The 229,208-nt window shown below is 65.2% G+C and carries 191 protein-coding genes and 3 riboswitches (1 of these 194 only partly in view); of the genes, 105 read left to right on the top strand and 86 right to left on the bottom strand.

Features of this window, described 5'->3' with window-relative positions; genetic code table 11:
• The first annotated feature begins 68 nt into the window (after window positions 1-68).
• The 11 genes from mmsA to IVB29_RS01185 all read left to right on the top strand — a co-directional run bounded on the left by mmsA (window position 69) and on the right by IVB29_RS01185 (window position 12,618).
• The gene (gene mmsA, locus IVB29_RS01235; protein WP_247501778.1) at window positions 69-1,640 is read left to right on the top strand and encodes a multiple monosaccharide ABC transporter ATP-binding protein; all 1,572 of its coding nucleotides are present in this window, start codon (window positions 69-71) and stop codon (window positions 1,638-1,640) included.
• Window positions 1,637-2,827 carry a multiple monosaccharide ABC transporter permease gene (mmsB, locus tag IVB29_RS01230; RefSeq protein ID WP_247501566.1) on the top strand — a complete coding sequence of 397 codons (1,191 nt, stop codon included), beginning with the start codon at window positions 1,637-1,639 and terminating at the stop codon, window positions 2,825-2,827. The genes mmsA and mmsB overlap by 4 nt, the downstream gene beginning before the upstream one ends.
• Before the next feature lie 290 nt (window positions 2,828-3,117).
• Complete coding sequence (locus IVB29_RS01225; protein WP_247501565.1) at window positions 3,118-3,783, top strand: HAD family hydrolase; 666 nt, start codon at window positions 3,118-3,120, stop codon at window positions 3,781-3,783.
• A 4-nt stretch (window positions 3,784-3,787) separates the two neighbouring features.
• A complete protein-coding gene (locus tag IVB29_RS01220) occupies window positions 3,788-4,738 on the top strand; it encodes a sugar-binding domain-containing protein (RefSeq protein ID WP_247501564.1) in 951 nt (316 codons plus the stop codon).
• Between the two features lie 309 nt (window positions 4,739-5,047).
• Window positions 5,048-6,358, top strand: coding sequence for a sugar ABC transporter substrate-binding protein (locus IVB29_RS01215; protein ID WP_247501563.1), 1,311 nt, complete (start codon window positions 5,048-5,050; stop codon window positions 6,356-6,358).
• A gap of 92 nt (window positions 6,359-6,450) precedes the next feature.
• Entirely contained in the window at window positions 6,451-7,323 is an 873-nt protein-coding gene (locus IVB29_RS01210; protein ID WP_247501562.1) for a sugar ABC transporter permease, read from the top strand.
• Between the two features lie 4 nt (window positions 7,324-7,327).
• Window positions 7,328-8,158, top strand: coding sequence for a carbohydrate ABC transporter permease (locus IVB29_RS01205; protein ID WP_247501561.1), 831 nt, complete (start codon window positions 7,328-7,330; stop codon window positions 8,156-8,158).
• A gap of 11 nt (window positions 8,159-8,169) precedes the next feature.
• Window positions 8,170-9,177, top strand: coding sequence for an ABC transporter ATP-binding protein (locus tag IVB29_RS01200; RefSeq protein ID WP_247501560.1), 1,008 nt, complete (start codon window positions 8,170-8,172; stop codon window positions 9,175-9,177).
• A 41-nt stretch (window positions 9,178-9,218) separates the two neighbouring features.
• Window positions 9,219-9,992: an SDR family oxidoreductase gene (locus IVB29_RS01195; protein ID WP_247501559.1), complete on the top strand. Its 774-nt coding sequence runs from the start codon at window positions 9,219-9,221 to the stop codon at window positions 9,990-9,992.
• Between the two features lie 38 nt (window positions 9,993-10,030).
• Window positions 10,031-11,677, top strand: a complete 1,647-nt coding sequence (locus IVB29_RS01190; RefSeq protein WP_247501558.1) for an FGGY-family carbohydrate kinase — start codon at window positions 10,031-10,033, stop codon at window positions 11,675-11,677.
• Window positions 11,678-11,682: 5 nt separating this feature from the next.
• Window positions 11,683-12,618, top strand: a complete 936-nt coding sequence (locus IVB29_RS01185) for a carbohydrate kinase (protein WP_247501557.1) — start codon at window positions 11,683-11,685, stop codon at window positions 12,616-12,618.
• 172 nt (window positions 12,619-12,790) lie between these two features.
• Here the strand turns inward: IVB29_RS01185 and IVB29_RS01180 are convergent, their stop codons facing one another.
• Complete coding sequence (locus IVB29_RS01180; RefSeq protein ID WP_247501556.1) at window positions 12,791-13,678, bottom strand: LysR substrate-binding domain-containing protein; 888 nt, start codon at window positions 13,676-13,678, stop codon at window positions 12,791-12,793.
• A gap of 121 nt (window positions 13,679-13,799) precedes the next feature.
• On the opposite strand from IVB29_RS01180, the gene IVB29_RS01175 reads away from it, so the two are divergent.
• From IVB29_RS01175 to IVB29_RS01150, 6 genes are all read left to right on the top strand, one after another.
• Complete coding sequence (locus IVB29_RS01175; RefSeq protein WP_247501555.1) at window positions 13,800-15,221, top strand: amidase family protein; 1,422 nt, start codon at window positions 13,800-13,802, stop codon at window positions 15,219-15,221.
• Window positions 15,222-15,305: 84 nt separating this feature from the next.
• Window positions 15,306-16,256 (top strand): ABC transporter permease, encoded by a 951-nt coding sequence (locus IVB29_RS01170; RefSeq protein WP_247501554.1) that lies wholly within the window; start codon window positions 15,306-15,308, stop codon window positions 16,254-16,256.
• On the top strand, window positions 16,253-17,146 hold the full coding sequence (locus IVB29_RS01165) for an ABC transporter permease (RefSeq protein WP_247501553.1): 894 nt from the start codon (window positions 16,253-16,255) through the stop codon (window positions 17,144-17,146). The genes IVB29_RS01170 and IVB29_RS01165 overlap by 4 nt, the downstream gene beginning before the upstream one ends.
• Before the next feature lie 2 nt (window positions 17,147-17,148).
• Window positions 17,149-18,162 carry an ABC transporter ATP-binding protein gene (locus IVB29_RS01160; RefSeq protein WP_247501552.1) on the top strand — a complete coding sequence of 338 codons (1,014 nt, stop codon included), beginning with the start codon at window positions 17,149-17,151 and terminating at the stop codon, window positions 18,160-18,162.
• Window positions 18,159-19,163, top strand: coding sequence for an oligopeptide/dipeptide ABC transporter ATP-binding protein (locus IVB29_RS01155; RefSeq protein ID WP_247501551.1), 1,005 nt, complete (start codon window positions 18,159-18,161; stop codon window positions 19,161-19,163). Before IVB29_RS01160 ends, IVB29_RS01155 begins: the two co-directional genes overlap by 4 nt.
• Before the next feature lie 53 nt (window positions 19,164-19,216).
• Window positions 19,217-20,713, top strand: coding sequence for an ABC transporter substrate-binding protein (locus IVB29_RS01150; RefSeq protein WP_247501550.1), 1,497 nt, complete (start codon window positions 19,217-19,219; stop codon window positions 20,711-20,713).
• Between the two features lie 480 nt (window positions 20,714-21,193).
• Here IVB29_RS01150 and IVB29_RS01145 read toward each other — a convergent pair whose 3' ends face one another.
• The 11 genes from IVB29_RS01145 to IVB29_RS01095 all read right to left on the bottom strand — a co-directional run bounded on the left by IVB29_RS01145 (window position 21,194) and on the right by IVB29_RS01095 (window position 32,382).
• Window positions 21,194-22,474: a YadA-like family protein gene (locus IVB29_RS01145; RefSeq protein ID WP_247501549.1), complete on the bottom strand. Its 1,281-nt coding sequence runs from the start codon at window positions 22,472-22,474 to the stop codon at window positions 21,194-21,196.
• A gap of 142 nt (window positions 22,475-22,616) precedes the next feature.
• Window positions 22,617-24,170 carry a hydantoinase/oxoprolinase family protein gene (locus tag IVB29_RS01140; RefSeq protein ID WP_247501548.1) on the bottom strand — a complete coding sequence of 518 codons (1,554 nt, stop codon included), beginning with the start codon at window positions 24,168-24,170 and terminating at the stop codon, window positions 22,617-22,619.
• Window positions 24,171-24,176: 6 nt separating this feature from the next.
• Window positions 24,177-25,283, bottom strand: coding sequence for a DUF917 domain-containing protein (locus IVB29_RS01135; protein ID WP_247501547.1), 1,107 nt, complete (start codon window positions 25,281-25,283; stop codon window positions 24,177-24,179).
• Complete coding sequence (locus tag IVB29_RS01130) at window positions 25,280-25,966, bottom strand: AroM family protein (RefSeq protein ID WP_247501546.1); 687 nt, start codon at window positions 25,964-25,966, stop codon at window positions 25,280-25,282. The genes IVB29_RS01135 and IVB29_RS01130 overlap by 4 nt, the downstream gene beginning before the upstream one ends.
• 5 nt (window positions 25,967-25,971) lie before the next feature.
• A complete protein-coding gene (locus IVB29_RS01125; RefSeq protein ID WP_247501545.1) occupies window positions 25,972-27,042 on the bottom strand; it encodes an ABC transporter ATP-binding protein in 1,071 nt (356 codons plus the stop codon).
• Window positions 27,039-28,097 (bottom strand): extracellular solute-binding protein, encoded by a 1,059-nt coding sequence (locus IVB29_RS01120; protein WP_247501544.1) that lies wholly within the window; start codon window positions 28,095-28,097, stop codon window positions 27,039-27,041. The genes IVB29_RS01125 and IVB29_RS01120 overlap by 4 nt, the downstream gene beginning before the upstream one ends.
• A gap of 30 nt (window positions 28,098-28,127) precedes the next feature.
• On the bottom strand, window positions 28,128-28,991 hold the full coding sequence (locus IVB29_RS01115; protein ID WP_247501543.1) for an ABC transporter permease: 864 nt from the start codon (window positions 28,989-28,991) through the stop codon (window positions 28,128-28,130).
• 5 nt (window positions 28,992-28,996) lie between these two features.
• A complete protein-coding gene (locus tag IVB29_RS01110; RefSeq protein ID WP_247501542.1) occupies window positions 28,997-29,872 on the bottom strand; it encodes an ABC transporter permease in 876 nt (291 codons plus the stop codon).
• A complete protein-coding gene (locus IVB29_RS01105; protein WP_247501541.1) occupies window positions 29,869-30,654 on the bottom strand; it encodes an IclR family transcriptional regulator in 786 nt (261 codons plus the stop codon). The genes IVB29_RS01110 and IVB29_RS01105 overlap by 4 nt, the downstream gene beginning before the upstream one ends.
• Before the next feature lie 172 nt (window positions 30,655-30,826).
• On the bottom strand, window positions 30,827-31,447 hold the full coding sequence (locus IVB29_RS01100) for an alpha/beta hydrolase (RefSeq protein ID WP_247501540.1): 621 nt from the start codon (window positions 31,445-31,447) through the stop codon (window positions 30,827-30,829).
• A complete protein-coding gene (locus tag IVB29_RS01095; protein ID WP_247501539.1) occupies window positions 31,444-32,382 on the bottom strand; it encodes a ring-cleaving dioxygenase in 939 nt (312 codons plus the stop codon). Before IVB29_RS01095 ends, IVB29_RS01100 begins: the two co-directional genes overlap by 4 nt.
• Window positions 32,383-32,510: 128 nt before the next feature.
• Here IVB29_RS01095 and IVB29_RS01090 point away from each other — a divergent pair, with 128 nt between their 5' ends.
• Window positions 32,511-33,434 (top strand): LysR family transcriptional regulator, encoded by a 924-nt coding sequence (locus tag IVB29_RS01090; RefSeq protein ID WP_247501538.1) that lies wholly within the window; start codon window positions 32,511-32,513, stop codon window positions 33,432-33,434.
• On the opposite strand, the gene IVB29_RS01085 is transcribed toward IVB29_RS01090, so the two are convergent.
• Both IVB29_RS01085 and IVB29_RS01080 read right to left on the bottom strand, forming a co-directional pair.
• A complete protein-coding gene (locus tag IVB29_RS01085; protein ID WP_247501537.1) occupies window positions 33,427-36,120 on the bottom strand; it encodes a hybrid sensor histidine kinase/response regulator in 2,694 nt (897 codons plus the stop codon). The genes IVB29_RS01090 and IVB29_RS01085 overlap by 8 nt on opposite strands.
• A complete protein-coding gene (locus IVB29_RS01080; protein WP_247501536.1) occupies window positions 36,117-37,160 on the bottom strand; it encodes an ABC transporter substrate-binding protein in 1,044 nt (347 codons plus the stop codon). Before IVB29_RS01080 ends, IVB29_RS01085 begins: the two co-directional genes overlap by 4 nt.
• 377 nt (window positions 37,161-37,537) lie before the next feature.
• Here IVB29_RS01080 and IVB29_RS01075 point away from each other — a divergent pair, with 377 nt between their 5' ends.
• From IVB29_RS01075 to IVB29_RS01065, 3 genes are all read left to right on the top strand, one after another.
• Window positions 37,538-38,203, top strand: coding sequence for a hypothetical protein (locus IVB29_RS01075; protein ID WP_247501535.1), 666 nt, complete (start codon window positions 37,538-37,540; stop codon window positions 38,201-38,203).
• A 72-nt stretch (window positions 38,204-38,275) separates the two neighbouring features.
• Window positions 38,276-54,604: a leukotoxin LktA family filamentous adhesin gene (locus IVB29_RS01070; RefSeq protein ID WP_247501534.1), complete on the top strand. Its 16,329-nt coding sequence runs from the start codon at window positions 38,276-38,278 to the stop codon at window positions 54,602-54,604.
• Between the two features lie 11 nt (window positions 54,605-54,615).
• Entirely contained in the window at window positions 54,616-56,310 is a 1,695-nt protein-coding gene (locus IVB29_RS01065; RefSeq protein ID WP_247501533.1) for a ShlB/FhaC/HecB family hemolysin secretion/activation protein, read from the top strand.
• Between the two features lie 121 nt (window positions 56,311-56,431).
• Here IVB29_RS01065 and bluB read toward each other — a convergent pair whose 3' ends face one another.
• From bluB to cobU, 3 genes are read right to left on the bottom strand one after another with little or no spacing between them, the layout of a single operon-like run.
• The gene (bluB, locus tag IVB29_RS01060; RefSeq protein WP_247501532.1) at window positions 56,432-57,064 is read right to left on the bottom strand and encodes a 5,6-dimethylbenzimidazole synthase; all 633 of its coding nucleotides are present in this window, start codon (window positions 57,062-57,064) and stop codon (window positions 56,432-56,434) included.
• A 4-nt stretch (window positions 57,065-57,068) separates the two neighbouring features.
• Window positions 57,069-57,851 carry an adenosylcobinamide-GDP ribazoletransferase gene (gene cobS / locus IVB29_RS01055; RefSeq protein WP_247501531.1) on the bottom strand — a complete coding sequence of 261 codons (783 nt, stop codon included), beginning with the start codon at window positions 57,849-57,851 and terminating at the stop codon, window positions 57,069-57,071.
• Window positions 57,848-58,351 (bottom strand): bifunctional adenosylcobinamide kinase/adenosylcobinamide-phosphate guanylyltransferase, encoded by a 504-nt coding sequence (gene cobU / locus IVB29_RS01050; RefSeq protein WP_247501530.1) that lies wholly within the window; start codon window positions 58,349-58,351, stop codon window positions 57,848-57,850. The genes cobS and cobU overlap by 4 nt, the downstream gene beginning before the upstream one ends.
• A gap of 120 nt (window positions 58,352-58,471) precedes the next feature.
• Here cobU and cbiB point away from each other — a divergent pair, with 120 nt between their 5' ends.
• Both cbiB and cobD read left to right on the top strand, forming a co-directional pair.
• Window positions 58,472-59,413: an adenosylcobinamide-phosphate synthase CbiB gene (gene cbiB / locus IVB29_RS01045; protein WP_247501529.1), complete on the top strand. Its 942-nt coding sequence runs from the start codon at window positions 58,472-58,474 to the stop codon at window positions 59,411-59,413.
• 11 nt (window positions 59,414-59,424) lie between these two features.
• A complete protein-coding gene (gene cobD / locus IVB29_RS01040) occupies window positions 59,425-60,390 on the top strand; it encodes a threonine-phosphate decarboxylase CobD (RefSeq protein ID WP_247501528.1) in 966 nt (321 codons plus the stop codon).
• Here the strand turns inward: cobD and IVB29_RS01035 are convergent.
• Both IVB29_RS01035 and cobO read right to left on the bottom strand, forming a co-directional pair.
• The gene (locus IVB29_RS01035; protein WP_247501527.1) at window positions 60,379-61,827 is read right to left on the bottom strand and encodes a cobyric acid synthase; all 1,449 of its coding nucleotides are present in this window, start codon (window positions 61,825-61,827) and stop codon (window positions 60,379-60,381) included. The two genes, cobD and IVB29_RS01035, sit on opposite strands and share 12 nt — an antisense overlap.
• Window positions 61,828-61,838: 11 nt before the next feature.
• Window positions 61,839-62,474 carry a cob(I)yrinic acid a,c-diamide adenosyltransferase gene (gene cobO, locus IVB29_RS01030; protein ID WP_247501526.1) on the bottom strand — a complete coding sequence of 212 codons (636 nt, stop codon included), beginning with the start codon at window positions 62,472-62,474 and terminating at the stop codon, window positions 61,839-61,841.
• 40 nt (window positions 62,475-62,514) lie between these two features.
• Window positions 62,515-62,735, top strand: a riboswitch (cobalamin riboswitch).
• Window positions 62,736-62,828: 93 nt separating this feature from the next.
• On the opposite strand from cobO, the gene IVB29_RS01025 reads away from it, so the two are divergent.
• The 7 genes from IVB29_RS01025 to cobJ are packed head-to-tail and all read left to right on the top strand — an operon-like array spanning window position 62,829 to window position 70,766.
• Window positions 62,829-63,203, top strand: coding sequence for a DUF1636 domain-containing protein (locus IVB29_RS01025; RefSeq protein WP_247501525.1), 375 nt, complete (start codon window positions 62,829-62,831; stop codon window positions 63,201-63,203).
• Complete coding sequence (gene cobW / locus IVB29_RS01020; RefSeq protein ID WP_247501524.1) at window positions 63,200-64,234, top strand: cobalamin biosynthesis protein CobW; 1,035 nt, start codon at window positions 63,200-63,202, stop codon at window positions 64,232-64,234. The genes IVB29_RS01025 and cobW overlap by 4 nt, the downstream gene beginning before the upstream one ends.
• A gap of 29 nt (window positions 64,235-64,263) precedes the next feature.
• Window positions 64,264-67,512, top strand: a complete 3,249-nt coding sequence (gene cobN, locus IVB29_RS01015) for a cobaltochelatase subunit CobN (protein ID WP_247501523.1) — start codon at window positions 64,264-64,266, stop codon at window positions 67,510-67,512.
• Window positions 67,509-68,672, top strand: a complete 1,164-nt coding sequence (gene cobG / locus IVB29_RS01010; protein WP_247501522.1) for a precorrin-3B synthase — start codon at window positions 67,509-67,511, stop codon at window positions 68,670-68,672. The genes cobN and cobG overlap by 4 nt, the downstream gene beginning before the upstream one ends.
• Entirely contained in the window at window positions 68,672-69,301 is a 630-nt protein-coding gene (locus IVB29_RS01005) for a precorrin-8X methylmutase (RefSeq protein WP_247501521.1), read from the top strand. Before cobG ends, IVB29_RS01005 begins: the two co-directional genes overlap by 1 nt.
• A 2-nt stretch (window positions 69,302-69,303) precedes the next feature.
• Window positions 69,304-70,035 (top strand): precorrin-2 C(20)-methyltransferase, encoded by a 732-nt coding sequence (locus IVB29_RS01000; protein ID WP_247501520.1) that lies wholly within the window; start codon window positions 69,304-69,306, stop codon window positions 70,033-70,035.
• Entirely contained in the window at window positions 70,032-70,766 is a 735-nt protein-coding gene (gene cobJ, locus IVB29_RS00995) for a precorrin-3B C(17)-methyltransferase (protein WP_247501519.1), read from the top strand. Before IVB29_RS01000 ends, cobJ begins: the two co-directional genes overlap by 4 nt.
• Here the strand turns inward: cobJ and IVB29_RS00990 are convergent.
• Entirely contained in the window at window positions 70,742-71,488 is a 747-nt protein-coding gene (locus tag IVB29_RS00990; RefSeq protein ID WP_247501518.1) for a cobalt-precorrin-6A reductase, read from the bottom strand. The two genes, cobJ and IVB29_RS00990, sit on opposite strands and share 25 nt — an antisense overlap.
• Here IVB29_RS00990 and cbiE point away from each other — a divergent pair.
• The 8 genes from cbiE (at window position 71,487) to cobT (ending at window position 78,680) form a co-directional block, all read left to right on the top strand.
• On the top strand, window positions 71,487-72,668 hold the full coding sequence (gene cbiE / locus IVB29_RS00985; RefSeq protein WP_247501517.1) for a precorrin-6y C5,15-methyltransferase (decarboxylating) subunit CbiE: 1,182 nt from the start codon (window positions 71,487-71,489) through the stop codon (window positions 72,666-72,668). The two genes, IVB29_RS00990 and cbiE, sit on opposite strands and share 2 nt — an antisense overlap.
• Entirely contained in the window at window positions 72,665-73,033 is a 369-nt protein-coding gene (locus IVB29_RS00980; RefSeq protein WP_247501516.1) for a cobalamin biosynthesis protein, read from the top strand. The genes cbiE and IVB29_RS00980 overlap by 4 nt, the downstream gene beginning before the upstream one ends.
• The gene (gene cobM, locus IVB29_RS00975) at window positions 73,030-73,812 is read left to right on the top strand and encodes a precorrin-4 C(11)-methyltransferase (RefSeq protein ID WP_247501515.1); all 783 of its coding nucleotides are present in this window, start codon (window positions 73,030-73,032) and stop codon (window positions 73,810-73,812) included. Before IVB29_RS00980 ends, cobM begins: the two co-directional genes overlap by 4 nt.
• Window positions 73,812-75,122 (top strand): cobyrinate a,c-diamide synthase, encoded by a 1,311-nt coding sequence (locus IVB29_RS00970; RefSeq protein WP_247501514.1) that lies wholly within the window; start codon window positions 73,812-73,814, stop codon window positions 75,120-75,122. The genes cobM and IVB29_RS00970 overlap by 1 nt, the downstream gene beginning before the upstream one ends.
• Window positions 75,119-75,850 carry a uroporphyrinogen-III C-methyltransferase gene (cobA, locus tag IVB29_RS00965; protein WP_247501513.1) on the top strand — a complete coding sequence of 244 codons (732 nt, stop codon included), beginning with the start codon at window positions 75,119-75,121 and terminating at the stop codon, window positions 75,848-75,850. The genes IVB29_RS00970 and cobA overlap by 4 nt, the downstream gene beginning before the upstream one ends.
• Window positions 75,851-75,897: 47 nt before the next feature.
• Window positions 75,898-76,114, top strand: a riboswitch (cobalamin riboswitch).
• Window positions 76,115-76,150: 36 nt separating this feature from the next.
• A complete protein-coding gene (locus tag IVB29_RS00960) occupies window positions 76,151-76,828 on the top strand; it encodes an energy-coupling factor ABC transporter permease (protein ID WP_247501512.1) in 678 nt (225 codons plus the stop codon).
• Window positions 76,829-76,867: 39 nt separating this feature from the next.
• On the top strand, window positions 76,868-77,617 hold the full coding sequence (cobF, locus tag IVB29_RS00955; protein WP_247501511.1) for a precorrin-6A synthase (deacetylating): 750 nt from the start codon (window positions 76,868-76,870) through the stop codon (window positions 77,615-77,617).
• A 10-nt stretch (window positions 77,618-77,627) separates the two neighbouring features.
• Window positions 77,628-78,680, top strand: a complete 1,053-nt coding sequence (gene cobT, locus IVB29_RS00950) for a nicotinate-nucleotide--dimethylbenzimidazole phosphoribosyltransferase (RefSeq protein WP_247501510.1) — start codon at window positions 77,628-77,630, stop codon at window positions 78,678-78,680.
• Here the strand turns inward: cobT and IVB29_RS00945 are convergent.
• Window positions 78,673-79,245, bottom strand: a complete 573-nt coding sequence (locus IVB29_RS00945) for a histidine phosphatase family protein (protein WP_247501509.1) — start codon at window positions 79,243-79,245, stop codon at window positions 78,673-78,675. The genes cobT and IVB29_RS00945 overlap by 8 nt on opposite strands.
• A gap of 73 nt (window positions 79,246-79,318) precedes the next feature.
• Window positions 79,319-79,521: riboswitch (cobalamin riboswitch) on the top strand.
• A gap of 116 nt (window positions 79,522-79,637) precedes the next feature.
• On the opposite strand from IVB29_RS00945, the gene IVB29_RS00940 reads away from it, so the two are divergent.
• Window positions 79,638-81,986 carry a TonB-dependent receptor gene (locus IVB29_RS00940; RefSeq protein ID WP_247501508.1) on the top strand — a complete coding sequence of 783 codons (2,349 nt, stop codon included), beginning with the start codon at window positions 79,638-79,640 and terminating at the stop codon, window positions 81,984-81,986.
• Between the two features lie 12 nt (window positions 81,987-81,998).
• A complete protein-coding gene (locus IVB29_RS00935; protein ID WP_247501507.1) occupies window positions 81,999-83,420 on the top strand; it encodes a PepSY domain-containing protein in 1,422 nt (473 codons plus the stop codon).
• 124 nt (window positions 83,421-83,544) lie between these two features.
• Here the strand turns inward: IVB29_RS00935 and IVB29_RS00930 are convergent, their stop codons facing one another.
• Window positions 83,545-84,912 carry an amidase gene (locus IVB29_RS00930; RefSeq protein WP_247501506.1) on the bottom strand — a complete coding sequence of 456 codons (1,368 nt, stop codon included), beginning with the start codon at window positions 84,910-84,912 and terminating at the stop codon, window positions 83,545-83,547.
• A complete protein-coding gene (locus IVB29_RS00925) occupies window positions 84,893-86,089 on the bottom strand; it encodes an MFS transporter (RefSeq protein ID WP_247501505.1) in 1,197 nt (398 codons plus the stop codon). The genes IVB29_RS00930 and IVB29_RS00925 overlap by 20 nt, the downstream gene beginning before the upstream one ends.
• 29 nt (window positions 86,090-86,118) lie before the next feature.
• Here IVB29_RS00925 and IVB29_RS00920 point away from each other — a divergent pair, with 29 nt between their 5' ends.
• A complete protein-coding gene (locus IVB29_RS00920) occupies window positions 86,119-86,454 on the top strand; it encodes a hydroxyisourate hydrolase (RefSeq protein WP_247501504.1) in 336 nt (111 codons plus the stop codon).
• A gap of 242 nt (window positions 86,455-86,696) precedes the next feature.
• Here IVB29_RS00920 and IVB29_RS00915 read toward each other — a convergent pair whose 3' ends face one another.
• Genes IVB29_RS00915 through IVB29_RS00900 form a run of 4 tightly spaced genes read right to left on the bottom strand, consistent with a single transcriptional unit; the run spans window position 86,697 to window position 90,566 of the window.
• Window positions 86,697-87,512, bottom strand: coding sequence for an ABC transporter permease (locus IVB29_RS00915; RefSeq protein ID WP_247501503.1), 816 nt, complete (start codon window positions 87,510-87,512; stop codon window positions 86,697-86,699).
• The gene (locus IVB29_RS00910; protein WP_247501502.1) at window positions 87,512-88,375 is read right to left on the bottom strand and encodes an ABC transporter permease; all 864 of its coding nucleotides are present in this window, start codon (window positions 88,373-88,375) and stop codon (window positions 87,512-87,514) included. The genes IVB29_RS00915 and IVB29_RS00910 overlap by 1 nt, the downstream gene beginning before the upstream one ends.
• A 19-nt stretch (window positions 88,376-88,394) precedes the next feature.
• Window positions 88,395-89,441 carry an ABC transporter substrate-binding protein gene (locus IVB29_RS00905; protein ID WP_247501501.1) on the bottom strand — a complete coding sequence of 349 codons (1,047 nt, stop codon included), beginning with the start codon at window positions 89,439-89,441 and terminating at the stop codon, window positions 88,395-88,397.
• A 30-nt stretch (window positions 89,442-89,471) separates the two neighbouring features.
• Window positions 89,472-90,566 carry an ABC transporter ATP-binding protein gene (locus tag IVB29_RS00900; protein ID WP_247501500.1) on the bottom strand — a complete coding sequence of 365 codons (1,095 nt, stop codon included), beginning with the start codon at window positions 90,564-90,566 and terminating at the stop codon, window positions 89,472-89,474.
• Window positions 90,567-90,654: 88 nt separating this feature from the next.
• On the opposite strand from IVB29_RS00900, the gene IVB29_RS00895 reads away from it, so the two are divergent.
• Window positions 90,655-92,037 carry an amidase family protein gene (locus IVB29_RS00895; protein ID WP_247501499.1) on the top strand — a complete coding sequence of 461 codons (1,383 nt, stop codon included), beginning with the start codon at window positions 90,655-90,657 and terminating at the stop codon, window positions 92,035-92,037.
• On the opposite strand, the gene IVB29_RS00890 is transcribed toward IVB29_RS00895, so the two are convergent.
• Together IVB29_RS00890 and IVB29_RS00885 are read right to left on the bottom strand one after the other, a co-directional pair.
• A complete protein-coding gene (locus tag IVB29_RS00890; RefSeq protein WP_247501498.1) occupies window positions 92,034-92,783 on the bottom strand; it encodes an aspartate/glutamate racemase family protein in 750 nt (249 codons plus the stop codon). The genes IVB29_RS00895 and IVB29_RS00890 overlap by 4 nt on opposite strands.
• A 2-nt stretch (window positions 92,784-92,785) precedes the next feature.
• On the bottom strand, window positions 92,786-93,496 hold the full coding sequence (locus IVB29_RS00885) for a GntR family transcriptional regulator (RefSeq protein ID WP_247501497.1): 711 nt from the start codon (window positions 93,494-93,496) through the stop codon (window positions 92,786-92,788).
• A gap of 199 nt (window positions 93,497-93,695) precedes the next feature.
• On the opposite strand from IVB29_RS00885, the gene IVB29_RS00880 reads away from it, so the two are divergent.
• Genes IVB29_RS00880 through hydA (IVB29_RS00860) form a run of 5 tightly spaced genes read left to right on the top strand, consistent with a single transcriptional unit; the run spans window position 93,696 to window position 98,470 of the window.
• A complete protein-coding gene (locus IVB29_RS00880; protein ID WP_247501496.1) occupies window positions 93,696-94,700 on the top strand; it encodes an ABC transporter substrate-binding protein in 1,005 nt (334 codons plus the stop codon).
• On the top strand, window positions 94,684-95,535 hold the full coding sequence (locus IVB29_RS00875) for an ABC transporter permease (RefSeq protein ID WP_247501495.1): 852 nt from the start codon (window positions 94,684-94,686) through the stop codon (window positions 95,533-95,535). Before IVB29_RS00880 ends, IVB29_RS00875 begins: the two co-directional genes overlap by 17 nt.
• Complete coding sequence (locus IVB29_RS00870) at window positions 95,535-96,311, top strand: ABC transporter ATP-binding protein (protein WP_247501494.1); 777 nt, start codon at window positions 95,535-95,537, stop codon at window positions 96,309-96,311. Before IVB29_RS00875 ends, IVB29_RS00870 begins: the two co-directional genes overlap by 1 nt.
• A gap of 9 nt (window positions 96,312-96,320) precedes the next feature.
• Window positions 96,321-97,049 (top strand): aspartate/glutamate racemase family protein, encoded by a 729-nt coding sequence (locus IVB29_RS00865; RefSeq protein ID WP_247501493.1) that lies wholly within the window; start codon window positions 96,321-96,323, stop codon window positions 97,047-97,049.
• An 11-nt stretch (window positions 97,050-97,060) separates the two neighbouring features.
• Window positions 97,061-98,470, top strand: a complete 1,410-nt coding sequence (gene hydA / locus IVB29_RS00860; protein ID WP_247501492.1) for a dihydropyrimidinase — start codon at window positions 97,061-97,063, stop codon at window positions 98,468-98,470.
• Window positions 98,471-98,495: 25 nt separating this feature from the next.
• On the opposite strand, the gene IVB29_RS00855 is transcribed toward hydA (IVB29_RS00860), so the two are convergent.
• The 5 genes from IVB29_RS00855 to IVB29_RS00835 all read right to left on the bottom strand — a co-directional run bounded on the left by IVB29_RS00855 (window position 98,496) and on the right by IVB29_RS00835 (window position 103,172).
• Window positions 98,496-99,536, bottom strand: coding sequence for a tripartite tricarboxylate transporter substrate binding protein (locus IVB29_RS00855; RefSeq protein WP_247501491.1), 1,041 nt, complete (start codon window positions 99,534-99,536; stop codon window positions 98,496-98,498).
• 205 nt (window positions 99,537-99,741) lie between these two features.
• Window positions 99,742-100,497: a siderophore-interacting protein gene (locus IVB29_RS00850; protein WP_247501490.1), complete on the bottom strand. Its 756-nt coding sequence runs from the start codon at window positions 100,495-100,497 to the stop codon at window positions 99,742-99,744.
• An 18-nt stretch (window positions 100,498-100,515) separates the two neighbouring features.
• Entirely contained in the window at window positions 100,516-101,205 is a 690-nt protein-coding gene (locus tag IVB29_RS00845) for a class I SAM-dependent methyltransferase (RefSeq protein ID WP_247501489.1), read from the bottom strand.
• A gap of 105 nt (window positions 101,206-101,310) precedes the next feature.
• A complete protein-coding gene (locus IVB29_RS00840; protein ID WP_247501488.1) occupies window positions 101,311-102,135 on the bottom strand; it encodes a helix-turn-helix transcriptional regulator in 825 nt (274 codons plus the stop codon).
• Between the two features lie 98 nt (window positions 102,136-102,233).
• Window positions 102,234-103,172, bottom strand: a complete 939-nt coding sequence (locus tag IVB29_RS00835; protein ID WP_249806201.1) for a LysR family transcriptional regulator — start codon at window positions 103,170-103,172, stop codon at window positions 102,234-102,236.
• 171 nt (window positions 103,173-103,343) lie between these two features.
• Between IVB29_RS00835 and IVB29_RS00830 the strand changes: the two genes are divergently transcribed.
• The 10 genes from IVB29_RS00830 (at window position 103,344) to IVB29_RS00785 (ending at window position 116,332) form a co-directional block, all read left to right on the top strand.
• Entirely contained in the window at window positions 103,344-103,964 is a 621-nt protein-coding gene (locus IVB29_RS00830) for a UbiX family flavin prenyltransferase (protein WP_247501486.1), read from the top strand.
• A 23-nt stretch (window positions 103,965-103,987) separates the two neighbouring features.
• Entirely contained in the window at window positions 103,988-105,403 is a 1,416-nt protein-coding gene (locus tag IVB29_RS00825; protein ID WP_247501485.1) for a UbiD family decarboxylase, read from the top strand.
• Between the two features lie 124 nt (window positions 105,404-105,527).
• Window positions 105,528-106,367, top strand: a complete 840-nt coding sequence (locus IVB29_RS00820; protein ID WP_247501484.1) for a helix-turn-helix transcriptional regulator — start codon at window positions 105,528-105,530, stop codon at window positions 106,365-106,367.
• A 143-nt stretch (window positions 106,368-106,510) separates the two neighbouring features.
• Window positions 106,511-109,522 carry a molybdopterin cofactor-binding domain-containing protein gene (locus IVB29_RS00815; protein WP_247501483.1) on the top strand — a complete coding sequence of 1,004 codons (3,012 nt, stop codon included), beginning with the start codon at window positions 106,511-106,513 and terminating at the stop codon, window positions 109,520-109,522.
• Window positions 109,519-110,334 (top strand): FAD binding domain-containing protein, encoded by an 816-nt coding sequence (locus IVB29_RS00810; RefSeq protein ID WP_247501482.1) that lies wholly within the window; start codon window positions 109,519-109,521, stop codon window positions 110,332-110,334. Before IVB29_RS00815 ends, IVB29_RS00810 begins: the two co-directional genes overlap by 4 nt.
• On the top strand, window positions 110,331-110,849 hold the full coding sequence (locus tag IVB29_RS00805; protein ID WP_247501481.1) for a (2Fe-2S)-binding protein: 519 nt from the start codon (window positions 110,331-110,333) through the stop codon (window positions 110,847-110,849). Before IVB29_RS00810 ends, IVB29_RS00805 begins: the two co-directional genes overlap by 4 nt.
• A complete protein-coding gene (locus IVB29_RS00800) occupies window positions 110,842-112,386 on the top strand; it encodes an AMP-binding protein (protein WP_247501480.1) in 1,545 nt (514 codons plus the stop codon). Before IVB29_RS00805 ends, IVB29_RS00800 begins: the two co-directional genes overlap by 8 nt.
• Before the next feature lie 27 nt (window positions 112,387-112,413).
• On the top strand, window positions 112,414-113,220 hold the full coding sequence (locus tag IVB29_RS00795; RefSeq protein ID WP_247501479.1) for an enoyl-CoA hydratase-related protein: 807 nt from the start codon (window positions 112,414-112,416) through the stop codon (window positions 113,218-113,220).
• A gap of 71 nt (window positions 113,221-113,291) precedes the next feature.
• Window positions 113,292-114,623, top strand: a complete 1,332-nt coding sequence (locus IVB29_RS00790) for an MFS transporter (protein WP_247501478.1) — start codon at window positions 113,292-113,294, stop codon at window positions 114,621-114,623.
• 275 nt (window positions 114,624-114,898) lie between these two features.
• Entirely contained in the window at window positions 114,899-116,332 is a 1,434-nt protein-coding gene (locus IVB29_RS00785; protein ID WP_247501477.1) for an NAD-dependent succinate-semialdehyde dehydrogenase, read from the top strand.
• 197 nt (window positions 116,333-116,529) lie between these two features.
• On the opposite strand, the gene IVB29_RS00780 is transcribed toward IVB29_RS00785, so the two are convergent.
• Genes IVB29_RS00780 through IVB29_RS00750 form a run of 7 tightly spaced genes read right to left on the bottom strand, consistent with a single transcriptional unit; the run spans window position 116,530 to window position 122,841 of the window.
• The gene (locus IVB29_RS00780) at window positions 116,530-117,342 is read right to left on the bottom strand and encodes a transporter substrate-binding domain-containing protein (protein ID WP_247501476.1); all 813 of its coding nucleotides are present in this window, start codon (window positions 117,340-117,342) and stop codon (window positions 116,530-116,532) included.
• Window positions 117,275-118,579: an LLM class flavin-dependent oxidoreductase gene (locus tag IVB29_RS00775; protein WP_247501475.1), complete on the bottom strand. Its 1,305-nt coding sequence runs from the start codon at window positions 118,577-118,579 to the stop codon at window positions 117,275-117,277. Before IVB29_RS00775 ends, IVB29_RS00780 begins: the two co-directional genes overlap by 68 nt.
• Before the next feature lie 16 nt (window positions 118,580-118,595).
• Window positions 118,596-119,354 carry an ABC transporter permease gene (locus tag IVB29_RS00770; RefSeq protein WP_247501474.1) on the bottom strand — a complete coding sequence of 253 codons (759 nt, stop codon included), beginning with the start codon at window positions 119,352-119,354 and terminating at the stop codon, window positions 118,596-118,598.
• Window positions 119,351-120,166 (bottom strand): ABC transporter permease, encoded by an 816-nt coding sequence (locus tag IVB29_RS00765; protein ID WP_247501473.1) that lies wholly within the window; start codon window positions 120,164-120,166, stop codon window positions 119,351-119,353. Before IVB29_RS00765 ends, IVB29_RS00770 begins: the two co-directional genes overlap by 4 nt.
• Window positions 120,163-121,179: an ABC transporter substrate-binding protein gene (locus tag IVB29_RS00760; protein ID WP_247501472.1), complete on the bottom strand. Its 1,017-nt coding sequence runs from the start codon at window positions 121,177-121,179 to the stop codon at window positions 120,163-120,165. Before IVB29_RS00760 ends, IVB29_RS00765 begins: the two co-directional genes overlap by 4 nt.
• 22 nt (window positions 121,180-121,201) lie before the next feature.
• Window positions 121,202-121,981 carry a class II aldolase/adducin family protein gene (locus tag IVB29_RS00755; RefSeq protein WP_247501471.1) on the bottom strand — a complete coding sequence of 260 codons (780 nt, stop codon included), beginning with the start codon at window positions 121,979-121,981 and terminating at the stop codon, window positions 121,202-121,204.
• Entirely contained in the window at window positions 121,978-122,841 is an 864-nt protein-coding gene (locus IVB29_RS00750; protein ID WP_247501470.1) for an ABC transporter ATP-binding protein, read from the bottom strand. The genes IVB29_RS00755 and IVB29_RS00750 overlap by 4 nt, the downstream gene beginning before the upstream one ends.
• Before the next feature lie 264 nt (window positions 122,842-123,105).
• On the opposite strand from IVB29_RS00750, the gene IVB29_RS00745 reads away from it, so the two are divergent.
• From IVB29_RS00745 to IVB29_RS00685, 13 genes are all read left to right on the top strand, one after another.
• Window positions 123,106-123,783 carry a GntR family transcriptional regulator gene (locus IVB29_RS00745; RefSeq protein ID WP_247501469.1) on the top strand — a complete coding sequence of 226 codons (678 nt, stop codon included), beginning with the start codon at window positions 123,106-123,108 and terminating at the stop codon, window positions 123,781-123,783.
• Between the two features lie 68 nt (window positions 123,784-123,851).
• Window positions 123,852-124,631: an SDR family oxidoreductase gene (locus tag IVB29_RS00740; protein WP_247501468.1), complete on the top strand. Its 780-nt coding sequence runs from the start codon at window positions 123,852-123,854 to the stop codon at window positions 124,629-124,631.
• 7 nt (window positions 124,632-124,638) lie between these two features.
• Complete coding sequence (locus IVB29_RS00735; RefSeq protein WP_247501467.1) at window positions 124,639-125,784, top strand: pyridoxal phosphate-dependent aminotransferase; 1,146 nt, start codon at window positions 124,639-124,641, stop codon at window positions 125,782-125,784.
• 11 nt (window positions 125,785-125,795) lie between these two features.
• Window positions 125,796-126,677, top strand: a complete 882-nt coding sequence (locus tag IVB29_RS00730; protein ID WP_247501466.1) for an alpha/beta hydrolase — start codon at window positions 125,796-125,798, stop codon at window positions 126,675-126,677.
• Between the two features lie 19 nt (window positions 126,678-126,696).
• Window positions 126,697-127,935 (top strand): Zn-dependent hydrolase, encoded by a 1,239-nt coding sequence (locus IVB29_RS00725; RefSeq protein WP_247501465.1) that lies wholly within the window; start codon window positions 126,697-126,699, stop codon window positions 127,933-127,935.
• Window positions 127,936-127,943: 8 nt separating this feature from the next.
• Window positions 127,944-128,474 (top strand): flavin reductase, encoded by a 531-nt coding sequence (locus IVB29_RS00720; protein WP_247501464.1) that lies wholly within the window; start codon window positions 127,944-127,946, stop codon window positions 128,472-128,474.
• A gap of 50 nt (window positions 128,475-128,524) precedes the next feature.
• Complete coding sequence (locus IVB29_RS00715) at window positions 128,525-130,066, top strand: PLP-dependent aminotransferase family protein (RefSeq protein WP_247501463.1); 1,542 nt, start codon at window positions 128,525-128,527, stop codon at window positions 130,064-130,066.
• Between the two features lie 416 nt (window positions 130,067-130,482).
• The gene (locus IVB29_RS00710) at window positions 130,483-132,492 is read left to right on the top strand and encodes a hydantoinase/oxoprolinase family protein (protein ID WP_247501462.1); all 2,010 of its coding nucleotides are present in this window, start codon (window positions 130,483-130,485) and stop codon (window positions 132,490-132,492) included.
• On the top strand, window positions 132,489-134,069 hold the full coding sequence (locus tag IVB29_RS00705) for a hydantoinase B/oxoprolinase family protein (protein WP_247501461.1): 1,581 nt from the start codon (window positions 132,489-132,491) through the stop codon (window positions 134,067-134,069). The genes IVB29_RS00710 and IVB29_RS00705 overlap by 4 nt, the downstream gene beginning before the upstream one ends.
• Window positions 134,070-134,080: 11 nt before the next feature.
• Window positions 134,081-135,376, top strand: a complete 1,296-nt coding sequence (locus tag IVB29_RS00700) for an aspartate aminotransferase family protein (RefSeq protein ID WP_247501460.1) — start codon at window positions 134,081-134,083, stop codon at window positions 135,374-135,376.
• Window positions 135,373-137,055, top strand: coding sequence for a long-chain-fatty-acid--CoA ligase (locus IVB29_RS00695; RefSeq protein ID WP_247501459.1), 1,683 nt, complete (start codon window positions 135,373-135,375; stop codon window positions 137,053-137,055). Before IVB29_RS00700 ends, IVB29_RS00695 begins: the two co-directional genes overlap by 4 nt.
• Window positions 137,056-137,161: 106 nt before the next feature.
• Window positions 137,162-138,094, top strand: coding sequence for an N-carbamoyl-D-amino-acid hydrolase (locus IVB29_RS00690; protein ID WP_247501458.1), 933 nt, complete (start codon window positions 137,162-137,164; stop codon window positions 138,092-138,094).
• 5 nt (window positions 138,095-138,099) lie between these two features.
• A complete protein-coding gene (locus IVB29_RS00685) occupies window positions 138,100-138,759 on the top strand; it encodes a flavin reductase family protein (RefSeq protein ID WP_247501457.1) in 660 nt (219 codons plus the stop codon).
• Here IVB29_RS00685 and IVB29_RS00680 read toward each other — a convergent pair.
• The gene (locus tag IVB29_RS00680; RefSeq protein WP_247501456.1) at window positions 138,756-139,418 is read right to left on the bottom strand and encodes an aspartate/glutamate racemase family protein; all 663 of its coding nucleotides are present in this window, start codon (window positions 139,416-139,418) and stop codon (window positions 138,756-138,758) included. The genes IVB29_RS00685 and IVB29_RS00680 overlap by 4 nt on opposite strands.
• A gap of 56 nt (window positions 139,419-139,474) precedes the next feature.
• Here IVB29_RS00680 and hydA (IVB29_RS00675) point away from each other — a divergent pair, with 56 nt between their 5' ends.
• The 13 genes from hydA (IVB29_RS00675) (at window position 139,475) to IVB29_RS00615 (ending at window position 155,062) form a co-directional block, all read left to right on the top strand.
• The gene (hydA, locus tag IVB29_RS00675; RefSeq protein ID WP_247501455.1) at window positions 139,475-140,944 is read left to right on the top strand and encodes a dihydropyrimidinase; all 1,470 of its coding nucleotides are present in this window, start codon (window positions 139,475-139,477) and stop codon (window positions 140,942-140,944) included.
• Between the two features lie 16 nt (window positions 140,945-140,960).
• Window positions 140,961-141,935: an NAD(P)-dependent oxidoreductase gene (locus tag IVB29_RS00670; RefSeq protein ID WP_247501454.1), complete on the top strand. Its 975-nt coding sequence runs from the start codon at window positions 140,961-140,963 to the stop codon at window positions 141,933-141,935.
• 1 nt (window position 141,936) lies between these two features.
• Window positions 141,937-142,686: an SDR family oxidoreductase gene (locus IVB29_RS00665; protein ID WP_247501453.1), complete on the top strand. Its 750-nt coding sequence runs from the start codon at window positions 141,937-141,939 to the stop codon at window positions 142,684-142,686.
• A complete protein-coding gene (locus IVB29_RS00660) occupies window positions 142,683-144,119 on the top strand; it encodes an NAD(P)/FAD-dependent oxidoreductase (protein ID WP_247501452.1) in 1,437 nt (478 codons plus the stop codon). The genes IVB29_RS00665 and IVB29_RS00660 overlap by 4 nt, the downstream gene beginning before the upstream one ends.
• A gap of 119 nt (window positions 144,120-144,238) precedes the next feature.
• On the top strand, window positions 144,239-145,858 hold the full coding sequence (locus IVB29_RS00655) for an ABC transporter substrate-binding protein (RefSeq protein ID WP_247501451.1): 1,620 nt from the start codon (window positions 144,239-144,241) through the stop codon (window positions 145,856-145,858).
• 28 nt (window positions 145,859-145,886) lie between these two features.
• Window positions 145,887-146,921: an ABC transporter permease gene (locus IVB29_RS00650; RefSeq protein WP_247501777.1), complete on the top strand. Its 1,035-nt coding sequence runs from the start codon at window positions 145,887-145,889 to the stop codon at window positions 146,919-146,921.
• Window positions 146,918-147,766 carry an ABC transporter permease gene (locus tag IVB29_RS00645; RefSeq protein WP_247501450.1) on the top strand — a complete coding sequence of 283 codons (849 nt, stop codon included), beginning with the start codon at window positions 146,918-146,920 and terminating at the stop codon, window positions 147,764-147,766. Before IVB29_RS00650 ends, IVB29_RS00645 begins: the two co-directional genes overlap by 4 nt.
• Window positions 147,763-149,433, top strand: a complete 1,671-nt coding sequence (locus IVB29_RS00640) for an ABC transporter ATP-binding protein (RefSeq protein ID WP_247501449.1) — start codon at window positions 147,763-147,765, stop codon at window positions 149,431-149,433. Before IVB29_RS00645 ends, IVB29_RS00640 begins: the two co-directional genes overlap by 4 nt.
• Before the next feature lie 156 nt (window positions 149,434-149,589).
• Window positions 149,590-151,194 (top strand): ABC transporter substrate-binding protein, encoded by a 1,605-nt coding sequence (locus tag IVB29_RS00635; RefSeq protein ID WP_247501448.1) that lies wholly within the window; start codon window positions 149,590-149,592, stop codon window positions 151,192-151,194.
• Between the two features lie 17 nt (window positions 151,195-151,211).
• Window positions 151,212-152,153 carry an ABC transporter permease gene (locus IVB29_RS00630; protein WP_247501447.1) on the top strand — a complete coding sequence of 314 codons (942 nt, stop codon included), beginning with the start codon at window positions 151,212-151,214 and terminating at the stop codon, window positions 152,151-152,153.
• The gene (locus IVB29_RS00625; RefSeq protein ID WP_247501446.1) at window positions 152,150-153,073 is read left to right on the top strand and encodes an ABC transporter permease; all 924 of its coding nucleotides are present in this window, start codon (window positions 152,150-152,152) and stop codon (window positions 153,071-153,073) included. Before IVB29_RS00630 ends, IVB29_RS00625 begins: the two co-directional genes overlap by 4 nt.
• A gap of 19 nt (window positions 153,074-153,092) precedes the next feature.
• On the top strand, window positions 153,093-154,082 hold the full coding sequence (locus IVB29_RS00620) for an ABC transporter ATP-binding protein (protein ID WP_247501445.1): 990 nt from the start codon (window positions 153,093-153,095) through the stop codon (window positions 154,080-154,082).
• Window positions 154,079-155,062 carry an oligopeptide/dipeptide ABC transporter ATP-binding protein gene (locus tag IVB29_RS00615; protein WP_247501444.1) on the top strand — a complete coding sequence of 328 codons (984 nt, stop codon included), beginning with the start codon at window positions 154,079-154,081 and terminating at the stop codon, window positions 155,060-155,062. The genes IVB29_RS00620 and IVB29_RS00615 overlap by 4 nt, the downstream gene beginning before the upstream one ends.
• Window positions 155,063-155,081: 19 nt before the next feature.
• Here IVB29_RS00615 and IVB29_RS00610 read toward each other — a convergent pair whose 3' ends face one another.
• The gene (locus IVB29_RS00610; RefSeq protein ID WP_247501443.1) at window positions 155,082-156,017 is read right to left on the bottom strand and encodes a GntR family transcriptional regulator; all 936 of its coding nucleotides are present in this window, start codon (window positions 156,015-156,017) and stop codon (window positions 155,082-155,084) included.
• A 55-nt stretch (window positions 156,018-156,072) separates the two neighbouring features.
• On the opposite strand from IVB29_RS00610, the gene IVB29_RS00605 reads away from it, so the two are divergent.
• Genes IVB29_RS00605 through IVB29_RS00585 form a run of 5 tightly spaced genes read left to right on the top strand, consistent with a single transcriptional unit; the run spans window position 156,073 to window position 162,164 of the window.
• Window positions 156,073-157,233, top strand: coding sequence for a C45 family peptidase (locus tag IVB29_RS00605; protein WP_247501442.1), 1,161 nt, complete (start codon window positions 156,073-156,075; stop codon window positions 157,231-157,233).
• Window positions 157,234-157,289: 56 nt separating this feature from the next.
• Window positions 157,290-158,792, top strand: coding sequence for an ABC transporter substrate-binding protein (locus tag IVB29_RS00600; protein ID WP_247501776.1), 1,503 nt, complete (start codon window positions 157,290-157,292; stop codon window positions 158,790-158,792).
• 14 nt (window positions 158,793-158,806) lie between these two features.
• Window positions 158,807-159,751, top strand: a complete 945-nt coding sequence (locus tag IVB29_RS00595) for an ABC transporter permease (protein ID WP_247501441.1) — start codon at window positions 158,807-158,809, stop codon at window positions 159,749-159,751.
• A complete protein-coding gene (locus tag IVB29_RS00590; protein WP_247501440.1) occupies window positions 159,748-160,560 on the top strand; it encodes an ABC transporter permease in 813 nt (270 codons plus the stop codon). The genes IVB29_RS00595 and IVB29_RS00590 overlap by 4 nt, the downstream gene beginning before the upstream one ends.
• Window positions 160,557-162,164, top strand: coding sequence for an ABC transporter ATP-binding protein (locus tag IVB29_RS00585; protein ID WP_247501439.1), 1,608 nt, complete (start codon window positions 160,557-160,559; stop codon window positions 162,162-162,164). The genes IVB29_RS00590 and IVB29_RS00585 overlap by 4 nt, the downstream gene beginning before the upstream one ends.
• A gap of 70 nt (window positions 162,165-162,234) precedes the next feature.
• Here the strand turns inward: IVB29_RS00585 and IVB29_RS00580 are convergent, their stop codons facing one another.
• The 3 genes from IVB29_RS00580 to IVB29_RS00570 all read right to left on the bottom strand — a co-directional run bounded on the left by IVB29_RS00580 (window position 162,235) and on the right by IVB29_RS00570 (window position 165,335).
• Window positions 162,235-163,173 carry an acetamidase/formamidase family protein gene (locus IVB29_RS00580; RefSeq protein WP_247501438.1) on the bottom strand — a complete coding sequence of 313 codons (939 nt, stop codon included), beginning with the start codon at window positions 163,171-163,173 and terminating at the stop codon, window positions 162,235-162,237.
• Window positions 163,174-163,182: 9 nt separating this feature from the next.
• Complete coding sequence (locus tag IVB29_RS00575; protein WP_247501437.1) at window positions 163,183-164,601, bottom strand: cytosine permease; 1,419 nt, start codon at window positions 164,599-164,601, stop codon at window positions 163,183-163,185.
• A 290-nt stretch (window positions 164,602-164,891) separates the two neighbouring features.
• Window positions 164,892-165,335: a MarR family transcriptional regulator gene (locus tag IVB29_RS00570; protein ID WP_247501775.1), complete on the bottom strand. Its 444-nt coding sequence runs from the start codon at window positions 165,333-165,335 to the stop codon at window positions 164,892-164,894.
• A 237-nt stretch (window positions 165,336-165,572) separates the two neighbouring features.
• Here IVB29_RS00570 and IVB29_RS00565 point away from each other — a divergent pair, with 237 nt between their 5' ends.
• The 10 genes from IVB29_RS00565 (at window position 165,573) to IVB29_RS00520 (ending at window position 176,337) form a co-directional block, all read left to right on the top strand.
• Window positions 165,573-166,850, top strand: coding sequence for an amidohydrolase/deacetylase family metallohydrolase (locus IVB29_RS00565; RefSeq protein WP_247501436.1), 1,278 nt, complete (start codon window positions 165,573-165,575; stop codon window positions 166,848-166,850).
• A 9-nt stretch (window positions 166,851-166,859) separates the two neighbouring features.
• Window positions 166,860-169,253 (top strand): xanthine dehydrogenase family protein molybdopterin-binding subunit, encoded by a 2,394-nt coding sequence (locus IVB29_RS00560; RefSeq protein WP_247501435.1) that lies wholly within the window; start codon window positions 166,860-166,862, stop codon window positions 169,251-169,253.
• Window positions 169,250-170,086 carry an FAD binding domain-containing protein gene (locus tag IVB29_RS00555; protein ID WP_247501434.1) on the top strand — a complete coding sequence of 279 codons (837 nt, stop codon included), beginning with the start codon at window positions 169,250-169,252 and terminating at the stop codon, window positions 170,084-170,086. The genes IVB29_RS00560 and IVB29_RS00555 overlap by 4 nt, the downstream gene beginning before the upstream one ends.
• On the top strand, window positions 170,083-171,276 hold the full coding sequence (locus IVB29_RS00550; RefSeq protein WP_247501433.1) for a 2Fe-2S iron-sulfur cluster-binding protein: 1,194 nt from the start codon (window positions 170,083-170,085) through the stop codon (window positions 171,274-171,276). The genes IVB29_RS00555 and IVB29_RS00550 overlap by 4 nt, the downstream gene beginning before the upstream one ends.
• Window positions 171,277-171,389: 113 nt before the next feature.
• Window positions 171,390-172,544, top strand: a complete 1,155-nt coding sequence (locus IVB29_RS00545; RefSeq protein WP_247501432.1) for an ABC transporter substrate-binding protein — start codon at window positions 171,390-171,392, stop codon at window positions 172,542-172,544.
• Window positions 172,545-172,611: 67 nt separating this feature from the next.
• Complete coding sequence (locus IVB29_RS00540; RefSeq protein WP_247501431.1) at window positions 172,612-173,484, top strand: branched-chain amino acid ABC transporter permease; 873 nt, start codon at window positions 172,612-172,614, stop codon at window positions 173,482-173,484.
• Window positions 173,481-174,518: a branched-chain amino acid ABC transporter permease gene (locus IVB29_RS00535; RefSeq protein WP_247501430.1), complete on the top strand. Its 1,038-nt coding sequence runs from the start codon at window positions 173,481-173,483 to the stop codon at window positions 174,516-174,518. Before IVB29_RS00540 ends, IVB29_RS00535 begins: the two co-directional genes overlap by 4 nt.
• Window positions 174,518-175,300, top strand: a complete 783-nt coding sequence (locus IVB29_RS00530; protein ID WP_247501429.1) for an ABC transporter ATP-binding protein — start codon at window positions 174,518-174,520, stop codon at window positions 175,298-175,300. The genes IVB29_RS00535 and IVB29_RS00530 overlap by 1 nt, the downstream gene beginning before the upstream one ends.
• Window positions 175,293-175,997, top strand: coding sequence for an ABC transporter ATP-binding protein (locus IVB29_RS00525; protein WP_247501428.1), 705 nt, complete (start codon window positions 175,293-175,295; stop codon window positions 175,995-175,997). The genes IVB29_RS00530 and IVB29_RS00525 overlap by 8 nt, the downstream gene beginning before the upstream one ends.
• Window positions 175,990-176,337 carry a Rieske (2Fe-2S) protein gene (locus tag IVB29_RS00520; protein ID WP_247501427.1) on the top strand — a complete coding sequence of 116 codons (348 nt, stop codon included), beginning with the start codon at window positions 175,990-175,992 and terminating at the stop codon, window positions 176,335-176,337. Before IVB29_RS00525 ends, IVB29_RS00520 begins: the two co-directional genes overlap by 8 nt.
• Window positions 176,338-176,443: 106 nt before the next feature.
• Here IVB29_RS00520 and IVB29_RS00515 read toward each other — a convergent pair whose 3' ends face one another.
• The 8 genes from IVB29_RS00515 to IVB29_RS00480 all read right to left on the bottom strand — a co-directional run bounded on the left by IVB29_RS00515 (window position 176,444) and on the right by IVB29_RS00480 (window position 186,072).
• On the bottom strand, window positions 176,444-177,304 hold the full coding sequence (locus IVB29_RS00515; protein ID WP_247501426.1) for an alpha/beta hydrolase: 861 nt from the start codon (window positions 177,302-177,304) through the stop codon (window positions 176,444-176,446).
• 151 nt (window positions 177,305-177,455) lie between these two features.
• On the bottom strand, window positions 177,456-178,583 hold the full coding sequence (locus tag IVB29_RS00510) for a Xaa-Pro peptidase family protein (protein ID WP_247501425.1): 1,128 nt from the start codon (window positions 178,581-178,583) through the stop codon (window positions 177,456-177,458).
• An 18-nt stretch (window positions 178,584-178,601) separates the two neighbouring features.
• Window positions 178,602-179,816: a M20/M25/M40 family metallo-hydrolase gene (locus IVB29_RS00505; protein ID WP_247501424.1), complete on the bottom strand. Its 1,215-nt coding sequence runs from the start codon at window positions 179,814-179,816 to the stop codon at window positions 178,602-178,604.
• Between the two features lie 17 nt (window positions 179,817-179,833).
• Entirely contained in the window at window positions 179,834-181,408 is a 1,575-nt protein-coding gene (locus tag IVB29_RS00500; protein ID WP_247501423.1) for an ABC transporter ATP-binding protein, read from the bottom strand.
• Window positions 181,405-182,235, bottom strand: a complete 831-nt coding sequence (locus IVB29_RS00495) for an ABC transporter permease (protein WP_247501422.1) — start codon at window positions 182,233-182,235, stop codon at window positions 181,405-181,407. The genes IVB29_RS00500 and IVB29_RS00495 overlap by 4 nt, the downstream gene beginning before the upstream one ends.
• A complete protein-coding gene (locus IVB29_RS00490; protein ID WP_247501421.1) occupies window positions 182,228-183,175 on the bottom strand; it encodes an ABC transporter permease in 948 nt (315 codons plus the stop codon). The genes IVB29_RS00495 and IVB29_RS00490 overlap by 8 nt, the downstream gene beginning before the upstream one ends.
• 15 nt (window positions 183,176-183,190) lie before the next feature.
• Complete coding sequence (locus IVB29_RS00485; RefSeq protein ID WP_247501420.1) at window positions 183,191-184,738, bottom strand: ABC transporter substrate-binding protein; 1,548 nt, start codon at window positions 184,736-184,738, stop codon at window positions 183,191-183,193.
• 17 nt (window positions 184,739-184,755) lie between these two features.
• Window positions 184,756-186,072, bottom strand: a complete 1,317-nt coding sequence (locus tag IVB29_RS00480; RefSeq protein ID WP_247501419.1) for a M20/M25/M40 family metallo-hydrolase — start codon at window positions 186,070-186,072, stop codon at window positions 184,756-184,758.
• An 81-nt stretch (window positions 186,073-186,153) separates the two neighbouring features.
• Here IVB29_RS00480 and IVB29_RS00475 point away from each other — a divergent pair, with 81 nt between their 5' ends.
• On the top strand, window positions 186,154-186,915 hold the full coding sequence (locus IVB29_RS00475; protein ID WP_247501418.1) for a GntR family transcriptional regulator: 762 nt from the start codon (window positions 186,154-186,156) through the stop codon (window positions 186,913-186,915).
• A gap of 228 nt (window positions 186,916-187,143) precedes the next feature.
• On the top strand, window positions 187,144-187,545 hold the full coding sequence (locus IVB29_RS00470; protein WP_247501417.1) for a VOC family protein: 402 nt from the start codon (window positions 187,144-187,146) through the stop codon (window positions 187,543-187,545).
• A 288-nt stretch (window positions 187,546-187,833) separates the two neighbouring features.
• On the opposite strand, the gene IVB29_RS00465 is transcribed toward IVB29_RS00470, so the two are convergent.
• The 11 genes from IVB29_RS00465 to IVB29_RS00415 form a co-directional block, all read right to left on the bottom strand.
• Window positions 187,834-188,121 carry a YciI family protein gene (locus IVB29_RS00465; RefSeq protein WP_247501416.1) on the bottom strand — a complete coding sequence of 96 codons (288 nt, stop codon included), beginning with the start codon at window positions 188,119-188,121 and terminating at the stop codon, window positions 187,834-187,836.
• Window positions 188,122-188,185: 64 nt separating this feature from the next.
• Complete coding sequence (locus IVB29_RS00460; RefSeq protein WP_247501415.1) at window positions 188,186-189,160, bottom strand: sugar ABC transporter substrate-binding protein; 975 nt, start codon at window positions 189,158-189,160, stop codon at window positions 188,186-188,188.
• 42 nt (window positions 189,161-189,202) lie between these two features.
• Entirely contained in the window at window positions 189,203-190,180 is a 978-nt protein-coding gene (locus IVB29_RS00455) for an ABC transporter permease (protein WP_247501414.1), read from the bottom strand.
• Window positions 190,177-191,127 carry an ABC transporter permease gene (locus tag IVB29_RS00450; RefSeq protein ID WP_247501413.1) on the bottom strand — a complete coding sequence of 317 codons (951 nt, stop codon included), beginning with the start codon at window positions 191,125-191,127 and terminating at the stop codon, window positions 190,177-190,179. Before IVB29_RS00450 ends, IVB29_RS00455 begins: the two co-directional genes overlap by 4 nt.
• Window positions 191,120-192,646 carry a sugar ABC transporter ATP-binding protein gene (locus tag IVB29_RS00445; protein ID WP_247501412.1) on the bottom strand — a complete coding sequence of 509 codons (1,527 nt, stop codon included), beginning with the start codon at window positions 192,644-192,646 and terminating at the stop codon, window positions 191,120-191,122. The genes IVB29_RS00450 and IVB29_RS00445 overlap by 8 nt, the downstream gene beginning before the upstream one ends.
• Window positions 192,643-194,037 carry an FAD-linked oxidase C-terminal domain-containing protein gene (locus IVB29_RS00440; RefSeq protein ID WP_247501411.1) on the bottom strand — a complete coding sequence of 465 codons (1,395 nt, stop codon included), beginning with the start codon at window positions 194,035-194,037 and terminating at the stop codon, window positions 192,643-192,645. Before IVB29_RS00440 ends, IVB29_RS00445 begins: the two co-directional genes overlap by 4 nt.
• A 57-nt stretch (window positions 194,038-194,094) precedes the next feature.
• Complete coding sequence (locus IVB29_RS00435; protein ID WP_247501410.1) at window positions 194,095-194,979, bottom strand: intradiol ring-cleavage dioxygenase; 885 nt, start codon at window positions 194,977-194,979, stop codon at window positions 194,095-194,097.
• 15 nt (window positions 194,980-194,994) lie between these two features.
• Window positions 194,995-195,897 (bottom strand): NAD(P)-dependent oxidoreductase, encoded by a 903-nt coding sequence (locus IVB29_RS00430; protein ID WP_247501409.1) that lies wholly within the window; start codon window positions 195,895-195,897, stop codon window positions 194,995-194,997.
• Between the two features lie 20 nt (window positions 195,898-195,917).
• Complete coding sequence (locus tag IVB29_RS00425) at window positions 195,918-197,291, bottom strand: amidohydrolase family protein (protein ID WP_247501408.1); 1,374 nt, start codon at window positions 197,289-197,291, stop codon at window positions 195,918-195,920.
• Window positions 197,292-197,295: 4 nt separating this feature from the next.
• A complete protein-coding gene (locus tag IVB29_RS00420) occupies window positions 197,296-198,375 on the bottom strand; it encodes a maleylacetate reductase (protein WP_247501407.1) in 1,080 nt (359 codons plus the stop codon).
• Entirely contained in the window at window positions 198,372-198,695 is a 324-nt protein-coding gene (locus tag IVB29_RS00415; RefSeq protein ID WP_247501406.1) for a Dabb family protein, read from the bottom strand. Before IVB29_RS00415 ends, IVB29_RS00420 begins: the two co-directional genes overlap by 4 nt.
• 108 nt (window positions 198,696-198,803) lie before the next feature.
• Between IVB29_RS00415 and IVB29_RS00410 the strand changes: the two genes are divergently transcribed.
• Window positions 198,804-199,727 carry a LysR family transcriptional regulator gene (locus IVB29_RS00410; protein WP_247501405.1) on the top strand — a complete coding sequence of 308 codons (924 nt, stop codon included), beginning with the start codon at window positions 198,804-198,806 and terminating at the stop codon, window positions 199,725-199,727.
• A gap of 114 nt (window positions 199,728-199,841) precedes the next feature.
• Here IVB29_RS00410 and IVB29_RS00405 read toward each other — a convergent pair whose 3' ends face one another.
• From IVB29_RS00405 to IVB29_RS00390, 4 genes are read right to left on the bottom strand one after another with little or no spacing between them, the layout of a single operon-like run.
• On the bottom strand, window positions 199,842-200,456 hold the full coding sequence (locus tag IVB29_RS00405) for a HupE/UreJ family protein (RefSeq protein WP_247501404.1): 615 nt from the start codon (window positions 200,454-200,456) through the stop codon (window positions 199,842-199,844).
• Entirely contained in the window at window positions 200,453-201,058 is a 606-nt protein-coding gene (locus IVB29_RS00400; RefSeq protein ID WP_247501403.1) for a HupE/UreJ family protein, read from the bottom strand. Before IVB29_RS00400 ends, IVB29_RS00405 begins: the two co-directional genes overlap by 4 nt.
• Before the next feature lie 16 nt (window positions 201,059-201,074).
• Window positions 201,075-202,067: a HupE/UreJ family protein gene (locus tag IVB29_RS00395; protein ID WP_247501402.1), complete on the bottom strand. Its 993-nt coding sequence runs from the start codon at window positions 202,065-202,067 to the stop codon at window positions 201,075-201,077.
• Window positions 202,064-202,879 carry a peptidylprolyl isomerase gene (locus IVB29_RS00390; protein WP_247501774.1) on the bottom strand — a complete coding sequence of 272 codons (816 nt, stop codon included), beginning with the start codon at window positions 202,877-202,879 and terminating at the stop codon, window positions 202,064-202,066. Before IVB29_RS00390 ends, IVB29_RS00395 begins: the two co-directional genes overlap by 4 nt.
• A gap of 382 nt (window positions 202,880-203,261) precedes the next feature.
• Between IVB29_RS00390 and IVB29_RS00385 the strand changes: the two genes are divergently transcribed.
• From IVB29_RS00385 to IVB29_RS00375, 3 genes are all read left to right on the top strand, one after another.
• A complete protein-coding gene (locus IVB29_RS00385; protein WP_247501401.1) occupies window positions 203,262-205,268 on the top strand; it encodes a hypothetical protein in 2,007 nt (668 codons plus the stop codon).
• A 181-nt stretch (window positions 205,269-205,449) separates the two neighbouring features.
• Complete coding sequence (locus IVB29_RS00380) at window positions 205,450-205,701, top strand: hypothetical protein (RefSeq protein ID WP_346731261.1); 252 nt, start codon at window positions 205,450-205,452, stop codon at window positions 205,699-205,701.
• A 101-nt stretch (window positions 205,702-205,802) separates the two neighbouring features.
• Window positions 205,803-206,426, top strand: a complete 624-nt coding sequence (locus IVB29_RS00375) for a putative 2OG-Fe(II) oxygenase (RefSeq protein ID WP_247501399.1) — start codon at window positions 205,803-205,805, stop codon at window positions 206,424-206,426.
• 9 nt (window positions 206,427-206,435) lie between these two features.
• Here IVB29_RS00375 and IVB29_RS00370 read toward each other — a convergent pair whose 3' ends face one another.
• The gene (locus IVB29_RS00370) at window positions 206,436-209,129 is read right to left on the bottom strand and encodes a spermidine synthase (protein WP_247501398.1); all 2,694 of its coding nucleotides are present in this window, start codon (window positions 209,127-209,129) and stop codon (window positions 206,436-206,438) included.
• Between the two features lie 103 nt (window positions 209,130-209,232).
• Window positions 209,233-211,161 (bottom strand): TonB-dependent receptor, encoded by a 1,929-nt coding sequence (locus tag IVB29_RS00365; RefSeq protein ID WP_247501397.1) that lies wholly within the window; start codon window positions 211,159-211,161, stop codon window positions 209,233-209,235.
• A gap of 809 nt (window positions 211,162-211,970) precedes the next feature.
• Here IVB29_RS00365 and IVB29_RS00360 point away from each other — a divergent pair.
• Window positions 211,971-212,408, top strand: a complete 438-nt coding sequence (locus IVB29_RS00360) for a hypothetical protein (RefSeq protein WP_247501396.1) — start codon at window positions 211,971-211,973, stop codon at window positions 212,406-212,408.
• Window positions 212,409-212,453: 45 nt separating this feature from the next.
• Here the strand turns inward: IVB29_RS00360 and IVB29_RS00355 are convergent, their stop codons facing one another.
• The 15 genes in view from IVB29_RS00355 to IVB29_RS00285 are tightly spaced (at most 31 nt apart) and all read right to left on the bottom strand, a layout consistent with a single transcriptional unit that may run on beyond the window.
• Window positions 212,454-213,080, bottom strand: a complete 627-nt coding sequence (locus tag IVB29_RS00355; protein WP_247501395.1) for an NAD(P)H-dependent oxidoreductase — start codon at window positions 213,078-213,080, stop codon at window positions 212,454-212,456.
• A 3-nt stretch (window positions 213,081-213,083) separates the two neighbouring features.
• The gene (locus IVB29_RS00350; RefSeq protein WP_247501394.1) at window positions 213,084-214,661 is read right to left on the bottom strand and encodes an isochorismatase family protein; all 1,578 of its coding nucleotides are present in this window, start codon (window positions 214,659-214,661) and stop codon (window positions 213,084-213,086) included.
• A gap of 21 nt (window positions 214,662-214,682) precedes the next feature.
• Window positions 214,683-215,531: an MBL fold metallo-hydrolase gene (locus tag IVB29_RS00345; protein ID WP_247501393.1), complete on the bottom strand. Its 849-nt coding sequence runs from the start codon at window positions 215,529-215,531 to the stop codon at window positions 214,683-214,685.
• A gap of 31 nt (window positions 215,532-215,562) precedes the next feature.
• Complete coding sequence (locus tag IVB29_RS00340; protein ID WP_247501392.1) at window positions 215,563-216,447, bottom strand: amidohydrolase family protein; 885 nt, start codon at window positions 216,445-216,447, stop codon at window positions 215,563-215,565.
• On the bottom strand, window positions 216,444-217,565 hold the full coding sequence (locus IVB29_RS00335; protein WP_247501391.1) for a VWA domain-containing protein: 1,122 nt from the start codon (window positions 217,563-217,565) through the stop codon (window positions 216,444-216,446). The genes IVB29_RS00340 and IVB29_RS00335 overlap by 4 nt, the downstream gene beginning before the upstream one ends.
• Window positions 217,562-218,443: a MoxR family ATPase gene (locus IVB29_RS00330; protein ID WP_247501390.1), complete on the bottom strand. Its 882-nt coding sequence runs from the start codon at window positions 218,441-218,443 to the stop codon at window positions 217,562-217,564. The genes IVB29_RS00335 and IVB29_RS00330 overlap by 4 nt, the downstream gene beginning before the upstream one ends.
• A 12-nt stretch (window positions 218,444-218,455) precedes the next feature.
• Window positions 218,456-219,478, bottom strand: a complete 1,023-nt coding sequence (locus IVB29_RS00325) for a molybdopterin cofactor-binding domain-containing protein (RefSeq protein ID WP_247501389.1) — start codon at window positions 219,476-219,478, stop codon at window positions 218,456-218,458.
• Entirely contained in the window at window positions 219,479-221,074 is a 1,596-nt protein-coding gene (locus IVB29_RS00320) for a molybdopterin cofactor-binding domain-containing protein (protein ID WP_247501388.1), read from the bottom strand.
• Window positions 221,075-221,086: 12 nt separating this feature from the next.
• Entirely contained in the window at window positions 221,087-221,563 is a 477-nt protein-coding gene (locus tag IVB29_RS00315; protein ID WP_247501387.1) for a (2Fe-2S)-binding protein, read from the bottom strand.
• A 5-nt stretch (window positions 221,564-221,568) separates the two neighbouring features.
• On the bottom strand, window positions 221,569-222,387 hold the full coding sequence (locus IVB29_RS00310; protein ID WP_247501386.1) for an FAD binding domain-containing protein: 819 nt from the start codon (window positions 222,385-222,387) through the stop codon (window positions 221,569-221,571).
• Between the two features lie 2 nt (window positions 222,388-222,389).
• Window positions 222,390-222,833, bottom strand: a complete 444-nt coding sequence (locus tag IVB29_RS00305; protein WP_247501385.1) for an SRPBCC family protein — start codon at window positions 222,831-222,833, stop codon at window positions 222,390-222,392.
• 5 nt (window positions 222,834-222,838) lie between these two features.
• Window positions 222,839-223,276 (bottom strand): SRPBCC family protein, encoded by a 438-nt coding sequence (locus IVB29_RS00300; protein WP_200468663.1) that lies wholly within the window; start codon window positions 223,274-223,276, stop codon window positions 222,839-222,841.
• Between the two features lie 10 nt (window positions 223,277-223,286).
• Complete coding sequence (locus IVB29_RS00295) at window positions 223,287-226,187, bottom strand: flotillin family protein (RefSeq protein WP_247501384.1); 2,901 nt, start codon at window positions 226,185-226,187, stop codon at window positions 223,287-223,289.
• 26 nt (window positions 226,188-226,213) lie between these two features.
• Entirely contained in the window at window positions 226,214-227,047 is an 834-nt protein-coding gene (locus IVB29_RS00290; protein WP_247501383.1) for a phosphoenolpyruvate hydrolase family protein, read from the bottom strand.
• Window positions 227,048-227,050: 3 nt separating this feature from the next.
• On the bottom strand, window positions 227,051-229,208 hold the 3' portion of the coding sequence (locus IVB29_RS00285; RefSeq protein WP_247501382.1) for an ABC transporter permease. The gene runs 59 nt beyond the window's last position; 2,158 of the gene's 2,217 nt are visible here — the last part of the coding sequence; its start codon lies beyond the right edge, outside the window — the gene reads right to left on this strand; its stop codon occupies window positions 227,051-227,053.

Below are 229,208 nucleotides of genomic sequence, written 5' to 3'. Positions count from 1 at the left end.
CGATCGCTTCGCGATCGACCTCTCCCCGCAAGCGGGGCGAGGTGAAGCAACGGATGGGACAAGATGCGATGACCGCCATGCTGGAAATGCGCAACGTCAGCAAGAGCTTTGCAGGCGTCCAGGCGCTGCGCGACGTCAACTTCTCGGTTCAGGCCGGCCAAATCCACGCCCTTGTCGGCGAGAACGGCGCCGGCAAGTCGACGCTGATGAAGGTGCTGAGCGGCGTCTATCCCGCGGGCAGCTACGAGGGCACCATCGTCTTTGACGGTGAGGAGCGGCGCTTCCGCGACATCAATGATTCCGAGGCGCTCGGCATCATCATCATCCACCAGGAGCTCGCGCTGATCCCGCTGATGTCGATCGCGGAAAACATTTTTCTGTCGCATCCGCCGTCAAAGCTCGGCGTGATCGACCGCGACGAGGTCTACCGGCGCACGCGCGAGCTGCTCGCGCAGGTCGGCCTGAAGGAATCCCCTGATACGCTGATCACCGATCTCGGCGTCGGCAAGCAGCAACTGGTCGAGATCGCCAAGGCGCTGTCCAAGCGGGTGCGGATGCTGATCCTTGACGAGCCGACCGCGAGTTTGAACGAGGCCGACAGCGCCGCGCTGCTCGAACGCCTGATGGCGTTCCGCGCGCAGGGCATCGGCTCGATCCTGATCTCGCACAAGCTCAACGAGGTCGCCAAGGTCGCCGACCACATCACCGTGCTGCGCGACGGCCGCACCGTCGACAGCATCGATTGCCGCGCCGAGCCGATCCAGGAAGACCGCATCATCCGCAGCATGGTCAACCGCGATCTCGCCCATCGCTTTCCCGAGCGCAACGCGAAAATCGGCGATCCTGTCCTCACCGTCGAGAACTGGTCGGTCTATCACCCCATTCATCCCGAGCGGCAGGTGATCAAGAACCTCGATTTCAGTGTCAGGCGCGGCGAGGTCGTCGGCATTGCAGGGCTGATGGGCGCCGGCCGCACCGAGTTTGCCATGAGCCTGTTCGGCCGCTCCTGGGGCAGCAATATCAGCGGCCGTATCCGCCTCGAAGGCCGTGAGATCGCGCTGACGAGCGTCGCGGCTGCGATCGATGCGGGCCTTGCCTATGTTACCGAGGACCGCAAGCAGCTCGGGCTGATCCTCGCCGACGACGTCCGCAAGAACATCACGCTCGCGAGCCTCAAGCAGGTCGCGCCGGGGCGGGTGATCGACGACATCGCCGAGCTGAAGGTTGCCAGCGACTACCGCAACCGGATGCGCATCCGCTGCTCCGACGTCTACCAGGAGACCGGCCAGCTCTCCGGCGGGAACCAGCAAAAGGTCGTGCTGTCGAAATGGCTGATGACCGACCCAAAAGTGCTGATCCTGGACGAGCCGACCAGGGGCATCGACGTCGGTGCCAAATACGAGATTTACTGTATCATCAACGAGCTTGCGGAAGCCGGCCGCGGCGTCGTGGTGATCTCCTCGGAGATGCCCGAGCTGCTCGGTATCTGCGACCGCATCTGCGTCATGAACGACGGCGCCTTCGTCGGCGAGTTCAAGGGCCTCGATGCGACGCAGGAAAAGATCATGCGCGCCATCATGCGCAACGAACGAAGCAACAGCGTGCCTGAGGCCGCGGAGATGGGAGGATCGCAGCCATGACCGACAAGACGGTTTCGCTGCCCGAGGAGCGCCGGCACGGCAGCTTCATCAAGAACAATCTGCGCAATTACGGCATGCTGATGTCGCTGATCGCGATCATGCTGTTCTTCCAGGTCATGACCGGCGGCACGCTGCTGCAGCCGCTCAACCTCACCAATCTGGTGCTGCAGAACAGCTACATCGTCATCATGGCGCTGGGCATGCTGCTGGTGATCGTGACCGGGCACATCGACCTCTCGGTCGGCTCGGTCGCGGGCTTCGTCGGTGCGGTCGCTGCCGTGCTGATGGTGACCTACAAGGTCGATTACACGCTCGCCTTCATCGTCTGCCTCGTGGTCGGCGCTGCCATTGGCGCGGCGCAGGGTTATTGGGTGGCCTATTTCAAGATCCCGTCCTTCATCGTCACCTTGGCGGGCATGCTGGTGTTCAAGGGGCTTGCGCTTGCGGTGTTGCAGGGCCAGTCGCTCGGACCGTTCCCGGCGACCTTCCAAAAGCTGTCCTCCGGCTTCATTCCGGAGATATTGCCCGAGGCCGGCACGCTGCATCCGACCTCGATGCTGATCGGTGCGGTGCTCGCGCTGGGCCTCGTTTACGCCAGCGCCAGGGGAAGGTCGCGCGAACTGTCGCACGGCATCGAGGTCGAGCCCTACGCGTTCTTCCTCGGCAAGAGCATTTTGCTGGCCTGTGCCGTGCTCTATTTCACCTATCTGATCGCCTCGCATCGCGGCCTGCCCAACGTGCTGGTGATCATGGGCGCGCTGATCGCGCTCTACGGCTTCGTCACCCGCCGCACCGTGATCGGCCGGCAGATCTACGCGGTCGGCGGCAACGCCAAGGCGGCAAGCCTGTCGGGCATCAAGACCGAGCGGCTGACCTTCCTCACCTTCGTCAACATGGGCGTGCTGGCAGCCCTTGCCGGCCTCGTCTTCGCCGCGCGCCTCAACACCGCGACACCGAAGGCGGGATTGGGCTTCGAGCTCGACGTCATCGCGGCCTGCTTCATCGGCGGCGCCTCGGCCTATGGCGGCGTCGGGCGCGTCGGCGGCGCCGTGGTCGGCGCCATGATCATGGGCGTGATGAACAACGGCATGTCCATCCTCGGCATCGGCATCGACTATCAGCAGGTCATCAAGGGCCTGGTGCTGCTGGGAGCGGTGTGCATCGACGTGTACAATCAGCGACGATAAACGCATCGGGAGTGCCGTAGGGTGGGTTAGCCCCGCGGCTTCGCGAAGCGCAGTCCGCTGGCGTAACCCACCACTTCTGTTTCCGCGGAAACGAAGGTGGTGGGTTACGCTTCGCTAACCCACCCTACGAATTATTGCGTCGTGAACAGCACCGTCGCGATCGCGACGGAGAGGCTGGCCCGGCGTTGCGGGCGATCTACCGGCAGGTGGCCCATTGAACAAGGGCACGCGGCGTCGTGTTCCCCGGCTGAACTATTGCCCATCAACTGGGTATATGATCGTATGCCGGGATGGACCAAATCCGGCCAAAGCCTGATCTCGTCATTTTCGATTGCGACGGCGTGCTCGTCGACAGCGAGCTGCTGAGCTGCCAGTGCCTCTCCGACGCGCTGTCCGAATTTGGGATATCGCTGACACTTGCTCAGGCGCTCGAGCTGTTCCTCGGGAGAAGCACGGGCGCGGTCACGCAGCATTATTGCGAGCTCGGCCAAATGGTGCCGGTCGATTTTCCGCTTCGGCTGAAGTCGCGCGTGCTGATCGCCTTCGAGAGGGCGCTCCAGCCGATTCCAGATGTCGATACAGTCCTGTCCGGCTTGCGCGCGCCATCTTGCGTGGCTTCGTCGAGTGATTTCGACCGCGTCGCGCTGTCGTTGAAGCTGACCGGCCTCGCGCCGCATTTCGGCGACCGGATCTACACCGCGCAAATGGTCGCGCACGGCAAGCCCGCGCCGGATCTCTTCCTTTACGCGGCTGACAAGATGGGCGTGCAACCCGCGCGCACGCTGGTGATAGAGGACAGCGTCAGCGGTGTGCAGGCGGCCAAGGCAGCCGGCATGATGGTCTGGGGATTTGTCGGCGGCAGCCATTATCGCGGGCGCGACGGGCAGGCTATATTGTCCGGCGCCGGAGCCGATCGGGTCTTCGCGCAGATGAGCGATTTCTGGAAGGGGGCGTGACGCCTTGGCCGCCGAGAACGACAAATCCAGACTCGACGATGCCGCGCGCGCCGGCTGGCTCTATTTCATTGCCGGCCACACCCAGGACGAGATCGCAAAAATGCTTCAGGTCTCGCGTGCGTCGGCGCAGCGGCTGGTCTCGCTGTGCCTTGCCGAGCGGCTCATCACGTTCAGGCTCGAACATCCCATCGCCGCCTGCATGGAATTGGCCGCGCGCCTGAAGGAGCGGTTTGACCTCAGCCATTGCGAAGTGGTGCCTGCTGATCCTGCCGCGCCGCAGGCCACAGCTGGCATCGCGGAACGATGCGCCAATCTGCTCGACGCGACGCTGCGCTCGGAGACGCCCGTGATCGTCGCGCTCGGCACGGGGCGGGCGGTGCGCGCAGCGGTCGAGCGCGTCACGCCGATCGACCGGCCCAACCACCAGATCGTCTCGCTGGTCGGCAACATCTCCGCCGACGGCTCGGCGAGCTTCTACGACACGGTCGGCCGGCTCGCCGATCGCACCGGCGCGCGGCATTATCCGATGCCGCTGCCGTTCCTGATGTCCTCGGAAGACGAGCGCAACAAGATGGTGCGGATCGAGCCAATCGCGAAGGTGAAGGCGGTCGCAGCCAAGGCGGATTTGCGCCTCGTCGGCATCGGCCAGATGGATCAGAAGGCCCAGGTCCATGTCGATGGCTTCGTCACCCGCGACGAATTGTTCGAGATGATGCGGCAGGGCGCCATCGGCGAGATCACCGGCTGGGCCTATGATTCCAAGGGCCGCCTGCTCAAGGCCGGCACCAACAAGCGCCTGACCAGCATTCCGCCGGAAGTGCCGGCGAAGACCACGACGATTGGCGCTGCGATCGGCGCGGCCAAGGTGCAGGCGATTACGGCGGCGCTGAACGGGCGCCTGATCAACGGCCTGATCACGGACGAGACGACGGCAACGGCTATCCTGGAACGGTAGGCATTCGCTTTTTCAGCGTGGCGGCGAGGCAGCGGGTCTCTCCACGCCGCTGTCATCGTCCGCCTTGTGCGCAATTGCGCACTGGGGCGGACGATCCAGTGCGCTGCGGCCCCCTTGAGGCAAACCAACAGACGGAACGGAGTACTGGATGCCCCGCCTTCGCGGGGCATGACGGGGAGGGTATCGCACCGCAGCACTCATAAGTTGCGGGAACACCCTCCCGCCTGCTTGACAATACCTCCGCCATAAGTTGAACATACGCCCAACGCGTGGGCATATGCTCAAAAGCGCGAGCTTAGGGAGGTCACCGTGAAACTCGTCCTCGGCGCCGTCTGCGGCGCGTCCATCCTGCTGGCTGTCCCTGCGATGGCCGAAACGACCCTGACGATCGCCACCGTCAACAATGGCGACATGATCCGCATGCAGGGGCTGACGGCTGAATTCACCAAGAAGAACCCCGACATCACGGTCAAATGGGTGACGCTGGAGGAGAACGTGCTGCGCCAGCGCGTCACCACCGACATCGCCACCAAGGGTGGCCAGTTCGACGTGCTCACCATCGGCACCTATGAGGTGCCGATCTGGGCCAAGAAGGGCTGGCTGGTGCCGCTCGCCAATCTCGGCGCCGATTACGACGTCGCCGACCTGCTGCCGAAGATCAAGGATGCCGTCTCCGCCGACGGCAAGCTCTATGCCGCGCCGTTCTACGGTGAGAGCTCGATGGTGATGTACCGCACCGATCTGTTCGACAAGGCCGGCCTGAAGATGCCGGAAAAGCCGAGCTGGGATTTCGTCATCGACGCCGCCAAGAAGCTGACCGACAAGAGCGCAGGCACATATGGCATCTGCCTGCGCGGCAAGGCCGGCTGGGGCGAGAACATGGCGTTCCTCTCGGCGATGGCCAATTCCTACGGCGCGCGCTGGTTCGACGAGAAGTGGGAGCCGCAGTTCAACACGCCGGAATGGAAGGCGACGCTCACGACCTACGTCAACCTGATGAAGGATTCCGGCCCTCCCGGTGCGAGCTCCAACGGATTCAACGAGAACCTCGCGCTGTTCAACGCCGGCAAGTGCGCGATGTGGATCGACGCCACGGTCGCGGCATCCTTCGTCACCAATCCGAAGGACTCCAAGGTCGCCGACAAGGTCGGCTTTGCACTCGCGCCCAATACGGGCCTTGGCAAGAATGCCAACTGGCTGTGGGCGTGGAATCTCGCCATCCCCGCCGGCTCGAAGAAGACGGAAGCCGCGGAAAAGTTCATCGCCTGGGCGACGAGCAAGGATTACACCAAGCTGGTGGCGTCGAAGGAGGGTTGGGCCAACGTGCCGCCAGGCACGCGCACCTCGCTCTACCAGAACCCCGACTATCTGAAGGTCGCACCGTTCGCCAAACTGACGCTGGCCTCGATCGATGCCGCCGATCCGAACAAGCCGACGGTGAAGCCGGTGCCTTATGTCGGCGTGCAATATGCGGCGATCCCGGAATTCCAGGGCATCGGCACGCAGGTCGGCCAGCAATTCTCGGCCGCGCTCGCGGGATCGATGACGGTCGATGCCGCGCTCACCGCGGCGCAATCGGTGACCGAGCGCGAGATGAAGCGCGCCGGCTACATCAAGTGAACCCGAGCTCTCCCTGAGCTCAAACTGGCGGCCATCCACCAGCCCAGCCCCGGATGGATGGCCGCCTTCTTCCCCAAGCGGAGAAGTTAGGGATGGCAACCCGGCAGACGCAGCTTCTTGCGCGCTCGCTCCTGACGCCGGCCGTCGGGCTCCTGTTTATCTGGATGATCGTCCCGCTTGCGCTGACGATCTATTTCTCGACGCTGCATTACAGCCTGCTCGATCCCGGCTCTGAATCGTTCGTGGGCCTTGAAAACTTCCGCTACTTCCTCACCGATCCCGCCTTCCTCGCCTCGCTCCAGAACACGCTGGTGCTGGTCGGCTCCGTGCTGGCGCTGACCGTCCTGCTCGGGATTCCCCTGGCGCTGCTGCTGGATCAACCCGTGATCGGCCTCAATGTCGTCCGGCTGATGGTGATCGCGCCGTTCTTCGTGATGCCCACGGTGAGCGCGCTGGTCTGGAAGAACCTGCTGATGCATCCGGTCTCCGGGCTGTTTGCCTGGATCGCTTCGGTGTTCGGGCTCACCCCGATCGACTGGTTCACCGATGCGCCGCTGTTGGCCGTGATCCTGATCGTGTCCTGGCAATGGCTGCCGTTTGCGACCCTGATCCTGCTCACCGCGATGCAGTCGCTCGACGAGGAGCAGAAGGAGGCCGCCGAGATGGACGGCGCCAGCGCCATCTCGACCTTCATCTACATCACGCTGCCGCATCTGGCGCGCCCGATCACGGTGGTGATCCTGATCGAGACCATCTTCCTGCTCACCGTCTTCGCGGAGATCTACGTCACCACGGGCGGTGGCCCCGGATTGTCGACCACCAACATCGCCTTCCTGATCTATTCGCAGGCACTGATCCAGTACGATGTCGGCACCGCCTCGGCGGGCGGGCTCGTCGCTGTCGTGATCGCCAACATCGTCGCCTTCTTCCTGGTCCGCATCGTCGGCCGCAATCTGGAAGCCTGAAATCATGGCGCGCAAGTCAACGACGCGGCGGGTGGTGGTCTCGACGATCGGGGCGTGGTTCTTCGGCTTCCTGATCTTCTTCCCGATCCTGTGGATGGTGCTGGCGAGCTTCAAGACCGAGCTCGAGGCCTTCGCGATCCCGCCGTCCTTCCTGTTCTTCCATTGGACGACAGAGAATTACGCCACCGTGCAGGAGCGCAGCGACTATTTCCACCACGCGCTGAACTCGATCATCATCGCCGGCGGCTCGACCTTGATCGCGCTCCTGATCGCGATCCCCGCGGCGTGGTCGATGGCGTTCTCGCCGACCAGGCGCACCAAGGACATCCTGCTCTGGATGCTCTCGACCAAGATGATGCCGCCGGTCGGCGTGCTGGTGCCGATCTACCTGATCTTCAAGACTTTCGGCCTGCTCGATTCCCGCATCGGCCTCGTCTTCATCCTCTGCCTCGGCAATTTGCCGATCGTGATCTGGATGCTCTTCACCTATTTCAAGGAGATCCCGCGCGACATCCTCGAAGCCGCGCGCATGGATGGCGCCACCATCGGCCGTGAGCTCGTCTACGTGCTGACGCCGATGGCGATCCCGGGCTTGGCGTCGACCATGCTGCTGAACCTGATCCTCGCGTGGAACGAGGCGTTCTGGACGCTGAATCTGTCGACCTCGGAAGCTGCGCCGCTCACCACGTTCATCGCGTCCTATTCGAGTCCGGAAGGGCTGTTCTGGGCAAAGCTGTCGGCGGCCTCGACGCTGGCGATCGCGCCCATTCTCGTCCTCGGTTGGTTCAGCCAGAAGCAGCTCGTGCGCGGGCTCACCTTCGGCGCGGTAAAGTAAGAAGGGCTGCCATGGGTCAGATCACACTTCAGGGCGTGCAGAAATCATTCGGCCCCGTGCACATCATCAAGGGCGCCGATCTCGAGATTGCCGATGGCTCCTTCGTGGTGTTCGTCGGTCCCTCCGGCTGCGGCAAGACCACGCTGCTGCGGTTGATCGCGGGCCTCGAGGATGTCTCCGGCGGCAAGATCCTGATCGACGGCAAGAACGTCGTCGACACGCCGCCGGCCAAGCGCGGGCTTTCGATGGTGTTCCAGTCCTACGCGCTCTATCCGCATATGAGCGTGCGCGGCAATATCGGCTTCGGCCTGAAAATGGCCGGCTTGTCGAAGGACGAGACCAACCGCAAGGTCGAGGCCGCGGCCACCACGCTGAACCTCACGCCCTATCTCGACCGCAAGCCACGCGAGCTCTCCGGCGGCCAGCGCCAGCGCGTCGCCATCGGCCGCGCCATCGTCCGCGAGCCCAAAGCGTTCCTGTTCGACGAGCCGCTCTCCAATCTCGACGCGGCGCTGCGCGTCCAGATGCGGATCGAGGTGACCCGGCTGCAGAAGCAGCTCGGCACCACCGCGATCTACGTCACCCACGACCAGGTCGAGGCCATGACCATGGCCGACAAGATCGTCGTGCTCAACGGCGGCAAGATCGAGCAATACGGTTCGCCGCTGGATCTCTACGAAAAGCCCGCCAACCTCTTCGTCGCCGGCTTCATCGGCTCGCCCAAGATGAATCTCGTGACCGGCGAGAACGCCTTGCAACTTGGCGCGGCCACCATCGGCGTGCGTCCGGAGCATCTCAAGATCGAGCGTAACGGCGCCGGCGGCTGGCAGGGCACGATCGCGGTCGCCGAGCATCTCGGCAGCGACACCTTCCTTTATGTCGATGCCGGCTCGCTCGGCATGTTGACCGCGCGCTATATCGGCGAATTGAGCCTGCATGCCGGCGACCACGTGTCGCTGCTGCCGGACCCCGCGCGCATCCACCGCTTCGACGCGGACGGCAACGCGCTTCGGAGCTGACAAGAAACGGCAAGAAAACGTCAAGAAACGGGAATACCAAAATGTATCTGGAAAAATTCAAGCTGACCGGCAAGACCGCGTTCATCACCGGCGGCGGGCAGGGCATCGGCCTTGGTTGCGCCGAAGCGCTGGCCGAAGCCGGCGCGAAAGTGATCATCGGCGATCGCGACAGCAAGGTCGCCGACAGCGCGAAGGCCGAGCTGAAGGCGAAAGGCTACGACATCGAGACCGCGATCATGGACGTCACCGACACCAAACGGGTGGCGGAGGTCGCGAACGATCTCGTCGCCCGTCACGGCAAGGTCGATATCCTCGTCAACAACGCCGGCATTGCCCGCAGCGAGACCCCGGCCGAGACCGTCACCGATGAGCATTGGCTCAACGTCATCGACGTCAATCTCAACGGCACCTTCTGGTGCTGCCGCGAATTCGGCAAGCACATGCTGAAGGCGAAGAGCGGCGCCATCGTCAATGTCGGCTCGATGTCCGGCTTCATCGTCAACAAGCCGCAGGAGCAGTGTTTCTACAACGCCTCCAAGGCCGGCGTGCACCATCTGACAAAATCGCTGGCCGCCGAATGGGGCGCACGCGGCATCCGCGTCAACGCGGTGGCGCCGACCTATATCGACACGCCCCTCAACGCCTTCGTGAAAAGCACGCCGAAAATGTACGACGCCTGGATCGGTGGAACTCCGATGGCGCGGATGGGGCAGGTCGAGGAGATCGCCTCCGTCGTCTTGTTCCTCAGCTCAGAGGCCGCGAGCCTGATGACCGGCAGCATCGTGCTGGTGGATGGCGGCTACACTTGCTGGTAGGCTTGCGTCAAAACTGACGGAAGCCACCGGGAGTGACAATGCCGCGAGCGTATATCGGCGTCGATGTGGGGACCACGAGCACACGGGCAGGGGTGTTTGACGAGGCCGGGACGCTGCTGGCGACGGCGAAGCATCCGATCCGGATCTGGCATGAGGCCGGCGACATCGTCGAGCAATCGTCCCAGGACATCTGGGACGCATGCGTGACATCGGTGCGGGCGGCGATGGCGGAGGCTGCCATTGCTCCCGATCGTGTCGGCGGCATCGGTTTCGACGCCACCTGTTCCCTGGTGGTGCTCGATCGCGAGGGCGAGCCGGTCACCGTCAGCGCCTCCGGCGACAGGCAGCGCAACGTCATCGTCTGGATGGACCATCGTGCCACGGCCGAGGCGCGGCTGATCAACGAGACTGAGGATGCCGTGCTGCGCTATGTCGGCGGCTCGATCTCGCCCGAGATGGAGATGCCGAAACTGTTGTGGCTCAAGCGGCATCTGCGCGCGAGCTTCGATGCCGCCGGGCATTTTTTCGATCTGGCAGACTATCTGACCTGGCGCGCAACCGGCTCGCTGCAACGGTCGACCTGCACCGTCACCTGCAAATGGAACTACCTCGCGCATGACGGCGGCGGCTGGAGCGCGCCGTTCTTCAAACGCATCGGCCTGTCGGACTTTGTCAACGAGCAATACACCCGCATCGGCACCGACATCGTCGCGCCCGGCACGCGGCTTGGCGAAGGTCTCAACCGCACAGCCGCGGCCGAGCTCGGCCTGTCGCCGGGCACGCCGGTCGGCGCGTCCCTGATCGATGCGCATGCCGGCGGCATCGGCGCGATCGGCGGCCGCGACGGCTCCGGCGGGACCAGCGATGTCAGTGACCGCCTCGCCTACATCATGGGAACGTCAGCCTGCATCATGGCGACGACGAAGGAGCCGTGCTTCGTGCCGGGCGTATGGGGCCCCTATTATTCCGGCATGGTGCCGGATGTCTGGCTCAACGAAGGCGGCCAGTCGGCCGCGGGCGCCGCGATCGACCATCTCCTCAAGTCGCATCCTGGCCACACTGATGCCAGCGCGGCGGCGCGGAGTGAGGGCGTCGACCTCATTGAATTCCTCGAGCGCCGCATCATCGCGCGCACGGGTGATGCCAGCCGCGCCGCGCTGCTGGCCCGCGACATCCATGTGCTGCCTGAATTCATCGGCAATCGCTCGCCCTATGCCGACCCCGATACCCGCGCGGTGATCGCGGGCCTCGACCTCGACACCGACGTCAGTTCGATGGAACGGTTGTTCGTCGCCGGCCTGTGCGGGCTCGCCTATGGGCTTGCAGAGGTGATCGAGGCCTTTGCCGCGCATGGCGTTCACTCCAGCATCATGATCATGGGCGGCGGCGCCAGCCGCAGTCCGCTGGTGCGGCAGATCATGGCGGATACCACCGGCCTCACCGTTGCGCTGCCGCAGACCAGGGAGCCGGTGCTGCTGGGCGCTGCGATGCTCGGTGCAGTCGCCGGCGGCGCTTACGCCTCGATCGGAGAAACCATGGCCAAGATGTCGACGCTGGGGCGGAAGAGCGAGCCGACCGCGCCCGACATGGCCGCGTTTCACGCCCGCAAACGCGAGGTCTATAAGCTGTTGCGCGAGGTCGATCGCGGCAGCCGTGCCGCGATGCGCGACATCGCCAGAGGTTGAAACGAATGCTGTTATCCTGCGGCGATGCGCTGATCGATTTCGTGCCGACGCGAAACATTGAGGGGCGCGAGGCGGTGATGCCCGCCGTCGGCGGCTCCTGTCTCAACGTCGCGATCGGCATGGCGCGGCTCGGTGGGCCCTCCGGCTTTGTCGGCGGCATCTCGACCGACCTGTTCGGCCGCATGATCGCCGATCACGCAGCCGCCTCGAACGTCGAGCTCGGCCTTGCCACGCGCAGCGATCACCAGACCACGCTCGCCTTCGTCCGCATCGTCGCAGGCGAGTCGCACTACGCCTTCTATGACGCCGAGACCGCGACGCGGAGCTGGACCTACCGGCGCGGGACAATTCCGTTTGCAGATGTCGAGGCGCTCCATGTCGGCTCGACCACGCTGGTCAACGACCAGGGCGCCGCCGAGACCAAAGCGCTGATCGCGGACGCACGGGCATCGTCCACGATCTCCTTCGATCCGAACTGCCGCCCCAATCTGGTCAAGGACAAACCGGCCTATCTCGCGCGCATGGCGGAGTTCGCAAGGACCGCCGATCTCATCAAGATGTCCGACGTCGACTTCGCCTATCTGTTCGGCGAGGAGCCGTATCAACAGCGGGCGAACATGCTGCTTGCGCAGGGCGCCGGCCTCGTCGTGATCACTCGCGGTAACAATGGCGCCATCGCCTGGCATGCGGGAGCAGGGCAGATCGAGGTTGTCGCGCCCAAGATCGAGATCGCCGACACGATCGGGGCCGGCGACAGCTTTCAGGCGGCGCTGCTGTTCGCCCTGCACAAGCAGGGGCGTCTTGCGCGTCAGCAGCTTAAGGACATCAGCACTGAGGAGCTCCGCCGCGCGCTGTCCATTGCCGCCAATTGCGCAGGTCTCACCTGCACCCGTCCGGGCGCCGATCCGCCCTGGAGCCGTGAGGTCAATTCGATTCGGTAGCGCGCTCTTCCTTCTCCCCTTGCGGGAGAAGATGGCGCGAAGCGCCGGACGAGGGGTTGTCTCCGCGAACTCACATCGAGAGATTTGCTAGCGGGGTGAACCGCTCATCCGTCTCGCCGCTTCGCGGCGATCCACCTTCTCCCCCAAGGGGCGAGGGGAAAACTTCCCCGCCTCACAGCCGCGCGACGGCCTTCTCGGCGCATTTGAGAAAAGTCTTGATCAACGGGCTCTGCGAATCCCGCCGCCAGCACACCGCGATGTCGAGGGAATCGGTGACGTCACGCAGCGGCCTGAACACGATGCCGCGTGGCGCGCCGAGCTGCGCACAGGCCGGAAGGATCGCAAGACCTTCGCCCGCCAGAACCAGGCTCATTGCCGAATGCACCGTCTCGACCCGGCTCGCGATCGGCATCACCACCTGGTGCCGCCGCAGCAGAGGGACCACGGCGGACGATGCGGGCCCATGGTCCGGATGCGGCAGTGCGATCAGCGGACGGCCGTGCAACCGGGCCATCGGCACCGGGCCCAGGCGGGCGAGTGGCGAGCTGGTTGGCATCACGAGCATGAAGGGCTGCGCGCCGATCCGCGCCACCTGGATCTCGGGATGGTTGATGGCCGGCATGCACAGCGCGACCGTGACGCCGCGGTCGAGCACCCGGGCCTCGCGCGTCGTGGCGCTCAGCTCGGCGAATTCGAGGTCGACGCCGGGAACCGACCGGCGCAGCTCGGGAATGAGCCGCGGCAGCACGGCATTCGCCAGCACGAACATGTAGCCGACCGACAGCCGCCCGCGCCGCCCCGAGGCGACCGCGCGCGCGGCTTCGGCGCCGTCGACGGCCAGCGCCAGCGCTTCGCTGGCGCGCGCCAGCAGCGCCTGGCCTGCTTCGGTGAGGTCCATGCCGCGCGTGCCGCGGCGGAACAGCGGCGCGCCGATCTCGGCCTCGAGCTTGCGGATCTGCACCGAGAGCGGCGGCTGCGCCATGCGCAGGCGCTCGGCGGCCTTGCCGATGCTGCGCGCCTCGGCGACGGCGACGAAATAGCGGAGCCGGCGAAGATCCATTGGCATACCGAAAACGTATGGGTTGGCGACAAAAATCGTATTGGACGAAGAGTTAACAAAACTGTCATGATCGCTGTCAATGCTATCGGCCAGTGGCGGCCGGCTTCGGAGCGATGTGACGATGAACGGCGATCCCTGTCTGCTGTCCGCAACCGAGCTGCGCGGCCTCATCGCGACAAAGCAGATATCCCCCGTCGAGCTCGCCCGCGCCGTGCTCGCCCGCGCCGAGGCGCTCCAGGGCGAACTGAACTGCTTCATCACGCTCTGTGGCGATGAGGCGCTTGCCGAGGCCCGCGCGGCTGAGCGCAAGATGATGGCCGGCGAGCCGCTCGGCCTGCTGCACGGCATCCCCGTCACCGTCAAGGACATCGTCAACACCAAGGGTGTGAAGACCACTTTCGGCGCCGTTCCCTACAAGGACAATGTGCCCACCGAGGATGCGGTGGCGGTGGCGCGGCTGCGCAGCGCGGGCGCGATCCTGATCGGCAAGACCACGACGCCCGAGTTCGGCAGCAAGTGCCTGACGGATTCGCCCCTGTTCGGCCGCACCCGCAATGCGTGGGACGCCTGCCGGTCCTCCGGCGGCTCCAGTGGCGGCGCGGCGGTGGCGGTGGCGAGCGGCATCGCACCGCTGGCGATCGCGACCGACGGCGGCGGCTCGACCCGAATTCCCGCCGCCTGCAACGGCGTGGTCGGGCTGAAGCAGAGCAACGGCATCATTCCGCACAGCCAGGCGCTGGATGTGTTCGGCAACCAGACCTATGTCACGCCGATGACGCGCACCGTCGCCGACACCGCGCTGATGATGCAGGCGATGGCAGGCGAGGACCCTGTCGATCCCTGGTCGATCGGCGTTCCCGTGCCCGACTTCATCGGCACCGCCGCTCCGCACGGCGATCTGCGCGGGCAGCGGATCCTGTACTGCCTGACACCGCCGGGCCGTCCGGTGTCCGCCGAAGTTGAAGCCAGCTTCAAGGCGAGCCTCGACCGGCTGGCGGGTCTTGGCGCCGAGCTCGAGGAATTCTCCGGCGAAGGTTTTGACATCGAGCCGATCTGGCGCGCCATCAACCATACCCTCTGGCGCACGCGCTTTGCCAAACTCGCGGCCGAGCATGGGGACGCGCTGAGCGAGGCCTTCCTCAAGCAGCTCGCGCTCGCCACCGAAGTCAGCGGCGTCGACTACCAGGAGGCGATGTTCGCGCGCACCGCGCTGTTCCGCCGCGTGCAATCCCTGCTTGCGCGCGGGCACTTTCTGGCGATGCCGACCCTCACCCGCACCGCACTGCCGATCAGCCAAGATTTATTCGGCACCATCGAGATCGACGGGGTGCATTTCGACAGCGTGCGGCCGCACTGGTTCCCCTGGACCATGCCCTTCAACATGACCGGGCATCCCGCCATCAGCCTTCCCTCAGGCTTTGGCCGCGACGGCCTGCCGATCGGCCTCCAGCTGGTCGGCCGCTTCCGGGCGGATGCCGAATTGCTGCGCGTCAGCGCGCTGTTCGAGGCGTCAGGCGACCTTCTCTCCCGCTGGCCGGAATGACGGCATGCGCATGCAGCAAAGCCCTTGCGTCCGTCGTCCGGACATGGTGTTCGTGCCGCTGATGAGCCCTGAAACCGAGCGCGCATGAGCGTATTTGTCCTCCGACGTCTGTTGACCTTGCTGGCGACGCTGGTCGGCGCATCCCTGATCATCTTCCTGGTGCTGGATGCGCTTCCGGGCAACGCCGCGCAGATGCTGATGGGCGCGGATGCGTCAGTGGACGCGGTCCGCGCGCTCACGGTCAAGCTCGGGCTCGACCAACCGCTGGCGGTCCGCTATCTGCAATGGATCAAGGGACTTCTGATCGGCGATCTCGGCAACTCCTATGTGTACGGCACATCTGTCGCCAGCCTGATCGCGGAGCGGATGGTGCTGACCATTCCGCTCGCGATCATGTCGATGCTGATCACGGTGACCTTGGCGCTCTCGGCCGGCATCTACACCGCGGCCAATCACAACAAGTTCGGCGATGTCGGCGTGATGTCGCTGACGCAAGTCGGCATCGCGCTGCCGAATTTCTGGTTCGCGATTCTTCTGGTCCTGCTGTTCTCGGTGCGGCTGCAATGGCTCTCGGCGGGCGGCTTCCCGGGCTGGGAGGACGGCATCTGGCTCGGGATCAAATCGCTGCTGCTGCCGGCAATCTCGCTCGCGGTGGTGCAGGCCGCGATCCTTGCGCGCGTCACGCGCTCGGCGGTTCTGGAGGTGTTGCGCGAAGACTTCGTCCGCACTGCGCGCGCGAAGGGACTCGGCAAGCGCGAGGTGCTGTGGAGCCATGTGCTGCGCAACGCCATGATCCCCGTGATGACGGTGATGGGGCTGCAATTCGCCAACCTGCTCGCCGGCACCATCGTGATCGAGAACGTATTCTACCTGCCGGGCCTTGGCCGGCTGATCTTCCAGTCGATCGCCAACCGCGACCTGATCGTGGTGCGCAATTGCGTGATGCTGCTCGCGACCATGGTCGTCATCGTCAATTTCGTGGTCGACGTGCTCTATGCCTATATCGATCCTCGCATCAAGGTGCACGATTTGTGAGCGCGCCCTTGACCAGCCCGATTGACGCAACCGCCGCGACGCGGCGTCTGCCGGCCAAGACCTTCTGGGGCCGCGCGCTGCGCCATCGCAGTTTTGTGCTGGGCGGTGCGCTCAGCCTTCTGGTGCTTGCCTCGGCACTGTTGTCGCTGGTCTGGACGCCGTGGTCGCCCTACGAGATCGATATCGCCTCAAAACTCCGGCCACCGTCGATGGAGCACTGGCTTGGCACCGATTCCTTCGGCCGCGATATCGTCTCGCTGCTGCTTGCCGGTGCCCGCTCCACCATCATGGTCGGCATCATCGCGGTCAGCATCGGTCTGACCTTCGGCGTCTGCCTCGGCCTGATCGCGTCGGCCAGGCGCGGCTGGACCGAAGAGATCATCATGCGCTTCTCCGACTTCACATTCGCCTTTCCGGCCGTGCTCTCGGCGATCATGCTCGCCGCCGTCGTAGGGCCCGGCATGGTGACCTCGATCATCGCGATCGGCATTTTCCAGATCCCGACGCTGATCCGGCTGACGCGCGGCTCGGCCAATGCGATCTGGGCGCGTGAGTTCGTGCTGGCCGCGCGCGCCTCGGGGAAGGGCAAGTTTCGCATCACCATCGAGCATGTCCTGCCCAACATCCTGTCGATCCTGATCGTGCAGGTCACCATCCAGTTCGCGCTCGCGATCCTTGCCGAAGCCGCCTTGTCCTATCTCGGCCTCGGCACGCAGCCGCCGCAGCCGTCCTGGGGCCGCATGCTGAACGACGCGCAGACCTTGCTGTTCCAGTCGCCGATGCTTGCGGTCTATCCGGGTGCGGCCATCGCAATCGCCGTGCTCGGCCTCAATCTGCTCGGCGACGGATTGCGCGACCTGCTCGATCCCCGGCTGGCGCGGGAGCGATGACGATGGCTGATCCCGCAACCGCACCGCTGATCGACGTCAGCAATCTCGGCGTCCGCCTCAACACCAGCCGCGGGCCGGCGCAGGCCGTGCGTGGCGTCAGCTTTGCGCTGAAGCGTGGCGAAACGCTCGGGCTCGTCGGTGAATCCGGCTGCGGCAAATCGGTCACCGCACTGTCGCTGATGGGCCTGTTGCCCGACAGCGCCGTCATCACCGGCAGCATCAGGCTCGATGGCAACGAACTCGCCGGCCTTGCCGATGCCGATTATTGCAAGCTGCGCGGCAACCGCATCAGCATGATCTTTCAAGAGCCGATGACCGCGCTCAACCCGATGCACACGATCGGCCATCAGGTCGCCGAGCCGCTGCGGCGTCACAAGAAATATTCGGCGGCGCAGGCGCGGCGCGAGGCGATCGCCTTGCTCGACCGTGTCGGACTGCCCGATCCGGCAAAGCGCATCGATGCCTATCCGCACCAGTTCTCCGGCGGCCAGCGCCAGCGCGTCACCATCGCCATGGCGCTCGCCTGCGAGCCCGATTTGCTGATCGCGGACGAGCCGACCACCGCGCTCGACGTCACCATCCAGGGCCAGATCCTCGACCTGATCGCCGATCTCGTCGAGGAGCGTGGCATGTCGATGATCCTGATCTCGCACGATCTCGGCGTCATCGCCGAGAACGTGCAGCGCATGATGGTGATGTATGGCGGTACCGTCGTCGAGAGCGGGCCGACCGACGAAGTCTTCCGCCGCATGGGCCATCCCTACACGCAGGGCCTGTTCCGAGCCCGCCCAAAACTCGGCGCACGCAAGGGAACGCGGCTGATGACGATTTCGGGCACCGTGCCGGAGCTTGCCGATCTGCCGCCGGGCTGCGCCTTCGGCGACCGCTGCCCGCTGGTCGAGGACAAATGCCGCACGGCGCTGCCGCCGATGGTCGAAGTCGGTCCCAGCCACGTCGTGCGCTGCGTGCGCACCGATGTCTCGATGGCCGCGAATGTGGGAGCGCTGTCCGCATGAGCACTGCGCCTCTTCTCGATGTGACGGATCTCGAGCAGCGCTACATGCTGCCGCGCGAGAGCCTGTTTCGTCCGCCGGGCCAGGTGCGCGCGCTGAACGGCGTCAGCGTACAGGTCCAGGCCGGCAAGAGCCTCGGCATCGTCGGCGAGTCCGGCTCCGGCAAATCCACGTTTGCGCGCGTGGTGATGGCGCTGGAGCGGCCGACCTCGGGGCAGGTCGCGCTGCTCGGCCGCGACCTCAACCGCATCCCGGCCGATGAGCTGCGCCGCGCCCGCCGCGATTTCCAGATGGTGTTCCAGGATCCTTATGGGTCGCTCGATCCGCGCCAGACCATCGCGCGCATCGTCGCCGAGCCGCTCACCGTGCTTGATGGCGCCGACCGCACCACCTTCCGCGAACGTGTCGCAGCGGTGCTGCGTCAGGTGGGTTTGCGCGATGCCGACATGGAGAAATATCCGCACGAATTCTCCGGCGGCCAGCGCCAGCGCATCGCCATCGCGCGCGCACTGATCACCCAGCCAAAACTGATCGTCGCCGACGAGCCGGTCTCCGCGCTCGACGTCTCCGTGCAGGCGCAGGTGCTGAACCTGATGCAGGACCTCCAGGAGCAGTTCGGGCTCAGCTACGTCCTGATCAGCCACGACCTCGCCGTGGTCGACTATCTTTGCGACGAGGTCGCGGTGATGTATCTCGGCCGGATCGTCGAGCAGGGACGGCCGGAGGATCTGTTCGAGCACTGTGCCCATCCCTATACGCGGGCGCTGCTGGACGCCGTACCGCGGGCGCGCGCCGGCGGTCGCCGGCGCCGGCGCGGAGCCCAGGCGATCGCCTCGCAATCGGCGACGGCGACGGGGTGTCCCTATGTCGCGCGCTGTGCGCTGGCCGACCAGCATTGCCGCGAGGTTCCGCCCTTGCTACGCAAGCTGGGCGAGGGCCATTCCGCAGCCTGCCACAAGGCGGAGGCGGTGATGGCGTTGCCGCAGGCGACCATGGAAGGTTAGTGTCTGCTGCAAGATTGGCGTAGGCTGGGACGAGAGAAGGCTGGGAGTTACGCATGTTCAGGAAACTATCGATCATCGCATTTGCCGCCGCGCTTGCCGCAGCGCCGCTGCCGGTACTGGCGCAGAGCAAGAAGGACAGCGTCGTCATGGCGATGGCGCTGGAGCCGCCGGGGCTCGATCCCACCAACGCCGCAGCCGCCGCGATCGCCGAGGTCACGCTCTACAACATCTATGAGACCCTGACCAAGATCAACGAGGACGGCACGGTCTCGCCGCTTCTGGCCGAGAGCTGGACCGCTTCGCCCGACCTCAAGACCTATACGTTCAAGCTGCGCAAGGGTGTCAAATTCCAGAACGGCGAGGCTTTCGATTCCGCCGCCGTGAAATTCTCGTTCGAGCGCAACGCTGCCGCCACCAGCACCAACAAGGACAAGAGCCTGTTTCAGGCTTTCGAGAAGGTCGACGCGCCCGACGCCGACACCATCGTGATCTCTATGAAATATTCTGAGCCGAACCTGCCGTTCCTGATGGGACAGGCGAGCTCCTCGATCGTCGAGCCGAAGAGCGCTGCCACCAATGTCACGCAGCCGGTCGGCACCGGACCCTATCAGCTGGGAGCCTGGGCCAAGGGCTCCTCGATGACCCTGACCAAATGGGCCGACCACCGTAACGCCGCCGCGATCAAGCTCGCGAAGGTGACGATCCGCTTCATCTCCGATCCAGCGGCGCAGGTGGCGGCGCTGCTGTCGGGCGACGTCGATGCATTCCCGCGCGTCGCCGCGGCCCGTGCCTTGCCCCAGTTCAAATCCGATCCGCGTTTCTCGGTGCTGGTCGGCGGCTCCAAGGCCAAGACCATCGTCGCGATCAACGAGCGCAAGAAGCCGCTGGATGACGTCCGCGTCCGCCGCGCCATCCTCGCCGCGATCGACCGCAAGGCCATGATCGATGGCGCGGTGGACGGGTTCGGCACGCCGATCGGCAGTTTTTATGTGCCGGGTGCGCTCGGTTTCGTCGATACCACGGGCATCAACCCCTACGACCCCGAGAAGGCCAAGAAGCTGCTCGCTGAAGCCGGCGTCACCACGCCGCTCGAACTCTCGCTCAAGCTGCCGCCGCCGTCCTATGCGCGGCAGGGCGGCGAAATCGTCGCGGCCCAGCTCGCCAAGGTCGGCATCATCGCCAAGATCGAGAACGTCGAATGGGCGCAATGGCTGTCGCAGGTGTTCGCCGGCAACGGCCCGCATAATTTCGACCTCACCATCGTCAGCCATGTCGAGCCGTTCGATCTCGTCAAGATCACCGAGCCCGACTATTATCTCGGCTACAACAACGAGACGTTCAACGCGCTCTACAAGCAGATCGTGTCGACGCCCGACGAATCCGCCCGCGCAAAACTCCTCGGCGACGCCCAGCGCATGCTCGCCACCGACGCGGTCTCCGCCTACCTCTACCAGCCGCAGCTGATCACCATCACAGCCAAGAAGCTGAAGGGCGTCTGGAAAGACGTGCCGCAATACGAGAACGATTTCTCGACTTGGTATTGGGAGTAGGGGGCCAGTCTCGTCGTTCGAGGCGCGCGTCGCCCGTTGTAGCGCCCTCTCCCCTTGCGGGAGAGGGCAGCGACGCTCGTAGACGCGGACTCACTAGGGTGAGGGGTATGTCTCCGCACACGAATCTCGCGAGCCGAGCGCGGCACACGAATCTCGCGAGCCGATCGCGCGGATAGAGACCCCCATCCGGCGCTACGCGCCACCTTCTTCCACAAGGGGAGAAGGACGAGGCGACCGTAGCGATTTCGGAATATTAGCATCATACCCCTGTTTTGCCCGACGAGTCAAATCGGGGATGCCCGTTGCTGCGTGGGAGAGGGCATCGGCGCCGGTAGACGCAGACTCACTCGGGTGCCGGGTCTGTCTTAGCCTCGTGGCCTGCCCGCGCACCGCCCCGCGTAAGCCGTTGATTTCGCTATCCCCGGCTACTGTGCATGGGGTTGTTTTCACACTTTTTGTTTGACCGCGTCGCCGCGCTCCCTAATTCAGCGTGAACGACGCGCCTGCGACGGCACCGAAATCACCCACCTGCGGCGCCGACGTCACCGCCGCATTCACCCGCCAGCGATCCGACACCGCGTAGCCGAAGCCGACGGCGAGGCTGGATTGTCCCTTGTAGTTGGCGACCGCGCCCGAGATCGAGGCTTTGCCCGGGCGATGATCGTATTGCAGGCCGGTGGCGGCGAGTGCGAGTGCCGTGCCGGCGCGCGCCTCGCGCTGGTTGGCGGTGACTTCGGCCTGGAGGCCTGAGAGCTGCGACTGGAAGCCGGCGGTGAGGCCGGTGAGCTGGCTCATGTTGACCGCATCGGTTGGGTTGATGCCGGCGGCGACATTGGTGAGGCGGCGCTCGTTGCCGGCCGTGCCGAACGACACCGTGTTCGCTTGCGTCGCGACCGAGTTGGCACCGATGGCGACGGAGTTGGCGGCCGCCGCGTTGGCGCCGGTGCCGATCGCCGTGCCGTTGACCCCGGCCACGCCTGCATTGGCACCGATTGCGGTGGCGCCGTCGACGACTGCCGTACTGGCTACGCCGAGCGCAGTGGTGTTGATGCCCGTTGCGCGGCTCGACGTGCCGATCGATGTCGCGGTCTCGCCATTGGCCCTGCTGTCGTTGCCGAGCGCCGTTGCCGAATCCCCGTTTGCGACGCTGCGCGTGCCGATGGCCGTGGCGCCGGTTCCGCTCGCGGCACTGTCGTAACCGAACGCGCTGGCCGCGGTTCCAACGGCGCTGCTGCTCGCACCGGTCGCGGTCGTGAACTGACCTTGTGCGACTGCGACCTGACCCGTTGTGGTCGCAAATTCGCCGTTCGCGATGCTGGACTGTCCGATCGCCGTGGCGCTATTGCCGGTGGCCGAGTTGCCCTGTCCGATTGCGGTCGCGTTGGTGCCGATCGCGGTGCTGTTCGTGCCGACAACGGTGGCCGAAGCCCCGTTCGCGCTGGCGTGCCCCCCGAGTGCGATCGCGGCGCTGCCGATCGCGGTGCTTAGCGAGCCGACCGCCACCGCAGCTTCGCCATTGGCGCTGCTGGAATTGCCATAGGCGGTGGCATCCACACCGGTCGTCGTTGCGGTGTCGCCGACCGCGGTCGCATGGCCGGACGGGGCGTTGATCAGGCCGCCACCCGCAGCATAATCGGCCGCGCGGGCCGGGCCCGTCTGAAACACGGCCGTTGCGGCAACGAGAGCAAGGCAGGAGATGCCCACGCGAAACAGCCTGCCGGGGGAACCACCCTCTCTTCCGCTTCCGATAGCTGCGCGCATGACCGACTCCATTCCCGTTGCCGCGGCAATCTGGGGGAGGGATGTCGGTCCGGCATCAACCGAAGAGTTGAAGAAGACTGAATGCGGGTATCCGGCGGTGGTTTTTCGACCACCTGTTGCAGGGATGCATCGGCCGACTTTGTCAGGCCGCCGCGGGCAGATCCGGATCGGCAATCGCCCCTGCAACACGGACGCGCACGCGGAGCGCATTGCCGGGCAGATAGGCGATCGGCATGTCCTCGACATCGACGGTCTTGAGGCTGTCACGTGCGGCGCCGGCCTGGACGGCGCGGTCGGCTGCGATATCGCGCGCCGCTGCGATCGCATCCTCACGGCTGAGGTCGCGGAACACCTGATCGGCTTCGCCAGAGACCTGCGCGATCGCGGCGCCCACCGCATTGGCGCAGTCGCCATGCGGCACGCGCACGATCTCGGAAATACCCGGCAGGCGATCCGGCACCAGGAAGGCGCCGCCGCCAACCGCAAGCAGCGGCACGTCGCCGGCCTCGGTCTTCATGCGGTCGATGTCTTCCTCCAGCTTGCGCCAGGCATCGCGCATCGCGGCCTCGATCAGCCGCTTCGGTAGATTGGCGACGCGCGAGCGGTCGCCGATGTCGATCAAGCCCGCCGCGACCGCGATGTCGGTGGCGGTGAGGCGCGAGCCGCCGAACACCAGTGCATCCGACGTCAGGCGGTAGCCGACGCTGAGTGGGCCGACGCGAACCGGATCCTCGTCGACATGGCTGCCGCCGCCGAGCCCGATCGAGAGGAGATCAGGCATCCGGAACAGCGTGCGGACGCCGCCGACCTCGACCACGGCATTCGCCTCGCGCGGAAAACCGTGACGGAGCTGGCCGATGTCCGAAGTGGTGCCGCCGACGTCGACGACCATGGCGTCGTCGAGGCCGGACAGATGCGCCGCGCCGCGCATGGAGTTGGTGGCGCCGGAGGCAAAGCTCATCACCGGGAAGGCGGTGGCGATCTCGGCCTGCATCACCGTGCCGTCGTTCTGGGTCAGGAACAGCGGCGCATCGATGCCGCTGTCGGCAATCGCGTTGCGGAAGGCTGCGACCGTGGTGATGGCGAGATCGTGCAGGGAGGCGTTGAGCAGCGCGGCGTTCTCGCGCTCCAGCAGGCCGATGCGGCCGAGATCGTGCGACATCGTCACCGCGACATCAGGGCAGATCTCCGCGAGGATCTCGCGGGCCGCCGTCTCACAGGAGGGATCGAGCGGCGAGAAGCTCGAGCACACCGCGACCGAGCGCAGGCCCGAATCCTTGATCTTTCGCGCCGCGTTCTTGAGGCCGGCGATGTCGAGCGGCATGAACGGTCGGCCGTCGTAATCGTGGCCGCCCTCCAGCATGAAGATCTCGCCATTGACGAGGGACGCGAGGTCGCTGGGCCAGTCGCAGAACGGCGGCAGCGAGGCGCTCGCGGGCATGCCGATGCGGATCGCGGCGATCTTCTGCACGTGGCGGCGCTGCACCACCGCGTTGATGAAATGCGTGGTGCCGATCACCACCGCGTCCACCTTCACCGCGGCCGCAGGTTCCGCGCGGAGCGCCTTCAGCGCGTCCAGGATGCCCGAGGTCACGTCGGCCGTGGTCGGGCGCTTGACGGAATGAACGACCTTCTCGTCGACGATCAGCACGGCGTCCGTGTTGGTGCCGCCGACATCGATGCCAATACGCTTCATGGGGTCTTAAGCTCCGGCCGCAGCGGGCGAGAAGAGTGAACGGAAGTCGAGGTCGTAGCCGAAGGCGCGTGGGCCGACGAATTCGAGACCTCGGGGGCTCGTCAGCACCGGTGGTGCCGGCAGGGCGACGACGGTGACGCGCTGGCCGTAGCGGATGGTCTCAGTGCCGATGCCGTGGCCGTTGACGCTGTCGAGCACGCAGATCAAATCGGGCGACGTCGCGATGGCGTCCTCGCCGCGCCAGGCCACGATCCATTCGTTCTGGAACGAGAGCTTGAGCTTCGTGCCGCGATCCGCATCGCTGCCATCGACCATCGCCGAGCCGCGCAAGAATCCCTCCGTGGTGCGCCGGGCGACGTCGACGATCTTGCCGGTGAACAGTTTCTTGCCGCCTTCGGTTTCGAGCAGCGCCGCGATCGGATCCTCGTGACGACGGTTCGCCTCCTGCACGGCGCGACCGATGCCGATTGCCTTGGTGGTGGTGAAGTGGATGCCCCAGTCCTTGACCTCGCGTCCGGTGCGCGGCGCCTTGCTGGTGGAGGCGATCGAGCCCATCTCGACGCAGATCTTGCGGCTCGCCCGCTCCATCCACTTCCAGGTCGGCACTTTCGTTACAACCGCTTCGATGCCGCGCGGATCGTAGAGCGTGCAGGGGTAGGGGCGCAAATCGCCGATCGCGACCGATGTCATCTGCGCCTCTGGGAAGGCGCGCCCCATGCAGTCGGCGTCAACCACGGGGATGCCGAGATGCGCGGCCGCCATCAGCGCCTGCACGCCGTTGCCGCCGCCGATCTCCACCGACATCACGGCGCGGAACTTGATGCCGTTGATCTCTTCCTGCATGCGTACGGCGCGCGCGATGTTGCGGCTGTCGGCGAGGCGTTCCTGTCCGACCAGCGGTGCACCCATGTTGGAGACCACGGCGACCCAGTCGTCGTCATCGAGGTCGAGCGGGGACATCAACTGCACGCGGGTACCCTCGGCATAGAGCCGACGCAGATTGAGCAGGCCGAGATAGGGGCTGCCGCCGCCGCCGGTGCCGAGAATCCAGGCGCCGACCGCGAGCGACTCGATCTCCTCGAGGCTGATCGTCTTCAATTCCGCTTTGCTCACGACACCAGCTCCTCGACGATACGGGCCGCGGCGGCGATGCCGAGGATAACAGGACCGGGATAGGCCTTGCGCACGCGCGCCTTATTGGCGCTGGTGTAGCTGATGCAGTCCATCACCACGAGATCGGGCTCGAGCTCCGCCATCGTGCGCGCGGCTTCGTCGACCGCGGTATCGTCCGAGCCGGGACGCAAGGTGATGCCGACCACATCGACGCCCTCGCGCTGCCATTTCTTGTCGATCAGCGCTGTCTGTTCGGCCAGCGGCGAAAACACGCCGAGCCGGCCGTTCGGCAGCACGGCCTCGACGAGATTGTGCAGGATGGCCGAGGGCAGGATGACGAGGCCATCGGCCGCAAGATTGGGAAATTTGCCGGTGCACGCCATCAGCGTCACGCCGACGCCCTCGTGCTTGAAGCGGGTGATCTGCTGGCTGGCGCGGCGCTCGACTTCCTTCTTGCTGATGGTGACGCCATCGCCGTTCGGCAGCAGCGTGAACAGCGTGTCGTACCCGTCCATCGGCGGGATGGCGTCGATCTCGGCGCGGCTCATGCCATCGAGTGCGCCGCGCAGCTCGATCTCGATGCCCGGCGTCAGCACGGCGGCGATTTCGGAGGCGACGGTGGGGCGCGGGCTCTGGCCGATCACGACCACTCCGATGCGCTGGTGCTTCAATGGCATGTTCATGTGGGCTAGTCCTTCAAGACGACGAGATCGGCCGGCGTCCAGTCGAGCGTGACACCGTTGCCGGGAACGAACAGGCGGCTCGTGCCTGCATTGGGCTGCTGCACGAGGACGCGATGGCCGCCCTCGAGCGTGACGCGATAGAGCACCGCGCCACCGAGAAAATTTGTGCTCTCGATGACGCCGCGGGCGGCGCTTCCCGCTGTGACGGCGGCGTCAGTACGCGGCGAGAGACGAATTTTTTCAGGGCGCAGCGCCACCGAGAGAACGCCAGTGCTCTGCATCTCCGAAGGCGGCAAGGCGAGGATCAGGCCCTTGCCCACATCGAGGTTCGGGCCGGCGCGCTCGCCGCGAAAGATGTTGGTGTCGCCGATGAAGTCGGCGACGAAGCGCGTGGTGGGCTGGTTGTAGATCTCGGTTGGCGTGCCGACCTGCTCGACGCGGCCGCCGTTCATCACGGCGATGCGGTCGGACATCGCCAGCGCCTCCTCCTGGTCGTGGGTCACGAACACCAGGGTCAGGCCGAGCTTCTTCTGGAGCTGCTTGAGCTCGAACTGCATCTGCTGGCGCAGCTTCTTGTCCAGCGCGCCCAGAGGCTCGTCGCAGAGCAGGACGCGCGGGGCGATCACGATGGCGCGGGCAAGCGCGACACGCTGCTGCTGGCCGCCGGAGAGCTGCGCCGGGCGGCGGTCCTCGAGGCCGGACAGCTCGACCATGGCAAGCGCCGCCTTCACCTTGGCCGCAATGGTCGCCTTGTCGAGCCCGCGCATGCGCAGGCCGAAGGCGACATTCTCGGCGACGGTGCGATGGGGGAAGAGCGCGTAGTTCTGGAACACCATGCCCATGTCGCGCTTGTGCGCGGGCACGTGGGTGATGTCGGCGCCGTCGACGCGGATCGCACCCGCGCTCGGGATCTCGAAGCCGGCGATCATGCGCAGTGTCGTGGTCTTGCCGCAGCCGGACGGGCCGAGCAGGGAGAAGAACTCGCCCTGCCTGATGTCCATCGCGACCGCATCGACCGCGCGCACGCCGCCGTCATAGACCTTGCTGACGCCGGCGATCTCGATCGACGCGCTCATGCGCGGAAGATCCGGTTGACGCGCTGGTCGATCTCGTCCTTGCGCTCGTTGTACCACTTCCAGTCGACCTGGATCAGCTTCGAGACCTTCTCGGGCGTGGTCAGCAGCTTGGCGTCGTATTTGGCGTCGAGCTTGACCTTCTTGTTGGCCGGCGAATACCACACGGTCTCGGCAAGGCGCTTCTGCACCTCGGGACGGAGCATGTAGTTGACGTAGGCGTTGGCGAGCTCCTTCATCTTGCTGCCGGGCGTGATGGTGAGGACCTGCTCCAGCGAGAGCACGCCTTCGCTCGGCGAAACGAAATCGGTCGGCTGGTTCTGCCCGTCATAGCGGTAAATGCCGGAATCGTGGATGACGCACATGCCGACTTCGCCCGACAACAGCATCTTCTCCATCGCGCCGGTGAAATCGACGATCTTGATCGGCTTCAGTTTCTCCAGCGCCATATAGGCCGCGTCGAGATCGAGCTGGCCCTTGCCGAACAGCGTGCCGCACATCATCAGGAAAGCCTGGCCGAGACTGTTGACGGGGATGACATAGCCGCCGCGCACGCCGTTGTATTTCGCGTCCCACAGCTCCTTCCAGGAGGTGACGCCGCTGTAGCCCTTGTCGGTGCGCATGCCGAGGCCGATGGCGCTGGTGAAGATCGAGACGCCGACGATCTTGTCGCTGATGGCGTAGGGATAGACGTCGGCGAGGTTCGGCACGAGCTTCGCGTCGATCTTCGGCTCGACCAGGCCCATTTCGGCCGCGGCCCATTGCTCGTTGGAATTGGTGTGCATCACGTCGTAGATCGGCGCGGAGCGCGAGCTCGCCTGGAGTTTTGGCAGATAGGGAAACGCGGAATCGATCTGGAGCTTGCACTTGAACTCGCTCTCGAAGGCGGGGCCGATCTCGGCCTTCATCACCTCGCCCCACTTTCCGCCCCAGCCGGTGATGCGCAGCGTCGGATCGTCGGCGCGCGCGACGTAGGGCGCGGCCATCGTGCCGATGCCGAGCGAGGCGCTCGCGGTCAGAAAGCGGCGGCGGCTGAGCGGTCCCAAAGCTTTCATCATGTCTCGAATCCCTAAGGTTGCAATGAGCGGTTACAATTTTACGTAGGAGCGCAAGCCGACGGTGCGGTCGAGCCCGATGACGACGACAAAGGCGAGCACGATCGAGACGACCGAGGCCGCTCCGATGGTGCCGTCCAGATCGAACTTGAGATAGTTGAACAGCGTGACCGGCAGCGTCTCGTTGCCCGGGCTGACCAGGAACAGCGACACCGGAAACTGGTCGAAGGAGACGATGAAAGCGAAGATCGCGCCCGCGAGCACGCCGGGCTTGATCAGCGGCAGCGTCACCTCGAAGAAGGTGCGCAACGGACTTGCGCCGAGATTCTGTGCGGCCTCTTCCAGGCGCGTGTCGAAATTATGCAGCACGGCGAGCGTCGTGCGCACCACGTAAGGCAGCGTCACCAGCGTGTGGCCGGCAACGAGGCCCCAGGTTGGACGTCCCACGTCGAGCAGCACATAGGTCTGGAACAGCGCGAGCCCGGTCAAGATCGCCGGCAGCATCAGCGGCGAGAGCATGGTCGCCACGATCAGCCTTGTGCCTGGCAGATTGCCGCGTGCGAGTGCCAATGCCGCGGAGGCGCCAAGCGCGGTCGCGGACACCGTGGTGAGAACCGCGACTTCGAGGCTGAACCAGAGCGCGTGCATGAAGTCGCGCGAGGCGAAGAACTTTTCGAACCAGCGCAAGGACACACCGACCGGCGGAAACTGGATGAACGGCGTCGGGTTCAGCGCGAACACGACGACGACGGCGATCGGCGCCAGCAGGAAGACCAGGATGGCGATGTTGATGGCGAGATAGAGATAACGACCGTAGGGCCGCGCGGCTGCGGCCGTGCGCGTTGCCTGTTGAGGTGCCGCGAGCGAAGGACTGTGTGAGGCCGTGCCCTGCATCATCGGCCTCACTGCAATTCGCGTTGGCCGGAGACGAGGCCGAGCGCGCGGTTATAGGCGATGACGAGCAGAAGCGAGATCATGAGCAGGATGATGCCGAGCGCGGCGGCGAAGCCGACGTTGAAGTTCGCGGAGATCTGCTGGTAGATCAGGATCGGCAGCGTCATGATCTGGAAGCCGCCGAGCAGGATCGGTGTGACATAGGCGCTGATTGCGAGCGCGAACACCAGAAGCGAGCCGGCGAGGATGCCGGGCAGGCTGAGCGGCAGTGTCACTTCGAGGAAGGCCCGCAAGGGACTCGCGCCGAGATTTTCCGCGGCCTGCTCCAGCCGCTCGTCGATGCGGCCGATCACGCCGGTCAGCGTCAGCACCATGAAGGGGACGTAGATGTGGACGAGGCCGACCACGATGCCCGTTTCGGTGTACATCAGCTTCAGGGGCTGAGAGATGAGGCCGAGCGAGATCAGGGTCTGGTTGATCACGCCCTTGTCGGACAGCAGCGTCATCCAGGCGAAGGTGCGGACCACGATGCCGGTCAGCATCGGCGCCAGCACCGCCATCAGCAGCAGCGCGTGACCGGTGCGGCTTTTGATGCGCGCCATCCAGTGCGCCAGGGGATAGCCGATCAGAAGCGCGACCAGCGTGGTCACGAGCCCGATCCGGATCGTGGTCCAGATCACTTCGAGATAAAAGGGATCGCCGATCATGCGCGCGTAGTGACGCGTGGTGAAGGCGACCTTCGGCATCACCACCGGATTGCCGGTGAGCACGCTCATCACCGCCATCAGCCCGATCGGCAGGAAGAAGAACAGCGCGAACAGCAGCGCGCTCGGAAGGATGAAGAGCGCAAGTCCGTTGGGGCGCGTGGTCGCGGTGCTGCTCATCGCGTCCCCGTCCGGATGCGCGCGGCGGAGTCCTGATCGAGCGCGTCGCCGGTCAGCCGTCGCAATTTCGCGGCCATTGCCGCGAGCTCGCGGCGGACATTGGCGCGCTCGGCGGCGGTGGTCGCCTGCACCGAATAGGACACCGCGATCCCGACCATCTCGCCGGTCTCGCCGCTCTTGAGCGCGAAGCCCTGCGAGCCCACGCCTTCGATCGATTCATCGGCCGCTTCCGACACGCCGCTGCCGCGGATCTCGTTCAGGCGCAGCATCAGCTGCTTAAAACTCTGCGGCGAATTGCGCGGCAGCTTTGGATAGGTCGCCGGCACGCGCGTGCGGATGTCCTCGTCGGTGAGACGCGCGAGCATGGCGCGGCCGTTCGAGGTCGCGAGCGCCGGTGTGCGCTGGCCGGGCGGATTGACCACACGCAGCGGATTCGAGCCCGGCACGATCCGGAGCACGACCTGCTCGTAACCGTCGAGCACGGCGATGTAGCCGGTGTGACCGGTGCGCGCGCAGACCTCGCGCAGCTCACGCTCGGCCATGCTGATGAGGTCGTCATGGGCGCGGTGCAGCCGGCCGAGCTCGAAGGTGAGAAGGCCCGGCCGGTAGCGGCGGGTGTGCGGGTCCTGCTCGAGCAGGCCGCAGTCGCGCAAGGATCGCAGCAGCCGCGAGGTCGAGCTCTTCGGCTTGCCCGTCAATGCCATCACGTCCGCAAATGACAAATCCGGCCGCGCGCTGGAAAAGCAGCGCAGGATCTCGATGGCGTTGGTGAGGGCGCTCATGAAGGTCGGTCCAAGGTAGTTCCATATTTCGGAACCTTGTCCCAAATTCTAAGCATGGCGCAGAAACGGGCAAGCGAAAATTTCGCGCAAGGTGGCGCCCGATTGCGCAGCTGCGGCGGAAGGTCGCTCGGAAGAAGACGCGGCGCACTGACAGGCGCGCCGCGTCTTGGGATCAGGCCGCCTCAGTGGCGACGGTGCCGATCCAGTTGCGGGCGAGTGTCACATCAGCCTGCGACAATTGATGGCCTGCCGACAGGACCTTGTGCTCTACACTCGCTCCAGATTCCGACAACAACGCCGCAAGCTTTGCCGAATTAGTCGCCGGCACGATAGGATCGGTCTGCCCAGACAGCAGCAGGATTGGTTTGCCGCCGAGCTCCGGCTTCGGCGGATCCGACAGCGGCAGCATCGCGCGCAGCAGGATCGCGCCTGCCATCACGTCCGGCTTCAGCAGCAACAGCGCGGCCGCGATGTTGGCGCCATTGGAGAAGCCGACCGCGACGGGCGCGGCGATGCCGTAGCGCTGCCGCGCATCGGCCACGAATTCGCCGAGTTCGAGTGCGCGCCGGCGCACGTCCGCCTCGTCGAACACGCCTTCCGCAAGGCGGCGGAAGAAGCGCGGCATGCCGTGCTCGAGCACGCGACCGCGCGGCGAGAGCAAGGCGGAGCCGGGCGAGATCATCTTGCCGAGCCCGAGCAGATCATTCTCGTCGCCGCCGGTGCCGTGCAGCAGCAACATCGGAGGGGAGCCCGCGTTGGTCGCGGGCTCGAAACGATGGATAAACTCGGTCATGACGCGCTCTCTTCCAAATTCGGCAGAACACCCTCGATCTGCTTGCGCTGTGCTTCGAGGAAGCTCGGCAGCTTCAGGTCACGTCCCAGCGTCGCCACGGGTTCGTCGACGGCGAAGCCTGGGATATCGGTCGCGATCTCGAACAGCACGCCGCCGGGCTCGCGGAAGTAGATCGACCGGAAATAGTTGCGGTCCCGCTGCTCGGTCGGGTGCAGGCCGTGATTGCTCACGAGCTTTTGCGCCATCTTGCCTTGCTCGGCATCGTCAGCCGCGCGGAAGGCGATGTGATGCACCGAGCCGCCGCCCTGATGCCCGCGCAAAAAGCCCTTGGCCTCGTAGATGTCGACGACGCTGCCTTCGACATCGCCCGGGGCCTTGAAGCGGATCACCGAGCCTTCGCGGCCCGTTTCCTTGAAGCCGAACACGTCGGTGAGGACGGCGGCCGTCTTCGCCGCGCTGTCGAGCAGCAAGGTCACGCCATGGAAGCCGCGGATCGCATGCTCGGCCGGCACGTCGCCATTGCTCCAGCCCGGCTCGTTCTCGGCGCCGGAAATCCCGACCAGCGCGAGAGCCATGCCATCGGGATCGGTGAACGGGAGCACGGATTCACCAAAGCGCTTCTCGAGCGCCTCGTAGGCGATGCCCTTTTCGGTCAAGCGCTGGGTCCAGTAGCCGAGCGAACGCTGCGGCACGCGGAAGGCGGTCTGATGGGTCTCGCCGACGCCGCGGCGGCCTGGAGCCGCGCCGGCCCAGGGGAAGAAGGTCAGGATGGTGCCGGGGCGGCCGGTCTCGTCGCCGTAATAGAAATGATAGGTGCCGGGATCGTCGAAATTGACGGTCTTCTTGACGAAGCGCAGGCCGAGATCCCGGGTGTAAAAGCCGAAATTGCGGATGGGGTCGCCGGCGATTGCAGTGACATGGTGCAGTCCAGACATTGTCGTCCTCCAGAATTCGGGGAGCGGTCTTGCTCTCTGGCCGGAAATATCATTCCGCTTTGGATTGGAGACAATCCATGCAAATATGACGTCTATGTCTACGATTTGGAAACAATCGAGGCCGATCCTTGGATAAGGTCGCCAGCCTCCGGGCCTTCGTGAAGGTGGTCGAAAGCGGCAGCTTTGCCGAAGCCGGCCGGCAGTTGCGGCTGTCGCGCTCGGCGATCAGCAAATACATCGCCGACCTCGAGGAGAGCCTCGGCGTCCAGCTGCTGAACCGGACCACCCGCCACGCCAGCCCGACCGAGAACGGCCAGCGCTATTTCGAGCGCGCGGTCGTGATCCTCTCGGAGATCGAGGCCGCCGACCAGGCGGTGGCGCAAGCCCAATCGGCGCCGCGCGGATTGTTGCGCGTCAATGCGCCGATGTCGTTCGGCACCATGCGGCTCGGGCCGGTGCTGGCCGATTTCATGGCGCACTATCCGGAGCTTCAGCTTCAGATCGTGCTCAGCGACGATCTGCTCGATCCCGTCCAGGACGGTTTTGACGTGACGCTGCGGATTGCGGAATTGGAATCGTCGAGTTTGATCGCGCGAAAAATCATGCCGGTGGCGCGCATGATCTGCGCCGCGCCGGATTATCTTTCGCGTCACGGCACGCCAAAACATCCGCAGGATCTGCGCGAGCACGCCTCGCTGACCTACGGCTTCCTGCTCACCGGCAATCAGTGGAAGCTCACAGGCGCCGACGGCGATCACTGGATCCAGCCGGCCTGGTCGCTCTGCGTCAACAATGCCGAAGTGCTGCGCGATGTCGCGATCAAGGGCAGAGGACTTGCGCTGCTGCCGGAGTTCATCGCCGCCGACGCGTTGAGACAGGGCCAATTGCGCACCGTACTGGAGAGCTATTCTGCGCCGCCGCTCGCACTCTATGCGGTCTATCCGCCGACGCGGCATTTGTCGGTGAAGGTGCGGCTGTTCATTGATTTTCTGGTGGAGCGGTTTGGGCGCGAGGATGAGGCCGTCGCGCGCAAATCCGCTGCGGCTAAGTGACCGGGCGCTGCTCGGCAGGTGCGAGCAATTCGTCCAGCGCGCTCATCGAGGCCTTCTGAAGCGTGGCGAGTTCGCGCGCGGCGCTCTGGCACTCGGGCGGAGACATCGAGCTGGTTGCCAGCTCGACCTCGCGGCAGCGCTCGAACATGCGGACGAGGCCGAGCGCGCCGGCGGCGCTGCCGAGCTGGTGCGTTAGCCGCGCAAGCTGCTTGTGATCGCCGGTCGCGGCGGCCCTGGCGATATCAGTGATCAGCTTGTCGCTGGTCTCCTGCAGCAAATGATGCAGCTTTTCGATTTGCGCGGGGCCGAGGAGTTCTTTCTGGTCGTCGAGGAAATGCCGGTCGATCAACGCGCCGGCGGCGAGTTGCGTCGTGGCGGGCTCCTCGCCGAACTCGTCCTCGATCGCCTCGCGCAGCGCATTGATCAGGATCGGCTTGCTCACGATCTTGGCGATGTCTGCGCCGGCGAGCCGTTCGCGGGCGCTGGTGGACACGTCGGCGGTCACGGCGATGATGCGCGGCGTCTTCGACAGACCGAGCTTGCCGATGCGCGAAGCCGCCTCGACGCCGTCCATGTCCGGCATGTGTAGGTCCATCAGGATGATGTCGAACGCTTGATCGCGAGCGAGCGCGACAGCCGAGGCGCCGTTTCCTGCAAGGGTGGGACGATGGCCGAGCCGGTTCAGGATGGCTTCGCCGACCTCGCGATTGACGAGATCGTCGTCGACCAGCAGCACGCGGAGTTGCCGCGACGGCGGCGGAATCGCACCTTGCGCGATGCCGCTGGCGGCACGGCCGAGCGGCACTTCAAGCGTGAATGTGCTGCCCGCGCCGGGCGTGCTCGTCACCGTCAGCTCGCCTCGCATCAGGCGTGTCAGGCGTCGCGCGATCGCTAGGCCGAGGCCGGTGCCGCCGAACCGCCGCGCGATGCTGTCGTCGGCCTGGACGAAATCCTCGAAGATGCGTTCATGCATGTCGGGCGCGATGCCGATGCCGGTGTCGCGAACGGTGATGTGAAGCAGGACGTGGTTGTCGTGCCGTTCGGCCGCCGCCATCAAACCAATTCCACCGCGCGGGGTGAACTTGATCGCATTGCCGATCAGATTGAGCAGGATGCGGTTGAGCCTGACGGGATCGCCGTGCACGGAGGTGTTGACTGTCGTATCGCAGGCGAGGTCAAATGTCAGCCCCTTGCCGAAGGCCTGCGGGCGCATCAGGTCGGCGGCGGTCTCGATCAGCTGGTCGAGGCGGAAGTCGCGCGTCTCCAGCGTTTCGGTGCTGGCCTCCAGGCGGGCATATTCGAGGATGGCGTCGACCAGTGCAATCAGCGTTTCGCCCGATGCTGCAGCGGTCGCGAGGTGGCGGCGCTGCGCCTCGCCGAGGCTGCCGTCGTCCAGCAGTTGCAGCACGCCCATGACGCCGTTCAGCGGCGTGCGCAGCTCGTGGCTGACGACGGCGAGGAAGCGCGACTTGGTTTCGTTGGCCAGCACGGCTGCCCTGCGTGCGCGCTCGGCTGAGTCATGCTCGGCAAGGGCGTGATCGCGTGCCTTCTCAAGCTCGGAGGTCCGCTCGATCACCTTGCGCTCCAGCGTCGCGTAGGATTCGCGCAGATGTGCAGCCATCCGGTTGAACTGGTCGCCGAGCGCCTCCAGCTCGTCGCCGGTCTTGATCGCGAGCCGCAGGCCGAGATCGCCGCTGCCGATCCGCCGGGCGCCCTGCGTCAGGATCTGGATCGGCACGGTCATGCGCCGGCTGAGGAACAGGGACACCAACACCGCGCAGACCAGCAGGGCGACCAGGAGAAACGTCGAGCGGCCGATCGAGGCGTAGATCGGTGCGTAGGCTTCGGTGAGCGGAAGCTCGACGAACACCAGCCAGCCGAGCGAGGGCACCGTCGCATAGGTCGACAGCACGCGTTGACCGGATAGATCCTCCTTGACCAGCCCCCCCGCGAGCGGCCCGACGCCATCGAGCGCGGCGCGTACGTCCGCATGTCCGGAGAGGTCACTGCGGCGTAGCGCCGGCCACAAATCGGGATGCGCGATCAACAGCCCCATGCGGTCGACCACATAGGCCTTGCCGGTATTGCCGACCCTGATCCCGGCGACGAGGTCCCAGATGAAGCGCAGATTGACTTCGGCGACGATGACATGAGGATCGCGGCCGGCTCCGCGCGCGGCGAGCGTCATGAACGGTTCGGTGTCGCCGGAGAAGTAGACCGGCCCGTAATAGGTCCGGCTTTCATTGGCACCGCGGAAGGCGGGTGAAGCGGAAAGATCGATCCTGCTGCCGATCCTGTCCGCGACGCGGCGCGACACGCGCACCTGCTCGCGGCCCTGTGCGTCGAGCTCGGCGATTTCCGCGATCGCGGGCGCGAGGCGCAGGAGGCGGATCGCGTTCAGGCGCTCGTCCTCGTTGCTCGACAGTTCGGGAGGCAGGCGCGAGAGCCATCTGATCTGGTTTTCAATCTGGCCGATGAACTGGCCGATCTGGATCGCCGCGCTTGCGGCCTGCTCGCGTTGGGTCGCAGCGAGGAGCTGCTTCTGCTCGCGATATGAGAACCAGACGTCGAAACCGGTGCTGATGGCGAGCGCGGCAAAGGCGAGGGCGACGATCGAGTAGAGATATTTTCGGAACAGCCGGCCAGGAGGCGTCGGCAAATGTTCCTGGTCGATCGTCTCGTTCACTCGCGGATCTCGTCGGCTCGCGCGAGCAGCGTGAATGGAATGGTCAAACCGAGCGAGCGGGCGACCGTGCGGTTGATCAGGAGCTCGTATTTCCGCGGTGATTGCACCGGCAGATCGCCGGGCTTGGTGCCGCGCAGGATGAGATCGACATAGTCGGCCGAGCGTACTTCGAGCGTCGGCCCGTAGCTCATCAGTCCGCCCGCATCCATGAAATAGTGGAACGGATAGATCATGGGGACGCGATACTTCGCCGTTGCTTCAATGATCGCCTGGCGGTTCACCACCAGGAAGCTGTCGACCAGCGAGATCATCGCAGCCTTTGGCGGCTGGGAAAAGCGGCCGATCGCCGCCTCGATCTCCACCGGCTTGCCGACGGGGGCGAGCACCACGTCGACACCGGATGTCGCGGCCTCCTGTTCAAGCGAGTCGAGATAGTAGCGCCCGGCGCGAGGCGTTGTCGTCGGATTGAACAGCACGCCGACACGCGCGATATCGGGAACGGCCTCCTTGATGAGCTGAAGCCATTTGCCGCCCATCTCGGGGGTGCTGCTGGTGAAGCCTGTAACGCTACCGCCGGGATGCGCGAGGCTCTCGACGAAGCCGTTGCCGACGGGATCGTTGGAGGTCGCGAAGACGATCGGAATCGTTTTCGTGGCGGCCAGGACGGCCGCGGTTTCACCTGTCGAGCCGGTCAGGATGACGTCGGGTTTGAGATCGATGAGCTCCTGGATGGCGCTCTTCAACTTGTCTGGTCCGCCGAAGCTCGAGCGGAGCTCGAAGCGGAAATTGACCCCTTCGACCCAGCCTCGTTGCCTCAAGCCTGCGATGAGACCGCCAAGTCGCGTGGTCGCAGCTTCGGTCATGCTCCGTCTGGTCAGTTCGTCGTCGAGCGACAATGCGGTCAGCGAGGCGACGACCCGCATGCGATCCGGCGTTGCGCCAAGCGTAATCCATCCCGCAGCGGTTGCGCCCGCAAGGCGAAGGAAATCGCGGCGCGCGACCGCCGGCACAACGCGGGCAGGAGCGGTCCGCTCAGTCATGAAATATTTCGCAAAAGTTGGCCCTGACCATGTGCATAACGCGAAAGCCTGACGACCACAATTGATGAAAAAGAGCGTTTATGAATGTTCATTCGCAGCATTCGGCAGCCCGTTACCGTATTCCTACGCCAGCCGAAGAATCGCTGTTTCGAAATTTGTCTGCTTCGCGATGCTTTGTAACGCCTTGTGGCGTTGCAACAATTTCCGTCTCGGTTGCGACGACGGTTCGGAGAAGTCGATTCGCAGCTGTTGATTTTTGAAGTGTTGTTTCAGGTTTGTTTCAAAGGTTTTCGATGCGCAAAATCTATCTTGTGCCGGCTCTCGTCGGTCTCCTCACATCCGTTGCAGCCGGGCCGCTTGCGGCACAGCAGGGAGTTGTGCCGAAGCAAAAGGCCGCACCCAGAGCCGCCGCTGCCGGTGCGGCACCTGTTGCCGCCGGTGCTCCGGTCGCTGCTGCGACCGAGGCGCCGACCGCCGGTGCGGACGACAAGACGATCAAGGCGATCGACGGCTTCCGCTCCGCGAGGTTCGGCATGACCGAAGCCGACGCGCGCGCGGCGATGGTCAAGGACTTCAGCGCCAAGCCCGATGCGATCAGGGCCCAGGACAACGCGTCCGAACTGACGCATAGCCTGCTGCTCTCCGTTCCCGAATTGCTGCCGAATGGCGGCACCGCCGAGCTCTCCTACGTGTTCGGCTACAAGTCCAAATCGCTGATCCAGGTCGGTGCGGTCTGGTCGAAGGGGACCGATGCGGCGATCACGCCGGAGAAGCTGTTCTCCAACGCCAACATCCTGCGCGCCCATTTCATGGGCGAGGGCTTCAAGCCCGACTCCATCGCGGTCAACATGCCCGTCGCCGGCGGCATCGTGATGTTCCGCGGCAGCGATGCCAAGGATCGCTCGGTGATCCTGCTGCTCCAGGGCACGTTCGAGAACAAGGAGAACAATCAGCGTGTGCTGACGCCGACCAGCCTGCTGCTGTTCTACGTGGCCGACGCCAAGAGCCCCGACATCTTCAAGCTGCCGCCCGGCCAGTTCTGATGCCGGACGCTTCGCTCGACATTCTCCCACCCGGTTGTGGATCGGCGCCAATGCCGATGACGAGGATCTGAAATGCGCGGACCGTCTGCGACGCGAGACAATAGCGAGCTGACGCTGCGGGGGCTTGCGCGCTTCCGCTCGATGTCACTGCTCTGTGCGATGCAGATGGTCTTCCTGCCGGTATACAGCGTCCGCGTTCAGGCGCAGACGGCGAACGTGATCACGCCGGACGGCCGTACCGGGACCAGCCTGCAGACCTCCGGCGGCGTCACCAACGTCACGACGTCGACGGTCTCGGGCAACAACGCCTTCAACTCGTTCTCGCAGTTCAGTGTCGGCCAGGGCAATACCGTTAATCTGCAACTGCCGACGGGGGCGCAAAACCTCGTCAATATCGTTCGCGACGCGCCGGTCTACGTCAACGGCACGCTCAATTCGTACATGAACGGTGCGATCGGCGGTAACGTCTATTTCGCCGATCCCAAGGGCTTTGTCGTCGGCCGTTCCGGTACGGTGAACGTCGGCAGCCTCAATGTCTCGACGCCGACGCGCGAGTTCACCGACAGCCTGATCGGCCCGGGAGGGGCAATCAACGGCACGGCGGTCGGCAATTTGATGGCGGGTTCGTTTCCGGTCTCGCCGGACGGTAACATCCGCATCTACGGCCGGGTCAACGCGATCGATGGCGTGCGCCTGACCGGGCAGAACGTGTTTGTCGGCGGCGCCACCCAGCGCGACATCGCCAATCTCGATCACGCCGCGAAGTTCGCCGCCTCGGTCAATTCCAAGGGCCTGCGCAGCGCCAGTTCGATCAGCGTCAGCAACGGCTCGATCCATATCGGCGCCGTCAACAATGCCAGGGTCAACGGGCGCCTGACCGCGCAGAGCAAGACCACGACACCGAGCAACATCACGGTCCAGGCCGGCAACAACATCGATATCGGCAAGAAGGCGAAGCTCGATATCGCCAGCACGACCGGCGGTGCCGGCGAGATCCGGCTCAAGGCGGCGCAGAACCTGACGGTGGCGGGCGGTGCGGTTTTCAATGCGAGTGCGAAGACCGGCAACGCCGGTCTGGTCGACTTCAGCGCCAATGGCGTCATCGACGTCGGCAGCGGAGCTTCCATCAACCTGGCGGCGGAGAACGGCAAGGCCGGAACGCTGCTGTTCGACCCGACCGACGTGGTCATCGGAGACGCCAGCCAGGGCGACACCGGGGTGACCCTGTCGAACGCCTCGATCGCCAACGCGCTTGCCGGGCTGAGCGCCGGCGCCACCTATCTCGTCCAGGCCGACAATTCGATCACGATGCTGGCACATGCGCTGATCGATGCCCGGCGGCTCGATGCCAATGGTCATTCGACCGGCAATGCCAACAACGTCACCATCGACGCGCCGAATATCACCATTTCGAACGGCGCCAGGATTCTAGCCAAGGTGGTCGATTTCGGTGGCTCCAACTACGCCAACGGTAGCGTGACGCTGACGGCGACGGCGAGCGACACCAAGCTGTCGGGCCAGGCGACCGCGACCACAGGGATCATGGTCGACGGGCAGATCACGGGCGGCGACATCACGATCGGCGCGACGTCGACCGCGACGTCCAGCTTCACGAGCTCGGTCCCCGGCCTCTTCACGCTGGTGGGCACCACGCTTGCGGCCTCGCTGCTCGGCATCAACGGCGGCTATGTGGCCGCGAGCGCCACGGCGACGGTCAACATCAACGGCAACGCCAACATCAACGGCGCCGGCAACATCCTGATCGCCTCTCATGGCTCGGAAACGGCGCAGGATCCGGCACTGGCGAGCACATTGCTCGGCGGCTCGCCGATCGGCGCCGCCGCTGTCGTCGGCAAGCTCGACGCCAACGTCACGACCAACGTGGCCTCGGGCGCCACGATCAGCGCGGGCGGCGACCTCGCCATCCACGCCACCAACGACGCCACGCTGAACGTGACCGCGGTCGCGGCGACCTCCAGCGCACAATTCGTCGAGACCGTTGCCTATTCTACCGGCTCGGTCTCGACCACGGCTAATGTCGCGACTGGTGCCAACCTTTCCGTCGGCACCGTGATTGCATCCGGCAATTCACTGACGCTGCGTGCGATCAACAACAACTCGTTCTCGACCGGTGCCACATCGGTTGCGCTGAGCACGCCGAACGCGAGCGGGGGCATCGGCGGAGCGCTCGCCATCAGCGACGTCACCACGTCGGCGACCGCAAAGCTCGGCTCGTCACTGGGCACCAGCGCGTCGTCCCGGATGAACGGCTCCGTGACGGTCGAGGCGACGTCGAACACCACGAGCAACTCGACCATGGCCTCGACCATCGTCGGAACACCGGCCCTGATCGGCGCGATCCAGGAGTTCATGGTTTCCTCGCCGACCCTTAGTCCGTTGATCGCCCAGCAGATGGTCCCGCTGTTTCCGGTGAACTTCGATTTGAAGGCGGCTGCCGCGCTGTCGCTGGCCAACAGCACCGAAAACGCGACGGCATCGATCGGACAAAATCCAAGCGGTGGCGCACCCAGCCTCTATGTCAGCGGCAACGTCGCCGTCGTCAGCAATCTCGTCGACCGGGGCGTGCGGAGCAACGCGACGGCTGCTGCGATCACGTCGAACGCATCAACCGGCGAGGGCGTCGCGATCAGCGCCGCGGTTGCCTGGGGCAATTTCAACCACAATTCGAACGCCTATGTCGGCGGCGGCACCCTGATCAATGCGGCCAACGTCGCCGTCGATGCCAGCACCTGGATGCCGATTACCAATACCTGGCTGAAGTGGGACGGATTGACCGAGGTTATCAGTCACCTCAATGGCAATCTCGGCGTCGGCGGCAACATCCTGACAAGTTATGCCAACGCCACGGCCGACGCCGGCGATACCGCCGCCGTCGCCGGATCGATCAACCATTTCGTCGTGAACAACAACACCACGGCGTGGGTGGCCGGCAGCGCCCGCCTGACCGCAACATGCACGACAGCGGCTTGCGGCAGCAGTTGGTCCGCGACGGTGAACAACGGCGACGTCCACACCTACGACGCCAGCATCCAGATCGCGGCGACGACGACGACGGCGTCGATCGACGCCGCCGGCAACGTCGGCACACTCGGCTTCCTGCCCGGCAACACGTCGGGCGGTTCCTCGGTGGGCGGCTCGCTCAATTTCGTCCAGTTCAACACCAGCACGATCGCCGGCGTTTCTGACCAGGCGACGCTGCGGGCGGCGGATGACATCGCCGTCAACGCGATCACCTCGGACCAGTTCGTCGCGGTGGCGCCGTCGTCCGGAAAAGCCGGCGGCGCGCTGGCGCTGAACGGCATCACCTCGCTCGGCTTCCTCAACAACACGACGCACGCGTCCATCTCCAGTCAGGCCAGTGTGTTTTCTCCGACTCTCAACATCCTGGCACAGCAGGATCTGTCGGTGGTGACGATCGCCGGTGCGGTGAATGTCGGCGGTGGTTCGGCAGTCGGATTGTCCGTTGCCTATATGGGCGCGAATGCCGACACGGCCGCCTATATCGGCGACAACCATTCCGACATCCGGCCCGGGCCGTTCAGCACCAACGATCCGTTTGCCGGCAGCAGCGGCGGAAGCGGCTTGGTAAACGTCGATAACCTCGCGATCAGCGCCACCACCACAGGCCGGATTACCGCAGCTGCCGTCGCGGCTTCGATCTCCGAGCCGTCATTGTCCAGCTTCGCCGACAAGGCGGGTGCCGCCGGTGCCGTCGCGACGGGCGGGCCGGCTGGGATTGCGTTGGCGGCGAGCAAGATCAGCTCGAGCTCGGGGGCGAGCACGAGCGGCTTCACACTCGATCTTGCAGGCAGCTCGTCCGTGAGCGATGTCTCGCTCGGGACCAGCGCCTATATCAGGAACAGCTCGATCAACAAGTTCACCACGGCCAGTGCGGTGACGACGAATACGGTCGTGCAGGCGCTCAATGACACGATCCTCAGCAACGGCTCCGGCTCCGCCGCAGCCAACATGTCCGGGTCTGACTCCCAGGGAGCCGCCATCGGCGGCGCCATCGCGGCGGCGATGTCGAAGAACGCAACGCTCGCCTATATCTACGGCACCACGATGCAGAACCAGAGTTCGGTGACGGTGCAGGCGCTCAATGGCGGGTCCGAGACCGTCGTGGCCCTAGGCGTTGCCGGCGGAACGTCAGCCAATGCGGTCGCGCTGTCCGCATCCGTCGGCATCATGACGGACAGCGCCAATGCCTACATCGAGAGCTCGACCGTCACGGGCCAGTCGACAGGGGTAAACCGCGCGATCGAGGTCGATGCCTATCAGACCACGAACATCGCCATCGGCGGCGGATCGCTCTACATGTCCGGCGGCAAGGTCGGTATCGGCCTCGCGCTGACCTATGCGTCGATTGCCGATCCAGCGGGCGGCAATGCCACCGAGGCGCATATCCGCAGCACGTCGATCTCGAACTATGACAGCCTGCTGGTGCTCGCCGACAGCGCCAGCGTGATTGCGGCCGGAGCGGCCTCGGGCGGGGCAGGGGCCAATGCCAACGGGCTTGCCGGCGCGATCGTCGTCGACGAGATTACGCCCACGACGACGGCCTATATCAACGGTGCTGCGATGGTGATCAACGTCGGACGCGTCACCGTGCTGGCCGACAGCGGCGCGGTGTCGGCGCTCGATACCGCGCTCGGTAACCTCGTCAAGAAGTCAAACAACAATCATCTCGCCTCGGACACCTGCACAGCGGCCAACGGCTCGGGCGGGCAGAACTGCGTCGATTTCAGCGCGGCGGCGCTCAACGACGGCACGGCTAACGGTCCGGGCGCCAGCATCGTCTCCGTTGCCGGCACCATACAGGCCGGCAAGAACAATGTCGGCGCTTCGATAGTCTACAATACTATCGCGACGACGCATTCGGCCTATATCGCCAACGTGCTGCTGACGGCGGGTGTCAACGGCAATGTCAACGTGAGTGCGCTCGACACCACGAAGATCCAGTCGGTCACGATCGGATTCGGCCTGGCGACCGGTCAGTTTGCCGGCGTCGGCGGCACGACGATCAGCTCGATCGCCAATACCGTTTCTGCATCCATCGGCAACAATCTGTCCAGCGCATCGCAATCAGCCATCACCGCCAAAAGTATCTCCGTCAGCGCGAGCGACAATTCCAGCATCACCGGAACCGCCGCCGTCGCGGGCGCGTCGACGCAAGGCAGCGCCGCCGGCCTGGCGCTCGTCTACAGCAGCATCGCCAACAATGTCAGCGCCGGCGTCACCGGCTCCAAGCTGACCGCCTCGGGCAACGTCGCCGTCAGCGCGAACTCGAACGCCAGTATCTCGACCGTCGCCGTCGGTATCGCGATGTCCTCGCAGGTCGGGCTGGCGGGCTCGGTCGCTACCAATCTGCTGGGGACCAATGTTACCGCCAGCATTTCCGCTGCCGGCGCCAACGGTATCAACGGCGCCGACGTCACCGCCACCAACAACGTCGGCGTGGTCGCCGGCAACAACGACAAGGCCGCAGTGTTCGCCGGCGCCGTGTCGATCAGCAAGGGCGCGGGCGGCGGGGCGGGCTCGCTGGTGACCAACCGGATCACCGGGGCCACCGCGGCCTATATCAGCGGCGCGAACACCCAGGTCGATGCGCTCGGAACCAGCTCGACCGATACGCTGTCGGTCAACAACGGCACGCTCGTCCATGCGTTCGATCTCGGCACCGCCCACGCGCCGAGCGACAGCACCCCCGACCTCTCCGAGAACCAGGATACCGTCCGCGGCCTCGCCGTGGTCGCGAGCTCGCACCAGGCGGTCGTGGCCAACGTCGCTTCGCTTGCCGCCAGCAGCGGCATTGCCATCATGATCAACCCGATCACCAATGTGATGAGCGGAGCGACCCGGGCCTATATCGACAGCGCAGCCATCGACACGCGCCTGACCTCGTCGACGCTGGCGCCGCAGATCGAGGTCGCCGCATCGAGCTTCTCCTATTCCGGTACGCTCGGCGCCGGCATCATCCCACCCACCGGCAACGGCGGCGGCGGCGCCACCATCATCAGCACCACAATGTCGCGCGACACCCGCGCCTACATCACCAATGCCACCGTCGGCGGCGTCCAGTCGACGAGCCCGACGGTCGGCGCCGTCACCGTGAAGGCCAATGCCGAGCAGGATGCCTCCTCGATCGCGATCGGGTTCAACACCGGCTCGGTCGGGCTGAACGTGTTCCAGGCGACCACGGAGGCCTATTTCGACGGCGGCGCGCTGACGGCTGCGTCACTGACGGTGAATGCCAACAACAACACCGGCATCTTCTCCGCGAACGGCTCCGGCGCCTATGGCAGCCAGGCCGCGATCGGCGCGGCGTTCCTGGTCCAGGTCTCCGCGAACCGGACCGAGGCCTATGTCGGCGACGAGTTCCACTATCAGGGCAATGGCGCCGCGCACACGACCGCGCTCAATCTGAGCGGCGCGCTCGACGTCGAGGCCAACACCAAGAACCGCTTCGAGGCCTATGCGGTCGGCGGCGCGCTCTCGACCGGGACGGCCGCCATCGCCGGCATGGCGAACATCGAGATCGCCAACAACACCACCATTGCCGGCGTCTACGACACCACGCTGCAATCGGCCACGGGCGGTGCGGCCGGCGCGGTCACCATCAATGCCAACGAGGACGTCGCGATCAAGGAGATCGCGGGCGCGCTCGCGATCGGTGCCAGCGGAGGAGGCGTCGGTGTCGGCGCCGCCGCGAACGTCATCGTCTTCAAGAGCCAGACCGTCGCGGAAAGCCGCAACAGCAATCTCAACTCGTCCGGCGCGATCAACGTCAATGCATTGAGCACGAAGGAAGTGCTGTCCTACGCGGTGACAGCAGGTATCGGCGGCAGTGTCGGCATTGGTGCGACCGTCGGCGTGATCATCATCGGCACCAACACCGCCGATCCGGATACGCAGGGCGAGCAGACCGGGCAGCTCAATCAGGGCGGCAACGGCACCATCGCGTCGGTGAACGCCGGCACCAACAGCTCGCATGGCAGCAACGCGGTCGCCAGCGGCACCGCCGGCAATCCGAACAATGCCAATGTGACCTCGACCTACAATGTCAGCAGCGTGCTGACCGGCGGCAATGACGGCGTCACCGCGCAGATCGCGGGCGGCAACGTCACGGGTACGCAGGTCAATGTCACTGCCACCAGCGCCAACGCGGCCAAGATGTATCTGCTCGGCGCCGGCTTCGCCAAGAACGTCGGCATCGGTGCCGGCATCGGCTACACCAGCGTCAGCAGCAGCGTGTTCGCCAATCTGAGCGCGATCGTCGCCGCGCCGTCCGTCAACGTTGCGGCGGTCGTCAAGGATGCAACCACCGGACCTTATGCCGGCAAGACCATCGACACCGAGGCGATCGCTGGCGGTGCGGCGCTCTACTTCGGCGCCGATGCGGCCGTGGCGGTTGGCAATGTGGCCAACACCGTGACGGCCCAGCTCGGCGGCGAGGTCACCGGCACCGGCGGCACCGGCGTCGCCGTCATGGCGCTGGACTCCTCGACCCAGGTCGTCTTCACGGGCGGCGTCACCGGTGGCGCCGTCGCCGTCGGCGCTTCGATCGCCACCGCGGGACGGTCGAGCTCGGTCGCAGCGAAGGTTCTGGACGACGCCACGGTCGATACCTCGACGCTGGCGGTCGGTGCATCCGGCGCCGGCACCTTGACCACGACTTCAACGGCGCTCGGCGGCGGTATTGTCGCCGGCGTTGGTGCGGACGCGGAGGCTCACGAGAACTCGACCGTGCTGGCCGAGATCGGCTCGGGCGCCTCGATCACCACGTCAGCGGCCGGTGTCGGCACCCTGGTGACCGCGTCGATCATGCCCAATCTTTCCAGCAGTGCGATCGGCGTCTCGGTCGGCGGCGGTGCAGTCGGCGTAGCGGTCGCCAAGTCCACGGTTGGAGCCACGGTCACCGCCGATGTCGGCGACAACGTCACCTTCTCGGGCGGTGCTCTGGCCGTGACCGCCATGGCGCTGGTTCCGACCGGCGGCACGACGACCTACGCCTGGGCACTCGCGGGCGGCGGCGGCTCGTTGATCGGCGCGCAGGGCAGCTTGGCCCAGGCTTCCGAGAACGCAACGGTCAGCGCGTACGGCGGCACCGGGATTACGCTTCCCAATGGCGACGTGGTCATTGCGGCCCAGAACGACAGCGCTCAGTACGCCCAGGCGACCGGCCTTTCGACCGGCTTCCTGGCACTGGGTGCAACCGTCGCGCAGACGTCGTCCAGCGCGCACACCTACGCCTATCTGGGCGCGCCCGCGAATATGGACGCGACGCATCTGAATCACACCGACTACACCGGCATTCTCCAGATCACGGCTACCGGCACGGACACCAATGTCTCCAACGCCACGGTCGGCGCGGGCGGCACTTACGCCGGTGCCGCGGCGGTCGCGACGACCAGCTCGACGGCCGTGACCGATGCGCGGTTCGACGGTGGCACGACGGATGATACGCTCTATTTCGGCGGCCTCAGCGTCAAGGCCAAGCACACCACGAATTATGCCGCCAGCGGCGACGCCTATCAGGCGTCCACGGCCGGCGTCTCCGCCGGCCAGGCGCAGAACGACGTCGACTCGACTACCACTGCCGAGATCGGAACGCATCTGATCATCAACTCGGCCGGCGGCAACATCGTCGTCATCTCCAACGACATCGTCAACCAGGCCGGCGGCGGCGCGCGGTCGGGCTCCGGCGGCTCGTTCTCGGGCGCTGCCGCGCTCAGCGATTCCCATGTCACCCAGACGGTCACCACCAATATCGGCGCCGGCACCGTGCTGAGCCTCAACGGCGATCCGCGGACCGCGACGGGGGTGATCGACATCGAGGCCTACAACACGCTAAACACCCAGGACACGGCGAGCCTGGCCACGGCCAGCTTCTTCGCCGGCGGCGGCGCCGAATCCAACATGACGGCGAACGCCACGCTCGCGGTCAACATCCATGCCCGGGAGTTGTTCAGCGTCGGCAAGATCTATGTCGGTACGGCTGCGAAGATGGCGGCGTCCAATAACGCCAATGCCAGTCTCTATGGCGCGATCGCGGGCGTCGGCGCCAGCACCAACACGTGGGTCCACGCCGACCAGGACGTCACCGTCGACAGCGGCACGACAATCCAGGCCTGGCGCGACATCAATATTTTCGCCGGCATGTCGGGCGACACCATCACCTTCAGCAGCATACAGGCGACTGCGACCACGGTCGTTTACAACAACACTGCCATTCCGATCTCTGCTCTCTATCGCGGCACGGCGAATGCCAGCGGCGACAGCAGGCTGACGCTGGCCGACGGCTCGCGGGTGCTCGGCGTACGCGACATCTATCTCGGCGCAACGCAGGGGCAAGTCACGGCGTCCGGCAACGGCAGCAACTACAATCCGTATCTGGACATCTTCAGCGCCAAGAACAGCGACAATCACAGCCACACCAGTGGGACCGGCGATGTCGCGCTCAATGGCATGGTGGTCGCGGGCATCAACGACGACGTGACGATCACGATCGATCTTGGTGCAAGCGCGCCGACATTGAGCACGACGAGTCCGTACTCCTCACTGTCGACCACCCTCGAATACGTCGCCGACGTCGATCATTTCAGCCCGGTGATGACCTGGAACCACCAGGCGCTCCAGTACACCATCGTCGGCAGCTTCAATCCCTACCAGAACATCGTCAACCAGCTCGCTACGCTGACCGGCTTGACTGCTGCGCAGATCCGAACCCAGCTCGCGGCGTCGACGTCCGCACATCCCGCCACGATGTCGCCCTCCGGCGCCGATTCGACCGGCGACTTCCAGCGCCAGATCAACGCCCTAATCCAGCAGGCGCCGTATACCTCGGACGCCGCCGGCAACGCCTTCGCGTTCGGCGACATCCTGGTGTCCGCCGGCAATGTCTCGATCCTGGCGCAGAAGCTGACCGGAAACAGCGTCTCCGGTCACACGGCGCCATCGGTCACTGCGCTGAGTTCGCCGAAGATCAAGGTCGAGAACCGCGGTCTCGACTTCATGGACTTCGCGAACCTCACCGTCACCAATGTGACCGGCGGAAACATCACCTACCGGCAGATCGACCATGTCGACCCGGATTCGCATTCCAACGTGACCTTCACCGCTACGCCGAGCGCGACGCCGATCATCGACATCTCGGCGACCTACAATCGCATCGATCCCAGCACCGGACTCGGCGTCGACGACAACGGTAACCAGCTGACCCGGAAGCCCGACATTTATTTCGACGGCATCGTCACCAATGAGGGGGGGCTGCTCAAGATCACCAGCCAGCTTGGCAGCGTCGTCGCGTCGCAGTCGCTCAATGCCGCGACCATCCAGATGGTAGCGCCCAACGGCTCGTTCATCTTCCTCGGCGGCCTCGGCAGCTTCTACAACTCCAACCACGATGTCACCTCGCAGTGGGCCGGGGTCGAGTACAAGCCGGCCGACAACGACACCCTGACGGCGGTGATGGCCGCGGCGACCTATCTCGGCGCCTATGGCGCCTACGCGTACAGCCCGCATATCGGCGACGGCGGCAATCACCCGTATTTCTATTATTGCTGCGTCGACGGCCATAGCGGCGTCCAGCAGACGGCCGCCAACAGCACGGTCTTCACTGCCCGCATGCTGATGACCTATTACGACGGCCTGTCGCTCTATTCGGCGATATTCCTGCCGATGGGCAACGGCTCGCCCAACGGAGGCGGCGGCAGCGTGGGCAGCACCGCCACGCTTGCGGCGATGGAAGGCCCGACGGTCCAGACCATCTCGACCGCGCCGTGGGAGCAGAATACCTATACCGGCCAAGGCGTCTACAGCAACACGACCTACGACTATACGACGACCTCGACAGACGCCCAGGGTCACACCACCACCACCAACCACACGTCCACGTTCTACTCGCCGTTCAATTGCTCGGGGTGCTCGGCCTATTTCCAGGTCGTCAATATCCAGAACGACGTGATCACGCCGAGGACCGCGAACACGAACGCGAGCTCGAACTGGAGTTCGACCACACCCTCGGGGTACCAGAACCCCGCCAACGCGCCCTTCATTCTCGGCCAGGCGATCATCATCTCGGCGGGGGTCATCAACGTCAACGGCCTCATCCAGAGTGGCACGAGCAGCAATTACTCGGTCGACATCGGCGGCGGGGTGCTGTCCGCCATCAACAGCCTCAAGACCAGTAATAATGGCGCGGACTTCGCCCAGGCCCAAGCCAATGCGCGGAACGGCAGCTATTACGACATCACGGCGGCTGCGACGACGCAGGTCTCCAGCGATATCAAGATCGGGGTGAAGTACAACGCGCTCACCGACCAGATCATGGTGAACGGCGTGGTGCAGGGCTCGGGCGGCTATGTCTATCTGAACGGCAAGATCATCTCGACCTCGACCGACGGCACTGCCCAGGGCACGATCGCGGTCAAGGGTGGTGCCGGCACGATCAATGTCAACAACTCGACCGGACTCCAGCTCGTCACCAACACGATCAATACGGGCGTCAGCGCGCCCAGCGTGATCCAGATCGTCGATCAGCTCCAGCAGCAGACGACGTGGTACGTCTACAATCCCTCCGCGTCGGGCGGCCAGCAGGTGTCGACGTATCGGACCAATAGCGTCAATGCGAGCCAGTACACAGGCTCGATGCTGACCGGCCTCAGCGGCACGGCAGGCATCCAGTACGCCGTGAAGCCGAACATGTACTACCAGTGGGTCGATACGGCGACGCTGGATCGTCCGACCACCAGCACGCAGTTCGATTATGGCTGGCACTACACGCCGAACGCGTCCGGAGACAACTGGACTCGCACCGTCAGCCTGGTCGAGAACGTGATGCAGGCCACGGGCGGTGGCGGCAACACCGGCCAATTACAGACCGCGAACTTCCAGGAAGTCGTCACGGCGACCGGCAGCTATCACGGGGGTGGCTACAACACGTCGGCTGGCTTGTGCTGCGGTGCGGACGGTCATTACGACTGGTTCCAGCAGATCTACGATCACCTGACCCTGACGCTCACCAACACGGTGAAGGCGTCGAACCCGATCAACATCCAGTTCAGCGGCGGCGGTGCCAGCACTGTCAATGTCAGTTCGAATTCCGGCATTGTCATCAACGGGCCAATCAACAACCTCTCGGGTGACACGACGGTCATTGCCACCGGCGCCAATTCGGCCATTACATCCGGCGCGAACGCCAACAACCCGATGATCTCGGGCAATAACGTGACGCTGTCGGCGGATGGTGGCATCGGTACGCGCGGCACGAACGGTGTTCCCGTCCAGGTGCAGGTCTATGGCGGCAGCCTGAAGGCCGATACGATCGACCGTGACATCGCGATCGCGGCCATCGGCTCGCTTTCGATCAATCAGGTGAAGGTGAATTCGGCAGGCAGCACGCCGCAGGGCAGCGTGTTTATCTCGGCGACCGGCGACATCAACTCGGCGTCCCCCTACAACGTCGCCAACCCCGTCGTGATCGGCAAGAACGTCGAGATCAACTCCACTGCCGGCGCGATCGGCGCGACGAGCGCCGTCGTCAACGGCGCGTCCACCCTGACCAACATCAATCCGCTGGTGATCCAGGCGACGGGGACGGTTCAGGCGAGCGGCGCCGTCGATGGCGGCGTTCTCGACAGCGCCTCGGCCACCGGCGCCTACATTGTCCAGTCCAAGGGTGATCTGCGCCTCGGCACGATCCAGTCGACCGGCGGGCCGGTCTTCCTGGAGGCGGCAGGCTCCGACGGCAACCCGGCCAGCATCCTGAACGGCCGGGCGGCGGTCGGCCTGACCCAGGCACAGAGCCAGCATCTTCAGGACGTCTGGACCAGCCTCGACCTGCTCAGCGGCAGCGCCGCGACCAACGCCGTCAACAGCTACCAGTCCATGGTGACGTCGGCCTACAACGACTACTTCCAGCTCAAGAACATCGCGTTCCAGAACGGTACCTACAACCTGACGTCGGTTGGGGAGACCGTGCTGCGGGCTCAGGTGGCCGCCAAGCTCGGCATCGCTCCCGCAAGCGTCTCGACGACGGACATCAAGGTCGAGGCCACGACGCGGTTCCTGAGGGACCAGTTCCTGCTCGGCAAGCTCACCACCGACGAGCTCAAGAGCTCGTTGACGACATTGCTCGGCACCGCCCAGACGGATCCGCTGGGGACAGTGTTCGGCAGCTCGTTGTCCACGACCCTGTTCACGAAGCTGTTCGACGGCGTTTCAACCGCCAACCAGCGCATGCCGAGCAATACGGCGCTGCAAACGGCGCTGAACACCTACAATGCTAACTACACTTTCACGCTTGCATCGACCGAGCGGGTCTACGGCATCATCACCGCGGGCGCGCAGTGGACGCAGAGCCAGCTCGCCTACACCGTGTCGTCGTCGGCCCTCGGCGCGGCCCCGCCGCCGATCGACGAGAACGTCGTGGCCAATGTCAGCGCGAACCAGATCATGCTCTATGCGCCGCACGGCTCGGTCGGCAATTCGGCGGCGCCCCAGACGTTCACCTTCACCAGCGTCGATTCCTCGTCGTTGACACCGGAGCAGAGGGGATTGCTGGCGACGGCCGGTCCGGGTCAGCTCACCGTCGGCGCGATTACCGACCCGACGACCCATGTCACGACCTATACGGTCAGCCTGTCGCAGCAGAACCTCGTCGTCGTCGACAATCCGATCGCGATCTCGGCCAAGGCGCTGACGAACGTCTATCTCGGCAGCAAGAACAGCCTCACGCTCGGCGGCATCACCGCGAACTATGGCCCGATCGCGGCCGCGCAGGCCAACGGCATCGAGGTCATCGGCCGCGGCGACGTCAAGCTCGACGCCGTCAACAGCATCACCGCCGCCGCCGGCGTGACCGGTACCCCCGTGATCTCCGGCGATATCGGCAACCTGACCCTGATCGCCGAGCATGGCAATGTCGGTGCCCCCGGGACCGCAGGAAGCAATCCCGCGACCAACGCGAACGCGATCCAGATCGCCTTCGCCGATCCGAGCAACGACCAGCTCGACCAGGTCTCGTCGGCGCAGGGCATCTATCTGAAGCAGACCACCGGCGATCTCATCCTCGGCAACATCTCCGCCGGCAATGCGATCCAGCTCGCCGCGAGCGGCAGCATCTACGCCGAAGCCGGCTTCACGGACCGTTCGGCGATCCACATCCTGGGCACCGACCTCGACTTGCGCGCCGGCGGCAGCATCGGCTTCAACGGCTCGACCTTCCAGCCGCTGCAGGTGAACATCTCCGGCGCGGTCACCGGTTCTGCGGTCGGCGACCTCAGCATCCTCGCCGTCACCGGCGACCTCATGGTCGGCACGAGCGGCGCTTTCGGGACGCTGACGGCCGGCGGCGCATTGACGCTGAACGTGCCGCGCGGCGCGCTCACCATCAATGCCGACATCACCAGCGACGGCCTGATGCAGTTGCTCGCCAACCGCGGCATGACCTTCGCAGCCGGCACCAGCGCCGCGCCGGTGGTTGCGACCAGCAATTCCAATGGCGTGACACTGGTGGCCGCGACGCTGTCGATGGACGCCTATTCGGCCATCAACGCGGCCGGCCTGATCTCGGTGACCACCACCGGCGATGCGACGATCGGCCAGCTGAATTCCTCGCTGTCCTATGCGGCAGCCTCGAACGCGCCCTCGATCATCGTCACCGCCGGCGGCGTCGCCTCGCTGGGTGCGATCATCGACAATGGCGATGGCCAGATCAAGTTCGTCGCGTCCGGTTCAGGCGCCGGGCTGTCGCTGAGTGCATCGAACGGCATCGGCAGTGCTACGAGCCGGTTCGGCTTCAACGCCGCGCGGCTGTCGGCAAGTGCCAGCGCCGGCGGGCTCTACCTGAAGGCTCTCACCGACACCGAGGCGAGCCTGCTGTCTGCCGTGAAAGGCAACGTGGACATCCTCGGCACCGGCGGCCTGACGCTCGACCAGGTGCTGGCGGGCACGGCGACCGGCGCGAGCGGCAGCTTCAAGGCTGTCGCGAACAATGGCAGCATCGTCATCGGCACCGCCGAGAGCAGCGGCTCGCAGACGATCCGCGCGACGCAGAACGTGACGTTCAAGGCGCTGACGACGACCGGCAATAGCGGCGACGTCGGCAACATCAACGTCAACGCCGACAACGGTTACATCCGGGCGCAGATGGCGCTGGCCGGCGGCGTCGTGACCCAGGGCTCGGTCTTGGCCAACGGCTCGGCGAGACTGATTGCGGCGGGCACCAACACCGGTCATAACCTCACGGCCACGACCGGCAACGCGGTCCTGAGTGGCACGGTCGTTCATTGGGATAATCTTACCGCCGGCGGCACGCTCGACGTCACCGCGACGGCCGGAGGAATCACCGTTGGCACCGCCATCAGCGGCGGCACGCAGACTCTCCATGCCGTCAACGACATCGTCTTCAGCCAGCTCACCACGACGGGCATCCCGGGCGATGCCGGCGACCTCATCGTCAAATCCGACACGGGCTCGCTCCGCGGCGGATCGATCTCCGCCCACGGCGATACGCATTTCGAGGTGGCTGGATCGGTCTCGCTCGACCGGATCAGCGGCGACATCGTCAAGATGACCTCATCGGGCGACCTGACGATCGGCTGGATCAGCGTCGTGAGGGAGCTCGACCTCGCGGCTGATACGATCAACGTCAAGGGCGAGCAGATCCGCTCGAACCCGGCGATCCCGCTGATCATGAATGTCACGGGCTATAACGGCGGTGTCGCGAAGTCTGCCAACATCTCGATCGATCCGGACAGCATCATCATCAACCAGTTCAGGGTGGTGGATGCGAACTTCTGGACCGACGCGCACGCGGTCGCGATCCTGAACGGCTATGTGCCGGGCCAGCTCATGCTCACCACGGCGACCCAGCAGGTGCTGCTCAACAACCGCACACCGGCGCCGTCCAACTGGCCGACGCTGCAGCTGTACCAGCCGGGCGGTGTGTTCACGATGGCTCAGATCGGCAACGCTAACGTCACCAACGCCTATGTTGTGCTCTACACCGGCGACGTTTCGGCGAGCGTCACCAATTACGGTCCGGGCCACACCTGCTGCTACGGCTTCACCGGCGCCAGCATGGTGCGCAATATCCCGGTCGACGGCGAAGGCAGGGAGAGCATCGAGACCTGGCTCGCGAAGAGGGACGGGGGGACGTTCTACCTGCTCGGTCTGTCCGGTCAGGCACGGCTCGATGCGCTGCTGATGCCGCGGCCGGTCGAGACCATCGGCTCCGGTCCCGCCGTCAACATCGAGGGACTGAATGATCTGCGCAAGCTGCGCCGTCAAGGACAGCGCGTGGGACGCCCGGGCTGGAAGGATGCGGCGGTTGAGACGGCGAAGCCGGCCGTCGGCCGTCTGGCCCAGGCATGGTAACGGTATCAGGGATGCGGATTCTCAGCGCAGCGTTGGGGGTCGGGCTTGCAGCTTGCTGCATCGCCTCTTCGCGCGCGCAAGTGCCCTCGATCAACCCCGGCGTGATCCAGAACGACGTCGACCGGCAGCGCCGCCAGCTCGAACAGCAGAGCGCGCCGCCAAAGCTCAACGGTCCGGCGGTAATCGGAGGCGAGCGCGAGAAATCCCAGCTGCTCAAGCCGGGCGGACCGAAATTCCGCCTGCGCAAGATCGAGTTCGGCTCCTCCAAATTTATCACGCCGGCGGAGCTCGACGAGATCGCGAAGAAATATGTCGGCCAGAACGTCGACATCGCCGCGCTGTTGCAGCTCGTCGCCGACATCAACGCCGTCTACGCCGCGCGCGGCATCGTCACGGGCATCGCGACGCTGCCGGAACAGGATCCGAGGGACGGCGTGGTCAAGATCAAGCTGACCGAAGGCCGGCTCCAGAAAACGACCATCGAGGGTAACAAGCAGACGCGCACCGATTACATCTTGCAGCGCGTGAAGGAGCCCGAGGGCGAGGTCCTCGATGTTCCCAAGCTCAATCGCGACGTGATCTGGTTCAACCGCACCAACGACGTGCAGATCAAGGCGCTGCTCCAGCCCGGCACGAGTTTTGGCCTCACCGACCTCCAATTCGCGGTGATCGAGCCGCCGATCGACACCTTGCAGCTCTTCACCGACAACCAGGGTGCCGAGAACACCGGGCGCTGGGAAGGCGGGGCCTTCTACAAGCGCCACGGCCTGTTTGGCGTCGACGACCGCCTGACTTTCTACGGCGTTCGTTCCGACGGCAATCTCAACGGCAACGTCGCCTACAGCATTCCCGTTAATATCTGGGGCGGCCGCGCCGGCGTCAGCTACACCGAAGGCAAGATCAAGATCGTCCAGGGGCCATTCGTCGCGCTCGACGTCACCGGACGATCGAGCCAGGCCGCGGTGAATTTCAGCCAGCCGCTCTGGGTCACACAGGACTGGCTGGTGCTGTTCAACGCCGCCGAGACCGAGGGCAAGACGGTCAGCCGCTTCGCCACGGTCGACGTCACCAACGACCATTACGACAAGGCCACCGCGGGCGTTTCGGTGACGAGATCCGGCAACACCTATTCGATCACGGTCTCACCGGCGGTGAACTACGTCGCGTGGCAGGATCATGTGCTCGGCAACAACCGCGCGTTCAACACCTATACCGGCTCGCTGCTCGCGAGCAGCACCGCGGGGCCGGCGAATTTCAGCACCAATTTTCTGGCGAGCTGGCAGTACACGCAGGAGAAGCTGCTGCCGGGCGACCAGATCTTCTCGATCGGCGGCCCCACCACCGTGCGCGGCTATCCCTCCAACTCGGCGTCCGGCGACAGCGGTTATTATTTCAACGCCGAGCTGCACTACAACTGGTCGCAATGGCTGAGGGGATTTGACACCTACATCTTCACCGACTGGGGTGCGGTGTATTCAACATTCCCTGGGATCACTGAACTCGCCTCGGTCGGCGTCGGCTTCTCCTGGACCTACGCGTCGTTCATGACGTTCGAGGCGAATTACGCCACGCCGCTGAAGATGGCGGTGTCGACCCAGAACCATTACGAGGCCTATGGCCGCGTCATCTTCCGACCGCTGTTGATGTTCCAGAAGCCGGAAAGCCCCGCGCCGGTGGCGGCCGTTGCGGGCAAGAGCAAGTCGTAGCGGCAGGTTTCCGCTCTCTCCTCGTCATTGCGAGGAGCCCTTGCGACGAAGCAATCCAGACTATCTCTGCGGCAAGATTCTGGATTGCTTCGCCGCGCTCGCAATGACGAGGATGGCGCGATCAGCGCCGCAGCGTGAACTCGCTCGCTCCCCGCCGGTGTTCCCATTTCGCTTGCTCCAGCTCCGGCTGGTCGCACTCTGCTTCCGGATAGCCGATGCAGAGATAGGCGATGAACTTCCAGGTATCAGGCACGTCGAGAATGGCGTGCACGCGCGCCGGGGTCAGGATCGACACCCAGCCGAGCCCGATGCCTTCGGCACGCGCGGCGAGCCACATCGCGGTGATGGCGGCGACCACGGAGTATTCCGTCGTCTCCGGCATGGTGGCGCGGCCGAGGCCGTGACCGATATCGCTGGCCTTGTCGGCGAACACGGCGAGGTGGCCGGGCGCCCGTTCGAGGCCGGACAGTTTGAGCGCGGCATAGCGCGCTGCGCGTTCATCGGAGTAACGGGTCAGGGCATCGGCGTTGCACGCCCTGAAGTCATCGATCACGGCGCGGCGCCGCGCGGCATCATCGACGATGACAAAACGCCAGGGCTGGCTGAGGCCGACCGAGGGCGAGAGGCAGGCGGTCTCGATCAGGCGGTCGATGGCGCCATCCGGCAGCGGGTCGCTGCGAAAGCGGCGCACGTCGCGGCGCCAAACGAACAGCTCGCGCAATTGCTGGCGAAAGGCGTCGTCGAATTCGACCATGACGTCAGCGTCCCATCTGGAAGGCTGCGGCAACCAGCAGGATCAGGATCTCACCCGTCTGCTCGAGCGCGCCGAGGATATCCCCGGTCTGCCCGCCGATCTGGCGGATGGCGAGACGCGCGAGCAACAGGCCGGCGAGCGACAGCAGGATCAGGCCGACCAGCGCTTTGCCCGGTCCGAGCGCGAGGGCAAGCGCGAGCGTTCCAAGACCAAATGCGACGGCCACGCTGCGGCCCGGCGGCGCTCCGGCGCTTGCCGAAAGGCCGTCCGGCCGTGCCGGGGGGACCAGCGACATGAAGGCCGGCACACCCGCACGCGCCGCGGCATGCGCAGCGCATAGCGCAAGCGTAACGGCCCACGGATTCGCGATCGCCGCGAGTGCGCTCCAGCGCAGGCCGAACGACAAGATCAGCGCGCAGACACCGTAAGTGCCGATCCGGCTGTCGCGCATGATCTCGAGCTTGCGATCGCGCGTGCGGCCACCGCCGAGCCCGTCGGCCGTGTCGGCAAGCCCGTCCTCATGCAGCGCGCCGGTGATGAGGGCGGTCGTCGCCAGCGCGAGCAGGGCAGCAAGGTTCGGTGTCAGTCCGAACCGGATGGCGATCTTGTAGATCAACGCGCCGGCAAGACCGACCAGCAGTCCCGCGACGGGAAGGGCCCAGGTCGCGCGCGCGACGGCGCCGTCGCCCGCGGGCTTCGACGATGCGACGGGAAGGATCGTGACGAACGACGCCGCCATCCTGAGATCGGCGATGATGTCTTTGAGAAGCTCTATGCGCGGCATCATTTCAGTTTCATCGGCAAGCCGGCGACAACGAACTCGACCTCGTGCGCAACGGCCGCGATAGTCTGGTTCATGATCCCGGCGGCGTCGCGAAAGCTGCGCGCCAGCGCGTTGTCAGGCACGATGCCGAGGCCGACTTCGTTGGTGACGAGAATGACCGGGCTCTTGAGACGGGGCAGGGCGTTGGCCAACTCGCTCACCTCGCGTTCCCAGTCGTGCTCCGCGTGCATCAGGTTGGAGAGCCACAGCGTCAGGCAATCGACGAGCCTTGCGCCGCCGCCATCGGTTGCGACCAGCGCGGGCACGAGATCGAGCGGCACCTCGCGCTCGATCCAGTCGGTTCCGCGGCGAGCGCGGTGCTTCGCGATGCGCGTCTCCATTTCCGCATCGAGCGCCTCGGCCGTCGCGACATAGACGGGCTGTCCGGGAAAGGCGCGCACGCGCGTTTCCGCACGCTTGCTCTTGCCCGATCGCGCTCCGCCCGTGATCAAGATGACGGCCATAAACTCTCCTGTGGGCCTGACTAATCACCAAACGCGGCCAAAGACAAAGCCGAAATCGGGCGGCCGGGGGCTTGCGCTCACCCCTCGCTTTGCGCAACAGGGGCGGGACAGGAGACGAATGTGGGTTTTGCGGGCGCGATGGTGGTGGCGATGGCGGTGGATGCCCTGCTGGGCTGGCCGTCGTGGCTGTTCGCCTGGATCGGCCATCCCGTAACCTGGCTGGGTCGGCTGATCGGCGCCATCGATACCGCCTGGAATCGGTCGTCCGCACCGCCGACATTTCGCCGCGCTGCTGGCGTCGCCGGAGCGCTCCTCGTGATCGTGTTCGCTGTCGCGCTCGGCTGGGCGGTTCAGTCCTTGCTTCCTTCGGGTTGGATTCAAATCGTGCTGGTGGGGGTCCTCGCCTGGCCGCTGGTCGCGCTGCGCTCATTGCACGATCACGTCGCGGCCGTCGCCAATCCGCTGCGGGGCGACGACATCGCCGGTGCGCGCGAAGCGGTCTCGCGCATCGTCGGCCGCGATCCCGCGGCGCTCGATGAGGCCGGCATCGCGCGCGCAGCGATCGAGAGCCTCGCCGAAAACGCCTCCGACGGCATCGTCGCGCCGGTGTTTTGGGGCGCGCTGTTCGGCTTGCCGGGTATCCTCGGCTACAAGGCGATCAACACGCTGGACTCCATGATCGGCCATCGCAGCGAACGGTACGAAGCCTTCGGCTGGGCGGCGGCGCGCATCGACGACGTCGCCAACTTCATTCCGGCGCGCCTGACCGGATTCTTGTTCGTGCTGCTCGCATCGCGCCGATCGGAGGCCCTGTCGTGCATGACGCGGGATGCGCGCCGTCACCGTTCGCCCAACGCGGGCTGGCCGGAGGCGGCGATGGCCGGCGCGCTCGGCGTGCGGCTCAGCGGTCCCCGTATCTATCACGGCAGTGCCACCAACGAACCGTGGCTCAACGAAGGCGCGCGCGATCCGCTTGCCGCGGACATCGGGGAGGGACTGACGGTCTACCGCCGCGCCATGTTGCTGCTCGCAGGCCTCCTTGCGATCCTGGCTTTCGCGTGAAAGAACAGGGCATGCGCGAGCACGGTGGAAATCTCGATCTGGCCCAGCAGCGTTTTGGCGGGCGCGCGGAGGACTGGATCGATCTGTCGACCGGGATCAACCGGTTGCCTTACCCTGTAGGCGAGATCAGCGCGCGCGCGTGGAGCGCGCTGCCGTCGCACGCCGAGATCGATGCACTGCATCAGGCGGCGCGGCACGCCTACCGCACGAGCGCGGCGATCGTAGCCATGGGCGGCGCGCAGGCCGCGATTCAATTGTTGCCGCAACTAGCGGCGCCCGGCCGCGCGCGCATCTTCGCGCCGACCTATAATGAATATGCCGGGGTGCTGTCGGCGGCGCGCTGGGATGTGCAGGAGGTCGAGGAGCTTGACGCGCTGGCAGGCGCGGACCTTGCGGTTGTCGTCAGCCCTAACAATCCCGATGGCCGGCAATTTGCACCAAAGGAATTGCTGGCGCTGCTGCCGCGCGTCGGCCGTCTCGTCATCGACGAGAGTTTTACCGATGCCGTTCCGCAGCTGTCGCTGGCATCTGAGGCGGATCGGCCGGGACTGGTGATCCTGCGCTCGTTCGGCAAGTTTTATGGCCTTGCCGGTCTGCGGCTGGGCTTTGCGCTTGGCGATGCGGCCGACGTCGCAAAGCTCGCTGCGATGTCGGGGCCATGGCCGGTCTCGGGTGCGGCGATCACAGTCGGTTGCCGCGCGTTGCGCGATGATGCCTGGGCGGAGGCCACGTCAGCGCGGCTTGTGCGTGACTGTGCCCGCCTCGACGAGATGGCGCAAGCACAGGGCTGGCGGTTCGTCGGCGGAGCGCCGCTGTTTCGTCTCTATGAAATGCCTGACGCGCTTGTCGCGCAGGAGAAGCTGGCACGTGGCCAAATCTGGTCGCGTGTGTTCGCGCAAAGACCGGCATGGCTGCGGCTCGGGCTTCCGGGCAGTGAGTCCGAATGGACCCGCCTTGCCGAGGTTCTAACGCGCTAGCGCGAGGAGGCCGTCGACGTCGAGATACTTTTCGATGTGATCGGCGAGCGCATCGAGCGCGCTCTCGACCCTCGCATGATACGGCTCGTTACCCGCGGGAATGTCGAGCTTGGCCAGGAACGCCCTGCGAAAATCGTCCGACGTGAACAGGCCGTGCAGATAGCTGCCTTGCACGCGTCCATCCCTCGAGATCGCGCCCTCCGGCTCGCCGTTCAGCTTCGCGAACGGACGCACGCGATCCGGCCCATCGGTGCGCCCGATGTGGATTTCGTAAGCCTCGATCGGCTGCTCCGTGGCGGCATGTACGGCCGCAACACGCGTCAACGTTTTCTGCGGGCTCATTACCGTCTCAACATCCAGAAGTCCGAGACCCGGCGTATCGCCGGCCGGGCCTTCGATGCCATCGGGGTCGGCAACGCTGCGCCCCAGCATCTGATAGCCGCCGCAGAGACCGAGCACATGGCCGCCCCTGCGGTGATGCGCGAGCAGATCAATGTCCCAGCCCTGTGCGCGCAGGAAAGCGAGATCGCCTCGCGTCGATTTTGAGCCGGGAATGATCACGAGCCGGACATCGCCCGGAATCGCTTCGCCCGGACGTACCATGATGAGGTCGACACCAGGCTCGAGCTTGAGCGGATCGAGATCGTCGAAATTGGCGATCCGCGACAGCGCGAGGCAGGCGATCTTGCATTGGCCCGGCTTGCGCGCGTCGGTCAGGCCAAGCGCATCCTCAGCCGGCAGCTCGCCGGCGCGGGTGAACCAGGGCAGCACACCGAGGCCACGCCAGGCTGTCTTCTCTTCGATCAGTCTGTAGCCGTCGTCGAAAAGCGTGGGATCGCCACGAAACTTGTTGATGACAAAACCCTGGATCATCGCGGCATCGTCGGGGTCGATCACCGTCTTGATGCCGACGAGCTGGGCGATGACACCGCCACGGTCGATGTCGCCGACCAGCACCACCGGCACGTCGGCCTTGCGCGCAAAGCCCATATTGGCGATATCGGCCTTGCGCAGGTTCACCTCGGCGGGGCTGCCGGCGCCTTCGACCAGCACCAGATCAGAGCGCGCCTTCAGTCGCTCGAAACTCTCCAGCACCGCGCCCATCAGCGAAGGCTTCATGGCCGCATATTCGCGCGCGCGGGCGGTCGCGACGCGCTTTCCGTGCACGACGACCTGTGCGCCGACATCGGTCTCGGGCTTGAGCAGCACCGGGTTCATGTCAGTGTGTGGCTCGACGCCGGCGGCGAGGGCCTGCAACGCCTGGGCGCGGCCGATCTCGCCGCCATCGACGGTGACAGCCGCATTGTTCGACATGTTCTGCGGCTTGAAGGGGAGCACGCGCAGGCCGCGCCGCGTGAAGGCGCGCGCGAGGCCGGCGACGATGAGCGACTTGCCCACGTCCGAGCCGGCCCCCTGGATCATCAATGCGCGTGCCATAGCGAGTATCTTCAGAACTCGACACCGGCTTGCGCCTTGATGCCGGAGCGGAAGGGGTGCTTGACCAGCGTCATCTCGGTGACGAGATCGGCGATCTCGATCAGCTCGTCCTTGGCGTTGCGTCCGGTGAGCACGACATGCGTCATCGGCGGCTTGTGCGTTTTCAGGAAGTCGACGACCTCAGCGATGTCGAGATAGTCGTAGCGCAGCGCGATGTTGATCTCGTCCAGCACGACCATGCGGAGGTTCGAATCGAGGATCAGCTCCTTGGCCTTCGCCCAGCCGGCGCGCGCGGCGGCGATGTCACGGGCGCGGTCCTGCGTCTCCCAGGTAAAACCCTCGCCCATGGCGTGGAACTGGCAGAGCTCGCCGAAATGGCCGGTGAGCAGGCGCCGCTCGCCGGTATCCCAAGCGCCCTTGATGAACTGCACCACCGCGCAGGGCAAGCCATGGGCGACGCAGCGGACGATCATGCCGAAGGCGGAGGAGGACTTGCCCTTGCCGGCGCCGGTGTGGACAATGATGAGGCCCTTTTCGCCGCTCTTGGTCGCCATGATCTTGTCGCGGGCGACCTTGATTTTCGCCATTTTCTGGGCGTGACGGGCGTCGGTTTCCTGAGCTGTTTGGGTATCCGGTTCAGGCGTCATCGGTCCCGGTCCTTCGGCTTGACAAGAGGCGGCCGGGGGCAAATGGTGGCCCGGCGTTGGTTCCTGTCCTATGACAGGCGAAGAGGGAATGCGATAGGGTCCGAATCGGCAAGATTTGGGTTCAAACTGCAGCCGCCCCCGCGACCGTGACCGGAGAGATGCCCGAAGCCACTGGTTCCCTTGGGAATCGGGAAGGTGGGGATCGAAGGGTAAAACCCTGCTCCGCAAGCCGGGAGACCTGCCAGCGCGGACGAGTTTTGGACCGGCGGACGGGGTGTTCCGCGACGGGGAAGCGGACTCTCAAGCCAGGTCCGTGCGCCTCTTCGCCTCCCGCTGTTTTTTCTGGAAGAGGCGATGACCGTCACACTTCACGTCTGCATCACCTGCCGCGCCGGCGAGACGCCTGGCGAGGGCGAAGTCGCGCCGGGCAAGCGTCTGCATGGTGCCATCCTCGAGGCTGGGGTGCCCGACGGCGTCAATGTGGTTCCCGTCGAATGCCTGTCTGCATGCAGCCAGGGCTGCTCGGTCGCGCTCAGCGCGCCCGGCCGCTGGTCTTATGTCTATGGTCGTCTGTCGGATGCGAATGCGCAGGACGTCGTTGCCGGCGCTGCGGCGTATGCAGCCGCGCCCGACGGCCTCGTGCCCTGGCGCAGCCGTCCCGAGATTTTCCGCAAGCAGTCGCTTGCGCGTATTCCCCCCATGGCCGTCGTGCCGGAGGCCGCTGAATGAATTCGCTCGCAAAAGTCCCGGTCACGGTGGTCACGGGTTTTCTCGGCTCCGGCAAGACGACGCTGATCCAGCATCTGCTCGCCAACCCGAACGGCATGAAGCTCGCCGTGCTCGTCAACGAGTTCGGCAGCGAAGGCGTCGACGGCGAGATCCTGAAGTCCTGCGCCGATGCCAATTGCCCGGAAGAGAACATCATCGAGCTCGCCAATGGCTGCATCTGCTGCACGGTGGCCGACGATTTCATTCCGACTATGGAGAAGCTGCTCGCGCGCCCGGTACGGCCCGATCATATCCTGATCGAGACCTCGGGCCTGGCGCTACCCAAGCCGCTGCTGAAGGCATTCGACTGGCCGGAGATCCGCTCGCGCATCACGGTCGATGGCGTGATCGCGCTGGCCGACGCCGAGGCCGTGGCCGCCGGCCGCTTCGCGCCGAATCCGGCTGCGGTGGAAGCGCAGCGCGCGGCTGACGAGAGTTTGGATCACGAGACGCCGCTGTCGGAAGTGTTCGAGGACCAGATCGCCTGCGCGGACATCGTGCTGCTGACCAAGGCCGATCTCGCGGGCACCGCGGGCATCGAGGCCGCCAAGGCGGTGATCACCGCCGAGATGCCGCGCCGCGTGCCGATGCTCGCCGTCACTGACGGTGCGATCGACGCCCGCCTCATCCTCGGCCTCGGCGCTGCCGCCGAAAACGATCTCGCCGCGCGTCCCTCGCATCATGACGGCGAGGAGGAGCACGAGCATGATGATTTCGCGTCCGTCGTGATCGATCTTCCTGAGGTGGCCGATGTCGACGCGCTGGTTGCATCGGTCCAGAAGCTGGCGCGCGAGCAGAACGTTCTGCGCGCCAAGGGGTATATCGCTGTCGCGGGCAAGCCGATGCGCCTGTTGTTGCAGGCGGTCGGCGAACGCGTGCGCCACCAGTTCGATAAGCCCTGGGGCGCAGGTCACAGGCAATCGAAGCTCGTTGTGATCGGCGAGCACGGCGATATCGACGAGGCCGCCATCAAGGCAGGACTTGGTATTTAAAGACTTGGTATTTAAGGACCTGGGATCTGATGCACGTCGTCTTCCGCGAGAGCCGCGGTCTGGAGGAGACCGCGACGCCCAGAGACATCGGCCAAGACCCGGCCGATCTCGTGGTGCTCTCGTATTCGGATTCCGATCTTGCGGCGTTCGCAGCCGGATGGCGCAGAGGCCGTAACAGCCTGCCATCGCTGCGGCTCGCCAATCTCGCAGAGCTCCGTCATCCGCTGTCGATCGACACCTATATCGAGCGGACGCTGTCGCAGGCGCGGGGCATTCTGGTGCGCCTGATCGGCGGCGAGTCCTATTGGGCGTATGGCCTTGCGGCGTTGCAGCAGCTCGCGAAGGATCGCAATATCGTGCTGGCCGTGCTGCCGGCCGATGGCCGTGACGACACGCGGCTGGACGCATACTCGACCCTGCCGGTCTCGACGCTGCGGCGGCTAAAAGTGCTTTGCGACACCGGCGGCCCGGTCGCGGCACAGGCGGCGATTGCGCAGCTCGCGCTGGCTTCGGGTCTTTATGCCGGGCCCATCGTCGGCGAGACGACCGTGCCCGAGATGGGTCTTTACGATCCCGCGCGCGGCGTCATCGCTGCGCCGCTGGCGGATGACGGCAAACCGCGCGCGCTGGTGACCTTCTATCGCTCCTATCTCACCGCCGCGGATACCGGCCCGATCGACGCCTTGATCGCAGCGCTGCGCGAGAAAGGCTTTGAGGCATACGGCGTGTTCGTCACGTCACTAAAAGCTCCGGGCGTTGCCGATTGGCTGCGCGGGCATCTTGCGCGAAATCCTCCGGCCGCGATCGTCAATGCGACGGCGTTCTCGGCAATGGGCGAGGACGGCACGACACCGTTCGATGCTGCTTCATGTCCGGTCTTCCAGGTCGCGCTCTCGTCGGCACGTCGCGAGGACTGGGCCGAATCGCTGCGCGGCCTGTCGCCCGGCGATCTCGCGATGCATGTGGTGCTGCCCGAAGTCGATGGCCGCGTGTTCACCGGCGTTGTGAGTTTCAAGTCAGCGTCGGTGCGCGATCCCGATCTGCAATTTTCGCACCTGGCACACAGGCCCGATGAGGAGCGTGTGACGGCTGTTGCCGCGCGCGTCGCGGCCTGGCGCAGTCTCGCCGAGAAGCCCATCGCTGAGAAGCGGATTGCGGTCGTGCTCTCGAACTATCCGGGCCGACCGCACCAGATCGCGCACGCCGTTGGTCTCGATGCATTGGCGTCGGTCAAGGCCTTGGTGTCCGATCTCGCGGAAGCCGGCTTCGATGTCGCGACGGTCCATGCGCTCGGCGAGACACTGCTGAAGCAGCAACTGACCTGGAGCGTCGCCGACTACCGCGCGGCGCTCTCGCGCCTGCCGCAATCCTTGCAGGATGATCTCGCGCAAGCCTGGGGCGCGCCGGAGGCTGATTCGAGCTGCCGCGACGGCATGTTCCACTTCGCTGCGATCCAATGCGGCCAGTCGATCATCGCAGTTCAGCCGGAGCGCGGCGATGCGACCACGCGGGATTCCGACTATCACGATCTCGCCCGCACGCCACGCCATGCCTATGTCGCGTTCTATCTCTGGCTCCGCGAGCAGGACTGTGACGCCGTCGTGCACATGGGCGCGCATGGCACGCTCGAATGGCTGCCTGGAAAATCGGTGGCCCTGTCGTCGAGTTGCTGGCCGGAAGCGCTGATCGGCGATCTCCCCGTCATCTATCCCTTCATCGTCAACGATCCCGGCGAAGCCGCGCAGGCCAAGCGGCGTCTCGGTGCCGTCACCATCGGTCATCTGCCGCCGCCGCTGGAACCATCCGCGGTGCCGGAGGGGCTGCGCCGGCTTGAACGTCTCCTCGACGAATATTCGACCGCCGATGGTCTCGACCCGGCCCGGCGCCAGCGCTTGATCGCCGCGATCCGTGATGAGGCGCGCGTCGCGGGCCTTGAGGACGATCTCGGCCTCGATGCCTCGGCCGCTCCGGCCGAAGCGATCCCGCGGATCGATCGCTTTGTTTGCGACCTCAAGGAAAGCCAGTTCGGCGACGGCCTGCACGTGTTCGGCCGCGGCGCCTGCGGCGCCGCCGAGCGGGATGCCCTGCGTGCGGCGCTTGCGGGCGAGCGCGTCGCGCCGGGACCGTCGGGCTCGCCCTATCGCGGGCGGCAGGACGTTTTGCCCACGGGGCGCAACCTCTTCGCCGTCGATCCGCGCGCGGTGCCGACACCGTCGGCGCATGCGCAGGGGATAAAACTCGCAGAAGAGCTGCTGCGCCGTCACTTGCAGGATCACGGCGACTGGCCGAAGGGCCTCGTCGTCGATCTCTGGGGCTCGGCGACGATGCGTACCGCGGGTGAGGAATTTGCGATGGCGCTGCATCTGGCCGGGCTCGCGCCGCGCTGGGATCACGCCTCCAGCCGCGTCACCGGCTACGACATTATCGTCCCGGCCGAGCTCGGCCGCCCGCGCATCGACGTGACGCTGCGCGTGTCGGGCCTGTTCCGCGATGTCTTCTCGGGCCTCGCGCAATTGTTCGAAGCCGCCTCGGAGGCGCTCGCAGAGCGCGAGGAGGAGGGCGACGAAAATCCATATCTCCACCGTATCTCTCGGGTGTTCGCGCCGCGCCCCGGACAATATGGCGCCGGCCTCTCGGCGATTCCCGACACCTTCACGCCCGAGACGCGCGACGCCGCGGGCGAAGCCTGGCTGTCGGCATCGTCCTGGGCCTTCTCCGCCGACGGCGAGATCAAGGCGAATCGCGCAGGCATCGAGCAGCGGATTGCGTCTGCTGATGCCTTCGTCCATATCCAGGATCTGCCGGAAACCGATCTCCTGCTCGCCGCCGATTACGCCGGGCATGAAGCCGGCGTTGCGGCCGCCGCCGCACATCTCGGCGGGACCGGGCCATCGCTCTATCATCTCGATACGACGCGCCCGGAGCAGCCGCATGCACGTACGCTGACGGAAGAAATCTCGCGCGTCGTCCGCGCGCGCGCGGCCAATCCGGCCTGGATCGCCGGCATGATGCGCCACGGTTTTCGCGGAGCCGCCGAGATCACGGCGACACTCGAACACATGGCGGCTTTCGCGCATCTGGCGGGGGCCGTGCCGCCGCATCTGTTCGATCTCTACTACGATGCGACGCTCGGCAATGACGACGTCCGCGCCTTCATGGGCCGCGAAAATCCGGCGGCGCTGGCGGCGATGGAGACGTGCTTCACCCGCCTGCACGAGGCCTCACTCTGGCGAACGCGCCGCAATTCGATTGCAGCGGCGCTGCGGGAGGCCTCATGAGCGCTTCCATGGTCAAGGGCTGGTGCCCGGGCGCGCTGCGGCCGATGCAATCGGGCGACGGGCTCGTGGTTCGCGTGCGTCCGTTCGGCGGACGGCTTGATGCGGCGCAGATTTCCGGCCTTGCGCATCTGGCCGAGCGCCATGGCAATGGCCTGATCGACGTGACCAGTCGCGCCAATCTCCAGATCAGAGGCGTCAGCGAAACCAGCCACCGCTTGCTGCTCGACGGTCTTTCGCGGCTGGCGCTGCTTGATCCGGACGCCGAGATCGAATCCCGTCGCAACGTCCTTGTCACGCCGTTCTGGCGCGATGGCGACGAGACCCAGGCGCTGGCCGCCGAGCTCGAGGAGGCTCTCGAGGCGTGCGTGCTCGCGCTTCCGACGAAGTTCGGCTTTGCAATCGATGACGGCACCTCGCGCGTGCTGGCCGGCGATTCCGCTGACGTGCGGATCGAGCGCGATCGCACCGGAGGACTGCTGGTGCGGGCCAATGGCGCCAAGCTCGGCCGCTCCGTTACGCGCGGCGAGGCCGTGACGATCGCACTCGCACTTGTAAATTGGTTCGTCGCCTCCGGCGGTGCCAAGGACGGAAGAGGGCGCATGGCGGCGCATCTCGCTGCCGGTGCAATCTTGCCTGAGACTTTGCGCGGCGAGGCCGAGCCGGCGCCGATCATGGCAGCAGTGCGCCCCGGCCTTTATCCGCAGGGCGCGATGGTCGGCGTTGCCTTCGGGCAAATGCAGCACGCGACGCTTACCCAGTTTGCCGGCTGCGGGCATGCGCTGCGCATGACGCCATGGCGGATGGTGTTGAGCGAAGGCAAGCGGACGATGCCGTCCGCCGCCGGCCTCATCACCGAGGCCTACGATCCGGCGCTGCGCGTCATCGCCTGTAGCGGCGCGCCGCGTTGCCGCGAGGCCCATGCCGATACCCGCGCACTGGCCGCGGCGCTTGCTCCGAACATTGGCTCTGCCGCGCGGCTTCACGTCTCAGGCTGTGCCAAGGGGTGTGCGCATTCCGGAGCGGCTGCGATCACGCTGGTTGCGACCGGCGCCGGCTTCGATCTCGTGCGCGGCGGATCGACGCGCGATGAGCCCATTCTGCGCGGCCTGGATCGCGACGACATCATTGGCAATCCCTCTATCCTGATGGGAGGGCACTGATGCCGCACAGCTACGAAACCGACGGCGCGGCGATCTACCGGCAGTCCTTTGCCACCATCCGCGCCGAAGCCGATCTTGCGCGCTTCACGGCGGACGAGGAGCAGGTCGTGGTGCGGATGATTCATGCCGCCGGCATGGTGGGTCTGGAGGCGCATATCCGCTTCACGCCCGGCATGGCGACTGCTGCGCGCGCGGCCTTGCAGAAGGGTGCGCCGATCCTGTGCGATGCGCGCATGGTCTCGGAAGGAATTACGCGTGCGCGATTGCCCGCGGCCAACGCTGTCATCTGCACGCTCAGCGACGAGTCCGTCCCCGCGCTGGCGCAATCCATGCGCAACACGCGCTCAGCCGCAGCGCTGGAACTGTGGCGGCCGCATCTCGACGGTGCGATCGTTGCGATCGGTAACGCGCCGACCGCGCTGTTTCATCTGCTCAACATGCTGGACGATCGTGACTGCCCGCGGCCGGCGGCGATCATCGGCTGTCCCGTCGGCTTCGTCGGGGCGGCTGAATCCAAGGCCGCACTGATGGCCGAACCACCGGTGCCGGCGCTGACGGTCGAGGGCCGCCTCGGCGGCTCCGCGATCACGGTTGCCGCGGTGAATGCGCTGGCGAGCCGGAGCGAATAGCGATGGGACGCATCATCTGCTGCGGTCTCGGCCCCGGTGATCCCGACCTCATGAGCGTGCGCGCGGATCGTACCGTGCGTGCCGCGAAGCACGTCGCGTATTTCCGCAAGAAGGGCCGGCCGGGCCAGGCGCGCCGGATCGTCGAGGGCATGTTAGCTTCCGACGTCACCGAATACGCGATGGAATATCCGGTCACGACCGAGATCGCCTTCGACAGCCCTGAATATGTGCAACTCCTCGCTGGCTTCTACGACGAATGGGCCGAGCGCCTCGCTCGGCTTGCGCGTGCGGTCGATGTCGTCGTGCTCTGCGAGGGCGATCCCTACTTCTACGGCTCGTTCATGCATCTGCACACACGCCTGCAAGGCCGTGTCGAGATCGAGGTGATCGCGGGCATTCCCGGCATGGTCGGCTGCTGGAACGGCGTGGGACAGCCGATCGCGCTCGGCGACGACGTGACGACCGTGCTGATGGGCACGCTCGCCGAGCCCGAGCTCGAACGGCGCATGCGCGATTCCGATGCGCTCGTCATCATGAAGACCGGCCGCAATCTCGCAAAAGTGCGTAGCGCGCTTGCGGCCGCCGGCCGGCTGGATGATGCCTGGCTCGTCGAACGCGGCACCATGCCGGGCGAGCGCGTCGTGCGGCTCGCCGAGATCGATGCCACTGAGTGTCCGTATTTCGCGATCGTGCTCGTGCACGGCAAGGGCCGGCATCTGGACGCCGCCGAATGACGGGCACGCTGACCATCGCCGGTCTTGGCCCCGGCAGCGAGGCGATGGTGACGCCCGAGGTGTCCGCCGCGCTGGCATCCGCGACGGATATTCTGGGCTATGCACCTTATGTCTCGCGGGTGCCGCCGCGACCGGGGCTCAAGCTGCATCCATCGGACAATCGCGAGGAGCTCGCGCGAGCGAGCGAGGCGCTGCGGCTTGCGGCCGAAGGCGGCCAGGTCGTCGTTGTCTCCTCCGGCGACCCCGGCGTGTTCGCGATGGCCTCCGCCGTGTTCGAGGCATTGGAACAGGCGCCGCAATGGCAGGAGTTGCCGATCCGCGTGCTGCCAGGGATCACCGCGATGCTGGCGGCGGCCGCGCGGGCCGGCGCGCCGCTCGGCCATGACTTCTGCGCGATCAATCTCTCCGATAATCTCAAGCCCTGGGCTGTGATCGAGAAGCGGCTGCGGCTGGCTGCTGAGGCCGATTTTTCGATTGCGATGTACAATCCGCGTTCAGCGAGCCGCCCGGAAGGATTTGGCCGTGCGCTTGCGGTGCTGAAAGAGGTCGGCTGCGGCGAGCGCCTCGTGATTTTCGCGCGCGCGGTTAGCGCTACGGACGAGAAGGTCGAAACCGTCACGCTGAACGAAGCGACTCCCGAGATGGCCGACATGCGCACGCTGGTGATCGTTGGCAATTCGCAGACGCGCCGCGTCGGCCGTTGGGTCTATGCGCCGAGGCAAGTCCGATGACCGAGCCACTGCATGATCTCGGCCACGCTTTCAACCCGCTGACGCTCGGGCAGTTGCGGTCGCGCGATCATGATCACGGGCAGGCCGAGCATGCGGGCCGCATCGATCTTGGCGCGCGCGCCGTCGCCACCGGAATTGCGGGCAACGATCCAGGCGATGCCGCGCGTGCGCAGCATCTCCAGTTCGCCATCGAGCATGAACGGTCCGCGCGACACGATCATTTCGGCCGCGAAGGGCTGTGGCGCCTCGGGTGGATCGACGAAACGCAGCGTGTAGGCGTGCTGCGGCTTGGTCGCGAACGGCGCGATGTGCTGGCGGCCGATGGCGAGGAATATTTTTGCGGGCGACTCGGGAAGCGCGGCGACCGCGGCGTTGACATCGGCGACTTCGATCCAGTTGTCGCCGGCCGCTTTCGTCCAGGGCGCGCGTTCGAGTGCGATCAGCGGTGTGCCGGTTTGCGCACACGCTTCGACTGCATTGCGACTCACCTCGGCGGCGAAGGGATGCGTTGCGTCGATCACACGCGTGATGCCTTCGCTGCGGATGTAATTGGCAAGCCCGTTGGCGCCACCAAAGCCGCCGATTCGGGTCGGCAGCGGCTGATCGGCGGGCGCGCGGGTGCGGCCGCCATAGGAATAGACGGCACCCACGCGCGCGCGCGCGATCGCCGAGGCGAGCAGGCTCGCATCGGCAGTTCCGCCCAGAATAAGGGCGCGTATCATGGCTGATCCCTGGCTGACCATCATCGGCATCGGCGAAGATGGCCTTGCCGGGCTGTCCGAGGCAAGCCGAAAGGCGCTTGCGAAGGCGGAAACTGTCTTTGGTGGTGAACGGCATCTCGCGCTCGCCGGCGTGGGGAGCCGCGGCCGCCCTTGGTCGGTGCCGTTCGATACGGAGATCGTGCTGAGCTGCCGCGGCCGGCCGACGGCGGTGCTCGCCTCCGGCGATCCGTTTTGGCACGGCGCCGGCGCAAGTCTTGCCGAGAAGCTCGGGAGTGACGAGTGGATTACGCATTCGGCGCCGTCGACCTTCTCGCTCGCCGCAGCGCGCCTGGGCTGGCGCCTCGAGTCCGTGACGTGCCTTGGCCTTCATGCTGCGCCGTTCGAGCGCCTCGTGCCGCACTTGTCGCGAGAAGCACGGATCATTTGCCTGGTGCGCGACGCGAAGGCGGTCGGCGATCTCGCGAAATGGCTGACGGAACGCGGATGGGGCGCGTCGATCTTGTGGACTCTCGCCGCGCTCGGCGGCCCCCACGAATATATCGACCAGCATCGCGCTGATCTTTTTGCTGAGGATGTTCCCGGAAATCTGGTCGCAGTGGCGGTGCTGGCGATGGGGGCGCCGGGCATTCCGCGCAGCTCGGGACTATCAGACGATCTCTTCATCCATGATGGCCAGATCACCAAGCGACGGATGCGGGCGCTCGCGCTCTCGGCGCTGGCACCGCGCCCCGGCGAGCGCCTGTGGGACATTGGTGCCGGCTCGGGTTCGATCTCGGTCGAATGGTCGCTGTGCGGCGGGACGGCGGCCGCGATCGAGGCACGCGAGGACCGCGCAGCGAACATTCGCAGCAATGCGGCGGCGTTCGGTTTGGCGCATCGGATCACGGTCATCGCGGACAATGCGCCCGAAGCTCTCGTTGCGTTGGAAGCACCGGATGCCGTCTTCATCGGCGGCGGCCTCGATGGCACGATGTTCGACGCCATCTGGTCACGGCTCGCGCCGGGGACGCGACTCGTTGCACATTCAGTCACGCTGGAGACGGAAGCGCTGCTCGGCGAGTTGCATCAGCGCCATGGCGGCGAGTTGATGCGGGTGGAGATTGCGCATGCCTCCCCGCTCGGCCGCTACCGGTCCTGGGAGGCGGCGCGCCCCGTGGTGCAATGGAGCGCGGTGAGATGAAGGTCGCCGGACTCGGATTCAAGAAGGATGTCACGCTGGCTTCGCTGCGCGAGGCGCTGCTGGCGGCCGGCGGCACTGAAGGCCTTGCGGCGGTGGCGACCGTCAGCGACAAGGCCGATGCCGAGGCGCTAAAGCAGCTCGCGCAGGAATGCGGCGTACCGATCAAGGCTGTCCCGGCAGATATACTGGCCGGCATCAATACGCCGACGCAGTCAAAGCTCGTCACGGAAAAGTTCGGCACGGGATCTGTTGCTGAAGCTGCGGCGCTCGCGGCGGCTGGTCCTCGCGCGCGCCTGATTGCAACACGAGTGGTCTCGCAGGACCGCACCGCGACCGCGGCGATCGCGGAAGGAGACGGCGCATGACGGTGCACTTCATCGGCGCCGGGCCGGGTGCCCCTGATTTGCTAACGCTGCGTGGCCGCGACTTGATCGCGTCATGTCCAGTCTGTCTTTATGCCGGCTCGCTGGTGCCTGAGGGCGTGCTGGCGCATTGCCCGCCGGGAGCGCGGATCGTCAATACCGCGCCACTGTCGCTGGACGAGATCATCGCGGAGATCTCCGCCGCGCATGCGCAGGGCAAGGACGTCGCGCGGCTGCATTCCGGCGATCTCTCGGTCTGGTCGGCGATGGGCGAGCAGCTCCGCCGTCTGCGTGCGCTCGGCATTCCCTACACGGTCACGCCGGGCGTGCCGTCCTTCTCTGCTGCGGCCGCCGCGCTGGAGGCCGAGCTGACGCTGCCCGGCCTTGCCCAGACCGTCGTGCTGACGCGCACGCCGGGCCGCGCCAGCGCGATGCCCGAAGGCGAGACGCTCGCCGCCTTCGCCGCCACAGGCGCGGTGCTCGCGATCCATCTGTCGATCCATCTGCTCGACAAGGTCGTCGCCGAGCTCACGCCGCATTACGGCGCGGACTGCCCGGTCGCGATCGTCTGGCGCGCAAGCTGGCCCGACCAGCGCATCGTCCGCGCCACGCTTGCAACGCTCGATGCCGCTGTCGGTACCGAGATGGAGCGCACTGCAATCATTCTGATTGGCAGGACACTGGGCGCGGCGGATTTTGCCGAGAGCCGACTCTACGCCGCCGACTACGACCGCCGCTATCGCCCCGTCGGCGCCGAGCCGCGTTTTCCGGAGGCGTCCTGATGCCGGCAAGTCTTGTCATCTCCGCACCTGCCTCCGGTGTCGGCAAGACCACGCTGACGCTGGCGCTCGCACGCGCCTGGCGTAATCGCGGATTGAACGTGCAGTGCTTCAAGAGCGGTCCTGATTACATCGATCCCGCTTTTCATGCGGCCGCCACCGGACGCGCCTCCGTCAACGTCGATAGCTGGGCGATGGATCGCGGAGCGATCGCGCATCTCGTCAGCCGCGGCGCTGATGCAGACGTCGTGCTCGCCGAGGGCTCGATGGGCCTGTTCGACGGTGTGGCCGCGCGCGGCGTCTCCGGCACCGGGGCGACCGCTGACATCGCGGAGATGCTGGGCTGGCCGGTGGTGCTGGTGATCGACCCTTCCGGACAGGCGCAGACGGCAGCCGCGATCGCCGCCGGGCTTCGCGATTATCGCCCCGGTCTGCGCCTTGCCGGCGTGGTGCTCAACCGCGTCGCCAGCCCGCGCCATGAAGCTCTCGTGCGGCATGCGCTGAACGACGTTGGTATCGCCGTGTTCGGCGCGCTGCCGCGCCATGCCGAGATCAACCTGCCGAAGCGGCATCTTGGTCTCGTGCAGGCCGAGGAGCAGGCGGAGATCGGCAAGCTGATCGACGAGGCCGCGCGTTTCGTCGCCGAGCATGTCGATCTCGATGCGGTGCTGCGATCGGCTGCCGCTTGGTCGCTGCAACCAGCAGCGAACGGGATAAACGTGACGCCACCTGGGCAGCGCATCGCGCTTGCCCGCGATGCGGCGTTCTCGTTCGTCTATCCGCACATGCTGGAAGCCTGGCGCGCGGCTGGAGCGGAGATTTCGACATTCTCGCCGCTTGCCGATGAAACGCCCGATGCGAATGCCGACGTGTGCTGGCTGCCCGGCGGCTATCCCGAGCTTCATGCCGGCAAGATCGCCGCCAATGATCGCTTCCGCGGCGGCCTCTGTGCTTTCGCCGAGACACGGCCCGTGCATGGCGAATGCGGAGGCTATATGGTGCTGGGCGCAGGTTTGACCGACGCCGACGGCCTTCGCCATGAGATGACGGGACTGCTCGGCCTGGAGACGAGCTTTGCCAAGCGCCGCATGCATCTGGGCTATCGTCTCGCCGCGCTCGCAGCCCCAATGCCGGGGCATCAGGCGGGCGCGCGCCTGCGCGGCCACGAGTTTCATTATTCGACCATCCTCGCCCAGCCCGATATGCCGCTGGCGGTCGTGCATGACGCGACGGGCGCGGTCATTGCCGAGACCGGCTCGCGGCGGGGACACGCCACCGGCACGTTCTTCCATCTGATCGCGGAGGACCGGTGAGCGGTTTTGTTTCCTTCATCTCCGCCGGCCCCGGCGACCCCGACCTTCTCACGCTCAAGGGTGCCGCGCGGCTGCGCGAGGCCGATGTCGTGCTCTATGACGACCTAGCTTCGGGTGCGATCCTCGATCTCGCCCGGCCCGGGGCCAATTTGGTGGCGGTGGGGAAGCGGGCAGGGCGGCCGTCCACAAAACAGCATCACGTCAATCGCCTGCTGGTCGACTATGCCGCCACCGGCGTGCGCGTCGTTCGCCTGAAGTCCGGCGATGCCGGTATTTTCGGCCGGCTCGAAGAGGAGTTGGAGACGCTGCGCGAGGCCGGCATCGGCTACGAGATCATTCCCGGCGTCACAACGGCCTGCGTCGCTGCGGCCCGGGCCGGCATTCCCCTGACCCGGCGCCATACCTCGCGCCGGGTGCAGTTCATTACCGGGGCCGATGTCACTGGCGAGCTGCCGCAGAATCTGAACTGGGCGGCACTGGCCGATCCCGAAGCGACGACCGTGGTCTATATGGGCCGGCGCACCTTTCCGGCGCTTGCCGCGAAATTGATCGAGCATGGCCTCGCGCCCAGCACCCCGGCGCTGTTCGCGGAATCCCTCGGGCGCGACGACGAGCGCCTGCTCCGCACCACGATTGCCGAGTTGGCCGAGCAGCTTGCCCGGGGAGGCGCGGCTTCGACCGCCGCCGTGATCCTGTTCGGAGCGCTGGCGGGAGACTATCCGTCATAATTGCGTCGGCCGCCCTTCGCCCCTTGACGCCCGGCTGGCGAAAGGGGCACACAGAGGAGATGCATGGTGCTCGACGCGGCGCAAACCGCTGGAGCATAATCGGGAATGGGGGTGGGCGGACTTAGCGCTGCCCAAAACCCCAGCCGCCCCCGCGACTGTAAGCGGTGAGGGACTTCGATCAGCCACTGGGCCGTAAGGCTCGGGAAGGCCGGAGAACCCAGTGAACCGCGAGCCAGGAGACCGGCCCTGCATTTTTTGAGGCCAAGGCCGTCGGGTGTGACGGCAGGAAGGATCTGAGCCATGCATATCGAACCCGGACTGGTGTCGGACGCCAAGCTTGTATTGAGTTACGCAACCGGCGTCGCCGTCGGCGGCGTTGCGCTGAAGCTCGCGGTCGAGACCGTGCGCGAGCAGGGACTTATCTCGTTCGCCGCGCGGACGCTGGCCACTACAGGCCTCGTGTTCGTCTTCTTCGAGATTCTGCCGCACTTTCCGGTCGGCGTGTCGGAGGTACACTTCATCCTCGGCTCGACCTTGTTCCTGCTGTTTGGCGCGGCGCCTGCCGCCTTCGGTCTCGCGTTCGGACTGCTGTTCCAGGGCATCTTCTTCGAGCCGCCCGACCTGCCGCAATATGGCATGAACGTCACGACGCTGCTGGTGCCGCTGTTCGCAATCCAGGCGATCGCCACACGGATCATTCCGCGCGCCAACGCCTATGTCGATTTGCAGTACCGCCAGGCGCTGGCGTTGTCGACCACGTATCAGGCTGGCGTCATCGCCTGGGTCGCGTTCTGGGCGATCTATGGTGCGGGCTTTGGCGCGACGAACCTCGTCAACATCGCGACGTTCGCGGCCTCCTATGCTCTGGTCATCGTGATCGAGCCGCTGGCCGATCTTGCCGTGCTGGCACTGGCGAAGTCGCTGCGCGGTGTCACGGCGCCCGGCTTCGTCACGCCGCGCCTGCACAACGCGGCTTAAGAGACCTGGGGGCGGCCGCGATGGCCGCCTCCACAAGCGATGCTCACGCTCTCCCTGATAGGCATCGGTTGCGGCGATCCCGCCCAGCTCACGCGCGCCGCGATTGCGGCGATCAACGCGGCCGATCTCGTCTTGATCCCGCGCAAGGGGACAGCGAAATCCGATCTCGCCGATCTCAGGCGGACGATCTGCGCGGATGTGCTCGCCAGCGACAAGACGCGCATCGCCGAGTTCGATCTTCCGGTGCGCGATGCCGGTGACGCGGACTACCGCAAGGGCGTCGACGATTGGCACGATGCGGTCGCTGCGACGTGGTCGCAGACGATTGCCAACCATCTCGACGACAACGGCAAGGTCGCGCTGCTGATCTGGGGCGATCCCTCGCTCTACGATTCCTCGCTGCGCATCGCGCGACGGCTCGATCCCTTGCCTGAGATCGAGGTCGTGCCCGGCATCACCTCGATCCAGGCGCTCTGCGCGGCGCATGCGCTGCCGCTCAACGACATTGGCGAGCCTTTTCTCGTGACGACGGGCCGTCGCTTGCGCGAAGGCGGCTGGCCGCAGGGCGTCGACACAATTGTCGTGATGCTCGACGGCGGCACCGCATTCCAGTCGCTCGATCCGGAAGGTCTTCATATCTGGTGGGGCGCCTATCTCGGCATGCGCGATCAGGTCATCATGTCCGGCGCGCTCGCCGAGGTCGGCCCACGCATCGTCGCGCTGCGGCAAGAGGCGCGCGAGCGGCACGGCTGGATCATGGACAGCTACATTCTCAAGCGCAGGCCGTAAGCGAGGCAGCATGCTCCCCGATTGGGTCTCCCAAAAATGCCCCGATGTCTCCGTGATCCATCGCGACGCGGCGATTGTGCGCCAGGCGCAACTCACAAAACCGACCGGCGCGCTTGGCCGGCTGGAGCAGCTCGCGATCGAGCTTGCGGGCCTGCAAGCGACCGAGCAGCCGCGCGCCGCGCGGGTGCCGATCATCATCTTCGCCGGCGATCACGGTATCGTCGCGCAGGGCGTCTCGGCCTATCCGCAAGCCGTGACCATCGCGATGATGGCGAATTTCGCCTCCGGCGGCGCGGCGATCTCGGTGCTCGCACGCGAGCTTGGTTCCAGCCTGGAGGTGGTCGACGCCGGCACACTCGCGCAGGAGCAGCTGCCGGGCATCGTCACCGACAAGCCGTGCAACGGTACCCGCGATTTCAGCGTCGAGCCGGCGCTCGCGCCGTCCGAACTGGCGTTCGCCTTTGAAGCTGGCCAGCGCGCGGTTGCGCGCGCCGCGACCAGCCAACCCGATCTTCTGATCTGCGGCGAGATGGGCATCGGCAACACCACGGCTTCGGCAGCGATTGCAGCAAGCCTGCTCGGCATCAGTGCCGAGGAGATTGCGGGCAGCGGCACCGGTGTCGATACGGCCGGCCGCGCGCACAAGGCGCGTGTGATCGATGCCGCGATTGCACATCATGGTGTTGCTGGTGCTGCGCCCGAAAAGATTCTCAGCGCGGTCGGCGGTCTCGAGATCGCGGCGATCTGCGGCGCGATCATCGCGGCTGCACAGCGCCGCATTCCGGTGCTGATCGACGGCTTCATTGTCTCGGTCGCGGCTTTGGCGGCGACGCGGCTCAACCCGTCGTGCCAGTCGTTCCTGCTGCCGTCGCACCAATCGGCCGAGCAAGGGCATCGGCTGGTGCTGCGCGCGCTGAACGTGCAGCCGCTGATCAGCCTCGATCTCAGGCTCGGCGAAGGATCGGGTGCGGCGATCGCGCTGCCGCTGGTGCGGTTGGCATGCAGCCTCCACAACGGGATGGCGACGTTTGCGCAGGCCAACGTGCCTGACAGACCTAGCTGATCCTCTGATTGACGAAGACGACGCGCCAGCCGGTCGCGAGCCGGTCGATCCGGGTCAGCGACAACGGATCGATCACGAAGCGCAAGGCTGCTTGTGGCGTGAGATCCAGTGCAACACAGAGCGCGGCGCGGATCGTGCCGGAATGCACGACGAGCGTTGCGGAGCCCGCATCGATGCGCGAGAGCCCCAGCCGGACGCGCGCGACCTGGTCCTCGAAGCTCTCGCCGCCCGGCGGCTTTCCGCGCGCCGGATCGCTCCAGAACCGCGCATAGGCCTCGCCACCGGTCGCGGAGAGCTCGTCATGCTTCCGTCCGGTCCAGTCGCCAAAATTCTGCTCGCTGAATTCGCTGACCAGGGCCGGTTCGAGCCCCAGCGCCCGCGCGGTCTCGACCGTGCGCCGTGACGGACTAGCATAGCTGGCGACATCCCGCGGCAGGCGCTGCCGCAGCGCCTCGAACGCCGCGCGGTCGCCGAGATCGGCCGGCGCGTCGGCGGCATGGATCGTCCCTTTGACGCCATCGACGGGCGCATGCCGTATCAGCCAGAGGAAGGTCTCGCCTTCCATGCAGATCTCCCAAGGAAGTTGGTCGCTGTGGCAATAGCGCCGCAGCTTGCACATTGACTCTGTCTTGCTCGTAATCCTAGATGGCTTCGACGGTTTCCCCGCGAGGGGATGAAAAGGGAATGCGGTGCGGGGACATTGTCTCCAATGCCGTGGCTGCCCCCGCAACTGTAAGCGGCGAATCTTGTGTCACGAGCCACTGGGTATCTCGGTCCCGGGAAGGCGATGCAAGGTAATGACCCGCGAGCCAGGAGACCTGCCGTCAGCCGTGGTCACACGCGAAGATGTCGGTCGGGGAGTACAGACATTTGGCTTCATTGGAAGGCTGCAAAGCCAGAAGATGAGACCTTGGTTCGCTGTGACGTGCCACTGACGTCATACCGAGGTCCAAGACCGTGTTGTCCATCCGTATTCTACGCTCGCGCAGATTCCTGCTTGCCTCCGCCGCACTCACATCCTTTGCCGTTCTTGATTGGCCCGCCGCACTGGCGCAGCAGGCTCGCGAGCCGCTGCGGCCCGTCGAGGTATCGCCCGCCCAACCCCGCAAGCAGGCGAGGCCCGCAGGCCGGGACGTGCAGAGCGCACGCCGCGCAGCAGCGCGCAGGCACGCGACCACAACGGCAGCGCCCAAGCCTGTCGTGCCGACGGCAACGGTGCAAACACCGCTCAACAGCAACGCGGTCGCCGAGAGCGCCTCGCGTCTCGGCCTGACCGTGCGTGAGACGCCCGCAACCGTCGAGGTGATCTCGGCCGAGACCATGCGCGAGCAGGGCTATCGCACCGTGTCCGACGTTGCGCAGGGCGCGGTCGGTGTCACCGCCGGCGACAATCCGGCCGAGCCCTCCGCCTTCTCCATGCGCGGCTTCACCAACAGCCAGATCAACACGCTCTACAACGGCATCAAGATCGGCCCGCAGAACATGACCTCACGGGTGATGGACACGGCCAATCTGGAGGCCGTGGAAATCCTGAAAGGCCCGGCCTCGCTGATGTCGGGCGAGGGGGCCGCCGGCGGCGCGATCAACTTCGTCACCAAGCAGCCGCACACCGGAGCGATCCGCAACGAAGCGGATTTCTCGTATGACTCCCTCAACTCGTTCCGCACCCATTACGGATCGGGCGGCAGCACCAATGTGCAGGGCCTTGACTACCGCTTCGATATCGGCCGCTCCTCGCTCAACGGGTTTGCCGACGACACCAACACCAAGACGCTGGATGTGTCGGGCCAGCTCAATTATCGCATCTCCGACAGCCTGAAGGTCTGGGGCGCGGTCGAGTACCGTGAGGATCACTCAAAAGCCTATTGGGGGGCGCCACTGGTGCCGGTTGCCTATATCGGCTCGCATGCCACGACGGGGATCGTCTCCGGCAGTTATTTCAACAGGACTGATCTTGGGGCCGTCACGATCGACGACCGAACCTTCAACACCAATTACAATGTCCTCGACAACAAGAACGTGGCGCAGGAGGTCTGGCTGCGCGGCGGCTTCGAGCTGAAGCTCGCCCCTGACCTAACCTTGAAAAGTCAGGCCTATGCTTACGGCGCTGAGCGCACCTGGTTCAACAACGAGATCGAGGCATTCGATTCCACTAGGAACGAGGTGTATCGCGAGCGCTTCTATGTCGCGCATAGTCAGCGCCTGGTCGGCAACATCACCGACCTGATCTGGGACGCGAATGTCGCCGGCTTCGACAATCGCCTGGTCACGACGCTGTCGTCGAGCTATCTCGATTTCGTCAGGCCGGGCGAGGCGATCTTCCCGAACGACTATGTCCCGCTCGTCGATCCCGTGCGCGGCTATTACGGCGATCTCACGACCAAGCAGCAGACCGCACGGATCGACAACGAGGCGCTGTCGTTCGAGGACCGGCTGAAGCTCACGCGCAACTTCGCGCTGATCGGCGGCCTGCGCGTCGAGCATATCGGGCTTGACCGCAATTCGACCGACGTCGCCGGCCTTGTGAACGCCGGCTTCCCGTTCTCGAAATCATGGGTCCCGATGACGGGTCGTATCGGCTACACCTGGGAGGCCGTGCCAGGCCTGACCTTCTTCAGCCAGTACGCAACCGGCGCGGACATCTCCGCCAACAACATTTTTCTGCTCGCGCCGACCCAGCCGCTCGACCTGACCACCGCGCGCACCTATGAGACCGGCGTCAAGCACCTGTTCTGGGACAACCGGGCGGAATGGTCGTTCTCGGCCTACGACATCCTGCGCAAGAACGTCTATGCGGCTGCCGGCGGCATGGCGCTCAACATCGCCGGGCGGCAGGAGTCGAAGGGCGTCGAACTCGCCACCTCAGTGCGTCCGATCGAGCCGCTGCGCCTGTGGGGCAACATCGCCTATGTCGATGCGCGCTACGCCGACTTCAATTTCGTCGGCGGCTCGTTCTCCGGCAACACGCCGCCGAACGTGCCGCGGGTCGTCGCCAATGCCGGCGCGTCGTACCGCTTCTTCACGCCCTGGCCGGTGGAGTTCGGCATCACCGGCCGCCATGTCGGCGACCGCTACAACACCGACGCCAACGTCGTGACGCTGAAGGCGTACACCGTCGCCGACGTCTATGCCTTCGTCGATATCCCCAAGACGGTGTTCAACGCGGTCGACCAGGCCCGCCTGACTTTTCGCGTGCGCAACATCGCCGACAAGCGTTACGCGATCTGGGGCGATCCGTTCTATCCCGATCAGATCCTGCTCGGGGCGCCCCGAACCTATGAGATCTCGGCGGCGTTCAGATGGTAGGGCGCTGATCACATGATGAACGCGATCGTCCTGCTGCATCGCTGGCTCGGGATCGCGTTCTGCCTGCTGTTCGCGATGTGGTTCGCGACGGGGATCGTGATGCACTTCGTTCCGTTTCCGTCATTGACGGAAGCGGAGCGATTTGCCGGGCTTGTCGCTGTGGATCGTGCACAGGCGACCATGGCGGTTGCCGATGCGGTGGCGGCGAGCGGCCTGACTGAGGCGACGCGCGTGCGCTTGATCCGGCGGAGCGATGGACTGGTCTATATCGTGTCGGGACCGTCGCGGCTTGGTGCGGTCCGCGCTTCCGACGGGCAGGGCGCGTCGGTGTCGTCGCCCGAGGTTGCACTTGCCATCGCGCAGGCTCATGCGAGCCAGCGCGGGCTCGATGCTGGCCGTGCGTCGATCGTCGCGCGTTCGGACGACGATCAGTGGAGCGTGCCGAACGGCTTCGATCGCCACCGGCCGCTGTTCCGTGTCGCGCTTGGCGATGCCGCCGGCACCGAGGTTTACGTCTCGTCGACGTCCGGCGAGATCGTGCTGGACACGACGCGGAGCGAACGCGGCTGGAATCTTGCGGGCAGTGTCCTGCACTGGATCTACCCGACGATCCTCAGGCGCAATTGGGCGCTGTGGGACGGCGTGGTCTGGACGCTATCGCTGCTGGCCTTGATCGCGGCGGTGCTGGGTGCGGTGCTCGGTATTGTCAGGCTGAGGCTCCGCGATCGGAAAATCACATCGCCTTACCGTGGCTGGCACGCCCTGCATCATGTCATTGGTCTGGTCGCGACGACTTTCGTCCTGACCTGGATATTCAGCGGCTGGCTCTCGATGGACCACGGCCGGCTGTTCTCGCGCGGCCAGTTGACCCCGGCTGAGGCCGGCGTGATGAATTCCTCGCCGGACTGGAAGACAGCCGCATCGCTAGATCGGACGCCGATATCGTCCTCAGCGCACGAGGTCGAATGGCTTGGCTTTAACGGCACGATCTATCGGCGAGAACGAATTGGTTTCGACAAGCAGGTTTTGGTTCGGCCGGACGAGCGAGAGGCGGACGTGTTCAATGCGGATGAGGCCGCGCGTTTGGTGAGCCGCTTCGCGACCGGCTGCGGCGCGCCGTCCGTTATTACAGTCGACGACGATTATCCCGCGCAATCCATCGTCCCGGGTGCGCCTGTCTTCCGGTCCCGTTGCGGCGATCTCTGGTTCGATATCGACAGTGCGGATGGCAGCGTGGTGCAGAGGCTCGATGCCTCGCGGCGGGCCTATCGCTGGGCCTATAGCGCGCTCCACACGCTCGATTTTCCGATCCTCGTGTCGCATCCGCGTTTGCGCGATGTCGTGATCGTGGGCCTCTGCGCGCTCGGGCTGGCGTTCTCGATCACCGGGATCGTCATCGGTTGGCGGCGGTTGCGTCTGTCTTTCGCCGGCTAAACGCTCAATCAAACAAGAAATGCGAAAACAACCCCATGCACAGTAGCCGGTGATAATGGAATCAACGACTTACGCAGGTATCGATTTGAGTTGACCCGTCGGGCAAAACAGGGGTATGCTGCTATTATTCCGAAATCGTTATCTCGATCTGCCGAGCGGCGCGCAGCAGCGTGCGGTCCTCACCGCGCCGGGTGATGATCTGAAGGCCGAAGGGAAGCCCGCGTCCGTCGGTCCCGCACGGAATCGAGATCGCTGGCAGACGGGCATGATTGACGAAGGGCGTGAACACGGCGTGCGCGCGTGGGCTGGCTGCACGGCCGCCGATCATGTCGGGGCCGAGCTGGGTGAACGGCCAGGCGACGCAGGGGACTGTCGGCGTCAGCAGAAGATCGACCTCGCTGAAGAAGGCCGCGAAGGCATTGGCGATCGCGGCGCTTGCGACCAGTGCGCCCGCAACGTCCGTGCCCGACCAGGACAGCCCCCGCTCGATCTGCTTGGCGATGTCGGGGTCGAAGACATCAGGGTCCTTGCGGAAGGCGTCGCCATAGAGGGCCGCGAGGCCGGCATGCTGAAGCGGCATGATGGCCTCTTCCGTCGCGCCCGCCGGCCAGAGAGGATCGCGGTGGGTGATATGCAGGCCCGCGGCGGAGAGGTGCCGAATGGTGGAAACGAGTCCATCGGCGACGACATCATCGACGGCGACATCAAGTCCAAGGCGCGGCGAGAACGCGATGCGCAGGTCCGCGATGTCGTCCGCCTCTCGCGCAATGGCGGCTGAATCCGGGTCTCGCGGATCGGCGCCGGCCATAACGTCGAATGCCAGCGCGATATCGGCGACGTCATTGGCGATCGGCGCGATCACGGAGAGGCCGAAGAACGGCTCGGCAAAGCCGGGCCCGTAGGGGATCGCGCCGTAGGACGGCTTGAAGCCGGCGATGCCGACATGGGCCGGTGGCCTGCGGCTGGAGCCGCCGGCATCGGTACCTATCGCGAGCGGCACGAGACCGGCTGCAACCGCAGCAGCAGGGCCGCCCGATGAGCCACCCGGTGTCAGCGCGGGATCGAGCGGATGACGCGTCGGGCCGTACAGCCGCGACGTCGTGACACCCTTGCTGGCGAACTCGGAGGTCGCGCCGATGCCGACGATGACGGCGCCGGCGTTGCGCAGGCGCTCGATCGCAACCGCATCGCGCGGCGCGATGAAATCTGCGAACAGGCGCGAGCCTTGCGTGATGCGCCAGCCGGCGACCCAGATGTTGTCCTTGACGATGATGGGGACGCCGGCAAGCGGCATGGTCTCGCCAGAACGCACGCGCTCGTCCACCACGGCGGCATCGGCCAGCGTGCGCGCGGGATCGATCGTGACCACCGCGTTCAACGCACTGGCAGCCTCGATGCGCGCGAGGGCGGTCTTGGCGGTCTCGACCGCGCTTGTCCGCCCGGCCGTGACGTCCGCTGCAATCTCGCGCGCGCTATTGACGGGCTTTGTCATGGCCTCCCCAAATCAGCGCCAATGTGCCGCACAACGCAAGGCACGCCAAGGCGAAGAAGGCTGCGCCAAGGCTCGCCGTTTTGTCCAGGATGGAAACCAGCGCCGGCGCGGCCAGCAGGCCCATATAGGACGCCGTCAGCACCGCGCCCGTGGTCTCGCCAATCCGGTCCTGCGGGGCGAGGCGCGCGATTTCAGCGATGAAGACGCCGTTCCACCCAGAGGCCGTCAGGCCGAACAGGGCGGCAATTGCGAACTGCGCGGGGCGACTGAGCGATGCGCCATCGAGGCCAAGCAGCGCGGCGCAGAAGGCCATGCCGACGCCAATGACGATGAGCACTGCGCGTGACGCATCGAGCCGCATGGCGACAAGGCCCCAGCCGAGACGGCCGACCAGGCCGCCGACTTGCGCGCAGGCGAGCGCCATGCCGGCCTCGATGTGGCTGAGGCCAAGCTCGCTTGTGCCGAGCGTGACGAAGACGGTGTTGAGCGACACTTGCATCGCACTGAACGGCATCGAGGCCAGCGCCAGCATCGCGATCCGACGGTCCGCGGTCATCAGCGCCAGCCGTGCGCGAAGATCAAGCTTTGGCGGCGCGACGATTTTGACGGCATAGGCGGGGCGCAGCCATTCGAACAGCAAAATCCCCAGCAGCGCGCAGGCGCCAACGGCGGCATAGCACCAGGCGGGCCCGAGCGAGATCGCGATTGCGGGCAGGACCAGCGAGCCGCAGACGGCGCCGATCTGGTTGCCGGTCTGGCGCACCGAGAACACGAAGGCGCGCCGCTCGGCGGTCACGAGCCGCGCCAGCAGCGCTGCGCTCGCGGGCGTCTCCGGTCCCATGGCAAGTCCGAGGCAGAGCCCCGCGGCAAGGAGAGCGGCGCTCGATCCGAGCGAGGCCAGCGCCATGCTGACGACGATGGCCGCCGCGCACAGGCTTGCGATCCTGAGCGAACCGAGCCGCGCGATGAAGCTGCCGCCCCAGAACGAGGCGGGGATGCCGACGGCGAACACCGCGCAGGAGAATAGCGAGAGTTGCCAGACCTCGATATGGGCGCGCGGCGCGACCACGCCGGGCGCGAACAAGGCGAGCGCCACCAGCGCCTGCAGCGAGGTCATCGCCCCCAGGGCCGGCAGCAGCGCGGGCGCTGGCCGAACGGCGGTGTTTGCGTCTACCATGGCGCAGTGCTCAAGGGAGGAACGGCAGGGTGGCAGGCGGCATTTCCATTCACGCGGTCGATGTGGCGAGCGGACGGCCCGCGCAGGGGCTGCGCGTCGAGATCTGGCGGATCGATCCGGAGCAGCAGCGCATCGCCGACGGGCGGCTCGGCGCCAACGGCGTGCTCGATCATGCCGTCGTGCAAGGCGCGGGCGTGACGGCTGGCGTGTACGAGGTGCTGTTTCATCTCGGCGAGTTCTTTGGCGAGCGCGACGGTTTTCTCACGGTGACGCCGTTCCGCTTTCGTATCAAGGATGTCAACGAGCATTTTCATCTGCCGATGAAATTCACCCGCTGGGGCTATTCGCTGTTTCGCGGCGCGTGAAGCGTAATGGCTTCAAGTCGAATCGAGTTCGGCGGCTAGCGGTGCTCTCTCCGTTCCCTCCCCCCTTGCGGGGGAGGGACAGGGAGGGGGGTGCCACACGGGGACTCTTTCGGTTGCGCACCTACACGCGATGCATCAACCGGCACCTTTTGCTGAGCCACCCCTCTCCCTAACCCTCCCCCGCAAGGGGGGAGGGAACGCACCATCATTGCGGAGCCAGGCGAGGCTCATCGCATCAGTCTTTAGTTCGTCAGCCGTCGCGACAGGCCGGTGACGCGCTCCATCACCGCGACCAGCGCGACGGTGGCGATGATCAGCACGCCCGACAGCGCGGCAATGGTGACGTCAAGCTTGCCTTCGAGGTCCTGCCACATCCGGATCGGCAGCATGTCGGTGGCGGCATCGCGCAGGAACAGTGAGACCGGCACATTGTCGAACGACGACATGAAGGCGATGAAGGCGCCCGCGATGATGCCCGGCCGGATCAGCGGCAGCACGATGCGGCGGAACGTGTAGAGACGGCTGGCGCCAAGCACGGCCGAGCTTTCGAGCAGGGTCGGCTCCAACTGGGCCAGCGCAGCAACGGTGTTGCGCACGACATAGGGCACGCAGACCACGGTGTGGCCGATCACCAGCGTCAGCAGCGACACCTGCATGCCGACCAGCGAGAACAGCATCAGGGCGGCGAGGCCGAAGGCCAGCGCCGGCAGCACGAGCGGCGACATGAAGAGCGAATCGAGCAGTCGCGCCGACAATGTGGGCGATCGCGAGATCGCGAGCGCAGCGGCGACGCCGAGCACGACCGACAGGCCCGTCGCCCACAGCGCGACGATGAGGCTGTTCTTGGCCGCGAAGTGCAGCTGCCAGGCATCCCAGAGCTCGGCGTACCAGCGCAGCGAATAGCCGGGCGGCGGGAATCGCAGCGAAAAACCGCTGGTGAAGGAGACGATCAGCACCACGAGCGAGGGCGCGATGATGATGATCAGCGCGATCAGTGCGACGACAGTCATCACAAGCTCGAAGCTGAACGCTTCCAGTGTGCGCTTGCGTCCAGCCATCACGCGCCTCCATAGCCGCGCGACAGGCGGCCGAGCGTGGTGAAGACGGAGACGACTACGAGCACGGCGAGCAGGAAGATGATCGAGATCGCCGACGCGAACGGCCAGTTCTGCAAGGTCGAGGCCTGCTGATAGAGATACATCGGCATGAACAGCATCTGTCCGCCGCCGATCAGTGACTGGGTGATGAAGGCGGTGATGGCCGCGGCATAGGTCAGCGTGCATCCGGCGATGACGCCCGGCAGCGACAGCGGCAGCACGATCCTGACGAAGGTGCGCCAGCTTCCGGCGCCGAGCGAGCAGGAGGCATCGTCGAGATTGGGGTCGATCCGGCCGAGCGCAGTGATCAGCGGCAGCGTCATCAGCGGCATTTGCACTTGCGCGAGCGCAATCACCACGCCGAACTGGGTGTAGAGCAGCTTTAGCGGCGTATCAATGATGCCCAGCGATTGCAGCGTCGCGTTGATGATGCCCTGGCGACCCAGGATGACGATCCAGGCGAAGGTGCGGACGACCACGCTGGTGAGAAGCGGCAACAGCACGATCAGGATGATGATGGTCTGCAGCCGTGGCCCGACCCGCTGATAGAGCCACGCAATGGGAAAGCCGAGCACGAGGCAGACGGCCGTCACCTCGGCGCCCAGCAGCAGCGTCGAGCCGAGCACGCTGAGGCTGAAGGGGTCGGTGAGGAAGTGCAGGTACTGGCCGAGCCCCCAATGCAGCGCGGCCGTGTCGTTGTGCAGGGAGAGCCAGAGCAATTGCAGCAGCGGCGCCACGAAGAAGAACAGAAAGAACAGCGCCAGCGGCGCTGCCAATCCCATTCCGTAGGACGTCACGTCCCGTGATGCCGGTGCTGTGCCCATCGCCAAGCCCCCACTGGTTTTAGATCTTGATCTCGCGATTAAAACGCTCGATCCAGGCCGAGCGCTGCTCGTTGATCTTCTTCCAGTCCTGGAACACGAATTTCTGCTTCAATTCGGTGGTGTCCTTGGCGAGCACGCGCGCGATCTCGCCGCCCATCGTGACCTTGGAATTGGTCGGCACGATCAGATAGGGCGGGTTCATCAGCGTGGTCTGCACTTCAGGCGTCAGCGACGCCTCGATCAGCTTGAAGGCGAGCTCGCGGTTGGACGAGTTCTTGACGATGTGGATCGTGGTCTTGAAGGCGATGGCGCCTTCCTTCGGCGCCACGAACTCGACCGGCACGCCGCGCGCCTTGAGGATCTGGATGGCGTTGAAATTGCCGGGCGAGATGTCGATCTGGCCCTGCTGGAACAGGGTCGCGAGCGCGCCGGGATTGGCGGCGACGGCGGCGAGATTGGGCTTGAGCTCTTCGATCGCCTTGAAAGCGGGATCGACGTTTGCTTCAGAACCGCCGCGCATCTTGGCGATCTCGACCAGCCAGCCGGTGCCGAGCGTCGAGTTGAGGTTGGTGATGCCGACGCGGCCCTTGAACTCCGGCTTCCAGAGATCGGCCCAGGAGGTCGGCGGCGTCTTGATCGCTTCCGGATTGTAGGTGAGGCCGACGACCTGGAAGAACGGGGCGGGGCCCATCGGCTCCTGCGCTTCGGAGATCAGGTCCTTGTAGTAAGCGCTCTTCTCGACGGGGTAAGGCTCGACCAGATCCTGGCCGATCGCGACGAGAGCCGGACCGGGATCGTGCAGCATGACGTCGATCGGCGGATTGGCCTTGGCGGCATTCACCTTCGCGATCTGGTCGACCGAGAGCATGGGGTCGAGCACCATCGCGGCATCGGCGTTCGCCTTGCGGAACGCCGGCACCAGCACGGCCTTGTGCGCTTCCTCCCAGCTACCGGTGAAGGTCGCAAACACCAGCGGACGGGCCTGGGCGTAGCTCAATCCCGGAAACGCCTTCATGGCGCCGAGTGTCAATGCGGTCGTCATCAGGCTTCGGCGGTTCATGATCATGTTCGAACTCCCTCTGGACAAAGACTGGATCTAAAGCGTTGCGGGAAAAGCGTTGGCGAGCGATGGCGCAAGCGGTGCGAGGCGCACCGCAGCGCCACTCTCCAGCGCGCGCGTCTCGCCGATGCGCGCCTGGGAAACCTTGACGCCGGAGCCGTCGGCGGTGGTGACCTCGTGCACGACCGTGGCGCCCAGCGGCAGCGACATGCCGACGACGCCGGCAAAGCCGGTCTCGTCGGCGACGAATTGCAGATGCTCGGGGCGGATGCAGACGGTGACGCGGCCACCCTCGGTGAGGACGCCGCCCGCAGGCCGCGCAATGATCTCCGCGCCGGCATCGAGGCGTACTTTGGCGGCGGTGCGGTCTGCCGATATCACGACGCCGGGCATGCGGTTGCTGGAGCCGACGAACGTGTTCACGAACAGGGTCTGGGGCCGGTCGTAGACGTCGGACGGCGTGCCGAACTGTTCGAGCTTGCCATGGCCCAGCACAGCGACGCGGTCGGCCATCGACAGCGCTTCTTCCTGGTCGTGGGTCACGATCAGCGTGGTGATGCCGGAGACGCGATGGAGCCGCTTGATCTCGATCTGCATGTCGAGCCGCAGATTCTTGTCGAGCGCGGCAAAGGGCTCGTCGAGCAGCAGGATCGACGGCTTGATCGCGAGCGCACGGGCGAGCGCGACGCGCTGCTGCTGGCCGCCGGAGAGCTGCCGCGGCAGCCGCTCGGCCATCGCTGGCAGCTGCACCAGCTCCAGCAGGCGCTGGGCCTCGCGCTGGCGCGTCGCCTTGTCGATGCCGCGCGCGGCGAGGCCGTAGCCGACGTTCTCGCTGATCGACAGGTGCGGAAACAGCGCGTAGTTCTGGAACACGATGCCGACCGCGCGGCGGTTCGGCGGCAGCGCGTCGACGATGTCGTCGCCGATGATGATGCGCCCTTGCGACTGCGCGATGAAGCCGGCGATGATGCGCAAGAGCGTGGTCTTGCCGCAGCCGGAGGGGCCGAGCAGGGCGATGATCTCGCCGCCCTTGACGTCGAGATTGATGTTCTCGACCGCGAGCGCACCGCTCGGATAACGGTGGGTGACGGCGTCGACGACGAGCGATCGGCCGCCTTGCGCTTCAGCCATGGTGTTGCCTCCCGTGACCCCCTAAGAGAAAGCAAGTCTCGTGCCCGCCGCGCTCGCCTTTCGATGCGCGGTTTGGCATTGTGGGGCGATGACATCGATCTGCGACCTCACCGCCACAACCCTTGCGCGCGCCATCGCCAGCGGCGAGCTCTCTTCGCGTGACGCCATCGAGGCGCATCTCGCGCGGATCGCGGAACAAGACCGGCAATTGGCGGCGTTCGTCACGGTCGATGCCGAGGGCGCCCGCCGTGCCGCGGAGATCTGCGATGCCGCGTCCGCGCCGGTCGGCCCGCTGCATGGCGTGCCCGTCGGGATCAAGGACCTCACCGACACGGCGGGGCTTGCGACCACCTACGGTTCGGTGCTGTTTCGCGATCATTTGCCGGCCGAGGACGATCTCGTGGTGGCGCGGTTGCGGCGTGCCGGTGCGATCATTCTGGGAAAGACCAATACGCCCGAATTCGGCTTCGGTGCCGTCTGCACCAATAAATTGTGCGGACCGACGCGCAATCCGTTCAATGCCGCGCTGACCTCCGGCGGATCGTCCGGCGGCTCTGCCGTCGCGGTCGCGGCCGGCATGGTGCCGCTCGCGCATGGCACCGATTTCGGCGGCTCGGTGCGTACGCCCGCGAGCTTCTGCGATGTCGCCTCGATCCGGCCGACGCCCGGCCGCGTCCCGTCGCCGCGTCGTCCGCTCGGCTGGGACATGCTCGCCACCCACGGCTTCCTCGCCCGCGGTGTCGATGATCTCGAACTTGCGTTGTCGGTATGCTCGGGACGTGACGCGAACGATCCGCTCTCGATCGGCATCACCAATGACGATAGGCCGATCGCGGGACGTCCGCGGATCGCAGTGACGCCCGATTTCGGTATCGCGCCGGTATCGCGCGATGTCCGTGCGCGTTTTGCCACCGCCTGCGAGGCGCTCGCCGGCGTTGCCGATGTCGTGCCATCCTCGCCCGATTGCAGCGGTGCGATCGAAACCTTCCGCACGCTGCGCGCCGCGCACGTCGCCAGCAGCTATGGTGAGCTGCTCAGCACGCGCCGCGCCGAGCTCACGCCCACCGTGATCTGGAATATCGAGGCGGGCGCAAAGCTCTCCGCGGAAGATTATCTGAACGCCGAGCGCCGCCGTACCGCGATCTACCGCAGTTTTTGCGAGCTGTTCACCCGTGCCGATGTCCTGGTCGCGCCAGCCGCGTCCGTGTTCCCGTGGCCGAACGAGATCAGCGATGTCACCGCGATCGACGGCACGGCGCTGGAGACGCCGATCGACTATCTCGCCGTCACCTTCATCGTGTCGCTGGTCGGCTTCCCGGTCCTGACCTTGCCGGTGCGGCGGAATGTCAGCGAGCTGCCCTTCGGCATCCAGATCATCGCGCCGCCCGGCTGCGAACCCCGTCTGTTTGCGTTTGGCCGTATGATCGAGAACGAACTGGGTTTTTCGCATCGCCGGCCAAAGCTCCCCTAGCTGTCGCGATGCTCGAGCCGCGCGGCGAGCGCGTCGGCAAGGCCAACGGTGGGTTTGGCGGCGGGCCGGCGGAACGTGCCCGCTGTCGCCTTGCGCAAGCGCAGCGCCACCAGCGCCTCGGCTTGCTTCACGGCAGCGACGACCTGATCGACGACGGGGACGGGGATCCGGTCGGCGACGCGCTCGGCAAGGCCCGACAACGGCGCGCCCGCAAAGATCAGGACGTCAGCCTCGTCTTCGACGATGGCGCGCTGTGCGAGCGCGACGAGCAGGTCCTCCTTCTCCGTGCCGACGTCGGAGATCGCCTGGAACGGCGTATCGAGCATGCGGATGCCGGCGCAGCGCTCGCGCAGCCCGTGATCGCGGACGCATTCCTCGTACCAGGGGCCGAGCGCCTGCGCGAAGGTGACGATGGCGAAGCGGCGTCCGGCCATGCAGGCGGTCAGCATCGCGGCTTCAGCCAGGCCGATGACGGGAATGTCGAAGGTTTCGCGCGCGGCGAACAGGCCGGGATCGCCAAAGGCAGCGATGATCGCGGCATCGACCTTGGTGTGCTGCTCAGCCAGCATCTCCAGCGCGATAGCGCCGCCGATCTGCGCCTCGGTGCGCGTGGAGATATAGGGCACACCACGGGACGCCGTGCAGGGGATGATCTCGGTGCCGGGAGAGGCTGCGCGCTGCCCGACATCCGTCATCAACCGGGTGACTGCGGTGCTGGTGTTGGGATTGAGCAGCAACAGCTTCATGGTCACGCCGCCGTCAGCTTGGGTTGTGAGAGGGCGAGCGTCTCGAGCAGCGCGGTGCCGGTCTGGCGGACATGGGCGCCGAGCAGGCGTCCCGCCGCTTCGCTGTCGCGCGCCTCGAGGGCCGCGAGGATGCCGGCATGCTCGTCGACCGAATTGCTCCAGCGGCGGTCGGCGCCGAGTGCGAGATAACGCGCGCGTTCGGCGCGGGAAATCAGCGTCTCGTGCGCCTCGCGCAGCGGCGTGTTGCGCGCCATGCGGACAATGGTGTTGTGGATTTCGCCATTGATGGCAAAATATTCGTCGAGCTTGCCGCTGCGGTGATGCCCCTCCATCCGGGTCTGGAGCGTCCGCAGGCGGGCGAGATCGCGTTCTGTGGCGCGCACCGCAGCAAGCTCTGCCGCCAGCCGCTCGATGCCGGCGAGGGCCTCGAACAGCTCCGAAATTCCGTCGATCGCGATGCCGGCGATGCGCGGACTGCGGTTGGGGCGAAGCTCGATCAATCCCTCGGCGGCCAGCACCTTCATCGCCTCGCGCAGCGGCGTGCGCGATACGCCGAGCTCCTTCGACAGTTTTGTCTCCTGGGTCTGCGACCCCGGCGGCAGCTCGCCGCGAATGATCATCGTCCGCATCCGCGCGGCGGCGCGCTCGTGCAGGCCCATCCGCTTGAGTTTGGGCGACTTTCGTCCCTTCGGCGCTTCCGATTTTGGTTGCACGCGTGCCTCACTTCCCGGCTTGATCCTAGCCGTTTCCGGCCCCTTGGCTTGCCCAAAATACCGACGCATCTCGCTGAAAACAATGGCATACCGCGCAAATTGTATGCAGCATGCAGAAACCGGATTGCGCTGCGGCAAAGCTCGACCGATGATCTCGGCAAGACGCGCGAGATCTCGCGCCTTCGAAACGGAGTGAGCGATGCGGACGAGTTTGCGACTGGGCCTCGTGGTGATGGCGGCAATGTTCGGCGGGGGCGACCTGGCCATCGCGCAGACCGCGAAGATCAAGCTCGGCTATGCCAAATGCGCGCACTGCCTGCCGATGTCGCTGATCTCAGGCATGGCGAAGGGCGTCGAGGTCGAGGCCACCGGCTTCAACTCGGGCAATGACGTGCTGACGGCCTTGGTGTCGAAGAGCATCGACGTCGCGCAGGTCACCTACCTCCACTACATCACGGCGCTCGACAAAGGCTTTGATGTCGTCGCCGTGTCCGGCCAGATCAACGGCGGCTCGGAATGCTTGTCCTCGGCGAAGCTGAACCTGCCGCCCGAGGACTGGGCCATTTTCAGGGCCACCGTTGCGAAAGCGAAGAGCGACGGCCAGCCGCTGAAGGTCGCGGCCTCCCGCGGCAACGCGCAGGACATCCACATGCGCGGCGCGTTCCTGAAGCAGGGCGTCGATCCCAACAAGGACATCCAGTTCATCAACATTCCCAACCCGTCCGATCATCTCGCAGCGTTGCAGCGCGGCGAGGTCGACATGATCTGCACGGTCGAGCCGTTCGCCTCGCAGATTCGTCTTGCCGGGGCCGGCAAGCATTTTGTGCTGCCGTATGACCAGGCCGCGGGCAATCTGACCAATCTGATCGTCACCCGTTCGGACGTGATTGCCAGCCAGCGCGCCGGGGTTCAGGGCGTCGTCAGTGCCGTGGTCGAACTCGACAACAAGCTGATCGCCGACAAGACGCTGTGGATCGACGTCATCAACAAGCTCACCGGCCTCGACAAGAATGTTGCGACCGAGGCGCTGAAGAATGCCGCGCCCGACCCTGCGATCCATCGGTCGCAGACGCTCGCGATCGCTGCGATGATGCGAGACCTCAAATACATCTCGAAGGACGTCTCCGCGGAAGCGGAGAAGAACATGGATTATTCGTTCCTGGAGCAGGCGACCGGAAAAACCAAGAATGACCTCGGTTATTGATGCAGCTCCAGCAAGGCGCGCGTTTCGGCTGACGCGGCTATTCCAGGGGCTCGAACGCGTCGTCGTCCCAGGGCTGTTGATCGCGGGCTGGGAAGCCTTTGCCCGCAGCGGCGTGCTGCCGCCGGCGCTGCTGCCGGCGCCGAGCGCGGTGCTGCATGCGCTCGGCGACTGGGTGTTCGGCTTCGACGAGACCACGCAGACCTATTCCGGGCACTGGCTGCGCGATGCGATGGCCAGCGCCCTTCGCGTCTTCGGCGGCTTTGCACTGGCAAGCCTGCTCGGAATCCTCGCCGGCGTCGCCATCGGCTGGTCGCGCCTGTTCGAGAAGACGCTGGAGCCGACGCTGCAGATGCTGCGTCCGATCCCGCCGGTGTCCTGGATTCCGCTCGCGATCATCTGGTTCGGCATTGCCGACAAGCCGGCGATCTTCCTCGTCTTCCTCGGCGCCTTCTTTCCGGTGCTGATGAACGCCATTCACGGCGTCAAGACGGTCGACCACAATCTCGTGCGTGCCGGTGCGATGATGGGCGCCAACCAGCGGCAGATGCTGACCGACATCGTGTTGCCGGCGGCGCTGCCCTCGATCTTTGCTGGTCTGCGCATCGCGGTCGGATCGGCCTGGATGCTGACGGTCACGGCCGAAATGGTCGCGGTGAAAAGCGGCCTCGGCTACGTGCTGTGGGATTCCTATTATTTCCTGCGCTATGACATCGTGCTCGCGGCGATGATCTCGATCGGGCTGCTCGGCTATCTCTCCGATTTCGGCCTCAAGGCGGTCATGGCGCGCACGCTGCGCTGGCAGCAGACGACAACAGTGCAGGGCAGGGCGGGCTGATGGCGGCAATCGAGCTTCGCAACATCGTCAAAGTGTTTTCCGACAAGCGGCGCGGCCGCGACCTGCTGACACTGGACAACATCGATCTCGACATCGAGGCCAATGATTTCGTCTGCCTGCTCGGCCCGTCCGGCTGCGGCAAGTCGACACTCCTGAACATCATCGCCGGCTTCGAGCAGGCGACGTCGGGGCGGACGCTGGTCGATGGCAAGCAAGTGGAGCGGCCGGGCTCTGATCGCGGCGTCGTGTTCCAGCAGCCGACGCTGATGCCGTGGCTCACCGCAATCGACAACATCGCCTTCCACCTCAAGCTCAAGGGCGTCGGCAAGGCCGAGCGGTACGATCGCGCGATGGAGTTCATCGATCTCGTCGGCTTGCGCGGTTTCGAGCACCACCATCCGTCCGAGCTGTCCGGCGGCATGAACCAGCGGGTCGGCATCGCCCGCGCGCTGCTGATGAACCCGAGCGTCATCCTGATGGACGAGCCGTTTGCGGCGCTGGACGCCCAGACCAAGCTCGAAATGCAGGAAGAACTCGTGGCGATCTGGCAGAAGCGCCGCTGCACCATCGTGTTCGTCACCCACAGCGTCGACGAGGCACTGGTGCTCGGCAACAAGATCGTGGTGATGACGAAGCGGCCGGGCCGGATTCGCGAGGCCGTGAACTTCGGCATGCCGCGCCCACGAGATATCACCAGCCCCGAATTCAATGACGCAAAGCGCCGCATCCTGTCCCTGATCCGGGAGGAGTCGACGCGCCTTGCACAGGCGTCGTAAGGTAAGGCCATGCGTAAACGTCTCGGCATGATCACGCCGTCCTCCAATTCGGTGCTGGAGCCGATCACCAGCGCCATGCTGTCCGGTGTCGACGGCGTCACCGCGCATTTCTCGCGCTTCCGTGTCACCGAGATCGCGCTGGACACGGCGGCGCTGAACCAGTTCGATGCTTCCGTGATGCTGCCGGCAGCGGATCTGCTGGCGGACGCCAAGGTCGACGCGATCGCCTGGAATGGCACCTCGGCGAGCTGGCTCGGCATCGGCCGCGACCGGAGCCTGTGCGAAGCAATCACCGCGCGCACCGGCGTGCCCGCGACGACATCGACGCTTGCCTGCATCGATGCCGCCCGCGCACTCGGCGCCGAGCGTGTCGGCCTGGTCTCGCCCTATACGGATGATGTGCAGCGGCGGATTGGCGATGTCTGGGCCGATGAGGGGATCGCCCCGCATGCCGTGCGGCATCTGGGCCTGCGCGACAATTTTTCCTTTGGCGAGGTTGAGCCCGCGACCATCGTGGACATGATCCGTGCAGTGGCGGCGGAGGGCGCCGATGCCGTCGTCATTCTCTGCACCAATCTCGATGGCGCCGCGCTGGCGGCCTCGCTCGAACGGGAGCTGGACATCGCCGTACTGGATTCGGTCGCGGTCACGCTGTGGCGGACCCTCGAGCTCGCCGGTGGCGACATCGAGGCTCTTGCGGAGTGGGGCCGGATATTCCAGACATCTTCTATCAAGTGACGGAGACTCCTGTGACGCAGCTCGATCTCGCCATTCGCGGCGGCACCATCGTGACGGCCAGCGACGAGTTTCGCGCCGATATCGGCATTCGCGACGGCCGCATCGTCAGCATTGCCGAGAGCATCGAGGGCGCAGCGCGCGAGATCGATGCGACGGGGCTGCTGGCGCTGCCGGGCGGCATCGACAGTCACGTTCACATCTCGCAAGCCTCGGGCCCCGACGTGGTGATGGCGGACGATTTTGCCTCGGCGACGCGCTCGGCGGCAGCCGGCGGCAACACCATGGTGCTGCCCTTCGCGCTCCAGGAGAAGGGCACCTCGCTCCGAACCTGTGTCGAGAACTACCGCAAGCTCGCCGAGGGCGAGTGCTACATTGACACGGCTTTTCATCTCATCATCTCCGATCCGACCGCGGTCGTGCTCGGGCAGGAGCTGCCGGCGCTGGTCAAGGATGGCTACACCTCGTTCAAGGTGTTCATGACCTATGACGACCTCGTGCTCAGCGACAAGCAGCTGCTCGAGGTGTTCGACGTCGCGCGCCGCGAGGAGGCGCTGGTGATGGTCCATTGCGAAGGCTACGACGCCATCCGCTTCCTCACCAGCAAGCTGGAGCGCGAAGGCCACATCGCGCCCTATTATCACGGCACCTCGCGGCCGCAGGCCGTCGAGCGCGAGGCGACGCATCGCGCCATCAGCCATGCCGAGGTGATCGGCGTTCCCATCATGATCGTGCACGTTTCCGGGCGCGAGGCGATGGAGCAGGTGCGCTGGGCGCAGCAGCGCGGATTGCCGGTGCATGCGGAGACTTGCCCGCAATACATCACGCTCACGGCCGACGATATGAAGGGCCTGAACATGGACATCACGGGCGCGAAATATGTCTGTTCGCCGCCGCCGCGCGACGCCGAGAGCCAGCAGGCGATCTGGGAGGGCATCACGACAGGTGTGTTCCAGACCTTCTCGTCCGACCATTGCCCGTTCCGCTATGACGATCCCAAGGGCAAGCTGACGCCGAATTCGCGGACGTCGTTCCGCTGGGTGCCGAACGGCATTCCCGGCATCGAGACGCGGCTGCCCATTTTGTTTTCCGAGGGCGTCTCGAAAGGGCGCATCAGCTTGCAAAACTTCGTCGAGCTGACCGCGACCAACCATGCACGCATCTACGGCCTCTATCCGCGCAAGGGCTCGATCGGAATCGGCTTTGACGCCGATGTCGTGCTGTGGGACCCGAAGCTGACCAAGAAGATTCAACAGGCCGATCTGCATCACGGCGCGGACTATACACCATGGGAAGGCTTTGACGTCACAGGCTGGCCCGTCACCACCATCGCGCGCGGTCGCGTGGTGTACGAGCAGGGCAGAATCGTCGGCGACAAGGGCGCGGGCGAGGTGCTGAGCCGCGGCAAGTCGAGCCTGGTGTGACCATCATATCGCTCGATGTGATTGATCACATCGGCTCGATGCCGATCTTCTTGATGATCCCGGCCCATTTCGTGGTCTCGGACGTCATGAAATTCGTCAGGCCTTGCGGGTCCATCACCAGCGGCTCGGCGCCCTGCTCGACGAAGAGGGCGCGCACCTTCGGATCGTTCACGGCTTCGACCATCGCTTTATAGAGTTTGTCGACGACGGCCTTGTCGGTATTCGCCGGGGCAAGCAGCGCAAGCCACGCGGCACTCTCGTAATTCTTCAGCCCGGCTTCGGCCGCGGTCGGCACATCGGGCAGCGCCGTCATGCGCTTGTCGCTGGCAACCGCGAGTGGGCGCGCATCTCCGCTCTTGATCAGGCCAAGAACGTTCGGCAACAGCTGGAAGCCGAGCGGGACCTGGCCCGCGATGAAATCAGGCGTGTAGGCGGCGATGTTGCGGTAGGGAACGTGCGTGAGCTCGGTGCCGGTGAGCTGCTCGAAATAAGCGGCCGACAGATGTTGCGACGAGCCGACGCCGACCGTGCCGTAATTCAGCTCCCGCGGGTGCGCTTTGGCGTAGTCAATCAGCTCGGCCAGCGATTTCGGCGGCAGCTTCGAGTTGATCACGATGACGTTCGGCAGTGTCGCGAACAGCCCGATCGGGGCGAGGTCCTTCAGCGGATCGTAGGGGAGATCTTTGTACAGCGATTTGTTCGCAGCCAGCGGGCCGGAGGTGCTCATCAGTAGCGTGTAGCCGTCCGGCGCGGCATGCGCTGCGGCCGCGGTGCCGATATTGCCGCCGGCGCCGGGGCGATTGTCGACGACGAAAGCTTGCCCGAGTGTCGTGGACATGCGGTTGAGCAGGATGCGCGTGATGACGTCGCTGGCGCTGCCGCCGCCAAATGGCACGAGCACCTGCACCGGCCGGGCGGGATAATCTTGCGCGTTTGCAGTCCGCAGCCCGGCGGCTGCGAGCAGGGCGCCGCCTCCGAACGTGAGCAGCGACCTTCGGTCGGGGCGAAACCCCTCGCTCTGCTGCTGAACGATGTCCGTGATCTCTCTGCGACCAAACCGTGTCATCTCGGACTGAATCTCCCGACTGTGTCTTGTTCTGCGAACGGGGAGTGTCCGGGACACGAGTCGGGGATCAGCGCCAGGTTCGCGATTTTCTGCGCCTGGATCGTAATTAGCAGGTCGATGCGACCGTCATGCCTGCTCGTCTCAAAACTTACCAACCCGTCTCATTCTGCAGTGGGCGCGACATCTTGTCCGAGCGAGACGAGGCCTAATCGAGTCCAGTCTTGCCCGGTGCCCAATAGGCCTTTGCCTTGATCTGTGACGATGCGACACCCGCAGCTTTCAGCGCGCGGCTGATGCGCTGGATCGAGGATGCCTTGCCCGTCAGGACGAACTGCGCTCCGTTTGCAGCAAGCCGCAGCAATTCCGCTTCGATGGTCGCGAGATGAACATCGTCGGCGCTGCGCGCGATCAATCTCGCCTCGCTGAGGTTGATAGCCTGCAGCACTTGCCGCGACTCCACGACGTCACTGGCTTCGAACATGTGGAGCGTACCGCCTGCTCGTAGAGACTCGCGCAACGCCGCCGCAAGGCCGAACGAGGTCTCATCGCCGAACAGAATGACAGGCGCATCCAAGTCGGCAAGATCGAGCGAGCGGCGCGGACCGAAGAACTGGCAGATATCGCCTTCGCGCAAGCCGCTTGCCCACCGGCTGCCGGGGCCATCGCCATGCGAGAATGCGAGCAGCCGTGTCTTGCCGCTGCCTGCGTCCCACGACATCGGCGTATAGGTCCGCGCGCTCAGGCCCGCGCCCATCGCGACCTGGATCTTCTGGCCGGTGGTCCAGGGGACCTCCCTGAGTGCTTCGCCTTCGAGCTCCGCGAGCCGAAAGCGCGGCGAGAGCGTTTCGACGGCAGCGACGCGCGCAGGGCGCATCAGCCACCGCAGCAACATCCGCGTGACGCGTCCCTGCGCGGCCTGCGATCGTTCAGAGAGTTGCGGCTGCTGGCTGGGTTCGTTCAAGGCTTGGCTCCTGGATGATCAGGTCTTGATCGTGAGTTCGTTGCCGCGCCCCGGATTGAAAGGTAGCGACAGCGAGAGATAACCGTTCCGGGGATCGCGGACGTAGTCGATGTAGCCTGAGGCTTCCTCGAACGCGTTCTCGCCGACGATGAGCGCGCCGGGCTTCAGGTGCGGCTCCAGCAATTTGAGAATGGGAAGGTAGAGCGTGAAGGCGCCATCGAGCATCACCATGTCGATGTCGCCGCCGAGGTCGGAGTTGAGGGTTTCGCGCGCATCGCCGAGCCGAAACTCGACGAAATCGGCGAGCCCCGCTGCGGCGACGTTCGCCCGCGCCCGCTCAATCTTGCCGGGTTCGAGATCGCTCCCGATCAGGCGGCCGCCGCCCATGTCGCGCAGCGCTGCTGCCATGTAGATCGCGGAAATCCCCATCGAGGAGCCGAACTCGACGATGCGTTTCGCCTTGCAGGAGCGGACGCACATGTAGAGAAAGAGTCCCAACCGCGGCGAGACGCTCAGGAAGTTGTCTGCGAAACCGTTGTAGAGCCCCTTCAAGTCGCGGCCTTCGGCCTCGATGATCCGGCCAATGATCTCCTCGCGGCTGCTCGTCCCATTTGTGAAGGTCTGTGCTAGCGGCGCATCAGCGGCTTCCGCTTCCTGATGGAGACGACGGAGAACGTCGGCGGCAAGGCCGTCAGTGAGTGAATCCATGTCTGTCGGCTCCTTTGGAATGCGCACGGTGCGCGTCGGAGCCTGGATACGAAATTGTCCCTCCGGCCGCATTCCGCGGACGGGACAATCGATTGCGATTTCCGGTCAATGTGCAGCGATGCGGCGTTCGGCCAGATATCGCGCCGGTGGCTTGCCCAGCGCTTTGCGGAACATGGTGACGAAGGCGCTCGCGCCCTCATAGCCGAGATCGAGCGCCACGGTCTGGACCGAAGACCCCTGGTCAAGGCGTTGAAGCGCGATGAGGATGTGGAGCTGCTGGCGCCAGCGGCCAAAGCTCATGCCGGTCTCGCGTTGCAGGATGCGCGTGAGGGTGCGCGGCGCCATTGCGATACGCCGGCCCCAATCGTCGATGGTCGCGCGGTCGGAGGGGTCGGCTATCATCGCGCTCGCCATCCGGCGCAGCCTGGTATCTTCAGGCATCGGGAAGCGCAGCTCTTCGGCGGGTGCCATCGACAGCTGGTCCAGCAGCACCGTTGCGATCCGGCCATCGGCGCCGTCGATGTCGTACATAACAGGCATGTGGGTGGCATGTACCAGCAGCCGTTCCAGCAAAGGAGAGATCGTCAGCGTACAGCATTGCCGGGGCAGCCTCAGTGCCGCATCCGGCGCGACGAACAGGCAATAGACCTCGACATCGCCGGCGACATTCACGCTGTGGGCGATATCACGGGGAATCCAGACCGCGCAGCGCGGTGGCACGATCCAGACGCTTTGCCCGGCTTCCAGCCTGACGACGCCGCGCAAGGCCAGGACAAGCTCGTCCTTGCGATGCGTGTGCATGGCGACTTCCGTGCCCTTCGTCACCATCTCGCCGCCGAATGCGGCGATGGCACGCGGTACGTCCTCGGGATTGAAATCGATGGTGTGATCGGGGCGAAGATCACCGTCATTGAGCCGGAAGAAGGGCATGGTGTGCGAATGATCGATCCGGGAGGTGAGCTGAACCCAACCAATATCAGGCCGACGACCACGACTTTCAACGCGTCGAGATCAAATCTCGACGGGTTCTAACCAGCTCGCTTCCGTGGCTTCCTGCGCGAGGACGGCTCCACGAACTCCCTCGCCACGGCTGCGGCCTGGGCGAGGTCGTTGCTGATGACATCCAGCACGGCCTTTGCCGCGACCGACACCGCTCGCCTGGGGTGATGCACCCAGGCAATCGAGCGTACGATCCGCTGTTCGTCGAAGCGATGCGCGCGGATGGTGCCGCTTGCAAGCGATTGCCGGAGTGCGATGGTCGGCAGCACGGTTGCGAAATCGGTGGTCGCGATCACGTCGCAGAGGGCAGGCAGGGTGTCGAGCTCCAGCCGCGGGCGCAGGTCAATGCCGATTGCGGCGGCGTGCTCATCGAGGATCAGGCGCAGGCCGTGGCGCTTCGAGGGCAGCACCAGATCGAAATTCGCGATGTGGTCGAAACGCAGTTTGGCGGGCGGTTTGATCGGGCTGTCCTTGCGGCAGGCGAACACCATCTCCTCGTCCATGATGTGATGCGCGGCCAGCGGCGTCTTCCGGCGCGGCACGTTGATCAGCGCGAAATCGAGCTGGCTGGTGTTGACCCAGTCGACCAGCGTCTCGGTATAGCCCTCGCAGGCCGACAGCGTGATTTCGGGATAGCGGCTGGCAACCGTCGCCGACGAACTCGCCATCGTGCTCTGCGCGACCGACGTGATGAGGCCGACCGAGACGCGGCCCGAAATGCGCCCGCCGAGCTGCGCCATCTCCTGGCGCGCATGCTCGGCGTCGCGCACGATCGGCGCCGTCAGCCGCGCCAGCGCCTCGCCGGCGCTGGTCAGCGTCATGCCCTGGACGCTGCGGTCGAACAGCTTTTGGCCGAGCTCGGCCTCGAGCTTGGCGATCTGCATGCTCAGCGCCGGCTGCACGATGTTGAGCTGGCGCGCGGCCCGGGTGACGTTCTTTTCCTCGGCCAGGCACAGGAAATATTGCATCTGCCTGAGTTCCACGGACTTGTCCTTTGTTCGCCGGTCTCGCTCTCGATCCATCATTTCAGATGATCGATGATATAATCAATCATTATTTGTGGTGATGGCTTGGAATGCCTAGTCTCATGACGGAGCGCAGCCCTCAAGGACGCGTGCCCAAGGAGCGAAATCCTAAATATGCAGGACGCTACGCCCAAGCGGATGATCATCGGCATCTCCGGCGCCTCGGGCGTCACCTATGGCGTGCGCCTGCTGCAACTCCTGCGCAATGCCGGTGTCGAGACCCATCTGGTGATGTCGAAGACCGCCGAGCTGACTTTTGCCTATGAAACCGATTTGAAGATCGCGGAGGTGAGGGAACTCGCCAATGTCTGTCATGCGATCGACGACATGGCCTCCGCAATCTCGAGCGGTTCATTCCGCACCGCCGGGATGATCGTGGCGCCGTGCTCGATGCGCTCGATGTCCGAGATCGCTTCGGGCGTGACCACGACGCTGCTCACGCGCGCCGCCGACGTCGTGCTGAAGGAACGCCGCCGCCTTGTGCTGATGGTGCGCGAGACACCGCTGCACACCGGGCACTTGCGGACGATGACCGCACTGTCCGAGATGGGCGCGATCATCGCGCCGCCCGTGCCCGCCTTCTACGCCAAGCCCGAGAATATCGAAGACATGGTCGAACACACCGTCGGCCGCGTGCTGGATCTGTTCGACATCGATATCGGCGTGGTGCGCCGCTGGGGCGAGGATGAGGCGCTCAAGCGCCGCTCGCCGTCGCTGCGCAAGATCGCGCCCTGACCTGAAGACTTGAGGAAAGTCATATGCAAATGGAAACTCCGACCAAGCAGGGTACGCCGTCGGATCTGCGCGCCTGGCTCGCTTATCTCGCCGAGCGCGGCAAGCTCGCCATCGCCCGCGAGGGCATCGGACTTGCCGACGAACTCGCTGCCGTCGCCAAGCGGCTGGAGCGCGACAGTGCGGTGCTGTTTCCGCGCCCCGACGGGCATGCGATTCCTGTTGTCGCCAATCTGTTCGCCGGCCGCGACTGGGTCGCCGATTCCCTCGGCGTGACCGAGGACCAGCTGCTGCCGCGGTTCCTTGCCGCCGCAAGCAATCCGCTGCCGACACATGAGGTTCCGAGCGGGCCGGTCCAGGACGTCGTCCTTGAGGACGTCGACCTGCTGCGCCAGCTTCCGGTACCCAAGCACAATGAGCGCGACAGCGGTCCTTACATCACGGCCGGGCTGCTGATCGCCCGCAACCCCAAGACCGGCGTTCAGAACGTCTCGATCCACCGCTGTCAAATCAGCGGCAAGAACCGCATCGGTGTGCTGCTGCTGCCGCGGCACACGTTTTCCTACTATCGCTTCGCTGAGGAGATGGGCCAGGCGCTGGAGATCGCGATCGTGATCGGCGCCCATCCGGCGCTGATGCTGGCATCGCAAGCCATCGCCGCGCTGGATGAGGACGAGATGGCGATCGCTGGCGCGCTGCTCGGTGCACCCGTGGACGTCGTCAAGTGCCGAACCAATTCGGTTCGCGTTCCCGCCCATGCGGAGATTGTGATCGAAGGGCGCATCCTGCAAGGCGTGCGCGAGCCGGAAGGTCCGTTCGGCGAATTCCCCCAATATTACGGTCCGCGCGCCAATCGCGAGGTGATCGAGGTCGACGCGATCACGCATCGCAAGAATCCGATTTTCCACACCATCGTCGGCGGCGGTTTTGAGCATCTGATCCTCGGCGGCGTGCCGCGCGAGGCGACGCTGCTCCAGCATCTGCGCCGCAGCTTTCCCAATGTGCTCGACGTCCGCCTGACGCGCGGCGGCACGTGCCGCTACCATCTCGCGATCAGAATCGACAAGACCAATGATGGTGAGCCGAAGAACGTCATGATGTGCGCTTTCGGCGCGCATTACGACATCAAGCAGGTGATCGTGGTCGACAAGGACGTCGACATCTCCTCTTCCGAGGAGATCGAATGGGCGGTGGCCACGCGCTTCCAGGCCGATCGCGACCTCATGGTCGTGTCAGGCGCGCTCGGCTCAAAGCTCGATCCGACCACCGACAACGGCATCAGCGCCAAGATGGGCCTCGACGCAACCGCGCCGGTCAGCGCGCCCGAGCTTGCTTTCAAGCGCATCCGCGTCAAGGGCGAGGAGGAGGTCAATCTGGCCACCGCCTTGCAGGCCGACCCGAGCGCCGCGGTCGCGCGGCTGCTTGCAGAGGCGCGGACATGAGCGGGTTATGGGCCGATCAAGACTTGCGTCGGTTTGCGCGGTTGGAATATGTAGCTGGTGCTGCTTATAGTGCTGCGCCAACAAGCCAACCATTTTGCGGCGCAATGCCGGGAGGAAGGAACTGATGTCGACGGCCCTGCGCATCGCTCATGGCGCTTTTGGCAGGGTCGCGCTGCTCGACATGGATCGTTCACTGGTCCGCCACGCTCATCATCACTGCCACGTCCTGCTCAAGGTCGAAGGCGCCGACACCCAGTTCATGGTCGGGGACCAGGTGACGCCGCTGACGGACACCGCCGCCGTGCTGGTCGACGGCTGGAAGCCGCACGCTTATGTGCATGACGTCAATCGCCCGAAAACCCTCATCATGGCGCTCTATATCGAACCGGAATGGTTGAAGGAGTTCCGTCCCGGCTGGGCCGCGAGCGGCGCACCGGGCTTTTTCGAGCGTCCCTCGGGCGAGGTGTCGCCGCGCATCCGTCAACTCACGCTGCATTTGGCGGCCGAAATGATGGCGAATCCGGATGCGGTGCGGACCCACGAGCAGACGCTGTCCGACCTTATGATCGCGGTGATCGAGCGCTTCACGCCCTGGCGCAGCTTCCCGACCTCGATCCGCGGCATGAGCGCGGTGAGCTGCGACTGGCGCATCCGCCGCGCGATGGATGCGATGCGGGTGCACGATTCCTATGCCAATGTCGATCAGTTCGTGAAGGGCGCAGGGCTGTCGCGCGCGCAGTTCTTCCGCCTGTTCGAGACATCGCTCGGCGTCTCGCCAAAGCTCTATCTCAACGTCGTGCGCATCGAGCGCGCGCTCGATGCTGTCATGCGCGAGGACACGCCGCTCGGCGAGCTCAGCGAGCGGTTTGGCTTTCCGGAGCCCGCGCATTTCACGCGGTTCTTCCGCGATCACGCCGGTGTCAGCCCGCGCGAGTTTCGCAACGTCTCGCGTCTTGCGGGTTGAGGCTTGCAGGCTGATATTGCGCTGCACGCGCGCGAATGAGACGATTTGGTAAGTCGTGAGAGCGGGCGGTATGGCCCCCGCATCCCCTGTCCTGACATCTGTCACCGTCGCGTCAAAGAACGCGTCGGGAGGTATGCCGGGACATGGTGCAGGCTGCGGTTCAATCCGCAAATTCAGTCGATCAGGGTGACGACAGGCCGTGGGTCGGGCGTTCGATCGAGCGCGTCGAGGACGCCGCGCTGCTCTCTGGCGGCGGCCGCTTCATCGACGATCTCGGCGTTGCGCCCGGCACGTTGCACGCGACGATTTTGCGCTCGCCGCACGCGCATGCCGATATTCTTTCCATCGATATCGAAGCCGCGAAGCGTCTGCCGGGCGTTACCGCAGTCCTGACCGGCGAGGCCGTCAAGGCGGTCACGACAACCCTCGTTGTTGGCGTGAAGGCGCCGGTCGAGTGCTGGCCCATTGCGATGGACCGCGTGCGCTATGTCGGCGAGCCCGTGGCTGTGGTCGTCGCAACTGATCGTGCGCGCGCCGAGGATGCGGCGGAGCTGATCAACGTCGAATACCGCCCGCGCGGCGCCGTGGTCGATCCGCTCGGTGCGCTCGTATCAGGCGCCCCGGTCCTGCATGACGGCTTCCCCGGCAATCTCGCCAGCGAACGCGCGTTCCGTTACGGCGATCCTGAAAAGGCCTTTGCCGATGCGCCGCATCGCTTCTCGATCGACATCCGCTATCCCCGCAATTCCTGCACGCCGATCGAGACCTATGGCGTGGTCGCCTCGCATGATGCCGGCGAGGACGCCTATGAGGTGCTCGCCAATTTCCAGGGCCCGTTCAGCATCCACACGGTGATTGCGCGCGCGCTGAAAGTGCCGGGCAACCGGCTGCGGCTGCGCACGCCGCCGGATTCTGGCGGCAGCTTTGGCGTCAAGCAGGGTGTGTTTCCCTACATCGTGCTGATTGCCGCTGCCGCACGCGTCACGGGACGGCCGGTGAAGTGGATCGAGGATCGGCTCGAGCACCTCACCGCATCGGTGTCGGCGACCAACCGCGCGACGACTTTGTCGGCGGCGGTTGCGGCTGACGGAAAAATCCTCGCGCTGGATTGGGACCAGGTCGAGGATTGCGGCGCGCACCTGCGCGCACCGGAGCCGGCGACGCTCTACCGCATGCACGGCAATATGACCGGTGCCTACGACATTCGTCACGTCAAGATCCGCAACCGCGTCGTCGTCACCAACAAGACGCCGACCGGCCTCAACCGCGGCTTTGGTGGACCGCAGGTCTATTTCGCGCTGGAGCGATTGGTTCAGAGGATCGCAATAAGTCTCAAGCTCGATCCGCTCGATGTGATCAAGCGCAATCTGATCGACGCGGGCGCGTTTCCCTATCGCACCGCGACGGGTGCCTTGCTCGATTCCGGCAACTACCAGGAAGCCGTCGCGCGCGCGGCCGCGCAGGGCAGGCTCGCGGAACTCAAAGCGCGGCGCGACGAGGCACGCGCGCAGGGGCGTCTCTACGGCATCGGCTTCACAGCGGTGGTCGAGCCCAGCGTCTCCAACATGGGCTACATCACCACCGTGCTGACGGCGGCCGAGCGCCGGAAAGCCGGGCCGAAGAACGGCGCGCAGGCGACAGCGACGGTCGGGCTCGATCCGGTCGGCAGCGTCACGGTTCATGTTGCCTCCGTGCCGCAAGGACAGGGCCATCGCACCGTGCTGTCGCAGGTCGTTGCCGACGTCTTCGGCCTCCAGCCGAAAGACATCCGCGTCAACACCGAGATCGATACCGCCAAGGATGCCTGGTCGATCGCTTCAGGGAATTACGCCAGCCGGTTTGCGGCAGCCGTGGCCGGCACGGCGAAGCTCGCGGCCGAGCGTGTCGCCGGCCGTCTCGCGCGCATTGCCGCCAGCCAGCTGAACGTCGAGGCCGCGGACGTCGTATTCGCGCGCGGCTTCGTTGCCTCAAAACACAATCCGGAGAACCGCATCGCGTTCTCGCGCGTCGCCGCGCTCAGCCACTGGTCGCCGGGCTCGCTGCCTGATGATGCCGGCCAGACCATTCGCGAGACCGTGTTCTGGACACCGCCGGAACTGACGCCGCCCGACGAGGACGATCGCATCAACTCCTCGCTTTGCCACGGTTTCATTTTCGATTTCTGCGGCGTCGAAATCGACCGCGTTACGCTGGAGACGCGGATCGATCGTTACGTCACCATGCACGATTGCGGCACCATTTTGCATCCCGGCATGGTCAACGGCCAGATCCGCGGCGGCTTTGCGCAGGCACTCGGTGCTGCGCTCTACGAGGAATATGCCTACGCCGAGGACGGCAGCTTCCTCACGGGAACGCTGGCCGACTATCTGCTGCCGACCACGACCGAGGTGCCGGAGCCCGAGATCTTCCACATGGAGACGCCGTCGCCGTTCACGCCGCTCGGCGCAAAGGGCGTCGGCGAAGGCAATTGCATGTCGACGCCGGTGTGCCTCGCCAATGCGGTCGCGGATGCGCTTGGCGTTGCCGACATCACCCTGCCGCTGGTGCCGGCGCGACTGGCTGAGCTCGTGCGTGGCGCCGAGCCGCCGGCGCCCGCTGGCGGTGCGACGGCTGCTCCCGCGCGCGAAGGCGACCGGCAATTGCGCGGCGAGGGACAGGCGTCCGTCAAAGGCGCGCCCGAGCAGGTCTGGGCGATGCTGCTCGATCCGAACACCTTGCAATCCGTCATTCCCGGCTGCCAACGCGTCGACAAGGTCACCGACACGCATTTCCGCGCCGACGTCACGCTCGGCATCGGCCCCGTCAGCGGACGCTACCGCGCCGATGTCGAGCTGTTCGATCTCGATCCGCCGCGCGCGGTGACCTTGCGTGGAGGAGCGACCGGTGCGCTCGGCTTCGGCAACGCGGAGGGGCGCATCACGCTCGCGCCCGATGGCAATGGCGGGACAAAGCTGACCTACAACTACGACGCCGCCATCGGCGGCAAGGTCGCGAGCATCGGCGGCCGTCTGCTCGACGGCGCCACGCGGGTGATCATCGGCCAGTTTTTTACCGCGCTCGCGCGCAGGGCCGGCGGCGGTGGCGCCGAGGGCGGCGGCTTGTCGCTGTTCGCGCTGCTGGCCAAGGTCGCCAGCCTGTTCGGGGGGCGCCGATGAAGCCGCCCGCATTCGACTACCTCCGTGCCGAAACCGTCAGCGACGTGCTCGAAGGGCTTGCGCAGCAAGGCGGCGATGCGCGCGTGCTCGCGGGCGGGCAGTCGCTGATGGCGATGCTCAACATGCGCCTCGCCAAGCCAAAACTGCTGATCGACATCATGCGGCTCAAGGAACTTCGCCGGATCGAGCGGAAGGGCGACGCCGTCGTCATCGGCGCAGGTGTGCGCCAGGCTGACCTGCTGGCGTGGCCCGAGCTTGCGGACGCGCTGCCGCTGGTGGCGCTGGCGCTGCCCTGGGTCGGGCACATGCAGACCCGCAGCCGCGGCACCATCTGCGGCTCGCTGGCGCATGCCGATCCCAGTGCCGAGATGCCGCTGGCGCTGGTCGCGCTCGGCGGCGAAGTGCTTTTGCGCAACGCCAAACGACGTCGCCGCGTCGCGGCCAAGGACTTCTTTGCCGGCATGATGCTGACCGCGCGTGCAGATGACGAGCTGATCGAGGCCATTTCATTGCCCGTCATCAAGGGATCGCGCTTCGCATTCCGCGAGGTCGCGCGCCGTCACGGCGATTTCGCCATCGTTGCCTGCGCGGCGATGAAGATTCCGACGGGTGTTCGCCTCGCAGTCGGGGGCGTCGCCGATGTCCCAACCGCGCGCAACTGGCCGCGGCTGGAAGGCAGTGCGCTCGACGATGCCCTCAACGCCTTTGCCTACGACCTCGGCGCTCGCGACGACGTCCACGCCACCGCGCGTTACCGCCGCGATCTCGTGCGGATGATCGGCCGTGATCTGATCGGCGAGGTGCTGCAATGACCCGTCTCAAGGCCGATGCCCGCCATTCCGTCCGTTTCACACTCAACGGCAGGCCCGCCGAGGGCGAGGCCGAGCCGCGCATGCTGCTCTCCGACTTCCTGCGTCACCAACTTGGCGCGACCGGCACCCATGTCGGCTGCGAGCACGGCGTCTGCGGCGCCTGCACCATCGTCGTCGACGGCATGCTGACCCGGTCCTGCCTCACGCTCGCGGCGCAGGCCGATGGTTGCGATCTCAAGACGGTCGAAGGGCTCGCGCCCTCGGCCGACCGGCTCGGCGTGCTGCAGCAGGCGTTTCGCCGCAACCACGCGCTCCAGTGCGGCTTCTGCACGGCCGGCATTTTGATGTCGCTCGACCATTATCTCGCGAAGAACTCGGCGCCGACCGAAGCGGAGACCCGCGATCTCCTCAGCGGACATATCTGCCGCTGCACCGGCTACACCCCGATCATCCAGGCGGCGCTCGAAGCTGCCGCGAAACTCGCTTCATCCAAAAAAGAGACGTCCGATGCTTGATCTCGCCAGCAGCTTCATGGCCAGCGCCGCGCGCGATCCCCACGCCGTCGCATTGGTCGACGGCGATCTCCGCCTGACCTACCGGCAATGGTACGACAAGATTTCGGCGCTGGTGCTGTCGTTCGACCGCCTCGGCCTCAAGCCCGGCGACCACGTCGTCACGCTGCTGCAAAATCGCTGGGAGGCCGCGACGCTGCACTGGGCCTGTCAGTTCGCAGGGCTCGTGATCACGCCGATCAACTGGCGCGCCAAGGCCGACGAGCTCGACTACTGCATCGAGGATGCCGAAGCCTGCGCCATTGTCTATCAGGACATTTCCGCCGAGGCGGTGCAGGGGTCGGCGCTCGCAAGCAAGCTGCTCCGCGTGTCCGTCGATCCCGGGACCGGCGACGCCACCAGCTTCGCGGACCTGATCAGGGACAGCGCGCCGGATGCCGAGCCGCGCGTCGGCGCCGATGCCTGGTCTATCATGCTCTACACCTCGGGCACGACCTCACGTCCGAAGGGCGTGCCGCGCCGGCATCGTGCCGAGCGTGCGGCGGCGATCGCCCATGTCGCGCAAAATCTCTACGGCCGCGGCGAGCGTACGCTCGGCGTGATGCCGCTCTACCACACCATGGGAGTCCGCTCGCTGCTGGCGATGTCGCTGATCGGCGGCAGTTTTAGTTGCCTGCCGCGCTATGACAGCCGCCAGGCGCTGGCGCTGATCGAGAAAGAAGGGATCACCAACCTCTATCTGGTGCCGACGCTCTATCACGACCTCGTTCACCACGACGCCTTTGCCAAAACCGACGTGTCCAGCGTGCGCAAGCTCGGCTTTGCCGGTGCATCGATGACGGATGGACTGCTCAAGAAGCTGAACGATGCATTCAAGCCAAACCTGTTCGTCAACCACTACGGCAGCTCCGAGATCTACACGTTTACGATCGACCAGAATGCAGCCGCAAAACCTGGCTCGGCCGGCAAGGCGGGGTTGAACCAGCACGTGAAGGTCGTGCGCATCGGCGCGCGCTCGGTTGCGGAGCTTGCGGCGGTCGGCGAGGAAGGCGAGATCATCGCGACGCTCGCCGGCGACGAGTCCTTCGAAGGCTACTGGCGCCGCCCCGAGGCCGACGCAAAATCGCTGCGCGAGGGCTGGTATTTTACGGGCGATACAGGCTTCGTCGATCCCGACGGCGATCTCTTCGTCACCGGCCGCGTCGACGACATGATCATCACCGGCGGCGAGAACGTCTCGCCGGTCGAGATCGAGAGCTGCCTGTCGCTGCATCCCGCCGTCGATGAAGTCGCGGTGGTCGGCGTCGCCGATGAGAAGTGGGGCAAAATCGTCGCCGCCTTCGTCAAGCGCAACCGCGCCGTCTCCGAGGTCGAGCTGGAGCAGTTCTGCCGCACGTCGGGCCTCGCCAATTTCAAGCGGCCGCGCCGCTACGTCTTCGTCGACGCGATCCCGAAATCGCCGGTCGGCAAGCTGCTGCGGCGACTGCTCGTCGCCGGAGAATACGAGACCGAGCGCCTGCCGCCGTCTGACGCCGCCTGAAACGATCATCAACAGAAGGAAACCAACATGCCGTCGCCCTACAATTTTGCCGATCCAAGGCTCGCCAAGCTCGACGGATTCAAGGTCGAGATCGACGAGGCGCATGAGCGCGCCGACATCATCCTGGGACGTCCGCCCTACAACATCGTGGCGATGCCGCAGCGCGACCAGCTGCGTCTGACCTTCGAGACGCTGGACGAGGATCCGCGCGTCCGCGTGATCGTCGTGCGCGGTGAGGGCGAGCATTTCTCCAGTGGCGGTAATATCGGCGGCTTCATGGAAGCGAGCCCCGAGCACGTCTCCAAGCTCGCCTGGAATATCGCCGCGCCCGCGCGCTGCGCCAAGCCCGTGATCGTCGCCAATCGCGGCTATTGCTTCGGTGTCGGCTTCGAGCTGTCGCTGGCCTGCGATTTCCGTATCGCGTCCGAGACCACGCAATACGCGCTGCCGGAACAGAAGCTCGGCCAGATCCCTGGCTCCGGCGGCTCGGCGCGTCTGCAGAAGATGGTCGGCATCACCCGCACCAAGGACATCGTGATGCGCTCCAAGCGGATCTCGGCGAAGCAGGCGCTGGAATGGGGTATCGCCACCGAATGCGTGCCGGATGCCGAGCTTGAGAAGGCGACCGACAAGCTGGTCGACGAGCTCCGCACCTTCTCGCCGCTGGCGCAGCGCACCGCCAAAAAACTCCTCAACGACACCGAGGATTCGACGCTCGCCATCGCCATCGAACTGGAAGGCCATTGCTACAGCCGGCTGCGCCAGTCGGAAGATTTCAAGGAAGGCGTCGAGGCCTTCAACGCCAAGCGTCCGCCGAAATTCGCCGGCCGCTGAGACGCGACAAAACTGCCGCGGTTCGCAATGGCGCGGACCGCGGCTCATTCAAACGGGGGAGGTAAAACAAAATGGCTGAGATGGATATGCCGGTCGCAGGTGCACAAGCGTCCGCGGATAACAAGCAGATGGTCAATGCGATCATCGCGTCGGTGCTCGGATGGGCGCTCGATCTGTTCGATTTGTTCATTCTTCTTTACGTGGCGCCTGTTATCGGCGCGCTGTTCTTTCCGTCGAGCAATCCGGCGCTGTCGCTCGCCGCAGTCTACGGCTCGTTCGCCGTCACGCTGTTGATGCGCCCGCTGGGCTCGGCAATCTTCGGCCACTATGCCGACGTCCACGGCCGCAAGCAGGCGATGCTGATTGCCATCATCGGCGTCGGCATCAGCACCGCGGCGTTCGGCCTGTTGCCGACCATCGCGCAAGTCGGTGTCTTTGCACCGATCATCTTCCTGATCCTGCGCCTGGTACAGGGCATCTTCGTTGGCGGCGTCGTGGCATCCACCCATACGATCGGCACGGAATCGGTGCCGGCGAATTGGCGCGGCGCGATGTCGGGCCTCGTCGGTGGCGGCGGCGCCGGCATCGGCGCGCTGCTGGCGTCGTTCATCTTCCTGATCACGTCCTCGATCTTCCCCGGTGATGCCTTTGCGGTGTGGGGCTGGCGCTTCATGTTCTTCTCGGGGCTGCTGAGCTCACTGCTCGGCTGGTTCATCTTCCGCAACCTCGAGGAGTCCCCGTATTTCAAGGAACTCAAGCGCCAGCAGGGCAACAAGCAGGCAAAAGTCTCGAAGGCGCCGGTCAAGGACGTTTTCTCCGGCGAATATCGCAGCGTCTTGCTGATCAATCTCCTGATCACCTTCGGCGGCGGCGCCGGCTACTATCTGACCTCCGGCTATTTGCCGAGCTTCCTGAAGGTCATCAACGCGGTCCCAAACCAGACCTCGTCGTTGATCCTGATGGGCGCGAGTGTGTCGGCGTTCTTCTCGGCGGTGCTGGTCGGCGCGCTGAGCGATCGCATCGGCCGCAAGAAGACGTTTCTCGTCATCGGCATCCTGGCGGCCGTGCTGCTGCCACTGTGCTATCTCAATCTTGCTGCCACCAAGGACACGACGCAGATCACGCTCTATGCGTTCGCCATCGCCTTCATCGGTAATGCCGGATACGCGCCGGTGCTGATCTTCCTGAACGAGCGCTTTCCGACTGCGCTGCGCGCAACCGGCACCGGCTTGTCCTGGAACATCGGCTTTGCGTTGGGCGGCATGATGCCGACCTTCGTCTCGCTGGTGAGCGGGAGCACCGCGGAGATTCCGATGTCGCTGGCCTACTTCTCAGTCGGTGTCTTCGTGATCTATTTGATCGGCGCGGTCGTGATCCCTGAGACGAAGGGCAATTTCCGCTGAGGCAAATGGGCGCGGCTGCATTTGTAGCCGCGCCGATCCATGACGCACGTGGAGGTAGAGGTGCGATGTATACGGAACCATAGGATGTCGTGCCGCGACTGCCCGCGGCCAATACCAGCATCTCCGTGATCATGGCCGCCGAGAAGATCAGCGATGCGCTGCTGCGGCATCATTGATCCCTTTGCGCCGGCCGCCTTTCGGTGTAGCTCTGCGCCCGCTTATTAGGCGGTGGGCGCCCAATGCTCATTGCTGCCGAAATCATGTGAGGAGACACGATGTACCCGAAAGTTCAGATGTTCATCGCCGGCGAGTGGACCGACGGCACCTCCGGGAAATCGGAGGACATCCTCAATCCCGCCACCGGCCAGCCGATCGGCAAGACCCCGCACGCCTCGCGCGCGGATCTCGACCGGGCGCTTGAGGCCACCAAGGCCGGCTTCGACGTCTGGCGCAAGACCTCGCCGTTCGATCGCTACAAGCTGATGCGGAAGGCCGCCGACATCATCCGCTCGCGCGCCGCCGAGATCGCGCCTGTGATGACCATGGAGCAGGGCAAGCCGGTCGTGGAAGCGCAGGGCGAGACCATGCTCGCCGGCGACCTCATCGACTGGTTCGCGGAAGAAGCGCGCCGCGCCTATGGCCGCATCGTGCCGCCGCGGATGGGCAACGTCTCCCAGCTCGTGATCAAGGAGCCGGTCGGTCCGGTCGCAGCGTTCACGCCGTGGAATTTTCCGATCAACCAGGCGGTGCGCAAGATTTCGGCTGCGCTCGCCGCCGGCTGCTCGATCATCGTCAAGGGTCCGGAAGAGACGCCTGCGAGCTGCATGGAGCTGGTGCGCGCCTATGCCGACGCCGGCATTCCGGCCGGTGTCGTTCAGCTGGTGTTCGGCGTGCCGTCGGACGTGTCGGAATATCTCATCCCGCATCCGATCATCCGCAAGATCAGTTTTACCGGCTCGACCGCGGTCGGCAAGCATCTGGCCGCGCTCGCTGGCCTGCACATGAAGCGTGTCACCATGGAGCTCGGCGGCCACGCGCCGGCGATCGTGTTTGCCGACGCTGACCTCGACAACGCCGCCAAGATTTTGTCGACCAACAAGTTCCGCAATGCCGGCCAGGTCTGCGTTTCGCCGACGCGCTTCCTGGTGCATGAAAGCGTCTACCAGCCCTTCGTCGAGAAGTTCGTCGCGGCGGCCAAGAGTCTCAAGGTCGGCAGCGGCCTCGACAAGGATACCCGCATGGGCCCGCTGGCGAACCCGCGCCGTGTCGATGCGATGGAAGGTCTCGTTTCCGACGCGGTCCAGCGCGGCGCCAAGATCCAGGCCGGCGGCAAGCGCATCGGCAATGAAGGCTTCTTCTTCGAGCCGACTGTCATCACCGACGTGCCGCGCGATGCCCGCATCATGAACGAGGAGCCGTTCGGACCGCTCGCCCCGATCACGTCCTTCCGCAGCTATGACGAAGTGGTGGCCGAGGCGAACCGCCTGCCTTACGGCCTTGCGGCCTATGCCTACACCACCTCGAGCAAGACGATGCAGGCGATCGGCGCCGACATCGAGAGCGGCATGGTGTCGATCAACCATCACGGCCTCGCGCTGCCGGAAGTGCCGTTCGGCGGCACCAAGGATTCCGGCTACGGCTCCGAAGGTGGCCTCGAGGCGATCGAGGGTTATCTGAATACGAAGTTTGTGACCCAGGCGAGCTCGTAACTATCCTACGGCTCTCGTGCCCCGGACGCGGCGCAGCGCTTCTTCAGCGGTGCGCTGCAGAGCCGGGGCCCATCTCACCGCGAGTTCCTTGGTTGCCATCTGGGTCCCGGCTCTGCGCCGCAACGCCGAGAGCGTTGCAGCGCGTCCGGGACACGAGAGTGCGCATCTCGCGGGATCGAAGCGCGCCGGCGCTTTCCTCAATTCGTCGGCCCATCGCCCCGGATGGCGAACGTCGTCGTCTTCAGCTTGGTCATGCCGAACTTGTCGAACAGCTTGTCATAAGTACCGTCGGCGCGGGCCGCCGTCAGCGCGTCGGCGAAAGCTTGTGCGAGCAGCTTGTCGCGGAAGGCGAAGGTGATGTCGGTGCCCGCGATGTCGCGCACCCAGATCTTCGCGATGCCCTTCTGCTCGAGCGAATTCGCGGTCTCGTTGATGTTGAGGGCTGCCTCGAGCTGGCCTGCGCGCAGCGCCGCCGAGGTCGCGGTCACCGTGGTGAAGGTGCGGAGCTCGATCGGCTTCAGGCCCTTGGCTTCCATCGCGGCGCTGAACTCGCGCGCCTTGCGTTCGGTGTAGGTCGCCGATTCCATGCCGACGACGCGGCCGGCGAGGTCCTCGAATTTCTCCAGCTTCAGGCTGGAGGCGGGATCGGTGTAGATGCTGATCGCCTGCTGCGCGTAAGGCACGAGGTAGAGCATTTTTGAACGCTCCTCGGTCCAGAACAGGCCAGTGTTGATGGCATCGAAGCGGCCAGGTTCGAACGCCGCAGCGGTGAGGTGTTCTCGCTCCCCGCTTGCGCGGGAGGGCTGGGGAGAGGGTATCTCCGCAATCGAGAACCCCCAAGAGGAGAGAACCCTCACCCGGCGCGTTGCGCCGACCTCTCCCGCGGGCGGGAGAGGTGCACCGAGCCCGCGGCCGCTTGATTCAACCCAAGTCCATTCCGCTCTAGGCCGCGAAAAACGGATTCGCGGGACGCGCGAGTCCAAGGTGATCGCGCAACGTGGTGCCCTCATAATCCGCGCGGAACAGCCCGCGCTCCTGCAAGATCGGCACGACGAGTTCGACAAAATCCTCAAAGCCCTCGTGGAAATAGGGCGGCATGACGTTGAATCCGTCGGCGGCGTGCTCCTCGAACCAGAGCTGGAGCGTGTCGGCGATGCGCTCGGCCGAGCCGCACAGCACCCAATGGCCGCGGGCTGCGGCCGTGAGGTTGTAGAGATCGCGCAGCGTCATGTTCTCGCGGCGACCTTTGGCAAGCATGACGCTGGCAAAACTGTGATAGCTGTCCGATGGCGCGATATCAGGGATCGGCCCGTCGAGATCGTAGGCCGACATGTCGCGGCCGAAGCGGTCGGACAGTATGGCAAGGGCGTTACTGCCGCTGACAAAGCTTTGGAGCGTGTTGAGCTTCTCGAACGCTTCCTTGTCGGTGCGGCCGACGACGGGCATCACGCCCGGCAGCACCGTGACATCCTCAGGCTTGCGGCCGAACGACGGCAGCCGCGTCTTCAGCGAGGCGTAGCCGGCCTTGGCTTCCTCGATGTCCTGCACCACGGAGAACACGATATCGGCGGTGCGCGCGGCGAGCGCTTGGCCGGCCTCGGAGCCGCCGGCCTGGAGCACGACGGGGCGGCCTTGCGGGCTGCGGCCGATGTTGAGCGGACCCTTCACCTTGAAGAACGCACCGTCATGGTCGATCGCGCGCAGTTTTGCCGGCTCGATGTAGAGACCGCTGCTGCGGTCGGCGACAATGGCGTCATCCGCCCAGCCGTCCCACAGGCCCTTGACCACGTCGAGGAATTCGCCCGCCATCTCGTAGCGGCGGGCGTGATCGGGATGGGTGGTGCCGAAATTCGCTGCCGTCGCCGGATTGGCCGTGGTCACCGCGTTCCATGCCGCGCGCCCTCTCGAGATGTGATCGAGCGAGGCGAAGACGCGCGCGACGGAGAATGGATCGCTGTAGGTGGTGGAGACGGTCGCACCTAGCCCGATATGGCTGGTCGAGGTCGCGAGCGCGGCCAGCATGGTCAGCGGCTCCAGCCGCAGTGTGTAGGAGGGATGGGCGGCGGCATCGGCGTAGAGATTGTCGCCCATGAAAATCAGGTCGAACTTGCCGCGCTCGGCGGTTCGGCCGATCTCCTGGATCGCGGCAAAATCCTGAAAGCTGTCGACCGCGCCGGGATAGCGCCAGCCCGCGACATGGCTGCCGGTCCCGAGGATGAACAGGCCGAGATGCATCTGTCGTTTCATGGCGTATTTCCTGGCGTCATGTCCAGAACAGGATCTTGCGTTCGAGGAAGCCGATCAGGCCGAAGAAGGCGAGGCTCGCCGCGGAGGCGACGAAGATCGCCGCCCAGACCTGGACGAAATCGATCTGCAGCACGGCCTGGTAGATCACCCAGCCGAGCCCGCCCTGCGCGCCGAGCATTTCGGTGACGATCGCCACGATGACGCTGCGCACCGTGGAGACGCGCATGCCGGCGAGCAGCAGCGGTAGCGCAGTCGGGAGGCGCAGGCGCCACAGCACGCCAAAACGGCTTGCGCCAAAACTCTTCATGAGATCGACGGCGCGGCGATCGACACGGTCGAGCCCGGCCAGCATCGACAGCAGGATGGTGAAGCTCACCGCCATGGCCACCATCACGATCTTCGAGCTGATTCCGATGCCGAACCAGAGCAGGATCAGCGGCGAATAGCCGACCACGGGCACCGAATTGATCGCGGTCGCGAGCGGCAGGATCGCGCTGCGCAACGCCGGCGCCAGTGCGATGGCGACGGCAAGGCCGACGCCGATCAGGCAGCCGAGCCCATAGCCGACCAGCGCTTCGAGCAGGGTGTAGCCGGCGGCGTCGATGAGTGTTGCGCGCTTGGACCAGAGGCCGACCAGGATGTCGCTGACGGCGGGCAAAACATAGTCCGGCAGGTGCAGTCCGCGCGCCGCGCCTTCCCAGCAAGCAACAAGGAGGACGGCGCCGAGAATGCCGCGCTGGACGGCGAGCGAGGGGGCGGCGATCGCGCGGCTCATTGCTCGGCGTTCCAGAACACCAGCCGCCGCTCGACTGCCGCAACGACCGCATAGAAGCCGGTGCCGAGCAGCGCCGCGGCGAGCAGGGCGGCCCAGATCGCAACGACATTTTCGGTGAACATGGCCTGGAGCAGCAGCACGCCGAGCCCTGTGGTGTCGCCGAACCATTCGCCGACGATGGCGCCGACGAGGCTCAAGGATGCGGCCAGCCGCAGTGCGACGAAGATCTGCGGCAGCGCGGTCGGAAGCTGCAGGCGGAGCAGGAGCTGGCGGTTGGAGGCGCCAAAGCTGCGCATCAGGTCGACCTGCCTGGGATCGACGGTCTCGAGCCCTAGCAGCGTGTTCACCGTGACCGGAAAGAAGGTCAGATAGAACGCGATGATCGCCTTGGCGAGTAGCGTATTGCCGAACCACAGCACCACCAGCGCGCCAAAGGCGATGACCGGAATGGTCTGCGACACCACGAAGATCGGAAAGATCATCTCGCGCAGCGCGCGGACACGGAAGAACAGGACGCCCATGAGCACACCGAACGCGCCGCCGGAGGCGAAGCCGATCAGCGTCTCGGCAAGCGTACGCAGGAAGCCGTCGATGTAGGCCCGAGGCGTCGCCGCCATTGCCATCAGGATCGTGCTGAGGCGCGGCAGATAATAGGGCCGGATGCCGAACAGCAGCACCGCGCCTTCCCAGATCACCGCCGCGACGGCGAGGCCGAGCAGAAGCCGGATCAGCTTGCGCAGCCAATCCGGCATCATTACCGACCGCGCAGCCGCGCGGCCGTCACCAAGCGATGTCGCGGCAGGGCTGCTCACGGCAGCCGGTCCGCCGCCGGGATGCTCTGGATGAAGCTGGCATCGTAGGCCGTAGCGAGATCGACCGGCTTGGAGATCACGCCGTATTTCAGGAAGAAGTCGTGAGCGGTCTTGACCGCGTCGGCGTCGATCCAGAACATGCCGTTCTTTGCCGCCGCACCCGCCGTCATCAGGCGCTTCACCTCGGTGAGCATGAACTCCTGCTGGGCACGGTCGAGCGTCGGCGCTGCGGCCATCACGGTGTCGACGGCGCCCTTGGGATCGGAGAATGCATCCTTCCAGCCCTTCAGCGAAGCGCGCAAAAACGCCTTGACCAGCTCCGGCTTCTCCTTGGCGGTCGCCTCGGCCGTGATCAGCGTATCGCGCGGGAAGGTGATGCCGTAATCCTCGGCGACGAAGGTCTTCAGGCTGTCCTTCGGCATGCGCGACTGGATGGTGTAGAACTCGTTGTAATAGGTCGCCGTGATCACGTCGACGTTGCCGTCGACGAAGGGCGTCACCGAAACCTGCTGCGGCTGGATCTTCAACTCATCCGGCTTGATGCCTTCCTTGGCCAGCATGCCGTTGAGCACGTGATTTGCGCCGGTGAACCAGGTGGTGACGGTCTTACCCTTGAAGTCCTGGATCGTCTTCACCGGACCATCTTTGCGGGTGACGAAGATGAAGGGCGTGATCTGGTGGGACACGCCGATGCAGACGATCGGCAGTCCTTTGTCGCGCGCCGCGAACACGCTGTCGGTGCCGCCCGACAGGCCGAATGTGTCGGCGCCGGTCGCGACCAGATTTTCGGTGAGCAGGTTGGGCCCACCCGGATTGATGGTGAGGTCGATCCCTTCGGCCTTGTAATAGCCCTTGGCCGCCGCGACGTAGAAGCCGGCAAACTGTGCCTGCGGCAGCCATTTCAGGCGCAGGCTCGCCTTCTGCAATTCGGCGGCGGGCGCAGCCGTGACCAACGAGCCGGTCGCCAGTGCGACCGCGGAGAGGATGGAGAAAGCGTGGCGTCGGCTCAACATGGTCATACTCCAGGCGGTGAAATCAATTGCGATAGGATGGATCGGTGCGGTCGAGCTGGCGCATCAGCGCCGGCCATTCGCGTTCGCCGGGCACGAGGATGTCGCCCTGCAATTCCCAGAACTGGCGGGCGGCTTTCTCGCAGACCTCGTGCGGCGGCATCACCAGCCTGGCGCCGGAAGCTGTGGCGGCCTGCATCTGGAGCTGGATCCGCGCGGCGCGCTCGAAATAATAGAGCAGCATGAAGGCTTCGCCCGGCGTCCGGCCGACGGTGAGGATGCCGTGGTTGCGCATCAGCATCACCTTGTGCGGACCGAGATCGCGCACCAGGCGGACCTGCTCGTCGAGGTCGATGGCGACGCCTTCGTAATCGTGGAAAGCCTGCCGGTCGTAGAAGCGCATTGCGAACTGGCTGAGCGGCAGCAGTCCGTTCTCCTGCCCTGAGACCGCGACGCTCGCGTCGGAATGGGTGTGCAGCACGCAGGCCGCGTCGTGGTTCGACGTGTGGATCGCGGCATGGATCACGAAGGCCGCGACATTGACGGCCTGTGGCGTGTCGTCGAGCTTGTTACCCTCAGTATCGATCTTGACCAGGCTCGAGGCCGTGATCTCGTCGAACAGCAATCCATAGGGATTGATCAGGAACTGATCGTCGTGGCCGGGCACGCGCAGGGAGATGTGATTGTAGATCAGATCGTCCATGCCGAGCCTGGCGACCATGCGATAGCAGGCCGCGAGCTTGATCCGGGCATCCCATTCGGCCGGATCGATGCCGCGCGGCTCTTTCGGCGACATCGCGTTCATTGCGACTTCTCCTGCGCGAGGGAGGATTGGAACGATTTCATGCTTTCCTCCTCGATCGCATCGAGCAGCGTGCGCTTGAGGCGGATGAATTCAGGGGAGGTGACGATCTCGGGCCGGCGCGGGCGGGGAAGGTCGACGATTTGTTCGAGCTTCACCGCGCCGGGACGCGCCGTCATGACCAGCACGCGGTCGCCGAGGAAGATGGCTTCGTCGACGTCGTGGGTGATGAAGAGAATGGTGCGGCGGTATTTCTGCCAGACGTCGAGCAGCCAGCGCTGCATCATCGCCCGCGTCAGCGCATCGAGCGCGCCAAAGGGCTCATCGAGCAGCATCAGGTCGCGCTCGAACAGGAAGGTGCGCATCAGGGCGACGCGCTGGCGCATGCCGCCCGACAATTGATGGGGATATTGCTTCTCGAAGCCGGCGAGGCCGAACTCGGGCAGCATCTTGAGTGCCTTGGCGCGCGCCTGGTCGCGCTTCATGCCCTCGACCTCGAGCGCGAGGATGGCGTTGTCCACCACGTTGCGCCAGGGAAACAGCAGGTCGCGCTGCGGCATGAAGGAGACGCGGCCGAGCAGGTCGGCGGCATGACAGCTCTTGCCCTCGAAGCGCAGGATGCCGCCGGCATCGGGCTCTTCGAGGCCGGCGACAATGTTAAAGAGGGTGCTCTTGCCGCAGCCGCTGGGACCAACGACGGTGACGAACTCGCCGGGGGCGATGGTCGCCTGAAGTCCCGATAGTGCCGCGACGGTGCCGAATGTCTTGTTGATCGCGCGCAGCTCGAGCAGCGGCTCGGGCTTCGGCTGAGCCTGCGGGGCGTCGGTAGCCGGTCCGGGATGGGGGAGGCGGGCAGCCTGCACCGGGATGTCCTTGTATAATGGCGGCGGCCATTCGCATACGAAAGCGGGGCTGCGTTAAAATCTCTTAGCAACTCGTGTGCCAGCGCGATCTCCGGGCAAATCAGGCATAAGACTTGCGAGGTCGACGGCGAACATGTCTCGGCGGCGTGCATCTCCGCACGAAATCGGCCGTTTCGCTGGAAGATGAGCGCTCTTTTTGTATACGTGTATCGATACCGGAGAAACATAATGGCGGATGTTGGTGCACATGGCGGAGGCAGGCGCGTGAAAAATGGGCATGAATCCCTCAGCGCGGGCCCCGGCGTGACGCTGGCGGAGAGCCTGCGGCAGAAGCTCGAAGGGGCGATCGCTGCGGGTCATCTGGAGCCGGGCAGCCGGCTCGACGAGCAGGAGATCGCGCAGCGCTTCGGCGTCTCGCGCACGCCGGTGCGGGAGGCGTTCCGCCTGATGGCCGCCAACAATCTGGTCGAGCTGCGGGGACGGCAGGGCGCGACGGTCCGCAGCATCAAGGCACAGGCGCTGATCGAGATGTTCCAGGTTATGGCGGAGCTCGAAGGGCTCTGCGCGCGGCTTGCCGCAAGGCGCGTCTCTCAGGCCTGGGGCGCTGAAATAGGCGAGGTTCACCAGCGGCTTGTGGCCGCAGGCGAAACCGGCGACATCGATGTCTTCTACGACATCAACCAGGAATTCCACGAAGCGATCTATGAAGCCTCGCGCAACATTTTCCTGGCCGACCAGACCCGCAAGCTGCGCAACCAGGTGGCGGCGTATCGCCGCCGGGTGACACGGATGCCGAACCGGATCGCCGACACTGTCCGCGAGCACGAGGCGATCATGCAGGCGATCCTGGCGCACGATCCGGAGCGGGCGCACAGCGCCATGCGCGACCACGTCAACCTGCTCGGCGACAACCTGCTGGACTTCCTGGCCGCCTTCGAATGACCCGGGGGATCGTCTGGTATGCAAATTGCTAGACCTTGTATATCTAGCCTGCATTCTGGAGACCCCGTGTGGACCTGAAGCTGACGAACAAGACCGCGCTGATCACCGGCGCGTCGAAAGGAATTGGACTTGCGGTGGCCGAACTCCTCGCCGCGGAGGGGTGCCATTTGCATCTCGCGGCCCGCAACGGCGAGGCGATGCTCGAGGCCAAGAAGCAGCTCGAATCCCGCTTTGGCGTGAAGATCACCATCCACGCACTCGATCTGTCGAGCACGGCTGCGATGGAGAAGCTAGCGGCCGAGGTCGGCGATATCGACATCCTCATCAACAATGCCGGCGATATCCCCGCCGGCTCGCTGGAAATCCTCGATGACGCCGCCTGGCGGCGCGGCTTCGATCTCAAGGTGTTCGGCTACATCACGCTGTCGCGGCTTTATTATCCGCGCATGAAGGGCAAGGACGGCGTCATCATCAACATCATCGGCAATTCCGGCGAGAACTGGGACGCCAGCTACATCGCGGGCTCGACCGGCAATGCGGCGCTGATGTCCTTCACCAAGGCGCTCGGCGGCCGCAGCCTCGATCACGGCGTCCGCGTCGTCGCCGTCAATCCGGGGCCGGTTGCCACGGACCGCATGCTCAAGATCATGAAGCGCAAGGCGATCGACATGCTCGGCGACGAAAGCCGCTGGGAGGAGCTGTTCGACAAATATCCGGGCAAGCGGCCGGCGACGTCGGAAGAAGTCGCCGATCTCGTCGCGTTCCTGTCTTCGCCGCGATCCGGCTACATCACCGGCACCGTGGTGACGATCGACGGCGGCATCGCCGCGCGCGGCTCGGTGATCTGAGGCGCCAATGTCTGGAGTGCAATCGGCGGCACTGGTCCGCAACCGCTATTTCGACGAGCTCTCGGCGACGCCGGGGCTCTATTGGCTCGGCCAGAACACCAACCATATCGAGAGCCATCCCGCCGTGCGCGAGGCGATGCTGCGCTCGATCGAAGCGGGCGAGTTCAACGCCTATGCCCCGCCGCTCGGCTTCGAGGCGCTGCGCGCCGCGATCGTCGCCGACCTCGGGACATCAGGCGCAGAAGCGCTGGTGACGGAAGGCGGCGTCAATGCGCTTGCGATGATCTGCCGCGCGCGCTGCAAGCCCGGCACCACGCTGGTCACGACCGATCCGACCTGGAAATGGCCGTGCCTGTTCGCGCGCCAGCAGGGCGCCGAGGTGATCGAGATTCCGATCTACGATCCCGCCTGCAACTACCGCCTGACGCCGGAAGCGTTGAAGGCGAATGTCGACGAGCGCACGGCGATCATCTATCTGGTCGATCCCAACAATCCGCTCGGCATTCGCTACACGCGTGAAGAGATCGAGAGCTTTGCCGCGATCGCGCGCGATTGCGGTGCGCTGCTGGTGCACGACTGCACCTACCGCGATTTCGCCGACGGCCACACGCCGGCGCTTCTCGTCGCGCCGCAAGGCACGGTGGTCTCGACCAGCTTCTCGAAATGGCTCGGCCTTGCGGGCTTGCGGATCGGCGCGCTCGTCGCGGCGCCGGATCTGTTGGAGGAACTGGCGCAGACTTCCACGAGCGTGCTCGGCGCGAGCGTCATCGCGCAGCGCGCGGCGCAGGCGGGGCTGTCGGTCAAGGCCGAGTGGATGAAGAAGGTCCGCAGCACCGACCGGTCCAACAAGGCGATGATCCAGGAGGCGGCGGCGGGAATCGAAGGGTTGGAGCTGCCGATCATGCCGTCGCACGGAAACTTCCTGGTGCTGGAGACCATCGCAGCGGGCATCCGCCCGGAGGCGCTGGTCGAGTGCTATCGCCGGCAGGGCATCATGATCCGCCAGGGCACCTATCACACCCAGCGCTTCGGCGACCGTTTTGTGAAGATCAGCACCTCGGTGCCGCAAGCGTGGGTCGAAAAGCTCTGCACGCTGCTGCCGGACATGGTCGCGCAGGCGCGCACGCTCAACGACCTGCCGCCGCAATTCTAGGGACGATGCCGATGACGATGATCACGACCAAGGATGGGGTGAAGCTCCATGTCGAAGAGGCCGGCGAGGGTACGCCGATCCTCTTCATCCACGAGTTCGGCGGCAATCACCAAAGCTGGGAGCCGCAGCTGCGCTATTTCAGCCGGCGCCATCGCTGCATAAGCTACGCCGCGCGCGGCTATCCGCCGTCGGACGTGCCTGACAGTGTGGAGGCCTATTCGCAGGCGATTGCGGCGGACGACGCGGTCGCGGTGCTCGACGCGCTCAAGATCGAGAAGGCACACATCGTCGGCCTCTCCATGGGCGGCTTCTGCACGGTGCATTTCGGCCTGCGCACGCCGGAGCGCGCTTCGTCGCTGACGGTGGCCGGCGCCGGCTATGGCTGCGAGAAGGAGTTCGAGGACTATTTCCGCGGCGTCTCGCTCGAAGTTGCCGACAATTTCGAGAAGCAGGGCGCGAAGGAATTTTCCAAGGTCTACGCGCTCGGTGCGAGCCGGGTGCAGTTCCAGAACAAGGATCCGCGCGGCTGGCAGGAATTCGCCGACCGCCTCGCCACCCATTCCGATCGCGGCGCCGCCAACACCATGCGCGGCGTCCAGGCACGGCGTCCGTCCTTCTACGATCTCGAAGACGGCCTGAAAACAATGATGGTGCCGACACTGGTCGTCGTCGGCGACGAGGACGATCACTGTCTCCAGCCCGGCATCTTCCTGAAGAAGACCATTCCGGCCTGCGGCCTCTCGGTCTTCCCCAAGACCGGCCACACGCTCAATCTGGAAGAACCCGCGGCGTTCAACGCGCTGCTCGCCGAGTTCATCGCCCAGGTCGAGGCCGGGCAATGGCTGCCGCGCGATCCGCGCGCGTTGCCGGGCCAGATCATGCGCACGAAGTAGGTCGATGGGATCGGGCACCTTGATCAACGCAGATCGGCTCTGGACGCGCTTGATGTCGCTTGCCGAGATCGGCGAGACGCCTGCCGGCGGGGTCAATCGACAGGCGCTGAGCGACGGCGAGATCGCCGCATGGCGCCGCGTGATCGGCTGGGCGGTTGAAGCGGGTTTGACGCCGTCGACGGATGCGGCGGCAAACCTGTTTTTGACGCTGGCCGGCCGCGATCGCTCCGCGCCACCGTTTCTCCTTGGCAGTCATCTCGACAGCCAGCCGACCGGCGGCAAATTCGACGGTGCGGCGGGCGTGATGGCGGCGCTGGAGGCTGTGGTGTCGCTCGCCGAGCAGGGCGACAAGCCCGCGCGCGACGTCATCGTTGTCGCCTGGATGAATGAGGAAGGCTCGCGCTTCGGCCCGGGCATGATGGGCTCGGAGGCCTTTACCGGGGAACGCGATATGGATGCGATCCGCGCCGCGCGCGATGCTGACGGCGTCAGTGTCGGCGAAGCGCTCGATCGCCTCCACCAGGCTTTTCCTGATCTGCCGCACAGGCCGCTCGGTTTTGCCACTGGGGCCTATCTCGAATTGCACATCGAGCAGGGGCCGCTGCTGGAGGCCGCCGACTGCACGATCGGGGTGGTCACTGGCATCCAGGGCAAGAAGACTTTTCAGGTGGTCGTCGAGGGCGCCGAGGGCCACGCCGGCACGCTCGCGCAGTCAGAGAGGCGGGATGCGCTTGCGGCCTTTGCACGGATGGCCTCAGTGCTCCATGCTGAGATCGGCGCCATCGATGCCGACATCAAATTCACTATCGGCCGGATTGCGGTCGTGCCGAACGCGCCGTCGGTGGTGCCGTCGCGTGTCAGCTTCAGCATCGATCTACGCCACCCTGACAATGCAGTGCTCGATGCCGCCGGTGCGCGCATCATGGCTCTCTGCCGGGAGAACGCCCCGCCTTGTACAGTCACGGTGACGCCGCTCGTCGATGCGCCATCGAACGCTTTCGATCCGCAGCTGCGGGCCAGCATCGCAGAAGCCGCGCGCGAGCAGGGGCACTCCGCCATGGCCATTCTATCGGCCGCCGGTCACGACGCCCGCCATCTCGCAAAGATCTGCCCAGCGGCGATGATCTTCATTCCGTGCCGCGACGGGGCGAGCCACGTCGAGCATGAATGGGCCGAGCCCGATCATGTCGCGGCCGGCGCCTCCGTGCTGGCGCAGGTGCTGTGCGGACTCGTATCTGCGCCTGCGATCGAGGCGTGAGGACATTGATGCAGGACGTCGCCCCTCAGGACTACCGTGACGCGATGGCCTGTCTTGGTGCCGCCGTCAACATCGTGACGACCGACGGCAGCGCGGGCCGCGCCGGATTTACCGCATCGGCGATGTGCAGCGTCACCGACGATCCGCCGACGCTTCTGGTCTGCATCAACCGCGGCTCCTCCGCCTATGCCAGCGTGACGCGCAACAAGGTGGTGTGCGTCAACGTGCTTTCGGCCCGGCACGAGCAATTGTCCCGCCTGTTCGGCGGCAAGGTGCCCGCCGACGAACGGTTTGCCGCAGCCAATTGGTCAACACTTGAAACCGGTGCGCCGGTGCTGGCCGATAGTGCCGCTGCGTTCGACTGCCGGATTACCGATATCGTCAATGTCGGCACGCATGACGTGCTGTTCTGCCGGGTCGTCGCGCTGCAGAGATCCGGCTGCACCGACAATCTGATCTATTTCGGCCGCGCCTACCACACGGTCGGGGTGACCGATCCGGCGGAGGCTGGACCCGAATCCGCTTCTAGCCCATCCTGAGGGGAGGCCGGCGGCTATCGCCGCGCGTTCCAAACAGCCGCCTCCACGTGATGGACAGAGATCGTCAGCCGCACCAGCGCGTCTCCCTTGCGGGGATGCATATCGACCGGACGTCGGCCGTGCCGCTGCATTTGCAGATCGCGGCTCATATCCGCGACGGCGTTTTGCGCGGCGCCTTTCCGGCCGGAACGCAGTTCCTGGGCTCGCGCGAGATTGCGCGGGAATTGGGCTGCTCGCGCACGGTGGTGCTGAGCGCTTGGGATCTGCTCTATGCCGAGGGCTATCTTGAATCGACGCCGCGTGGCAGCGTCATGGTGGCGTCCGTTGCAACACCACGTGTCGGGCCTCCGTCCACTAGGTCGCCTACGGCCAAGCCTGCGCATATGTCGCAGCGTTGGCGATCGCTGCTCGCCTTCGACTACGAGACCAACTGGCCGTCGGAGTTCAGCCCGGGTGCGCCTGACATCTCGACCTTTCCTTTCAAGGACTGGTCGCGCCTGCTGCGCCAGACCTGGCAAAATCCAAGAGAGCACGAGTGCCTTGATCTTCCGCCCGAGGGACATCCGCGGCTGCGTGCCGAGATCGCGAATTTCCTCGGCTCGGTGCGCGGTCTGGTCTGTTCGCCGAAAGAGGTTGTCGTCACCTCGGGCACCTCAGGCGCACTGGATTTCTGCAGCCGGATGATCCTCGATCCCGGCGACGAGGTCTGGGTCGAGGAGCCCGGCTTCGTCGAGGCGCGGTGGGCGCTCACGGCGGCGGGCGCGAAACTCGTCCCGATTCCGGTCGACGAGAAGGGGCTGGTCGTTTCGGAAGGGATTCGGCGAGCGCCGCGCGCGAAGCTGGTCGTCGTCACGCCGTCGCATCAATATCCGCTCGGCATCAGCATGGGCCTGGAGCGGCGTCTCGAGCTGCTGGATTGGGCCAACAAGAACGACGTCTGGGTGATCGAGGACGATTACAATTCGGAGTTCAGGCATCAGGACAGCATGATCGCGTCGTTGCGCTCGCTCGATCGCGAGGGCCGGGTGATCTATTTCGGCACCTTTTCGAAGATCATGATGCCGAACCTGCGGCTCGGATACATGGTCGCCAACCGGCATTTCATCGACGGCTTTTCGAAGGGCCGCGCGCGCATCGACGTGCATACGTCAGGCATCGGGCAGCTCGCGCTGGCCGAGTTCATGCGGGAAGGGCATTTGCTGCGGCATCTGCGCGGGATGCGGCGGATCTATGCCAGCAGGCGAAAGGCGCTGATCGATGCGATCGCGGCGCTGATGCCGGACGATCTGACCGTGTCCCCCGCCGTCACCGGATTGCATCTGGTGGCGCTGTTCACCAACGCGATGCAGGCGCGGATGAGCGACCGCGAGGCGGCCGCGACCTTGAAGCAGGCCGGTATCCACGTGCAGCCGTTGTCGCAGAATTTTCTGGAAGCGCCGACGCGGCAGGGGCTGGTGTTCGGCTACGGCCGGCTGCGCGTCGAGGATGCCGCGCCGCTGCTTGCGAGAATCGCGGCTTGCATCGGCAGCGGCAACGCACCATTGGGACCGGCGAAACCCTCTCTTACTGTTCGTACAATAAAGAGAGGCTGAGCCGACCGGTATGCATAGCTCCTAGGCATGTGGCTATCCCGCGCTGCCGTCCGATCGCCTGCAAAATAGACAGGCGATTTGAGGCGATCGGATTGCAGTGCAGCGAGTCTGACGATTTACTCGGAAAATTCCGTGGTGCGCCGCACGTGTCTCGTGCAGAGCGGTGTGCACTCTGCGCAGGCAGCGCTGCTCCAAAACGTGCAGCAGGTGGCGCGGCGCGCGGCGGCGTGCACGCGCTGGTCTAGCGGTTTGCGACAAGTCTGGCCCTATCCCGAGCCCATCGCTCTGTCGCACGCTCGCTCATGGTGGCATGACAGGGGATGCATGATGAGCGGTCTCGGTTTGGCGTTGGATGTTGCGATGGACGGCAAGGACCCGGCGTTCGGTCTGGACGTCATCCGTAGCTGACTGTGCACATGAGCTCTTCGGACAATCACTGGGAAGTCGGCACCGATATCGGTGGCACCTTCACCGACATCATCGCCATCAGGCGTGACTCCGCTGAAGCGCGGATCGCGAAAGTGCCGTCGCGCCCCGATGCGCCGGTACAGGCGATGCTGGAAGCGATCGAGGCGGTGGGCCTGCGCAAGAGCGAGGTCAAGCGCTTCGTCCACGGCACCACCCGCGTGACCAATGCCATTGTCGAGAACCGGCTGCCGAAGGTGGCGCTAGTCGCGACGGAAGGGTTTTCCGATGTGCTGGAGATCGCGCGCTATCGCCGCCGCGATCTCTATCGCCTCGATATTCCGCCGAAATCACAGCCTTTGGTGCCGCCTGAGCGATGCTTTGGGCTAGCCGAACGCCTCGATCACGAGGGGCAGGTGCTGAAAGCACTCGACGAGGCCGAGATTGAGCGTCTGGTGGTCTGGCTGAAGCAGACCGGCGTTCAGAGCGTCGCAGTCGCCCTGCTTCACGCCTATGCCAATCCGGTCCACGAAAAGATGCTGGGCGAGCGCCTCAAGAATGTCGTCGCCCACGTTTCGCTGTCGCATGAGGTCAATCCCGAGGCGCGCGAATACGAGCGGACCTCGGCGACCGTCTTTAACGCCGCCGCGATGCCGATCGCGGTCGAATATCTCAGCGAGCTGGAGCAGCGGCTGCCGATCGGCCCCGGCTTGCAGGTTTTTCATTCGGCCGGCGCCATGATCCCGATCTCGGCCGTGAAACGGCGGCCACTGGTGATGGCGATGTCGGGCCCGGCCGCCGGCGTCTCGGCCTCCGTCAGCATCGCGCGTCAGCTCGGTACATCGCGCATGTTGACCTTCGACATGGGCGGCACCACGACGGATGTCTGCCTGATCGTCGACGGCCAGGCCGAGATGACCGACGGCCGCATGCTCGGCGACAAGCCGCTGCGCCAGCCGATGCTTGCGGTTCATTCGATCGGGGCAGGCGGCGGATCGATCGTTCGCAATGGTCCCGGCGGCCTCACGGTCGGACCGGAGAGCGCAGGCTCCGAGCCGGGCCCGGCCTGCTATGGCCGCGGCGGCACCAAACCGACCATTACCGATGCCAATGCCGTGCTCGGCTATCTCAATCCCGAGACGAAACTTGGCGATCGCATCGGCATCGACATCGACGCAGCCAAGCGCGTGATCGAGCCGATCGCGCGGGCGTTGGGGCTGAGCCTGACCGAAACCGCGCTCGGCATCATCAAGGTCGCCAACGCGACCATGGCCCGCGCGCTGCGCCGCGTCACGGTCGAACGCGGCGTCGACGGCCGCGATTGCACGCTGCTCGCGTTCGGCGGCGGCGGTCCGATGCATGCCGCAGGTCTTGCCGATCTCTACGGTATCGCAGAGGTCGTCGTGCCCAGCGCGTCGAGCGCGTTCTCGGCGCTGGGTTGTCTCACCGCCGATTTCAGCTTCCTCCAGCAGCAGACTCTTCGCGCCGCCCTCGACGGCATCGATCTCGCCCGGGTATCGGAACGAATCGTGACGCTGATCGACGATGCCTCCGCGCCGCTGATCGCCAACGGCGTTGCACAGGCCGAGATCCAGGTCGAGCTCGTTGCGCTGATGCGTTATGCTGCGCAGAACGATGCCATTCCGGTGCCCTTCACCCTGCCGCTTGATGTGGCGCTGCTGAAGAAGGGCTTTTTGGCAAGGCATCACGAGCTGTTCGGCTATGCGACCAGCGAGCCCTGCGTCATCGAATCCGTGCGCGTGCAGGCACGCCGCCCATCGACGACCGTCGTCGGCCGGCCGGCGACTGCGGTGAGATCGGTTTCCACCGGCAAGCGCATCTGCTCGTTCGATGGCCTCCACGATGCAGCTACCGCGATCATCGATCGCGCCTCGTTGACCGACATCGTCAGCGGCCCCGCCATCATCGAGGACGCATGGTCCACCGTGGTGGTGCCGCCCGGCTGGCAAGCCAAACCGGATGTCTCAGGCAATCTGTTCCTGACGCGGAGGGCGGCATGAAGCTCGATCCGTTTGTCGTCGAAGTCATCAGGCACGGGCTCTCGGCCGCGGCCGAGGAAATGAGCCTGGTCATGACACGCTCAGCGCGCTCGCCGCTGTTGCGCGAGGCTGGCGATTTGTCGTCGGCGATCACGGATGGTCACGGCGGTCTGGTCGGGCAGGGCCGCGACATCCCGATCCATCTCGGCGCGATGGCCTACACCATTCCCGAACTGCTGAAGGTCGTGCCGCGCGACAGCCTGAATGACGGCGACGTGGTGATCTACAATGTCGGCGCGCTCGGCGGCAATCATCTCAACGATGTCAAGGTGGTGCGGCCCGTGTTCGTCGACGGCGACATCGTGGCGTTCGCGGTCAGCCTCGCGCACTGGCCCGATATCGGCGGCACCTGGCCCGGCAGCTATTTCGCCAAGGCGATCGACACCTTCCAGGAGGCGATGCGGATTCCGCCGGTGCTGATCGCGACCGCGGCCGGCGTCAATACGCCGATCGTGCAACTGCTCAAGGCCAATGTTCGCGACCCTGAATCCTGCGAGGGTGATCTTCTGGCGCAGATCGCGGCGACGAAAGCTGGCGAGAAGCGTATCGTCGAACTCTGCCGCGAGCATGGCAAGGCGATCTTCACAGCGACGCAGTCGCGCCTGCACGATCTCTCCGAAATCGAGATGCGCGAAGCGATCCGCGCGCTGCCGGACGGCGTCTATGAGGGCGAGGATCATCTCGACGACGGCAGCGTGAACGACGCGCCCGCGCGCATCCATGTCAAGATCACCATCGCGGGTGATGAAGCGACCTTCGATCTTTCGGGAAGCTGCGACCGCGTCTCGAATTTCTGCAATACCACGCCATTCATGGCGCGCTCGGCTGTCGCCTATGCCGCGCGCATCATGAGCGGGCGCGACATGCATCAGAATGCGGGTGCGCTGCGGCCGCTGACCATCATCACGCGCCCGGGCTCGATCCTGGAGCCGGGCTGGATGGCCTCCGTTGCCGCCGGAAACCACGAGACGTCGATGCGCATCGTCGATGCGATTTTTCGTGCGATGCAGGACACCATTCCCGAACGCCTGTCGGCTGGCGGCGCGACCACCGCCGGCGTCTTATTTTTTGCCGAGCCGCGGCCAAACGGCTCCTGGAAGATGCTCTACGAGGTCCACGGTGGCGGCGAGGGCGCGCGGCACGATCGGGCCGGCATGTCGGCGACCCGGGTGCATCTCTCAAATACCTCGAACACGCCGGTCGAGGTGATCGAGGCGAGCTACGCGATCCGCCTCGAGCAGCAGGCCATTCGCTGGAATTCCGGCGGCGCGGGGGCGCATCGCGGCGGCGACGGCTCCGTTCGCACCTACCGCATCCTGGCGCCGTCGATGCACCTGACCACTTGCATCGAGCGCATGGTAATTGCGCCGTTCGGCATGCAGGGCGGCTTGCCCGGCAAGGCCTGCCGCATCTCGCTTGTCAGGCAGGGTGCCAATGTTGCGATCGACGGCAAGTCGAACCTGGTGTTGCAGCAAGACGATCTCGTCACCATCGAGATGTGCGGCGGCGGTGGCTACGGCGCCGTGGCCGCAGAGTGAGGGGACCCGCGATGAGCAAATTGTTGCGAACCGGACTGAATGCGGGCGAAGCTGCGCCCATGGCCGTGGTCGGCGGCGAGGGCGTCTATTTCCATTTGTCGGATGGCCGCAAACTGATCGACGGCAGCAACACCGGCGGCGGGCTCGGCCATCGCCATCCCGCGATGGTGGAAGCAATCCGCCGCGCGGCCGATACGCCCGTCGTGAACGAAGGCTGGACCTGGGTCGGACGCGAGCAGGCCGCGGACGATCTGATGTCCACCGCCTTCAAAGGTGAAGAGGATTGGGTCGGTGCTGTCCGCTTCTGCATCAGCGGCAGCGAGGCCAACGATATGGCGCTGTCGCTGTGCCAGGCGCTGACGCAGCGCTCTGCATTGGCGACGCGCGAGCGCGCCTATCACGGCATCACCGGACTGTCGCGCAGCATGACCGTGCAGCCGCAATGGCATGGCGGGCTCGCGGTGCACGCGGGTGGTTCGAAGCTGCCGGCTCCGATGGCGCCAGTGCGAGTTTTGCCCGCGCCTGATGGTGGGATCTATGGTGCGCCGGCCAACAACAGCCCGCCGAGCGAATATCTGGCGGATGCCGGGCGGCTGCTCTCGGACACCGCGGCGACGATCATCGATTACACGCAAGGCGGCATCTATTACGACGGCGCCTATCAGGACGAGGTGGCACGGTGCGCACGGCAGGCAGGCTCGTACTGGATCGCGGACGAGGTCGTGACCGGCGCAGGCCGCGCGGGACGCTGGTTCGCGTTCCAGGGCGCCGAAAGCCGCCCCGACATCGTCACGCTCGGAAAGTCGCTCGGCGGCGGTGCGGCGGCTGTCGCTGCGGTGGTGGTGTCGAAAGACATCGTCGAGCGGCTCAGGGGTTCGAGCTGGCAGAACTACGGCACGCTGCGCGGCCATCCCATCAGCATGGCCGCGGTCAGCGCTTATCTGAGGGTCATCACCGACGACAAGATTCTCGAGCATGTCCAAAAGCTCGAAAGGCTGTTCACACGTCGCCTGCTCGCGATCGCGCAAAAGCATCCGAGCGTGCAGCGCGTGGCGGGGCAGGGGCTGCACTGGACGGTGGAGCTGCACGGCCCGGACTGGCGCACCTGGCGTGCCGACACCACTGAGGTGCCGATCGCCTCGCGCGTCGCGGAGCGTGCGCTGGAAGCCGGCGCGGTGATCGGCACCAGCGGCGAGCAGACCTCGCTATTCCTGGCGCCGCCACTGGTGATCTCCGAGCGGGAAGCGACGCTGCTGCTGGATGCGCTCGACCACGGCCTCGATATCGCCGACGCGGAGCACGGGTGAGCGCGGACGACGCAGCATCCCGTCGTTCGCCGGCCTGGCCGGCAGATGAGCCCTGGCATCTCGCGATGCCGGAGGGGACGCTATACGACGCGTTGGTCCGTGCGGCGCGCGATCGGCCGTCGCATCCGGCGACGGTGTTTTACGGCGCGAGCCTGAGCTATGCGGAGTTACGTGAGCGCGTCGACGCTATGGCCGGCTTCCTGCAGCATGCTTGCAGCGTGAAGCGCGGCGACCGCGTCATGATCGCGCTTCAGAACTCGCCCCAATATGTCATCGCTTATTATGCGGTGATGCGAGCGGATGCCGTGATCGTCCCCGTCAATCCCATGAACAAGACCGCCGAGATTGCGTATCTCGCCGAAGACAGCGGTGCGAAGGTCGCGATCATCGGCAGTGAGCTGAACGACATATTTGCCCCGCTGACAGGCGAAGCCATCACGCATGCGATCGTCGCGCAATATCGCGACGAGGTCCCTGATGCCACGCCCTATACGCTGCCTTCATGCGTCACCGAAGCGCCGTCGGACGTGCCGTCATCGCCAGGCTGGCATTCCTGGTCATCTGCGATCGCGCAGGGTTTGGCACCCGCGGCGATGCGTGCGGGCCCGGACGATCTCATGATCCTGCCCTACACCTCTGGGACAACGGGAAAGCCCAAGGCGTGCATGCATACCCATCGCAGCGCGCTGTTCACTGCCGTGTTGCAGGCGCGCTGGTACGGGCTGGACGGCGACGATGTGATGACCGGCTTCATGCCGCTGTTCCATGTCGCGGGCATGCAGGGCTCGATGAATGCCGCTGTTGTCACCGGCGCGACGCTGCTGCTGATGGCGCGCTGGGACAAGGATCTGCTGCCCGATCTGTTCGAGACTTATGGCGTCTCTTTTTGGAACGCAGCGCCCACCATGATCGTCGACGTGCTCGCGAGTGCCAGGTTCCGCGACCGGTGCTTTGCAAAACTCAAGGTGCTGACCGGCGGCGGCGCGGCAATGCCGACCGCGGTGGCCGAGCGTCTTAAAGGCCGCTTCGGTCTCGATTTCGTCGAGGGCTACGGCATGACCGAGACGATGTCGCCGACGCATCTCAACCCGATGGCTGCGCCCAAGCGGCAATGCCTCGGCATTGCCGTGCACGAGACCGATGCGCGGGTCGTCGATCCCGAAACCCTGACCGAGCTCGGCGACAATGTCGTCGGCGAAATCGTCGTGCACGGGCCGCAGGTGCTGCAAGGCTATTGGAACAGGCCACAGGCCAATGCCGAATCCTTCATAAAACTCTCGGGGAAACGGTTCCTGCGCACCGGCGATCTCGGCTATCGCGATGCTGACGGATATTTCTTCGCGGTTGATCGCCTGAAGCGGATGATCAATGTCAGCGGCTTCAAGGTATGGCCGGCCGAGGTAGAGGCCGCGATGTACCAGAACCGCGCCATCCGGGAGTGCTGCATCGTCTCGGCGCCGGACAATTATCGCGGCGAAACCGTCAAGGCGCTGGTGGTGCTGGACGATGCCGCGCGTGCAACGACATCGCCGGACGAAATCGTGAGCTGGGCGCGCGGCGCGATGGCGAGCTACAAGGCGCCGCGCGCGGTCGTTTTCGTCGACGAGCTGCCGCGGACCGCGAGCAACAAGATCAACTGGCGGGTTTTGCAGGACGCCGAATGGGGGCGGACGGCATGAAAGCTGCTTGGCTGGAAAACCGGCGCAAGACCGCGTTATGCTGCGCGCGCCGACACATCCCAGAAGCTGCCGTCCCCAGCCTCGCCCAGAAATCAGGAACTCGCTGATGCGTATCGTCAATGTCGCCGCCGCCCAGATGGGCCCGATCCAGAAGGCCGATAGCCGCGAGGCCGTGGTCAAGCGCATGATCGCGCTGATGGACGAAGCCAAGGCCAAGGGCGCCGACCTGATCGTCTATCCCGAGTTGGCGCTGACCACGTTCTTCCCGCGCTGGTATTCGGAGGATCGGGCCGAGTTCGACACCTGGTTCGAGCGCGAGATGCCGGGCGCTGCGACAAAACCGCTGTTCGAGCGCGCGGCGCAGCATCAGATGGCGATGAATTTCGGCTATGCCGAGCTGACGCCCGACGGCCATCACTTCAACACCGCAATCCTCACCGACAAGTCCGGCAAGATCGTCGGCAAATATCGCAAGGTCCATTTGCCCGGCCATGTGGAGTACGACACCAAGCGTTCGCACCAGCATCTGGAAAAGCGCTATTTCGAGCCGGGCGATCTCGGCTTCAAGGTCTGGCGCGAACTCGGCGGCATCATCGGCATGGCCATCTGCAACGACCGCCGCTGGCCCGAGACCTATCGCGTCATGGGCTTGCAGGGCGTCGAGATGGTGTTGATCGGCTACAACACGCCGTCGGTGAATGCCGAAAAGAGCGAGGAGGGCGTCGAGAAGCGCCTGTTCCACAATCGTCTCTCGGTGCAAGCCGGCGCTTACCAGAACGCGACCTGGGTCGTTGCGGTCGCCAAGGCCGGCAACGAGGATGGCCACCCGCTATTCGGCGGCAGCCTGATCGTCGATCCCAATGGCGAGATTGTCGCAGAGGCCAAGACGGAAGAGGACGAGGTTCTGGTTCACGCTTGCGACCTCGACGCCACCATTTTCGGCAAGACCACGATCTTCAATTTTGCGCAGCACCGCCGCATCGAGCATTACGGCCTGATCACCAGCCAGACCGGCGCAGTGCCGCCGCCGGAGAAGTGACGCCGATGGCGGATAAAGGCATCTCCCTGCGCGAGCTGGACCCGCGCGACCGCTACAAGCTGCTCTGCGGCGTGGTGGTGCCGCGACCGATTGCGCTGGTGACGACGCTGGACGAGAACGGCGCGGTGAACGCCGCGCCGTTCAGCTTCTTCAACGTCTTCTCCGAGAGCCCGGCGCTGATCGTGCTGGGACTTCAGCACAAGCCGGATCGCAGCCCAAAGGACACCACCCGCAACATCCATCGCGACGGCGAGTTCGTGGTGCACATGGTCGACGAGGCGCTGTCAGCGTCGATGAACGACTGCGCGATTGATTTCCCGTCCGGCGACAGCGAGGTCACTGCGACCGGGCTGGCGACGCTTCCCTCGGTCGATGTGAAGGTGCCGCGGCTCGCTGCCGCGCCGTTCGCGCTCGAATGCCGCCGCCATGTCGTGCTGAATTTCTCGCCCGATCGCGAATTGCTGGTCGGTGAGGTCTTGCGGGTTCACGCCCGCGAGGGTCTGGTCGACGAGGCCAACATGTATGTGGATCTCGACGCCTATCGGCCGATCGGCCGCATGTTCGGCAATCTCTACACGACGCAGCGGGACACGTTTGCGCTGTCGCGCGAGAGCCATGCGCAATGGCTCACGCGCCAGGACGCCAAAGAGCTGAAGGACGCCTAGTGAGCCGAGAACTGCACCGTACCCAGCGCCATGGTGACGGCCGCCTGTGTCGGGTCGATCACGGCGATGCCGAGCGCGTCTTCGAGCGGTCGGCGATGCCGCGCCATGCCGGCGCAGCCCATCACGATGGCGCGGGCGCCGTCCTCGTCGCGCAGCGCGCGGCCGACCTCGATCATTTCGGCCAGCGTGCCTTCGCCCGAGGCGGTTTCCGCAACGCTCATGTTAAGGGGACGTTCGCCGGCGAGGCGATCGGTCAGCCCCATCTGGCGCAGGTATCGCATGTGGCGCGGGATCGAGCGCTGGGCGATGGCAATGACGCCAAAAGTCTCGGCGCGCGCCAGCGCCGTCAGCACGCCGCACTCGGCGATGCCGAACACGGGCCTCTCGGTGCCTTCGCGGCAGACCTGAAGCCCGGGATCGCTGTAGCAGGCGATGACGAAGGCGGCAAAACTGTTGTCGCCTTCGACCAGCTTTCGCAGTGGCATCGCAACGCCGTCGACATCCGCCTGGCTTTCAATGCCGAACGGACCCTCGGCCAGCGACTGGCAGACGAGTTCCGGCCCGCCCTCGAAGCCGAGCGGCTTCAAGGCTTCCTCCAGCCCTTGCGTGACCGCAGGGTTGGAGTTCGGATTGATGATAAGAATGCGCGGCCGGGCCATGGTGGTATTCCCCAGAAATGGCGATCACTTGGCTCTAGGCTATCACGGAGTGCCTCATGACTGAACCAGTTTACGACCTGATCATCCGCGGCGGCCGCGTCGCGACCACGAGCGATGTGTTCGAGGCCGATGTCGCCATCTCCGGCGAGACCATCGCGGCGATCGGCCGCGGGCTCCCGGCGGCCAAGCGCGAGATCGATGCGCGCGGCAAGCTGGTGCTGCCCGGCGGTGTCGACAGCCACGCCCATATCGAGCAGCTCTCGGCGGCCGGCATCATGAATGCCGACACTTTTGAAAGCGCGACCGTCTCAGCTGCTTTCGGCGGCACCACCACGGTGATCCCGTTCGCCGCGCAGCATGTCGGCATGAAGCTGCCGCAGGTGGTCGAGGACTATCACACGCTCGCCAAGAAGGGCGCCGTGATCGATTACGCCTTTCACATGATCGTTGCGGATGCGACCAGGGAGACGGTCGAGGAGCACATTCCCGCGCTGGTGAAGCAGGGACACGCGTCGATCAAGATCTTCATGACCTATGACCGGCTCAAGGTGGATGACGAACCGCTGCTCGACATCCTGCTCGCTGCGCGCCAGTCCGGTGCGATGTTGTGCGCCCATGCCGAAAATCACGGCATCATCGCCTGGATGGTGAAGCGGCTGCTCGCGCGCGGCTACACGATGCCGAAATACCACGCCGTCAGCCACGCGCGCGTATCGGAGGCCGAGGCCTTCACCCGGCTGATCGGTATGGCGGCGCTGATCGACCAGCCGATCATGATCTTCCATGTCTCGACCGCCGAAGGCGCCAAGGTGATCCGGGACGCGCGTGGGCAGGGGTTGAAGGTGTTTGCCGAGACCTGTCCACAATACCTCTTCCTCACCGCAAACGATCTCGACAAGCCCGGCGCGGAAGGCGCCAAGTGGATGTGCAGTCCGCCGCCGCGCACGCATGCCGATCAGGAGGCGCTGTGGCAGGCGCTGTCGCTTGGCGATCTCCAGACCATCTCGTCGGACCATGCGCCGTATCGCTACGACGAAACCGGCAAGCTGCGCGCCGGGCCCAACCCGAACTTCAAGCAGGTCGCGAACGGTCTTCCCGGACTGGAGCTGCGGCTGCCGCTGCTGTTCGACGCGATGGTGTCGAAGGGGCGGCTGGGTCTCGAAAAATTCGTCGAGCTGACGTCGACCGCGCCCGCAAAGATCTACAATCTGCATCCGCGCAAGGGCTCGATCGCGGTCGGAGCGGACGCCGATATCGCGATCTGGGATCCCAACCGCGAGACCGTGATCGCCGACGAGATGATGCACGATCTCACCGGCTACACGCCGTTCGCGGGCCGCAAGCTGAAGGGCTGGCCGTTGCAGGTGCTGTCGCGCGGCCGCGTCATCATCGACGGCGACAAATGTCTCGCGAGTGCCGGCAGCGGAAAATTCCTGGCCCGCAGCGGCGGCGAGGCGGCCAAGCCGACCGGCCGGCTTGTGGCCGACATGGATCCCGAGCGGAATTTTGGAGCAAAACTGCTGTGATGGTGGATTGCGCGCGATGAAGATCGTCATCTTCGGCGGCACGGGGTTTGTCGGTCTCAATGTTGCGGAGGCGCTGCTCGCGCGCGGGCACGACGTGACGCTGTATGACCGTGCAGAGTTGCCGCCATCCGCGCGGCGATGTCTGGCTGATTACGGCGCGCGGCACAAAGCCGTGCAGGGCGACATCACCGACGCAGACACCATCGAGGCTCTCATCGCGGAGGGCTGCGATGCGATCGTGCTGGGTGCCGCAGTCACCGCCGGCGATGAACTCGAGCGTGCCTCGACTGCGCGCGTTCTCGAGATCAACGTGATGGCGCAAATTCCGATCCTGCTCGCGGCGATCCGCCATGGGGTCCGCCGCGTCGTCAATCTCTCGTCAGCATCAGCTTACGGCGCCGCGGGTGCGCGGGTCGAGATTTTGGACGAGGACACGGCCTGCGATCCCGTCTCGTTCTATGCCATCAGCAAGTTCACCTCGGAGCGCTCCGTCGCGCGCCATGCCGAACTCTTTGGCGGTGATTTCCTGAGCGTGCGCTTGAGCGCCCTATTCGGCCCGTGGGAGCGACCGAGCTTCGTACGCGATACGCCAAGCCTCCAGTTCCAGATTCTGGCCGCGTTCGCGCGCGGCGAGGCGGCGGTCATGCCTGAACCGGGCTTACGGGACTGGATCTATGCGCCGGATGCGGCTGAAGCCGTGGCGATGTTGATCGAAGCCGAGCGGCCGCGCCATCGGCTCTACAACATCTCCAGCGGCGGGCTATGGCCGGCGCTGCAATGGGGCGAGGCGTTTGCGGCATTAAATCCCGGCCTGCAATGCCGGCTCGCGGGGCCCGGCGAGAAGACCGTCATCAAGCTGCATGGACCCTATCGCGCGCCGCTGTCGGTGACGCGGATGGCGGATGAGTTCGGCTGGCGCGCGCGGTTCGGCTGCGCCGAGTCCGCCGCCGCGATGAGCGCCTGGCTGACGCAGCACAAGGAGTGGATCTGACATGCGGCTGCAGGGGCGCACGGCCATCATCACGGGAGCAGCTTCAGGCATCGGCCGCGCCAGTGCAAAACTGTTTGTGGAGGAGGGCGCGCGTGTCGTCCTCGTCGATCGCGACGCTGCGGGTCTTCAGGAGACGCTGAGCCTAGTGGGGGAGGCAACGACGCATGTCGGCGACGTCGGCGATGCCGGTTTCGCAGAGACTGTTGTCAGCGATGTCGTGGGGCGTCACCGCCGTCTCGACATTCTGATGACCGCCGCCGGCTTCTCCTGCGGCGGCACGGTGCTGACGACGAGCTTGGAAGACTGGGACGCCGTGTTCCGCGCCAATGTCGGCGGCACCTGGCTGTGGGCGCGGGCCGCCGTGCCTCAGATGCAGCGGCAGAACAGCGGCTCGATCATCACGCTGGCATCGCAGCTTGCGCTCGCCGGCGGCAAGGGCAACAGCGCCTATATCGCCGCCAAGGGCGCCATCGTCAGTCTGACGCGAACGATGGCGGTGGATTTCGCCACCGACGGCATTCGCGTCAACGCGATCGCACCCGGCGCGATCGACACGCCGATGCTTCGCCGCAGCTTTGCTCGCCATACCAATTCGGAGGAAGTGCGCGAAGCCTCCCGCAATCGCCACGCCATGAAGCGGTTCGGCGAGGCCGAGGAGATCGCGCAGACCGCGCTGCATCTCGCCAGCGATGCGTCCTCGTTCACGACCGGCACTGTGATGGTGGTCGACGGAGGCTGGCTCGCGGCATGAGTGACGCGCTGACGGAGCTTGAAGCCGATATTCGCGCCGATCTCGCCATGATCGCGCATCCCGGCGCCGCGTGGCTCGAACCGAAGATTGGAACCGACGGCAAGCCCGCGCTGGATGTGCTTGTCGTTGGCGCCGGCCAGTCCGGCATCGCCATCGGCTTCGGCCTGCTGCGTTCCCGCGTCAGCAACATCCTGCTGCTCGACAAGGCCGAGGAGGGCAAGGAGGGCCCGTGGCTCACCTACGCCCGCATGCCGACGCTGCGCAGCCCAAAGGATTATACGGGGCCGGACCTCGATATTCCGAGCCTGACCTACCAGTCGTGGCACGAAGCCCGCTTCGGCAAGGAGAACTGGCAGACGCTGAATCTGATCGCACGCGAGCATTGGGCGGAGTATCTGCTCTGGCTGCGCCGCACGATCGATTTGCCCGTGCGCAACGGCTGTGAGCTCTTGGAGATTTCGCCTTCGATCGATGGCCTGCTCGCCGCGCGCGTGAAGCGCGCTAATGCCATCGAGACCCTTTACGCGCGCAAGATCGTGCTGGCGACAGGGCAGGAGGGCATGGGCGACTGGATGATTCCGGAGCCGCTGCGCGCTCTGCCAGAGAGCTCGGTCGCAACCGTCGCGGACGATATCGATTTCGAAAATCTCCGCGGCAAGCGCGTCGCCGTGATCGGCGCCGGTGCTTCCGCCTTCGACAATGCGGCGACAGCGCTGGAGGCGGGCGCGGCGGAAGTCCACCTGCTGTGCCGCCGCGCGAAAATCCAGGTGATCCAGCCCTATCGCTGGCTGACCTTTCGCGGCTTCCTGCGCCATCTCAGCGATCTCGACGATGCCTGGCGCTGGCGCTTCATGCGCACCATCCTCGAAATGCGCGAAGGCTTTCCGCAGCCGACTTACGATCGCTGCGCGCGTCACGCCAATTTCACATTGCACGAAGGCGCTCCGCTTGAAGGCGCGCGTCAGACGGCTGATGGCGTTGAATTGCAAACACCGCGCGGCGCCGTCGTCGCGGATTTCGTCATCTGTGGCACCGGCATCGATATGAACTTTGCCGGCCGCGGCGAACTCTCAAAATTTGCCGCCAACATCGCGAGCTGGGCCGACCGCTACCAGCCGCCCGAAAGCGAGCGCAACGCGCGGCTCGGCCGCTTTCCCTATCTCGCCGACGATTACGCCTTCACCGAGCGCGTGCCGGGTGAGACTCCGTGGATCCAGGACATCCATCTCTTCGCCATCGCCTCCACCATGAGTTTTGGTCCGTCGGGATCGTCGATCAATGCGATGACGACGGCCGTGCCGAAGCTGGTGAATGGCCTGACGCGCGGGCTGTTTCGCGCGGATATCGCGCGTCATTGGGCCTCGCTTAGCGCCTATGACGTGCCGCAGGCCGTAGTCACGCGGCCTGCGCGAAAAATGGGGGATTTTCGGTGATCATCCATGCGCCGCCGCGACGAAGCGTCCCCCAAAAAGCCCCATGAGACTGGCGCGCAACTTGCTTCTTTCTTAACCTGCCTTGCTGGCGGTTCTTGTCGAAATTCAGGGAAAAACCAATGCGTTTTGTGTCTTTCAGGCCCGCGGCCTCGGTCCTCGCCACCACTGCGCTGTTGCTCATCGCCGCCGCGCCTTCGCAGGCCCAAACCCGGGCGGAGACGTTGCGCTATGTCACGGGCTCGTCGGTCAACACACTCGATCCCAACATCCCCGGATCGACCCGCGAGTCCTTCGCGCTGAGCATGAGCACCTATGACCGGCTGGTGGCGTTCGGCCGCAAGCAGCTCAACGGCAAATGGGTGTTCGATCTCGACACGATCACGGGCGAGCTCGCCGAATCCTACGACGTCAGCCCTGATGGTCTGAAGCTGACTTTCCGCCTGCGCAAGGACGCAAAGTTCCAGGATGGCTCGCCTGTCACCGCCGAGGACGTGAAATGGTCGCTCGATCGCTGCGTCACCGCGCCGATCCTCGGCAAGGCGCAGCTGCTCACGGGTTCGCTCACGTCGGCTGACCAGTTCAAGGTCATCGATCCGCTCACCATCGAGGTGACGCTGCCAAAACCCGACAAACTTGCGCTGCCGAATCTCGCCACCGTCTATCCCTTGATCATCAACTCGAAGGTCGCCAAGGAGCACGCGACTGCTGATGATCCCTGGGCGACAGCATGGCTGAAGGAGCACACCGCGGGCAGCGGCGCTTACATTGTCGAGACGTTCAAGCCCGGCGAGCAGGTGATTCTCAAGCGGGACGAGAGCTGGAATCGCGCAACGGCCAACAAGCCGGCGTTCTTCAAGCGCGTGATCGTGCAGTCGGTGCCGGAGCCGGCGACCCGCGCCAACCTCGTCGAGCGCGGCGATGCCGACCTCGTCGTCGATCTCCAGGCCAGCGACGTGCAGTCGCTCGAGGCCAAGGGCAAGCTCAAGGTGGTCTCGACGCCGCAATACAATGCGATCACCTTCGTCTCGATGAACAACCAGATGCCGCCGTTCGATAACGCCAACGTCCGTCGCGCCATCGCTTACGCGCTGCCCTATGACGACATGTTCAAGGCCGCCCTGTTCGGCCGCGGCTCGCCGCTGTTCGGCGCGACCTGGGCAGATGGAAAACCGGCGAACGGCATCTATCCGTTCCAGCAGCCGGTGAAGCTCGACCTCGACAAGGCTCGCGAATATCTCAAGGCCGCCGGTCTCCCCGAGGGTTTTTCGACCACCTTCAGCTTCAACGTCGGCCAGTCATCGACTGCGGAGCCAATGGCTGCGCTGGTGAAAGAGTCGCTCGGCAAGATCGGCATCAAGGTCGATATCCAGAAGCTGCCGGATGCGCAGATGTCGACGCAGATCAACGAGAAGAAGCTTCCCTTCTACACCGAAGGCATCGTCGCCTGGCTACCCTCGACCGATTACTTCTACCGCAATTTCTACACCGGCAATCAGCGCTGGAATTACAGCTCGATCAACAATCCCGATCTGGCCGCGATCGCGCAGGAAGCCCGCTTCGAGCCGGATAAAGCCAAGTACGAGGAAGCCGGCCGCAAGCTCAACGCGATGCACGTCGATTTGATGCCGCAGATCATGCTGTGGCAGCCGAACCAGGATGCGGTGATGGCGCCGTCGGTCGAGGGCTACACCTACGAGTTCCACCGCCAGGTCGACTATCGCGACGTCAGCCGCAAGTGATAGCGTCGAAGGCGGGGAGCTCCGAATGGTGAAGACCGGTCTTGGCGCAACGATGGTGCGGGCGGGCAGGCGGCTTTTGTCGTCGCTGCCGGCGCTGTTCGGTGTGCTGGTCTTCACCTTTCTCTTGATGCGCGTGCTGCCCGGCGACCCCGCGGTGTTCTTTGCCTCGGGGCCCAATGCCGGCAAGGAGGAGATCGAGCTGATCCGCAAGCAGATGGGGCTCGACAAGTCAGTGCCGGAGCAGCTCGTGTTCTATCTCTCCGACATCGGTCGCGGCAATCTCGGCCGCTCCATGATGACGGGACAACCGGTGCTCAAGGATCTGCGTGAGCGGCTGCCGGCCTCGCTCGAGCTTACCTTCACGGCGCTGTTGATCGCGCTGGTCGCGGCGGTGCCGCTGGGCGTGGTCGCGGCGCTGCGGCCGGGATCGGCGGTCGATCACGGCGTGCGGCTGTTCTGCGCGCTTGGCGTCTGCGTACCGACCTTTGTCTCAGGCTTGCTGCTGATCTACGTCTTCTACTATCTGCTCGGGCTCGCGCCTGATCCGACCGGGCGGATTGACGTCTTCGCGTCGGTGCCGCCGCAGCGTACTGGTTTCCTGCTGATCGACTTTCTGCTGGCTGGAGATTTTGAGGGCTGGTGGGCGGCCTGCAAGCAGCTGATCCTGCCGGCGGTGAGCATGGCCCTGTTCGTGATCGCGCCGCTGGCGCGGATCACGCGCGCCTCGATGCTGGTGTCGCTCGGCAGCGATTTCGTGCGCACCGCGCGCTCGGTTGGATTGTCCTGGCACAAGGTCGTGGTCACCTATGCGTTGAGGAACGCGATCCTGCCCGTCATCACTATCGCAGGCATCGTGTTCTCGACCATGCTCGGCGCCAATGTGCTGGTGGAGAAGGTGTTCTCCTGGCCGGGCGTTGCGTCCTACGCGCTCGATGCGCTGCTGTCGTCCGACTATGCGCCGGTGCAAGGTTTCGTGCTGCTGATGGCCAGCCTGTTCGTGGTGGTCAATCTGGTGGTCGACATCTGCTACGGCATCGCCGATCCCAGGGTGTCGATCGGATGACCAGCGCAACGCTCCGTCATTCGGTCTGGATTTTGCGAGGCAATCCGCTCACGGCCGTTGCCGCGGCTGGCGTCGCCCTGTTCGTCCTGGTTGCGATCTTCGGCCCCTGGATCGTTCCTTACGATCCCGTGGTCTCCAATGTCTCGGAGGCGCTGTTGCCGCCGAGCGCGGCTCATCTCGCCGGCACTGACCAGCTCGGCCGCGACGTGTTCAGCCGCCTCATCGTCGCAGCTGGGCTCGATCTTGCAATCGCGATCTCCGCGGTCGGCATCTCCTTCCTGATCGGCGCCGTCGTCGGCGCGTTCTGCGGCTATGCGGGCGGCAAGCTCGATCGCGCGGTCGGCCGCTTCGTCGACGTGATGATGGCGTTTCCGTTGTTCGTGCTGGCGATGGCGATGGTCGCCGCGCTCGGCAACCGCATCGAGAACATCGTGATCGCAACCGCGATCATCAATCTTCCCTTCTACATCCGCTTCGCGCGGGCCGAGGTCAACGTCCGCCGCAACGTCGGCTGGGTGGAGGCCGCGCGCGCTTGCGGCGAGAGTCACTTCTCGGTGGTGCTGCGCTTCCTGCTGCCGAACATCCTGCCGGCGATGGCGGTGCAGATCTCGCTCAATCTCGGCTGGGCTATTCTGAATGCCGCCGGTCTTTCCTTCATCGGCCTCGGCGTCAAGCCGCCGACGCCGGAATGGGGCATCATGGTCGCGGAGGGCGCGCGCTTCATCTCGACCGGGCGGTGGTGGCTGGTCGCCTTTCCCGGCCTTGCGCTGATGATGGCCGTGTTGTGCTTCAATCTCCTCGGGGACGGGATGCGGGACATTCTCGACCCGCGCATGCGCACATGAGCGAGGACCTGCTCAGGATTGACAATCTCCACGTCTCGTTCTCGACGCGGCGTGGACTGGTCGAGGCCGTGCGCGGTGTGACGCTGACGGTGCAGGCCGGTGAGATGCTCGGCCTCGTCGGCGAGAGCGGCTCAGGCAAATCGGTTACCGGCTTTGCAACGACACGGCTGCTGGATGCGGCCGGGCGCGTTACCGGCGGCAAAATCCTGTTTCGCGGACAGGATGTGACGAAGCTTGGGGGAGACGATCTCCGTCATCTCCAGGGCGCCGCGATGTCGATGATTTTCCAGAATCCGCGGGCGGCGCTCAATCCGATCCGCGCGATCGGTTTGCAGATCGCGGACGCGATCCTCACCCACAAGCGCATCTCGAAGGACGCCGCGCGCGCCGAGGCTTTGGAACTGCTGCGCGCCGTCCAGATTCGCGATCCCGAAACGCGGATGAACGCTTATCCGCACGAGCTCTCCGGCGGCATGTGCCAGCGCGTGATGATCGCGATCGCAATCTCCTGCAATCCCGCGCTGCTGATCGCGGACGAGCCGACCACCGGCCTCGACGTCACCACCCAGAAGGTGGTGATGGACCTGCTCGCGGATATCGCCGCCGCGCGCGGCATGGCGACGATTTTGATCACGCACGATCTTGGGCTCGCAGCGCGCTATTGCCGCCGCATCGCCGTGATGGAACGCGGCCGCATCGTCGAGGAGGCAAGCCCGAAGACACTCTTCAGCGCGCCGCAGCATGCCTATACCAGGCGCCTCGTCGCGGCTTCGCCCACCGCAACCTCCCGGATCGAGGATCTCGTGACGGAAGAGGAGCGGGAGCGCACCGCGGCCGTCGTCGGCAAGCCGAGGCCCGCGCCCGCACACGGTACGCCGCCGCTGCTGGAAGTTCGCAAGCTCGCAAAACGTTTCGACGAGGGCTCTGCGGCGGTCGCAGATTTTTCGATGACGATCGCCGGCGGCGAAAGCGTCGGCCTCGTCGGCGAATCCGGATCCGGCAAGAGCACGACGTCGCGGATGATCTGCCGCCTGATCGACCCGAGCGAGGGCGATATCGTGTTCGACGGACAGTCGATCGGCCATGTCGCGGCGCGCGATTTCCACCGCTCGCGCTTCCGCAAGGACATCCAGATGGTGTTCCAGGATCCCAACGAAAGCCTCAACCCGCGCTACACGGCGTTCGATTGCATCGCCCATCCATTGATGCGTCTCGACGGCATGCGTGGCGGTGACGGCTTACGCAAGCGGGTGGAAGAGTGCGCCGAGCGGGTGGGATTGCCGCTGGATCTGTTGCCGCGCTTTCCGCATCAGCTCTCCGGCGGGCAGAAGGCCCGCGTCGGCATTGCCCGCGCCATCGCCTGCCGGCCGCGGCTGCTGGTGCTGGACGAGCCGACCGCCGCGCTCGACGTCTCGGTGCAGGCGGTCGTGCTGCAACTGCTCGATCGTCTCAGGCGCGAGAACGACATCGCACTGCTGTTCGTCAGCCACGATCTCAACGTGGTGCGCATGCTGTGCGATCGCACCATCGTGCTGCGCAACGGCGGCATCGTGGAGCAGGGGGAGAGCCGGGCGCTGTTCGATAATCCAAAGACGGACTACACGCGCAAGCTGGTCGAGGCGATCCCGCATATCGAGACCGGGCCTGCACTCGCGGCCGCCCTCTGAGGCCGTGGTCAAATCAACTTGGCTTGGTCCAAAAGTCGATGAGATCGCGCTGGCGGAGGCCCATTTACTGGCATACCATTTGCAGGCCAATGAGCTCTGTTTCACTCGCCTTTGGCCAATGATTGGCCGGTATCACGGCATTACTGGGAGGACTTCATGGATCGCAGGACCGTATTGAAGGGACTGGCTGGCGCCGGCGGCTTGGCATTGTCGGGTGGCCTCTCGGCTCCTGCGATTGCACAAGGCGCGGCGGCCCGCACCCTGCGATTTGTGCCACAGGCCAACCTTGCCAATTTCGACCCGATCTGGGGCACGCAATATGTCGTGCGCAACGCCGCCGCGCTGGTCTGGGACACGCTTTATGGCGTCGATTCATCGCTCCAGCCGCAGCGGCAGATGGTCGAGTCCGAGCAAGTGAGCGACGACGGCACGATCTGGACGTTCAAGCTGCGATCGGGACTCAAATTCCATGATGGCGAGCCGGTGCTGAGCAAGGACGTCGTCGCGAGCCTGACGCGCTGGTCGGCGCGCGATCCGATGGGGCTGATGCTCAAGGCGCTCCAGCAGGAGTTCACCGCCGTCGACGATCGCACCTTCAAATGGGTGCTGAAGCAGCCTTTCCCGAAGATGCTCTACGCCCTCGGGAAGGGCAACTCGCCCTGCGCCTTCATCATGCCGGAGCGCATCGCGCAGACCGACCCGTTCAAGCAGATCTCGGAATATATCGGCTCCGGCCCGATGAAATTCGCCAAGAGCGAGTGGGTCCCCGGCGCGAAAGCCGTGTTCGAGAAATTCGCCGATTATGCGCCGCGGCAGGAGAAATCGTCCTGGCTCGCCGGCGGCAAGCAGATCCTGGTCGACCGCGTCGAGTGGGTGATCATGCCGGATCCGGCAACCGCGGCGGCCGCGTTGCAGAATGGCGAGATCGACTGGTGGGAGAACCCGATCGCCGATCTCGTTCCGGTCCTGAAGAAGAACAAGAACATCAGTGTCGATATCGGCGATCCCCTCGGCAATATCGGCTCGTTCCGGATGAATTTCCTGTATCCGCCCTTCAACGACGTGCGGGCGCGGCGCGCCGTGCTGATGGCGCTGAACCAGGAAGACTACATGCGCGCGCTCGTCGGCGACGACAATTCGCTGTGGAAGCCGCTGCCCGGATTCTTCACGCCCGATACGCCGCTCTACACCGAGGTCGGTGGCGAGGTTCTGAAGGGCAAGCGCGATCTCGATGCCGCCAAGAAGCTGCTCGCCGAGAGCGGCTATTCCGGCCAGCCGGTGACGTGCCTGGTGGCGCAGGACCAGCCGATCACCAAGGCGATGGGCGACGTGACCGCCGATCTGCTGAAGCAGCTCGGCATGAATGTCGACTTCGTCGCGACCGACTGGGGCACCGTCGGCTCCCGCCGTGCGGCGAAGACCCCGCCGGGCCAGGGCGGCTGGAACATGTTCCACACCTGGCATGCGGGTGCGGATTGCATCAATCCGGCGCCCTACACCGCCATTCGCGCCAATGGCGACAAGGCCTGGTTCGGCTGGCCCACCAGCGCCGGCACCGAAAAGGAAGTGACGTCCTGGTTCGAGGCCAAGAGCATCGACGAGGAGAAGGCCGCCATCGGCCGCCTCAACAAGGCGGCGCTCGATGACGTCGTCTACGCCCCGACCGGCTTCTTTCTGGGCTACACGGCATGGCGCAAGAACATCTCCGGCATCGAGAAAGGGCCGCTGCCGTTCTTCTGGGGCGTGTCGAAATCCGCATGATCGTACGCTGAAGCCAGATGCTCTCTTACATCCTCCGGCGTATCGTCTCGACCTTGCCAGTGATGGCAATCGTCGCGCTGTTCGTGTTCAGCCTGCTCTACATCGCGCCGGGTGATCCGGCCGTGGTGATCGCGGGCGACCAGGCAAGCCCGGAGGATGTGGAGCGCATCCGCCAGAGCCTCGGCCTCGATCGGCCCTTCCTGATCCAGTTCGGAAGCTGGGTCTGGCGCATCCTGCACGGCGATCTCGGCACCTCGATCTTCACCAATCTGCCGGTCTCGACGATGATAGGCCAGCGTCTCGGACCGACGCTGTCGCTGATGATGGTCACGCTTTTTCTCACGATCGTGATCGCGGTGCCGCTCGGCGTGGTGGCGGCATGGAAGGCCGGCAGCTTCATCGACCGCGCCATCATGGCATTCGCCGTGTTCGGCTTCTCGCTGCCCGTCTTCGTCGTCGGCTATGTCCTCGCCTATATCTTCGCGCTCGAGCTCGAATGGCTTCCCGTGCAGGGCTACACGCCGCTCACGGAGGGCGTCTGGCCGTGGCTGCAGAACTTGATCCTGCCGGCGGTCGCGCTTGGCTGCGTCTATATCGCGCTGATCGCGCGCATCACCCGTGCCACCATGCTCGAAGTGTTGCAGCAGGATTATATCCGCACCGCGCGGGCCAAGGGCCTCGGGCAAGGCGGCATCCTGTTCGTTCACGCGCTGAAAAACGCGGCGGTGCCGATTGTGACCGTGATCGGGATCGGCATCGCGCTCCTGATCGGCGGCGCGGTCGTCACCGAAAGCGTGTTCGCGATCCCGGGCCTTGGGCGGCTCACGATCGATGCGATCCTGCGCCGCGACTATCCCGTCATCCAGGGCATCGTACTGCTGTTCAGCTTTGTTTACGTGTTGGTCAATCTGATGATCGACGTCGTCTATACTATCGTTGACCCGAGGATACGCTATTGACCGACATGACCGTCAATCCGCAAGCGATGCCGGCCGGCTTCGTCCTCGCGCCGCAACTGCCGGAGATTCTTCGGCCGGTCGTGATCCGGCGCGGTTTCATCGGCCTCCTCCGTGGCCATCCCACCGTCGCGATCGGCGGCGCGCTGCTGCTGACTCTCGTCCTGATCGCGATCTTCGCGCCTTATCTCGGGACAGTCGACCCGACCGCGCTCGCGCCCGCCAAGCGCACGCGTGCCCCATCGGCCGCTTTCTGGTTCGGCAGCGATGTGCTCGGCCGCGACATCTATTCACGCGTGCTCTTTGGCGCGCGGGTTTCGCTCACGGTCGGACTATCAGTTGCGATTTGCGCCTCCGCGGTCGGTCTTGCCATCGGCATCGTCTCCGGCTTCATCCGCTGGGCCGACGGCATCTTGATGCGCTTCATGGACGGCCTGATGTCGATCCCGCCGATTCTGCTCGCGATCGCGCTGATGGCGCTGACGCGCGGCAGCGTCGGCAACGTCATCCTGGCCATCACCGTTGCCGAGATCCCGCGCGTTTCTCGCCTCGTGCGCAGCGTCGTGCTGTCGCTGCGCGAGCAGCCCTACGTGGATGCCGCGGTGGCGTGCGGCACGCGCACGCCGATGATCATTTTGCGCCACATCCTTCCCAACACGGTGGCGCCGATGCTGGTGCAGGCGACTTACATTTGCGCCAGCGCCATGATCACGGAGGCGATCCTGTCCTTCATCGGCGCCGGCACGCCGCCGACGATTCCGTCCTGGGGCAACATCATGGCCGAGGGCCGGGCGCTGTGGCAGGTCAAGCCTTACATCGTGTTCTTCCCGGCGGCCTTCCTGTCCGTCACCGTGCTTGCCGTGAATCTGCTCGGCGATGGCCTTCGCGATGCGCTCGATCCGCGCATGGCCAAGAGCCTTTGATGTCGAGAGGCTGATCACGATGGCGCTGCTCGAAGTCGAGAACCTCCAGACCCACTTCCGCACGCCCAGCGGCATCAACCGCGCGGTGGACGGCGTGTCCTTCCATGTCAACGAGGGCGAGACGCTCGCCATCGTCGGCGAGTCCGGCTGCGGCAAGTCGGTGACCTCGATGTCGCTGATGCGGCTGATTCCGGAGCCGCCGGGCAGGATCGCCGGCAGCATTCGTTTTGCGGGCAAGGATCTGCTGCAAATGTCCGACCGCGAGATGCGCGCCATCCGCGGCAACGACATCTCGATGATCTTTCAGGAGCCGATGACGAGCCTCAACCCGGTGCTGACGGTCGGCCGCCAGATCCGCGAGACGCTGATGATCCATCAGGGCCTCGACAAGCAGGCGGCGGAGGCGCACGCGGTCGAGATGCTGACCCTGGTCGGCATTCCCGAGCCGGCGCGGCGCGTGCGCGAATATCCGCACCAGCTCTCCGGCGGCATGCGCCAGCGCGTGATGATCGCGATTGCGCTCGCCTGCAATCCAAAACTCCTGATCGCGGACGAGCCGACCACGGCGCTCGACGTCACCATCCAGGCGCAGATTCTCAAGCTGATGCTCGACCTCAAGAGCCGGGTCGGCGCAGCGATCATCCTGATCACCCACGATCTCGGTGTCGTCGCCGAGATCGCCGAACGCGTCATGGTCATGTATGCCGGCCGCAAGGTCGAGGAGGCGCCGGTGGCCGAACTGTTCCGTTCGCCGCGTCATCCCTATACGCAAGGCCTGCTTGGCGCGGTGCCGAGGCTCGGTTCCTCGCTCGACGGCACGGCGACGCGGCTCGCCGAGATTCCCGGACAGGTGCCTGATCTCCGCAAGCCGATCGTCGGCTGCGTGTTTGCCGGGCGCTGCGCGCTTGCGACCGATCTCTGCCGCCAATATGCGCCGGGGCTCGAGGAGAAGGGGCCGCGCCATATCGCCGCCTGCCATTACGCTGCCAAGGGAGCCGTCGCGGCATGAGTCCCCCGCTGCTCCAGGTCAACGACCTCAAGAAACATTTTCCGGTCAACAAGGGCCTGTTCGGGCGCAAAACCGAATGGGTTTATGCCGTCGACGGCGTTTCTTTCGAGATCGCGAAGGGCGAGACGCTGTCGCTGGTCGGCGAGTCCGGCTGCGGCAAATCGACGGTCGGCCGCGCCATCCTGCGGCTGTTCGACATCACCGCGGGCCAGGTCATCCTCGATGGCCAGCGGATCGACGATGCACATCCGAGCACGATGCGCCAGATGCGGCGCCGCATGCAGGTCGTGTTCCAGGATCCGTTCTCCAGCCTCAATCCGCGCATGCGTGTGCGCGACATTCTCGCCGAGCCGATCCGCAATTTCGGCCTCGCCAAATCCAAAGAAGATCTCGAGGTCCGCGTCACGGAGCTGATGGACATCGTGCGCCTGCCGCGCGAGGCGCTGAACCGCCGGCCGCACGAATTCTCCGGCGGCCAGCGCCAGCGCATCGGCATCGCGCGGGCGCTTGCGGCCGAGCCCGAGCTGATCGTCTGCGACGAGGCGGTCTCGGCGCTCGACGTCTCGGTCAAGGCACAGGTCGTCAATCTGTTGCAGGACCTTCAGCAGAAATTTGGCCTGGCGCTGCTGTTCATCAGCCATGACCTCGCCATCGTCGAGCACATGACCCATCGGGTCGCGGTGATGTATCTCGGCAAGATCGTCGAAGTCGCGCCGCGCCGGGAGATCTTTGCCGCGCCGAGGCATCCCTACACCAAGGCATTGCTCTCGGCGGTGCCGCTGCCCGAGCCCGGCGCCCGGCGCAATCCGATCATCCTCAAGGGCGACGTGCCGAGCCCGATCAATCCGCCGAGCGGGTGCCGCTTCCACACCCGCTGCCCCTACGTGTTCGATCGTTGCCGCACGGAGGAGCCGACGCTCCGCGCCGTCGAAGGCGAGCAGTGGGTGGCGTGCCACCTCGATGCATTGCCGGCGGTGTAGAGCGCTGCGTTATGCGTGGTCAGGTGGCTTTGGATCGAGTGTTTGAACTGGCCGGGCTGCGCTTGAGCCTGGCGGCGCCTTCGAGATGCCGGCGCAGCAGCGCGGCGGCGGCCTCGTTCTGGCCGACTTCGAGCTGGTCGAGGATGGCGAGGTGCTCGCGGCAGTTCACGATCACGCGCTCATGGCCGAAGGTCCAGTCGTAATTGCCGAAGCGCCGCAGCCGGTTCTGCTGCTGAACCGCGACCAGCAGATAGCGGTTGCCTGATGCTGCGGCGAGGCCTTCGTGAAAGGCCGCATTCATCTCATAGAGCGCGATGCTGGCCGTATCGCTCCACGGCATCGCCAGCATCTCCCGATGACGGCGCCGCATCTCCGCGGTCCAGGCCGGATCGAGTTGAAATCCCGGCTCGAGCAGGCCGGCCGGCTCGATCAGCAGGCGGTAGCGATAGCTCTCGTCGCGTGCCTGTGTATCCGCAAGCGTCGGCTGAAAGCGCCAGCCATGTCCCGGCTTGCGCTGGACCGCAGCGACTTCGGCAAGCCTGGCGAGCACGCGCTGCACGATCGGCCGCGTCGCATCGTAGCGCTGCATCAGGTCGCGCTCGGATACCTCGTCTGGGAGCCGGCCGGCGCGGCGATCGCGCGCGATGGCAAGGAACAGCCGATCTGTATCGTCGGGGCTCGGCTTTGGCGGCGTCTTGTGCAGAGCAGGGGCCGTCTCGGCGACGAAATAGCCGCGGCTGGTGCCGGCATGCACGAGCTTGCGCCGCGCCAGCAGTTTCAGTGCGGCGCGCACCGGCGTGCGCGAGACCTGAAGGCGCTCGGCAAGCGCGACTTCGGCAAGCCGCGTGCCCGGCGCGAGCCGCTCGCTCCGGATCAGCTCCATGATCCCGGCGGACAAGTCGCGCTGAAGGCGGCTCGGGGAAGCCTGCTCGCGGGCGGAAGATTTTTGTTTCATGTCATTACAAAATACATTAGGCTTTCCGCGAAAGCAAAAGGAACTTGGCATCCTCATGGTCGAACCCTTCCCCCTGATCGAAATTTCGGGTCCGCCCCGTGAGCGCGGACGTCAGTACGGACAGAGGGCGGCGGGCCGCATCAAGAAGGGGACCACGCATTACTTCGCGCAATTGAAGGAGCTCTCGCTCGATGCGAAGGGCGTGTCCGAGTTGGTGCGGGACTATCTGCCCGTCATCGAGGCCTTCGATCCGAACTATATCGAAGAGATGCGCGGCATTGCCGAAGGCGCCGACGTTCCGTTCGAGGATGTCGTTCTGCTCAACGCCCGCACGGAGATCCTCAAGCTTGCCGATCCGAAGATCCGTGCGCGCCTCAAGGCGCCCGATGAACCCGATGGCTGCACCGGCGTCGTTGTGCTGCCGACGGCGACCGGCAACGGTCGTTTGATCCACGCCCAGAACTGGGACTGGAAGCGCGAATGCGCGGAGACCGCGGTGGTGCTGAAGGTGCGCCGCGATGACGGTCCTGATCTCATGACCTTCACCGAGGCCGGCGCGCTCGGTCGCTGTGGCTTCAATGCGGTTGGCATCGCGATCACTGCGAACTATCTCCAAAGTGACCGTGACTATCGCCAGGTCGGGGTGCCGCTGGCGCTGATCCGTCGCAAGGTGCTGGAGCAGGAGCATGTCGCGCTTGCCATGCGTGCGGTCTATTGCACGAAGAAATCCGCGGCGAACAACATGATCGTCAGCCACCGTGAGGGCGTGGCGATCGATTTCGAATGCGCACCGGATGAGACCTTTCAGGTGCATCCGCAGAACGGCCTGCTCGTGCACGCCAATCACTTCGTGAGCCCGGTTGCGCTTGGCAAGCTCAAGGACGCCGGTATCCAGGATACGCCCGATAGTCTCTACCGCGACATTCGCGTTCGCGATCTGCTCCAGCCGCACATCGGCAGCATCACCTTCGACACCGTCAAGAACGCACTGTTCGACGAGTTCGCCTATCCCTGGTCGGTGTGCCGTCCGCCGCGCCGCAATCTCAGCAACAATCTCAGCGCCACCGTGGCGATGATCCTGATGGAGCCGGCGAGCGGGTTGATGCAGGCGGCGCCGCTGCCGGCGCTCAATCGCGAGTTCACCGAGTACCGGCTCGAGATCGACGAAATCGGGCGGGCCGCGTTCGAGCGGTCGGCTGCGGCGGGGGCGGCGTGATGCGGCGGCCATCGCCGGCATGGGCGGTCAGTCTGGCCGCGTTAGCTCTGCTGGCCATGCTGGGGAAAGCCGGCGCCGAGACATTGTTGCGGACGCGGCTCAACGCCGACATCCGCTCGACCGATCCCGGCACCAATCGCGACGCCAACACGGACGGCGTGATCGCGCATGTGGTGGAGGGGCTGGTCGCCTTCCGTGACGATACCTCGGTCGGTCCGATGCTGGCCGAGAGCTGGGCCGTCTCGAATGAGGGCAAGACCTACACGTTCCGCCTGCGGCAAGGCGTCAAGTTCCACAACGGCGCGACCATGACCGCGGACGATGTGGTCTGGTCGCTGAAGCGCTGGCTCGATCCGGCGACGCAATGGCGCTGTCTGTCCGAATTCGGTGCCACCGGCATCGCGCGGATCGAGAAGGTCGAGGCGCCTGATCCGCAGACCGTGATCATTGCGCTCGATCAGCCGACGGCCTTGTTCCTTTCGACTCTGGCGCGGCCCGATTGCGGCCAGACCGCTGTCATTCACCGTGACTCCGTCGGCGCAGACGGCAAGTGGATTTCTCCTGTTGGCACCGGCCCGTTCAAACTCGCCGAGTGGAAGCGGGGGCAATATGTCGATATCGTCCGCTTCGACGGCTATGTCTCGCGCGGCGAGCCGCGCACCGGTTACACCGGCGCCAAGGACGTCAAAGTCGACCGCGTGCGCTTCAACGTGATCCCGGACAGCTCGGCGGCGAAGGCGGGGCTGCTCAGCGGTTCGCTCGATGTCATCATGAGCCTATCGATTCCCGATCTCGAAGAGCTCAAGTCGCGTCCCGAGGTGCAGCTCAGCATCACGCCAGCGCTCGGCCTCACCGGCATCCTGTTCCAGACCAAAGACCCGCTGCTGAAGGATGTGCGGATCCGCCGCGCCATTGCGCTCTCGATCGACACCGCGCAGATCGTCGAGGCCGTGATGATGGGCACGGCGCGGCCGAACAATTCCGCGCTGCCGCTCGGCAGCCCGTTCTACAGCGAGCCGCAGTCGCACGGCTACGTGCAGAACATCGCCGAGGCCAAGAAGCTGCTGCTGGAGGCCGGTTATCGCGGCCAGCCAATCAAGATGATCACCAACAAGCGCTACAGCTTCGTGTTCGATTCCTCCGTGCTGGTGCAGGCGATGGCGCAGACCGTCGGGATCAATATCGAGCTCGAGGTGCTGGACTGGGCGGCGCAGCTCGACCGCTATAACCGCGGCGACTACCAGTCGATGGCCTTCGTCTATTCGGCGCGGCTCGATCCCTCCTTGAGCTTCGAGATGCTGACTGGGCCGAAAGCGACGCAGCCGCGCAAGATCTGGGACAATCCGGAGGCGCAGGAGATGCTGCGCCAGTCCATGATGATCGACGATACGGCCAAGCGACAGACGCTGTTCGACGAGATGCACAAGCGCTTCATTGCCGACGTGCCGATGATCGTGCTGTTCAACGGTGCCGAGCTGACGGCGTTGCGCAAGGGCATCAAGGGCTATGCCGGCTGGCTCTATCCGCAGCCGCGGTTCTGGGGTGTCACGGTTCAGTAGGCAAGGGGCGCACCATGTTGGGTTACCTCGCACGACGGCTGGCCATGACGATCCCGACGCTGCTGCTGGTCGCGATCGCCGTGTTTGCGCTGGTCCGGCTCATCCCCGGCGATCCCGTGCAGGTGATGCTCGGCGATGCCGCCGATCCCGCGCAAGCGGCGCAGCTCCGCGCCCAGCTAGGCCTCGACCAGCCGATCCCGGTCCAGTTCATCCACTGGATCGCAAAGCTCGCCGCCGGCGATTTCGGGCACTCCATCACCAACAACCTCGCGGTGCTGCCGCTGATCCTCGACCGCTTCCAGGTCAGCGCCGTCATCGTGCTGGTGGCGGTTGGGCTTGCTGCCTGCATCGCGGTTCCGGCGGGCCTCGTCGCAGCGTGGAAGCAGAACAGTCTGGTCGATCTCTCCGTCGTCGGGGGCGCCACGCTGCTGCTATCGATCCCGAGCTTCTGGCTCGGCCTGCTGCTGTTGCTGCTGTTCGGGCTCAAGCTGAAATGGCTGCCGGTGATCGGCTATGTGCCGTTCGCGGAAAACTTCTGGCAGGCGGCAAGTTTCATCGTGCTGCCGATCGCGACGTTGACGATGGTGGAGATCGGCGTACTCACGCGGATGGCACGCGCCGCCTCGATCGAGGTGCTCAGGTTCGAATATGTCACGCATGCGCGCGCCAAGGGCGTGCCGGAATGGCGCGTGCTTGCCCGGCACGTGCTGCCCAATGCATTCGCGCCGACCTGGACGCTAATCGGCCTCGTGCTCGGCCATCTCCTCGGCGGCATCGCGGTGATCGAGACCGTGTTCACACTGCCCGGCCTCGGCCGCCTCCTGGTCGATTCCATCTTCGCGCGCGACTATCCAGTCGTGCAGGGCTGCCTGCTCTTCACGGCCGTGATCTACGTCGTGGTCAATTTGATCGTCGACCTCTGCTATCCGCTGTTCGATCCCAGGGTGACGGTGGCATGAGGATGCGCGCCAACACTGCGATCGGCGGCGCCCTGATGGCGCTCCTGCTCGGCGCGGCCCTCACAGGGGCGTTCTGGACGCCGTTCGATCCGTTGCGCATCAATCTGCGCGCGCGGCTGCAGGCGCCGTCGTCTGTCCACTGGCTCGGCACCGATGAATTCGGCCGGGACGTGCTGAGCCGCATCATGGTCGGTGCAGGCGCCAGCGTGATCATTTCTCTGGTCACGGTGCTGCTGGCGATCGGGGCCGGCATGGTGGTCGGCTGCACGGCCGGTTACATCCGCGGCTGGGCCGACCGCGTCATTATGGCGGTCAACGATGCGCTGCTCGCGTTCCCCGGCATCCTGCTGGCGCTGGCCGTGATGATCGTGGTCGGCGCCAACAAGGTTGGGCTGATCCTGGCGCTCGGCCTTGCCTACATCCCTTCGGTCGTCCGCGTGGTGCGCGGCACCGTGCTGTCGATCCGCGAGAAGGAATATGTCGAGGCCTCGCGTGTGATCGGCAACTCCGAAGTCTATTCGATGATCCGCCACGTGATGCCGAATGCGATGGCGCCGGTCGCGGTGCTCGCGACCAGCATGTTCGGCTGGGTGCTGCTGGCCGAGAGCGCGCTGAGCTTCCTCGGCCTTGGCGTGCCGCCGCCGGCGCCGACCTGGGGCAACATGCTGGCGGCGAGCCGCCCGTTCATGGAGACGGCGGCCTGGCTCTCGATCGCGCCGGGCCTGTGCATCGCGCTCACACTGCTCGGCATTAATCTGCTCGGCGATTCCTTGCGCGATCGCCTCGACCCCAGGATGGCGCACGGATGACGCTGCTGTCGGTCGAGAATCTCCGGATCGAAGTGTCGGCCAGCAAGGCCGTGATTGTGGAGGACGTTTCCTTCGCGGTCGAGCGCGGCGAATTCCTCGCCGTCGTTGGCGAATCCGGCAGCGGCAAGACGGCGGCGGCACGCGCCGTGCTCGGCCTGTTGCCGCCGGGGCTGCGCAAGGCCGGCGGCCGCATTGTGCTGGATGACGTCGATCTCGCGAACGTCTCCGCGCGACAGATGCGGGCGCTGCGCGGGCCGGTTGTCGGCATGGTGTTCCAGGAGCCGATGGTCTCGCTCAATCCGGCCATCAGCGTCGGTGCACAGATGGCGGAAGGGCTCGGCCTGCACGAGCGGCTCGGCAAGCGCGAGATCAGGCGCCGCTGCCTCGACATGCTCGCGCGGGTGCAGATCCGCGATCCCGAGCGGACGTTTGACGCCTATCCGCACGAATTCTCCGGCGGCATGCGCCAGCGCATCATGCTGGCGTCGGTGATGCTGCTGAAGCCGAAACTCCTGATCGCAGACGAGCCGACCACTGCGCTGGACACCCTGACCCAGCGCGAGGTGCTCGACCTTATGGTCGGGCTCGCCCGCGACCACGGCACGTCAGTGCTGCTGATCACCCACAATCTCGGCCTGGTGTCGCGCTATGCGCAGCGCGCGCTGGTGCTGCGCCAGGGCAAGATGGTCGAGACCGGCACGACCCGGCAAATTCTGTTCTCGCCGCAGGACGCCTATACCAAACGGCTGGTCGAGGCCCTGCCGCGCCGCGGCGCCACGACCAAGGTACGACAGGGCGGCGAACCCCTCGTCAGCGTGCGAGGCCTCAAGGTCGGTTTCGCCGGGCGGCAGCGATTGTTCCGCCGCGATACCGGCGTCTCTGCCGTTGGCGGCGTCGATCTCGATATCGCTGCCGGAGAGACAGTCGCCGTGGTTGGCGGTAGCGGCTCCGGCAAGACCACGCTCGGCCGCGCCATGCTGCGGCTGATCCCGACATCGGGCGGCGAGATCAGATTCCGGGGCAGGGACGTAACAACGGCCTTCGATCGCGACTTCCGTCTCGCCTCGCAACTCGTCTTCCAGGATCCCTATTCCTCGCTCGACCCGCGCATGCGCGTCGGCGACATCGTGGCCGAGCCGTTGCGGCACGTGCCGCAATTGACGACAGTCGAGCGTGACAGGCGGTTGGAGGCGATGCTGGACGAGGTCGGGCTTGCCGGTCTCGGCAAGCGCTGGCCGCACGAATTGTCCGGCGGTCAGCGCCAGCGGATCGCGCTCGCGCGTGCCATCGTGCGCCAGCCCGCCTTCGTCGTCGCCGACGAGCCGGTTTCTGCGCTCGACATGACCATCCAGGCGCAGGTGCTGAAACTGTTCGAGCGGCTCCAGGTACAATACGGCTTTGCCTGCCTGTTCATCAGCCACGACCTTGCCGCCGTCGAGCAGGTCGCCGACCGCGTCGTGGTGATGCAGGGCGGCAAGATCGTCGAGCAGGGCTTGCGTGACGACATATTCGATCATCCCCAGCATGACTACACCAAGGCGCTGCTCGCGGCCGCGCCTGTGCTGGACTTCACCGGTGCGGCGGCGGAGCCTGCCTCGGGCTGAACGGGATTTGCCGGGAAACAGCGCCAACGAGGTCGTCGGGCGATTGGGCTCCTGAGCCCGCCGGCAGCCGTCACGGCATGCGGGATTTCGACAGCACGCAGTGAATGCCCTTGTTGCCGTCGACCAGCTGCGTGACCCTGAGGTCGGCGGCGACCGAGCAGAGCGTATAGGCATCCTGCGCGCTGAGGCCGCTTTTCTCGCGGATCAGCGCGATCATGTCGCGCAGTGCGGCCTTGGCCGCGTCGTCGAGATCCTCGTCGAAGCCCATGGTGATCCAGTTCGACGCCGTCTCCGCGCGCGGCGAGGTGAGGCGGAGATCGCGGCGGACGTGGAATTCGAAGGTGCCGGTGAGCGCGGCCTCGATCGCCGTCAGGCAGACTTCGCCATCGCCCTGGAGCGCGTGGCCGTCGCCGGCCGAGAACAGCGCGCCCGGCACGAACACCGGAAAATACAGCGTGCTGCCGGCACCGAGCTCCTTGTTGTCCATATTGCCGCCGAACGCGCGCGGCTCCTTCGAGGACAGCCGGCCCCATGACGGCGGCGGCGCGACGCCGAAATTGCCGAAGAAGGGCGCAAGCGGCAGCTCCTGTCCCCACGGGAGTTTTGCGACGTTGCGCGCGCGGTCCAGGGGAATGTGGATGCGGCGGAACTCGGGAAAATCCTCCGGCAAGGTGCCGAGGGTCGGGACCTGGATATTCCAGCCCCAGTTGCAGCGCAGCTTGATATCGAGGACGCGCACTTCGAGGACGTCACCAGGCTCCGCGCCCTCGATGTAGACAGGCCCGGTGAGGAGATGCGGCCCCGGACCGCGAAAGGTGCTTGCCAGCACCTCCGCATGTCCGGGAACGATGTCATAGCCCAGCGACGGATCGGGCAGATCGTCCGGCTCGCCCGACAGCGTCTCGATCGTCACGCGGTCTCCGGATGCGATCCGGAGCACCGGTTTCGATCGTCCATCCCAGAGGCCCCATTGGACATTTCCGGGCGTGGATTGCAGAACGAAGTCCATGATGCGTCGTTACCTGCCTGCGCTGCTCGCAACGACCGGGGAGGGCGAGGTCGCGAACTTGCCGAGCCCGAGATAGACGAGGCCCGCCACTCCGATCCCGAACAGCCAGCTCAGATCGGCGCCGCCGAGCAGGTTGGTCGAGATCGGCCCTTGCAGCGCGCCGACCAGACCGTCTTCCACCAGCCATCCCGCGACGAGGCCGGCAAAGAACGCGATCATGCCGGCCCAGTTGATGTCGCCATAGGCGCTGGTCTCCGGCGAGCGATAGAGCTCGGCGACCTCGATCTTGCCCTTCCGCTTGATGAAGAAGTCGGCCAGCACGACGCCGGCCCACGGGCTCATCCACAGCAACAGGCTGATCATCCAATTGTCGAACGCTTTCGCGAATGACGGCGCGAAGATGAAGTACAGCGTGACCAGATAGCCGGCGAGGCCGACGATGACGGTGAGCCAGAAGCGCGAGAGTTTTAGCCCCGCGCTCAGCGCCGCCAGCGTCGCCGAATAGACGTTGAGGATGTTGGTGGCGATCGGGCCGTGCAGCACCATCAGGAGCACGAGGATGCTGACGGGACCGCCGAACACCGCGCTGACCATTTTTGCGGGATCTGTGTCCAGCGTCGTCGAGGCGATGGTCGCACCGAGAATGCCGAGCCAGACCGTCGGCACGAACATGCCGACATAGCTGTACCAGAACACGGATTTCGACGACACGCTGCGCGGCACGAAGCGCGAATAGTCGGAGGCCCAGGTCACCCAGGAAATACCCCAGCCGATGCCGATCGCGGTCGTCAGCAAGGTCAGCATCGCCAGATGCGCGCCCGGCGGCAGCGACGTCGTCAGGCTCCAGTTGACGACGCCGGGGCGCGTCCAGGCCAGCACGCTCATCAGCGCCATGACGGCGATGGTCGGCGGCACCGTGTATTTTTCGAAGGTGCGGATCGCGTAGAAGCCGTAGATGCCGATCATGACCTGCACCACCATCACCAGCGTGATGACGACGATCTCGATCAGCCAGGTATCGGGAACACCGAACTGGCCGAGGATGCCCATCGAGACCTTGACCGGGAAGTAGGTGTTGACGCCGATCCAGCCCAGCGTCATCACGAACATCAGGATGCTGGGCAGGTAGGCGCCGCGGACGCCGAAGGCGGAGCGGCTCAAGACCATCTGGTTGACGCCGGTCTTGTGTCCCATCACCGTGAAGGTGGCGAAGATCGCGCAGCCCACGATGTTGCCGAGCACGATCACCGCGATCGTCTCCATCAGGCCGAGCTTGAGAATAATACCGAGCGCGCCGAGCGCCCAGTTCACCGGTGCGATGTTGGCGCCGGCCCAGATCCACATCTGCTGCGGCCCGGTCGAGTCCCGGTCCGCATCGGGAATTGGCTCGATGCTGTGAATATCAGCGCGAAGTTCGGAATCCGTCATGACATCCCCCAAATACGAAGCACGCTTCGCATCATCGCAGCATAAATCGTGCCATCGGTTGCGGACCGGCCGGAGCGGGGCGTGCACGGACGCCGGATGCAGCATGCCTCGCGCCGGATTGCACCTGAAATTTCAAGCGCGCTTCGACGTCGCGCGCCGGCTCGCCGCTGCATGTTTGAGGCAGCGCTGTTCTGCTCGGGCCAGCTGGCAAGAAGCGGAGGACGTTGCACGGCCGGGCAGTGGTACGATGATAAATTGAGCAGCCCAACTCAAAACTGCAGCAGGTGCGTCTAATCGAATAGGGCAGCGGAGCTGTCGCGACTGGGGTTGCCGGCCACGATGCGCTGCATCATCTCGATGAAGAGCACCTGTTCCTTTTCGCTGAGATCGCCGAGCGTCGCGCGATGCGCCCGCCGTGCCGCGCCCTCGATCTTGACCAGCAGCGCGGCACCGGCCGGCGTCAGACGGCACAAACGCGCGCGGCGATCGTCCTTGTTGACGGCGCGTTCGACCAGGTTTCGTGCGGCGAGCCGCTTCAATGCACCGGTCGTCGTGGTCCGGTCGAGGGCGATATCGGCCGCCAAACTGGTCTGATCGGCGGTTTCGCGCACCGCCAGCGCCGAGAGCAGGCTGTATTGCAGCGGCGTGACCTCGAACGCGCCGCAGGCGTCCTGAAACAGCGCGACGTGAATCTGGTGCAGCCGCCGGATCAAATAGCCGGGACGTTGCGACAATGGCCAGGGCCGGTGCTTGACCCCGCCGCGACGCTTCTGTGCTTGCCGCAATGCACGCTCTCCCAACCCAAAACCCTGCCGCGCTTAGCTCGATTCGAGAGCGCCCGCCACCGCTTGATCATGGCATGATGCTTGCTTTTGTCAAAATACGAAGCATACTTCGTATATCGAAATGCGAAGCATGCTTCGTATTCCCGGGGCGCGAAGCAATCGCCCGTGTGAGGAGAGGAGACCGTCATGTCCGTCACAGCCAGCTTCGACCTTCTGTTGCGCGGCGGTCGCGTGATCTGCCCGGCCTCGGGGGTGGACGGCATCAGGGACGTCGCCATTCGCGGCGGCAAGATCGCGGCGGTCGCGCCTGATATTCTGCCGACCAGTGCGAAGGAGGTCGTCGATGTTGGCGGCAAGCTGGTGCTGCCCGGGCTGATCGACACCCACGCGCATGTCTATCAATATGTCTCGGGACGCTTCGGCATGAACGCCGATATGGTCGGCGTGCAATCGGGTGTGACCACGGTGATCGACCAGGGCGGTCCGTCCTGCATGACGCTGCCCGGCTTTCGTCATTTCATCGCCGAGCCGTCCCGCACGCGCGTCTATGCTTTCCTGTCGGCCTATCTCGTCGGCGGGCTTGAAGGGCATTTCTATCCGCAGCTCTATAGCCCCGATGGCGTCGACATCGACGCGACCGTGAAGTCGGCAACCGCCAATCTCGACATCGTGCGCGGCATCAAGGCCCATGCCGAGATCGGCGGCTTCGCGCGCTGGGGCATTCGCGTCATCGAGATGGCGGCGGAGATTGGCAAGCGCGCCGATCTTCCGGTCTATGTGCATTTCGGCCAGCTCTGGGGCCTGCCCGAGAGCGGTGCCAATGGCGAGGATGCCGACACCATCCTCACGCGCGTGATCCCGCTGTTGCGCGAAGGCGATGTTCTCGCCCATCCGTTCACGCGACATCCCGGCGGCTTCGTCAACCGCGAGGGCGAGGTGCATCCGGTGATCCAGGCCGCGCTCGACCGAGGCCTCAAGGTCGATGTCGGTCACGGCAGCCACTTCTCCTATCGGTTGGCGAAGAAAGCGATCGCCGCCGGCATCGTTCCGGCCACGCTCGGCGCCGACATTCACGGCTACAACACCCATGTGCCCGCACCGGCGGGAACACCGGACCAGCACGAGGACGAGGAGAACCATCCGTTCGCAGGCCAGGCCAAGTTCAGTCTTGTGCAGGCGATGAGCTCGATGATGGCGCTTGGTCTGTCGCTGGAGCAGGTGGTGCCGATGGTCACCTCCAACGCTGCAAAAATGCTCGGCCGCAGCGAGGAGATCGGCGCGCTCAAGGTCGGCATGGAAGCCGACGTCTCCGTGCTCTCCGAGAAGAACGGCCGCTTCGTCCTCAAGGACAACGAGAAGAACGAGGTGATCGCCGAGCGTCTGCTGCAGCCGGCGTTCTGCCTGCGCGCCGGCACCCGCTTCGACGCGGTCGCGCCGATCCTGCCGCAAGCCGTCGCGGCGTAAGGCCGGGCGGTGAAGGAGGGCGCGGATTTGCGCAACGAGCGAGAGTTTCCTTCAGGCAGCTCCGGGCAGGGCGTAGGCGCACGGCTGCCGCGGAAGGAAGACGACCGCCTGATGCGCGGCCGCGGCCAGTACGTCGCCGACATCAGGCTCGCCGGCCTGCACGATGTCGCCTTCGTGCGCAGCCCGCTGGCGCATGCGCGGATTCGCGGCATCCACGTGCCCGAACACCATCGCGGCAGCGTGTTCACGGCAGCAGACCTCGTCGGCATCAAGCCGATCCGTGCGGTCTCGGGACTTCCGGGTTTCAAGATTTCCGAGCAGCCGGTGCTCGCCACCGGCAAGGTCCGCCAGGTTGGCGAGCTCGTCGCGATGTGCCTCGCGCCGACGCGCGCCGAGGCCGAGGACATCGCGGCCTCCGTGACGCTCGATCTGGAGGAGCTGCCTGCGATCACCGACATGCTGAAGGCGCGTGAGCCCGGCTCGGCGCTGGTGCACGAGCATTGGGGCGACAACGTTTTCCTGGAGACCAATTACGAGGTCGATATTTCCGCAGCATTCGACGCGCCGATCAAGGTGACGCGCGAGATCTCGACCGCGCGGCAATGCATGTCGCCGCTGGAGGGGCGCGGCGTGGTCGCGACGTTCGACCGGCGGCTCGACCAGCTGACGCTGCATTCGGCGGCGCAGATGCCGCACATCACGCGCAGCGGCCTTGCCGAATGCCTTGATATGGAGGAGGGCCGGATCCGCGTCATCTCGCCCGATGTCGGCGGCGGCTTCGGCCACAAGGGGATTTTGCTGCCTGAAGAGGTCTGCCTGTCCTGGCTGACCATGCAGCGCGGCCATCCCGTGCGCTGGATCGAGGATCGCCGCGAGCATCTCGTCGCCAGCTCCAATTGCCGCGAGCATCATTACAAGATCACGCTCTATGCCGACCGAGACGGCACGTTGCGCGGCATCGATTGCGAGGCGACGGTGGATTCCGGCGCCTACTCGTCCTATCCGTTCTCCGCCTGTCTCGAAGCCGCGCAAGTCGCGAGCATTTTGCCCGGCCCCTACAAGATGCCGGCCTATCGCTGCCGCACCTTCTCGGTCGCCACCAACAAATGCCCGATCCTGCCCTATCGCGGCGTGGCGCGCACCGGCGTGTGCTTCGCGCTGGAATTGATGCTCGATCTCGTCGCGGCCGAAGCCGGCCTTGAGCCCGGTGAAGTCAGGTTGCGCAATCTGGTGCTGCCGGAGCAGATGCCGTTCGACAACATCACCAGGAAGCATTTTGACAGCGGCGATTATCCGGAAGCGATGCGCCGCGCGCTGGCCGCGATCGACATCGATTCCATTCGCGTCAGGCAACGCGAGGGCGAGGCCGACGGCCGCCGCATCGGCGTCGGAATCTCGATCTATTGCGAGCAGGCCGCGCACGGCACCTCGGTTTATGCCGGTTGGGGCATTCCGATGGTGCCGGGTCACGAGCAGGCATCCGCACGGCTGACGCCGGATGGCGGTCTCGAATTGCGCGTCGGCGTGCATTCGCACGGGCAGGGCCTGGAGACCACGCTCGCCCAGGTCGCGCACGAGATGCTCGGCATCGACGTCGCAAAAATCCGTATCATCCTCGGCGACACCGCGATGACGCCCTATTCGACCGGCACCTGGGGCTCGCGCTCGATGGTGATGGCGGGCGGTGCGGTGGCGACTGCCTGCCGCGAGCTCGGCGAACGCGCCAGACGTATCGGCGCAAAACTGTTGCAGCACGATCCGGCCGCGGTGGTGTTGCAGAATGGCGAGGTGCGCGGCGTCAACGGCAGCGTCAGCCTGAAGGCGATCGCCCACACCTGGTATCGCCGCCCGCAGGACCTGCCGGCCGACGTCGATCCCGGCGGGCTGGAAGTGACGCAGGGCTACAAGCCCGTGCGCGACAGCGGCACCTTCAGCTACGCCGCGCATGCGGCGCTCGTCGCGGTCGATCCTGATCTCGGCGAGGTGGAAATTCTTGACTATGTGATCGTCGAGGACGGCGGCGTGCTGGTCAATCCGCTCGTCGTCGACGGCCAGATCTATGGCGGTCTCGCGCAAGGCATCGGCACCGCGCTCTACGAGGAAATGCCGTTCGATGCCTCCGGTCAGCCGCTGGCGACGACGCTCGCCGATTATCTGCTGCCGGGCCCGACAGAGGTGCCGGCCGCGCGCCTCGATCACATGGAGACGCCGTCGCCCTATACGCAGTTCGGCGTGAAGGGCATCGGCGAGGGCGGGGCAATTGCGCCGCCGGCCGCGATCGCCAACGCAGTCAACGACGCGCTGCGTCCGCTCGGTGTCGAAATGATGCAGTCGCCGATCACGCCGCATCGTGTAGTCGCAGCCGTGCTGGCTGCACGCGCCGCCGAAAGGAGCGCGGCATGAAGCCGGCGCCCTTCAGCTACGAGCGCCCGCGCGATCTCGATGCGGCCCTGTCGATGCTGGCCGCAAGCACCGGCTCTGCAAAGATCATCGCGGGCGGCCAGTCGCTCGGTCCGATGCTCAATCTGCGGCTGGTGCAGCCGGAGCTGATCGTCGACATCTCCGGCCTGGCCGAGCTCAAGCGTGCCGAGGTCTCCGGTGGCGAACTCGTGCTCGGGGCCCTGGTCACGCATGCCGACATCGAGGACGGACGCACGGCCGACGTGACGCGCGGCGCCATGCGCGCCGTCGCGGCCAACATCGCCTATCGCGCTGTGCGCAATCGGGGCACCATCGGCGGATCGCTCAGCCACGCCGACCCCGCCGCGGACTGGGTTTCGGCGCTCGCCGCTTTGGGCGCGCGGGTCACGCTGCGCAGCCTCACGGGTGCGCGCACCATGGCGATCCAGGCCTTCGTCGTCGGCGCGCTTGAATCGGCGCTGCGTGCCGGCGAGATCGTCGAAGCCGTTCATGTGCCGACACGAACGGTTTCGTCCCATTGGGGCTATGCCAAGAGCTGCCGCAAGACCGGCGAGTTCGCCCATGCCATCGGCGCGGTGCTGGTCGATCCGGCTGCCGCTTCGGCGCGCGTCGTGATCGGCGCAATCGACACGACGCCGATCGTCGTGACCGATGCCGCCGAGCTGTTCGGCGGGCGTATTGCGGCCGACTACAAGCAGCGTTTCGACGTCAGCGTCGCCGATGCGCTTCTGACCAAGGCCGGCATCGACGATGCCGCGCAGCGCCATATCCATGTCAGCGTGCTCAAGCGCGCCGTCCTGGAGGCGGCGGCATGACCATGATCGCGCTTCACGTCAATCGCCGCGCGGTCGAGCTGTCGGCCGAGCCGCGCACCAGCCTGGCCGATTTCGTGCGCGAGAGGCTCGATTTGACCGGCACGCACCTTGGCTGCGAGCACGGCGTCTGCGGCGCCTGCACCGTGCTGCTCGACGGCGTGCCGGCGCGCTCCTGCATCACCTATGCGGTGGCTTGCGAGGGCGCCGATGTCACCACGATCGAAGGCCTCGACGCGGACGAGGTCACCACCGAGCTGCGCGCGGCCTTCACGCGGGAACACGCCCTTCAATGCGGCTATTGCACGCCCGGCATGCTGGTCTCGGCGCGCGACCTGGTGCTGCGTCTGCCCGACGCCGACGAGCGGCGCATTCGTGTCGGCCTCAGCGGCAATCTCTGTCGCTGCACCGGATATGTCGGGATCGTGCGGGCCGTGCAGTCCGTCATCGAGGCCCGGCGCGCACGCAACATCGCGCCGCAGGCCGATGGTGGCCGCACCCATCTCGGCCCCGCCGGATCGGGGCGAGCCACCTCCAGCCGAGAAGAACTGCAACGTGCGCGGCAGGCGTTGGCACCGGCATCGGAGAGTGCCACGCCGGGTCGAATCCCGGACTTCACTCCGGCAACTGTGCTCGACCAGCGCTTCACGCTGCCGCACCCGCCGGCAAAAGTGTTCGCGATGTTCGACGATATCGCGGCCATCGCCGCCTGCCTTCCCGGCGTATCGCTGACGGCACCGCCGAGGCCCGAGCGCGTCGAAGGCTCGATCCGCGTCAGGCTCGGGCCGATCGCGGCGGCCTTCGAGGGCGCCGCGCGCATCGAACGCGATCCCGCAACGCTCGCCGGCCGCATTGTCGGGATCGGCACCGACCAGCGCAGCCATTCGGCGACGCAAGGTGAAATCCGCTATCGCCTCGTTCCGCTCGAAGGCGGCGCTGCGACCGCCGTCGAACTGTCGATCGGCTACACGCTCACGGGAATGCTGGCGCAATTCGGCCGGCCCGGCCTGGTGCGCGATCTCGCCAGACGCCTGATTGCGGAGTTCGCGGGAAATCTCGATCGCCACATGTCGGGCGCACCATCGAGGTCGGCGGCCGAGCTCAGCTTCTGGTCGATCGCATCGGACGTTTTGCGCGCCCGGCTTGCGCGCATGTTTGGCCGCGTCTTCACCGGAAAAGGTAGCGCGGAATGACCGGCGCGGTTCGCGCCGAGTGGCGAGGCCTGAACTGCAAGATCTGGACTGCAAGACCTGACTGCAAGACCTGGACTGCAAGACATCAACAGCGTGGGATTTGGAGAGACAACATGACACGAGCACTCGGATTGGTTGGGACAATCGCGCTGGCCACGGCCTTGTTCGGCGGCACGGCAGGGGCGCAGACCATCAAGATCGGCGTCAATGAGCCGCTCACCGGCGCCTTCGCCGCATCAGGTACCTACGTCGTCAACGGTGCCAAGATCGCCGCCGACGAAATCAACGCCAAGGGTGGCGTTCTCGGCAAGAAGATCGAGCTGGTCATCGAGGACAACAAGAGCAACCCGACGGAAGCCGCCGCCGTCGCCGAAAAGCTCATCACCAGCGACAAGGTGCCGGTGCTGATGGGCGCCTGGGGCTCGAGCCTGACGCTCGCGGTGATGCCGAAGCTGATGGAATACGAGACGCCGATGGTGGTGGAGACGTCGTCCTCCGGCAAGATCACGACGACCGGCAATCCCTTCATCTTCCGCATCTCGCCGCCCTCGGCGATCGAGGCCGCCGCGTTCAAGGGCATCGTCGACAAGCTCGCGCTGAAGAAGGTCGACTTCCTCGTCATCAACAACGACTGGGGCCGCGGCACCGCCGAGGATTTCAGCAAGATGATGAAGGACAAGGGCATCACCATCGGCCTGGTCGAGACCATGGATCAGGGCGCGCAGGACATGAGTGCCCAGCTCTCCAAGATCAAGAGCTCGGATTCCGAGACTGTCATCGTCACCACCGCGGTGGATCAGCTCACGCTGATCTTCAAGCAGGCGGCAGCACTCGGCTTGAAGAAGCGCATCATCACCACCGGCGGCTCGCAGAACCCGGACCAGATCATCGCCCAGGCGGGAGCAGCCGCCAACGGCACCATGCATCTGACCACCTTCCTGCCCTGGTTCCCGGACAAGACGCCGAACCCGGAGGCGACCAACTACTTCATCACGGAATGGAAGAAGCGCGGCTTCGAGTTCGCCGGCTGCACCGAGAGTTTCCGCGGCTATGACGGCATCCGCACCGCGGCAGCCGCGATCGAGAAGGCCGGCAAGGCCGAGCCTGCCGCGATCAAGGCGGCGCTCTGGGACATCAACGTCAAGGGGCTGAACGGGGACATCGTGTTCCGCAAGTCCGGCCCCGAGGGCAAGGAGAGCGGCCAGAGCCAGCCGAACGTCTATCTCATCGAAATCAACGACGGCAAGGTCGAGATGAAGACGCTCTGACGTCCGGTCAAGGGCGAGGGCGGCATACCGCCGCTCTCGCCAGATTGTGGATTATTCGGGAACGGCTTTGAGCGAGTTTCTCCAGCATCTGGTCAACATGCTCGTGCTCGGCGGCACCTATGCGCTGCTGGGCATCGGGCTGACCTTGATCTTCGGCATCATGAACGTCGTGAATTTCACGCACGGCGTGCTCTACACGTTCGGCGCCTACATCATGTTCATCGTGGTGCAGCAGTTCGGACTGAACTTCTTCCTGGCATTGCCCGTGGCGGTGCTGGCCGGGTGGCTGCTGGGAGCCGCCATCGAGCTGACATTGCTGCGGCCGCTGCGCGGCTCCGACATCGACACCACGATGCTGGTCATGATCGGCGCCTGGATCGCGATGCAATCGGGCACGCTGTGGATCTGGGGCGGTGTCGCCAAATCGGTATCGACGCCGTTTCCCGATGCGCCCCTGGTGCTTGGACCGGTGTCGGTATCGTGGCTGCGCCTGTTCGTCCTGGCCGCCGCGGCGCTGCTGATCGTGGTGACGTATCTGCTGATCAACAAGACCAGCCTCGGACGCGCGATGCGGGCGACGTTCCAGGATCACGACACGGCCTCGCTGATGGGCGTCAATGTCGACATGATCTACACTTCGACCTTCGCGATTGGCTCCAGCCTTGCCGCCGCGGCAGGCGCTCTGCTCGGGCCGGTCTACGTCATCTTTCCGCAGATGGGTGACCTCGCCGCCGTCAAGGCGTTCGCGATCGTCATCCTCGGCGGCCTCGGCAACATCACGGGTGCGGTGATCGGCGGCTTCATTCTGGCGCTGGCCGAGGAGCTCGGCGCCGGCTATGTCTCATCCGGCTACCGCGACGCCATGGGTTTTGTGATCATCATCGCGGTCCTCATCTTCAAGCCGACCGGCCTGTTCGCGCGCGCGGAGCGCGTCGGATGAAGGTAGCCATCACCATCCTCGCCGTCGCAGCATTGGCCTCGGTGCCGCTCTGGCTGCGCGATCCCTATCTGCTCAACGCGCTGATCACGACCGGCATCTTCGTCATCGGCGCGATGAGCCTCAATCTGCTGCTTGGCTTCACCGGCCAGCTCAGCCTCGGTCACATCGCCTTCTTCGGCATCGGCGCCTATGTGAGTGCGCTGACGTCGCTCGGCTTCGATTTCGGCCTGCCCGGAGGCTTTCGCGTGGTCCACGAACCGTGGCCGCCAATCCTGGGGCTGGTGTTCGCGATTCTGGCTGCCGGATTGTGCGGTTATTTCGTCGGACTGCTCTCGTTCCGGGTTCGCGGCGCTTATTTCGTCATCGTGACGATCTCCTTTGCCGAGGTCGTGCGGCTGGTCGCGCTGAACTGGGTCGAGCTGACGCAGGGACCGCTGGCGCTGACCAACATTCCGTCCATCGCGCTGCCGTTGCCCGGTTTCGGCGAGTTGACGCTGCGCACCAAGATGCAGAACTACTATTTCGTGCTGGTCGTCGCGCTGATTGCCTATCTCCTGATCGCCCGCCTCGTTCGTTCCCATTTCGGCCGCGCCATGCGCGGACTGATGGAGAACGAGACGCTGGCCGTCTCCGTCGGCATCGACGTGACCAAGACCCTGACGATAGCCGCGGTGATCTCGGCTGCGATTGCGGGCGCGGCCGGCAGCCTTTATGCGCATTACATCCGGATCATCGACCCGGAGGTGTTCGCCTTCATCAACACCGTCACCATGGTGATCATGGTGATCAGCGGCGGCAAGGGCTCGCTGGCAGGTCCCGTCGTCGGCGGCCTCATCTTCGGGCTGCTGCCGGTCGCGCTGCGGCCGGTGATGGCGCCGGAGGCGCAGTGGATCGCCTATGGCGGTGTGCTCATGGCGATCCTGTTCGTGCTGCCGCGTGGCATCGTGCCTTCGCCGGCGCAGCGTTTGTCGAGGCGGCGGAGCGGGGCGAAAGCGTTGGCGCTCACCGAGACCGGCATCGAGGAGCGGGCGTGATGACGGCGCGCAGCGTTGCCATGACGATCGAGCAGGTTGCCGTCCGCTTCGGCGGGCTGGTCGCGATCTCCGACATGAGTTTTACCGTGGGCGACGGCGAGATCGTCAGCCTGATCGGGCCGAACGGCGCGGGCAAGACCACCGCCTTCAACGTGATGACCGGTTTCCTCACGCCGAGCGCGGGCCGCGTCACCTATCGTGACACCGCGCTCAACGGATTGAAGCCGCACGAGATCGCCGACCTCGGCCTGATCCGTACCTTCCAGCGCACCAGCGTGTTTCCCAACGACACCGTCTACGACAATCTCCTGATCGGCTTGCATCGTCAGGGCCGGGTCCGGCTGCTCGACGCCATCCTCGGGCTGCCCAGCGCACGCGCCTCGGAGCGCAAGCTGCGGCAGCGGGCGAGCGAATTGATCGAATGGGTCGGTCTCGAACGCCGCGCGCATGACGCGGCCGGCTCGCTCTCCTATGGCGAGCAGCGTCTCGTCGGCGTCGCGCTGGCGCTCGCGGCCGAGCCGTCAATGCTGCTGCTCGACGAGCCCGTCTCCGGCATGAATGCCTCGGAGACGCACCGGTTCGTCGAGCTGATCCGCAGCATTCGTGACCGCGGCATCACCATCCTGCTGGTCGAGCACGATATGCCGATGGTGATGACGGTGTCGGATCGCATCGTCGTGCTCAACTATGGCCGCATCATCGCCGAGGGAACACCCGATGTGATCCGCAACGATCCCGCCGTGATCGAGGCCTATCTCGGACATGGAGCGGCGCGTGCTTGAGATCCGCGACATGGTGTGCGGCTATGGCGGCGTCACCGCGCTGCGCGGCATTTCGCTGAACGTCAAGGCCGGGCAGCTGGTCGCGCTGATCGGCGCCAACGGCGCCGGCAAGAGCACGACGCTGCGCGCGATTTCCGGCCTCGTGCCGCCGCGCTCCGGCCAGATGCGGTTCGAGGGCGCCGACATCACCGGGGCGAAGCCGCCGCGCGTGCTGGCCAGCGGCATCGCGCATTGTCCGGAAGGGCGGCGCGTGTTTCCACACATGAGCGTCGAAGAAAATCTCGACATGGGGGCTTACCTCCGTCGTGGTTCAAGAGAGATCGCTGCCGATCGCGACCGCATCTATACGGAATTTCCGCGACTCGCCGAGCGGCGCAAGCAGGCGGCGGGCACGCTGTCCGGCGGCGAGCAGCAAATGCTGGCGATCGGGCGCGCGCTGATGTCGCGGCCGCGGCTGATCATGTTCGACGAGCCCTCGCTCGGGCTCGCGCCCAACATCGTCGAGCGCACCTTTGCGATCATCCGCGGCATTCGCGATGCCGGCACCACGGTGCTGCTGGTGGAGCAGAACGCGTTTGCCGCGCTCGAGATGTGCGACCACGCCTATCTGCTCGAGAACGGCCGCATCGTGCTGTCAGGCGCAGGCTCCGAGCTGATCGAGAACGAGCATGTGCGGAAGGCCTATCTCGGTGGATGATGCGGATGGCCACGCGGATACGGGGTGGATTCCGGTCTGTGACCTCAGCCGGTTGAAGGCAGAGACGATCGTTCGCGTCGCCGGGTTCGACCTGCTCGTGATCTGGAACGAGGGCGATGTCGTCGCCTGCGAACGCGCCTGCCCGCACGAACAGGCCGATCTCGGTCTTGGGCATGTCGCCGAGAAGCGCCTGTTCTGCCCGCGCCATGCCGCATCATTCGATTTGCACGACGGGGCGATCACTGCGGGATGGCCGAGCCCGCCGCTGCGGCTCTATCCGGTGCAGGTCAGGGCAGAGCAAGTGTGGATCAAGGCTCCGAAGCGACGATCGGTGCGATGACGGCATCATGCGCCTGTTTTGCCCGACGGGTCAAAGCGATGCGCGTTAGAAATTCGGCTTTGAAGACAAAGGCGTTCTACTGTGCATGGGGTTGTTTTCGCACTTTTTAGTCCAACAATGCCCGAGCGGCATCGACCAGAATGCCGTCCGGGCGACGCAATGCCTCGAGAATGGTGAAGTGGTCGGCGCCTTCGACCGCAATGAGCTTGCCGGGCGCGTTCGCGGCCGCGCGCTTGTCGTGGAGAGCGATTGAATCGCAGACGAGGGCCGGCAGCTCGTTGCTGCCATAGGCGATGTCGAGCCGCTTCTGCGTCACGGGCAGGCGGAGCGGTGAGAGCCTGGCGATCTCCTCATCCGTCAGCTTCAGCGCGTTGTTGAGGCCGGTATCGCGGATCGGCGCGAGATCGTAGACGCCCGATAGCGCCAGCCCGGCATGGACGCGCGGATGGTCCAACGCCATCGCAACGAGATGGGCGCCGGCAGACCAGCCCGACAGCACGACCGGTCCGGCAATGCCATAGGCTGCGCCGTGCGCGGCGAGCCAGTCGAGCGCGCGCGGGATTTCGGCGACGATGTCGGTAAGGGAGACCTCAGGCGCCAGCGAATAGCCGGGAATGGCGACCGACCAGCCATGCGCGGCGGCGCCTTCGACCAGCATGGCAAACAGCTCGCGGGAATTACGCTGCCAATAGCCGCCATGCACGAACACCAGGCAGGGGGCACCGGGCTTGGCAGCCGGGTAGAGGTCGATCTTGTTGTTCGCACGCTCGCCGTAGGGCAGGTCGAGATGGGACTTCAGCGTCGCCCGCATCCGCCCCGAAGCTTCATTGCGTTCGGCGATCAGGGCTGGGCTGTTCTTGACGGCGGCGTTGTTGTCGTAAGCAGCGTTGCGTTCCGCCTGGGCGAGTTCCGCCCATGTGCTGCGGGGATCGAAGGGCCGATGTGTCGAGCTTGTGTCGTTTGCCATGGAGTCTCCGCGCGGCCCGTTGCGGCGATGATCGGTGCCACTCACTCCTGTCTGCCACGAATCCCGTTCGAATTGAACATCGCTCGCGCTCAGGCGAGCAATGCGTCGTTCGCGGGTCGCTCTGCGCGACGCGCTCATTCCGTAAATCGAGCTAGATCTGAAAAACCCGTCGCGGTGCGCGCGTCAGGCATTCGTGGCCGGTTGCCGTCACCAGCACGGTCTCGCTGAGCGCCAGGCCATCGGCCGAACCATACATGTGGAACACCATGCCTTCCTCGAGCGTCCAGTCTGCCGTGGGCAGGAAGATGCGCGAGAAGTCGCTGGTGCGCGGGGTGTGGGAGGGATAGCAGCCGAGCGAATAGCCGGTGATGTTGGGATAGTCGGGCCGCAGGCCTTCGGCGAGCATGGCATCTCTCGCCAATGCGTCGACATCGGCGGCGCTGGCGCCAGGTTTCATTGCCGCGAACTGCCGGTCCTGGATCTCGGTCAGGCGGCGAGCGAGCTGCGAGCGGCGCGGATCAATCTCTCCGATCACGGCCGACCGCATCAGGCGCGCGCTGTAACCGTCGATATAGGGCAATAGCTCCATATGCAGGATGTCGCCTTTGGCGAGGGGCTCGCTGGTCAGCCCGCCGTGCAGAAAGGCGTTGCCGACGCCAGCGGTCATGATTCCCGCGCGCGCTGCGTCCGCGCCTTGTTGCATGAACACTTGATAGACGGCTGCCGCTGCGTCGCGGGCCGATCGGCCTTCACCGGATGCTTTCAGAGCGGCATCGATGCCGAGGTCGCCGATCCCTGCGGCGCGCCGGAGCACGGCGATCTCCCTTGCGCTCTTTCTGGCGCGGAGTTGAGCCATCACGCCGGAGAAGTCGACGAAGCGCGCGTCCGGCAGTTGCGCCGCGAGATCCTTGAAGCGGGACAGCGGCATGCAATAGGAGTCTTCATCCAGCCCGACGCGGCCGTTCGCGCAGCCGAGGCTGCGCACGGTGTCGGCGAGCACCTTGATCGGGTCTTCCCAATCGGCGAAGGCAACGGAACGCGACAGCCACGAGCTCTCGGTGAACGGGCCGAGGTCGACGGCGCGAAGAATCATGACCGGCTCGCCATCGCGCGGCAGCAGGCAGGCCCGGTACATGTTCTCCGAGATCAGGAAGCCGGTGAGATACGCGAGGAACTCGCTCTGGTCGATAATCAGGACATCAAGATGTCGCGCGGCCATGTGCTCGCGGACGCGCTTGACGCGTGCATCATATTCGTCGATCGGAAACAACATCGTCATTCGCCTTCTCGAGCGCCGTCAGCCGCAGATCTCCAGGATGGCGAGCATGTAGATGCGGATCATGTCGGTGAAGTCGACGATATCGACGCGTTCGTCGGGCATGGTGTTGTAGCGGCCGCCGGGGCCGCAGACGATGCCTTCCATCTTGCCGAAATAATGCAGATGACCGGCATCGGTGCCGTAGAAGCAGCTCGGCGCAACGGCTCCCGTCGGCTGGTCCTCGCCGCGCACCGTGCGATAGGCGCGGTTGACCGCCGCGACGATCGGGCTGGTGCGCGCCACCTCGAATGGCGGCATGGTCGGCACGCCGGAACGGTCCTCCGACATGATCGCGGCCTTGAGGCCCGGAAACCGCGCTTCCAGCGCATCGAGCTCGCGGCGCATGTCGGCCATGGCGCCGGCCTCGGTCTGTCCCGGCGCATAGCGGCCCGAACCCTTGATCCGCACGAAGTCCGCGACCTGGGGCGTTCGCCATTCGTGCAGCTCGCGCCCGAGTGCACCGTGGAGGACGCCGACATGGACACGATTGATCCGTTCGTGCTCCGGCGAGAGCGCGCCCGAGAATTTCATCGCATTGAGGCGCGGGATCAGGTCACATGCGGCCGTGATCGCGTCGACCGCCTCTTCGCGCTTGGACAGATGGCGGGTATTGCCTGTCAACTCGATGATGAACATGAACGCCGCGGCGTGCATGGTCATCGCCTTCAGATCGGTCGGCTCCGAATTGATGAAGTAGTCCGCGCGAAGCCCCTGCTCGACAAGCGAGTAGGTGCCGACACCGCCCTGCAGCTCGCCGACGACGTAGGTGAGGATGACGTCGCCCCGGAGCTTGACGCCGGCGTCGATCAGCGTTCTCACGGCGCAGAAATAAGCGGCGTCGCCGGCCTTCATGTTGGATACGCCGATGCCGTAGATGAAGGCGTCATCGACCTTGCCTGCCCAGGGATCGACGGTCCAGCCCTCGGTCACCGGATTGGTGTCGAGATGGCCGTTGAAAAGCAGGCTCTTGCCGCCACCGGATCCTTTCCAGCGGCCGACCGCGTTGACCCGGCCTTCATTGCCGAAGGACGTGAGCTCGGTCGCAAGGCCGATTTCACGCATGCGGCCGGCCATGAAGGAAGCCAGCTGCTTCTCGCCGTCCGACTTGGAGTAGCTCTTCTGCTGCACCATGCGTGACAGCAGATCGAGTGCCGCGGGCACGTCGATGCCGGCGAGAAGAGCGTTGTGATCCATCGGAAAAATCCTTGTCGTCAGCCGATCGGTACGGGCGAGGCGGCCATCAGTTCGCTTGTGTAGGGATGAACATGGTCGGTATCGAAATCCTCGATCGGCAACAGGTCGACCATTTCGCCTTGCCGCATCACGGCGATGCGGTGGGCGATTTGACGGATCAGGTTGAGATCGTGGGTGATGAAGAGAAAGGCGGTTCCGGTCGCCGCGCGCAGCGCCAGCAGCAGTTCGATGATCTGCGCCTGCACCGAGACATCCAGCGGCGCGGTGATCTCGTCGCAGATCACGAGCTTCGGCCGTGCGGCAAAGGCCCGTGCAATGGCGACGCGCTGCTTCTCGCCGCCCGAAAGCTGGTGGGGCCAGCGACCGGCATAGGAATCCGGCAGGCGAACCTGCTCGAGAAGGCGGGGGATCTCGGCGGTGCTGCCGCCATAGAGTTTTAGGGGCCGCGACAGGATTTCGCCGACCTTCTGGCGTGGATTGAGCGAGGCATCCGGATGCTGGAAGATGATCTGCACGTCGCGGCGATAGGCCGCGTTCATGTCGCGCGCGCCCGTGATCACGCGATTGTCGAAGCGGACCTTCCCCGAGAAGCGGGCAAGTCCGGTGAGCGCGCGCGCCATGGACGATTTGCCCGACCCGGATTCGCCGACGAGGCCGAGGATCTCTCCGGCCCGCACGTCCAGCGCGACGCGCCTGGTCGCAGGCGGCGGTGCATGGCCGAAGAGTTTGGCACGACCGTAATGAACTTCGATGTCGGAGGCTGCGAGCAGAACGTCGTCACTGGATTTGTCGTGAACGAGGCGCCGTTCCGGCCTCGGCACGGCTTGCACCAGGGCCTGCGTATCGGCATGCTGCGGTGCGCGAAAGATATCCGCGGCCGGTGCCTGCTCCACCAGACGGCCGCGTTTCAGGACGGCGACGCGATCCGCGACCCGCGTCACCAGCGCGAGATCGTGCGAAATATAGAGCGCGGCAACGCCGGTTTCCTCGCGCAGCCGGGCAAACAGTTTTAGGATACGTGCGCCGGTGATGACATCGAGCGCCGTGGTCGGCTCGTCGAACAGGATGACGTCCGGCCGGCAGCCGAATGCCGTGGCAATGATGACACGCTGCTTTTCGCCGCCGGAGATTTCGTGCGGATAACGCCGCATGATCGCAGCGGGGTCGCGCAGCTCGACATGACCAAGCAGGTCGATGGCCAGCGCATTCGCTTCGCGCTGGCTGAGGCCGCGATGCTGGATCAGCGTCTCCGTCACCTGTCGCCCGATGGTGAGCGTCGGGTTGAGCGCGGTCGACGGATCCTGGAACACCATGCCGAGCTGGCGTCCCCGGATATTTGTCAGCTCCCGAGGGCTCAGGCGCTGAAGGTCGGTGTCGCCGAGATGCAGAGAGCCCGCGATTTCGCGGGCATTGTCCGGCAGATGGCGCATCAGCGCCCAGGCGAGCGAGCTCTTGCCGGAGCCGGATTCTCCGACGAGGCCGAGCACCTCGCCGGGCGCGATCTCCAGCGAAATGTCGTGCAGCACGCGCACCGGTCCCGCGGCCGTCGAATAGTCGAGCGTATAGTCCTTGATGGCAAGCGCCGGGGTCATCGCTCGTCCTTCGGATTGAGAGCGTCGCGAAGGCCGTCGCCCAGGAGGTTGAAGGCAATGGCGGTGAGCGCGATCGCGGCGGACGGCGCGATCAGGCCCCACGGCGCCTGATACATATATTGCCGGGCATCGGCGACCATGAGCCCCCATTCGGATGCAGGCGGCTGCGCGCCGACGCCGAGGAAGCTGAGCGTTGCGAACAGCATGACGGCAAAGGACACGCGGATGGTGGATTCGATCACGATCGGCGCCATCACATTGGGCAGCATCTCGCGGAAGATGATCCACACCGCGCTTTCGCCGCGCGCGATGGCCGCCTTGACGTAGTCCTGGTTGCGGATGTTGAGCGCGACCGAGCGGGTCACGCGCGCCATGCCGGGCGCATAGGCGACCGCGATGGCGACGACAGCGTTGCCGGCGCCGTTGCCGAGCGTCGAGACCAGCAACAGGGCCATCAGAAGCCCGGGGATCGCCATCACGGCATCGTTGGTGCGCATGATGGCCTCGTCGATGCGGCCGCCGAGATAGGCCGAGCCGACGCCGATGATGGCGCCGGCTGCGCTGCCGGCCAAGGTTGCAACGAGCGCCATCGGCACGGTCGAACGCGCACCGACCATCAGGCGGCTCAGGATGTCGCGGCCGAATTGATCCGCGCCAAGCCAGTTCTGCCAGCCAGGTGCGCGAAACCGGCCGAGAAAGTCGATCTTCTCCGGGGCGTAGGGCGCGAGCGCCGGCCCGAACAGGCAGGCAATGGCGATGAGCGCCAGCAGCGCGACGCCGACAAGACCCTGCGGCCTGCGGATCAGGCGGATGAACAGCTCAGTCATAGCGGATCCGCCGGTCGAGAAGAGCGTAGGCCATGTCGGCAAGCGTGTTGGTGATCGCGTAGGTCGCCGCCATGATCAATGCGCCTGCCTGGATCGATGGCAGGTCGCGCGTGGTGATGGCGACCATCAGAGCGCGGCCGATGCCGGGAATGGCAAAGATTTCTTCGATTACGATGATGCCGCCGAGCAGGTAGCCGACGTCCAATGCGATGATCGTGACGACCGGCAACATGGCGTTGCGCAGCGCGTGGCGAAACAACACGGTGCGTTCCGGTAGTCCTTTCAGTCGTGCAGCGCGGATGTAATCCGATTTCAGCACGTCGAGCGTCTCGGAGCGCATCATGCGCATGACGTGAGCGATGAGGATCACCGAGATGGTCAGCACCGGCAGCGCCAGATGACGGAGGCCGTCGCCAAAATCCTCCAGCAGCGAGATGTAGCCGGTTGCCGGCAGCCAGTGCAGCGTGTCGGCCAGCAGAAGCGCAAGCAGCGTCGCGGTGACGAATTCGGGCAGCGAGACACCGAGATAGGCGATCAGGCTCACGCCCGCATCGGTCAGCCTGCCATGCCGCAGCGCCGCCACCACACCAAGCGGCACGGCGACGAGCAGCGTGACGAGGATGGAGGACACCGCGAGCAGCAGCGAACGCGACAGCGCCGTCAGCATATCCGGACCGACGGGTTGGCTCGTTCGCATCGAGATGCCGAAATCGCCGCTGAAAACGCGGCCGGCCCAGCGCAGATATTGCTGCCAGGCCGGAGCATCGAGTCCCAGTTTTGCCCTGAGCGCAGCCAGCATGTCCGGCGTCGCGTTCTCGCCGAGCAGCGATTGAGCCGCGTCGGCCGGCAGGATCTGCGTGATGGCGAACACCAGCATCGAGACCACGATGAGAGTGTAGCCCATCAACAGCAGACGGCGTGCAAGCCAGGCGAGTGACACCCGATATCTCCGGCGTCAGGCGCGCTTCGGCGCGCCGGTACCGAGCGAGACCATGTCGAGCCGGAACACCGAGCCGCGCGGATGCAGCGTGTAACCTTCGACATAGGCGCGCTGTGCGGCCAGAAGATCGAAGAACGCCGAGATCACGCTGGGAACCTCCGTGTTCATCAACTCCTGCGCCTTGGCATAGAGCGCGTTGCGTTTCACCTCGTCGGTCTCGACGCGGGCCGCATTGATGAAGGTGTCGAACTCGCTGTTGTTCCAGCGGGTCTCGTTCCAGGTCGCATTCGACGTGTAGAGCAGGTTGAAGATCGCGTCAGCGGTCGGCTGCATGTTGTAGAATCCGACGTAGAAATTGCCCTTCTTCCAGACCTGGTCGAGATAGGTCGCGTGCGGCATCGTCTGCACGTTGATGCGGAAGCCCGCCGCTGCGGCCATTTCACGAACCGCGACACCGAGCTGGGTGCGGGTGGCTGGCCTGTCGGAAGCGATCAGCGTCAGATCGATCCCGTTGGGATAACCGGCCTCTGCGAGAAGCTGCTTCGCCTTGGCGACATCAGGCTTCTTCATCGGGATATTCTTGTAGAAGTGATAGGCGGAATTCAGCGGCGTGTCATTGCCCGGCGTTCCGTAACCGCCGGCGACGAAGCCGACGGTGGCCTCGCGATCGACCGCCAAAGCGAGAGCCTGGCGGACCCTGATGTCGTTGAACGGCTTCTGGTCGCATCCGAGATTGATATTGAGGAATTGGCCGGAGGGCGTTCGCAGCGCCTTGACGCCGCTGGCCTTCACGAGCCGCTCATACTCGCCGGGCGTCGTCGTCAGGAGCAGGTCGATCTCGCCGGACATCATCGCCGACGCTTCGGCGGTGCGATCGGGATAGACGAGCAATTCCACGCGGTCGAGGTAAGGGCGCGTCGGGTCATAATAGGCGGCGTTGCGTTCGACGACGATCTTCCGGTCGGGTTCATAGGACACCAGCTTGAACGGCCCGGTGCCGTTCGCCGTCGTCGACAGGCTGGCGAGGTCGGATGCAATGATTTTCGCCGGAACGATACGCGCGTTGAGATAGGTGAGGGCCACCGGCAAGTCGGCATAGGCGCCGGTGAGCGTGAACTTGACGGTCAGGGGATCGATCGCTGCGACCTCCTTGATCGGACCGACATTGGTTCGGCCGGGGGAGGCGGTTTTCGGATCGAGGATCGCATTGATGGTGGCGACGACATCTTCCGACGTCAGCGGCGAGCCGTCGTGGAATGTCACGCCCGGGCGCAGCTTGAAGATCCACTCCGTCCGTGTCTCGTTCGGCTCCCAGGAGATCGCGAGGTCCGGCTCGACGGTCATGTCCGGCTTCAGCCGGGTGAGGTTGGAGTAGAGCAACTCGGTGACGAGATATTCCGGATTGACCCGCGCCAGCATGGGATGAATCACCGATGCCGCCTGGTCCAGCGACATCCGCAGCACGCCGCCGCGCTTGGGGGTCTCGGCGCTGGCAACCCTGGGAAGGGTGACGAGGCTTATGGCAGTCCCGGCAAGAAAGAGGCGGCGGGTGACGGACAGCATCGGAGTACGCTCCTGAGTTAGCGAATGGCGGTTGCTTCGGGCGAAAGATCGGAACGGAATTCGGCGGAGAGATAAGCGAGGACCGACTTCGCCAGCGCGACGATGTCGGTGAGCGCAGTGAACTCGCCGGGTGCGTGAATGCGGCTGTCCGGCCGGCCGAGGCCGCTCAACAGGATCTCCTGCATGCCGGTGGCTTGCACCCAGCCGAAGTCCGAACAGCTCGTCGCGCCCCATTTGGCGAATGCGTCGGGCGCGTAGCCGAACCCGGCCGACATGGCTTCCTGCCAACGCGGCCAGTGCGGACCGGTTGGATCGGACGTTGGCATCAGATGACCGGTGAGGACGATCTCGATCCCGGCGTGGGGCGCGGCCTTGCGAATCGCCTCCTCGATCTCGCGATGCGCGGCGGAAAAGTCCTCTTCCGGCGCGTAGCGGCGGCAGATGAGGATCTCGAACTGCGAGGGAATCTGACCGCCGCATTGGCCGCCATGCGCGGCGGAAATGTCGAGCTGTGCGGCGAGCGGGCGTGTCGCGCCCGGCGGGGCGGGCAGGGCGGAGGTGCGCCCTGCGATCTCCGGTTTCAGTACGGCGAGCGCATTGAGGATCGGCAGGGCGGCCTCTATGGCGTTGGCTCCGGCCCCTGCGCTTGCGGCCTCGCTCGCATGAACTGTCCTGCCATGGACGCGCACCAGAAGCGTGAAGAGACCGAAGCAGCCGGCCCAGATGCGTGGCGCGGCCGCACCGTTGAAATTGAGGATGTGACCTTCCAGCAAGCCCTGTTCGGCGAGATAGCGTATGCCGGGATAGAGCCCGCCTTCCTCGTCGGTGCAGAGCAGCAGCATCGGATCGTAACCGAGCGGCAGACCGGTTGTGTCGGCGGCCCGCAGCGCCAGCAGCACGGCGGCGATGGTGCCCTTCATGTCGGCGGCGCCAAGGCCGATCAGCCGGTCGCCATCGCGCGTCGACCGCAGCGGATCGGTTTTCCAGCCCGGCGAAGCAGGCACGGTATCGACGTGGAAATACAATCCCAGCGCCGGCTTGCCGGAGCGGCGGCGTGCGATGAGATTGGTGCGCGCGCCGTGCGCCGGGCCGCCGTCGACGCGCCACAATTCCTCGGGCACGGCGACGCGCCGGCACTCAAGGCCGAGCGTTGCGACGGCGCTTTCCATCAATCCGGCAAATGCGTCGTATCCCGCGCCGGGCGGAAAGCTGGTGTCGATGGCCACCATCCGCGCGAGATCGTCGACCGCAGTTTCGGCGGTCCGTCCGATTTCGGCAAAGCCGTCGGCCAGGGTCGGCCCGGCCAGCCGGGGGCTTGATGGAGGCGAAATCATTTGCGGTGGTTCATTTCTATATTCTATAAAGAAATAGACGATGGACGCCGACTGCTGTCAATTCCAAAGAATGAGGCATACGTGACCGGTAAACAGGCAAAGGCAGCGGCCAGCGGCGCCTCGAGCCTGCCGGTTCCGCTGTACGAGCACGTCAAGCGGCAGCTCGCCGAGGCGATCCTCGTCGGCGAATTATCCCCCGGTACTGTCTTGCCGGGCGAGGTTGCGCTTGCGGCGCAATACGGAGTTGCGGTCGGTACTATCCGCCGCGCTCTCGCGGATCTGACGGCCGACGGCATGCTGGTGCGCCGTCGCAAGACCGGAACGGTCGTAACCGGTCGCGCGCCGCAGCACAGCCTGCGTTTCTTCTTTCAGTACTTCCGGCTGCACGGAGAGAACGGAAGCCTGCAGCGCTCCGTGCCCGAAGTCCTGGCTGTGGCGATCCGGCCGGCAAGCTCCGAGGAGGCCGCGCTCTTTTCGGAGGCAGCCGGAGAGCCGCTGCTACATCTCCACCGCATCCGGCGCGTCGGCCGTGTACCGGTCATGCATTCGCACATCAGTCTGGTTGCACGCCGCGTCCCGGATTTCCCACGCTCCGCGGCGCGCGTGCCGGCGCTGCTCTATCTTCATCTGCTCGATGCCTACGGCATCCGCATTGCCGCCATCCGGGAAAAGCTGCTGGCTGAGCTCGCGGACGCGGAGGATCGGCGTCTGCTCGGCCTGCGATCGCCGAGTGCCGTGCTGGTCATCCGCGAGGAAGCCTACGACCAGACCGGGGCATTGGCGCTGCTCAGCGAGCACCGCGCGACGACAGCGCATCATCAGTACGTGAATGAGATCCGCTGACTAGCAATTGCTGCGCTCCGTCAGTCCAATCAGTGCAGAGGGCTTCCAGCCGCCGTGGACTGGATGGCCGAGGCGGAGCCGGATCTGTTCAACCAGGACGGAGGCTTCTGAGCAGGACGGTTGCCCGGCTCGCCGAATTGCACCATGCCCTCACATCGTGAGATATAGCGGCGGGCGGCTTGTCGCGCTCGTGCAAGCCGCTACCGCAACGCTAAGGAGCAGGGCGATATGGTCAATGGTCTGCCAAGCGAAGTTGAAGTCATCACGTTGTTCGTCGATGACATTGCGTCGTCGAAAGCCTTTTACGCCAGGGTTTTCGCATCTGAGACGGTTTGGGAGGACGCGGTCTCATCCGTGCTCAGATTTGGCGGGCTGCTGATCAATCTTCTCGACGTGTCTCAGGCACCGGCGCTCGTTGAGCCGTTGCCCGTCGGGCCGTCTTCGGCAGGAGCGCGGGTCTTGTTGACAATCAGGGTTCGTGACGTGGACCAAGTGTGCAGGTCCCTGCGGGAGATCGACGTCGATCTGCTCAATGGGCCGGTTGATCGCCCTTGGGGACGACGGACCGCGTCCTTTGCAGACCCTTCCGGTCATGTCTGGGAGATCGCGCAGGCAATTGAACCGCGATAGAGAGCAGTCGCAGAGCAATTGGCAGACCGCTTTGTGAACCTAAACAGCGGGTGACCGACCGACGCCGGAGGCTGTGCTTTGCAGGCGAAGCGAACGGCCTCGCTCCAAGGCGCTCCGGACTACCGGCGAGCTCGTGTGGATCGAGGTGCAGGGCGACAATTGCTGATGATCGCATTGTGCTCCTGTTTTGCCCGACGTGTCAAAGCTGCGCGCGGCGAAAATTTGTAAGTCAAAACAACGTCGTTCTACTGTGCATGGGGTTGTTTTCGAGATTTTGTTGTGCGGCCTTCAGCCTTGGCGCCGGAGGAAGCCCGTGATCGTGACTTTTTCCCAGATACCGGCCGCCGCAAACGGATCGGCGCGGTTGAAGGCCTCGACCTCGCTACGACCCGGCGCTTCGATCAGGAACAGGCTGCCGATCATGGTCGCGCCGTCGTCGGAGACGAGCGGGCCCGACATCACGATCTTGACGCCAAAGCGCGAGGTATCGCTCAGGAAGGCCTTGTGGGCGTCGTAGTTGGCGAGCCGGGTCGGCAATGCGCCGGCGCGGTCCACGGCATGAATTGCGAATAGCATGATGTCTCCGTTTTCTTGGGACGGCCGCAAGAGCGGCCGTCCGTGCTTGTGGTGATGGACTGATTTACTTGGCGCCGAGCTTGCTGGCTTCCTCGAAGGTCGGGCACGTCCGCTGTTCCAGCGGCACGTCGAACGGCTGGTAATTGTCCTTGGTGATGACGGTCGGCTTCAGCACGATCTCGGCGATGACCGGCTGGTTGCGCAAGGAGCGGATCGCCATCATGGTGCCGAGGCAGCCCTGCGCAAATCCGTTGTAGTCGCCGCTCGCGAGCAGCTTGCCGGATTTGATCGCGTCGATCGCTTCCTTAGTGCCGTTGATGCCGATCACCTGGGCCTTGCGGTTGGCGCCGTCGAGCGCCTCGATCGCGCCGACTGCCATGGCGTCGTTGGCGGCGAGCACGCCGTCGATCTGCGGATTCGACTGCATCAGGTTTTCCATGACTTGGAGCGCCTGGAGCCGCTGATAGTTGCCGGGCTGCGAAGCCAGCAGTTTTGCACCAGCATTTTCCTTCAGCGCGTCGTTGAAGCCGCGGACGCGGTCGACATTGGTCAACGAGCCCTTGACGCCCTCGATGATGACGATGTTGCCCTTGCCGCCCAATGTCTTGAGCATGAAGCGCGCGGTCTCGAGCCCGAGGCTGTAATCATCGGCGCCGACGAAGGACAGGAACTTGCCCCCGGCCGAGCGGTCGGTGATGTTGACGACGGGGATTTTTGCTTCGTTGATCTTCTCGACGCCCGGAACCATGGCCTTGTAGTCGACCGGCGTGAAGACGATCGCGCTCGGCTTCTTCACCACGACGTCCTCGATCTGGCTGAGTTGCTCGGGGATCGAGTCCGGCTTGGTCGGGATGTACTGAAGCGTCTTCGCGTTCAGCGTCTTCGCCATGTTATCGGCGCCGACCCGCACCGTCTGGAAGAACGGGTTGGTCTGGTTCTTGGTGAAGACGGCGATGGTCTCGCCGTCCGCACGCACTTCGGTGGTGAGCGCAGCCGCCATCAGCAGCGGCAGCGTAAGGTAAGCCAATTTCTGTTTCATGTTGCCTCCATCCCTCATTTTGCTTGTTGGACTTCTAAGTGCTCACTGCGCGCGGCGGCGGGTCTTCATGTCGAGCCAGACCGCGAGAATGACGATGATGCCTGTGACCAGCGGCTGCCAGTTGGCGCTCACCGACAAAAGGTTCATGCCGTTCAGCACCAGCGTCAGGATCAGCGCGCCGATGAAGGTGCCGAACACCGTGCCGACGCCGCCGAACAGCGAGGTGCCGCCGATCAGCACGGCCGCGATCGCGGGCAGCGTCAGGCTTTCGCCGATATCGGCCTCGGCCGAATTGAGCCGCGACAGGAAGATGATCGAGGCGAGCCCCGCCATCGTGCCTGATACTGCATAGACCAGCAGCAGGCGCCGGGCCACCGGAATGCCGGAGAGGCGCGCCGCAACCGGATTGGCGCCGATCGCATAGATCTCCTGGCCCCAAATCGTCCGCTGCGCAAACAGCGTCCCGATCCCGAGGAACACCAGCAGCAAATAGACCGGAATGGGAAGGCCGAACAGATAGCCGCTGCCGATCTGGCGGAATCCTGCGGGGAAGCCGTGCAGGGTTTCGCCGGCCATGTACCAATAGGTAAGGCCATTGAGCACCCAGAGCATGCCGTAGGTGGCGATGAAGGAGGGGATGCGGAGTGCAGTGACCATCACACCGTTGAGCAGCCCGACGAGGCCGCCGCAAGCGAGCCCCGCGAGGATGCCGAGCGCCGGCGAGCCGGTCTTGTGGATCACGGTGCCGGCGATGCAAGCGGACAGTGCGACGTTGGCGCCGACGGAGAGGTCGAGGCCGGCGGTCAGCACCACCAGCGTCAGGCCCGAGGCGATGAAGAAGGTCAGACTCGCCTGCCTCAGCACATTGAGGATGTTGCCGAGGCTCAGGAAGGAATCGCTGAGCACCGCGAGCACCGCACAAATCAGGAATGCGGCGAGCAGGCGATAGAACACCTGGATGGCATCCTGCGACAGGAAGGAGCGGGGCGGCATCGTCGCGTCTTTGGTGATGTCGGTCATGCCCGGCTCCTGAGGCCATCGAGGAACAGGGCAACGATGACGAGGATTCCGACGCTTGCGACTTGCACCGAGGAAGGCATCGAGATCAGGTTCAGGCCGTTGCGCAGCACGCCGACCGCGATCACGCCTAGCAATGTGCCAAGCAGCCAGCCATTGCCGCGCTCGAACGAGGTGCCGCCGACCGCGACGGCCGCGATGGCGTCGAACTCGAGCCCGAGGCCGGCCGTTGGGTGGCCGGAATTCATCCGCGCGGTCATCAGCAGCCCTGCGATGCCGGCCATGGCGCCGCCGATCGCGTAAACCATGATCAGTAGCCGGTTCGGCGACAGGCCGGCATAGCGCAGCGCCTCGCGGTTACCGCCGAGCGCGAAGATGTAGGTGCCGAAGCGGGTGTGATAGAGCAGGCCGTGGAACGCCGCATAGGTCACCAGCGCCATCACGATCGGCACGGGAATGCCGAGCAGCGTTGCAGAATAGATGTCGCGTACGCTGTGGGGAATTCCGACCACGCTCTGGCCGTCACTGACGATCAGCGACAGGCCCTGCGCCATGCCGAGCGTGCCCAGCGTCGCTACGAAGGGCGGGATGCCAACAATGGCGACGAGCCAGCCGTTGGCGAAGCCGAAGGCCGCGCCGACCAGCAGGCCGGCGCCTAAGCCCAGCAGCATTGAGTGGGTCGCGAGCGACACGATGGCGACGCACAGCGACGTCAGCGTCAGCACCGCGCCCATCGACAGGTCGAGCCCTTCCGTCATGATGATCAGCGTCATCGGCAGCGCCAGCATGGTCAGGATGGTCGACTGCACCAGCACGTTGGAGAGGTTGGCGACCGACAGGAAGCCGGGTGCGATGGCGCTGAACAGCGCGATCAACAGCACCAGCACGATGGCAACGCCGGGAATCCGTTGCAGCGGATTGGGTTGAGAAGCGACCGCGGCCTCACGCATGATGCATCCCCAGTCGCACGATGTTCTCCTCGGTCAGTTCGTTGCGGGTCAGGTGCCCGGCGATGCGGCCCTCGCGCATCACATAGGCGCGGTCGCAGACATGGCAGATCTCGACCTGCTCGGACGAGATCATCAACGCCGCCGCGCCTTCGGCGACGAGGCGGTCGATCAGGGCAAAGATCTCGGACTTGGCGCCGATGTCGATGCCGCGCGTCGGCTCATCGAAGATGAAGAGCTTTGAGCCGGCGGCCAGCCATTTGCCGATCACGACCTTCTGCTGGTTGCCGCCCGAAAGCAGGCCGACGGTCTGGCGCGCACTTGGCGTCGCAATCCTTAGCTGCCGAATCAGGCCGTCGGAGGTGCGTTGTGCCGCGCGCTGGTCGAACAGGCCGCTCGGAAACAACTTTCGCAGCGCCGAGACCACCAGATTGTCGCTCACCGACCGCAGCAGGGCGAGGCCTTCGCTCTTGCGGCTCTCCGGGATCAACGCGATGCCGCGGCGGGCGGCGAGATCGGGCTCGCCGGACATGCTCTTGCCGTCAAAAATGATTTCGCCGGCGCTCGCGGGATCGGCGCCGAAGATGGCGCGGGCGACCTCGCTGCGGCCGGAGCCGACCAGGCCGCACAGGCCGACGATCTCGCCCCGGCGCACCTCGATGTTGATATCGGAGATACCTGTCGACGAGCTCAGGCCCTTCACCTCGAGCAGCAGTTCGCCAGGCTTCTCGGCAAAATTGCGCGGATAGGTCATGTCGACGTTGCGGCCGACCATCATGCGGACGAGCTGGTCCGGCGTGACGTCGGCGGGTTTGACACCGTCGATGCGACGGCCGTCGCGCAGCACCGTGATGCGGTCGCCGAGCGCGAATACTTCGGCCATGCGGTGCGAGATATAGACGATGGACGCGCCGTCGGCCTTTAGCCGCGCGATCAGCGCGAACAGCAGCTCGGTCTCGCGGTCGGACAGTGCCGCGGTCGGTTCGTCCATCACCAGGATGCGTGCGTTCTGGCTGATCGCTTTGGCGATCTCGACCATCTGCTGCTGGGCAACACCGAGCTTGTCGATCGTGGTGGAGGGATCGATGTCGAAGCCGATCATCCCAAGTACGCGCCGCGCGTCAGCCAGGATCTTGCGGCGATCGATGGTGCCGGGGATGCGCCCCTTTGGCTCGCGGCCGAGGAAAATGTTCTGGGCGATATCGAGATGGGGGACCAGCGAGAATTCCTGGAAGATCACGGCAACGCCGAGCTTCTGCGCGTCCGCGGTCGAAGAGATCGCGACCTTCTCGCCCTTGTACCAAAATTCGCCGGCATCGGCGTGGTAGGCGCCGCACAGCACCTTCATCAGGCTCGACTTGCCGGCGCCGTTCTCGCCAAGCAGCATGTGGACTTCACCGGGATAGACGGCAAAGGACACGTCATCCAGCGCCTTGACGCCGGGAAACTCCTTGCTGATGCCGCGCAGCTCCAGCAGCGGCATGGCGGTGGTGGGCTCGATGGCCGATGCGGCGGTGCTCATGCCTTGGCTCCGCTCGCAAAAATCTTTCCGGGGTTCATCAATCCAGCAGGGTCGAGCGCAGTCTTGATCGACCGCATCACGTCGACGGCCTCGCCGAGCTCATCGGCGAGATAGTCGATCTTGCCGAGCCCGATGCCGTGCTCGCCCGTGCAGGTGCCGTCCATGGTGATGGCGCGGGCGACCATGCGAGCCTGCAGCGCCTTGGCGCCCTCGGTTTCCTCGGGCTTCGCCGGATCGATCAGGATCAGCATGTGAAAGTTGCCGTCGCCGACATGGCCGACGATCGGGGCTGTGAAACCGTGCTCGTCCGCATCGAGCCGCGTTTCGGTCAGGCATTCCGCGAGCCGCGAGATCGGTACGCAGACATCGGTGATCACCGCGCGTGCGCCGGGCCGCAAGCCCAGGCCCGCATAGAGTGTATTGTCGCGGGCGTGCCAGAGCCGGCTGCGGTCCTCCGGCGCCTTGGCCCAGGCAAAGCCATGGCCGCCATGGTCGGCGGCGATCGCTTGCGCGGCCTCGGCCTGCTCGGCGACCGATGTCTCGGAGCCATGGAATTCGAAGAACAGGGTAGGGGTCTCGCGATAGCCGAGCTTTGCATAGGCGTTGATGCCGCGCATCATGACGTCGTCGAGCAACTCGATGCGCGCCACGGGGATCGCGGACTGGATCACGGCAATCGCGGTGTCCACGGCATTGTGCAGGATGTCGAAGCTACAGACCGCGGCCGAGATCGCCTGCGGCACGGGATGCACTTTCAACGTGACCTCGGTGATCACGCCGAGCGTGCCCTCCGCACCGACAAACATGCGCGTCAGATCATAGCCAGCGGCCGACTTGCGGGCGCGCCTGGCGGTCCGGATGACGCGGCCGTCGGCCAGAACGACTTCCAGCGCCATGACATTGTCCTTCATGGTGCCGTAACGGACCGCCATGGTGCCGGACGCTCGTGTGGACGTCATGCCGCCGATCGAAGCGTCGGCGCCGGGATCAATCGGGAAGAAAAGTCCGGTGTTGCGCAGCTCTGCATTGAGCTGTTTGCGCGTGATGCCGGGCTGCACTACGACGTCCATGTCGCTGTCGTGCACCGTTAGCACCTTGTTCATGCGCGCGAAGTCGAAGCAGACGCCGCCTGCGACCGCGGCCGCATTGCCTTCGAGCGAGGTGCCGGCGCCGTACGGAACGATCGACATGCCTGCGCTTGCGCATAGCTTGACGATTTCCGCAACCTCCTGCGTCGTCTCGGGGAAGACGACGATGTCAGGCGGAAAATTACGATAATGCGACTCGCTCTGCCCGTGCTGCTCGAGCACGCCACGCGCAACGCTCGCGCGCGGGCCGATCATGCCAGTGAGGCGTTCGGCCAATATGCTCGTGCTGACCCGCGGTCCCATCCTTGCTCCCGTCTGCTCCCTGTTGCCGGACTCTTGTCGGTCCACCGCCGCCTAACCTTAGGCGGCTCTTGCGTTGCTCGCGACCTGCTTCAGGCCAAAATCGTAATTGAGGTGAAAATACTCGCTGTCGACCATGCGACCATCCGGCGCACGGCCGGCGGGATGGTGAGCGAATTCGCGGATCAGGCTGTCCTTGACGCCGAACACCACGTCAGAATCGAGATATTCGTCGCCCGCGACGAACACATGGGTCACGAGCTGCTCGAAGCCGGGCGCCGAGATCATGAAATGCACATGGGCCGGGCGCCAGGGGTGGCGGCCTTGGACTTCCAGCATGTCGCCGACCGGCCCGTCATGCGGAATCGGATACGCCGCCGGTTTGATCGACCAGAAATTGAAGCGGCCGTTGGCGTCGGTATGGAAGCGTGCGCGCATTGCGAGACCGCCGATCTTTTCGAGCTGCTGCACGTCGTAATAGCCGTCATCGTCGGAATGCCAGACGTCGACGACCGCACCCGCGAGCGGACGCCCGTCGACGGTGGAGACCGAGCCGGTGACCAGCATCGGATCACCCTCCATCGGACCGGAGATGTCCGCGCCGTTCTCTTTCTCGGGCGATGCCTGGACGAAGAACGGGCCGAGCACTGTCGTCTCGGTCGCGCCTTCCGGCACCGGATGGTTGATCGCATCGACCAGCATGGAGACGCCCAGCGTGTCCGACAGCAGGATGAACTCCTGGCGCTTGTCATCGCACATGTGGCCGGTGCGGGTCAGGAAATCGATGCCGTATTCCCATTCCTTCTGCGTCGGCCGGACCTCGCGGACGAAGGCATGAAGATGCCGCACCAGTGCCTCACTGACCTGCCTGATGCGCGGATCGGTCGCGCCGGCGATCCGCTCCAGCGCCGCGTCGGTGATCGTGGTTTCGTTGAAGTTACGCATGCGTGTCTCCGCCGATCAGAGTTTGGGTTCGCCAAGCCCGGACAGCCGTTCCAGGTGCTTGACGGTCGCGATGAAGTCGGTGTCGCCGTCGCCCTGCGCGACGAGGGATCCATAGGTCTCGCGCACTTGCGCGGCGAGCTGAAGCGGCACGCCGACGGCGTGGCCGGCGCCGAGGATGAGGTCGAGGTCCTTGGCCATCTGCTTGCAGGAGAAGGTGGACTCGAAATCGCGCGTCCGCAGCGGCGCAGTCTTGTACTTCACCATCGGCGAGGCGACTGCGCTGTCGTCGAGTACTTTCAAGATGTCCTGCCAGGCGATGCCGCCCTTGCGCGCCAGCGCCAGGCTTTCCGCCATCATCGCAGCCGACACCGCGATCATCAGATTGACCGAGAGCTTTGCGTAGCGGGCTTCCTCGGCCTGCCCGAGATAGGTCTGGGCGCGGGTGAAGGCGGCAAACAGCGGCTTTGCGTTTTCGAAGGCGTCCTTCGGCCCCGAGACGAAGCAGCTCAACGCGCCGGTATGGACGATGCTGGCGTTGCCGGAGACCGGCGAACGCAGATAAGCAATGCTGCGCGCTTGAGCGGCGACCGCAACTTCGGTGGAAGCTTCGACGCTCACGGTGCTGGTCTCGATCAAGACAGCTCCGGGCGCCATCGCGGCGACGAGGCCGGCGGGACCGAGCAACGCTCCGCGCAAAGCGGCATCATCGGGCAGGGAGGTCACGACCGCAGCCTTGCCGCTCACGGCATCGGCCGGCGAGGCGGCAACCGAAATGCCTTGCGTCCGCGCCTCGTTGATCCGCGCCGCGCTCTGGTCGAATGCGGTGACGGCGTAGCCGGCCTTGGCGACGAGCACTGACATCGGCAGGCCCATCTTGCCGATCCCGATGAAAGCGACGTTTTTTGGAATGTCTGTCATTGTTCTTGCCCTTGGGACGCCTAGGCGGCGTGTCCCTGTCGTTCGATGTCCTGCACCAGTCGCCGGCCGGATTGCGCCAGCAGTTCTTTTTTTGCGTCGAGCCCTTCGACCAGCAGCCGGCCGTTCCGTTTCTTCCAGACACCACCGATCATGACGGCCTCGATATTGGCAAGGCTCGTCTGCATCACCACCGTCGCGACGGGATCGTGCACCGGGACAAGGTTGAGATCGGATGCGTTGATGACGACGAGGTCGGCGAGCTTGCCTGGCGTCAGCGATCCGATCTGGTGATCACGGCCGAGCATGCGGGCGCCTTCCGTGGTGATCCAGCGCAGCGCCTCGCGCACCGGGATCGTGGTTGTCGCCGGAATGGTGCCGCTTGCTTTGCGCGACTCCGCATTGTCGAGCGCTCGCTGCATCGAAAGCGCGAGGCGGGCGACGGACAGGAGATCGCCGGCCAGCACGGATTCGAGATCGATGCCGATCGTCGGGCGCATGCCGCGCTTCAGCAGCCGTCCGGTGATCGGGAAGCCATGACCCTGGATCATCTCGTTCTCGGGCGTCACCGAGAAGGACACGCCGAGTTCGACCATTTTGTCGAGCAGGTCGTCGGGCAGATCGTTGCCATGGACGATGTTGATGCCGGTGCCGACGAGACCGGCCTCGATCAGCTTCTCCCAGCCGCCGGGCGTCTTGGCCGGACCGCCGCCCTGATGCATCGATGCGATTAGCTTCAGCTCCCGCGCCAGGCGGAAATCCTGCATGGCGACGTCGAGCGTCGAATAATGCGGACCTAAGATGGCGAGCCCGAGGGTGACGAGGCCATCGCGATCGGCGAGGGGGCCTGCCAGCAGCCGCTCGACCTCGCGGCGTGGATGCGGGATCTCGGAGAAATGCGGCTCGCCAGGTTTCGGCTCGGGTTTGGGCGAACCATGGAAGAACGCGGCGCGGATGCCGCTTTCGATCAGGCCGCGCACGGCGGCGTCGGTATGGTCTGGCGTCGGGTTGTTGTGGCACCAGTCCACCAGCGTGGTGGTGCCGCAATTGATCTGGTTCAGCGCGCCAGCCAGCGTCGCGATATGGATGTCCTCGGGCCGGAAAACGGTCGCGAGGCCAGCATGCATGCGGCGGAAATATTCCAGCAGCGTCCAGTTCGCGGCATAGCCGCGCAAGGCCGTCTGCCAAGTGTGCATATGCGCGTTGATCAGGCCCGGGATGACGATCCGGCCGTTGCCGTCGACAATCTCGGACTCAGCGGCGCTGCTGCCGAGATCGATCGATGGGCGCACGTCGACGATGCGATTGCCTTCGACCAGCAAATCTCCGGTGCTGAGGTCGCCGATGGCGTCATCCATCGTGATAATCGTCGCGGATTTGATCAGCGTGCGCTGCATCGTTTTACGCCGCCGCTTTGATGGCGCTGGGCGGCTCGCCGGCCCAGGCGCGCGCAATGAGGTCGCGGATGGCGTTGCGCTCGAGCGGTCGCGGATTCCAATAGGCGTTGATGACGGCGAGATCGGCCGCTCTGTCGATACCGCCTTCGGGCATGCCGACGTCGCGTAGCGCCGTCTTGGCACCCAGCCGCTTCGCAAGGTCGAAAAGTCCCTGCGAGGCATCGGCGGCGCCAATCGCGCGAGCGATGCGGGCCATTGCGTCCGGCACGGCCGGCGCGTTGTAGGCCAGCGCATGCGGCAGCACGATCGTATGCGTCTCGGCGTGCGGCAGATCAAAAGTGCCGCCGAGTGTGTGGCAGAGCTTGTGATGCAGCGCCATGCCGACTGTGCCGAGGCAGACGCCGCACAGCCACGCGCCGTAGAGTGCTTCGGTGCGTGCCTCGCGATCGTCGCTCTTCGCGGCAATGGCGGGCAAGGCTCGGGCGAGCGCGCGGATGCCTTCCTCTGCCATCAGCGATGTCACGCGATTTGTGTCGCGCGCGTAGAGCGCTTCAACTGCATGCGCGATCGCGTTGATGCCTGATGTCGCGGCCATGCTCGCCGGCAGCGTCAAGGTCAGATCGACATCGTAGATCACAGTCTCCGGCAGCACCGCCGCATCGCGCACCGTGGTCTTCAGGCCGTTCTCGGTCTGGCCGACGATCGGCGTCATCTCCGAGCCGGCATAGGTGGTGGGAATGCAGAGCTGGTTGATTCCGGTGCGCAAGGCGAGGGCCTTGCCGAGGCCGGTGGTCGAGCCGCCGCCAAGCGAGACGACGCAGTCAGCCTCGCACGCCTTCATCGCCGCGAGTGCTCGCTCCGTGACTTCGACCGGCGTGTGCATGGTCGCGCCCGGAAAGATGCCGGCATAGAGCGTGCCGAGCGCCGCACCGAGGCTCTTGCCCTGCGCTTCCTGCTGCGGCGTCGTCAGCACCAGCGCGCGCTTGCCACCGAGTCGCTCGACCTCGGCTTTGGCCGTGGCCAGCGTTCCGCTGCCGAACACGACGCGGAAGGGCAGGTTTTCAAAGGTGAACGTACCGATCATGCGCCGGTCTCTTTGATGGGATAATCGACCTGGAAGCGTCCGATCCGCAAGTCGCCCAAGGCCTCCCGCACGCGCAAATGTTCGGGGTGGGTGGCATAGGCCGCAAGCGCCGCGTGGTTGGTGAATTCGGAGAACAGCACCACGTCGCAGGCGTAGTCGACATCGCTGACATCGACGCCGACTTCGATATGGGTGAGGCCGTCGATCCGGCCGCGCAGGCCTTCGAACAGGGTTTTGACCTTGACCCGGGCGGCGGAACGCTCCTCGAGGGTCTCCCCGCGCAGCCGCCACATCACGATGTGCCTGATCGGGCCCGACATTTCCTGATTTCCTCGCCTACTATCTTGTCTGTGTTGGGCCCATTTTGACTTGCGAGATACGGAAATAAAGGCCAATAATTGTAAGTCTCTTTTCCTAAAAGTGGAAAAATGGATCGCTTGCTGCAGCTGGAGGTCTTCGCCAAGACGGCTGAGCTCGGCAGCCTGTCCAAGGCAGCCGAGGCCTTGCGCATGTCGAATGCCGCCGCGAGCCGCCACCTCAGCGCACTCGAGGAGCGTCTTGCCGTCCGGCTGATCGAGCGCAACACGCGCCGTTTGTGGCTGACGGAGGCGGGGCAGGAGCTGCTGGAACGGTCCAGCCGGGTCCTGAGCGAGCTGGCGGAAGCCGAGGACATCGTCAGCGATCGCGCTCTGTCGCCGCAGGGCACGCTGCGGGTCACGAGCTCGCTTTCCTTTGCGGTGATCTATCTGGCGCCGATGTTGCCGGCGTTCCGCGCGCGCTATCCAAAGCTCAACATGCAGATCACCACCGCCAATCGCTATCCCGACTTCATCGAAGCCGGCATCGACGTTGCGATCCGCACGCGCGAGCAGGAGCCGGATTCGAACATCATCGTCCGCCGCATCGGCCAGATGCGGCGCGTGCTGGCGGCCGCGCCGTCATATCTCGCAAGCGCCGGCGAGCCCGCGCAGCCCGCCGATCTCGCGCGCCACAACATGCTGGTCTACAATCTCGCCAACGATCCCTATTCGCTGCGCCTGCGCAAAGGCCATGGCGCCCAGACCGTCCGCATCACGCCGACGCTCGACAGCAATGACGGCCAGGTTATCCGCGGCGCGGCGCTGGCGGGCCTCGGCATTCTCATCCAGCCGCTCTATATCGTCCAAAGCGACATCGCGGCGGGCAAGCTGGTCCCGGTGTTGATGGATTGGGAGTTGCCCTTGCTCACAATGAATGTCGCATATCAAAATCGTGCGGGGCTGCCCGCCAAGATCAGGGTGTTCTCGGACTTCCTGGTCACTCATATCCGCGAACATTCACAGCCCGGGATCTGGATCGACGCAGCGAGATGAAGAGCATCACCATAGGCATCATTGGCGCGGACTGATCGGGCGCAAGCACCTCGCCAAACTTGCGGAGCGAGGGGACTATGAGCTCGTCGGCACCGCGGGATCCTTTGCTGCCCCTCATGATGCCAGTACAAGGCTCGCCATCATCAGGCCGATGGCCCCGATCCAGCCTCCAAGAGCACGAACGGCGATGGCTCGCCACGACGTGACGCTGTCCGATGTTCGCTTGAATACGACGGTCAGCGCCATTGTCAGCGTGACGACCCCGTAGCCCACACAGGCCAATCCCGCCGCAAACAGCAGCCGGTCGGTTTCGGGCCCGAGCTCGGCGCCGTTTGCGGCGCCCCGAATGACGGCGACTGCGAAGGCAATTGCGCACAGCACAAGCGTGGGAACCTGCGCGGCTGCCGCGAGCAGCATGCCTATCGCGAGCATCATTGTCGCGTCCGCGAGCTGCGTGGAAACCGTGCCGAAAACTGGCGCGAGAGACAGACCAACCAGCAGTCCGATCGGAAACACCGGGATGAGCCAGCGCCCCTTGGAGGCGCCGAGCGTACCGGCCAGCACGCCTGTCGCGATCCAGAGAACGACATCCTGAAGATCGGTGAGCGGGTGCGATGCCCCCATGTAGAAATCGCCGAGCCGGGCCGCGACGACATGTGCATCGGCGGCACTCGTGCCAGTCAGCAGTATCGCTACCGCCATCAAGACCCGTACGGGCTTCAGTTTCATGCGACGGCTCCGAGGCCTTGAGCGAGGAAGTAGCAGCCGACCCCTGCGATACCGGCCCCAAGTCCTTGAATGACGCGTTCGCCGAAAGGCCAGCGCGTCAGCGCGCCGATCGCGATGCCGAACAGGTGCAAGAGGCCGGTGGCGGTGACGAAGCCGACGCCGTAGGCCAGCGCATTCGCCGCGCGCGGAAGCTCGGCCCCATGCGCATGACCGTGAAAGATCGCGAAGATCGCAACGACGAGAGCGGCCGCGGGGAAGGGCAGGCGCAGCCGGGCGGCAACGGCGACCCCGAGGATCACGGCCGAGACGGCAATCATCACCTCCGGCATCGGAAGCGGAACATGCAGCACGCCCAGCACCCCGCCGACCGCCATGACGAGCGGGAAGGTGATCGGTAGAATCCAGATTGCGGGCGCGCCGAGCTGCGCGCCCCAGATTCCGACGGCCACCATTGCGATCAAATGGTCGATGCCCGTGACCGGGTGAAGCAGGCCGCTGACGAGGCCGCCCGCTACGCCAGCCTGCTCGTGCGCGAGAGCCGGCTGCGCCAGTGCGAATGAAACGATCGCGGCCGTGAGGGCTCGGGGGACATGTAAAGCCATTGTATGCGACTCTCGCTCAGATCGCGGCGAACACGCGCGCCAGACGGCCGAAGAACCAGAACATCGACACCGACCCGATGAGGTAGGCCGGAACGGCCTCGCCCCAGCGCGGCACGACGGCGTCGAGCCGTCGGTGCGCCCAGATCAATGCGAGCACGAGCAGCACGAAGGCGAGCTGTCCGATCTCCACGCCGACGTTGAAGAACAGCAACGCTGCGGGAAGGAGGCGACGTTCGAGGCCAAGTCCGGCCAGCGCGCCTGCGAAGCCGATGCCGTGAACCAGCCCGAAGGTGAATGCGACGATCCAGGGATAGCGGGCGGTGAGTCCGGTCTCGCCGCGCTGCTGCTTGACGATTTCCACGCCGATGAACGCAATGCTCAACGCGATGCAGGCATTGAGCGGGCGTTCCGGCACGCCGATCAGGCCGAAGGCCGCCGCGGCAAGTGAGGCGCTGTGTCCGATCGTAAAGGCCGTGATCGTCTTCACCAGACGCCAGCCGCCGCCCACGATCCAGATCAGGCCCAGCACGAACAGCAGGTGATCGGCGCCAAGCAGAATGTGGTCGATTCCGTAGTTCACATAAGTCTTGGCCAGTTCGACCCATGCCTCGAGCGTCGGGGCGCCGGTGCCAAGGACGGAGACGACGGGATTGGCCGTCGAGATCGTGTAGCTGCGCGGCTCGCCCTCGATCGGGATGACCTTGATCAGGACGACCGACATGTTGGAGCCGAGATTGGAGATGGTGATCGGACCGACCAGACCCTTCTCGCCGCAGTTCATCTCGGGAAGGCGGAGAAAACAGTGGGGCGGCATTCGCAGATCGACCCGCGATGCCCCGATCGAGGGCTCGATGCTCCAGCGGCCGACGAATGCGCCGGGACGGACTTCGCGGAATTCCAGCACGCCCATTGCCGCCTCATGCGCACTGAGTGCCGAAGGCCGAATGAGCGCCGTCAGGGCCAGGGTCAGGCCCAGCAGCCCCAATCGCAGATATCGAATCACGCTCACGGCTCGTACCGCACTTGATAGGACGCCTTGAGCCGCTTCACTGCTTCCCAGGCCAACTTGCGGGTCTCTTCCGTATGCCAGATCCTGGCGGCGTCATCCCGAACCTTGTCGAGGCTGGCAAGATTTCCCGGCCGCCGGGAATCCAACCGAGTGACGTGCCAGCCGTCCTTGGATTGCAGCAGCTTCCACTCGCCCTCGGGCATCGTGAGTAGTCCGTCACGAAAATTTTCGCCGAAGGATGCCGTGAGACTCGCGACCGGACGGGCGAGGATGGCGCGCGTGAGATTTTGCAGCTCCTCGGATTCGCGCTGTTCGACGATGTCCTCGAGCTGACGCTGTGCCGTGGCCTGATCGGTGGGCGGAGTGATGTAGAACGACACGCGCTCGGGCTCGTCGAAGCGGGCGTGATTTTCCGCAAACCACGCTTGCAACTGCTCGTCCGTGGGGCGCGGGACGCGGATCTGGTCGAAGATCAGCAATTGCATCTTGTAGGCGATCCGGTCGCGGATCGTCTCGTCGCCGCGGTCCACGCCGAGCGTCTTGCCTTCGCGGTAGAGGATCTCGCTCGCGACCCAACTGTCGATCATCTTCTGGAGCTGGTCGTTGGAAGGGGCGCGCTCCTTGTCCTCGTCGAAATTGTCGATGAAGGACTGGCGCATCGCCTTGGTCACCGTGATGACCTTTTCATCTTTGACGGGTGGATGGAGTACGGCGTCGATGCCGAAGATGATTGCCCCGAGCAAGGCGAAATGCAGCAAAGGTTCGCGCGAGAGCCGCGCGATCACAGAGACAAGGGAGCGCGAAGGCTCCATTGTGCCAGGCGCGACATCGGCGTCCAAGTTCGAACCTCCGGTGTGCGATATCGGAAAGGACTGCACTTCAACTGGTGTGGCTGGCATTGACATGCGGTTGTCACAAACTCTCGCGGCGCGTTGTTTCGCGTGGCAGAGCATTTCGTCTGCCGTCGTCTATCGCTCACACGACGCACGAAAATGCAATGGACAAATGCAAGAGACAAGATGCCGCACGGACAACGCGGACCTGCGACGACCGAACACAAATCTTTCACGAAGCTGTATCGGAACTCTGGTCACTATCGCGGCGCGCAGAGAGGCCGCTCATGCAGTTGGGGCAAATGGTCTTCGTCTCTGCTGTTTCGCGATGTCCGACTTGAATGAGGAATGAGGGCGATCGATGTTTCCATCTAGCAAGACGATCCTGTTGACCGCCGCATCGGCATCCTTGGCTCTGACGCAGAGCGCTGCAGCCGAGGGGCTGGGGCACAACGAGCGTCGCGGCAATCCGTATGTCGCCGGTGACATGCACAATCACAATACCTGCACGGACGGTTCGGTCGCCGCCGGCTACACGATCGACCGCGCGGTCGGGCGCGGCACCGCGTCCGCCGGTGGAAACAATTTCGATCTGGACTGGTTTACGCTCGGCAACCACGGCGGTTCCGGTAATCGCGACTGCCGCTTCAGCGACACCAGCGCCAATCTTCCGGGACAGACCACGACGACCTGGAGCCAGACGCTCGGCCAGACCATCGACGGAATCACGATCAGCAGCCTGAAGGGCACCCCGAACGGTACCGGCACCGGCGCGCAGATGTGGCGCTGGCAGTCGATCCGGGAGGTCGAGTATCCGACGATCGTCGATCGCTCGGCGAAGTACGACAAGGTGCTGATCGAAGGTCTTGAGTGGATCGCGCCTGGCCATGAACATGTCGACGTCGCCGTCATCACCGGGCAGCACCCGCGCAAGAGCACCGGCAACGCGGACAAGGTTGCAGAATTCGAATACCGCTTCGACCGCGCCGACGTCGATGCGATCGGTCCCGTCATCGACGCCGGTGGCAATCAGCTCTGGCCGGGCAAGGACAACGTCAACAACACGGGCACGGCGGGCCACCAGAAGGCGCTTTCGGGCGTCAAGTGGCTGCAGGCGAACTATCCGCTGCAATCCTACATCATCCCGACTCACACCGAACGCCAAGGGCCGTTCAGTGCGACCGCCAATAAGGGTTACAACATCGAGCACTTCCGCGACTTCAACAATGCGGGCCCGACGGTTGCGTTCGGCATTGAATCGCCCGGCCACTTCGCCGAAGGCGGAGCCACCGGCGGTTCCGGCTCGTACACCCCCGCCGCGGTGGGTGGCGGCACCTACGGCATGAGCGGCATCTACACGGCGAAGGTCGGCGGCCTGTGGGACGGCCTGCTTGGCGAAGGCCGCAATTTCTTCGTATATGTGAGCTCCGACTGGCACAGCCGCGGTGCGGGCGGTGCGCGCGACTCCTTCACGACGGCCGACTTCATTCCCGGCGAATACACCAAGCTGTATGTTCCGAACGCCGGACGGTTCTCGTCGCAGCAAGTCATCGACGGCATGCGTTCGGGCAACTCGTATTCGGTCAACGCCGACCTGATCGGTCCGGATATGGTGTTCCGCGCCAAGACGCGTGGCGACGACTGGAAGACCATGGGCGAGACGCTGGTCGTGAGGCCCGGCGAAAAGATCACGGTCGAGATGGAGCTGACCGTTCCGAACGAGAACAACAGCCCCTACAGCTTCGATAACCCCCTGCTGGTGCCGGTGGGAATCAAGCAACCCCTCAACAAACCGGCGCTCGACCACGTCGATCTGATCACTGGCCAGATCACCGGCGTTGTCGCGCCTGACGCGGCGAATTATGCGGTGGCGAATGTCGCAGGCACGGCCGGTGCGGCGATCGTGTACAATTCGTCGGCGACCATCGCCCGGCAGATCCAGGCGACGCAGATGCAGCGCGGGCATGGGAGAGACCGCGACGGCGTGCGGCTGCGGTTCACGACCACGTTTGTCGCGGGGACCAAGCCGTTCTACATCCGTGCGCGCGGAACCAACATTCCGAATGGCACTCCGAACGTGTCCGACACCGCTGGAAATCCGGTGCTCGATGCGAACAACGCGCTTGTCAGCTGTATCGATCCGGCGTGCCCGGCGCATCTCGAGACAGTGAATGGCGCCAAGAAGGTGACCCACGACGTTCAGTCCTACTCGAACGTCTGGTTCTATGCCAACCCGATCTTCGTCAGGCCGGAAGGCTCGCCGAAGCTCCTGGTCGAGACCAACGCCGAGCTGGCGCGCCGGCTCGGACGGCAGGCCGATAACGATCACGATCATGACCACGACGACCATCATCACGACCACCACTGACGTGATGTGAGGCCATCCGGCGGGGCGCATCGATCGGTGCGTCCCGCCGCCATCGTTTTGAAGCTGGCTGGTCCTGCCCGGCACGACTGACATGCATCTGTTTCGTATCACCTTCTGCGCACTGAGCCTTCTCGCTGGCGCCGGCTGCGCTGTGGCTGCTCCCGGTGTTGCCGCGTCTGCCTTGGGCGAACCGACCCGGGAAGATTGCAACGCTGCGGTCGCGGAGGCGCGCGCATTGGCGGGGGCTTTGCCGGCTGACCATCTCTCGCGCTACTTCGCCGAACGGCACTTGCTTCAGGCCCTGGCCGAAGCCGGCAACGGCGAGTTCGACGAATGCCTCGACATGGCCGCGCGGGCTTCCGACGAGGTGCGTGAGCGGCGGCACGAGCTGCGGCCGGGCGAGAGGCTGAAAGTGCTCGGGGCTGACGAGTAGCGGGACCCGGGAATTTTGGAGATCCTGCACGCTGTCATCGCAGCGTCATCTTTGCGCGGGCATTGTCTGCCCGCGTTTCAAGAACAGGTAGACGTTGCGACATGGATCAGATCGAGCCGCTTTTTCCGATTCCCCTGCTGCGCTCGCCCGGGCTGCTCCCGCCGTCGCTGAACGAAGCCGCTGCGGCGGCGATCCGCAACACCCGGATCGAGGGCAATCTGCGGTCGGGCCAGCTCTTCCACACCGAGGTCGCCGACCCTCGCGATAACGAGCTGTTTCGCCAGATCGCCGAGCTTGCGGTTCCAAAGCTGGTCGATTTCGGCGTCCTTCTGTTCGGCGAGGAGCTGCGCTGGACCGTGAAGGAGATGTGGACCAACATGCTCGAGACCGGCGGCAACCAGACACTGCATTCGCACGCCAATAGTTTCGTCTCGGGCATCATTTATCTGACGCCCTCGCATCCGGCCTGCAAAACGGTCTTCGTGCGGCCGCCCGGCGGCTCCGACTTCTCCTTCCGGCATCACACGCGAAGCGCCGCCATGGGGCCCTTCAATGCCGGCAAGTACGTGCTGCCGGAGGCCGAACCCGGCGATCTCGTGCTTTTTCCCAGCTACCTCTACCATGAAGTGCCGAGGAATCAGGGCGAGCAGAGAATTACGATCGCCTTCAACGCCATTCCCGATCATCTCGACTGCTGGGGCTATCGCGTCAACTTTGCGCCGTGAGGCGGTCGGTCACTCGTTTCTCAGGCCGAATTCGCGAAGCAGCAAGTCTCGTGCCCCGCGGCGCAACGGCGCCACCTCGTTGATCTTGCGCAGCAGGCGAGCAGCGGCTGCTCGGTCCGAGCCGAGCAGGGATCTCGCCATCGCCATCAGCGGCCCATACGCCGGATCGAACTCGGGGCTCAGGCGAAGCGCGTCGATGAGGCCTGGCGAAGCCGCCTCAATCAAGGCGACACCGCGCGGTTCGCCCGGCAGAGACGCTCCAGCTTCGAGAAAGCGGTTGCGCGCGGCCCAATAGGCATTGAGGCGCGCGCCCATGGAGTTGCGCTCGGCGGCGCGCGCGAGGAGCTCATTCGGATCGGAGCGAATGTCCTTCGTGACCGCAAGCAGCAGTGACCAGGGTGCTGCGGTGAGCGCGCGGACGTTCCGCCGCGCATCGAAGGTCACGAACGGATAATCGTCCGTGTTGCGCGGGCCTTCGCCGGCAAATGCGGAGAGAGCGTGCGGGTCCGCCAGATATTGGCCAAAGAGATCGATCGGGGTCTCGAACCCCAGTGGCTGTACGATCCGCGCGATCGCGGGATCACGAAGCCGCGCAGCGAGCGCCTCGGTATCGAGATGGCGGCCATCCCGCGTTCCGATGAGCGCAAGCATCGGTGTGCGGACACTGTAGTGATTGAGCCAGGCCGAGCCGTCGGGATAGACGTCGAGAAAGCCACGGACGATCGCGCGTAACGAGGGAAGATCGAGCTGGTACAGCGGCAGCCATTGGCAAAAAATTCCGCCAGGCGCCAGCCGACGTTTCACGGCCTCGAAATGCTCCACCGTATAGAGCGCGCCGCTGCCGTCGAGTGCGGGATGAAACAGGTCGGCGATGATCACGTCATGCTGGCTCGTATCCGCAGCGACGTAGCGGCGGGCATCCGCCACAGTCACCCGCGGTACCGATGCCGGCGTGACGAACCAGGGCAGCAGCTCCACCACTTCGCGGGAGAGTTCGACACCGTGCACGCTGACGCCTGGCATCTGCGCCCCGCCGACCATGGTGGCGCCAGTGCCGATGCCCAGGAACAAGGCGTGGCGCGGGGCCTCGTGAAGCAACAGCGGCAACATCGCTTGCCGGTAGTCGGATCGCGTCGAACTCGTCCCACCCATGCGGAAGTGGCCGTTGACCTCGAGGTAGCGCGTACCTGCGGCGTCATCGACGACGCTCGCCGTCGCCATCGGCCCTTCACGGACCGCAAGCAGCGCTCCACCTGCCGGCACGCGCGTCAACGACGGCGCGGGATTGAGCCACAGGAGGAGCGCGGAGATCGCCGGTGCAGCGGACCACAGCAGCGCCGATCGACCGGGCGGCAGCAACAGCAGATAGCCCAGCGTAACGGCAAGCAGTGCCGTCCAGGCACCAAGGGTGGGAATCAGGAATTGCGCCGCCACCAACGGCGCGATGCAAGCGCCAAGGCTGTTGATGCCGACCGCGGATCCGACGGAGCCGCGCTGATCGCTCACCCGTTGCGCCAGCAGGCCGAACAATGCGCCCATTGCGGTCGCGGGCAACAGGAACAGTGCGATTGCCACCGCCAGTTCGCCGAATACATCCGCAAAGGCTGCGGTCTCGACCAGGCGGCCCGCATAGGGCGCCAGCACCGCGGTCGCGATGCAGGCGAACGCCGTTGCGGCGAGCAGGCCGCGGAGATTTCCATCGTCCGCATCTCGCCCGGTCCGCTGCCAGAGCAGGCTCCCCGCTGCGGTGCCGAGCAGATATGCAGCCAACAGTCCGGCGAAGGTGTAGACGGTATCCTCCATCACCTGCGCGGCAAGCCGGATCACGAGGACTTCGAAGGTGACTCCCAACAGTCCCGTAGCGAACAAGGTGAGGGTGAGCCGCAGATCGCGAATTCGTTCCGGCCGCCGCTCCTCGACATCAGCCTCATCCGCCGCCGATCCGAACGCGAGCGCGCCGAGGGCGCAGAACGCGTTGACGCCGGCGAGGCAGAGCAGCGTTCCCGAAAATCCGAGCGCCGGGATCAGAAAGAATGTCGAGGCGAGCGTGCCGGCCAAAGCTCCGGCCGTATTCGCCCCGTAAACGCCAGCCGTGACACGGCGCTCGCCACGTGTGCCCCGCATCATCCGTTCCAGGGCGGCCAGGGTCCCGCCCATGGCCATCGTCGCCGGCAGCAGCACGAGGGTCGGCAGCGCCAGGCTGCCGGCCCAAAGCAAGGCGGCAGACGGTTCGGTGCCGAGCAGGGGAGGCAGAGCCCGACCGGCCGCGGGCAGAAGCCAGACGCTGATCAGGCCCCAGACAGCGATCACGGCTTCCAGCACCGCATAGACGCGCCATGGCGATGTCGCGCGGCGGATCAGCCGATCGAGCGCGAAGGCGCCCAGAGCCAGGCCGCCGAAGAATCCGGCAATGACACCAAGCACCGCCATCATCTCGGTACCCAGCGCAAGGCTCAACTGGCGAGTCCACACAATCTCGTAGCCCAGGCCCGCAAAGCCCGACGCGGTGACGATCGGGATCAGCGTCCAGGTACGGTTTGTCGCCTGACGTGCACGCGCGAATGCGGCCTCGTCCTGCACCACGTGCGTGAACCGGTCCGCCGAAGCGATCGCAGTGCTGTCCGGCTCAGATTGCATTCCCTTACTCCTGCCGCAACCCGCCCGGCCGTTTGCGTCAGGCTGGGATCCGATCGCCCATTCCATCGGCCGCATCGGCGTTCTCGGCAGACAGAAGCATCCGCTTCATGTCAGATTTTTTTAGGATTTGTGACGGCCAGCCGGTTCCGATTGCCTTGGGTGGCGTCGATCAGAATCGTGCCGCCACAGTTAGGCGCACCGCGAGCGGCTCGGCCGGATGGACGTGGCGATCGGCTACGCCGTCAATGGGCTCTCCCGGCAGTCGCGACAGATAATAATATTCGATCTGGTTGGTCTGGGCGTTGAAGAGGTTGAGCACGTCGAGCTGCACCCTGAGGCCATTGTCGAATTTGTACCCGGCGCGCGCATTGAAGATCAGCGACGACCGCGAACGGACGCTATCGTCCTCAATGAGAGGACGCGGACCGAAATAGCGTGCCTTCAGACTGCCGAACCAGCCGGTGTCGCCCCCGAGCGTGATCGCGCTGCTGGCCACCCATGCTGGTGCGCCGGGAATGTGGGGCCCGACGGGGTCGAAATCGGTGAAGCGCGCATGGGTCTGGGCGACGTCGAGATCGATCGTCATCCACGGCAATGGCTTGTACTGGTTCGTCCACTCCACGCCGACGCGGCGGCTGGGCCGGCTCGGCTCCGTGGTGCCGGCGTCCCCGACGAACAACAGCTCCGAGTCGAAGTCGAGCACGAATATTGCGAGCGAGCTGGTGAGACCCTCGATCACCTTGGTGCGAATGCCGAGTTCGGCCCCGCGAGAACGCACGAGCAGCGGCACGCGGTCGAGCGGGGTCACCTTGTCGTTGGGGTCGACGGTGATGGTCGCGCCGCGGATGTCGTTGCTGTGCAGGCCGTAACCGGCATTGCCGTAGAACTCGGTCTTGTACCAGGGGCCGAGCACGAGGCCGGCCTTCGGGCTTGCCATCGACGCCTGTGCATTGCCCGAATTCTCCGGCGTGTCGCTGAAGACGTGTCCGGCGAAAAAATCCTCGCGGATGCCGACCGTGGTGCGCAGCCAGTCGGTCCAGCGCGTTGTCGTATCGGTCCAGAGGCCGACATTGCCCTCCTGCACGCGGTCGTCGCGCACGGTCGACAGCCATGAGCGCTGCTCGGTCTTGAACAGGCCGACATGGATATCGTCATAGCGGCTCTGCATGCCGACGCGGGTCTGCATTTCGAGAGCGGCAAAGCGCCAATCGAACGTATGTCGCGCATCGACGCCGCCGAGCGTGCGACCGTCGAGCTGGCTGAACTGGTCGCCATTGACGGGATTGTCGAGAAAGTAGGTGAAATTGTTGAACAGCCGCAGGTCGGAGCGCACGATATAAGCGCTGACATTGGTCTGTCCGTAGTTGCTCGACTGCGCCCAGTTGCTCGACAGGCTGAATCGGCTGGAGGTGCCGCCATCGGTCGGATCGAGCGTGCCGAGGCGGTTGATCAGGCCCTGGTCGATCGCGCGCTGGGCGACCTGGTCGGTCGAATTCCAGCCGTTGGAGTAGGCCATCGCCGTCAGCGTCAGCCCGTCGGTCGCGGTGCCCTGGCTGTAGCGCAGGACGCCGTTCAGCTTGCGGACATCGTCCGGCACGTCCCAGGGCCCGTCATATTTGGCGGCCTCGACCGCCGCCAGCAACGTGCCATCGCCAATGCGGGTCGATCCTGCCGCCAACGCGCGGCGATAGCCGAAACTGCCGAAGCTCATCTCCGCGATGTTGTGCGACAGCTGGTTGACATAGTCGATCGCCACGGCGCCAGCGGATGCGAAGTCACCCTGATTGGCGAAATACGGTCCCTTGCGCACATCGACGGACCGAATGAGCTCGGGGATCAGGAAATTGATGTCCGCGTAGCCTTGTCCATGCCCATGGGTCGGCATGTTGACGGGCATGCCGTCAACGCTGATCGCAAGATCGGTGCCATGATCGAGATTGAAGCCGCGCAGGAAATACTGATTGGCTTTTCCCTCGCCGGAGTGCTGCGTGACGATCAGGCCCGGCACCACCTCCAGCGCCTCGCCGGGCCGCGAGAACGGAACCGCGTTCACCTCCGTGCCGCTGATGCGTACTGCACTGGCGGCGGTCGGCTGCAAGGCGGGTGTGCCAACGGGCGCCGCACCGGTCGCACTGCCACTCTCGGTCGGGTTGTCCGTGCGAGCGGCAGTCCGGTTGCCCGAATTCCCGCTTTTCGGCGGTCGTTTGTGGGTGTGCTGCTTGGGATGCTGATGTTCCGGCGCCGTAACGGCGACTGGCGGAAGCTCGCCGGACGCGGCCGCGCTGAGCTCGTGAGCCGCTGCCGGAAGCACACACAGGCCAGATGATGCGACGGCGGAAATCACCCGCAACACGGCCCCACGCACTACCACGTCCCCACCCGACAACCAGTTTCAGCAAAACCACCCTATAGAGGGTGAGTATGACGATCCAGCAACAATATCATACTGGCGTTTGACGGCAACCGGGAGGCCGCGGAGTGTCGGAATCGCGATAGGTCGGAGAAACATCAAAGAGGTGGCCGCCACTTCGCACGGGTGTCACATCGGCAGTCGATAAGCCTTGCTTCCCTTGGCCCTGTGCTCGCCGAACCCTATTTGCCGCGAACGCAAGCTGCCGGCTTTTCCTGACCGAGAGTCCTCTGCGCGTTGCTGTGAACTGACCGATGACGAGCGACATGAGAGGGCAGCACAAGGCGAGGCGGCGGATATCGGCGCCGTTCGCGTTCGTGCCGGCGCTTCTGCTCGGCGTTTCGGCCTCGGCGCTCCCGGCGGATTTCTCGGACGTCGACGTCCCAGTCACAGGCTTCGCCGAGCCGGCGCCCAGCCGTCCATTTGGGGAGTCTCCCGCGAGATTGGCACCGGCCGATCCCGCTGCGCCATCGCGGTCTCCCGTCAATCGGGAGGCAATGCGCGGCAATCCGCTCTGGGCAGTCCCGCTTGCGGCACTGCCGGACACGAACGAACGGCCGATCTTCTCGGCCTCGCGGCGGCCGTCACCGCCACCGGTCCTTTCGGTGCTTGCGTTGAATGCGCTGCCAATACCGCCGGGCCCGCCGCCGGTTGAGTTGCGGCTCGTGTTGGTCGGGACGGTTGTCGGCAGCGATCAGAGTGTCGGAATTTTTGTCGACGAGACGAGCAAGGCTACGTTGCGTCTGAAGCTCGACGACGATTATCAAGGCTGGAGACTCGGCTCCGTGAATCGCCGCGAGGTGACGATGGTGCGCGGTGAGCAGACCGAGACGCTGACATTCCCGAAAGGAGGCGGAGCCACGTCCGCGACAGGAACGGCGGTTGCGGAAAGTGCAGTGAAGCGAGGCAGTTCGCACACCGCTCAATATGACTGAACCAGTCGGTTCCAGATGCTGTGAACTTGCTCGGATGAACGCAACTCAGAACCGCTTGGCTATCTCTGCGAGGCGGCGGTGCGCGGTCTCGCGCGCGGCGCGGATCGGCTCGGCCGGACCCGCCGTCGGTCCGATCGACACGAAGCGCACGTCGCTGACGCCGATGAAGCGGAGCGCTTCGCGCAAATAGGGCGTCGCCATGTCGATGCGGCCGCGGTTCATGCCGGTGGCAAAATCGCTGCCGGAGGCGAGGATGACGATGGTCGGCCGGTCCTTCAGCAACGGAAGATAGCCCAGCGCCGGATCGAAGCGGAACGTCAGGCCGGGTTGGATGACGATATCGAACCACTGCTTCAGCTTGTAAGGGATGCCGAAATTCCACATCGGCGTCGAGATCAGCACGCGTTCGGCCAGCGAAAATCGCAGCGCGATCCGCTCGGCCTCGGCAAAACTGTCGCGTTGCGCGTCGTTGAACGCCTGCGCCTTCATGCGCGCATATTTGGCCTCGACGATAGGACCGGCAAATTCCGGCAGCCGCTCGCGCCAGAGATCGACAACGTCAATGTCCCAGTCCGGCCGCGCCTGGCGAAACCCGTCAAGGAAGATGCGGGCGCCAGCGCTCGACTCGGAATCGGTGCGGGGCGAACAGGACAGATGCAGGAGTTTTGCCACTGCTCATCCCAGCGCTCTAATGACCGCGTCCGCGCGGGTGACGATTGCGACGTTCTGCATGGCGAAATTGATCGAGGCGCTATGCCAGTCGGCATTCATGGTCGAGCAGCAGTCCTCCGGCACGATCATGAAATAACCCTTGTCGGCGCCGGTGCGTGTGGTGTGCTCGACCGACATGTTGGTCCAGGCGCCGGTATTGATGATCATGTTGCGGCCGGTTGCTTTCAGGATCGTCTCCAGCCGCGTGCCTTCCCAGGCGCTCATCCGCATCTTCTCGACGACGAAGTCGCCGGGGCGCGGCTCCAGTCCTGAAACCGGCGCCGCACCCCAGCTTCCACGTACCATCGCCTTGCTGTCGACCAGCCCCTCGAACAGCGGCGCGTTCAGCGTCACGCCCGGCGCGCCGGGCTCGACCACGAACCAGACATGAATGATGGGGACGCCCCGCGTGCGAGCAGCCTCCGCGAGGCGACGGACATTTTCCACGACATGCTGTTGCTTCGCATGGCCAGGTGCGCCGGAATCCGCGAATGCGCCGCCGTCCATGATGACGTCGTTCTGAAGATCCTGGATGATCATCGCGCAGCGGCTTGGGTCGAGCCGCATCTCGCCGTCGGCGACGATAGGGGCTGCGGCTGCGGGGCCAGCGTTCTGAGCTCCGCCGCTGCTGCGCCTGCCGCTCATATAGGGCTCGTGGCGCGGTCCGGCCTTGGTCGGGATGGCATAAACCGAATGCGTCGAGGTCAGGTACAGCGTACGAAAATCCGATCCGCCCCAGGCGAGATTCGCGACCATCTCGGGCACGCGAACTTTTCCCAGGAGCTCCCCGCGCGGCGAATAGACCCAGACACCGCCGGGCGCGGTGACCCAGACATTGCCGTGCTGGTCGCACTTCATTCCGTCGGGCAGGCCCGGCTCGAGCTCGGACCGGATGCCACTCGCGAACACGTGCGCGTTCGACAGTGAGCCGTCGGCATTGACATCGAACACACGGATCAGCGCCTGCACGGTGTCGTTGACATAGAGCAGAGTCTCGTCGGGCGAGAAGCACAGCCCGTTTGGCTGGTCGAACAGATTGCGGTCCACGACCAGCTTCGGCTCGCTGCCGGGCACTACGCGATAGACGCCCTGGAAGCCAAGCTGGCGCGGCCGCTCGACGCCATAGACCGGCATGCGGCCGTACCAGGGGTCCGAGAAATAGATCGCGCCGGATGAGTGCACGCAGGCGTCGTTGGGGCTGTTGAGCTCCTGTCCGCCGAAGTGCGAGGCCAGCACCTCGCGCCGCCCGTCCGGCCGCTCGCGGATCAGCGACGATGTCGCGTGCTCGCAGACGATAAGATTGAGCTCGGCATCATAGGTCATGCCGTTGCATTTGTTCGACGGGCGCTTGACCTCGGCGACGCCGCGCCGCGCATCCCAGCGGCGGCGCACGTCGGCTGGCATGTCCGAGAACAGGAGGTAGTGATCGGTCGGATGCCAGATCGGGCCTTCCGTGAAGTCAAACCCCGTTCCGACCTGCGCGACGGGCGCGTAAGGATCGATCAGGGTCTCGAAGTCGGAGCGCAAGGTGACGTGCGTCATCGGTTCGATCCTAGGGAAGCGTCAAGCAGGGAACCAGTTGCGTGCGGGTAGCGATTGCACGATCGGTCCGGGGACCTGGTCATGCAATCGCCCGACGACAATGCCGCCCTCGATCTTGGCGGGGCGATCGTGCACCGGCAGCAGGTACCGCGAATTGCTGAGCAGCTTTTTGATGGAGGCCTTCTCCGCGCGCTTGGAGGTGCCATGGTTGCCGGTGGTGCGCGGCTCCCAGTCATGGATCTCGTTGAAGGGCGTGACGATCTGGTCGTTGAAGTCGTAGATGACGTCGCCGCAGATGGTTGCTATGCCGTCGGCGGTTTCGACGATGATGTTCATCGAGCCTTCGGTGTGGGCGTTGGCGGCGTCACAGTAAACCCCGGGCATCAGTTCGATCGGACCGGTGATTTCCAGGTCGAGGAAGCGCAGCGCGCTCTTGGTGTGCAGACGGTCGATCAGATGCTTGATGTCGGGCGCGGGATATTGTGGATGCATCAGGCCGGAGACGGAATATTCGAGCTCCTTTCGGTTGAGAACGACGGTCGTGTTCATCGGAAACAGGTCGTCCTTGCCGGCATGGTCGATGTGGAGATGGGTGTGGCAGACGAAGCGGACGTCGCCCATGCGCACGCCATGGCGCGCGAGCTGGTTCTCGATCATGTGCTCGTGGTACTGCAGTCCGCGCATGCCCAGCGTCTCCATGATCTGGTTGGAGCGATAGCCGGTGTCGACAACGACCGGATACTTGCCGCCGAGGATCAAAAAGCCCAGCGTGAGGACGCGGCGGGTGCGGCCGCAATCGCGGCCGAGTACCAGAAAGCTCGATTCCAGCTCGATATCGCCATAGTCCAGGATCTTGATCTCCAGCGCCATTCGTTGCCCTCCCTGTCTCGCTTTTTATCTGTCAAAGCCGGTAGACGCGCGTTGCCGTCGTCCTGAAGATCGCGTCCTGCTGCTCGGTACTCAGCGGCGCAACTGCCGCGCGAAACGCATCGACGAGCTCGCGGTAGCTGGTCCATAATTTCTCGATCGGAAAGTTGGAGCCGAACAGGCAGCGATCGGCGCCGAAGATTGCGACAGAATCCATGACCACGGCGGCGATATGCGCGGGGTCGTTGCGGTGAATGAAGGTGCCGAGCCCGGAGAGCTTCGTGATGACGTTCGGACAGGCCGCGAGCCTCGCGATCCCGGTGCGCCAGGCCGCACGTCCCGCCGGCGAGAGATCCTCGAGCATGCCGGCGTGCTGGAGGATGAAGGTCACCCTCGGGCAGGATTCCGCGAGATGCGCCGCATCCGGCATCTGCGGCGTGAACACCTGGAGATCGAAGCTCCAGCCGTAATCGGCGAGGTGCGCAATGTTGCGGCGGACTACGGGATCGACGCAGAGATCGGGTTTGGCCGCGAAGCGATAGAGCGGGTTCTCATGCCAGTGGAGCTGCATCCGCACGCCGCGCACCAGCGGATAGGGCTTGAGACGGTCGAGCTGCGGGCGCACGTCGTCCACGGCGAAATTGGCGTAGGCGACGATGGCGTGTGGCCAGTCATGTTCGTTGGCGGTCCGCTGCACCCAGGCAGTCTCGTCCTCGAAACGGTCATTGGCCCAATTGGTCTGGACGTAGACGGAGCGGGTAACGCCAGTGCCCTTGAGGTCGTCGAGATATTCCTCGATCGGATAATCGCGCCGGATCGGCTCGTACGGACCGAAGATGCGTGGCTGCATCGGGCCGATCAGCCAGGGCAGGTCGGCCTGCCGCCAGATGTGATGATGCCCGTCGACAATCGCGGTCACGCAACTCTCCTTCGTCCCAGTGCCAGCACATGCGCGACGATCGACGCGCTCGATCCGCCGTCGACGAGATCGTCGACGAAACGCGCGATGGCGACGAGCGCTTCGGTCTGCGGACGGAAACCCGGTCCGGTCGCGAGCGGCGTCAGCCAGCTCACGCGCCAGGCCCGTCGCGACAGTTTTGCCACCGCGTCGCGCAGCGCATCGACTTCGCCGCGCTCCAATCCGTCCGAGACCACCACCACGGCTGCCCCGCGCGCATAGCCGCCGAACCGGGGTACGGCGAGGAAGGCCTGCAGCGCATCGCCAATGCGGGTGCCGCCGTCCCAGTCGCTGACGAGATGGGCGGCTGCATTCAGCGCCTGCTCGCGGCGCTTCAGCCGCAGCGCGCGGGTGACGCGGGTCAGCCGGGTGCCGAAGGTGAAGACCTCGACATTGGGTGCGGCCTGCACCAGCGCATGGGCGAGCTTCATGTTGTCCTCGGTCCGGCTCTTCATCGAACCGGAGACGTCGATCAGCAGCAGGAACTTTCGCGGGCGCTGACGCCGCTTCATGTGGCCGAGCCGCAAAATCTCGCCGTCGCTGCGGACGCTGTCACGCAAGGTGCGACGGAGATCGGCAAAGGGCCCGCGGCGGGCGCGCATGCGCCGATGGCCGCGCCGCCTGGGCAGGCGCTGTGGCGCTTCGCGCGAGAGGCGGCGCAGCGCCTCGGTCGTGGAGAGCTGCGCGAAGCGGCGTTCGACCAATGCCTCGGTGCGCGTTGCGGTCAGGCCGGAGTCGTTGGTGTCATCGGACAGCAGCGGCTCCTCGTCGCCGCGGCCTTCTTCCTGGAGCCGGACGGTCTCGTCGTCCTCGCCGTTATCGGCATACTCGATGGTCTCGCTGCCGCGAAAGTGAAGATCGAACAGCCGGTCGAAGGTTACGCGCCGCTCTGGCGGCGGGGCGAGGGTGGCCAGTGCCGCCTGCCTGATATCCCTGAGGTCGCGCGGGCCGAGCAGCTCGATCGCAGTGAGGAACGCGGTAGTCTGTTCCGGCGCGACGGCAAAGCTGTTGGCGCGCAGCAAGGCGACAAAGGAGAGAAAGATGCGCGCGGCGCGCGGAAGCTGTGGCTCGGTGCTCATGCGGTCGCCTCCGCGAGCATCGCATCGAGCCGGGGCGAGATGAAGTGCAAATCTTCCTCGTCCTTCAACGCCACGCCGATCGATCGCTTGAAGGCATCAGGCCAGCGCGCGCCCCCCTTGTTGAGCAGCGTTGCGGCTTCAGCCCAGTCGACGGCCTCCGCGATGCCCGGCGCCTTGCTGAGCGGCTCCCGCCGTAATTTGCCGACGGCGGCGACGACGGCGCGCGCGGTCGCTTCGGCGACGCTGGAGGCCCGCAGCATCACGATCCGTGCTTCACGTTCCTCGGTGGGGTAATCGATCCAATGATAGACGCAGCGGCGGCGCAGCGCCTCGTGCAAATCGCGCGTCCGGTTCGAGGTCAGCACGACGACCGGGCGCTCGGTAGCGCGTACCGTGCCACGCTCGGGGATCGAGATCTGGAAGTCGGAGAGGAATTCGAGCAGGAAGGCCTCGAACTCCTGGTCGGCGCGATCAATTTCGTCGATCAGCAGCACGGTCGAGTCAGGCGCGCGCAAGGTCGCCAGCATCGGCCGCTCGATCAGGAACGTTTCACCATAGATATCGATGCTCTCGTCGCCGGCCTGGCGGATCGCGAGCATCTGGCGCGGATAGTTCCACTCGTAGAGAGCCGTGGAGGCGTCGATACCCTCGTAGCATTGCAACCGGATCAGCCGGCGGCCGAGCACGGCGGCGATGGCCTTTGCCGCCTCCGTCTTGCCGACACCCGGCGCGCCCTCGAGCAGCAGCGGCTTGCCTAGTGCAAGGCCCAGATAGGCGGCCGTCGCTAGGCCCTCGTCGGCGAGGTAATAGGCCGCACGCAACGCCTTCTCCAGCGCCTCCGGGCTGTCGATGCCGACGATGTTGCTGCGAACCGCCATGAACGAAGACCTCTAGCGCCGCGCCTGCGGCCGCGCGCCGCCCTGGGCCTTTATCGCGCGCAACACTTTTTCAGGCGTGATCGGCAGGTCGTCGATGTGTACGCCGACCGCGTTGAAGATCGCATTGGCGACCGCTGGCAGCACCGGATTGGCGCACATCTCGCCGGGGCCTTTTGCGCCGAACGGACCGTCGGGAGCAGGGCGCTCCAGCACGGCGATATCATGCGGGCAGATGTCGCCGGGGCCGGGCATCAGATATTCGACGAAGTCGCGCGGACCATGCAGGGGCTCGGGATAAACAGGCTCCGTCGTCTCGTAGAGTGCGTGGCTGATGCCCATCCAGGCGCCACCGACGAGCTGCTGCTCGACCAGGCGCGGATTGAGCGCGCGGCCGAGCTCATAGGCCGAGTCCATCCGCACCATCGCGACTTCGCCGGTCTCGTCGTCGACATCGACCTCGGCAACGAGGCAGGCATGAGCGTAGCAGGTCGCTGGCGACATCTCGCCGGTCTCAGGGTCGACGGCGGAGAGCGGCACCAAGAAGATCCCGCGGCCCGAGATCGTTTTGCCCTGCTTGAACTGGGCGGCGATCGCGACGTCCTTGGTCGAGATCGAGCGATGCGGCGCGCCCTTGACGTGGATGTTGCCGCGTCCGTCGGTTTCGAGATCGGCGGCGTTGACCTCGAGCTCCTCGGCGGCCGCCTCCATCATGACGCCGCGTGCCTCGCGCGCGGCCGCCATCACGGCGTTGCCGACGCGGTGGGTGCCCCGCGAGGCGAACGAGCCCATGCAGTGCGGACCGGTATCGGAATCCGCGGTGTCGACATAGACGTCCTCGACCGGCACGCCGAGCGTTTCCGCGCAGATCTGCCGCGTCACCGACTTCATGCCCTGGCCGAGGTCGATCGACGACAGCGCCACCGTGAACTTGCCGCTCGGGTTGGAATGCACCAGTGCCTGGCTGGGATCGCCGCCCAGATTCATGCCGATGGGATAGTTGATCGACGCGATGCCGCGTCCGCGATGCCGGGTCATCTAGCGCCTCCTGGTGCCGAAGACGGAGGAGAAGCGGGTTGCTCCGTGCGAGGGTGCTGCCGGCCGCGGCGAGGGCGGCGGCGGAGCTGGCGGTGGTGGCTCGCGCGGCGGTTCGCGGGTGACGGTGGGCGGAAGCCGGTCGTAGCTAGTGCGCTGCTGCGCTGGAGCAGTGGGCCTCGTGCGCGAAGAGTCCGCTGGCGTCGGCGGGATGACGGCACGACTACCGCCGCCGTCCTTTCGTGAGGAGGCCCGCTTGAACTCCTCGCGGAGCGGCCACTTTGCCTTTTCGGCCGCGACCTGCACGCATTCGATCAGCGCGGTGTTCTTGGCCTCGCGCCGGTGCGCCTTCATATCGCCGTCGCGATAGGCATTCAGGATTCGGAACTCCATCGGATCCATGTTCACGAGGTTTGCCAACTTGTCCATCTGGCACTCGATTGCAAAGTCCATTGCGGTGACGCCGAAGCCGCGCATGGCAGTGGCCGGCGTGCGGTTGGTGAAGACGCAATAGACGTCGCCATAGACGTTCGGGATGGTGTAGGGGCCCGGCAGATGCGCGGCACATTTCACGGCGGCGTAGCTTGACAGCCGCGTATAGGCGCCGCTGTCGAAATAGCATCGGATCTTGCGCGCGACGACGCGGCCATCGCGCATCACGCCGTCCTTGATGTAGATGCGCTCGGCGCCGCGCGGCGGGCCGTATTGCATCTCCTCCTCGCGTCCGAACACGTAGCGCACGGGCCGCCCCGTCAGCATCGCGCCGAGAATCGCGAGCGGCTCGGTCAGCGTGTCCACCTTGCCGCCAAAACCGCCGCCGACGGTGCCGCCGATGAAGTGGAAAGTGTTGGAGGGCACGTCCAAAATCTTCGCGCAGGTGTCGACCGAGAAGAACAGCGCCTGCGTCGAGGTATAGACGACATAGCGGCCGTTGGTATCAGGGGCCGCAATCGCGCCGTTGGTCTCGGTCGGCGCGTGCTCGATCGGCGACATCTGGTAGCGCTGCTCCAGCACGTGATCGGCGGTCGCGAGTGCTGCGTCGGCATCGCCGAAGCGCAGCTTCTGGTGATCATAAGCTTCGTGATAGGTGAACGTGTTCTTCGGGTAGGTTTCGTTGACCACGGGCGCGCCCGGCTTCAGCGCATCCTCGACGTCGAACACGGCCGGCAGCGGTTCGTAGTCGACCTTGACCTTTGCGACCGCCTCGAACGCCTCGCGCTCGCTGTCGGCGACGATGGCGACGATCGGCTCGCCCTTGTAGCGGACCTTATCGACGGCAAGCGACGGCTCGTCGTCCTTGCCGAAATTGATCAGGCTGAGAAGCGTGTTGAGATTGACCGGCACGTCGGCGCCGCGGATGATCCGGCGCACGCCGGCCGAGCGTTCGGCCTCGGCGGTGTCGATGCGGCGAATCCTCGCATGCGCATGGCTCGATCGCACCACCTTCAGATGCAGCATGCCTTGGAGCTTGTGGTCGTTGAAATAGCTCGATGTGCCCGTGACGTGGCCGAGCATGTCCTGCCGCTGCGTGCCCTTGCCGATCTCCTTCAAATTATCGTCACGCTCGTCGGCGAAAATGTCCTTGCGCAGTTCCAGCATGGTCGACTTCCCTTAAGCGCTGGCCCTGCCGCCGGCGGCGGCGAGGATGGCATTGATGATCGGCTCGTAGCCGGTGCAGCGGCAGATGTTGCCGGAGATCGCCTCGACCACCTCGTCGCGGCTCGGCGAGGGATTACGGTCGAGCAGGGATTTTGCGGCCATCAGCATGCCCGGCGTGCAATAACCGCACTGGGCAGCAAAATGGTCGGCGAAGGCGCGCTGGAGCGGGTGCAGGTTGAGGCCCTGCTTCATGCCGTCGAGCGTTTCGATGGAGCGACCGGCAACAGTTTCCGCCAGTGTCAGGCAGGAGAGATGAAGCTCGCCGTCGATCAATACGCTGCATGTGCCGCAGCCGCCCTGACCGCAGCCGAATTTCGGCGTCATGTCGCCGATCAGCTCGCGCAGTGCGACCAGCAGATTGGTGCCGCCGTCGACGAAGATCGCGACGTCGCGGCCGTTATGACGAAATTGCAGGGGTATCTTGGACATTGGCTCTATTCCTGTCCCGACAGCAGGCGGCGCAGATACACGCCGACGATCTCGCGGCGATACCAGGCGCTGCCGAGTGCGTTGTCGGCTGGCGATGTTCCCTCGGTCGCCGCGGAGGCGGCGGCCGCGATGGATGCCGTATCCAGCGAGCGCCCCTCCAGCGCGCGCTCGGCGGCGCGGGCGCGGATCTGCGTCGGTGCCATCGAGCCCAGCGCGATCCGCGCGCCAGCGATCCGGCCACCGCTGATCGGCACATGTGCGGCAAGTGTGATGACCGAGCCGCCCTTCGGCTTGATGCGGGCAATCTTGCGATAGCGGAACGCCTCGGTGCTGGCCGGCCGAGTGCAAGATACGGAAAGCACCAATGTCCCAGTCTGCCGTTCGCGTGCCTGCAAGAACTCCTCGATCGGGATGTCGCGTGCACCAAAGCCGCCCGCGACGGTGACGGTGGCATCGAGCGCAAGCAGCGCGACGGTGAAATCGCCGTAGGGGTTTGGCGCAAACAGATTGCCGCCGACGGTCCCCATGTTGCGCACGGCGGGGCCGCCGATGGAGCGGGCAGGGGCGTGCAGGAAGCCGAGATCGCGTTCGGCGAGGACGCGCGCGAAGGTGACGCCGGCACCGAGTGTCACGCGCGGACCGGAGGCTTCGATGCGGGTCAGCGCCTGATCCTGCGCCCGGACGACAGTCGAGATGGCAACATCTCCCTCGTTCAGCGCTCGCATGATCAGCGTGCCGCCGCCGAAATAGCGGGCGCTGCGGTCGGAGGACAGCGCGCCTGCCGCCTCGCTGGCGCTGGTGAAAGTCTTCACGGTTACGGCCATGCCTATGCGGCCTCCTTCAGATGCCGGCGGATTGCTTCGAATCCGGCCTGATAAATGTCTTCCGCGACCATATGAGTGAGGCGGTCGCGGTCTTCGGGCTTGGTCGTAAAGCGCGACTCCCAGTGCCAGAAGGTGCGGTCGCCGTCGGTGACCGGCAGCAGGCGGACATGGGCGACGTAGTTGAACATCGGGATCGGGGTATCGAGCAGGCAGTAGCTAAAACTCTGTTCGAGGTCTGACAGCGCCAGCAATTGCTCGCGCAGCTCGGCGCCGTCCTTGAGCTTGAACCGCCTGATGCAGCCGATCTTGTCGGAAGAATGCGCGCGCTCGATTGCGGAGGTCGCAACCGCCGGGTGCCAGCGGTCGTGCCCGTTGAAATCGCGCAGCATCGCCCACGCGGCATCGGTCGGCGCGTCGAGGATGGTGCTTTTGACGATATGCGGCACCTTCGTTAGCCTCCGAACACGCGCTTCAGCGCATCGAACCCGCCCTGGAACACGCCGCCGCCGATATTGCCGACAAGCTCGGTCTCCCGCTCGGGCGCGCAGTCGAACTCGGCGGTCCATTCGACAAAGGTCTGGTCGCCGTCGGTGACGGGCGTCAGCCGCAAGGTCGCGACATAGTTCTCGACGCCCATCGGGGATTCCAGGATCGAATAGGTGCAGAACATGTCGTAATCGGAGAGGCCCAAAAGCTTCTCGCGGATGCGGTCACCATTGCGCAGGCGAAAATCTCGCACACATCCGATCTTGTCCGCGGGCTCGCCGCCCTCGATGCGACTTTCGGCGATCGCGGGGTGCCAGTTCGGCAGGCCGTTGAAGTCGCGCACCCGCGCCCAGACGCGGTCGTTGCGCGCATTGACGACGGTTGAGACGTAGACGCGGGGCATAGGTCAGACCTCAGCTCTTTTTCCGCGGACTGCGCTCGACCGGCGGTTCAGCGCCGCCCTCAGTTGCGGGCAGGGAGGTTGCCTGCTTTTCGCCGCCGCCCTTGCGCGCGGACTCCTTGATGCCCTGCATGTCGCGGGCCTCGCGGATCAGACCCGGCATCCTTGAAAGGCTCCCGCCCTCAACGCCAATGTCGGCAAGGAGGGAGTCGATCAGCGGCGCCTGCATGCGGTAGCGTAGCGCCGAGTCGATCACCTCGTCGGTGGCGCTGCGGCCGCCATTGCCCCCGCCGCCATTACCGTTGAGGCCGTCGACCTGGAGGATGCGAATGCCCTCGATCTTCTCCATCGGCTTGACGCTTTCGCGCACGATGCCCTCGATGCGGTCGAGCAACTTTCGGCGGAACAGCGAGTAGCGCGCCTGGTCGGTCAGCACGTTCTCGGCCTCGTTGAGCATTCGCTGAGCCTCGGCCTCAACGGTGGCGCGGACGCGCTCGGCGTCGGCGGCAATCCGGGTCTCCTCGGCCTGCTTCTCGGCGAGCATCACCTCGACCGTCCTGCGCCGCTTCGCGATCTCGCTTTCGCGCGCGGTGATGACGCGCTCGGTCGCCTCGGTGGCCCTCATCCGCGCTTCCTCGGCCATCGCCTTGGCGGCGGATTCTTCCAACGATTTCTGGTGAATGGCGATCGCCTTCTCCATCAGGACCGTCTCGACCTCCTTCTCGCGGTTGATCTCGAGCTTGCGCAGCTCGCGTTCGCGGCCGATGCGGGCCTCGTCCAGGCCGCGATCGGAGGAGATGCGGGCGCGCTCGACTTCCTCGCGAGAGGCGATCTCGGCCTCCTGCAACGACTGGACGCGGGCGACCTCGAGCTGCTCAATCGCGCGGCGGCGTTCGAGGCGAGCGGCTTCCAGCGCCTGCTCGCGCGAGACGTCGGTGGTTTCAACCTCCTTGCGGGCGACGATTTCGGCCTGCCGGACCTGGCGGTCGGCGTCGATCCGCTCGGACTTCTTGGCGGACAGCGCGATGACGCGGTCTTCATCGGCGATCTCGATTGCCTTCTTCTGCTCGATGTTGAGCACCTCGCGCGTCTTGGAGGAGGTGATCCGCTCGGCCTCCAGCGCGAGATCGACGGTGATCCGCTGGCGCTCGATCGCATCGCGCCGCTTCAGCTCGGCTACCTCCAGCACGCCGGTTCGCTCGATTTCGAGCGAGCCGGTGTCGCGCTCGGCCTGGATACGCTCGACCGCGACCGCTTTCTCCTGGGCGATGCGGGCCGCCTCGATCGCTTCGCGAGAGGCGATGTCGGCCTCCTCGACGGCGCGGTTGCGGGCGATCTCCAGGGAGCGGACGCGCTCTTCCTGTGCGATGCGCGAGGCCTCGGTGGTCTCGCGTGCGGCGATGCCGGCGATTTCGAGGGTCTGGTTACGCTCGATCTCCAACTGGCGGGTGTTTTGCTCGGCGGCGATGCGTTCGGCGGCGAGCGTCCGCTCGCGGGTGATCCGGGCCGCCTCGACGGCGCGCTGCGCCTCGATCTCGGCCTCCTGGATGGTGCGGACCTGCTTGATCTCCAGCGCGCGGGTGCGTTCGTCGGAGGAGATGCGCTCGATATTGACGATCAAGGTCTGGGCGATACGGGCCTTTTCGGTAGTCTCGCGTGCAGCGATTTCGGCCTCATCGACGGCGCGGGTGCGCTCGATCTCGCGGCGGCGTGTTTCTTCCTCGTTGGCAATGCGAGCGTCGGTGACGACGCGGTCCTGCTGGATCCGGGCTTTTTCGATCGCCTCACGGGCCGCGATCTCGGCTTCCTCAACCGTACGCATCCGCTCGATCTCGCGCTGGCGGACCTCGCGTTCGCTGGCGATCCGCGTGGTGTCGATCGAGCGCTGATTGGCGATACGAGTCTTCTCGATCTCCTCCCGCGCCAACAGCTCCTTCTCCTCGATGGTGCGGGTGCGCTCGATCTCCTTCTGGCGGGTCTCGCGCTCGGAGGCGATGCGGGCTTCGGCAATCGCCTGCTCATTGGCGATACGGGCGCGCTCGATGGTTTCGCGCGCGGAGATCTGCGCCTGCTCGGCTTCGGTCTCGCGCAGCGCGCGTTCGCGGGCGACTTCGGTGCGCTGGAGCGCGCGGCGCATCTCGATGTCGCGTTCCTGCTCCAGCCGCGCCGTCTCGCTCTCGCGCTCGATGTCGAGCGCCTGCCGCTCGGCCTCCAGATTGCGGGTACGGATTTTGATCATCGAATCCTGCTCGATGTCATTGCGCAGCTTGCGCCGGGCCTCGATGTCCTGCATCAGCTGGGTCAAGCCTTCGGCGTCGAAGCGATTCGAAGGATTGAAGAATTCGAGGTCGGTCTGGTCGAGATCGGTGATCGCGACGGATTCGAGCTCGAGGCCGTTCAGGGCGAGGGCTTCGGCCGCATTGGTCTTGACGCGCGCGACATAGTCGCCGCGACGTTCATGCATCTCTTCAAGGGTCATTTCGGACGCGACCGAGCGGATCGCGGAAATGAATTTGCCGGCCAGCAGCGCATGGAGCTTTTCCGGCTCCATGGTGCGGCGGCCGAGGGTGGCGGCAGCGATAGAGACGGCTTCGCGGGTCGCCTGGACCCGGACATAGAAGTCGGCCTCGATGTCGACGCGCATGCGGTCGCGGGTGATCACGGCGTCCTGCCGCGAACGCACGATTCCCATCGGCTGCACGTTCATGTTGACCGGCGTGTAGTCGTGGATGAAGGGCAGCACGAAGGCGCCGCCGTTGATCACCACGCGTTCGCCGAGGAGGCCGGTGCGGACGAACGACACCTCCTTGGAGGAACGGTGGTAGAGCCAGTTGACGATGTAGACGCCAACCACGATCACGATGATCGCGACGATCAGCCAGAGGATCAATTCACCGACCAGCATCCCTGACATCTTTTCCTCCCTCGAACCTTCCGGCGTTAACGCGCGCCGATCGCCTTGAATTGACGCACCTGTTCCGTCAGCGCCCGCTCCACCGGCAGCCGCTCCATCGAGGACGCGCCGTAGAAGCCGTGGCAGTGGCGGGTGTTCTTCATGATGAAATCGGCATCGGCGGGATCCGCGATCGGCCCGCCATGAGCCAGCACCAGGATGTCCGGATTGACGCTGAGTGCGGCCGAAGCCCAAATGTCGATGCGTGCCGGGCAGGCCTTCAGCTTCAGTGCGGTCTGCGCGCCGATCGTGCCGCCGGTCGTCAGTCCCATGTGACAGACGATGATGTCGGCGCCGGCGATTGCCATTGCGGCGGCCTCTTTCTCACTGAACACGTAAGGCGTGGTCAGCATGTCCTTCTCGTGCGCCTTGGCGATCATGTCGATCTCGAGCGCATAGGACATGCCGGTCTCCTCGAGATTGGCGCGGAAGGTGCCGTCGATCAGGCCGACCGTCGGAAAGTTCTGGACACCGGCAAAACCGAGTGCCTTCAGCTGATCGAGGAAGACGTCCATGTCGCGAAACGGATCGGTGCCGTTGACGCCTGCAAGCACCGGGGTCTGGCCGACCACGGGTAGCACCTCGCTGGCCATCTCCAATACGATGGCATTGGCGTCGCCATAGGCCATCAGCCCCGCGAGCGAGCCGCGGCCGGCCATGCGGTAGCGGCCGGAATTGTAGATGACGATGAGGTCGACGCCGCCGGCCTCCTCGCACTTGGCTGATAGGCCAGTGCCGGCGCCGCCGCCGACGATTGGCTCGCCGCGCCTCGCCATCTCGCGAAACCGTTTCAGGAGTGCTGCGCGTTCAAACCGGGCCATCGGTCACCTCGCTAGTCTCCGGCGCGCCCCGGCGCGTCCGAATAGTGTTCGGAATGCGCTGACGATGGTCGAGGCGAACTCGGGATCGTTGATGTTCTGCTTGACACGGATGAGCTGGCGATTGCCGGTCGCACGCACCGTGCGCTCCAGTGTGCGGAACAGGGCGGCATCAGCCTCGGGGTCCCAGAACGGCTGACCGCGGCCATCGAGCGCGGAGACGCCGCCCTCCGGCAGGAAGAAGCGTACCGGCCCGTCCATCTGGTTGAGCCGCTCGCCAATCCAGCGGCCCATGCGCTCATTCTCCTCCACGGTCGTCCGCATCAGAGTCACCTGCGGATTGTGGACGTGGAACTTTCGCGTGCGGTAGCGCTCGGGAATGGTGTCTGGCGCGCCGAAGTTGACCATGTCGAGCGCGCCGACCGAGCCGATATAGGGCACGCGCGTGCGGATGATCGCGCCAAAGCGGTCGTCGGTAGCCGGAAACACGCCACCCATCAGGAGGTCACAGATTTCCGTTGTGGTGAGATCGATGATCCCAGCTAGCTGGCCGGAGTCGACCAGCTTCTCCATCGAGCGGCCGCCGACGCCGGTGGCGTGGAAGACGAGGCACTCGAAGTCCTCGCGCAGATCGGCCGTGATCTTCTGCACCGCCGGCGTGGTGACGCCGAACATGGTGATGCCGACCGACGGCAGGCCGGCGCTGGCCGTGCGTTCCCTGGCCTCGCGCTGATCGAGACGTGCCTTAACCATGCCGGCGATGGCGTTGGCGCCATTCGACAGCACAGCGCGCGAGATCGAATTGAGGCCCTGCACGTCGGTGACCGAATGCATCATGGTGATGTCGGCGGGACCGACATAAGGCCCGACGTCGCCTGACGCGACTGACGAGATGATCAGCTTTGGCAGGCCGACGGGGAGGGTGCGCATTCCGGGGGCGACCAGCGAGGCCGCGCCCGAGCCGCCCGCCGAGATCACGCCGGCGATGTCGCCTTGGCGCTTGATCCAGTTGGCAAACGCATCCGCCATCGCCGTCACCGCGGCGCCGCGGTCCGGGCCGAACACGGCGGAGCCGCCGCGGCCGTGGTTCAGCGCGATCTCCTGTGCGGAGACATCGCAAGTCGCGTGTTTGCCGCTGGTGGAGACGTCGACTAGCCGGGTGCGAAGGCCGCTTTCGGCGATAATGTCGCGGATGAAGCGCAGCTCCGTGCCTTTGGTGTCGAGCGTGCCGACAACCAGCACGACGGGGGGCCCGGAGGTCTGCGCCGTCGCCCGCTCGCGCTTGCGCCGCGCGGTCTCGTCGAGGCGGGCAACCTGGGTCGACAGCGTGCGGGCCGCCGCTTCGATCCGCCCGATCGGGACCGGCTGGGACCAGCGTGTCGGCGGTGTCGGGTTGGAGATGTAGATGCGAATCGGGCCGCTCGCGCGCGCGCGCTGTGGCGCCGGGTTCGTTTCGCCACCGGCCGCGGGCGCATCGACATCCGGCTCCAGCTCGGCGTGCAGCCCGACGCCAAGCAGGCGCTGCTGAAGCTCGCGGTCGGCGGCGAGGCGCGCCGAGTCGATGATGCGGTTGATCCGACCGTTGACCATGATCGCGACATTGCGCGAGATCGCGGTCGCGACGCCGATGTTCTGCTCGATCACGAGCACGGACATATCGCCGTCTTCGCCCAACTGCTGCAGCATCTCCTCGACTTGGGCGACAATCACGGGCGCGAGCCCTTCGGTCGGCTCGTCCATGATCAGGAGATGCGGATTGGTTACCAGCGCGCGCGAGATCGCAAGCATCTGCTGCTCGCCACCAGAGAGCTGGCCGCCGCCATGGTCCTTCCGTTCGGCCAGCCGCGGGAAGGTGTCGTAGATGCGCTCGACGGTCCAGGCGCCGGAGCGCATCCCGCCCGCGAGTTGCAAATGCTCGTCAACGGTCAGCGAGCGCCATAGGCGGCGACCTTGGGGCACATAGCCGACACCGAGCCGCGCGATGTGAGCAGGCGGCCGCCGGGTGATGTCCTCGCCGCGGACGCGGATCGAGCCGCCGCTCACGGGTACAAGGCCCATGATGGCCTTGCACAGCGTGGTCTTGCCCATGCCGTTGCGGCCGACCACGGAGAACACGCCGGCATCGAGCGAGAGGTCGACGCCCTGCAGCGCGTGCGAATGCCCG

Source organism: Bradyrhizobium sp. 1, from assembly GCF_023073315.1.
In the GTDB taxonomy this organism is placed as follows: domain Bacteria; phylum Pseudomonadota; class Alphaproteobacteria; order Rhizobiales; family Xanthobacteraceae; genus Bradyrhizobium.
This window is presented reverse-complemented; position numbering and strand designations above follow the sequence as displayed.

Excerpts from the sequence above, each read along its gene's own strand:
- IVB29_RS00895 (WP_247501499.1), top strand. The coding sequence starts at position 90,655 with ATGACATCGATCTGCGACCTCACCGCCACAACCCTTGCGCGCGCCATC.
- IVB29_RS00870 (WP_247501494.1), top strand. The coding sequence starts at position 95,535 with ATGGCGGCAATCGAGCTTCGCAACATCGTCAAAGTGTTTTCCGACAAG.
- IVB29_RS00325 (WP_247501389.1), bottom strand. The coding sequence starts at position 219,478 with ATGACCCGGCATCGCGGACGCGGCATCGCGTCGATCAACTATCCCATC.
- IVB29_RS00425 (WP_247501408.1), bottom strand. The coding sequence starts at position 197,291 with ATGCAGCGCACGCTGATCAAATCCGCGACGATTATCACGATGGATGAC.
- IVB29_RS01035 (WP_247501527.1), bottom strand. The coding sequence starts at position 61,827 with ATGGCACGCGCATTGATGATCCAGGGGGCCGGCTCGGACGTGGGCAAG.
- IVB29_RS00600 (WP_247501776.1), top strand. The coding sequence starts at position 157,290 with ATGCTGGGGAAAGCCGGCGCCGAGACATTGTTGCGGACGCGGCTCAAC.
- IVB29_RS00645 (WP_247501450.1), top strand. The coding sequence starts at position 146,918 with ATGACCAGCGCAACGCTCCGTCATTCGGTCTGGATTTTGCGAGGCAAT.
- IVB29_RS00905 (WP_247501501.1), bottom strand. The coding sequence starts at position 89,441 with ATGATCATGAACCGCCGAAGCCTGATGACGACCGCATTGACACTCGGC.
- IVB29_RS00685 (WP_247501457.1), top strand. The coding sequence starts at position 138,100 with ATGGCGGATAAAGGCATCTCCCTGCGCGAGCTGGACCCGCGCGACCGC.
- IVB29_RS00295 (WP_247501384.1), bottom strand. The coding sequence starts at position 226,187 with ATGTCAGGGATGCTGGTCGGTGAATTGATCCTCTGGCTGATCGTCGCG.
- IVB29_RS01115 (WP_247501543.1), bottom strand. The coding sequence starts at position 28,991 with ATGATGCAGGGCACGGCCTCACACAGTCCTTCGCTCGCGGCACCTCAA.
- IVB29_RS00430 (WP_247501409.1), bottom strand. The coding sequence starts at position 195,897 with ATGACAGACATTCCAAAAAACGTCGCTTTCATCGGGATCGGCAAGATG.
- cobJ (WP_247501519.1), top strand. The coding sequence starts at position 70,032 with ATGACGGGCACGCTGACCATCGCCGGTCTTGGCCCCGGCAGCGAGGCG.
- IVB29_RS00790 (WP_247501478.1), top strand. The coding sequence starts at position 113,292 with ATGGCTGAGATGGATATGCCGGTCGCAGGTGCACAAGCGTCCGCGGAT.
- IVB29_RS00990 (WP_247501518.1), bottom strand. The coding sequence starts at position 71,488 with ATGATACGCGCCCTTATTCTGGGCGGAACTGCCGATGCGAGCCTGCTC.
- IVB29_RS00665 (WP_247501453.1), top strand. The coding sequence starts at position 141,937 with ATGCGGCTGCAGGGGCGCACGGCCATCATCACGGGAGCAGCTTCAGGC.
- IVB29_RS00590 (WP_247501440.1), top strand. The coding sequence starts at position 159,748 with ATGAGGATGCGCGCCAACACTGCGATCGGCGGCGCCCTGATGGCGCTC.
- IVB29_RS01210 (WP_247501562.1), top strand. The coding sequence starts at position 6,451 with ATGGCAACCCGGCAGACGCAGCTTCTTGCGCGCTCGCTCCTGACGCCG.
- IVB29_RS00495 (WP_247501422.1), bottom strand. The coding sequence starts at position 182,235 with ATGACTGAGCTGTTCATCCGCCTGATCCGCAGGCCGCAGGGTCTTGTC.
- IVB29_RS00595 (WP_247501441.1), top strand. The coding sequence starts at position 158,807 with ATGTTGGGTTACCTCGCACGACGGCTGGCCATGACGATCCCGACGCTG.
- mmsA (WP_247501778.1), top strand. The coding sequence starts at position 69 with ATGACCGCCATGCTGGAAATGCGCAACGTCAGCAAGAGCTTTGCAGGC.
- IVB29_RS00855 (WP_247501491.1), bottom strand. The coding sequence starts at position 99,536 with ATGACACGGTTTGGTCGCAGAGAGATCACGGACATCGTTCAGCAGCAG.
- IVB29_RS00515 (WP_247501426.1), bottom strand. The coding sequence starts at position 177,304 with ATGGCAAACGACACAAGCTCGACACATCGGCCCTTCGATCCCCGCAGC.
- IVB29_RS00970 (WP_247501514.1), top strand. The coding sequence starts at position 73,812 with ATGCCGGCAAGTCTTGTCATCTCCGCACCTGCCTCCGGTGTCGGCAAG.
- IVB29_RS01190 (WP_247501558.1), top strand. The coding sequence starts at position 10,031 with ATGCCGCGAGCGTATATCGGCGTCGATGTGGGGACCACGAGCACACGG.
- cbiE (WP_247501517.1), top strand. The coding sequence starts at position 71,487 with ATGGCTGATCCCTGGCTGACCATCATCGGCATCGGCGAAGATGGCCTT.
- IVB29_RS01200 (WP_247501560.1), top strand. The coding sequence starts at position 8,170 with ATGGGTCAGATCACACTTCAGGGCGTGCAGAAATCATTCGGCCCCGTG.
- IVB29_RS01140 (WP_247501548.1), bottom strand. The coding sequence starts at position 24,170 with ATGAAGCGTATTGGCATCGATGTCGGCGGCACCAACACGGACGCCGTG.
- IVB29_RS00820 (WP_247501484.1), top strand. The coding sequence starts at position 105,528 with ATGTCGACGGCCCTGCGCATCGCTCATGGCGCTTTTGGCAGGGTCGCG.
- IVB29_RS00460 (WP_247501415.1), bottom strand. The coding sequence starts at position 189,160 with ATGAAACAGAAATTGGCTTACCTTACGCTGCCGCTGCTGATGGCGGCT.
- IVB29_RS01025 (WP_247501525.1), top strand. The coding sequence starts at position 62,829 with ATGACCGTCACACTTCACGTCTGCATCACCTGCCGCGCCGGCGAGACG.
- IVB29_RS00575 (WP_247501437.1), bottom strand. The coding sequence starts at position 164,601 with ATGACGGATTCCGAACTTCGCGCTGATATTCACAGCATCGAGCCAATT.
- hydA (WP_247501455.1), top strand. The coding sequence starts at position 139,475 with ATGACTGAACCAGTTTACGACCTGATCATCCGCGGCGGCCGCGTCGCG.
- IVB29_RS00630 (WP_247501447.1), top strand. The coding sequence starts at position 151,212 with ATGCTCTCTTACATCCTCCGGCGTATCGTCTCGACCTTGCCAGTGATG.
- IVB29_RS00755 (WP_247501471.1), bottom strand. The coding sequence starts at position 121,981 with ATGAACGCGATGTCGCCGAAAGAGCCGCGCGGCATCGATCCGGCCGAA.
- IVB29_RS01005 (WP_247501521.1), top strand. The coding sequence starts at position 68,672 with ATGCCGCACAGCTACGAAACCGACGGCGCGGCGATCTACCGGCAGTCC.
- IVB29_RS01105 (WP_247501541.1), bottom strand. The coding sequence starts at position 30,654 with ATGAGCGCCCTCACCAACGCCATCGAGATCCTGCGCTGCTTTTCCAGC.
- IVB29_RS00640 (WP_247501449.1), top strand. The coding sequence starts at position 147,763 with ATGAGCGAGGACCTGCTCAGGATTGACAATCTCCACGTCTCGTTCTCG.
- IVB29_RS00350 (WP_247501394.1), bottom strand. The coding sequence starts at position 214,661 with ATGACGCACGTCACCTTGCGCTCCGACTTCGAGACCCTGATCGATCCT.
- IVB29_RS00700 (WP_247501460.1), top strand. The coding sequence starts at position 134,081 with ATGAGCAAATTGTTGCGAACCGGACTGAATGCGGGCGAAGCTGCGCCC.
- IVB29_RS00915 (WP_247501503.1), bottom strand. The coding sequence starts at position 87,512 with ATGGCTGGACGCAAGCGCACACTGGAAGCGTTCAGCTTCGAGCTTGTG.
- cobD (WP_247501528.1), top strand. The coding sequence starts at position 59,425 with ATGCGCGAGCACGGTGGAAATCTCGATCTGGCCCAGCAGCGTTTTGGC.
- IVB29_RS00555 (WP_247501434.1), top strand. The coding sequence starts at position 169,250 with ATGAAGCCGGCGCCCTTCAGCTACGAGCGCCCGCGCGATCTCGATGCG.
- IVB29_RS00480 (WP_247501419.1), bottom strand. The coding sequence starts at position 186,072 with ATGATTTCGCCTCCATCAAGCCCCCGGCTGGCCGGGCCGACCCTGGCC.
- IVB29_RS00840 (WP_247501488.1), bottom strand. The coding sequence starts at position 102,135 with ATGCCCTTCTTCCGGCTCAATGACGGTGATCTTCGCCCCGATCACACC.
- IVB29_RS00615 (WP_247501444.1), top strand. The coding sequence starts at position 154,079 with ATGAGTCCCCCGCTGCTCCAGGTCAACGACCTCAAGAAACATTTTCCG.
- IVB29_RS00720 (WP_247501464.1), top strand. The coding sequence starts at position 127,944 with ATGCAGGACGTCGCCCCTCAGGACTACCGTGACGCGATGGCCTGTCTT.
- IVB29_RS00935 (WP_247501507.1), top strand. The coding sequence starts at position 81,999 with ATGATGAACGCGATCGTCCTGCTGCATCGCTGGCTCGGGATCGCGTTC.
- IVB29_RS00810 (WP_247501482.1), top strand. The coding sequence starts at position 109,519 with ATGAAGCCGCCCGCATTCGACTACCTCCGTGCCGAAACCGTCAGCGAC.
- IVB29_RS00435 (WP_247501410.1), bottom strand. The coding sequence starts at position 194,979 with ATGCGTAACTTCAACGAAACCACGATCACCGACGCGGCGCTGGAGCGG.
- IVB29_RS00580 (WP_247501438.1), bottom strand. The coding sequence starts at position 163,173 with ATGGACTTCGTTCTGCAATCCACGCCCGGAAATGTCCAATGGGGCCTC.
- IVB29_RS00880 (WP_247501496.1), top strand. The coding sequence starts at position 93,696 with ATGCGGACGAGTTTGCGACTGGGCCTCGTGGTGATGGCGGCAATGTTC.
- IVB29_RS00730 (WP_247501466.1), top strand. The coding sequence starts at position 125,796 with ATGACGATGATCACGACCAAGGATGGGGTGAAGCTCCATGTCGAAGAG.
- IVB29_RS01095 (WP_247501539.1), bottom strand. The coding sequence starts at position 32,382 with ATGTCTGGACTGCACCATGTCACTGCAATCGCCGGCGACCCCATCCGC.
- IVB29_RS01185 (WP_247501557.1), top strand. The coding sequence starts at position 11,683 with ATGCTGTTATCCTGCGGCGATGCGCTGATCGATTTCGTGCCGACGCGA.
- IVB29_RS00440 (WP_247501411.1), bottom strand. The coding sequence starts at position 194,037 with ATGGGACCGCGGGTCAGCACGAGCATATTGGCCGAACGCCTCACTGGC.
- bluB (WP_247501532.1), bottom strand. The coding sequence starts at position 57,064 with ATGGTCGAATTCGACGACGCCTTTCGCCAGCAATTGCGCGAGCTGTTC.
- IVB29_RS00470 (WP_247501417.1), top strand. The coding sequence starts at position 187,144 with ATGGTCAATGGTCTGCCAAGCGAAGTTGAAGTCATCACGTTGTTCGTC.
- IVB29_RS00865 (WP_247501493.1), top strand. The coding sequence starts at position 96,321 with ATGCGTAAACGTCTCGGCATGATCACGCCGTCCTCCAATTCGGTGCTG.
- IVB29_RS00565 (WP_247501436.1), top strand. The coding sequence starts at position 165,573 with ATGTCCGTCACAGCCAGCTTCGACCTTCTGTTGCGCGGCGGTCGCGTG.
- IVB29_RS00310 (WP_247501386.1), bottom strand. The coding sequence starts at position 222,387 with ATGGCCGTAACCGTGAAGACTTTCACCAGCGCCAGCGAGGCGGCAGGC.
- IVB29_RS00775 (WP_247501475.1), bottom strand. The coding sequence starts at position 118,579 with ATGAAACGACAGATGCATCTCGGCCTGTTCATCCTCGGGACCGGCAGC.
- IVB29_RS01205 (WP_247501561.1), top strand. The coding sequence starts at position 7,328 with ATGGCGCGCAAGTCAACGACGCGGCGGGTGGTGGTCTCGACGATCGGG.
- IVB29_RS01065 (WP_247501533.1), top strand. The coding sequence starts at position 54,616 with ATGCGGATTCTCAGCGCAGCGTTGGGGGTCGGGCTTGCAGCTTGCTGC.
- cobF (WP_247501511.1), top strand. The coding sequence starts at position 76,868 with ATGCTCACGCTCTCCCTGATAGGCATCGGTTGCGGCGATCCCGCCCAG.
- IVB29_RS01175 (WP_247501555.1), top strand. The coding sequence starts at position 13,800 with ATGAACGGCGATCCCTGTCTGCTGTCCGCAACCGAGCTGCGCGGCCTC.
- IVB29_RS00945 (WP_247501509.1), bottom strand. The coding sequence starts at position 79,245 with ATGGAAGGCGAGACCTTCCTCTGGCTGATACGGCATGCGCCCGTCGAT.
- IVB29_RS00910 (WP_247501502.1), bottom strand. The coding sequence starts at position 88,375 with ATGGGCACAGCACCGGCATCACGGGACGTGACGTCCTACGGAATGGGA.
- IVB29_RS00805 (WP_247501481.1), top strand. The coding sequence starts at position 110,331 with ATGACCCGTCTCAAGGCCGATGCCCGCCATTCCGTCCGTTTCACACTC.
- IVB29_RS01170 (WP_247501554.1), top strand. The coding sequence starts at position 15,306 with ATGAGCGTATTTGTCCTCCGACGTCTGTTGACCTTGCTGGCGACGCTG.
- IVB29_RS00420 (WP_247501407.1), bottom strand. The coding sequence starts at position 198,375 with ATGATCGGTACGTTCACCTTTGAAAACCTGCCCTTCCGCGTCGTGTTC.
- IVB29_RS00635 (WP_247501448.1), top strand. The coding sequence starts at position 149,590 with ATGGATCGCAGGACCGTATTGAAGGGACTGGCTGGCGCCGGCGGCTTG.
- IVB29_RS01000 (WP_247501520.1), top strand. The coding sequence starts at position 69,304 with ATGGGACGCATCATCTGCTGCGGTCTCGGCCCCGGTGATCCCGACCTC.
- cobS (WP_247501531.1), bottom strand. The coding sequence starts at position 57,851 with ATGATGCCGCGCATAGAGCTTCTCAAAGACATCATCGCCGATCTCAGG.
- IVB29_RS00830 (WP_247501486.1), top strand. The coding sequence starts at position 103,344 with ATGCAGGACGCTACGCCCAAGCGGATGATCATCGGCATCTCCGGCGCC.
- IVB29_RS00510 (WP_247501425.1), bottom strand. The coding sequence starts at position 178,583 with ATGACGATGTTGTTTCCGATCGACGAATATGATGCACGCGTCAAGCGC.
- IVB29_RS01150 (WP_247501550.1), top strand. The coding sequence starts at position 19,217 with ATGTTCAGGAAACTATCGATCATCGCATTTGCCGCCGCGCTTGCCGCA.
- IVB29_RS00385 (WP_247501401.1), top strand. The coding sequence starts at position 203,262 with ATGTTTCCATCTAGCAAGACGATCCTGTTGACCGCCGCATCGGCATCC.
- IVB29_RS01120 (WP_247501544.1), bottom strand. The coding sequence starts at position 28,097 with ATGATGAAAGCTTTGGGACCGCTCAGCCGCCGCCGCTTTCTGACCGCG.
- IVB29_RS00770 (WP_247501474.1), bottom strand. The coding sequence starts at position 119,354 with ATGAGCCGCGCGATCGCCGCCCCCTCGCTCGCCGTCCAGCGCGGCATT.
- cobW (WP_247501524.1), top strand. The coding sequence starts at position 63,200 with ATGAATTCGCTCGCAAAAGTCCCGGTCACGGTGGTCACGGGTTTTCTC.
- IVB29_RS00670 (WP_247501454.1), top strand. The coding sequence starts at position 140,961 with ATGAAGATCGTCATCTTCGGCGGCACGGGGTTTGTCGGTCTCAATGTT.
- IVB29_RS00415 (WP_247501406.1), bottom strand. The coding sequence starts at position 198,695 with ATGTCGGGCCCGATCAGGCACATCGTGATGTGGCGGCTGCGCGGGGAG.
- IVB29_RS00545 (WP_247501432.1), top strand. The coding sequence starts at position 171,390 with ATGACACGAGCACTCGGATTGGTTGGGACAATCGCGCTGGCCACGGCC.
- IVB29_RS00330 (WP_247501390.1), bottom strand. The coding sequence starts at position 218,443 with ATGGCGGTTCGCAGCAACATCGTCGGCATCGACAGCCCGGAGGCGCTG.
- IVB29_RS01125 (WP_247501545.1), bottom strand. The coding sequence starts at position 27,042 with ATGAGCGCGTCGATCGAGATCGCCGGCGTCAGCAAGGTCTATGACGGC.
- IVB29_RS00585 (WP_247501439.1), top strand. The coding sequence starts at position 160,557 with ATGACGCTGCTGTCGGTCGAGAATCTCCGGATCGAAGTGTCGGCCAGC.
- IVB29_RS00375 (WP_247501399.1), top strand. The coding sequence starts at position 205,803 with ATGGATCAGATCGAGCCGCTTTTTCCGATTCCCCTGCTGCGCTCGCCC.
- cobO (WP_247501526.1), bottom strand. The coding sequence starts at position 62,474 with ATGACGCCTGAACCGGATACCCAAACAGCTCAGGAAACCGACGCCCGT.
- IVB29_RS00980 (WP_247501516.1), top strand. The coding sequence starts at position 72,665 with ATGAAGGTCGCCGGACTCGGATTCAAGAAGGATGTCACGCTGGCTTCG.
- IVB29_RS01130 (WP_247501546.1), bottom strand. The coding sequence starts at position 25,966 with ATGAACATGCCATTGAAGCACCAGCGCATCGGAGTGGTCGTGATCGGC.
- IVB29_RS01225 (WP_247501565.1), top strand. The coding sequence starts at position 3,118 with ATGGACCAAATCCGGCCAAAGCCTGATCTCGTCATTTTCGATTGCGAC.
- IVB29_RS00680 (WP_247501456.1), bottom strand. The coding sequence starts at position 139,418 with ATGGCCCGGCCGCGCATTCTTATCATCAATCCGAACTCCAACCCTGCG.
- IVB29_RS01070 (WP_247501534.1), top strand. The coding sequence starts at position 38,276 with ATGCGCGGACCGTCTGCGACGCGAGACAATAGCGAGCTGACGCTGCGG.
- IVB29_RS00505 (WP_247501424.1), bottom strand. The coding sequence starts at position 179,816 with ATGGATCACAACGCTCTTCTCGCCGGCATCGACGTGCCCGCGGCACTC.
- IVB29_RS00845 (WP_247501489.1), bottom strand. The coding sequence starts at position 101,205 with ATGGATTCACTCACTGACGGCCTTGCCGCCGACGTTCTCCGTCGTCTC.
- IVB29_RS00835 (WP_249806201.1), bottom strand. The coding sequence starts at position 103,172 with ATGCAATATTTCCTGTGCCTGGCCGAGGAAAAGAACGTCACCCGGGCC.
- cobT (WP_247501510.1), top strand. The coding sequence starts at position 77,628 with ATGCTCCCCGATTGGGTCTCCCAAAAATGCCCCGATGTCTCCGTGATC.
- IVB29_RS01080 (WP_247501536.1), bottom strand. The coding sequence starts at position 37,160 with ATGACTGAGCGGACCGCTCCTGCCCGCGTTGTGCCGGCGGTCGCGCGC.
- IVB29_RS00370 (WP_247501398.1), bottom strand. The coding sequence starts at position 209,129 with ATGGAATGGGCGATCGGATCCCAGCCTGACGCAAACGGCCGGGCGGGT.
- IVB29_RS00610 (WP_247501443.1), bottom strand. The coding sequence starts at position 156,017 with ATGAAACAAAAATCTTCCGCCCGCGAGCAGGCTTCCCCGAGCCGCCTT.
- IVB29_RS00930 (WP_247501506.1), bottom strand. The coding sequence starts at position 84,912 with ATGACAAAGCCCGTCAATAGCGCGCGCGAGATTGCAGCGGACGTCACG.
- IVB29_RS01180 (WP_247501556.1), bottom strand. The coding sequence starts at position 13,678 with ATGGATCTTCGCCGGCTCCGCTATTTCGTCGCCGTCGCCGAGGCGCGC.
- IVB29_RS00400 (WP_247501403.1), bottom strand. The coding sequence starts at position 201,058 with ATGGCTTTACATGTCCCCCGAGCCCTCACGGCCGCGATCGTTTCATTC.
- IVB29_RS00660 (WP_247501452.1), top strand. The coding sequence starts at position 142,683 with ATGAGTGACGCGCTGACGGAGCTTGAAGCCGATATTCGCGCCGATCTC.
- IVB29_RS01145 (WP_247501549.1), bottom strand. The coding sequence starts at position 22,474 with ATGCGCGCAGCTATCGGAAGCGGAAGAGAGGGTGGTTCCCCCGGCAGG.
- IVB29_RS01110 (WP_247501542.1), bottom strand. The coding sequence starts at position 29,872 with ATGAGCAGCACCGCGACCACGCGCCCCAACGGACTTGCGCTCTTCATC.
- IVB29_RS00825 (WP_247501485.1), top strand. The coding sequence starts at position 103,988 with ATGCAAATGGAAACTCCGACCAAGCAGGGTACGCCGTCGGATCTGCGC.
- IVB29_RS00875 (WP_247501495.1), top strand. The coding sequence starts at position 94,684 with ATGACCTCGGTTATTGATGCAGCTCCAGCAAGGCGCGCGTTTCGGCTG.
- IVB29_RS00800 (WP_247501480.1), top strand. The coding sequence starts at position 110,842 with ATGCTTGATCTCGCCAGCAGCTTCATGGCCAGCGCCGCGCGCGATCCC.
- IVB29_RS00620 (WP_247501445.1), top strand. The coding sequence starts at position 153,093 with ATGGCGCTGCTCGAAGTCGAGAACCTCCAGACCCACTTCCGCACGCCC.
- IVB29_RS00445 (WP_247501412.1), bottom strand. The coding sequence starts at position 192,646 with ATGAGCACCGCCGCATCGGCCATCGAGCCCACCACCGCCATGCCGCTG.
- cobM (WP_247501515.1), top strand. The coding sequence starts at position 73,030 with ATGACGGTGCACTTCATCGGCGCCGGGCCGGGTGCCCCTGATTTGCTA.
- IVB29_RS00715 (WP_247501463.1), top strand. The coding sequence starts at position 128,525 with ATGGACAGAGATCGTCAGCCGCACCAGCGCGTCTCCCTTGCGGGGATG.
- IVB29_RS00960 (WP_247501512.1), top strand. The coding sequence starts at position 76,151 with ATGCATATCGAACCCGGACTGGTGTCGGACGCCAAGCTTGTATTGAGT.
- IVB29_RS00815 (WP_247501483.1), top strand. The coding sequence starts at position 106,511 with ATGGTGCAGGCTGCGGTTCAATCCGCAAATTCAGTCGATCAGGGTGAC.
- IVB29_RS00890 (WP_247501498.1), bottom strand. The coding sequence starts at position 92,783 with ATGAAGCTGTTGCTGCTCAATCCCAACACCAGCACCGCAGTCACCCGG.
- IVB29_RS00780 (WP_247501476.1), bottom strand. The coding sequence starts at position 117,342 with ATGAGGGCACCACGTTGCGCGATCACCTTGGACTCGCGCGTCCCGCGA.
- IVB29_RS01155 (WP_247501551.1), top strand. The coding sequence starts at position 18,159 with ATGAGCACTGCGCCTCTTCTCGATGTGACGGATCTCGAGCAGCGCTAC.
- IVB29_RS00550 (WP_247501433.1), top strand. The coding sequence starts at position 170,083 with ATGACCATGATCGCGCTTCACGTCAATCGCCGCGCGGTCGAGCTGTCG.
- IVB29_RS00315 (WP_247501387.1), bottom strand. The coding sequence starts at position 221,563 with ATGTCCAAGATACCCCTGCAATTTCGTCATAACGGCCGCGACGTCGCG.
- IVB29_RS00710 (WP_247501462.1), top strand. The coding sequence starts at position 130,483 with ATGAGCTCTTCGGACAATCACTGGGAAGTCGGCACCGATATCGGTGGC.
- IVB29_RS00290 (WP_247501383.1), bottom strand. The coding sequence starts at position 227,047 with ATGGCCCGGTTTGAACGCGCAGCACTCCTGAAACGGTTTCGCGAGATG.
- IVB29_RS00785 (WP_247501477.1), top strand. The coding sequence starts at position 114,899 with ATGTACCCGAAAGTTCAGATGTTCATCGCCGGCGAGTGGACCGACGGC.
- IVB29_RS01100 (WP_247501540.1), bottom strand. The coding sequence starts at position 31,447 with ATGACCGAGTTTATCCATCGTTTCGAGCCCGCGACCAACGCGGGCTCC.
- IVB29_RS00735 (WP_247501467.1), top strand. The coding sequence starts at position 124,639 with ATGTCTGGAGTGCAATCGGCGGCACTGGTCCGCAACCGCTATTTCGAC.
- IVB29_RS01160 (WP_247501552.1), top strand. The coding sequence starts at position 17,149 with ATGGCTGATCCCGCAACCGCACCGCTGATCGACGTCAGCAATCTCGGC.
- IVB29_RS00335 (WP_247501391.1), bottom strand. The coding sequence starts at position 217,565 with ATGAGCACCGAGCCACAGCTTCCGCGCGCCGCGCGCATCTTTCTCTCC.
- cobN (WP_247501523.1), top strand. The coding sequence starts at position 64,264 with ATGCACGTCGTCTTCCGCGAGAGCCGCGGTCTGGAGGAGACCGCGACG.
- IVB29_RS00410 (WP_247501405.1), top strand. The coding sequence starts at position 198,804 with ATGGATCGCTTGCTGCAGCTGGAGGTCTTCGCCAAGACGGCTGAGCTC.
- cobU (WP_247501530.1), bottom strand. The coding sequence starts at position 58,351 with ATGGCCGTCATCTTGATCACGGGCGGAGCGCGATCGGGCAAGAGCAAG.
- cobG (WP_247501522.1), top strand. The coding sequence starts at position 67,509 with ATGAGCGCTTCCATGGTCAAGGGCTGGTGCCCGGGCGCGCTGCGGCCG.
- IVB29_RS00900 (WP_247501500.1), bottom strand. The coding sequence starts at position 90,566 with ATGGCTGAAGCGCAAGGCGGCCGATCGCTCGTCGTCGACGCCGTCACC.
- IVB29_RS00465 (WP_247501416.1), bottom strand. The coding sequence starts at position 188,121 with ATGCTATTCGCAATTCATGCCGTGGACCGCGCCGGCGCATTGCCGACC.
- IVB29_RS00360 (WP_247501396.1), top strand. The coding sequence starts at position 211,971 with ATGCGCGGCAATCCGCTCTGGGCAGTCCCGCTTGCGGCACTGCCGGAC.
- IVB29_RS01195 (WP_247501559.1), top strand. The coding sequence starts at position 9,219 with ATGTATCTGGAAAAATTCAAGCTGACCGGCAAGACCGCGTTCATCACC.
- IVB29_RS00655 (WP_247501451.1), top strand. The coding sequence starts at position 144,239 with ATGCGTTTTGTGTCTTTCAGGCCCGCGGCCTCGGTCCTCGCCACCACT.
- IVB29_RS00925 (WP_247501505.1), bottom strand. The coding sequence starts at position 86,089 with ATGGTAGACGCAAACACCGCCGTTCGGCCAGCGCCCGCGCTGCTGCCG.
- IVB29_RS00485 (WP_247501420.1), bottom strand. The coding sequence starts at position 184,738 with ATGCTGTCCGTCACCCGCCGCCTCTTTCTTGCCGGGACTGCCATAAGC.
- IVB29_RS00760 (WP_247501472.1), bottom strand. The coding sequence starts at position 121,179 with ATGTTGAGCCGACGCCACGCTTTCTCCATCCTCTCCGCGGTCGCACTG.
- IVB29_RS00455 (WP_247501414.1), bottom strand. The coding sequence starts at position 190,180 with ATGACCGACATCACCAAAGACGCGACGATGCCGCCCCGCTCCTTCCTG.
- IVB29_RS00530 (WP_247501429.1), top strand. The coding sequence starts at position 174,518 with ATGACGGCGCGCAGCGTTGCCATGACGATCGAGCAGGTTGCCGTCCGC.
- IVB29_RS00300 (WP_200468663.1), bottom strand. The coding sequence starts at position 223,276 with ATGCCCCGCGTCTACGTCTCAACCGTCGTCAATGCGCGCAACGACCGC.
- IVB29_RS00345 (WP_247501393.1), bottom strand. The coding sequence starts at position 215,531 with ATGGCGCTGGAGATCAAGATCCTGGACTATGGCGATATCGAGCTGGAA.
- IVB29_RS00705 (WP_247501461.1), top strand. The coding sequence starts at position 132,489 with ATGAAGCTCGATCCGTTTGTCGTCGAAGTCATCAGGCACGGGCTCTCG.
- IVB29_RS00605 (WP_247501442.1), top strand. The coding sequence starts at position 156,073 with ATGGTCGAACCCTTCCCCCTGATCGAAATTTCGGGTCCGCCCCGTGAG.
- IVB29_RS00405 (WP_247501404.1), bottom strand. The coding sequence starts at position 200,456 with ATGAAACTGAAGCCCGTACGGGTCTTGATGGCGGTAGCGATACTGCTG.
- IVB29_RS00500 (WP_247501423.1), bottom strand. The coding sequence starts at position 181,408 with ATGACCCCGGCGCTTGCCATCAAGGACTATACGCTCGACTATTCGACG.
- mmsB (WP_247501566.1), top strand. The coding sequence starts at position 1,637 with ATGACCGACAAGACGGTTTCGCTGCCCGAGGAGCGCCGGCACGGCAGC.
- IVB29_RS00690 (WP_247501458.1), top strand. The coding sequence starts at position 137,162 with ATGCGTATCGTCAATGTCGCCGCCGCCCAGATGGGCCCGATCCAGAAG.
- IVB29_RS00390 (WP_247501774.1), bottom strand. The coding sequence starts at position 202,879 with ATGGAGCCTTCGCGCTCCCTTGTCTCTGTGATCGCGCGGCTCTCGCGC.
- IVB29_RS00535 (WP_247501430.1), top strand. The coding sequence starts at position 173,481 with ATGAAGGTAGCCATCACCATCCTCGCCGTCGCAGCATTGGCCTCGGTG.
- IVB29_RS00450 (WP_247501413.1), bottom strand. The coding sequence starts at position 191,127 with ATGCGTGAGGCCGCGGTCGCTTCTCAACCCAATCCGCTGCAACGGATT.
- IVB29_RS00320 (WP_247501388.1), bottom strand. The coding sequence starts at position 221,074 with ATGCTGGAACTGCGCAAGGACATTTTCGCCGACGAGCGTGACGATAAT.
- IVB29_RS00795 (WP_247501479.1), top strand. The coding sequence starts at position 112,414 with ATGCCGTCGCCCTACAATTTTGCCGATCCAAGGCTCGCCAAGCTCGAC.